General features: G+C 70.8%; 195 protein-coding genes, 1 tRNA gene, 7 pseudogenes and 2 riboswitches (1 of these 205 cut by a window edge). Of the genes and pseudogenes, 105 read left to right on the top strand and 98 right to left on the bottom strand.

Annotated features, from left to right (window positions below; all coding sequences use genetic code 11):
* Nucleotides 1-848: the 5' portion of a methyltransferase domain-containing protein gene (locus tag QQM39_RS16710; RefSeq protein ID WP_301997615.1), read on the bottom strand. The gene continues 322 nt to the left of window position 1, outside the view; only the first 848 of its 1170 coding nucleotides appear in the window; it begins with the start codon at nt 846-848; the stop codon falls past the left edge of the window.
* 90 nt (nt 849-938) lie between these two features.
* Between QQM39_RS16710 and QQM39_RS16705 the strand changes: the two genes are divergently transcribed.
* From QQM39_RS16705 to groL, 4 genes are all read left to right on the top strand, one after another.
* The gene (locus QQM39_RS16705; protein WP_301997614.1) at nt 939-1961 is read left to right on the top strand and encodes a polysaccharide deacetylase family protein; all 1023 of its coding nucleotides are present in this window, start codon (nt 939-941) and stop codon (nt 1959-1961) included.
* Between the two features lie 86 nt (nt 1962-2047).
* Nucleotides 2048-2881 carry a polysaccharide deacetylase family protein gene (locus tag QQM39_RS16700; RefSeq protein WP_302003610.1) on the top strand — a complete coding sequence of 278 codons (834 nt, stop codon included), beginning with the start codon at nt 2048-2050 and terminating at the stop codon, nt 2879-2881.
* A gap of 355 nt (nt 2882-3236) precedes the next feature.
* Nucleotides 3237-3545 carry a co-chaperone GroES gene (groES, locus tag QQM39_RS16695; RefSeq protein WP_003998759.1) on the top strand — a complete coding sequence of 103 codons (309 nt, stop codon included), beginning with the start codon at nt 3237-3239 and terminating at the stop codon, nt 3543-3545.
* Nucleotides 3546-3694: 149 nt separating this feature from the next.
* The gene (gene groL / locus QQM39_RS16690; RefSeq protein ID WP_301997613.1) at nt 3695-5320 is read left to right on the top strand and encodes a chaperonin GroEL; all 1626 of its coding nucleotides are present in this window, start codon (nt 3695-3697) and stop codon (nt 5318-5320) included.
* Nucleotides 5321-5384: 64 nt separating this feature from the next.
* Here the strand turns inward: groL and QQM39_RS16685 are convergent, their stop codons facing one another.
* From QQM39_RS16685 to QQM39_RS16670, 4 genes are all read right to left on the bottom strand, one after another.
* Nucleotides 5385-6077, bottom strand: a complete 693-nt coding sequence (locus QQM39_RS16685) for an ester cyclase (RefSeq protein WP_301997611.1) — start codon at nt 6075-6077, stop codon at nt 5385-5387.
* A 470-nt stretch (nt 6078-6547) separates the two neighbouring features.
* Nucleotides 6548-7321, bottom strand: coding sequence for an SDR family oxidoreductase (locus QQM39_RS16680; protein ID WP_301997609.1), 774 nt, complete (start codon nt 7319-7321; stop codon nt 6548-6550).
* 44 nt (nt 7322-7365) lie between these two features.
* A complete protein-coding gene (locus QQM39_RS16675) occupies nt 7366-8898 on the bottom strand; it encodes a multicopper oxidase family protein (protein WP_301997608.1) in 1533 nt (510 codons plus the stop codon).
* 171 nt (nt 8899-9069) lie between these two features.
* Nucleotides 9070-9738 carry an MOSC domain-containing protein gene (locus tag QQM39_RS16670; RefSeq protein WP_301997606.1) on the bottom strand — a complete coding sequence of 223 codons (669 nt, stop codon included), beginning with the start codon at nt 9736-9738 and terminating at the stop codon, nt 9070-9072.
* A gap of 80 nt (nt 9739-9818) precedes the next feature.
* Here QQM39_RS16670 and QQM39_RS16665 point away from each other — a divergent pair, with 80 nt between their 5' ends.
* The gene (locus tag QQM39_RS16665) at nt 9819-10730 is read left to right on the top strand and encodes a LysR family transcriptional regulator (protein WP_301997605.1); all 912 of its coding nucleotides are present in this window, start codon (nt 9819-9821) and stop codon (nt 10728-10730) included.
* A 38-nt stretch (nt 10731-10768) separates the two neighbouring features.
* Here QQM39_RS16665 and QQM39_RS16660 read toward each other — a convergent pair whose 3' ends face one another.
* Both QQM39_RS16660 and QQM39_RS16655 read right to left on the bottom strand, forming a co-directional pair.
* Complete coding sequence (locus QQM39_RS16660; protein WP_301997603.1) at nt 10769-11602, bottom strand: alpha/beta fold hydrolase; 834 nt, start codon at nt 11600-11602, stop codon at nt 10769-10771.
* 534 nt (nt 11603-12136) lie between these two features.
* Nucleotides 12137-13822 (bottom strand): carboxylesterase/lipase family protein, encoded by a 1686-nt coding sequence (locus QQM39_RS16655; protein ID WP_301997601.1) that lies wholly within the window; start codon nt 13820-13822, stop codon nt 12137-12139.
* Between the two features lie 110 nt (nt 13823-13932).
* On the opposite strand from QQM39_RS16655, the gene QQM39_RS16650 reads away from it, so the two are divergent.
* The gene (locus tag QQM39_RS16650) at nt 13933-14493 is read left to right on the top strand and encodes a PadR family transcriptional regulator (RefSeq protein ID WP_301997599.1); all 561 of its coding nucleotides are present in this window, start codon (nt 13933-13935) and stop codon (nt 14491-14493) included.
* Between the two features lie 251 nt (nt 14494-14744).
* The gene (locus QQM39_RS16645; RefSeq protein WP_301997597.1) at nt 14745-15014 is read left to right on the top strand and encodes a hypothetical protein; all 270 of its coding nucleotides are present in this window, start codon (nt 14745-14747) and stop codon (nt 15012-15014) included.
* A gap of 166 nt (nt 15015-15180) precedes the next feature.
* On the opposite strand, the gene QQM39_RS16640 is transcribed toward QQM39_RS16645, so the two are convergent.
* From QQM39_RS16640 to QQM39_RS16625, 4 genes are all read right to left on the bottom strand, one after another.
* Complete coding sequence (locus QQM39_RS16640; protein WP_301997595.1) at nt 15181-15330, bottom strand: hypothetical protein; 150 nt, start codon at nt 15328-15330, stop codon at nt 15181-15183.
* A complete protein-coding gene (locus QQM39_RS16635) occupies nt 15327-15530 on the bottom strand; it encodes a recombinase (protein WP_301997594.1) in 204 nt (67 codons plus the stop codon). Before QQM39_RS16635 ends, QQM39_RS16640 begins: the two co-directional genes overlap by 4 nt.
* On the bottom strand, nt 15527-16024 hold the full coding sequence (locus tag QQM39_RS46200; RefSeq protein WP_367668924.1) for a hypothetical protein: 498 nt from the start codon (nt 16022-16024) through the stop codon (nt 15527-15529). The genes QQM39_RS16635 and QQM39_RS46200 overlap by 4 nt, the downstream gene beginning before the upstream one ends.
* A 244-nt stretch (nt 16025-16268) precedes the next feature.
* Nucleotides 16269-16598: a WhiB family transcriptional regulator gene (locus tag QQM39_RS16625; RefSeq protein WP_128433186.1), complete on the bottom strand. Its 330-nt coding sequence runs from the start codon at nt 16596-16598 to the stop codon at nt 16269-16271.
* A 381-nt stretch (nt 16599-16979) separates the two neighbouring features.
* On the opposite strand from QQM39_RS16625, the gene QQM39_RS16620 reads away from it, so the two are divergent.
* From QQM39_RS16620 to QQM39_RS16605, 4 genes are all read left to right on the top strand, one after another.
* Nucleotides 16980-17591, top strand: a complete 612-nt coding sequence (locus tag QQM39_RS16620) for a response regulator transcription factor (RefSeq protein WP_003948568.1) — start codon at nt 16980-16982, stop codon at nt 17589-17591.
* A gap of 295 nt (nt 17592-17886) precedes the next feature.
* On the top strand, nt 17887-18474 hold the full coding sequence (locus tag QQM39_RS16615) for a sigma-70 family RNA polymerase sigma factor (protein ID WP_301997592.1): 588 nt from the start codon (nt 17887-17889) through the stop codon (nt 18472-18474).
* 153 nt (nt 18475-18627) lie between these two features.
* Nucleotides 18628-20130: an IMP dehydrogenase gene (guaB, locus tag QQM39_RS16610; protein ID WP_301997590.1), complete on the top strand. Its 1503-nt coding sequence runs from the start codon at nt 18628-18630 to the stop codon at nt 20128-20130.
* A gap of 137 nt (nt 20131-20267) precedes the next feature.
* Nucleotides 20268-21392 carry a GuaB3 family IMP dehydrogenase-related protein gene (locus tag QQM39_RS16605; RefSeq protein WP_301997589.1) on the top strand — a complete coding sequence of 375 codons (1125 nt, stop codon included), beginning with the start codon at nt 20268-20270 and terminating at the stop codon, nt 21390-21392.
* Between the two features lie 78 nt (nt 21393-21470).
* Here the strand turns inward: QQM39_RS16605 and QQM39_RS16600 are convergent, their stop codons facing one another.
* A complete protein-coding gene (locus QQM39_RS16600; RefSeq protein ID WP_301997587.1) occupies nt 21471-21980 on the bottom strand; it encodes a hypothetical protein in 510 nt (169 codons plus the stop codon).
* Nucleotides 21981-22150: 170 nt separating this feature from the next.
* Entirely contained in the window at nt 22151-23359 is a 1209-nt protein-coding gene (locus tag QQM39_RS16595) for a nucleotide sugar dehydrogenase (protein WP_301997585.1), read from the bottom strand.
* A gap of 262 nt (nt 23360-23621) precedes the next feature.
* On the opposite strand from QQM39_RS16595, the gene QQM39_RS16590 reads away from it, so the two are divergent.
* Nucleotides 23622-25328 (top strand): glycerol-3-phosphate dehydrogenase/oxidase, encoded by a 1707-nt coding sequence (locus tag QQM39_RS16590; RefSeq protein ID WP_301997584.1) that lies wholly within the window; start codon nt 23622-23624, stop codon nt 25326-25328.
* Between the two features lie 62 nt (nt 25329-25390).
* On the opposite strand, the gene QQM39_RS16585 is transcribed toward QQM39_RS16590, so the two are convergent.
* Nucleotides 25391-26458 carry a serine hydrolase gene (locus QQM39_RS16585; protein WP_302003609.1) on the bottom strand — a complete coding sequence of 356 codons (1068 nt, stop codon included), beginning with the start codon at nt 26456-26458 and terminating at the stop codon, nt 25391-25393.
* 209 nt (nt 26459-26667) lie between these two features.
* Between QQM39_RS16585 and QQM39_RS16580 the strand changes: the two genes are divergently transcribed.
* From QQM39_RS16580 to QQM39_RS16545, 8 genes are all read left to right on the top strand, one after another.
* Nucleotides 26668-28887: a serine/threonine-protein kinase gene (locus tag QQM39_RS16580; RefSeq protein ID WP_301997583.1), complete on the top strand. Its 2220-nt coding sequence runs from the start codon at nt 26668-26670 to the stop codon at nt 28885-28887.
* A gap of 185 nt (nt 28888-29072) precedes the next feature.
* Nucleotides 29073-31832 carry a protein kinase gene (locus QQM39_RS16575; RefSeq protein WP_301997581.1) on the top strand — a complete coding sequence of 920 codons (2760 nt, stop codon included), beginning with the start codon at nt 29073-29075 and terminating at the stop codon, nt 31830-31832.
* Nucleotides 31833-32025: 193 nt separating this feature from the next.
* Nucleotides 32026-33813, top strand: a complete 1788-nt coding sequence (locus QQM39_RS16570; RefSeq protein WP_301997580.1) for a serine/threonine-protein kinase — start codon at nt 32026-32028, stop codon at nt 33811-33813.
* 94 nt (nt 33814-33907) lie between these two features.
* A complete protein-coding gene (locus QQM39_RS16565; RefSeq protein WP_301997579.1) occupies nt 33908-35101 on the top strand; it encodes a serine/threonine-protein kinase in 1194 nt (397 codons plus the stop codon).
* 92 nt (nt 35102-35193) lie between these two features.
* Nucleotides 35194-36909, top strand: a complete 1716-nt coding sequence (locus QQM39_RS16560) for a serine/threonine-protein kinase (RefSeq protein ID WP_301997578.1) — start codon at nt 35194-35196, stop codon at nt 36907-36909.
* A gap of 38 nt (nt 36910-36947) precedes the next feature.
* On the top strand, nt 36948-38711 hold the full coding sequence (locus QQM39_RS16555) for a serine/threonine-protein kinase (RefSeq protein ID WP_301997577.1): 1764 nt from the start codon (nt 36948-36950) through the stop codon (nt 38709-38711).
* Nucleotides 38712-38842: 131 nt separating this feature from the next.
* Nucleotides 38843-40456: a succinic semialdehyde dehydrogenase gene (locus QQM39_RS16550; RefSeq protein ID WP_301997576.1), complete on the top strand. Its 1614-nt coding sequence runs from the start codon at nt 38843-38845 to the stop codon at nt 40454-40456.
* A 29-nt stretch (nt 40457-40485) separates the two neighbouring features.
* Nucleotides 40486-42291: a GMC oxidoreductase gene (locus QQM39_RS16545; protein WP_301997575.1), complete on the top strand. Its 1806-nt coding sequence runs from the start codon at nt 40486-40488 to the stop codon at nt 42289-42291.
* Between the two features lie 88 nt (nt 42292-42379).
* Here the strand turns inward: QQM39_RS16545 and QQM39_RS16540 are convergent, their stop codons facing one another.
* Nucleotides 42380-43414 (bottom strand): LPXTG cell wall anchor domain-containing protein, encoded by a 1035-nt coding sequence (locus QQM39_RS16540; RefSeq protein WP_301997573.1) that lies wholly within the window; start codon nt 43412-43414, stop codon nt 42380-42382.
* Between the two features lie 245 nt (nt 43415-43659).
* Between QQM39_RS16540 and QQM39_RS16535 the strand changes: the two genes are divergently transcribed.
* Complete coding sequence (locus tag QQM39_RS16535; protein WP_301997571.1) at nt 43660-44907, top strand: hypothetical protein; 1248 nt, start codon at nt 43660-43662, stop codon at nt 44905-44907.
* Between the two features lie 462 nt (nt 44908-45369).
* Here QQM39_RS16535 and QQM39_RS16530 read toward each other — a convergent pair whose 3' ends face one another.
* Nucleotides 45370-45690, bottom strand: coding sequence for a chorismate mutase (locus tag QQM39_RS16530; protein ID WP_301997570.1), 321 nt, complete (start codon nt 45688-45690; stop codon nt 45370-45372).
* A gap of 322 nt (nt 45691-46012) precedes the next feature.
* Between QQM39_RS16530 and guaA the strand changes: the two genes are divergently transcribed.
* A complete protein-coding gene (guaA, locus tag QQM39_RS16525) occupies nt 46013-47590 on the top strand; it encodes a glutamine-hydrolyzing GMP synthase (RefSeq protein WP_301997569.1) in 1578 nt (525 codons plus the stop codon).
* A gap of 40 nt (nt 47591-47630) precedes the next feature.
* Here guaA and QQM39_RS16520 read toward each other — a convergent pair whose 3' ends face one another.
* Complete coding sequence (locus QQM39_RS16520) at nt 47631-48104, bottom strand: pyridoxamine 5'-phosphate oxidase family protein (protein WP_301997567.1); 474 nt, start codon at nt 48102-48104, stop codon at nt 47631-47633.
* Nucleotides 48105-48279: 175 nt separating this feature from the next.
* Between QQM39_RS16520 and QQM39_RS16515 the strand changes: the two genes are divergently transcribed.
* Nucleotides 48280-49086: a class II aldolase/adducin family protein gene (locus QQM39_RS16515; RefSeq protein WP_301997565.1), complete on the top strand. Its 807-nt coding sequence runs from the start codon at nt 48280-48282 to the stop codon at nt 49084-49086.
* A gap of 63 nt (nt 49087-49149) precedes the next feature.
* Nucleotides 49150-49554: a hypothetical protein gene (locus QQM39_RS16510; protein WP_301997563.1), complete on the top strand. Its 405-nt coding sequence runs from the start codon at nt 49150-49152 to the stop codon at nt 49552-49554.
* A 170-nt stretch (nt 49555-49724) separates the two neighbouring features.
* Here QQM39_RS16510 and QQM39_RS16505 read toward each other — a convergent pair whose 3' ends face one another.
* Entirely contained in the window at nt 49725-50609 is an 885-nt protein-coding gene (locus QQM39_RS16505; RefSeq protein WP_301997562.1) for a DUF4429 domain-containing protein, read from the bottom strand.
* A gap of 263 nt (nt 50610-50872) precedes the next feature.
* Between QQM39_RS16505 and QQM39_RS16500 the strand changes: the two genes are divergently transcribed.
* Nucleotides 50873-52153 carry a hypothetical protein gene (locus QQM39_RS16500; RefSeq protein WP_301997560.1) on the top strand — a complete coding sequence of 427 codons (1281 nt, stop codon included), beginning with the start codon at nt 50873-50875 and terminating at the stop codon, nt 52151-52153.
* Nucleotides 52154-52205: 52 nt separating this feature from the next.
* Here QQM39_RS16500 and QQM39_RS16495 read toward each other — a convergent pair whose 3' ends face one another.
* Nucleotides 52206-53408 (bottom strand): IS110 family transposase, encoded by a 1203-nt coding sequence (locus QQM39_RS16495; protein ID WP_302003481.1) that lies wholly within the window; start codon nt 53406-53408, stop codon nt 52206-52208.
* A gap of 685 nt (nt 53409-54093) precedes the next feature.
* On the opposite strand from QQM39_RS16495, the gene QQM39_RS16490 reads away from it, so the two are divergent.
* Nucleotides 54094-54621, top strand: a complete 528-nt coding sequence (locus tag QQM39_RS16490; protein ID WP_301997559.1) for a DoxX family membrane protein — start codon at nt 54094-54096, stop codon at nt 54619-54621.
* A 22-nt stretch (nt 54622-54643) separates the two neighbouring features.
* Here QQM39_RS16490 and QQM39_RS16485 read toward each other — a convergent pair whose 3' ends face one another.
* Together QQM39_RS16485 and QQM39_RS16480 are read right to left on the bottom strand one after the other, a co-directional pair.
* Nucleotides 54644-54895 carry a hypothetical protein gene (locus tag QQM39_RS16485; protein WP_301997557.1) on the bottom strand — a complete coding sequence of 84 codons (252 nt, stop codon included), beginning with the start codon at nt 54893-54895 and terminating at the stop codon, nt 54644-54646.
* On the bottom strand, nt 54882-56315 hold the full coding sequence (locus QQM39_RS16480) for a PspC domain-containing protein (RefSeq protein ID WP_301997555.1): 1434 nt from the start codon (nt 56313-56315) through the stop codon (nt 54882-54884). The genes QQM39_RS16485 and QQM39_RS16480 overlap by 14 nt, the downstream gene beginning before the upstream one ends.
* A gap of 143 nt (nt 56316-56458) precedes the next feature.
* On the opposite strand from QQM39_RS16480, the gene QQM39_RS16475 reads away from it, so the two are divergent.
* Nucleotides 56459-57784: an ATP-binding protein gene (locus QQM39_RS16475; protein ID WP_301997553.1), complete on the top strand. Its 1326-nt coding sequence runs from the start codon at nt 56459-56461 to the stop codon at nt 57782-57784.
* Nucleotides 57781-58500 carry a response regulator transcription factor gene (locus QQM39_RS16470; protein WP_093905187.1) on the top strand — a complete coding sequence of 240 codons (720 nt, stop codon included), beginning with the start codon at nt 57781-57783 and terminating at the stop codon, nt 58498-58500. The genes QQM39_RS16475 and QQM39_RS16470 overlap by 4 nt, the downstream gene beginning before the upstream one ends.
* A 40-nt stretch (nt 58501-58540) precedes the next feature.
* On the opposite strand, the gene QQM39_RS16465 is transcribed toward QQM39_RS16470, so the two are convergent.
* Complete coding sequence (locus tag QQM39_RS16465; protein WP_301997550.1) at nt 58541-59611, bottom strand: C40 family peptidase; 1071 nt, start codon at nt 59609-59611, stop codon at nt 58541-58543.
* 521 nt (nt 59612-60132) lie between these two features.
* On the opposite strand from QQM39_RS16465, the gene QQM39_RS16460 reads away from it, so the two are divergent.
* Nucleotides 60133-60486 (top strand): hypothetical protein, encoded by a 354-nt coding sequence (locus QQM39_RS16460; protein ID WP_301997548.1) that lies wholly within the window; start codon nt 60133-60135, stop codon nt 60484-60486.
* 534 nt (nt 60487-61020) lie between these two features.
* Here QQM39_RS16460 and QQM39_RS16455 read toward each other — a convergent pair.
* Nucleotides 61021-62187, bottom strand: coding sequence for a C40 family peptidase (locus tag QQM39_RS16455; RefSeq protein ID WP_301997547.1), 1167 nt, complete (start codon nt 62185-62187; stop codon nt 61021-61023).
* 8 nt (nt 62188-62195) lie between these two features.
* Nucleotides 62196-62363, bottom strand: a riboswitch (cyclic di-AMP (ydaO/yuaA leader).
* Nucleotides 62364-62760: 397 nt separating this feature from the next.
* Between QQM39_RS16455 and pcrA the strand changes: the two genes are divergently transcribed.
* Nucleotides 62761-65247: a DNA helicase PcrA gene (pcrA, locus tag QQM39_RS16450; protein ID WP_301997545.1), complete on the top strand. Its 2487-nt coding sequence runs from the start codon at nt 62761-62763 to the stop codon at nt 65245-65247.
* A 69-nt stretch (nt 65248-65316) separates the two neighbouring features.
* Here pcrA and QQM39_RS16445 read toward each other — a convergent pair whose 3' ends face one another.
* Nucleotides 65317-66837: a M23 family metallopeptidase gene (locus QQM39_RS16445; RefSeq protein ID WP_301997543.1), complete on the bottom strand. Its 1521-nt coding sequence runs from the start codon at nt 66835-66837 to the stop codon at nt 65317-65319.
* Nucleotides 66838-67145: 308 nt separating this feature from the next.
* Nucleotides 67146-68005, bottom strand: a pseudogene (locus QQM39_RS16440) (esterase/lipase family protein).
* A gap of 647 nt (nt 68006-68652) precedes the next feature.
* Between QQM39_RS16440 and QQM39_RS16435 the strand changes: the two are divergent.
* The gene (locus QQM39_RS16435; RefSeq protein WP_301997542.1) at nt 68653-69075 is read left to right on the top strand and encodes a cobalamin B12-binding domain-containing protein; all 423 of its coding nucleotides are present in this window, start codon (nt 68653-68655) and stop codon (nt 69073-69075) included.
* An 89-nt stretch (nt 69076-69164) separates the two neighbouring features.
* Here QQM39_RS16435 and QQM39_RS16430 read toward each other — a convergent pair whose 3' ends face one another.
* A complete protein-coding gene (locus QQM39_RS16430) occupies nt 69165-70826 on the bottom strand; it encodes a DUF5691 domain-containing protein (protein WP_301997540.1) in 1662 nt (553 codons plus the stop codon).
* 168 nt (nt 70827-70994) lie between these two features.
* Complete coding sequence (locus QQM39_RS16425) at nt 70995-72350, bottom strand: SWIM zinc finger family protein (protein WP_301997539.1); 1356 nt, start codon at nt 72348-72350, stop codon at nt 70995-70997.
* A 166-nt stretch (nt 72351-72516) separates the two neighbouring features.
* Between QQM39_RS16425 and QQM39_RS16420 the strand changes: the two genes are divergently transcribed.
* The 7 genes from QQM39_RS16420 (at nt 72517) to sucD (ending at nt 84607) form a co-directional block, all read left to right on the top strand.
* Nucleotides 72517-73647: an AAA family ATPase gene (locus QQM39_RS16420; protein ID WP_301997537.1), complete on the top strand. Its 1131-nt coding sequence runs from the start codon at nt 72517-72519 to the stop codon at nt 73645-73647.
* Between the two features lie 552 nt (nt 73648-74199).
* Nucleotides 74200-76677: a DUF5682 family protein gene (locus tag QQM39_RS16415; RefSeq protein WP_302003608.1), complete on the top strand. Its 2478-nt coding sequence runs from the start codon at nt 74200-74202 to the stop codon at nt 76675-76677.
* Nucleotides 76678-76834: 157 nt separating this feature from the next.
* Complete coding sequence (locus QQM39_RS16410; protein WP_301997536.1) at nt 76835-77998, top strand: VWA domain-containing protein; 1164 nt, start codon at nt 76835-76837, stop codon at nt 77996-77998.
* Between the two features lie 716 nt (nt 77999-78714).
* A complete protein-coding gene (locus QQM39_RS16405; RefSeq protein WP_301997535.1) occupies nt 78715-79395 on the top strand; it encodes a hypothetical protein in 681 nt (226 codons plus the stop codon).
* Nucleotides 79396-79672: 277 nt separating this feature from the next.
* Complete coding sequence (locus QQM39_RS16400; protein WP_301997533.1) at nt 79673-81865, top strand: hypothetical protein; 2193 nt, start codon at nt 79673-79675, stop codon at nt 81863-81865.
* Nucleotides 81866-82513: 648 nt separating this feature from the next.
* Complete coding sequence (sucC, locus tag QQM39_RS16395) at nt 82514-83695, top strand: ADP-forming succinate--CoA ligase subunit beta (RefSeq protein WP_301997531.1); 1182 nt, start codon at nt 82514-82516, stop codon at nt 83693-83695.
* 27 nt (nt 83696-83722) lie between these two features.
* Complete coding sequence (gene sucD, locus QQM39_RS16390) at nt 83723-84607, top strand: succinate--CoA ligase subunit alpha (RefSeq protein WP_301997529.1); 885 nt, start codon at nt 83723-83725, stop codon at nt 84605-84607.
* Nucleotides 84608-84936: 329 nt separating this feature from the next.
* On the opposite strand, the gene QQM39_RS16385 is transcribed toward sucD, so the two are convergent.
* On the bottom strand, nt 84937-85998 hold the full coding sequence (locus QQM39_RS16385; RefSeq protein WP_301997528.1) for a helix-turn-helix domain-containing protein: 1062 nt from the start codon (nt 85996-85998) through the stop codon (nt 84937-84939).
* A 96-nt stretch (nt 85999-86094) separates the two neighbouring features.
* Here QQM39_RS16385 and QQM39_RS16380 point away from each other — a divergent pair, with 96 nt between their 5' ends.
* Nucleotides 86095-87984, top strand: coding sequence for a DUF6350 family protein (locus QQM39_RS16380; protein ID WP_301997526.1), 1890 nt, complete (start codon nt 86095-86097; stop codon nt 87982-87984).
* A gap of 34 nt (nt 87985-88018) precedes the next feature.
* Here the strand turns inward: QQM39_RS16380 and QQM39_RS16375 are convergent, their stop codons facing one another.
* Nucleotides 88019-88801, bottom strand: coding sequence for a hypothetical protein (locus QQM39_RS16375; protein WP_301997524.1), 783 nt, complete (start codon nt 88799-88801; stop codon nt 88019-88021).
* A gap of 306 nt (nt 88802-89107) precedes the next feature.
* Here QQM39_RS16375 and purN point away from each other — a divergent pair, with 306 nt between their 5' ends.
* Together purN and purH are read left to right on the top strand one after the other, a co-directional pair.
* Nucleotides 89108-89746: a phosphoribosylglycinamide formyltransferase gene (gene purN, locus QQM39_RS16370; RefSeq protein ID WP_301997523.1), complete on the top strand. Its 639-nt coding sequence runs from the start codon at nt 89108-89110 to the stop codon at nt 89744-89746.
* A complete protein-coding gene (purH, locus tag QQM39_RS16365) occupies nt 89743-91311 on the top strand; it encodes a bifunctional phosphoribosylaminoimidazolecarboxamide formyltransferase/IMP cyclohydrolase (protein ID WP_301997521.1) in 1569 nt (522 codons plus the stop codon). Before purN ends, purH begins: the two co-directional genes overlap by 4 nt.
* A gap of 87 nt (nt 91312-91398) precedes the next feature.
* Here the strand turns inward: purH and QQM39_RS16360 are convergent, their stop codons facing one another.
* The 4 genes from QQM39_RS16360 to QQM39_RS16345 form a co-directional block, all read right to left on the bottom strand.
* Nucleotides 91399-93195 (bottom strand): serine/threonine-protein kinase, encoded by a 1797-nt coding sequence (locus QQM39_RS16360; protein ID WP_301997519.1) that lies wholly within the window; start codon nt 93193-93195, stop codon nt 91399-91401.
* A gap of 339 nt (nt 93196-93534) precedes the next feature.
* Nucleotides 93535-94089, bottom strand: coding sequence for a peptidoglycan-binding protein (locus tag QQM39_RS16355; protein ID WP_301997517.1), 555 nt, complete (start codon nt 94087-94089; stop codon nt 93535-93537).
* Entirely contained in the window at nt 94086-94568 is a 483-nt protein-coding gene (locus QQM39_RS16350) for an ATP-binding protein (RefSeq protein ID WP_301997515.1), read from the bottom strand. The genes QQM39_RS16355 and QQM39_RS16350 overlap by 4 nt, the downstream gene beginning before the upstream one ends.
* Nucleotides 94565-94771, bottom strand: coding sequence for a hypothetical protein (locus tag QQM39_RS16345; protein WP_301997514.1), 207 nt, complete (start codon nt 94769-94771; stop codon nt 94565-94567). Before QQM39_RS16345 ends, QQM39_RS16350 begins: the two co-directional genes overlap by 4 nt.
* A 116-nt stretch (nt 94772-94887) precedes the next feature.
* Between QQM39_RS16345 and QQM39_RS16340 the strand changes: the two genes are divergently transcribed.
* Both QQM39_RS16340 and QQM39_RS16335 read left to right on the top strand, forming a co-directional pair.
* Nucleotides 94888-95742: a helix-turn-helix transcriptional regulator gene (locus tag QQM39_RS16340; RefSeq protein ID WP_301997512.1), complete on the top strand. Its 855-nt coding sequence runs from the start codon at nt 94888-94890 to the stop codon at nt 95740-95742.
* Nucleotides 95720-95950 (top strand): DUF397 domain-containing protein, encoded by a 231-nt coding sequence (locus tag QQM39_RS16335; protein ID WP_301997510.1) that lies wholly within the window; start codon nt 95720-95722, stop codon nt 95948-95950. The genes QQM39_RS16340 and QQM39_RS16335 overlap by 23 nt, the downstream gene beginning before the upstream one ends.
* On the opposite strand, the gene QQM39_RS16330 is transcribed toward QQM39_RS16335, so the two are convergent.
* The 9 genes from QQM39_RS16330 to QQM39_RS16290 form a co-directional block, all read right to left on the bottom strand.
* Nucleotides 95937-96485, bottom strand: a complete 549-nt coding sequence (locus QQM39_RS16330) for a peptidoglycan-binding domain-containing protein (RefSeq protein ID WP_301997508.1) — start codon at nt 96483-96485, stop codon at nt 95937-95939. The genes QQM39_RS16335 and QQM39_RS16330 overlap by 14 nt on opposite strands.
* Nucleotides 96486-96509: 24 nt before the next feature.
* On the bottom strand, nt 96510-96929 hold the full coding sequence (locus QQM39_RS16325) for a hypothetical protein (RefSeq protein WP_301997507.1): 420 nt from the start codon (nt 96927-96929) through the stop codon (nt 96510-96512).
* Between the two features lie 189 nt (nt 96930-97118).
* Nucleotides 97119-97745, bottom strand: a complete 627-nt coding sequence (locus QQM39_RS16320) for a M23 family metallopeptidase (RefSeq protein WP_301997505.1) — start codon at nt 97743-97745, stop codon at nt 97119-97121.
* A gap of 77 nt (nt 97746-97822) precedes the next feature.
* The gene (locus QQM39_RS16315; RefSeq protein ID WP_301997503.1) at nt 97823-99253 is read right to left on the bottom strand and encodes a protein kinase; all 1431 of its coding nucleotides are present in this window, start codon (nt 99251-99253) and stop codon (nt 97823-97825) included.
* Nucleotides 99250-100029, bottom strand: coding sequence for an FHA domain-containing protein (locus tag QQM39_RS16310; protein WP_301997502.1), 780 nt, complete (start codon nt 100027-100029; stop codon nt 99250-99252). Before QQM39_RS16310 ends, QQM39_RS16315 begins: the two co-directional genes overlap by 4 nt.
* A 201-nt stretch (nt 100030-100230) precedes the next feature.
* Complete coding sequence (locus QQM39_RS16305) at nt 100231-100644, bottom strand: hypothetical protein (protein WP_301997500.1); 414 nt, start codon at nt 100642-100644, stop codon at nt 100231-100233.
* Nucleotides 100645-100736: 92 nt separating this feature from the next.
* Nucleotides 100737-102311, bottom strand: coding sequence for a protein kinase (locus QQM39_RS16300; protein WP_301997498.1), 1575 nt, complete (start codon nt 102309-102311; stop codon nt 100737-100739).
* Nucleotides 102308-103084 carry an FHA domain-containing protein gene (locus tag QQM39_RS16295; RefSeq protein ID WP_301997497.1) on the bottom strand — a complete coding sequence of 259 codons (777 nt, stop codon included), beginning with the start codon at nt 103082-103084 and terminating at the stop codon, nt 102308-102310. Before QQM39_RS16295 ends, QQM39_RS16300 begins: the two co-directional genes overlap by 4 nt.
* A 155-nt stretch (nt 103085-103239) precedes the next feature.
* On the bottom strand, nt 103240-103866 hold the full coding sequence (locus QQM39_RS16290) for an RDD family protein (RefSeq protein ID WP_301997495.1): 627 nt from the start codon (nt 103864-103866) through the stop codon (nt 103240-103242).
* 277 nt (nt 103867-104143) lie between these two features.
* Here QQM39_RS16290 and QQM39_RS16285 point away from each other — a divergent pair, with 277 nt between their 5' ends.
* From QQM39_RS16285 to QQM39_RS16265, 5 genes are all read left to right on the top strand, one after another.
* Entirely contained in the window at nt 104144-105001 is an 858-nt protein-coding gene (locus QQM39_RS16285; RefSeq protein ID WP_301997493.1) for a bifunctional methylenetetrahydrofolate dehydrogenase/methenyltetrahydrofolate cyclohydrolase, read from the top strand.
* Nucleotides 104988-105467 carry a DUF3017 domain-containing protein gene (locus QQM39_RS16280; protein WP_301997491.1) on the top strand — a complete coding sequence of 160 codons (480 nt, stop codon included), beginning with the start codon at nt 104988-104990 and terminating at the stop codon, nt 105465-105467. Before QQM39_RS16285 ends, QQM39_RS16280 begins: the two co-directional genes overlap by 14 nt.
* A gap of 215 nt (nt 105468-105682) precedes the next feature.
* Nucleotides 105683-106171: a helix-turn-helix transcriptional regulator gene (locus QQM39_RS16275; RefSeq protein ID WP_301997489.1), complete on the top strand. Its 489-nt coding sequence runs from the start codon at nt 105683-105685 to the stop codon at nt 106169-106171.
* A 390-nt stretch (nt 106172-106561) separates the two neighbouring features.
* Nucleotides 106562-107794 (top strand): XRE family transcriptional regulator, encoded by a 1233-nt coding sequence (locus QQM39_RS16270; protein WP_301997487.1) that lies wholly within the window; start codon nt 106562-106564, stop codon nt 107792-107794.
* A gap of 501 nt (nt 107795-108295) precedes the next feature.
* On the top strand, nt 108296-109285 hold the full coding sequence (locus tag QQM39_RS16265) for a malate dehydrogenase (protein WP_301997485.1): 990 nt from the start codon (nt 108296-108298) through the stop codon (nt 109283-109285).
* Between the two features lie 94 nt (nt 109286-109379).
* Here the strand turns inward: QQM39_RS16265 and QQM39_RS16260 are convergent, their stop codons facing one another.
* The 5 genes from QQM39_RS16260 to QQM39_RS16240 all read right to left on the bottom strand — a co-directional run bounded on the left by QQM39_RS16260 (nt 109380) and on the right by QQM39_RS16240 (nt 117254).
* Entirely contained in the window at nt 109380-112775 is a 3396-nt protein-coding gene (locus tag QQM39_RS16260; RefSeq protein WP_301997484.1) for an SAV_2336 N-terminal domain-related protein, read from the bottom strand.
* Nucleotides 112772-113722: a MoxR family ATPase gene (locus QQM39_RS16255; RefSeq protein WP_301997483.1), complete on the bottom strand. Its 951-nt coding sequence runs from the start codon at nt 113720-113722 to the stop codon at nt 112772-112774. The genes QQM39_RS16260 and QQM39_RS16255 overlap by 4 nt, the downstream gene beginning before the upstream one ends.
* Complete coding sequence (locus QQM39_RS16250) at nt 113719-115881, bottom strand: trypsin-like peptidase domain-containing protein (RefSeq protein WP_301997482.1); 2163 nt, start codon at nt 115879-115881, stop codon at nt 113719-113721. The genes QQM39_RS16255 and QQM39_RS16250 overlap by 4 nt, the downstream gene beginning before the upstream one ends.
* A 2-nt stretch (nt 115882-115883) precedes the next feature.
* Nucleotides 115884-116249 carry a CU044_2847 family protein gene (locus QQM39_RS16245; protein WP_301997480.1) on the bottom strand — a complete coding sequence of 122 codons (366 nt, stop codon included), beginning with the start codon at nt 116247-116249 and terminating at the stop codon, nt 115884-115886.
* Nucleotides 116250-116342: 93 nt separating this feature from the next.
* A complete protein-coding gene (locus QQM39_RS16240) occupies nt 116343-117254 on the bottom strand; it encodes a bifunctional helix-turn-helix transcriptional regulator/GNAT family N-acetyltransferase (protein ID WP_301997479.1) in 912 nt (303 codons plus the stop codon).
* Between the two features lie 279 nt (nt 117255-117533).
* Here QQM39_RS16240 and QQM39_RS16235 point away from each other — a divergent pair, with 279 nt between their 5' ends.
* The 5 genes from QQM39_RS16235 (at nt 117534) to QQM39_RS16215 (ending at nt 124718) form a co-directional block, all read left to right on the top strand.
* A complete protein-coding gene (locus QQM39_RS16235) occupies nt 117534-119060 on the top strand; it encodes an aldehyde dehydrogenase family protein (RefSeq protein ID WP_301997476.1) in 1527 nt (508 codons plus the stop codon).
* 79 nt (nt 119061-119139) lie between these two features.
* A complete protein-coding gene (locus QQM39_RS16230; RefSeq protein WP_301997475.1) occupies nt 119140-120669 on the top strand; it encodes a GMC family oxidoreductase in 1530 nt (509 codons plus the stop codon).
* The gene (locus QQM39_RS16225) at nt 120669-121781 is read left to right on the top strand and encodes a glycine betaine/L-proline ABC transporter ATP-binding protein (protein ID WP_301997473.1); all 1113 of its coding nucleotides are present in this window, start codon (nt 120669-120671) and stop codon (nt 121779-121781) included. The genes QQM39_RS16230 and QQM39_RS16225 overlap by 1 nt, the downstream gene beginning before the upstream one ends.
* Nucleotides 121781-123730, top strand: a complete 1950-nt coding sequence (locus tag QQM39_RS16220; RefSeq protein ID WP_301997471.1) for a proline/glycine betaine ABC transporter permease — start codon at nt 121781-121783, stop codon at nt 123728-123730. Before QQM39_RS16225 ends, QQM39_RS16220 begins: the two co-directional genes overlap by 1 nt.
* A 22-nt stretch (nt 123731-123752) precedes the next feature.
* On the top strand, nt 123753-124718 hold the full coding sequence (locus QQM39_RS16215; protein WP_302003607.1) for an ABC transporter substrate-binding protein: 966 nt from the start codon (nt 123753-123755) through the stop codon (nt 124716-124718).
* Between the two features lie 3 nt (nt 124719-124721).
* On the opposite strand, the gene QQM39_RS16210 is transcribed toward QQM39_RS16215, so the two are convergent.
* The 3 genes from QQM39_RS16210 to QQM39_RS16200 are packed head-to-tail and all read right to left on the bottom strand — an operon-like array spanning nt 124722 to nt 126393.
* On the bottom strand, nt 124722-125444 hold the full coding sequence (locus QQM39_RS16210; protein WP_302003606.1) for an isocitrate lyase/phosphoenolpyruvate mutase family protein: 723 nt from the start codon (nt 125442-125444) through the stop codon (nt 124722-124724).
* Between the two features lie 8 nt (nt 125445-125452).
* Nucleotides 125453-125899 (bottom strand): carboxymuconolactone decarboxylase family protein, encoded by a 447-nt coding sequence (locus tag QQM39_RS16205; protein WP_301997469.1) that lies wholly within the window; start codon nt 125897-125899, stop codon nt 125453-125455.
* Nucleotides 125896-126393 carry a carboxymuconolactone decarboxylase family protein gene (locus QQM39_RS16200; RefSeq protein ID WP_301997468.1) on the bottom strand — a complete coding sequence of 166 codons (498 nt, stop codon included), beginning with the start codon at nt 126391-126393 and terminating at the stop codon, nt 125896-125898. Before QQM39_RS16200 ends, QQM39_RS16205 begins: the two co-directional genes overlap by 4 nt.
* 47 nt (nt 126394-126440) lie before the next feature.
* Here QQM39_RS16200 and QQM39_RS16195 point away from each other — a divergent pair, with 47 nt between their 5' ends.
* Nucleotides 126441-127886 (top strand): PLP-dependent aminotransferase family protein, encoded by a 1446-nt coding sequence (locus QQM39_RS16195; protein ID WP_301997467.1) that lies wholly within the window; start codon nt 126441-126443, stop codon nt 127884-127886.
* A gap of 61 nt (nt 127887-127947) precedes the next feature.
* Nucleotides 127948-128415, top strand: a complete 468-nt coding sequence (locus QQM39_RS16190) for a carboxymuconolactone decarboxylase family protein (RefSeq protein WP_301997466.1) — start codon at nt 127948-127950, stop codon at nt 128413-128415.
* 109 nt (nt 128416-128524) lie between these two features.
* Here the strand turns inward: QQM39_RS16190 and QQM39_RS16185 are convergent, their stop codons facing one another.
* Genes QQM39_RS16185 through QQM39_RS16160 form a run of 6 tightly spaced genes read right to left on the bottom strand, consistent with a single transcriptional unit; the run spans nt 128525 to nt 136589 of the window.
* On the bottom strand, nt 128525-129319 hold the full coding sequence (locus QQM39_RS16185; RefSeq protein WP_301997465.1) for an aminotransferase class IV: 795 nt from the start codon (nt 129317-129319) through the stop codon (nt 128525-128527).
* A gap of 13 nt (nt 129320-129332) precedes the next feature.
* Nucleotides 129333-130511: an FAD-dependent monooxygenase gene (locus tag QQM39_RS16180; RefSeq protein WP_301997464.1), complete on the bottom strand. Its 1179-nt coding sequence runs from the start codon at nt 130509-130511 to the stop codon at nt 129333-129335.
* Nucleotides 130508-132097, bottom strand: a complete 1590-nt coding sequence (locus QQM39_RS16175; RefSeq protein WP_301997463.1) for a class I adenylate-forming enzyme family protein — start codon at nt 132095-132097, stop codon at nt 130508-130510. Before QQM39_RS16175 ends, QQM39_RS16180 begins: the two co-directional genes overlap by 4 nt.
* Before the next feature lie 32 nt (nt 132098-132129).
* Entirely contained in the window at nt 132130-133686 is a 1557-nt protein-coding gene (locus tag QQM39_RS16170; RefSeq protein WP_301997461.1) for a benzoate-CoA ligase family protein, read from the bottom strand.
* On the bottom strand, nt 133683-135980 hold the full coding sequence (gene pabB, locus QQM39_RS16165) for an aminodeoxychorismate synthase component I (RefSeq protein WP_301997459.1): 2298 nt from the start codon (nt 135978-135980) through the stop codon (nt 133683-133685). Before pabB ends, QQM39_RS16170 begins: the two co-directional genes overlap by 4 nt.
* 30 nt (nt 135981-136010) lie before the next feature.
* Entirely contained in the window at nt 136011-136589 is a 579-nt protein-coding gene (locus QQM39_RS16160) for an antibiotic biosynthesis monooxygenase (RefSeq protein ID WP_301997457.1), read from the bottom strand.
* Between the two features lie 375 nt (nt 136590-136964).
* On the opposite strand from QQM39_RS16160, the gene QQM39_RS16155 reads away from it, so the two are divergent.
* The 3 genes from QQM39_RS16155 (at nt 136965) to QQM39_RS16145 (ending at nt 139540) form a co-directional block, all read left to right on the top strand.
* The gene (locus QQM39_RS16155; RefSeq protein WP_301997455.1) at nt 136965-137318 is read left to right on the top strand and encodes a hypothetical protein; all 354 of its coding nucleotides are present in this window, start codon (nt 136965-136967) and stop codon (nt 137316-137318) included.
* 15 nt (nt 137319-137333) lie between these two features.
* A complete protein-coding gene (locus tag QQM39_RS16150; RefSeq protein ID WP_301997453.1) occupies nt 137334-138518 on the top strand; it encodes a glutathionylspermidine synthase family protein in 1185 nt (394 codons plus the stop codon).
* Between the two features lie 149 nt (nt 138519-138667).
* Nucleotides 138668-139540, top strand: coding sequence for an alpha/beta fold hydrolase (locus QQM39_RS16145; protein ID WP_301997451.1), 873 nt, complete (start codon nt 138668-138670; stop codon nt 139538-139540).
* A gap of 25 nt (nt 139541-139565) precedes the next feature.
* Here QQM39_RS16145 and rocD read toward each other — a convergent pair whose 3' ends face one another.
* Complete coding sequence (gene rocD / locus QQM39_RS16140) at nt 139566-140780, bottom strand: ornithine--oxo-acid transaminase (RefSeq protein WP_301997449.1); 1215 nt, start codon at nt 140778-140780, stop codon at nt 139566-139568.
* A 162-nt stretch (nt 140781-140942) separates the two neighbouring features.
* Nucleotides 140943-141044: riboswitch (ZMP/ZTP riboswitch) on the top strand.
* 31 nt (nt 141045-141075) lie between these two features.
* Here rocD and QQM39_RS16135 point away from each other — a divergent pair.
* The gene (locus QQM39_RS16135) at nt 141076-142524 is read left to right on the top strand and encodes a glycine hydroxymethyltransferase (RefSeq protein ID WP_301997447.1); all 1449 of its coding nucleotides are present in this window, start codon (nt 141076-141078) and stop codon (nt 142522-142524) included.
* A gap of 96 nt (nt 142525-142620) precedes the next feature.
* Here QQM39_RS16135 and QQM39_RS16130 read toward each other — a convergent pair.
* Nucleotides 142621-142713 (bottom strand): annotated as a pseudogene (locus tag QQM39_RS16130) (siderophore-interacting protein); the annotation flags it as partial.
* Between the two features lie 93 nt (nt 142714-142806).
* Here QQM39_RS16130 and trpS point away from each other — a divergent pair.
* Nucleotides 142807-143820, top strand: coding sequence for a tryptophan--tRNA ligase (gene trpS / locus QQM39_RS16125; protein WP_301997446.1), 1014 nt, complete (start codon nt 142807-142809; stop codon nt 143818-143820).
* 125 nt (nt 143821-143945) lie between these two features.
* Entirely contained in the window at nt 143946-144518 is a 573-nt protein-coding gene (locus tag QQM39_RS16120; RefSeq protein WP_301997445.1) for a 2'-5' RNA ligase family protein, read from the top strand.
* Between the two features lie 40 nt (nt 144519-144558).
* Here the strand turns inward: QQM39_RS16120 and QQM39_RS16115 are convergent, their stop codons facing one another.
* Both QQM39_RS16115 and QQM39_RS16110 read right to left on the bottom strand, forming a co-directional pair.
* Complete coding sequence (locus QQM39_RS16115; protein WP_301997444.1) at nt 144559-145314, bottom strand: decaprenylphospho-beta-D-erythro-pentofuranosid-2-ulose 2-reductase; 756 nt, start codon at nt 145312-145314, stop codon at nt 144559-144561.
* A 59-nt stretch (nt 145315-145373) separates the two neighbouring features.
* Complete coding sequence (locus tag QQM39_RS16110) at nt 145374-146729, bottom strand: FAD-binding protein (RefSeq protein ID WP_301997442.1); 1356 nt, start codon at nt 146727-146729, stop codon at nt 145374-145376.
* Nucleotides 146730-146970: 241 nt separating this feature from the next.
* Between QQM39_RS16110 and QQM39_RS16105 the strand changes: the two genes are divergently transcribed.
* From QQM39_RS16105 to QQM39_RS16090, 4 genes are read left to right on the top strand one after another with little or no spacing between them, the layout of a single operon-like run.
* Nucleotides 146971-147474, top strand: a complete 504-nt coding sequence (locus tag QQM39_RS16105) for a phosphatase PAP2 family protein (protein WP_302003605.1) — start codon at nt 146971-146973, stop codon at nt 147472-147474.
* Nucleotides 147467-148459 carry a decaprenyl-phosphate phosphoribosyltransferase gene (locus QQM39_RS16100; RefSeq protein WP_301997441.1) on the top strand — a complete coding sequence of 331 codons (993 nt, stop codon included), beginning with the start codon at nt 147467-147469 and terminating at the stop codon, nt 148457-148459. The genes QQM39_RS16105 and QQM39_RS16100 overlap by 8 nt, the downstream gene beginning before the upstream one ends.
* Nucleotides 148453-148893 (top strand): GtrA family protein, encoded by a 441-nt coding sequence (locus QQM39_RS16095; RefSeq protein WP_301997440.1) that lies wholly within the window; start codon nt 148453-148455, stop codon nt 148891-148893. The genes QQM39_RS16100 and QQM39_RS16095 overlap by 7 nt, the downstream gene beginning before the upstream one ends.
* The gene (locus QQM39_RS16090) at nt 148881-150002 is read left to right on the top strand and encodes a YihY/virulence factor BrkB family protein (protein ID WP_301997439.1); all 1122 of its coding nucleotides are present in this window, start codon (nt 148881-148883) and stop codon (nt 150000-150002) included. The genes QQM39_RS16095 and QQM39_RS16090 overlap by 13 nt, the downstream gene beginning before the upstream one ends.
* Here QQM39_RS16090 and QQM39_RS16085 read toward each other — a convergent pair.
* Entirely contained in the window at nt 149950-151236 is a 1287-nt protein-coding gene (locus QQM39_RS16085; RefSeq protein ID WP_302003604.1) for a D-alanyl-D-alanine carboxypeptidase family protein, read from the bottom strand. The genes QQM39_RS16090 and QQM39_RS16085 overlap by 53 nt on opposite strands.
* Nucleotides 151237-151535: 299 nt before the next feature.
* Here QQM39_RS16085 and QQM39_RS16075 point away from each other — a divergent pair, with 299 nt between their 5' ends.
* On the top strand, nt 151536-153287 hold the full coding sequence (locus QQM39_RS16075; RefSeq protein WP_301997437.1) for a recombinase family protein: 1752 nt from the start codon (nt 151536-151538) through the stop codon (nt 153285-153287).
* Nucleotides 153288-153381: 94 nt separating this feature from the next.
* Here QQM39_RS16075 and QQM39_RS16070 read toward each other — a convergent pair whose 3' ends face one another.
* From QQM39_RS16070 to QQM39_RS16060, 3 genes are read right to left on the bottom strand one after another with little or no spacing between them, the layout of a single operon-like run.
* Complete coding sequence (locus QQM39_RS16070) at nt 153382-153573, bottom strand: DUF397 domain-containing protein (RefSeq protein WP_301997435.1); 192 nt, start codon at nt 153571-153573, stop codon at nt 153382-153384.
* A 47-nt stretch (nt 153574-153620) separates the two neighbouring features.
* Nucleotides 153621-153809 carry a DUF397 domain-containing protein gene (locus tag QQM39_RS16065; protein ID WP_367668923.1) on the bottom strand — a complete coding sequence of 63 codons (189 nt, stop codon included), beginning with the start codon at nt 153807-153809 and terminating at the stop codon, nt 153621-153623.
* Complete coding sequence (locus QQM39_RS16060; RefSeq protein ID WP_301997433.1) at nt 153806-154639, bottom strand: helix-turn-helix transcriptional regulator; 834 nt, start codon at nt 154637-154639, stop codon at nt 153806-153808. The genes QQM39_RS16065 and QQM39_RS16060 overlap by 4 nt, the downstream gene beginning before the upstream one ends.
* Before the next feature lie 704 nt (nt 154640-155343).
* On the opposite strand from QQM39_RS16060, the gene QQM39_RS16055 reads away from it, so the two are divergent.
* Complete coding sequence (locus tag QQM39_RS16055; RefSeq protein WP_301997432.1) at nt 155344-155670, top strand: hypothetical protein; 327 nt, start codon at nt 155344-155346, stop codon at nt 155668-155670.
* Between the two features lie 310 nt (nt 155671-155980).
* Nucleotides 155981-156763, top strand: a complete 783-nt coding sequence (locus QQM39_RS16050; protein ID WP_301996730.1) for an IS5 family transposase — start codon at nt 155981-155983, stop codon at nt 156761-156763.
* Here the strand turns inward: QQM39_RS16050 and QQM39_RS16045 are convergent.
* Nucleotides 156729-157223 (bottom strand): hypothetical protein, encoded by a 495-nt coding sequence (locus tag QQM39_RS16045; protein ID WP_301996731.1) that lies wholly within the window; start codon nt 157221-157223, stop codon nt 156729-156731. The genes QQM39_RS16050 and QQM39_RS16045 overlap by 35 nt on opposite strands.
* Before the next feature lie 741 nt (nt 157224-157964).
* Here QQM39_RS16045 and QQM39_RS16040 point away from each other — a divergent pair.
* Nucleotides 157965-158083 (top strand) — tRNA-OTHER (locus QQM39_RS16040).
* A 496-nt stretch (nt 158084-158579) separates the two neighbouring features.
* On the opposite strand, the gene QQM39_RS16035 is transcribed toward QQM39_RS16040, so the two are convergent.
* On the bottom strand, nt 158580-159383 hold the full coding sequence (locus QQM39_RS16035; RefSeq protein WP_301997429.1) for a GntR family transcriptional regulator: 804 nt from the start codon (nt 159381-159383) through the stop codon (nt 158580-158582).
* 164 nt (nt 159384-159547) lie between these two features.
* Here QQM39_RS16035 and QQM39_RS16030 point away from each other — a divergent pair, with 164 nt between their 5' ends.
* On the top strand, nt 159548-161254 hold the full coding sequence (locus tag QQM39_RS16030; RefSeq protein WP_367669694.1) for a replication initiator: 1707 nt from the start codon (nt 159548-159550) through the stop codon (nt 161252-161254).
* Nucleotides 161152-161934: a hypothetical protein gene (locus QQM39_RS46195; protein ID WP_367669693.1), complete on the top strand. Its 783-nt coding sequence runs from the start codon at nt 161152-161154 to the stop codon at nt 161932-161934. The genes QQM39_RS16030 and QQM39_RS46195 overlap by 103 nt, the downstream gene beginning before the upstream one ends.
* Here the strand turns inward: QQM39_RS46195 and QQM39_RS16025 are convergent.
* Nucleotides 161826-162068 (bottom strand): SCO4848 family membrane protein, encoded by a 243-nt coding sequence (locus QQM39_RS16025; protein WP_301997425.1) that lies wholly within the window; start codon nt 162066-162068, stop codon nt 161826-161828. The two genes, QQM39_RS46195 and QQM39_RS16025, sit on opposite strands and share 109 nt — an antisense overlap.
* A gap of 67 nt (nt 162069-162135) precedes the next feature.
* Here QQM39_RS16025 and QQM39_RS16020 point away from each other — a divergent pair, with 67 nt between their 5' ends.
* The 3 genes and pseudogenes from QQM39_RS16020 to QQM39_RS16010 all read left to right on the top strand — a co-directional run.
* Nucleotides 162136-162339: an SCO4848 family membrane protein gene (locus QQM39_RS16020; protein ID WP_301997423.1), complete on the top strand. Its 204-nt coding sequence runs from the start codon at nt 162136-162138 to the stop codon at nt 162337-162339.
* A gap of 57 nt (nt 162340-162396) precedes the next feature.
* On the top strand, nt 162397-163851 hold the full coding sequence (locus QQM39_RS16015) for a metallophosphoesterase (RefSeq protein ID WP_301997421.1): 1455 nt from the start codon (nt 162397-162399) through the stop codon (nt 163849-163851).
* A 214-nt stretch (nt 163852-164065) separates the two neighbouring features.
* Nucleotides 164066-164479, top strand: a pseudogene (locus tag QQM39_RS16010) (ABC transporter substrate-binding protein); the annotation flags it as partial.
* Here the strand turns inward: QQM39_RS16010 and QQM39_RS16005 are convergent.
* A pseudogene (locus QQM39_RS16005) lies at nt 164453-164836 on the bottom strand (response regulator transcription factor); the annotation flags it as partial. The pseudogenes QQM39_RS16010 and QQM39_RS16005 overlap by 27 nt on opposite strands.
* 164 nt (nt 164837-165000) lie before the next feature.
* Here QQM39_RS16005 and QQM39_RS16000 point away from each other — a divergent pair.
* Entirely contained in the window at nt 165001-167427 is a 2427-nt protein-coding gene (locus tag QQM39_RS16000; protein ID WP_302003602.1) for an MMPL family transporter, read from the top strand.
* Between the two features lie 18 nt (nt 167428-167445).
* On the opposite strand, the gene QQM39_RS15995 is transcribed toward QQM39_RS16000, so the two are convergent.
* The 12 genes from QQM39_RS15995 to QQM39_RS15940 form a co-directional block, all read right to left on the bottom strand.
* Nucleotides 167446-168201, bottom strand: a complete 756-nt coding sequence (locus QQM39_RS15995) for a TetR/AcrR family transcriptional regulator (RefSeq protein ID WP_301997419.1) — start codon at nt 168199-168201, stop codon at nt 167446-167448.
* 46 nt (nt 168202-168247) lie between these two features.
* Nucleotides 168248-169273, bottom strand: coding sequence for a serine protease (locus tag QQM39_RS15990; RefSeq protein ID WP_301997417.1), 1026 nt, complete (start codon nt 169271-169273; stop codon nt 168248-168250).
* Between the two features lie 203 nt (nt 169274-169476).
* Nucleotides 169477-170010, bottom strand: coding sequence for a thiol-disulfide oxidoreductase DCC family protein (locus tag QQM39_RS15985; RefSeq protein WP_302003601.1), 534 nt, complete (start codon nt 170008-170010; stop codon nt 169477-169479).
* Between the two features lie 5 nt (nt 170011-170015).
* Complete coding sequence (locus QQM39_RS15980) at nt 170016-170423, bottom strand: hypothetical protein (RefSeq protein ID WP_301997416.1); 408 nt, start codon at nt 170421-170423, stop codon at nt 170016-170018.
* Nucleotides 170424-170562: 139 nt separating this feature from the next.
* Nucleotides 170563-170973, bottom strand: a complete 411-nt coding sequence (locus QQM39_RS15975; protein WP_301997414.1) for a VOC family protein — start codon at nt 170971-170973, stop codon at nt 170563-170565.
* An 81-nt stretch (nt 170974-171054) separates the two neighbouring features.
* Nucleotides 171055-171831 carry a hypothetical protein gene (locus QQM39_RS15970; protein ID WP_301997412.1) on the bottom strand — a complete coding sequence of 259 codons (777 nt, stop codon included), beginning with the start codon at nt 171829-171831 and terminating at the stop codon, nt 171055-171057.
* A gap of 93 nt (nt 171832-171924) precedes the next feature.
* A complete protein-coding gene (locus QQM39_RS15965) occupies nt 171925-172539 on the bottom strand; it encodes a Uma2 family endonuclease (protein ID WP_301997410.1) in 615 nt (204 codons plus the stop codon).
* A 167-nt stretch (nt 172540-172706) separates the two neighbouring features.
* Nucleotides 172707-173468 carry a succinate dehydrogenase iron-sulfur subunit gene (locus QQM39_RS15960; RefSeq protein ID WP_301997409.1) on the bottom strand — a complete coding sequence of 254 codons (762 nt, stop codon included), beginning with the start codon at nt 173466-173468 and terminating at the stop codon, nt 172707-172709.
* Nucleotides 173468-175222 carry a succinate dehydrogenase flavoprotein subunit gene (gene sdhA / locus QQM39_RS15955; protein WP_301997407.1) on the bottom strand — a complete coding sequence of 585 codons (1755 nt, stop codon included), beginning with the start codon at nt 175220-175222 and terminating at the stop codon, nt 173468-173470. The genes QQM39_RS15960 and sdhA overlap by 1 nt, the downstream gene beginning before the upstream one ends.
* 24 nt (nt 175223-175246) lie before the next feature.
* On the bottom strand, nt 175247-175741 hold the full coding sequence (locus QQM39_RS15950) for a succinate dehydrogenase hydrophobic membrane anchor subunit (RefSeq protein ID WP_301997406.1): 495 nt from the start codon (nt 175739-175741) through the stop codon (nt 175247-175249).
* Between the two features lie 9 nt (nt 175742-175750).
* Entirely contained in the window at nt 175751-176131 is a 381-nt protein-coding gene (gene sdhC, locus QQM39_RS15945) for a succinate dehydrogenase, cytochrome b556 subunit (RefSeq protein ID WP_301997404.1), read from the bottom strand.
* 157 nt (nt 176132-176288) lie between these two features.
* Nucleotides 176289-176894: a 2-oxo-4-hydroxy-4-carboxy-5-ureidoimidazoline decarboxylase gene (locus QQM39_RS15940; protein ID WP_301997403.1), complete on the bottom strand. Its 606-nt coding sequence runs from the start codon at nt 176892-176894 to the stop codon at nt 176289-176291.
* Between the two features lie 215 nt (nt 176895-177109).
* Here QQM39_RS15940 and QQM39_RS15935 point away from each other — a divergent pair, with 215 nt between their 5' ends.
* The 3 genes from QQM39_RS15935 to QQM39_RS15925 all read left to right on the top strand — a co-directional run bounded on the left by QQM39_RS15935 (nt 177110) and on the right by QQM39_RS15925 (nt 180050).
* Nucleotides 177110-178723: a glycoside hydrolase family 20 protein gene (locus QQM39_RS15935; RefSeq protein WP_302003600.1), complete on the top strand. Its 1614-nt coding sequence runs from the start codon at nt 177110-177112 to the stop codon at nt 178721-178723.
* A 94-nt stretch (nt 178724-178817) separates the two neighbouring features.
* Nucleotides 178818-179321: a hypothetical protein gene (locus QQM39_RS15930; protein ID WP_301997402.1), complete on the top strand. Its 504-nt coding sequence runs from the start codon at nt 178818-178820 to the stop codon at nt 179319-179321.
* A gap of 117 nt (nt 179322-179438) precedes the next feature.
* Nucleotides 179439-180050 carry a hypothetical protein gene (locus QQM39_RS15925; RefSeq protein WP_301997400.1) on the top strand — a complete coding sequence of 204 codons (612 nt, stop codon included), beginning with the start codon at nt 179439-179441 and terminating at the stop codon, nt 180048-180050.
* On the opposite strand, the gene QQM39_RS15920 is transcribed toward QQM39_RS15925, so the two are convergent.
* Nucleotides 179993-180328: a hypothetical protein gene (locus QQM39_RS15920; RefSeq protein WP_301997399.1), complete on the bottom strand. Its 336-nt coding sequence runs from the start codon at nt 180326-180328 to the stop codon at nt 179993-179995. The genes QQM39_RS15925 and QQM39_RS15920 overlap by 58 nt on opposite strands.
* Nucleotides 180329-180623: 295 nt before the next feature.
* Between QQM39_RS15920 and QQM39_RS15915 the strand changes: the two genes are divergently transcribed.
* Nucleotides 180624-181019, top strand: coding sequence for a hypothetical protein (locus tag QQM39_RS15915; RefSeq protein ID WP_301997397.1), 396 nt, complete (start codon nt 180624-180626; stop codon nt 181017-181019).
* 91 nt (nt 181020-181110) lie between these two features.
* Here QQM39_RS15915 and QQM39_RS15910 read toward each other — a convergent pair whose 3' ends face one another.
* Together QQM39_RS15910 and QQM39_RS15905 are read right to left on the bottom strand one after the other, a co-directional pair.
* Nucleotides 181111-183753 carry an FG-GAP-like repeat-containing protein gene (locus QQM39_RS15910; RefSeq protein WP_301997395.1) on the bottom strand — a complete coding sequence of 881 codons (2643 nt, stop codon included), beginning with the start codon at nt 183751-183753 and terminating at the stop codon, nt 181111-181113.
* A 234-nt stretch (nt 183754-183987) separates the two neighbouring features.
* Nucleotides 183988-184875 carry a septum formation family protein gene (locus tag QQM39_RS15905; RefSeq protein WP_301997393.1) on the bottom strand — a complete coding sequence of 296 codons (888 nt, stop codon included), beginning with the start codon at nt 184873-184875 and terminating at the stop codon, nt 183988-183990.
* Between the two features lie 264 nt (nt 184876-185139).
* Here QQM39_RS15905 and QQM39_RS15900 point away from each other — a divergent pair, with 264 nt between their 5' ends.
* Complete coding sequence (locus QQM39_RS15900) at nt 185140-185757, top strand: RNA polymerase sigma factor (protein WP_301997391.1); 618 nt, start codon at nt 185140-185142, stop codon at nt 185755-185757.
* 288 nt (nt 185758-186045) lie between these two features.
* Nucleotides 186046-186870, top strand: a complete 825-nt coding sequence (locus tag QQM39_RS15895; RefSeq protein ID WP_301997389.1) for a hypothetical protein — start codon at nt 186046-186048, stop codon at nt 186868-186870.
* Nucleotides 186871-186883: 13 nt separating this feature from the next.
* On the opposite strand, the gene QQM39_RS15890 is transcribed toward QQM39_RS15895, so the two are convergent.
* A complete protein-coding gene (locus QQM39_RS15890) occupies nt 186884-187033 on the bottom strand; it encodes a hypothetical protein (protein WP_301997387.1) in 150 nt (49 codons plus the stop codon).
* 496 nt (nt 187034-187529) lie between these two features.
* Between QQM39_RS15890 and QQM39_RS46190 the strand changes: the two are divergent.
* From QQM39_RS46190 to QQM39_RS15880, 3 genes and pseudogenes are all read left to right on the top strand, one after another.
* Nucleotides 187530-187772 (top strand): annotated as a pseudogene (locus QQM39_RS46190) (LysR substrate-binding domain-containing protein); the annotation flags it as partial.
* A gap of 529 nt (nt 187773-188301) precedes the next feature.
* Nucleotides 188302-188964 carry an RNA polymerase sigma factor gene (locus QQM39_RS15885; protein WP_301997385.1) on the top strand — a complete coding sequence of 221 codons (663 nt, stop codon included), beginning with the start codon at nt 188302-188304 and terminating at the stop codon, nt 188962-188964.
* The gene (locus tag QQM39_RS15880) at nt 188964-189989 is read left to right on the top strand and encodes a hypothetical protein (protein WP_301997384.1); all 1026 of its coding nucleotides are present in this window, start codon (nt 188964-188966) and stop codon (nt 189987-189989) included. Before QQM39_RS15885 ends, QQM39_RS15880 begins: the two co-directional genes overlap by 1 nt.
* A 226-nt stretch (nt 189990-190215) precedes the next feature.
* Here the strand turns inward: QQM39_RS15880 and QQM39_RS15875 are convergent, their stop codons facing one another.
* On the bottom strand, nt 190216-191055 hold the full coding sequence (locus tag QQM39_RS15875) for a L,D-transpeptidase family protein (protein WP_301997383.1): 840 nt from the start codon (nt 191053-191055) through the stop codon (nt 190216-190218).
* Nucleotides 191056-191296: 241 nt separating this feature from the next.
* On the opposite strand from QQM39_RS15875, the gene QQM39_RS15870 reads away from it, so the two are divergent.
* Nucleotides 191297-192877 carry a methylmalonyl-CoA mutase gene (locus QQM39_RS15870; RefSeq protein ID WP_302003599.1) on the top strand — a complete coding sequence of 527 codons (1581 nt, stop codon included), beginning with the start codon at nt 191297-191299 and terminating at the stop codon, nt 192875-192877.
* A 99-nt stretch (nt 192878-192976) separates the two neighbouring features.
* The gene (locus QQM39_RS15865; protein WP_367669692.1) at nt 192977-193549 is read left to right on the top strand and encodes a Uma2 family endonuclease; all 573 of its coding nucleotides are present in this window, start codon (nt 192977-192979) and stop codon (nt 193547-193549) included.
* Here QQM39_RS15865 and QQM39_RS15860 read toward each other — a convergent pair.
* Nucleotides 193546-194954, bottom strand: a pseudogene (locus QQM39_RS15860) (FAD-dependent oxidoreductase). The gene QQM39_RS15865 and the pseudogene QQM39_RS15860 overlap by 4 nt on opposite strands.
* A 73-nt stretch (nt 194955-195027) precedes the next feature.
* Here QQM39_RS15860 and QQM39_RS15855 point away from each other — a divergent pair.
* Nucleotides 195028-195678 (top strand): TetR/AcrR family transcriptional regulator C-terminal domain-containing protein, encoded by a 651-nt coding sequence (locus QQM39_RS15855; protein WP_301997381.1) that lies wholly within the window; start codon nt 195028-195030, stop codon nt 195676-195678.
* 4 nt (nt 195679-195682) lie between these two features.
* Here the strand turns inward: QQM39_RS15855 and QQM39_RS15850 are convergent, their stop codons facing one another.
* Nucleotides 195683-196102 (bottom strand): hypothetical protein, encoded by a 420-nt coding sequence (locus QQM39_RS15850; RefSeq protein ID WP_301997379.1) that lies wholly within the window; start codon nt 196100-196102, stop codon nt 195683-195685.
* 285 nt (nt 196103-196387) lie between these two features.
* Between QQM39_RS15850 and QQM39_RS15845 the strand changes: the two genes are divergently transcribed.
* Both QQM39_RS15845 and QQM39_RS15840 read left to right on the top strand, forming a co-directional pair.
* Nucleotides 196388-197371, top strand: a complete 984-nt coding sequence (locus tag QQM39_RS15845) for a glycosyltransferase family 2 protein (RefSeq protein ID WP_301997377.1) — start codon at nt 196388-196390, stop codon at nt 197369-197371.
* A complete protein-coding gene (locus tag QQM39_RS15840; RefSeq protein ID WP_301997375.1) occupies nt 197368-198711 on the top strand; it encodes an alpha-2,8-polysialyltransferase family protein in 1344 nt (447 codons plus the stop codon). Before QQM39_RS15845 ends, QQM39_RS15840 begins: the two co-directional genes overlap by 4 nt.
* Nucleotides 198712-198778: 67 nt before the next feature.
* On the opposite strand, the gene QQM39_RS15835 is transcribed toward QQM39_RS15840, so the two are convergent.
* The 3 genes from QQM39_RS15835 to QQM39_RS15825 form a co-directional block, all read right to left on the bottom strand.
* On the bottom strand, nt 198779-199909 hold the full coding sequence (locus QQM39_RS15835; RefSeq protein WP_301997373.1) for an acyltransferase: 1131 nt from the start codon (nt 199907-199909) through the stop codon (nt 198779-198781).
* 129 nt (nt 199910-200038) lie between these two features.
* Nucleotides 200039-201403 carry a polysialyltransferase family glycosyltransferase gene (locus QQM39_RS15830; RefSeq protein WP_301997371.1) on the bottom strand — a complete coding sequence of 455 codons (1365 nt, stop codon included), beginning with the start codon at nt 201401-201403 and terminating at the stop codon, nt 200039-200041.
* Entirely contained in the window at nt 201403-202383 is a 981-nt protein-coding gene (locus tag QQM39_RS15825) for a glycosyltransferase family 2 protein (RefSeq protein ID WP_301997369.1), read from the bottom strand. Before QQM39_RS15825 ends, QQM39_RS15830 begins: the two co-directional genes overlap by 1 nt.
* A gap of 198 nt (nt 202384-202581) precedes the next feature.
* Here QQM39_RS15825 and QQM39_RS15820 point away from each other — a divergent pair, with 198 nt between their 5' ends.
* From QQM39_RS15820 to QQM39_RS15800, 5 genes are all read left to right on the top strand, one after another.
* Nucleotides 202582-203895 carry a DUF6716 putative glycosyltransferase gene (locus QQM39_RS15820; protein ID WP_301997367.1) on the top strand — a complete coding sequence of 438 codons (1314 nt, stop codon included), beginning with the start codon at nt 202582-202584 and terminating at the stop codon, nt 203893-203895.
* A 32-nt stretch (nt 203896-203927) separates the two neighbouring features.
* Nucleotides 203928-205229: an N-acylneuraminate cytidylyltransferase gene (locus QQM39_RS15815; protein ID WP_301997365.1), complete on the top strand. Its 1302-nt coding sequence runs from the start codon at nt 203928-203930 to the stop codon at nt 205227-205229.
* Nucleotides 205230-205243: 14 nt separating this feature from the next.
* Complete coding sequence (locus QQM39_RS15810) at nt 205244-206182, top strand: N-acetylneuraminate synthase family protein (RefSeq protein ID WP_301997363.1); 939 nt, start codon at nt 205244-205246, stop codon at nt 206180-206182.
* 163 nt (nt 206183-206345) lie between these two features.
* A complete protein-coding gene (locus QQM39_RS15805) occupies nt 206346-207416 on the top strand; it encodes a hypothetical protein (RefSeq protein WP_302003598.1) in 1071 nt (356 codons plus the stop codon).
* An 86-nt stretch (nt 207417-207502) separates the two neighbouring features.
* Complete coding sequence (locus QQM39_RS15800) at nt 207503-209203, top strand: LuxR C-terminal-related transcriptional regulator (protein WP_301997362.1); 1701 nt, start codon at nt 207503-207505, stop codon at nt 209201-209203.
* A gap of 22 nt (nt 209204-209225) precedes the next feature.
* On the opposite strand, the gene QQM39_RS15795 is transcribed toward QQM39_RS15800, so the two are convergent.
* The 3 genes and pseudogenes from QQM39_RS15795 to QQM39_RS15785 all read right to left on the bottom strand — a co-directional run bounded on the left by QQM39_RS15795 (nt 209226) and on the right by QQM39_RS15785 (nt 211727).
* Nucleotides 209226-210125, bottom strand: coding sequence for a DMT family transporter (locus QQM39_RS15795; RefSeq protein ID WP_301997361.1), 900 nt, complete (start codon nt 210123-210125; stop codon nt 209226-209228).
* Entirely contained in the window at nt 210122-210889 is a 768-nt protein-coding gene (locus QQM39_RS15790; protein WP_301997359.1) for a methyltransferase domain-containing protein, read from the bottom strand. The genes QQM39_RS15795 and QQM39_RS15790 overlap by 4 nt, the downstream gene beginning before the upstream one ends.
* Before the next feature lie 212 nt (nt 210890-211101).
* Nucleotides 211102-211727: pseudogene (locus QQM39_RS15785) on the bottom strand (methyltransferase domain-containing protein).
* A gap of 296 nt (nt 211728-212023) precedes the next feature.
* Between QQM39_RS15785 and QQM39_RS15780 the strand changes: the two are divergent.
* The 8 genes from QQM39_RS15780 to QQM39_RS15745 all read left to right on the top strand — a co-directional run bounded on the left by QQM39_RS15780 (nt 212024) and on the right by QQM39_RS15745 (nt 222212).
* The gene (locus QQM39_RS15780) at nt 212024-213247 is read left to right on the top strand and encodes a M20 family metallopeptidase (RefSeq protein WP_301997357.1); all 1224 of its coding nucleotides are present in this window, start codon (nt 212024-212026) and stop codon (nt 213245-213247) included.
* Nucleotides 213248-213648: 401 nt separating this feature from the next.
* Nucleotides 213649-214704, top strand: a complete 1056-nt coding sequence (locus QQM39_RS15775) for a BMP family protein (protein ID WP_301997355.1) — start codon at nt 213649-213651, stop codon at nt 214702-214704.
* Nucleotides 214705-215156: 452 nt separating this feature from the next.
* On the top strand, nt 215157-216206 hold the full coding sequence (locus QQM39_RS15770) for a BMP family protein (RefSeq protein ID WP_301997353.1): 1050 nt from the start codon (nt 215157-215159) through the stop codon (nt 216204-216206).
* A 224-nt stretch (nt 216207-216430) separates the two neighbouring features.
* A complete protein-coding gene (locus QQM39_RS15765; RefSeq protein ID WP_301997351.1) occupies nt 216431-218026 on the top strand; it encodes an ABC transporter ATP-binding protein in 1596 nt (531 codons plus the stop codon).
* Nucleotides 218026-219150: an ABC transporter permease gene (locus QQM39_RS15760; protein WP_301997349.1), complete on the top strand. Its 1125-nt coding sequence runs from the start codon at nt 218026-218028 to the stop codon at nt 219148-219150. Before QQM39_RS15765 ends, QQM39_RS15760 begins: the two co-directional genes overlap by 1 nt.
* Complete coding sequence (locus QQM39_RS15755) at nt 219147-220424, top strand: ABC transporter permease (RefSeq protein WP_301997347.1); 1278 nt, start codon at nt 219147-219149, stop codon at nt 220422-220424. The genes QQM39_RS15760 and QQM39_RS15755 overlap by 4 nt, the downstream gene beginning before the upstream one ends.
* Complete coding sequence (locus tag QQM39_RS15750) at nt 220421-220828, top strand: cytidine deaminase (RefSeq protein ID WP_301997346.1); 408 nt, start codon at nt 220421-220423, stop codon at nt 220826-220828. The genes QQM39_RS15755 and QQM39_RS15750 overlap by 4 nt, the downstream gene beginning before the upstream one ends.
* Before the next feature lie 106 nt (nt 220829-220934).
* Nucleotides 220935-222212, top strand: a complete 1278-nt coding sequence (locus QQM39_RS15745) for a thymidine phosphorylase (protein WP_302003597.1) — start codon at nt 220935-220937, stop codon at nt 222210-222212.
* A gap of 156 nt (nt 222213-222368) precedes the next feature.
* Here QQM39_RS15745 and QQM39_RS15740 read toward each other — a convergent pair whose 3' ends face one another.
* Nucleotides 222369-223289, bottom strand: a complete 921-nt coding sequence (locus tag QQM39_RS15740; RefSeq protein WP_301997344.1) for an AEC family transporter — start codon at nt 223287-223289, stop codon at nt 222369-222371.
* 171 nt (nt 223290-223460) lie between these two features.
* On the opposite strand from QQM39_RS15740, the gene QQM39_RS15735 reads away from it, so the two are divergent.
* The gene (locus QQM39_RS15735; protein WP_301997342.1) at nt 223461-223847 is read left to right on the top strand and encodes an STAS domain-containing protein; all 387 of its coding nucleotides are present in this window, start codon (nt 223461-223463) and stop codon (nt 223845-223847) included.
* Here the strand turns inward: QQM39_RS15735 and QQM39_RS15730 are convergent.
* The 3 genes from QQM39_RS15730 to QQM39_RS15720 all read right to left on the bottom strand — a co-directional run bounded on the left by QQM39_RS15730 (nt 223731) and on the right by QQM39_RS15720 (nt 227386).
* Nucleotides 223731-224750, bottom strand: a complete 1020-nt coding sequence (locus QQM39_RS15730; RefSeq protein WP_301997340.1) for a sigma-70 family RNA polymerase sigma factor — start codon at nt 224748-224750, stop codon at nt 223731-223733. The genes QQM39_RS15735 and QQM39_RS15730 overlap by 117 nt on opposite strands.
* 122 nt (nt 224751-224872) lie before the next feature.
* The gene (gene dnaN / locus QQM39_RS15725) at nt 224873-226012 is read right to left on the bottom strand and encodes a DNA polymerase III subunit beta (protein WP_301997338.1); all 1140 of its coding nucleotides are present in this window, start codon (nt 226010-226012) and stop codon (nt 224873-224875) included.
* 99 nt (nt 226013-226111) lie between these two features.
* Entirely contained in the window at nt 226112-227386 is a 1275-nt protein-coding gene (locus QQM39_RS15720; RefSeq protein ID WP_301997336.1) for an MFS transporter, read from the bottom strand.
* A gap of 63 nt (nt 227387-227449) precedes the next feature.
* Between QQM39_RS15720 and QQM39_RS15715 the strand changes: the two genes are divergently transcribed.
* A complete protein-coding gene (locus tag QQM39_RS15715; RefSeq protein ID WP_301997334.1) occupies nt 227450-228403 on the top strand; it encodes a LysR family transcriptional regulator in 954 nt (317 codons plus the stop codon).
* A gap of 96 nt (nt 228404-228499) precedes the next feature.
* Here QQM39_RS15715 and QQM39_RS15710 read toward each other — a convergent pair whose 3' ends face one another.
* Nucleotides 228500-229261 carry an alpha/beta fold hydrolase gene (locus QQM39_RS15710; RefSeq protein ID WP_301997332.1) on the bottom strand — a complete coding sequence of 254 codons (762 nt, stop codon included), beginning with the start codon at nt 229259-229261 and terminating at the stop codon, nt 228500-228502.
* A 134-nt stretch (nt 229262-229395) separates the two neighbouring features.
* On the opposite strand from QQM39_RS15710, the gene QQM39_RS15705 reads away from it, so the two are divergent.
* On the top strand, nt 229396-230559 hold the full coding sequence (locus QQM39_RS15705; protein WP_301997330.1) for an adenosine deaminase: 1164 nt from the start codon (nt 229396-229398) through the stop codon (nt 230557-230559).
* Nucleotides 230560-230686 lie beyond the last annotated feature (127 nt).

Raw genomic sequence — 230686 nt, 5'->3', positions numbered from 1 at the left:
GCCCGGATGACGGCACCGTCGGGCTCGTACAAGTACCGCCCGACGGTCCGGACCTCGGGGTCGGGCAGCCCCCGGGAGAGCAGCGAACGCGGCCCCGGCAGCAGGGTGGCCCGGATCGCCCCGGGCTCCGTCCCGAACCACAGCACCGCTTCCTTCACATCCCCGCCGTCCGAGATCCACTCCGCCTCGGCCTCGCCCGGAACGGCCTCGTGCGGAATGCCGGGCGCGATCTTCAGGGCGGCGTGGGGGGCCTGGCCGGCGGCCTCGACGGCCCATGACAGCGGGGGCGAGTACGCCTCGGGGTCGAAGATCCTGCCGCGACCGCCCCGGCGGCCGGGGTCGACGAACACGGCGTCGTAGCCGGCCGTGTCCACCTCGGTGACGTCGGCCTCCCGCACCTCGATGAGGTCGGCGAGGCCGAGACCCTCCGCGTTGGCCCGCGCCGCCGCCACCGTCACCGGATCCCGGTCCACCGCCAGCACCCGGATCCCGGCCCGCGCCAACGCGATCGCGTCGCCCCCGATCCCGCAGCACAGGTCGGCGACCGACCCCACCCCCAGTTCCCTCATCCGCCCGGCCCGATACGTGGCGACACTCGCCCGCGTCGACTGCTCGACGCCGTTCGGGGTGAAGAACATCCGCCCCGCGTCCACCGCCCCGAACTTCGCCACCGCCCGCTGCCGCAGCCGTGCCTGCCCGAGCGCCGCCGACACCAGCTCGGCGGGGTGCTCGCGGCGCAGCCGGGTGGCGACGGCGAGTTCGTCGGCGGGGTCGGTGTCGCGTACGGCGTCGAGGAGGGCGCTGCCCTCGGGGGTGAGGAGGCGGGAGAAGGAGGCGAGGTCGTTCACCGGGTCATTGTCGGCCAGTCGGTGGATGGTCCGCCTCCGGCGGCGGTGTCGGCCGATCTTCGGGGCGGGTGCCTGCGAGGATCCGGCTCCATGCGAGTAGTACGACAAAATGACAAAAGTCGCCGCAATGGGGTAGCCGCGGGGTGTCGTCATGGGACGGCGGGGCGTGCGCGGATCCGCGGCGGAATCGCCGCACTCACCGTCGCCGCCATCGCCTCGGGGTGTGCACAGGGCGGGGGTGGCGGACAGGGCGGCGGAGGCGGAGGCGGACATGAGGCCGTACGCCCCACACCGAGCCGGCAGCCCCTCAAGGCGCCGCCCCCGGTGGAAACCCCGGACCCGAACGCCGAAGCCCCCCGGACCAAGAAGTTCCACTCCGCCCAGGCCGCCCACGCCGCCCGGGTCGCCGCCGCGAGGCGCTGGCGCCTGGCGCGAGTGCCGCTCACGCCCCCGCCGCCACCCACCAAAAAGCCGGAGATCACCACCCGCGACGGCTTCGAGGTCGACGGCCACGAGGAACTCGGCCTCCCGCCGGTCTTCACGACCGTCCCCACCAAGCAGCGGGTCGTCTTCCTCACCATCGACGACGGCGCCGAGAAGGACCCGGCGTTCCTGCGGATGATGAGCGAGCTGCAGGTGCCGTACACCGCTTTCCTCAGCGACTACCTGATCAAGGAGGACTACGGCTACTTCAAACGGATGCAGCACGGCGGCGTGGTCCTGAACAACCACACCCTCCACCACCCCTACCTCCCGGCCCTCTCCTACTACCGCCAAAGGCATGAGATCTGCGGCATGCAGGAGGTGATCGAGAAGCGCTACGGCAAGCGCCCGCTGCTCTTCCGCCCGCCCTTCGGCAACTACAACAGGAACACCCTGCGCGCCGCGAAGTCCTGCGGCATCGAGTACGTCCCCCTGTGGAACGAGGAGGTCTTCGTCGACCACTGGGACTACCGCGAGTGGGACCGGAAGATCCGCCCGGGTGACATCGTCCTCAGCCACTTCCGGGGCAGGGACGACTGGAAGGGCACAATGCCCGACATGATCCGCCGATTCCTGAACAAAGTGACGGCCGAGGGGTACGCGGTGGCCCGGCTGGAGGACTACCTGTGAGGCGGGCGCCGGCATCGGTGCCGGCGCCCGAGCCGGGGGCTCTCACGCCCGTACGCGCCCTCACGGTCGTACGCGTTCCGGCGGCGCTGCGTGCGCTGGCAGCCGTCGCCCTGACAGCCGCCGTGCTCACCGGTTGCGCCCGGCCGGCCGGGTCGGTCGAGCCCGGCGGGCGCCCGGGAGAGAGGGCGGCACAAGAGGCGCGTTCGGCGAAGGGCCCGACGACCACAGCCCAGCCGTACCGCCGATGGGGCCTCACCGCCCCGCTGCCCGCACCCCCGTCCCCACCCGCCCGGCGTCATTGGTTGCCCGGGGGTGATCGGCCGTCCGCGGGCGGTCTGCTGCCCGTCGTGGACCGCATCCGCACCCGCGACCAAGTCGTGTTCCTCACCTACGACGACGGCGCCGAGAAGGACCCCCGCTTCGTCGACATGGTCCGCGAGCTACGGCTGCCCGTCAGCATGTTCCTCACGGACAGCGTGGTCGGCCCGGGCTACGGCCACTTCGCGCGCCTGCGCTCGGTGGGCGCGTCGATACAGAACCACACCCTCGACCACGCCGCCCTGCGCGGCCTGCCGTACGCCGGCCAGCGCGCCGAGATCTGCGGCCAGCAGAACAAACTCCGCGCCCGCTTCGGCATCCGGCCCCAGCTCTTCCGACCGCCCTACGGCACGTACGACACCACCACGCTCCGCGCGGCAGCCGACTGCGGCGTGCGGGCGGTGGTGCTGTGGCGGGCGGCGATGGAGGGCGACGGCGAGCTGACGTACGCGGAGGGCCCGGCCCGGCTGCGCCCCGGCGACATCGTCTCCGTCCCTTCGGGCGAACCGACCGGCCTGAGCCTGAGGGAGCGGACGACGAGGCTGCTGCGGGAGATCCAGGGACAGGGACTGACGGTGGGCCGGCTGGAGGACTACGTCTGACGGTGGGCCGTTCGGAGGATTACGTCCGACAGGACTTCTCGACGCCGGCCCGCATCATTCAGCCCGTCCGGCGTTCGAGGACGAGGCCCGTTCAGGGCCGAAGGGGGGGCTGGGGGCGGCAGCCCCAAGGGGCGGCCACGCAACGCCGGTCACCCGAAACCCGGCTCAGCCAGCGCAGCGAATTAGCAGTCCGCTTGACCGAGTGCTAATCACGGTCATAGTCTCGGCTCTGGCACTCCCCACTGGAGAGTGCCAACTACGCGACGGGCAGGTCCGGCACCCGCGACGACGGATCCACCTGGTCGCCACCTCAGACAGTTAACCCCGTGAGATCTCCGAAGGGGGAGGTCGGATCGTGACGACCACCAGCTCCAAGGTTGCCATCAAGCCGCTCGAGGACCGCATCGTGGTCCAGCCGCTCGACGCCGAGCAGACCACCGCCTCTGGCCTGGTCATCCCGGACACCGCCAAGGAGAAGCCCCAGGAGGGCGTCGTCCTGGCCGTGGGCCCGGGCCGCTTCGAGAACGGCGAGCGTCTGCCGCTCGACGTCAAGACCGGCGACATCGTGCTGTACAGCAAGTACGGCGGCACCGAGGTGAAGTACAACGGCGAGGAGTACCTCGTCCTCTCGGCTCGCGACGTGCTCGCGATCATCGAGAAGTAGGGGGGTCTGGGGGTTACCCCCCAGATAACCCGTCACCTCAAGCACTTTTGCTTGTGAGCTGCGCCCCGGGCCCCCGCGACCTTATGAAGCCGGGCGTCAGGGGCGCAGTTCGTTTCACCCACGTTTTCCGAGAGGGCTGAACCGCTCCCATGGCGAAGATCCTGAAGTTCGACGAGGACGCCCGTCGCGCCCTCGAGCGCGGCGTCAACAAGCTGGCCGACACGGTCAAGGTGACGATCGGCCCCAAGGGCCGCAACGTCGTCATCGACAAGAAGTTCGGCGCGCCCACCATCACCAACGACGGCGTCACCATCGCCCGCGAGGTCGAGGTCGAGGACCCCTACGAGAACCTCGGCGCCCAGCTGGTGAAGGAGGTGGCGACCAAGACCAACGACATCGCGGGTGACGGTACGACCACCGCCACCGTGCTCGCCCAGGCGCTGGTGCGCGAGGGCCTGAAGAACGTCGCCGCCGGTGCCTCCCCGGCCGCCCTGAAGAAGGGCATCGACGCGGCCGTCGCCGCGGTCTCCGAGGAGCTCCTCGCGACCGCCCGCCCGATCGACGAGAAGTCCGACATCGCCGCCGTCGCCGGTCTGTCCGCCCAGGACACGCAGGTCGGCGAGCTCATCGCCGAGGCGATGGACAAGGTCGGCAAGGACGGTGTCATCACCGTCGAGGAGTCCAACACCTTCGGTCTGGAGCTGGACTTCACCGAGGGCATGGCCTTCGACAAGGGCTACCTGTCGCCGTACTTCGTGACGGACCAGGAGCGCATGGAGGCCGTCCTGGAGGACCCGTACATCCTCATCAACCAGGGCAAGATCTCCTCCATCGCGGACCTGCTGCCGCTGCTGGAGAAGGTCATCCAGGCGGGTGCCTCCAAGCCGCTGCTGATCATCGCCGAGGACGTCGAGGGCGAGGCCCTGTCGACCCTGGTCGTCAACAAGATCCGCGGCACCTTCAACGCGGTCGCCGTCAAGGCCCCGGGCTTCGGTGACCGCCGCAAGGCGATGCTGCAGGACATGGCGGTCCTCACCGGCGCCACGGTCATCTCCGAGGAGGTCGGCCTCAAGCTCGACCAGGTCGGCCTGGAGGTGCTGGGCTCCGCCCGCCGCGTCACGGTCACCAAGGACGACACGACCCTCGTCGACGGCGCCGGCAACTCCGAGGACGTCCAGGGCCGCGTCGCCCAGATCAAGGCCGAGATCGAGAACACCGACTCCGACTGGGACCGCGAGAAGCTCCAGGAGCGCCTCGCGAAGCTGGCCGGCGGCGTGTGCGTGATCAAGGTCGGCGCCGCCACCGAGGTGGAGCTGAAGGAGAAGAAGCACCGTCTGGAGGACGCCATCTCCGCGACCCGCGCCGCGGTCGAGGAGGGCATCGTCTCCGGTGGTGGCTCCGCGCTCGTCCACGCCGCGAAGGTCCTCGAGGGCGGCCTCGGCAAGACCGGCGACGAGGCCACGGGTGTCGCCGTCGTCCGCCGCGCGGTCGTCGAGCCGCTGCGCTGGATCGCCGAGAACGCCGGCCTGGAGGGCTACGTCATCACCTCCAAGGTCGCCGAGCTCGACAAGGGCCAGGGCTTCAACGCCGCCACCGGCGAGTACGGCGACCTGGTCAAGGCCGGCGTCATCGACCCGGTCAAGGTCACCCGCTCCGCCCTGGAGAACGCCGCCTCCATCGCCTCCCTCCTCCTCACGACCGAGACCCTGGTCGTCGAGAAGAAGGAAGAGGAGGAGCCGGCCGCCGCTGGTCACGGCCACGGCCACGCCCACTGAGGCACGCACCGCCTGAAGAAGCCCCCCGCTGCTGTGCAGCGGGGGGCTTCTCCCTTCGCGGGCGTCACTGACCGAGTACCCCCAACTGCTCCAGCAGTCCCGCCCGGTCGTAGAGCCAGTGGCCCTCGCAGATCTTGCCGTCCCGGAACCGCTGCCAGGTCATGCCCTGCATGCTCACGTCCTGTCCGGTCGCCGGAATCCCCAGGAACTCGCCCTTGTGCCGCGCGGTCCAGGTCCACCGCGTGCACACCTGGTCGCCCTGGGCCAGCTGATCGTCGATCCGGAACGTGAAGTCGAAGGCGGCACGCCACCCCGCGTACTGCTCGCGGATTCCCTCGACCCCCTGCAAGGGCTGCGGATACGACGGATCGTGATCCACGTAGTCGTCCGTGAGGTGCTCGCCGATCCGCTGCGGCTCCATCCTGCCCATGGCCTTGAAGAAGGCCTGCGCGGCCAGGACGTTCAGCTGCTCGTCCCGCACGACATCGAGATCGGTGAACGTCGGCGTCTCGTCACAGAGCGCGACCATCTCCTGGAAGATCCGATCGGTCTCCGGAAGATTGGAGTTCCGCATCGCCTCCTCGTACGAGGCGAACTCCACGATCTCGATGAAGTGTGACGCGTCCGACCGGTCCTTCCCGATGATGTCGTGCGTCGCCGTCCGCTTCCCCTTGGTCTGCTCGACCCACCTGTCCATCAGCCGGTTCATCTCGTCGAAGCGGCTGGTCCTGCAGTCGATGAGCTGTACGAAGGTCATGACGTCATCGCCTCCCGGCCCCCCTGGGCGCGACCGAACAGCACCATTCTCCCCGCCGGAGGGGCACTGTGCCTCTCGGCTCGGCATCACGACGCGATGCGCCCGTTCGGCGGGAGGCAGCGGCCGGCGACCGCGGGCGGGACATGGAGGCGCGCCCTGTCGGAACTGGTCGCCAAAGACACCGAGTTGAGCGAACCGGCGGCCCATCCGGCAGGAAATACGGCCCTCGACGCCGCGTGCCGTCGGCCACGTCGAGGGACGCGGCCGGCCGGCCTGCGTTCCAGCCCCGCGCCTCCGCCGTGCCCTGGAGTCCGTGGAGTCCGTGGAGCCGACTCGCGGCCGGACCCTCCTGTCGCGGGCCGCGCGGCGCACGAGCCTCCCACCGGTCCCGCCCGCCCTGGTCCGCGTCGAGCCCCGCACCATCCCGCTGGTCGTCGACTTCCCGCACCGCCCGGCGGACGGTCCCGCGCCTACTGCGGCCCGTACTTCCGCCCCGTCTTCGAACTGATCCCCCCGAGCAACCCCCGAGGCACCAGCTTCGTCGCGCCCATCAGCACCTTGTAGCGAGGATCCGGAATGGACAGGGACTTCCCCCGCGCCAGATCCTCCAGCGCCGCGGCCGCCACCTTGTCCGCGTCCAGCCACATCCACCCCGGAATGTTGTCCGTCCCCATCCCCGCCCGCTGATGGAACTCCGTCCGCACGAACCCCGGGCACAGCGCCATCAGCCGCACCCCGCTCCCGGCCAAGTCCCGCGCCGCCCCCTGCGTGAACTGCACGACCCACGCCTTGGACGCGCCGTACGTCCCGCGCGGTACGAAGGCCGCGACCGACGCGACGTTGACGACACCCCCGCGCCCCCGCTCCCGCATCGCCGCCGATGCCGCCGAGGTCAGCCGCAGCACCGCCTCGCAGTGCACCTTGAGCATCATCAGCTCGTCGGCCATGGAGACATCGAGATAGCGGCCCTTGTGGCCGAAGCCGGCGTTGTTGATCAGCAGGTCGACGGGGTTCCTGCGGTCGCCGAGGCGGGCGGCGACGGCCTCGATGCCGGTGTCCTGCGCCAGGTCGGCCGTCAGCACCTCCGCCTCGATGCCGTGCCGGTCGTGCAGCTCCGTCGCCTGCTCCCGCAGCCGTTTGGTGTCCCGGGCCACCAGGACGAGGTCATGCCCGTCGGCCGCCAGGCGCCGCGCGAACGCGGCGCCGATGCCCGCGGTCGATCCCGTAATCAATGCCGTTGTCATGGAGCAAGATTAGTGACCTGGACTGCGCGCTTCCGCTCCCTTGCTCAGCCATGCTGGTGCCCCGAGTGACCGACTGACCCGCGTCCCCCCGACGGCGCTCCCACCCGCTGCCCCTCCTCCACCACCACGAACTGGCCCATCATCCCCTCGTCCTCGTGATACAGCAGATGGCAGTGGTACATGTACGGCGTGTCCGGATCCGCCGGCCCGGTGAAGCGCAGCGCCAGCTTCATGGTCGTCCCGTTGGGCAGGAACACCGTGTCCTTCGGCCCGCGCAGCGCCGGGGGCGGTGCCTCGCCGTTCACCTCCAGCACCCGGAACTGGACGTCGTGCACATGGAAGTTGTGCGGCATGCCGTTGCCGTTGCGGACCGTCCACACCTCCGTCGTCCCGCGCGTGACCGTCTCGTCGACGCGGCTCATGTCCATCGACCGCCCGTTGATACCGGACCGCTTCAGGTCGAAGTGCCTGCCCCGGACCGCATCCGTGCCGTCGGGTGTCTCCGACTCGCCCAGCGCGGCGGGCATCTCGGGCGAGGGCCGCAGCTCTCGGGCCGCCCGCAGCTCCAGGACATCGAAGGAGTCGTCGCCCCCGCCGAACCTTCGCTGCCAGCTGTCCCCGTAGTTGTCCTGCGCAAAACTGCGCAGCATCACGTGCTCGCCCGCCCGCATCCGTACGACGATCTCGGCTCGCTCGCCCGGCGACAGCTGCACACGGTCCAGGGACACGGGCCGCTCCAGCAGACCTCCGTCCGTCGCTATCAGCGAGAAGGCGCGGCCGTCCGGGAACCCGAAGGCGTACGTGCGTGCCGTCGAGGCGTTGAGCAGCCGCAGCCGTATGAGCTCGTCGCCGACCTCCCGGTAGGGACGCAGCGTGCCGTTGACCATCGTCCGGTCGCCGAGGAAGCCGACGTTCTGCATGATCCCGCGGTCGCCGTCGAGCTTCGCGCCGTCGAAGCGCACGTCCTGCACGATGACGGGCAGGTCGTCGACGCCGTACCGCTTCGGCAGGGCGAGCTTCGTGGACCGCTCGTCGTCGAGGATGAACATGCCGGCCAGGCCCTTCCGCACATGCCGTTCGGTCGCGCCGTGCGGGTGCGGGTGGTACCAGAGCGTCGCGGCGGGCTGGTCCACGGTCCAGTGGGGAGTCCATGTGCCGCCGGCGGCGATCATCTGGTGCGGGCCGCCGTCCATCCGCGCGGGCAGGTGCATGCCGTGCCAGTGCACGCCGGACGCCTCGTCGAGCCCGTTCGTTATGCGTACGCGGACCTTCTCACCGCGGGCCGCGCGGAGCGTCGGGCCGAGGTAGGAGCCGTTGAAGCCCCAGGTCGGGGTCTTCAGGCCGGCCTCGAACTCCGTTTCGCCCGCGCGCATGTGCAGGTCGAAGACGCGGGTGCCGTCCTTGTCGACGGACGACTCGGCCAGGGGCGGTATCGCCAGCGCGTTGTCGAACGACGCCTTGCCGACCGTGCTCACGTCGGCGCCGGTCCACAGCCAGGCGAACAGGCCGCCGACCGCCGTCACGAGGACCGTGACGACGGAGCCGAGAACGAGGAGGACGCGCTTGAAGCGAGACATGCTTCGAGCGTCCTCGACCGCCGCCCGCCGAACATCCGGGTCGTCCCCCGGACCACCCCGAGTCAACCCCCGTCGCTCGTACGGGGTTTCCCCCTAGGAGCCGTGCCGCGCCTGGGCGATCGCCGGGCGAGCGCGGGGCGACCGCCGCCTCAGCTGTCGGTCGACGGCCCGTCAGACCCCGTACTTCGCCACGTACTTCCGCGCCGCCTCCAACGACTCCGGATGCAGCGCCTCACCCGCGGCCAGCAGCCGCGGCAGCAGCTTCCGCTCCGTCGTGACCGCCCGGAACTGCAGCGCCACCGTCACGTCGTGATCCGGACGGTGGATGATCTCCATCGCATCACCTGACCGGATCTCGCCCGGCTCGATCACCCGCAGATAGGCGCCCGGCGCACCCTTCGCCGTGAACCGCTTCACCCACTGCTTCTCACCCAGATGGTTCTGGAAGGTGGCGCAGGGAATCCGGCCGCACGTGACCTCCAGCACCACCTCGGACCCGATCCGCCAGCGCTCGCCGATCAGCGCGCCGGACACGTCCAGGCCGGAGGTCGTGAGGTTCTCGCCGAACCCGCCGTTCGTCAGCGACCGCCCCAGCTCGCGCTCCCAGTCGTCGAGATCCTCGCGCGCCACCGCGTACACGGCCTGGTCGTTGCCGCCGTGGTGCTCCTTCTTGCACACCGCGTCGCCGGCCAGCCCGCTCCCCCCGATGCCCTTGGGCCCGGGCGCCGCCACCCGTACCGGCCCCGTCACCGGCTGCTTGTCGATGCCGGTCACGCCTTCGGGGTTATCCGTGTACGGCACGGCCTTCGAACGGCCCAGGTTCACAGACAGAAGCTTCATGGCGGCACGGTAGGTCACGCCAAGCCAAAGCGTCCACGCATTATTCGGCGCCATGCCCAAGGCTCGCTTATGCTCGACGGGTGATCGAGGCTCGTCATCTCCGTGTGCTGCGCGCCGTCGCCGCCACCGGTTCCTTCTCCGCGGCGGGGCGCGAACTGGGCTGCACCCAGCCCGCCGTCAGCCAGCAGATGAAGGCCCTGGAGGCGTCCGTCGGCACACCCCTGCTGATCCGCAGCGGGCGCGAGATGCGGCTGACCCAGGCCGGTGAGGCGCTGGTGCGGCACGCCGCCGGGATCCTGGCGGGACTCACCGCCGCCGAGGAGGAGGTCGCCGCCATCGCCGGGTTGCGGGCCGGGCGCGTTCGCCTCGTCTCCTTCCCCAGCGGGAGCTCCACCCTCGTCCCCACCGCCCTCGCCGCCCTGCGCGCCGCACACCCCGGCACCCGCGTCTCGCTGGAGGAGGCCGAGCCGCCGCAGTCCGTCGAGATGCTGCGCGAGGGCGACTGCGACGTGGCCCTCGCCTTCCGGTACGAGGGTGCCGCGGGCGCCCCGGAAGGGGAGTGGGACGACCTGGTCGTGCGCCCGCTGCTGACGGACCGTCTCGTCGCGCTCGTACCCGAACGGCACCGGCTCGCGCGCACCGCGTCCTCGGGGTCCGTCGCCATCGGGGAGCTCGCGGCCGAGCCGTGGATCGCCGGATGCCCGCGCTGTCGGGGGCAGTTGGTCGAGGTGTGCGAGAGCGCGGGCTTCACGCCCCGTATCGACTTCGCCACCGACGACTACCCGGCGGTCGTCGGCCTCGTGGGCGCCGGCCTCGGCGTGGCCGTCCTGCCCCAGCTCGCCGTCGAGTCCGTACGGCCGCGAGGCGCGCGCATGGTGGCGCTGGAGCCGGCGGTGCGGCGGGAGATCGTCGCGCTCACCCTGCCCGACCTCGCGCAGGTGCCGGCGGTGGCGGCGACGCTCGAACAGCTGACGCGGGCCGCTGCCCGCTAGCGCTGCGACCGGGAAGGTTCACCGGGCTGCGTCGGGCGTCAGCGCGGTTGTGGGAGAAAGGCCATGAGAGCCGCTGTGAGTTCGGCAGGTGCGTCTTCTTGGACGAGGTGGCCCGCACCGGCGATCGGCTCAAGTCGCGCGCCTGGGATCCGGGCGGCGAGCTCCCGTCCTTTCGCCACGGGTATCCAGGTGTCGTCCTGGCCCCAGCACACCAGCGTCGGGCAGTCGATCTCGCCGTACCGGTCCTGCACTTCGTCGGTGTACAGCTGATCGGCCTGGGCGATCTGTCGGTAGAAGGCCTCTTGGCCGAGGTCGTCGAGCCAGGGCTGGATGAGCCGGTCGAGGACGGCAGGGTGCAGGCCAGGGCTGCTGGCCGAGCTCACGTACTCGCGCACCAGAGCGTGGTGCAGTGCGGGCGGCAGTTGTTCGAAGACTTTGGAGTGCTCGCCGACGAGCCGGAAGAACGGCGAACCCCACGGGGCCAGCGCGACCGGGTCGACCATCGCGAGCGCGCGGTAGCGAGCTCCATGCAGCAGACGCGCCCGCAAGGAAACGGCACCGCCGCAGTCGTGGGCCACCACCAACGGTTCGTCGAGGCCCCAGTGAGCCAGGAGCTCGGTGAAGACCTTGCCCTGAGCGGCGCGGGAGACGTCCTGGCCGGCGAACTTCTCCGATGCCCCATAACCGGGCATGTCCCACACGAAGACCTGGTAGCGGCGAGCGAGTGCGCGGGCGACAGCGCGCCAGACATACGAGGAGAAGGGGGTGCCGTGAAGGAGCACGACCGGATCCCGGTCGGGGCTTCCGAGGCTGCCCCAGCGGACGTCGCCTGACGTGCTGCGGAATGTCTCGGCCAGTTGCCATTCGCTCACGGGTGCTGTTCCTCTCGGTTGTGCGGGCAGGGACCGCCTCCCGCCCATCCAGGGTCCAGGCAACGCCGGTCTCGTCGAAACCGGTGGATCACCGACCCGGACCGTTTCCAGCAGTCGGTGCTTATCTGCACTTCACCCAGACGAGGCATGTGGGCCTGTGTGAAGGCCGGGGCTGAGCGAAAGGAAGGTGCGCCTTGGCAAGGCGGTGTCGGCAGGATGCCTGGCGTGACTGAGCTGCCGAGCGATGCCGTCCCGCCCCGTCCTGTCCTCGTGCCTTCGGTGTGAAGGGCATCCCGGTGAGCCTGTTAAGGCTCTTTGAAACGGCCACCCCATGCTCGCCCTCCCCACTTTGGTTGCGGGCTCACCAGGGCGGGTTGGCCAGCCAGATTTGGGAGCGTCGCGGACTGTCAGGGGTGGTCGTGGGCCATCGCGCGGCGACGCTCGACGAGCGCCCTTGACGGGCTGTAGTGCTCCCGCACCCTTGGGGGTGTTCCACGAGTGGCCTTTGGGTGCGGCGATGAAGCCCTGTGAAGATCACTTCCTGTGGGGGGAGTTCCCCGCGAGTGGGCGCGGGGAACTAGATGGGGGGTCAGGGGTGGCGGCGGCGTCCCACAGGTCGCATTTGTGTGCGGCCTGGGTATCCGACGTTACGGCATTGCCGCTCTGTGAGGCGGTCCGCAGCTGAAGCACTTCGCCAGGCGTCGAGGTCTGGTCCGGCATGGCGGGCTGGCCGGGGGCGCTCGGGGCCGAGCCGTGGATGAAGGAGCCCCAGTAGCGGGTCATCTGGTCGGCCAGGGTGCGCTGTTCGGCGTTGAGAGAGGCACTGATGCCGTATGGCTTGAACAGGTAGTTCAGTTCGGCCGCGTGCGTCGCGCCGAAGTCGAAGTCGGCGTTTTGCGGCAGGGAGGCGAACAGCGGGGAGGTGCGGTCGGCGAACTCGTACGCGTAGACCTGTCCGCGGTTGGCCAGGCGCGCGCTGGTGCGCAGTGCGGGGCAGGCGAAGAGCTGGTCGCCGAAGGCCGCGGCGTAGGCGTAGCCGGGGCGCGGGTAGGCGCTGAGCGGGTAGCGCGCCAGGGCCTTGGCGCCGGTGGTGTCGCCGAAGGCGGAGGTCAGAGCCTTGGGGTAGGCGTCGGCGGTCAGGGGGTTGCCCCAGCGGTCGAAGCTGTCGTAGGAGAAGACCAGGCCCTCGTCGCTGTTGGCGCCGTTGAGGACGGGGACGTGGGAGGCCCGGCCGGAGGCGAAGGCTTGCGCGGGCTGGAGGGGCAGCGCACGGCCGCCGACGGTGTAGTTCCAGGTCTCGAGGAATGTGCCGTTCTGTGCGTCGAGGATCGCCTTGGCCGGCTTGGCCCGCAGGCAATCGGTCACGGTCGCCGGGTCGGTGCAGCCGAGCTTCTTGGCGAAGGTGAGTCCGTTGGCGACGGCCTTCTCGCGGGGGATGCCCGCGCAGTCGAAGTAGGCACCGCTCTGGATGATGGCCGCGCGGTACAGGCCCCGGCTGGCCGGGGAGGCGAGCTGGGCGCAGACCGCGCTGCCGCCGGCCGACTCGCCGGCCAGGGTGACCTGCCGTGGGTCACCGCCGAAGGCTGCGATGTTCGACTGGACCCAGCGCAGCGCCTGCTGCTGGTCGAGCAGCGCGAAGTTGCCGGTGGTTCCGGGCAGGGTCAGGAAGCCGAGGGCGCCGAGCCGGTAGTTGACGGTGACCACGGCAGAGTTCGTTCGGCGGGCGAAGGTGTCGGGGACGATGTCGCGGGCGTCTCCGCCGATGTTGGCGCCGCCGTGGATCCAGACGAGAACAGGCAGCCGGGACGAGCGGGCGGCCGTGGGCGGCGTGTACACGTTCACGTCGAGGCAGTCCTCGGTGGTGTGCTCCGTCGCATAGCCGGGCGCCCAGTAGGTGTTCTGCGCGCAGTAGTCGCCGTACTGGGTGGCATCCCGGACACCGCGCCAGTTCGCCGGGCGACGGGGGGCTTGCCAGCGCAGGTCGCCGGTGGGCTCCGCGGCATAGGGGATGCCGAGGAACTGCCGCCCCCCGGCGGTGCTCTCCCCGCGGACCAGGCCCTGGTCGGTGCGGACGAGGAGGGAGCGTTCAAAACCGGCCGCTGATCCGGCCCCGGCGGGCGTGCTCGCCAGAGCGGGGGCGCAGGTGAGCGCCAGGGCGGTGGCGGTGAGCGTGATCAGGCTCCGGCGCAGTCGGCGCCAGGGTCTCAAGGTCAGGGGCATAGGGTCTCCCGGTGCATGGGTGGCCCGGCGGGGACGGCTCGGGCATCGTGAGAGTAGGGGCAAAGTGGCATAGGTGACTAGTGCCATAGGTAAAAGGGGTGTAACGGCGAATGAAGCTGGAACACGTGCTGCTGGGAATGGTGGCCATGCGTCCCTGCACGGGTTACGACCTGAAGCGCTGGCTGGACAGCGAGATGGGCCGGATGCTCCGCATCCGTACGCAGCAGAGCCAGGTGTACCGGACGCTGAACCGCATGTGCGCCGACGGCTGGGTCCGCTACGACGTGCAGCGCAATGAAGGTCGGCCGGATGCCAAGGTGTACTTCGCCACCGAGGCCGGCGAGCGCGAACTGCGCGAGCGCCTGGCCGTTCCGTATGCGCCGTCACCCGATTTCGGCGACCCGGAGTTCTTGGTCCGCTATACCTTCGTGATCTTCCTCGACCGCGACGAACAGGTCCGCCTCGTGCAGACCGAACTCGACGCACGCCTTGCCCAGCTGGACAGGTTCCGGGCCCGGGAAGTCCGCGATGAGCCCTGGCTGCCCGGCGTCGACCAGCCCCGCATGGCTCAGATCCTGGATCATGTCCACGGCTACAAGGACCTCGCTCTGGACACGCACGTGCGCTGGCTCAAACAGACGCTGGCCGAGCTCACCGAGGAAACGCAGTGACCTCGACCGCCCGCCGGACCGGGACCCCCGGGGGAAACCTGGGTCGCAACGTCGGACCGTCATCACCAGCGCGCTGCCTCTTGGGTGCCGGGCGGACCCGCCTCGGCATCAGCCACGTCGCGCGGGTGGGGACCAAGTGCAGGTCTGGGGAGAGAGCCGAGCACGGGCGGGGAGTCTCCACTGCTTTCCGTGCTGCCCTGCGACACCTGCCCCGGCCCGACTTCCTTGATCGGCATGCCCATCCCTGGGCTGTGGCTGACCGGGTCGCGTGGGGCGAGCAGGGCATCGACGTGATCGAGGACCGCACCGCGCCGTATTCGACTCTGCTGGAGCTGAGGCGCCCCGTTGAGCACGAGGCAGCTCAGCTCATTCACGGCGACCTCACCGGCAATGTGCTTTTCGCCGCGGACGACGAGCCAGCCGTGATCGACTTTTCGCCGTACTGGCGGCCTCCGGTGTTCGCCGAGGCCATCGTCGTCGCCGATGGCCTGCTGTGGTTCGACCTTCCGGCCGCCTGCTGACGGGTGTTCGCGATCATCCCGACTGGCAGCAGATGGTGATTCGTGCGTTGATCTTCAGGCTCGTCACGCATAGCGAGAGCGCGGGACCGTCGGGACGGGCTCAGCCCGGTGAGCCGGAGCGGTATGTGAGGGCCACCGACGTTGTGGTGGAGAAGTTGGCGATGCTTCAGAGGCAGTCCTCTCTGGTGGTTTCCAGCTGAACGAGCAGTTCGACGGCGGGGCGTCTGACTTGCCGTTGTGTTTTCTGGCGCTTGGCGCGGAGGGAGGTGAGTGTGAGGTCGATGCCTTCGACCACGACGAGTCCCAGTGTGGTCATTGGGCTCCTGCGGTTCGTGGGGTGGGGATGCCGAGGTCGACGGTGGGGCGTTGGGCGCGGTGGTGGGTGTCGTCGCGCTTGGCGCGGAGGAGCTGGAGAGTGAGGTCGAGCCCTTCGATCTCACCGGCCCAGCCTTCGGCTACTGCGCGGGCTCGGCGGGTGATGAGGTCGGCTTCGAGGTCGTCTAACCGGCTGATCATCTTCGGGCTGACCTGGAGCATGGGGCACCGGATGCAGGCGTGTTCATGCTGGCAGGGGGTGCCGTAGGGGCGCCCGCATGCGCCGAGTTCGACCTTGCGCTGTCGAAGTGCTCTTCGAACTCCTCCCACTCGTCGCTGGTGACGTCGCGGAGCTGGCGGCGTTCGTTGAGATGGGCGAGGTAATGGCGGATGACGTCTTCGTCGAACACCGGAGCATCGGCCCGGTGCCGGTGCCGGTGCCGGTGCGGGTGGACGGCCGAGCGCAGCCAACCCGTCAGCACCGCGACCTCCGACTCCGTCGCCCGCTCCCACCCGGTGCCCAGCAACCACAGCAGGCGGAACCACCGCAGCATCCCGTAGCCGTAGCTGCGGCAGGTCAGCGGGCTGGAATCCCCAAGCGCCAGGTCCCGCAGAAACGCGGTGACCGGCTCGACCTCGGCCCCCGTCGCATCGAGCATCGCGTACGGCGGATGTGCCCGGTTCGCCTCCACCACTCGTCCAAGGCGAGGGATGGCCCCGCGGCCCTCCATCAACTCATCGCGTACATCCGTCACTTGCTTCTTGATCGCGGCCTGTTACGCCGTGACCAACGAGGCGAGGATGGTGCAGTTAACAGAGCATCCCCGTCCAGCCAGCCGCCAACCGGGCAAACCTGTGCGGTCACCGCACCAGCGAAGGCGGCGGCGCAGCCAAAAACACGGGCACGCGCGCGCGTGCCCGTATTGGAGAAACGTTCCTTCAGTTGTGCGGGCCAGCCTCTCCGCTGGTCGTCGAAGCCGAGACCAGCCGGTTGCGCGCCCGTCCCATGAGCTCCTCACGCTCGTCCTCGGTCAAGCCGCCCCACACGCCGTACGGCTCCCGTACGGCCAGCGCGTGCGCCGCGCACTGCGCGCGCACCGGGCACCTCATGCAGACCTCCTTGGCCGAGTTCTCACGAGCGCTCCGGGCCGCACCGCGCTCACCCTCCGGATGAAAGAAGAGCGAGCTGTCCACCCCGCGACAGGCAGCCAGCAGCTGCCAGTCCCACAGGTCCGCGTTCGGTCCGGGAAGGCGGGAGAAATCTGCCATTGCGTGACCCCTTGTAGCCGTTCTGGGCGGATACGGTGTCCACGACCGTACATCTACGATCTAAGGAGATGAAAATATGACTCATTGCGAATCTAGCCTCAGACGCCAATAAATGGGAAGAAAAAGGGCTGAATGGGGCATGGGTTGTGATGAAACGTTGAGGGTCCGTCGTGCATGCCTGCCCCGTGTCCACCCCCTCACGTAGAGTGCCGAAGACGGCACATGGCCCCGTAACTCTTTCGAGTGACCGTCGTTGAGAGGGCGGAGGCGGTTGAAGGAACAAGCGCTCGGGCAGGCGTCCGAGACGGTCGACCGCACAGGTGACGATTTCGTACCAGCCTGGAGGCTCAAGGTGACGTGCATCAGCTGCGGAGGGCGGCCATGACATCCGTCCTCGTCTGCGACGACTCCCCGCTTGCCCGAGAGGCGCTTCGCCGTGCGGTCGCGACCGTGCCCGGCGTCGAGCGCGTAACGACGGCGGCCAACGGCGAGGAAGTCCTCCGCCGCTGGGGCGCCGACCGCTCGGACCTGATTCTGATGGACGTACGCATGCCCGGCCTGGGCGGCGTCGAGACCGTGCGGCGGCTGCTGTCCGCCGACCCAGGTGCGCGCATCATCATGCTCACCGTCGCCGAGGACCTGGACGGCGTGGCCCTCGCGGTCGCCGCCGGTGCCCGCGGCTATCTGCACAAGGACGCCTCGCGCGCGGAGTTGCGCGCCACGGTGACGCAGGCGCTGGCCGACCCGACCTGGCGTCTCGCCCCCCGGCGGCTGCGCTCCGCCGAGATGGGCGCCGCGCCGACGCTCACGGCGCGTGAAATCCAGGTGCTCGAGGGTATGAGCCATGGTCGTTCCAATGCGGAGATCGGTCGGGAGCTGTTCCTGTCCGAGGACACCGTGAAGACGCATGCGCGGCGGCTGTTCAAGAAGCTCGGTGCTTCGGACCGGGCCCACGCGGTGGCGCTCGGGTTCCGATGGGGCCTGGTTCGCTAAGAGCTCGGTCGTACGGGCTGTCGTTCTGGTGCGGGCCGTTCGTGGCTGGTCGCGCAGTTCCCCGCGCCCCTTTCGGGGCGCGGTTGCGAGGCCGGCCAAGAGGTCCTGTGGGTGCCCGCTGCTCGTTTCGGCGCGGATGCCGCATCCTTGAGATGTGGAGTCTCTCGGGGACGAGTCGGTCGAGCGGAAGGGGAGGGCGCAGGGGATGAGTGCCGGCGCACCTGCTCATAACGCTTCAGTGCACAACATCGGGCGTGATGCCGCGGACCGTACGGCCGCAAGGCACCATGGACCGATGCGCGACGACGAGGCGGCTTGTGCCCAAGGGGCGATCGGTGCACTCGTCCACCGCGCCGTGGACGGGGACGAGCAGGCCACACACGATCTGCTCGCGCATGTCCACCCCTTGGCCCTGCGCTACTGCCGCACCAGGCTGTCCCGCCTTCCGGGCGACGCCCGCCACTTCGTCGAAGACCTCGCCCAGGAGGTCTGCGTCGCGGTCCTCCTCGCGCTGCCGCGCTACAGGGACACCGGCCGCCCCTTCGAGGCGTTCGTCTTCGCCATCGCCGCGCACAAGGTGGCGGACCTGCAGCGGGCGGCGATGCGCCACCCCGGCTCGACGGCCGTGCCGTCCGACGAGATGCCGGAACGCCCGGACGACTCCCTCGGCCCGGAGGAGCGGGCGCTGCTGAGCAGCGACGCCGAGTGGGCCAAGAAGCTGCTGGCCAACCTGCCCGAGAACCAGCGGGAGCTGTTGCTGCTGAGGATCGCGGTGGGGTTGACCGCGGAAGAGACGGGCCAGATGTTGGGAATGTCACCCGGCGCAGTGCGGGTGGCCCAGCACAGGGCGCTGAGCAGGTTGCGGGCGCTGGCCGAGCAGTAGTGCTCCCTTGAGCGCGCCCCAAATGAACAGGCTTCTCTCCGGTTCCGTACGAACATACGAAGCCCGGAGCCACCCAGAACCGTGGAATGAGTCAGCCATGCTTCCCGTTAGCATGGACATCCGCACCGATCAAGGCCATTTGGGGAAGGTGTCATGACTGCCAACGTCGACGGAGTGCCCGAGAAATTCGCGACACTCGGGCTGACCTACGACGACGTGCTGCTGCTGCCGGGCGCATCCGAGGTGCTCCCCAACGCGGTCGACACCTCGTCCCGCATCTCCCGCAATGTCCAGGTGAACATCCCGCTGCTCTCGGCGGCCATGGACAAGGTGACCGAGTCCCGCATGGCCATCGCGATGGCCCGGCTGGGCGGCGTCGGTGTGCTGCACCGCAACCTCTCCGTCGAGGACCAGGTCAACCAGGTCGACCTGGTGAAGCGGTCCGAGTCCGGCATGGTCACCGACCCGATCACGGTGCACCCGGAGGCGACCCTCGCCGAGGCCGACGCCCTGTGTGCCAAGTTCCGCATCAGCGGCGTCCCGGTCACCGACCCGGCCGGCAAGCTGCTCGGCATCGTCACCAACCGCGACATGGCCTTCGAGACGGACCGCAGCCGTCAGGTGCGCGAGGTCATGACGCCGATGCCGCTGGTCACCGGCCAGGTCGGCATCTCCGGCAGCGAGGCGATGGAGCTGCTGCGCCGCCACAAGATCGAGAAGCTTCCCCTGGTCGACGAGGCGGGTGCCCTCAAGGGCCTGATCACGGTCAAGGACTTCGTCAAGGCGGAGAAGTACCCCAACGCCGCCAAGGACTCCGAGGGCCGTCTCCTCGTCGGTGCCGCCGTCGGCGCCAGCCCCGAGGCCCTGGAGCGCGCCCAGGCGCTCGCCGAGGCCGGCGTGGACTTCCTGGTCGTCGACACCTCGCACGGCCACAACAGCAACGCCCTCAGCTGGATGTCGAAGATCAAGTCTAGCGTGGGCGTCGACGTGATCGGCGGCAACGTCGCCACCCGTGACGGCGCCCAGGCCCTGATCGACGCCGGTGTCGACGGCATCAAGGTCGGTGTCGGACCGGGCTCCATCTGCACCACCCGCGTGGTCGCCGGCATCGGCGTCCCGCAGGTCACCGCCATCTACGAGGCCTCCCTGGCCGCGCGCCCCGCGGGTATCCCGCTGATCGGCGACGGCGGCCTGCAGTACTCCGGCGACATCGGCAAGGCGCTCGCCGCCGGCGCCGACACCGTGATGCTGGGCTCGCTGCTCGCGGGCTGTGAGGAGTCCCCGGGCGAACTGCTGTTCATCAACGGCAAGCAGTTCAAGTCGTACCGCGGCATGGGCTCGCTGGGCGCCATGCAGTCCCGCGGCCAGGGCCGGTCGTACTCGAAGGACCGCTACTTCCAGGGCGAGGTCGCCTCCGACGACAAGCTCGTGCCCGAGGGCATCGAGGGCCAGGTGCCCTACCGCGGCCCGCTGGCCAACGTGCTGCACCAGCTCGTCGGCGGTCTGCGCCAGACCATGGGCTACGTGGGCGCGGCGACCATCGGCGAGATGGAGACCAAGGGCCGCTTCGTGCGGATCACCTCCGCCGGTCTCAAGGAGAGCCACCCGCACGACATCCAGATGACGGTCGAGGCGCCGAACTACAGCCGTAAGTGACGGCCACGCGCGCGTGAGGCATATCGAGGGCGGGCCCGGAGCTTCCGGGGCCGCCCTCGCCGTACCGCCGGGCGGCGCTGTCGTACCCGTCGGCGATACTGGAAGACGCTGAAACGCATCAGGGAAAGGCCACAGACGTGACTGAGATCGAGATCGGGCGCGGCAAGCGCGGCCGCAGGGCGTACGCCTTCGACGACATCGCCGTCGTCCCCAGCCGCCGTACGCGAGACCCGAAGGAGGTCTCGATCGCCTGGCAGATCGACGCCTACCGCTTCGAGCTGCCCTTCCTGGCCGCCCCCATGGACTCGGTCGTCTCCCCGGCCACCGCGATCCGCATCGGCGAGCTCGGCGGCCTCGGCGTGCTGAACCTCGAGGGTCTGTGGACGCGGTACGAGGACCCGCAGCCGCTGCTCGACGAGATCGCCGGGCTGCCCACGGAGGCCGCCACGCGCCGCCTCCAGGAGATCTACGCCGCCCCCATCAAGGAGGAGCTGATCGGGCAGCGCATCAAGGAGGTGCGCGACTCGGGCGTGGTCACCGCCGCCGCGCTCTCCCCGCAGCGCACGGCCCAGTTCTCCAAGGCGGTCGTCGACGCGGGCGTGGACATCTTCGTCATCCGCGGTACGACGGTCTCGGCGGAGCACGTCTCCGGTGCGCACGAGCCGCTGAACCTGAAGCAGTTCATCTACGAGCTCGACGTCCCGGTGATCGTCGGCGGCTGCGCCACCTACACCGCGGCCCTGCACCTGATGCGCACCGGCGCGGCGGGCGTCCTGGTCGGCTTCGGCGGCGGCGCCGCGCACACCACGCGCAATGTGCTCGGCATCCGCGTCCCGATGGCGACGGCGGTCGCGGACGTGGCGGCGGCTCGCCGTGACTACATGGACGAGTCCGGCGGCCGGTATGTGCACGTGATCGCGGACGGCGGTGTCGGCTGGTCCGGCGACCTGCCCAAGGCGATCGCCTGTGGTGCCGACGCGGTCATGATGGGCTCCCCGCTCGCGCGCGCGACCGACGCGCCGGGCAAGGGCCACCACTGGGGCATGGAGGCCGTCAACGAGGAGCTGCCGCGCGGCAAGAAGGTCGACCTCGGCACGGTCGGCACCATCGAGGAGGTACTGACGGGCCCGTCCCACACTCCGGACGGCTCGATGAACTTCTTCGGCGCCCTGCGCCGCGCCATGGCCACGACCGGTTACAGCGAGCTCAAGGAGTTCCAGCGCGTCGAGGTGACGGTGGCGGACTCGCAGCACCAGCGCTGACGCCGCGCCCGGCTCGAACGGAAGGGGCCCGGACCACCGAGAGGTGTTCCGGGCCCCTACGCGTGCGTGCGGGGCGGCTCAGGCCGCGGCCTTCTTCGCGCCGGAGAACGCGGCGAACGCGCCGATGCCGAGGAAGACGAAGCTCATCGCGTCCGCCTCCTCGCTCCAGACCTCGGTCACCACGTCCAAGTGGTCGGTGAGGACCGTGGTCACGGAGACGCCGAGCTCCTCGGCGCCGATCGCCGCGATGCCGATCAGCTGGCCGAGGTAGACGGCGCCCAGGGAGAGGATCGCGCTCACCACGGGCAGCGCCGGGTTGGCGCCGCCGACCTTGCCGGCGGCGAAGCCGATGACGAAGCCGACACCGACGGCGGCGTAGCCGATCTCGTACTCGGTGGCGCCGACGATGCCGCCGTAGATGCCGGCGGTGACCAGGGCCGCGACGACGGCGGCGACGATGCCGAGGGCGATGTTGTTGCGCGCGGGTGCGGGTGCGGGTGCGGGTGCGGGCGGCGCCGGGGGCACGGCGTCCGACTTCTGGGCGAACGGGTTGCCGTCGGTGGGCTGTGGCGGCACTGACTGGGTCATGACAGGAATCCCCCCACGGGACTGTGGTCCCCCCACGGGACCTTGAATGAGCGATGAGCGGTGTGACTGCGCACGACTGTGCGACGAGACGCCGAAGAGTAACAGGCTGCCTGCCCCGGTTCGCCAGTGTTTTCGGGGGAGGGAGGGGAGGGAATCGGTGGTCGCCGTCGTCAGAGCCGGTGTGCCGCCCCCATCGGCGTCGCCCCCCGAGTGTCCAGCAAAAGCTGGGCTTTCACCGACAGGCCCTGGAGGTCGTAGGTGCGGTGCTGCTGGAGCAGGATCGTCAGGTCGGCGTCGGCGGCGGCATCGTAGAGGGAGTCCGCGCGCGGGACCGGGCGGTCCAGGATGCTCCAGGACGCGATGTGCGGGTCGTGGTAGCTCACGGAGGCGCCCAGCTCCATCAGGCGGATCGCGACCTCCTGGGCGGGCGTGGACTGCTGGTCGGCGAGGTCGGGCTTGTAGGTGACGCCGAGGAGGAGGATGCGGGCGCCGCGCGCGGACTTGCCGTGCTCGTTGAGGAGGGTGGCGGAGCGCTGGACGACGTACCGGGGCATCTGGCTGTTGACCTGCTGGGCCAGTTCGACCATCCGTAGGGTGCGGCCCGCGGGGGCGGTCAGCTCCTGCGGGACGGCGTGTCCGCCGACGCCGGGGCCGGGGCGGAAGGCCTGGAAGCCGAACGGCTTGGTCTCCGCGCAGCGGATGACGTCCCACAGATCGACGCCCAAGTCATGGCAGAGGACGGCCATTTCGTTGACGAGGGCGATGTTGACGTGCCGGAAGTTGGTCTCCAGCACCTGCACGGTCTCCGCCTCGCGCGGTCCACGCGCGCGTACCACCTTGTCGGTGAGCCGGCCGTAGAAGGCCGCGGCCGACTCGGTGCAGGCGGGGGTGAGGCCGCCGATCACCTTGGGGGTGTTGGCGGGCGTGAAGTCGCGGTTGCCGGGATCGACGCGGGTGGGGGAGTAGGCCAGGTGGAAGTCGCGGCCGGCGCGCAGCCCCGAGCCCTCTTCGAGGAGGGGGCGCAGGATGTTCTCGGTGGTGCCCGGGGGCACGGGCGACTCCAGGATGACGGTGCTGTGCGGGCGCAGTCGTGCGGCCAGGGTGCGGGCGGCCGCCTCCACCTGGCTCAGGTCGAGCGAGCCGTCCGCGCCGCGCGGCGTCGGCGCGCAGATGACGGCGGTGCGCACGCGGCCGAGCTCGGCGGGGCTGGTGGCGTGCTGAAATCCCCCCGCTAGCATCCGGCGCAGCTCGGCGGGGCTGAGGGAGCCGGCCTCGGGCCCGGTCCGGTAACCGAGCGTGCGGATGCCGGCGGCGACGGCGGCCTGGGCCAGGGGCAGGCCGTACAAGCCGAGTCCGATGACGGCGAGATCTGCGGGCATGGCGTGGGCCGTCCTTCCCAATAACCGAAGCGGGGCGGGTGCGCAAGCCCTGTGGACAGGACGAGGGAGCGCAATGTCAGACTAGGAGTAAATATGACCGATTTGCGGGATTGGATGTTGGCGTTTCCGTGAGTGTTGTCCACAGGCTGGGGGCGAGTGGTGGCTGAAGTCGGGCAACCCGGTCAGAATTTGGGCATGGGGGGTACGAGGCGGGCTTCGCCCGACGGGTGCGGCCTACGCGACCGATGAGCGGGAGGCAGCGGTGAGGACAGCGACACTGGGGCCGGCGGAGCGCGCCGAGTCACTGGCATCCATGGCCGAGCGCGAGCTGGACCTACTGGTCGTGGGCGGTGGCGTCGTGGGCGCGGGCACCGCCCTGGACGCGGCCACTCGCGGACTGTCCACCGGCCTGGTCGAGGCACGTGACTGGGCGTCGGGCACATCGAGCAGGTCCAGCAAACTGATCCACGGCGGCCTGCGCTATCTGGAGATGCTCGACTTCGTGCTCGTACGGGAGGCCTTGAAGGAGCGCGGCCTGCTGCTGGAGCGGCTCGCCCCGCATCTGGTGAAGCCGGTGCCGTTCCTGTACCCCTTGCAGCACAAGGGCTGGGAGCGCCTTTACGCCGGTTCGGGCGTCGCGCTCTACGACGCCATGTCGATGGCCCGCGGCCACGGACGGGGCCTGCCCATGCACCGCCACCTGAGCCGCCGTCACGCCCTGCGCGTCGCTCCCGCCCTGAAGAAGGACGCACTGGTCGGGGCGCTGCAGTACTACGACGCCCAGATGGACGACGCCCGCTATGTGGCCACCCTCGTGCGCACGGCGGCGGCCTACGGCGCGCAAGTCGCCAACCGCGCGCGCGTGACCGGGTTTCTGCGTGAGGGCGAACGCGTCGTCGGGGCCCGGGTGCGGGACGTCGAGGCGGGCGGGGAGTACGAGATCCGCGCCAAGCAGATCGTCAACGCGACCGGGGTGTGGACCGACGACACCCAGTCGATGGTGGGGGAGCGCGGGCAGTTCCACGTACGCGCCTCCAAGGGCATCCACCTGGTCGTACCCAAGGACCGCATCCACTCCACGACGGGGCTGATCCTGCGCACCGAGAAGTCCGTGCTGTTCGTGATCCCCTGGGGCCGGCACTGGATCGTCGGCACGACCGACACCGACTGGGACCTGGACAAGGCCCACCCGGCCGCGTCCAGCGCGGACATCGACTACCTGCTGGAACACGTGAACTCGGTGCTCGCGGTGCCGCTGACACGGGACGACGTGGAGGGCGTGTACGCGGGACTGCGGCCCCTGCTCGCGGGTGAGTCGGACGCCACCAGCAAGCTGTCGCGCGAGCACACCGTGGCGCACCCCGTGCCCGGGCTCGTCGTCGTGGCCGGCGGCAAGTACACGACGTACCGGGTGATGGCGAAGGACGCGGTGGACGCCGCCGTGCACGGTCTCGACATGCGGGTCGCCGAGTGCGTGACGGAGGACATTCCGCTGCTGGGAGCCGAGGGTTACCGGGCGTTGTGGAACGCGCGGGCGCGGATCGCCGCGCGGACAGGACTTCATGTGGTGCGGGTGGAGCACCTGTTGAACCGGTTCGGTTCGCTGGCGGAGGAGGTGCTCGAACTCATCGCCGCCGATCCCACGCTGGGCGAGCCCCTGCAGTCCGCCGACGACTATCTGCGCGCCGAGATCGTCTACGCCGCCTCGCACGAGGGGGCGCGGCATCTGGACGACGTGCTGACGCGGCGGACACGCATCTCGATCGAGACGTTCGACCGCGGGACGCGGTGCGCGCGCGAGGCCGCCGAGCTGATGGCGCCGGTGCTGGGCTGGGACGAGGACCACATCGAGCGCGAGATCGAGCACTACCGGAAGCGGGTGGAGGCCGAGCGGGAGTCGCAGAGGCAGCCGGACGATCTGACGGCGGACGCGGCGCGGTTGGGGGCGCCGGACATCGTGCCGTTGTAGTGCACCGCTTATCACTCGAACGGGTGGCTGAAGCTGGGATCTCTGCTCGAACCCCGGCCGTTCTACAAGGTGCGAGGGCAGAACTCGGCGGCGAGCAGCCGGGGTTCGAGACCGGGATCTGCGATCGCCGTCGTGTTCACCCGGACTGTGAGGACACGACGACCGCCGACGGTGGCCGCGGAGCGCACGTAGCTGCCGGAGATGCGCCCGTTGTGCCCCCATACGACGGTGCCGCACGGCAGTTTCATGGGAAAGAGCCCCATGCCGTACGAGCCATGCGCGGCACGGGTGTCGAGCATCTCGCGCAGCCAGTGCGGGGGCAGCAGCCGGCCGCCGAGCAGTGCGGCGTAGAAGCGATCGAGATCGGCGAGTGTCGTCACCAGCTCGCCCGCGGCGCCGGCCACCCGCGGGTCGAGTTCGGTGACGTCGGTCCCGTCGGCGGCGTAGGCACGGCCGTGCGGCCAGGGAAGAGAGGTGCGGGATCCAGGAAAGGAGGTGCCGGTCAGCCCCAGCGGAGCGATGATGCGGCGCTCGGCCTCGGCGGCGTAGGAGCGGCCGGTGACCTGCTTGATGACCAGGCCGAGCAGGACGTAGTTGGTGTTCGAGTAGGAGAAGCTGCCTCGATCGGCAGGGGGGTGGGTGAGTGCGATGCGTACGGCCTGAAGCGGCGTGACGGGGACGGTGCCCCCGGTCTCGGCGGTGAAGTCGTGCAGACCGCTGGTGTGGGTCAGCAGGGAACGAAGGGTCAGCGCGCGCCCGTCGTTGCCCGACCCGCGTACCAGGCCGGGCAGATGCTGCTCCACCGTGTCGGCGAGGGACAGCCGTCGTTCGGCGGCCAGCTGAAGGACGACCGTCGCGAGGAAGGACTTTGTGACGCTGCCGGCCCGGAAGTGGTCGGTGGGGGCGATGCCCTGGCCGGTCTGGGCGTAGCGGGTGCCGGCCTCCTCGCGGGCCAGCAGGGCCGCGGCGGGGGCCTTGCCCTTGGTGACGAGCAGCGGAAGGAGAGCGCCCGTCGCCCACACCGGGGGCGCCGAGGAGGCGATGGGGGCCAGACCGAGGAGCGCCACGGACACCAGCCCGAGGAGGGACAGGGACACAGGAATGCCCAGTAGCGTCCGAAACGGCGGCATCGTCGGTCGCGCCATGCGGGTTCCTTTCCTTGGCGCGGCTCATCATGCCGGGCGGCGGAACGTTCGATTCAGCTGGGCTCGGGTGCATCGTGGCCGAGAGGTTCGGGCCCTGCGACGGCGTGGTGGTGCGACGGGCACCCTGGGCGTTGGGCACTTGTCGGGTGAGAGACAATGGAGCCTCTGTCAGGGCGGGTTGTATGAGGGGACGCATGTCGGAGGCGGAGCGGGCGGGGACATCTCGTCAGGACACTCGTCAGGACAACCGCGAGCGTCTCCTGGCGGGGCGGTACCGGCTGGGCGATGTGCTCGGCCGCGGCGGTATGGGCACGGTGTGGCGTGCCGAGGACGAGACCCTGGGGCGGACGGTCGCCGTCAAGGAGTTGCGGTTCCCGTCGAACATCGACGAGGAGGAGAAGCGGCGGCTGATCACGCGCACGTTGCGTGAGGCCAAGGCGATCGCGCGGATCCGCAACAACAGCGCGGTGACGGTGTTCGACGTGGTCGAAGAGGACGACCGGCCGTGGATCGTGATGGAGCTCGTCGAGGGCAAGTCGCTCGCCGAGGTCATCCGCGAGGACGGCCTGCTCGAGCCGAAGCGTGCGGCCGAGGTCGGCCTGGCGATCCTCGACGTGCTGCGGTCCGCGCACCGCGAGGGCATCCTGCACCGCGATGTGAAGCCGTCGAACGTCCTGCTCGAGTCCGACAGCGACCGGGTCGTGCTCACCGACTTCGGTATCGCCCAGGTCGAGGGCGACCCGTCCATCACCTCAACCGGCATGCTCGTCGGCGCGCCCTCCTACATCTCCCCGGAACGGGCCCGCGGCCACAAGCCGGGCCCGGCGGCCGACCTGTGGTCGCTGGGCGGACTGTTGTACGCGTCGGTCGAGGGCGTGCCGCCGTACGACAAGGGCTCCGCGATCGCCACTCTCACGGCGGTGATGACCGAGCCGTTGGAGGAGCCGAAGAACGCGGGACCGCTGAAGGACGTCATCTACGGCCTGCTCACCAAGGACCCCGCCAAGCGGCTCGACGACGCCGGTGCGCGGGCGATGCTCAACGCCGTCATTCACGCGCCCGAGCCCAAGGACGAGCCGGAGCCGGCGCTGGACGCGACGCGGGTCGTGCCGTTGCCGCCGCAGCCGGATGCGCCTGCGGACAAGGGCCGTTCGGGCGCGGGGTCCGGGTCCGGGTCTGGTTCCGGTGCTGGTTCCGGGTCCGGGGGCAAGCGGGCCGAGGAGGCCGGGGAGCGGTTGCGCGGGGCGCTGCGTTCCGTGCGGAAGGCCGCGGTGAGTGCTGGGGCGGCAGGGGCGGCGGCCGCGGCTCGTACCAAGTCCGGGAGCGAGACGGCTGCCTCGGGGTCCGGCGGTGGAGCGGCCGGCGGTTCGTCCACGGGAGTGGGCGGGGCCGGGGCGTCGGCGACGGCGCCTGCGACGGCGGGGGATTCGGGCCGGACTTCCGGTGCCAAGGATGGAGTGGGTGCCGGTTCCGTTGCCGGGGCCGGCAGCAGCGCCGGGGCCGGTGCCGGGGTCGGTGGCAAGGTCGGTTCCGGTGCCGGAGAGCGGGATGCTCGGGCGGCGAACGGGCAGAGTGGCGCCCGGAGTTCGGGGTGGCCCGTGGTGCCGCCGCCGGATCTGCCGCCGCGGCCCGTGCCGCGGGCGCCGCTGACCGATGTGGTGCCGAAGCGGACGCTGGTGATCATCGCGGTGGTCGTGGTGCTGGCCGTGATCGGAGTGGTGCTGGCCTTCGTGCTCGACGGGGACGGCGACGGGTCGAAGGCGTCCGCGAGTGGTGGCAAGCCCAAGGCTTCGGCCAGCGCGGGCGCGAGTGCCGACACCAAGGAGGACGAGAACGGCGGCGCTCACACGGACGGTGAGGCGACCGCGTCCGCGGATACCGGTGCGGGGTCGGGATCCGGCAAGGAGACCGGGAGCACGCCGAGTGCCGGGGTGAGCGCGACCGGCGGGAGCGGTGCCGAGGCGGGATCCGGGAGCGACAGCGGGGCCGCGTCGACGCACAACGGGAGCCAGGGGTACTCGATCGGGCTGCCCAAGGGGTGGAAGTTCCAGTCAACGGGGTCGGCGGGGGACCGGTTCACCGGGCCCGACGGGCAGAAGCTGCTCGTCGCCTGGACGTCCTCACCGAAGGGTGACCCGGTGACGGACTGGAAGAACCAGGAGCAGTACATGACGCGCTCCCAGTACAAGAGGATCCGGATAGAGGCGGTGGACTACCGCAGCTGGAAGACGGCCGACTGGGAGTTCACCTATACCGAGGGCGGTACCAAGTACCGGACGATCGACCGTGGGTTCGTTGTGAACGACGATCTCGGATATGCGCTGATGTACACGGGGAAAGCCAGCAATTGGGGCAGCGAGCTGCGCAAGGACACATGGCGGACGTTGACGGACACGTTCAAGCCGAAGTCGTGAAGTGAACGGCTCTTGGTTCGGGGCCGCGACGGACAGGGTCCAACGGTGAGATACGGCAACCCCTCTTTGCGGGTTGCCTACGGCACGTATCGTGAATGCCTGCGGACCGTACGCATCCAGTCGCGCGTCCGGAACGGGACGCAACGCGAGCGGAATTGACCAGCAGGGCGGCCGGGGGAGGCAACGTGGACGACTACGCGGGTCGGGTACTCGCCGACCGCTACCGCCTGCCGCTGCCGCCCTCCGACGAGTACGAACTCACCGAGTCCCGGGCCTTCGACACCTACAGCGGGCAGGAAGTCCTCGTCCGGCAGGTGCCGTTGCCGGAGGTCGTCGAGGCGGAGGTGCTCGACGCGGAGGGACTGCCCGACGGGTTCACCGCCCGGGACGCGCGGGAGTGGGGGACGGGGCGACGGCCCTCGGCGCGGTCGAGTACGCGTCGGCCCAGTGATCCCGCCGTACGGAGGGCGGTCGAGGCGGCGCAGGCCGCGGCGCGGATCCCCGACCATCCGCGGCTGGACCAGGTCTTCGACGTGTTCGCCGAGGGCGGTTCGCTGTGGATAGTGAGTGAGTTCGTGGCCGCGCGTCCGCTGGCCGCGTTGCTCGCCGAGCAGCCTCTGACACCGTATCGGGCGGCCGAGGTCGCCTCCGACGTCCTCATGGCATTGCGGGTGCTGCACGCGCATGGCTGGGTCCACCGGAACATCACCGCCCGTACGGTGCTCGTCTGCGACGACGGACGGGTGATGCTGACGGGGCTCGCCGTCGGCGCCGCGGAGGAGGCGCTGTGCGGGTATGACCCAGTGCCGGTCGAGGACGGTGACGGGGGCGGCGGGGTCGCGACGTTCGGTGGCGGGCCGAGTCCCGGTGGCGGACAGGCCTCGGGTGGCGGCTTCGGTGGCGCGGGTGGTGTCGGGCCGCCCCGTCAGCCCGCGGGGGCGACCGGGGTCGACGGGTCCGGCGTCGGTGGTACGGATCCCGAGGCCGCTCGGCGTGCCGCCATCGAAGCGCGTGCGGCCGGGGGCCTGCCGGTGCCCGGGGCCGACGCCGGGCACGGGGCAGGGCACTCGACGGCGCCGAGCGGTGCCGTGGAGACCGGCGGTGACGTCAGGGCCGCGCGGGCCGGGGCGATCGCCGCGTATCGGGCGGGTGCCCGTGCCGCGGCCCGGGTGCAGGAGGGCCAGCAGAACGGACGCGTCGCGTTGCCCGGCGCCCGCTCGGCGCCCGAAGGCGACCCCGCGTCCCGGACGAACGGCGCGACGCAGCAGCCGTACCCCTCCGGCAACGGCATCACCATGCCCTCGGGCCAGATCGCCGACCCGTACGGCGCGCAGGCCACACCCTGGCACGGCGCCACGCCGCGCATCGGGGTCGGCGGCGCACCGACGGAAGAAGGCCCCGAGCGCACGGCACTGCCTCCGGCGGGCCAGGGCGACCGGCCCGGCCCCGGCCTCGGCGCACCTCCTGACACGGGCGTGCCCGCTCCCGGCGCCGACGGTTTCCTCCCCACCCAGGGCCTGCCCACCCAGGGCATCCCCACCCAAGGCCTCCCCACCCAGGGCCACCCCGCGCCCGGCACCACCTCCACCACAGGCACCCCTGCCCCACCCCCGGCCGTCTCCGCCCCCGCCCGCTGGAACGACCTCGTAGCAGACGCCCCCGGCCACCGGGGCCCCACCCGAGGCCCCACCAGCGCGCTCGCCGCGGAGCGAGCCCGGCAGGCGCGGATGGCCGTGGTCGGGCCCGTGACCGAGCGGTGGGCGCCGGAGCAGGCCGGGCCCGTGCACGAGAACTGGCAGCTCGCCGCGCCGATCGGGCCCGCGACCGATCTGTGGGCGCTGGGGGCGCTGCTCTTCCGGGCCGTGCAGGGGCATGCGCCGTATCCGGAGGAGTCGACGGCCGATCTGGTGCAGTTGGTGTGCGCCGAGCCGCCCGCCTACGCCGAGGAGTGCGGGCCGCTCAGGCCGGTCGTGGAGTCGCTGCTGCGTCAGGACCCCACCGAGCGCCTGGACTTCGAGGAGCTGCGGGGCTGGCTGCGCTCGCTGGTGCGGTCCGCTCCCGAGCCGGAGGCCGGCGCGCATGTCGTCGCCGCTCCGCCGGCCGACTCGAACCGGCTGCCGATCGTACGGCGCCGGGGCGAGCTGGTGCGCCGGCGGCGGGCCGGGCTGCCCGCGCATCACGGGCGGCACAAGCGGGCCAAGCAGGAGAGCGCTTCGCCACGCAGGCTGGGGCGTACGTTGCTGTTGCTCGTCCTGCTCGGTATGGCCGCGGCGATCGCGTACGCCGTGATGTTCATGCCGAAGGCCGACAGCGGCAACGGCGGTACCGCGGACGCCGATCGCACCGGAGCCGCCGGGGCCACTCAGGCGGCGCCCGAACAGTCCGCAGAGGCGAGCAGTGAGCCGAGGCCCGACCAGACCACCCCGGGGTCCGGCAACAGCCCCTCGAAGTCGGCTGGTTCCGACGAGACGCCGACCACTGGCCCCGAGGTCCCCGACGGTTTCACCCTGCGCGAGGACGCGGCCGGCTTCCAGATCGCGGTGGCCAACGGATGGAACCGCACCCCGGAGAACGGGCGCGGGCAGATCGTGTACTCGCACGGCGACTTCGACCTCATCGTCGTACCCGGCCGGGACACCGCGGACGAGTACGGCAGCGATCCGATGGTCTACCAGCGGGAGCACGAGCGTGAGTTGCAGCCGTACCGGGACTCCAGCTGGGCCTCGTCCGGCGGGCTGAAGACCATCCGGGTCGGCGAGCGGACCATGGCCGAGGGGCAGTTCACCTGGACCGACGACCAGGGGCGCGAGCTGTTCGTGCGGAACGTCGCGATCCTGATCGGCGGGCGGTACCACGTGGTGCAGGTGCGCGGGCCGGACGCCGAGCGGGACGAGGTGACGCGGCTGTTCGAGCAGGCGTCGGCGACGTACCAGGTCACCGGCTGAACCAGGTCACCGGCTGAACCGGGTCACCAGGTGAACCCGCCTGTCGACCCTGCGTGATGCGTGATGGTTGAGTCCCGCTCCCGAAAGCGACAACCATCACAGTGCGGTCTCCTTGGCACCCCCGCGGTTCCCGTCCCCTCCGCCGGTCCCTAATCTGACCCTGTCAAGAGCATTGCGGGGCAACGTGAATCAGATGCAGGGCCAGCTCGTTTCGGGGCGCTACCGGCTCGCCGACGCGATCGGCAGCGGCGGTATGGGCCGTGTCTGGCGTGCGCATGACGAGGTGCTGCACCGGGCCGTCGCGATCAAGGAGCTGACCGCAGCGCTCTACGTCTCCGAGAGCGACCTGGAGCGGCTGCTCGTGCGCACGCGCGCCGAGGCACGGGCCGCCGCGCGCATCAACCACTCCGCCGTCGTCACCGTGCACGATGTCCTGGAGCACGACGGCCGGCCGTGGATCGTGATGGAGCTGGTCGAGGGGTACTCGCTGGCCGACGCGGTCAAGGAGAGCGGACGCGTCGAGCCGACCGAGGCCGCCCGTATCGGCCTGTGGGTGCTGCGGGCGTTGCGCGCCGCGCACACCGCCGGAGTCCTGCACCGCGACGTCAAGCCCGGCAACGTCCTGATCTCCGAGGACGACGGCCGCGTCCTGCTGACCGACTTCGGCATCGCCCAGATCGAGGGCGACACCACCATCACCCGCACCGGAGAGGTCGTCGGCTCGGTCGACTACCTCGCCCCCGAGCGCATCCGCGGCCACGACCCGGGCGCCTCCTCCGACTTGTGGGCGCTCGGCGCGACGCTGTACACGGCGGTGGAGGGGCGTTCGCCGTTCCGCCGCACCTCGCCGCTGAGCACCATGCAGGCGGTCGTCGACGAGGAGCCCGCCGAGCCGCAGCACGCCGGCCCGCTCGGGCCCGTGATCACCGCCCTGCTGCGCAAGGATCCGGCCACCCGGCCCGACGCGGCCGAGGCCGAGCAGATGCTGGCCGAGGCGGCGGAGGGGCGGCGGCCGAGCACGGCGCAGGCGTACGTGCCGACGCAGCACACCCGGTACGAGCCGGAGGCACGCGCGGGGGGCGCGCACAGCGGGACGGCGGCGGGCGCCGGGGCAGCTGCGGGCACCGGGGCGGAGGCGGCGACCGGTACGCCGTATCCCCCGATGAACGGCCGGACGCCGACGGGTACGCCGTATCCGCCGATGAACGGCCGGACCCCGACCGGCACGCCATACCCCCCGATGACCGGCCAGACGACGGGCGGCACGCCGTACGACATCTCGGGCACCGGAGCCGTGCCCGCCGGGCCGCCCCGGCTGCGCCGTCGGCTGCGCACGCTCGCCCTCCTTGTCGCGTTCGCCGCGATCGTCGGCGGGGGCACCGCGGTGGTGCTGCGGCAATGGTGGCCGCAGAGCGTTGACGGCACGTCCGCCTCGACCTCGACTTCGACTTCGACCTCGCCGAGCGCCTCGGCGACCGAGGACCAGGGCCCGGAGGGCGGTGTGCCCGCATCGTGGGAGCAGGTCGACGACCCCCTCGGGTTCAGCCTGTACCTGCCCAAGGGCTGGAAGCGGGAGGAGGTCGGCAAGGAGGTCGACGGCCTCCAGCAGGTCGACTACACGCCCGACGGCGGCGAGCACTTCGTCCGTATCGCCGTCGACACCTCGCCGGACTTCGCGAATGCCTACGACCACCAGCGCGACCTGGAGGAGCAGGTGGGGCGGCGGCTGGTCGCGTACGAGACGGTGTCCCTGAAGAAGAACCTCTACCGTGACCGCGAGGGCTCCCTGTGGGAGTACACGTGGACCGCGCGGGCCGAGGACACGGCCTTCCCCGGGCCGCGCCGCGCCATCGACCAGGCGTACATCGACCGGGACGGCACGGAGTACGCGATCTACATGTCCTCGCCGCAGACGGACTGGGCGGCCACACGCACCCAGTTCACCGCGGTGCTGAAGGGCTGGCGGCCGGGCGGCTCCTGAGGCTCTTTGCCGCGTTGCGGAGGCTTTGCGGCTTTGCATAGTTGGCCGATCGGCGCCCCGGAGTCGATCCGTCCGGTGCGGCATGATGGGGCGCATGGGGACCGAGAGCGCCAACTTCCGTGTGATCGCGGGGCGTTACCGCATCGACGCGAAGCTCGGTCGCGGCGGCATGGGCGTCGTATGGCGGGCGACCGACCAACTCCTCGGACGGCAGGTGGCCGTCAAGGAGCTCCCCCTCGACGAGACGCTCTCCGCGGCCGAGGTCAGGCGGCAGCGCGAGCGCACGCTGCGCGAGGCCCAGGCGGTGGCGCAGTTGAGCCACCCGAACGTCATCGTCGTCTACGACATCCTGAAGGACGACGAACGCCCGTACATCGTCATGGAGTTGATCGACGGCGACTCCCTCGCCGACCGTATCGCGGCGCACGGGCCCGTCGACGCGTACGAGGCCGCCCGGATCGGCGTCGACCTGCTGAGCGCGCTGCGCACGGCGCACGCGGCCGGGGTTCTGCACCGCGACATCACGCCGGCCAACGTGCTCATCGAGAACGGCACCGACCGCGTCGTCCTCACCGACTTCGGCATCGCCCAGGTGGCGGGCACGTCCACGCTCACCGAGTCCGGGTCCTTCGTCGGCTCGCCGGAGTACACCGCGCCCGAGCGAATGTCCGGGGCCAGGACCGGTCCCGCCGCCGACCTGTGGTCGGTGGGTGCGCTGCTGTGCGCGGCCCTGAGCGGCGAATCACCGTTCCGGCGCGACTCGTTGAGCGGCATCGTGCTCGCCGTGGTGTCCGACGAGATACGTCCGCCCGCGCAGGCGGGGCCGATCCTGCCCGTCGTCCAGGGGCTGCTGGAGCGGGATCCGGGGCTGCGGCTGGACGCGGCGGGGGCGGAGCGGATGCTGCGGGAGTTTCTGGAGACGGGGCTCGCGCCTGTGCCGAAACGGTTCGGCAGTGCGGAGCGCCGGTACTCCCCGCGCAGTGTGCTGGCCGCCGCGATGCTGGTCGCCGCGATGGCGGTGGCGGGGGTGTCGGCGGCGGCGCTGCTGGCGAACGGGGGCGGGGACGGGGGTGTCGTGCCGAGCAGTTCGGCGCCCGACGCCTCGGTGACGCCGTCCAGTGCGGCAGGTTCGTCCAGTGGAACCAGTCTGACTCCCTCGCGCAGTGCGTCTGCCTCGCGCAGTGCGTCTGCCTCACCGAGTACGTCTCCCGCACCGAGTACGTCTCCCGCGCCGAGTACGTCTCCCTCACCGAGCACCCCGACTCCTTCACCCACCAACCCCGAATAAAGGGGAGATAAGTGGCGACCTGAGTCACGGCTCTGTGACCGGAAAGCATTCCCGCTGGATGCCGAAGCGCTTGCCGCGATATTGATGGAGCCATGAGCAGCAACGGGGGAGTCCCTTACCGGTCCGACGAGCCGACGAGTTTCGAACTGCAACCACCGCAGACGAACCCGCCCCCGCCCGTGCCGCACCCGGACAATCCATACGCGGCACCCACTCGGGCCGTATCGCAGCCGGGCGCTCCCGAACCGCAGCCCGCGGCTCCTGTACAGCCCGCCCCCGCCCCCGCCCAGCCCGCTCAGCCCACCACCCCGGACCCCGGCACCGGCAGGCTGATCGCGGGCCGATACCGGCTGCTCGCCAAGCTCGGGCACGGCGGTATGGGCACGGTCTGGCGGGCCAAGGACGAGACGGTGGACCGCGAGGTCGCCGTGAAGGAGCCCCGCGCACCGGATCATCTTCCCGAGCGCGAACGTACGAACGTCTTCGAGCGGATGCGCCGCGAGGCACGCGCCGCGGCCCGGCTCGATCATCCGGCGGTCGTGAACGTGCACGATGTCGCCGTCGTGGACGGCCGGCCCTGGATCGTGATGGAGTTGGTGCAGGGCCGTTCGCTGGGCGCCGCGTTGCAGGAGGGCACGCTCGGGGCCCGGGATACGGCGAGAATCGGCCTCGAAGTGCTCGGCGCGCTGGAGGCCGCGCACGCGGCGGGCATACTGCACCGCGACGTCAAGCCGGACAACGTCCTCCTCGGCCGCCATGACCGCGTCGTCCTCACCGACTTCGGCATCGCCCAGATCGAGGGCGAGACCAATCTGACCGACACCGGGGGCTTCGTCGGCTCGCCCGAGTACATCGCCCCGGAGCGGGTGCTGGGCCAGCGGCCGGGCCCGGCGAGCGACCTGTGGTCCCTGGGTGTCGTCCTGTACGCGGCGTCGGAGGGCGTCTCGCCGTTCCGCCGCAGCAACACCCCGGCCACCCTCCAATCGGTCCTCAATGCCACGCCCGCGCCGCCCGCTTCGGCCCAGGGCCCACTCGCCGAGGCCATCAACGGCCTGCTCCAGAAGGACCCGGCGCGCCGCCCGAACGCCGCGCAGACGCGGGCGCTGCTGGAACAGGTGGCCAACCCGCCGGCACCGGTCGCCGCCACGCAGGTCGTGCGGATCCCCGGGGACGTCAACGGCGTCAAGGGCGGCGTCCGGCTGGGGCGCAAGGCGCTGCTCGGGCTCGGCGCGGCCGTCGTCGCGGCCGCGGTGGCGGCGTATCTGGTGATCGCCGACCCGTTCGCGGGGCCGTTGCCGGACCACTGGAAGATCCGCGAGGAGACAGCACTCGCCGCCTCGCTGGCGGTGCCCGAAGGCTACAAGCGGGGCGTGCCCGAGGACACGGACGACGGCCACTGGGTGACGTACACCGACGAGAGCGGTGCGATCTGGATCGGCCTGAGGCTCGACAAGAAGGCCGAGGACGCCAACAACTCCATCGCCGGGTCCGCGGCCGCCGAGATGTACGAGGACGACGGCGACTACAAGGAGAACGGCGCCTACGAGGCGAGCATGCCGGCGAATCCGAGGACGGACCCCAAGCAGACCACGTACCAGGGCCACAAGTCCGCCGAGAACACGATCGTCTACACCACCACCGACACCCAGAACCCGCGCCCGCGCGAGATGCGGATCTTCTACTACAAGACCTCGGCCGGGGACATGTACAAGCTCACCGTCAGCTACCCCGGCAAGGGCGACTTCACGGACCGTGGACGCGAGGTGGCGCGGACGGCGATCGCGAACCTGGACGTCGACAAGCTCTGAACTGGCCAACGGCCTGCCCCGCAAGGTAGGCATGGAACATGACCAACGACGGGGGCGGCACCGGCCACAAAAAGCGTGTGATCGGCGGGCGTTACCGGCTGGTCGAGCGCATCGGCTCCGGCGGGATGGGCACCGTCTGGCGGGCGCTCGACGAACTGGTGGAGCGGGAAGTCGCCGTCAAGCAGCCGAGGTTGCCCGGCGACCCCGAGGACGCGGCCCATCAGCGCGCCGCCCACCGGCTCTACCGTGAGGCCCGCGCCGCCGCACGCGTCGACCACCCGGCCGCCGTCGCCATCCACGACGTCGTCGTCGAGGACGGACTGCCCTGGATCGTCATGGAGTTGATCCGCGGCGAGTCCCTGCACGAGGCCCTCCAGCGCGGCCCGGTCGAGGCGGCCGAGGCCGCCCGTATCGGCGTCGCCGTACTCGGCGCCCTGCGCGCCGCGCACGCCGTCGGCATCGTCCACCGGGACGTCAAGCCCGCCAACGTCCTGCTCGGCCCGCATCGCCGCGTCGTCCTCACCGACTTCGGCATCGCCCACATCCAGGGCGAGGAATCCCTCACCGTCAGCGGTGAGTTCATCGGGTCCCTGGAGTTCATCGCCCCCGAGCGGATGTCCGGCCGCGGCGCCGGCCCCGCCTCCGACCTGTGGTCGCTGGGCGTGCTCCTGTACGCCGCCGTGGAGGGCCGGTCGCCGTTTCGCCGTACGGCACCGGAGTCCACGCTCGCCGCGATCCTCGCCGTCGATCCGCCCGAGCCGAAGCAGGCGGGGCCGCTGGGGCCGCTGATCGTAGGGCTGCTGGCGAAGGATCCCGAGGTGCGGCCCGGGGCGGAGGAGACCGGGGCGGTGCTGGAGGCGGTGGCGGAGGGGTGGCCGGTGCCGGATCCCTCCGGGGGCTCGGCAGCGGTGGGGTCACAGGATGCCTCGGGGCTGCGGGAGTTCGCGGAGGATTCGGGGACGGTACGGCTGGGAGGCGCGGCGGGCTCCGAGCCGGCGGGTGAGCCGGAGCCCGAGCCGGCGGCCAAGGCGACGCCGGAGCCGATAGCCGAGCCGACTTCCGGGCCGGCGTCCGAATCGCCTTCCGAGCCGACTTCCGGGTCGGCGTCCGAATCGCCTTCCGAGCCGACTTCCGGGTCGACATCCGACCCCACGTCCCCGATCCCGAACGGCAAGGGCCGCTTCCTCCTCCGCCCGATTCCCGTCGCGGCACTGGGTGTCCTCCTCGTCGGCGGCACCTGGTTCGCCACGTCCTCCTTCCTCGTCGACAAGGGCGACGACCTCAAGGAGATGAACCCCGTCTACACCTCGGCTCCCCTGGCCCCGAGCACCACCACCCCCAGCCCCACCGCCGACACCTGGACCGCGCACCGGGAGAAGGACATGGACGCCGTCCTCTCTCTCCCCGCCGAGTACAAGGAGGCCGCGCGGGAGGGCAGCGCCACCGACCAGCCCCGGCTCGTCGTCTACGACGTCGGGCTCGTCCAGGTCCGCCTCACCCAGTGGGACAAGGCGCCCCGACCGTTGCTGGACCAGGCGCAGTACGCGCACGACACCTGGGACAGCTACAACCACGACGCGAGCACCCAGTCCACGCGCACCACCTTCAAGGGTTACGACGCCGTCCTCTCCGACACCACCTACGACATGGAGGAGTCGCCGAGCCGCGTGATGCAGCTGTTCGTGGTCACCGGTGACGACCGCATGTACGAGTTGCGCGTCGACATGCCCAAGGGCACGCCCACCGAGAAGAAGGGCACCGCGGTCTTCAAGGGCGCCCGTGACCGACTCGAGATCGAGTGACTCGGCACTGACTCCGCAACGCCCTGATCGGCGCGTTTGTTGCCAGTGGACACTGGCGTCGTGTGAGCACTCGGTGAATCCGCGTTACCGACGGGTACACAAAGCCTCCGCTCCGGCATACCCTGCGGCTCATGACGGACGCGCAGGCCCCGGCCAAGACCGGCACCAACCCCCTCGCCCCCGCCCCGGAGGGCGCCCGCACCGCCGCCGACGTGGTCACCCCCGAGTTGGTCGCCCAGCTCACCAAGGGCGTGGCCGGTTCCGGTCGTACCGCCAACCACACGCCCTTCACCGGCGAGAAGCTGGCCGACCTGCCCGAATCCACGCCCGAGGACGTGCGGAAGGCCTTCGAGGCGGCCCGCGCGGCCCAGGCCGTCTGGGCGCAGGTCCCCGTACGGCAGCGTGCCGCCGTCCTGCTCCGCTTCCACGACCTGATGCTCGAACGCCAGGCCGAGGTCCTCGACCTCATCCAGCTGGAGACCGGCAAGGCCCGGCTGCACGCCCACGAGGAGGTGCAGGCCGTAGCCGTCGCGGCCCGCCATTACGGCCGTAAGGCACCGGCCTACCTCAAGCCGAAGCGGCACGCGGGCGCCATGCCCACGCTCACCCGCGTCACCGAACTGCGCCACCCGCGCGGTGTCGTCGGCCAGATCGCCCCCTGGAACTACCCCCTGGAGCTGTCCGTCGGCGACGCGCTCCCGGCGTTCGTCGCGGGCAACGCGGTCGTCATGAAGCCGGACACCGAGACCTGCCTCACCGCCCTGTGGGCCCGTGACCTGCTCATAGAGGCCGGTCTGCCCGCCGATGTCTTCCAGGTCGTCCTCGGCGAGGGCCCGGTCGTCGGCCCCGAGGTCGTCAAGCACGCCGACTACGTCTCCTTCACCGGCTCCACCCGCACCGGCCGCCAGGTCGCCCAGGGCGCCGCCGCCCGCCTGGTCGGCGTCTCCCTCGAACTCGGCGGCAAGAACGCCATGCTGGTCCTGGAGGACGCCGACGTGGAGAAGGCCGCCGCGGGCGCCGTCCGCGCCTGCTTCTCCTCCGCCGGCCAGCTGTGCATCTCCATCGAGCGGCTGTACGTCCACGAGTCCATCGCCGACACCTTCGTCGAGCGCTTCGCCGCTCGCACCAAGGCGATGCGGCTGGGCAAGTCCCTCGCCTACGGCGCCGACATGGGCTCCCTGGTCGGCGAACGCCAGCTGGAGACGGTCACCCGGCACGTCGAGGAGGCGGTCGCGAAGGGCGCGAAGCTCGTCGCCGGCGGCACCGCCCGCCCCGACATCGGCCCGTACTTCTTCGAGCCGACCATCCTCGACGGCGTCGAGCCGGAGATGACCGTCTGCACCGAGGAGACCTTCGGCCCGGTCGTCTCCATCTACCGCTTCAAGACCGAGGACGAGGCGATCGAGCACGCCAACTCCACGCCGTACGGCCTCAACTCCTCCGTCTGGACGAAGGACGGCAGCCGCGGCCGCGCGGTCGCCGCCCGCCTGCGCACCGGCACGGTCAACGTCAACGAGGGCTACGCCCCGGCCTACGGCAGCGTCCAGTCGCCCATGGGCGGCATGAAGGACTCCGGCCTCGGCCGCCGCCACGGCTCCGAGGGCATCCTCAAGTACACGGAGGCCCAGACGGTCGCCCAGCAGCGGCTGCTGCCGATGGCGCCCTCGCTGGGGATGGACGACGAGAAGTACGCACAGTTCATGAGCAGGAGCCTGCGGCTGATGAAGGCGTTCCGCTTCCGCTAGACAGCACCCGTTCTCAACGAGGAGAGCACGTGTCACAGGAGAAGTCTGTCCAGACCCGGGACGAGGACGGGTACGACTACGACGTCATCGTCGTCGGATCGGGGTTCGGCGGCTCCGTCACCGCGCTCCGCCTGACCGAGAAGGGCTACCGCGTCGGCGTCCTGGAAGCCGGCCGCCGCTGGACCCGCGAGAGCCTCCCCAAGAACTCCTGGGACCTGAAGGACTACCTCTGGGCCCCCAAGCTCGGCATGTACGGCATCCAGCGCATCCACCTGCTGGGCAACGTCATGGTGCTGGCGGGAGCGGGCGTCGGCGGCGGCTCCCTCAACTACGCCAACACCCTCTATGTACCGCCGAAGGCCTTCTTCGACGACCCCCAGTGGCGTGACATCACCGACTGGCAGGAGGAGCTGAAGCCGTACTACGACCAGGCGCAGCGCATGCTCGGCGTACGGCTCAACCCGACGATGACCCCCTCCGACGTCCATCTGAAGGCGGCGGCCGAGCGGATGGGCGTCGGCGACACCTTCCACATGGCGCCGGTCGGCGTTTTCTTCGGGGACGGCAAGGACGCCGAGGGGGCGGCACGGGCCAAGCCGGGCCAGGAGGTCTCCGACCCGTACTTCGGCGGGGCGGGCCCGGCGCGCAAGGCGTGCACGGAGTGCGGCGAGTGCATGACCGGCTGCCGCCACGGCGCGAAGAACACACTGAACGAGAACTACCTCTACCTGGCCGAGAAGGCGGGCGCGGTCGTCCACCCCCTGACGACGGTCGTCTCCGTCACGGACGACTCGCAGGGCGGTTACGCGGTGGCGACCCTGCCGACCGACCGCGGGAAGAAGGGCGAGGGCAGGCTGTTCAAGGCCCGCCGGGTGGTGCTGGCGGCCGGGACATACGGCACCCAGACCCTCCTGCACCGCATGAAGGCGGGCGGCCAACTGCCGTACCTCTCGCCCAAGCTCGGGGAGCTGACCCGCACCAACTCGGAGGCCCTCGTCGGCGCGCAGACCGACAACCGGCGCTATCGCAAGGTGACGGGCGAGCCGAGGGTCGACTTCACCCGCGGAGTCGCCATCACGTCGTCCATCCACCCGGACGAGAGCACCCACATCGAGCCGGTCCGCTACGGCAAGGGCTCCAACTCGATGGGCGGGCTGTCGATCCTGCAGGTGCCGTACGCGGAGGGCTCGTCGCGTGTCGCCGCCTGGGTCCGCAACGCGGCCCGGCACCCGCTCCTGGTCCTGCGCTCCCTCTCCAACCGCCGCTGGTCGGAGCGGACCATCATCGGCCTGGTGATGCAGTCGCTGGACAACTCGCTGACGACGTACCTGAAGCCGGACGGTGTGGGCAAGGGCCTGCTGACCGCCCGCCAGGGCCATGGCTCGCCCAACCCCAAGCAGATCAGGGCGGCTTCGGAGGCCGCGTCGGCGATCGCGGCCGACATCAACGGCTTCGCCGGCTCCAACGTCGGCGAGCTGATGGGCACCCCCCTCACCGCCCACTTCCTCGGCGGCTGCCCGATCGGCGACTCACCCGAGACCGGCGTGATCGACCCGTACCACCGCCTGTACGGCCACTCCGGCATCTCGGTCGTCGACGGAGCGGCGGTCTCGGCCAACCTGGGCGTGAACCCCTCCCTGACGATCACCGCGCAGGCCGAGCGGGCGATGTCGTACTGGCCGAACAAGGGCGAGGCCGACCCGCGCCCGGCACAGGGGGCGGCGTACGAACGCCTGAAGCCGGTCGAGCCGCAGTCACCGGCGGTCCCGGCGGAGGCCTTCGGGGCGTTGCGGTTGCCGTTCCTGGGGATGCCGGCGGTGCCGCCGAAGAAGTAGCCGGCAGCGGCAGACGGAAACAGCGAAGGACCTGCACCCCCCTCCGAGCGCAGGTCCTTCGCTGTCTTGCGTGGAGCTGTGGTGAGACTTACGCCTCGGCACCGCTCCGACGACGCTTCATCGCGAACATGACGCCGGCACCGGCGACAATGGCGACGCCACCGATGGTGGCGATGACCGGCATGTTGGAGCTGGAGCCGGTCTCGGCGAGCGCGCCGTCGACGTCGACGTCGCTGACCTCGGAGATCGGGGCCTGGCCACCCGTCTGCGGCTTGGCGTCGCCCGGGTTACCCGGGTCGGAGCCCGCGGCGAGGATGTCGAAGAAGTAGATCCAGCCGTTCGGGTCGTCGGCGATCCAGCAGCCGTCGGCGTCCGAGTACTGCGCGAAGCCGCCGGTGATGCCGATGGAGTCCGGCACCTTGCCGCTGACGCTCAGCCGCAGCTTGAACGAGGTCGACTGGCCGGCGTCGAGCGCGAACGCGGTGAAGGTCGCGCCCTCACCGGCGGCGTCCGCGAGCGTCTGCCAGCTGCCGGTCTCCTTGTTGAAGACCTGGACCTTGATCTGGCCGGAGTAGTCCACCTCGTCCCAGCCGAGTGCCGCGACGCCGATCAGCGGCTTGATGTTCTTGATGTCCTGGTCCCCGGAGTTGGAGACGTTGAACGAGAAGTTGGTCCAGCCGCTGCCGGCGACGATCGTCTCGGGCAGGCCCGACAGACCGCTGTGCAGTTCCTCGCTGAGGCCGATCGACTCGTCGTCGGCGTCCTCGCAGTAGTCGACCTCCTCCGGGGCGCTCTCGCTGGCGCTCGGCGACGGGGAGGCGGAGGTGGAGGCGGTGGGCTCTTCGGTGGGCGTCGGCTCTTCGGTGGCCGGCGCGGTCTCGTCCTCGGTGGGCGTCGGCTCCTCGGTGGTCGGGGTGACCTCGTCCTCGGTGGGCGCCGGCTCCTCGGTGGTCGGCGTGACCTCGTCCTCGGTGGGCGTCGGCTCCTCGGGAGCCGACGTGGCCTCCGACGCCGTCGGCGCCGGGGTCTCGTCCGTGGCGAACGCGGCCGGCGCGGACAGCAGAGCTATCGGCGCGATGACAGCCGTCGTGGCCGCGGCGGCCAGGGCACGGCGAAGCTTCATGAAGACCTCGAAAGTCCGGAGTGCTGCGACTCGCAACACGCGTATGGCAGGGAGGCCTCCGCGTGTGGGGCGCGGGTGTGGCCCTTGATACGCAGGGTTTGATCGGCGACAGCTGTGAATGGTTGTGCTCTCACTAACAGGTTTCTTATGTGGTCTGCGTCACATGTGGACAAGCTCCGCTCGGCGGCCCGGAGCTGACGTACGCTCAGCCGGCCAACAGCCCCTGAGAGGAAGCGCATACCGCCGTGACCGACAAGCCGTCCGAAGGGCCCAGACCGGAATCCGCGTCCGACCGTGACTCCGGTGGCTCCTCGCCCCTGCCCCGGGGCTCGTCCATACCGGACGAGGCATGGGAGAAGTTCGTCCAGGACGCCGAGCGCGATCCCGCCGCCGCCCCGAAGGAGCCGTCCGCCCGGGCGCGGATGGTGGCCGAACGGCTGCGCGCGCTGGACGAGGCGGAGGCCCGGCAGTCGCGCGCCGGACGCCGCTGGGGAAGGAAGAAGGCGCCCGCCGAGCCCTGGCAGCCCGAAGGATGGCGTACGGGGCCGGCCTGGCAGGAGAGGAACGGCCGGGGCTCACGTGGGCGGAAGGTCTGGAGCGCCCTCGGCGTGCTGCTCGCCGTCGCGGTGGCCCTGATCGCCCTCAAGCCCTCCGCCGCGCTGTCCTGGCTGCCCGGCGGTTCGCAGGACGCGGCGCCCGCTTCGGCGTCGCCGCTGGCCCCGGAGACGAGCCGGCCGAGCGGCGCGCCCGGCGACGCTGCCGGTCTGCCGACGCGGAAGCGGCCCTTCACCGGCTCCCCGGCCGAACGCTGGGCCGCGGGCGCGGACGCCATCGAGGTGCCGAAGGCGTCGAAGGCCGTCGGCGGAGTCTCCGCCGCGCGGATCGCGACGGCGCTGGGGCTGACCAAGGACTTCCTGGTCGCCTCGAACCTCGACCGCGATGTGCTGTACGGCGCCGAACCGAAGAAGGCACTGGCGCTCGTCGACCCGCTGCAGCAGGACTACCTGTCCGACCTGCGGTCCGCCCTGCGCCACCCCACGGTGAAGAACGACCCCACATGGACCTTCACCCGCTTCGACCCCGACAAGGTCGAACTCGTGGGCACCGAGGTCAGGGTCCGCGGCCGTATGACCGTCGAACCCGGGGACGTGGCCGGCCAGGCACGGATCCGGGCCGACTACACCTTCGTCTACCCGCTGGCCAGGGCCGGTGGTGGAAACGAGGTCACCCGTACGATCGTCCGCCGGGTCGTCCAGGTGGACGTCTCGGATCCCGCCAGATTCCAGGGGACCGAGGGGCACATCTGGGTGTACGACCTCGACGGCGAGATCTCCAACGACAACTGCCGGGACGGTGACGGTCTCATCCAGCCGCTGTTCCAGGCCGATCTGTACGCCAGTCCCGGGCCCTCCGGCGAGGTGGTCGACCCGTACGACCGCAGCAGGGAGCTGGACCGGGCCGAGGACGAGTGCGGCACCGTCTCGCGCACGTGAGACATGAGAAGGGCCCCGCAGGGCGGAGCCGCGGGGCCCTTCTTTCGTCAGCACCGACGTCAGGGCAGCGTCGGTGCTTGGGGAGCGGCGCCGGGGGGTGCGCCGCTGGTCCTGTGGTCCGGGTCTACGACGGGACTCGGAGCTTTCTCGAATCGTGCTGGATGGGTGCGGGCACCGCAACCGCTCGACCCGGCCTTGTACTCCGTTCCGGCACTTCCGCCGGTCGGCCCCGGGCGTCCCCGGAGCCGACCGTTCTCTTGGGTGACCGGGCTGCTGTCCCCTGCCGTCCGGTCACTTACCTGGAGCGAGGTCCCACGGCGCACGGCACGATCCGTACGCCTCATCACTCCAGCGAGCCACGCGTGGTTCTTTCGGGCCCGCCCCTGGCTGGCACGGACACCGGTACCAACGAAGGCATCCGGGAGGCGTCACGGGCCGTACGGGTGAGAGGGGGGCCCGAACTCAGATGCGACCGCGGCACAGTTCGAGGAGCGTCATGGCGAGCGCCGTACCCGGCTTGCCCAGCGCCTCGCTGTAGTGGTTGAGGACCTCCATCTCGCGGGAGAGGTTCACCCGCCGACCGCCGGAGGTGATCCGCGCCTCCTGGATGACGGCCGAGACGGCCATCCGTTCCTGGATCAGGCCGATGATCCGGTCGTCGAGCGCGTCGATGCGTTCACGGGCGCCGGTGATCACGCCGGCGGCCTCGGCGGTGTGCGCGCCGCCCGCAGCGTCAGCTGCTGAGGTCTGGGTCTGTGCGGGGGTGGTGGAGGTGGTGGTCATCTCGGAGGCTCCTCGCTGGATGGGCGGGGCCGCCCCGGAGCGACAGGACCCGGAAACGCCAGGCGCCCCGGACCTTGTCGGCCCGGGGCGCCTGGGAAGTCGCTTGTCAGTTGCTCAAGCAGCACGACCATGGCAGCCGGTGGGCCGGTTGCCATAGGTAAAGAGGTAGGCCGGGTGCGTGAGCATGGGGTCAGTATGCCCTGCCTCCCGGAGGCGTCCAAGGCGGTTCGCATCCTGAGACGGCCTTCGGCCCAGGGGGGCTCCCGCCGAGCCCGGTAGACTCGGCCTCACACACACCTCGCTCACCGCCGGAAGGCAACCCGTGTCATCAGCGAACCCCGCAGCCGCCCCCGACACCGTTCTGGTCGTCGACTTCGGTGCGCAGTACGCCCAGCTCATCGCCCGTCGCGTCCGCGAGGCCCGGGTCTACAGCGAGATCGTGCCGAGCACCATGCCGGTCGCCGAGATGCTCGCCAAGAGCCCGGCGGCGATCATCCTCTCCGGCGGCCCCTCGTCCGTGTACGAGGAGGGCGCCCCCCGTATCGACCGCGCGCTCTTCGAGGCCGGCGTCCCCGTCTTCGGCATGTGCTACGGCTTCCAGCTCATGGCGCAGAGCCTGGGCGGGACGGTCGACAACACCGGCGCCCGCGAGTACGGCCGTACGGATCTCCACGTGTCGAAGTCGTCCTCCACCCTCTTCGAGGGCACCCCGGCCGAGCAGCACGTGTGGATGTCGCACGGCGACGCCTGCTCCGCCGCCCCCGAGGGCTTCTCCGTGACGGCCTCCACGGATGTCGTCCCGGTCGCCGCCTTCGAGAACGACGAGGCGAAGCTGTACGGCGTCCAGTACCACCCCGAGGTCATGCACTCCACGCACGGCCAGCAGGTGCTGGAGCACTTCCTGTACCGGGGCGCGGGCCTGACCCCGAACTGGACCACCGGCAACGTCATCGAGGAGCAGGTCGCGGCCATCCGCGAGCAGGTCGGCGACAAGCGCGCCATCTGCGGTCTGTCCGGCGGCGTGGACTCCGCCGTGGCCGCCGCCCTGGTCCAGAAGGCCATCGGCTCCCAGCTGACCTGCGTGTACGTCGACCACGGACTGATGCGCAAGGGCGAGACCGAGCAGGTCGAGAAGGACTTCGTGGCCGCGACCGGCGTACAGCTGAAGGTCGTGGACGCGGAGGAGCGGTTCCTGACCGCTTTGAAGGGTGTCTCGGACCCCGAGGAGAAGCGGAAGATCATCGGCCGGGAGTTCATCCGGGTCTTCGAGCAGGCGCAGGCCGAGATCATCGCGGACGAGGGTCCGGCGGTGGAGTTCCTCGTCCAGGGCACGCTGTACCCGGACGTGGTCGAGTCCGGCGGCGGCACCGGCACGGCCAACATCAAGTCGCACCACAACGTCGGCGGCCTGCCGGAAGACCTCGAATTCAAGCTGATCGAGCCGCTGCGCAAGCTGTTCAAGGACGAGGTCCGCATGGTCGGCCAGGAGCTCGGCCTGCCGGACGAGATCGTCCAGCGCCAGCCGTTCCCGGGCCCGGGCCTCGGCATCCGCATCGTCGGTGAGGTGACGAAGGAGCGTCTCGACCTCCTCCGCGAGGCCGACGCCATCGCCCGCGAGGAGCTCACGGCGGCCGGCCTCGACCGGGACATCTGGCAGTGCCCGGTGGTCCTGCTCGCGGACGTGCGCAGCGTGGGTGTGCAGGGTGACGGGCGGACGTACGGCCACCCGATCGTGCTGCGGCCCGTCTCGTCCGAGGACGCGATGACCGCCGACTGGTCGCGACTGCCGTACGAGGTCCTGGCGCGGATCTCGACCCGGATCACCAACGAGGTGCGGGACGTCAACCGTGTCGTCCTCGACGTGACGTCGAAGCCGCCGGGGACGATCGAGTGGGAGTAGGCCCCACGGGCCAGGGCCCTACAGGCGAGTGGGGCGGGCCCTAGGTGCGCTTGATCGTGCGCAGGGGCTCGCCGGGCTGCCAGATCTGGACGACCAGGTACTTGTCGTCCTCGACATAGGTCCGCACGACCTGCGTCAGCTCGGTACGGAAGAGGTGGAACGGCTCCGGCGGTTCCACCTCTTCGCCGTATGCGGCCTTCACCTCCGGGTCCTCGACCTCGATCGCCCGCCCGGCGATCCGTACGTCGCCGCCGCCCATGGACTGCCCCTCCCCGGGGTTCGCCTGGAGCGCGAAGCGCGGATCGCGGCGCAGGTCGAGGGCCTTGAGGGAGTTCGGCATCATGCCGAGCCACAGCTCGCCGTCGAGGAAGCGGACCTCCAGGCCGGTGGTGCGGGGGGAGCCGTCCTTGCGGAGGGTGGCGAGGACGTGGTGGGTGAAGGCGCAGAAGCGCTCCTCGGCGGTGCGGGCGAGCTCCGGTTCCGCCGCGGTGAAGGTTGCCCAGTTCGCTGTCATACGGCGAGTGTGGCGCCGATATCCGACATCTGCTGTCCGGTTTCCGCGGCCCCGGGGGCGTGAGGAGGCCGTGACGAGGGCGTGACGAGGGCCGCATCTTTACAGAACATCTCTGTTCTCCTGCGCTGACCGACGGTAACTTCCGCCCCGTAAGCAACCCAGTGCTGGAGGACACATGCACGGGACGCCCCTCGGGCCGATTCCGCCCTCGCCGCTGCCCACCGACCAGTTGCGGTTCGCGATGCCGCCGATGCACGAGTCGGTCGAGGACGAGCGTCGGCACCGCAAGGAACGGCTCGCGGGCGCGCTGCGGATCTTCGGGCGGCTCGGGTTCGAGGACGGGGTCTCGGGCCACATCACCGCGCGCGATCCCGAGTTCAGCGACTGCTTCTGGGTCAACCCGTTCGGGATGCCGTTCAAGCACGTCACCGTCAGCGACCTGGTGCTCGCCAACTCCGAGGGACAGGTGATCGAGGGCCGCTACCACGTCAACCAGGCGGCCTTCACCGTGCACTCCCAGGTCCACGCCGCCCGCCCGGACGTCGTCGCCGTCACCCACTGCCACTCGGTGCACGGGCGGGCGCTCGCGGCGCTCGGGGAACTGCTGGACCCGATCACCCAGGAGAGCTGCGCCTTCTACGAGGACCACGCGCTCTACGACGCCTACTCGGGGGTCGCCGTCGACGCCCTGGAGGGCCGACGGATCGCGGCCGCGCTCGGCTCACACAAGGCGCTCGTCCTGCGCAACCACGGCTTGCTGACCGTCGGCGACTCGGTCGACGCGGCGGCCTGGTGGTTCCTGTCGATGGAGCGGTCCTGCCAGGTGCAGCTCACCGCCAAGGCCGCGGGGCGCCCGGTACTCATCGAGCATCGGCAGGCGGTGGCCACGCGGGAGCAGTTGGGCGGGGATCTGGTGGCGTGGATCAACTACCAGCCGCTCTGGCAGGAGGTCAGCCGCAGCGAGCCGGATCTGCTGAGCTAGCCGTCGAGTTTTCGCCTTTCACCGGTGCGGCGAAGGGTCGATCATCGCTGCATGGGGCGGCGGATGGGTCTGGATGAGGAGTTTCGGTCGGAGGCGGGAGCGGCCTTCTCCTTCCTGACGGAGGAGGGGGGTTTCTCGGGGCCGGAGCAGACCGAGAACGGGGTGCTCTTCCGCCGTGCCGACCTGCGGATCGAGGTCTGGCTTCTCGGCGGGCGGGAACCGACGGTCACGACTCTGCTGGTTTCGGTCGGGCCCGACGGCAAGCGGCAGGGCAGCGCGTGGCTGGAAGACGTATACGTCGCCGCCGGGTACGGCCCGCCCCAAGACGTCCCCGGCAATGCCCCGAATCGCCGAAGCGCGCTCAAGCGCGTTCAGCAGCACTCGGCTGCGCTGCGGCGGGTCCTGCCGCGGCTGCTCACGTCCGAGGCCGCGCGGGAGTTCCTGGAGGCCCACGGGAAGCAGGACTAGGGCCTGTTGCGAAAGTGGCGTCGTCGCCCGTAGGGCGGCCGCGCGGCGTCGGTGCGTGCTCTCGGCGTGCCGCCCGGAAGCCCTCGTACTGGGCGTACTCGGGCTTTCGGGCGGTGCGGCGAGAGTGCGTGCCGGACGCCGCGCGGCAGGAGCCACTTTCGCAACGGGCCCTAGAAGTCTCGCATGATGACCGCCTTCGTCATCGCGAACTCCTCGTCCGTGAGGACCCCGTCCCGGTGGAGTTCGCCCAGTTCCCGCAGGCGGCGCAGAAGTATGTCGTGGTGGTCGGCCGGGGGCGGGACGGACGCCGCCGGGTGGGGGCGGTCCGCGGAGTCGACGCCGGTGCGGGTGGACGGGTGCGGCAGGCGGGCGGTGACCGCGGTGGCGATCAGGGCCGTGAGCAGGTCGCGGCGGGTGCTGCCCCACAGGTCCAGGGCGTACGGGTCCTTCTCGGGCGGGAGTTTGGAGAACACCGTCTCGCGGGTCACGAAGCGCAGGAAGCCGTCCTCGTAGCCGGAGTTGGGCAGCCACTCGACCTGGACGAGGTCGCCGACGTCGATGATGCGCGGGCCGGTGGCCCGTTTGACCCGGTCGGAGGTGTCGGACCAGTCGATGCGCACCTGGGTGCCGTCGAAGGAGACCGTGCCGTCGGAGGAGCGGACGGAGACGGGTACGGGCGGGCCGGGGAGGAGGTAAGTCCTGGTCGGTTCCTTGGGGATCTGGTCCAGGAGTAGTGCGTGCCGGATCTCCTCAGCGACGTACTCGGCGACCCCGGCGCGGTCGACTTCCACCGTCAGCCGGTACGGATCCGCCGGGTCCGGGAGCCGGCCGCCGGTCGCCTGGAGCAGCGGGTCGGCGCCCTCACGCAGCCGCATGCGCAGCCGTCCGCGTTTGCGTTCGGGCTCGAAGACGATGCTCGCGACGGCTTCGAGGGGTACGGCGATCTCCCCGTACGTCTGCCGGAACAGCGGTACGGAGCGGTGGAGTCCCGGCGTGATCCGGACCGTTGTGCCGTCGAAGGCCCAGGTCCCGTCGCGCTGGATGATCTCGGCCATAAGGGAATTCTCGCAGTCGGGTCAACACGATGGCGCTCTCATCACCCGCGCCGACCGGGCCTGCGGGAGGGGAGCGGGGGCTGTGCGGCACAATTCGCTGTCGTCGTACGGGAGTTGTCGGTGGTGCGCGCGGTGGCCGCAATCTGTGATGGCCGGTATGTGAGATCCGGCTGCCGGTCGGGGGGCCGTGAGGCTATAAGGCCATGTGGTCATCTGGTTGCTGGAGCACCAGGTCGTGAGGGTATGGAAGGCGGGCATCGGGCGTGGCGGTGCAGGAGGCTGGGCAGGGCGGCGCGGCTGCGGGCGCGCATGGGGGCGGCTGCACCTGTGGGGGCTGTCCGCACGGGGCGCGTGCGGGGCATCGGCGGGCCGTCGCCGAATTCCTGCGGAAACGGGACGAGTTCGCGGCCGGGCAGGGGCTGCCGGCCGCGGTGGCCCACTCGGCCTCGGCCTCCCGGCAGTGGGTTTCCGAGGAACTGACGCAGTCGGCGGAACAGGTCGCCGAACGAGGGCGGGCCGAGGGCCAGGCGTGGCTGGCGCGACTGTGGTGGCGTACGGCGTCGGCGGTCTGGGTTCTGGTCGTCGTACTGCTGCTGGTGCAGGCGTTCACGGCGATCGGGGCGGGGTGGACTTCGGCGCGCACCGCCGGGTTGCTGGCGGCGCTCGTGACGGCCGGAGCGCTGACCGCGGCGTCCTGGTTCCACCGGGCGCGGGGCGGGGCGCTGGCGCCGGTCATCGGTGAGGACAACCGGCTGTCCACGTCGCGTGCGGTGGCCGGGGCGTGGGTGCTGTTCGTGGTTTACGCCGTGCTGGTGCTCGTGGGGAGGCTGGCAGGGGCCTCCGGGCACGAGGAGCGCGATGCGCTGATCGCCGGTCTCGAGCTCGGGCGGGGTGCCGGTGTGGTGACCGTGCTGGCGGTGGTGTGCGCGATCGCTGTGCTGGTGCGGCGGGTGGTCGGAGTGCGGGTGCTAGGGCAGCGGTTGCAGAAGGTGCGGGCGGATCGGCCTCGGGCGGCGGATCTGCTGACGGATGATGCGGGGCGGGGGACGTTCGCGGACATCCAGTACGTCGTGATCGGCGGGGTTGCGTTGCTGTTCGCGGCGGTGCGGTTGGGGCGGCGGCCGGATCAGTTGCCCGATCTGCCGTGGGGGCTGGCTGTGGTGGTGCTGATCTCGGCGGCGACGTATCTGGCCGGGAAGTATGCGGAGGGCGGTCGGCCGGTGATCCTCTCTGTGGTGCGGGCGCGGGAGGCGGGTGACTTGGACGCGCCGATCCGTACCGGGGACGACATCGAGATCCGAGGGGCCGGGTTCGTGCCGCCCGGGGCGCAGGGGGCCGACCGGTTGTCGCGGATGGTGGTGCGGATCGGGGCGGTGCATGTCCATGTGCCGTTGGTGCCGGTGAGCGGGGGGTTCAGCAATCCGACGGATGCGGTGCTGAGGGTGCCTGTGCCGGCGGATGTGGAGCCGGGGCGGGTGGAGGTGCAGGTGGTTACTGCGGCGGGGGTGGAGACGAATCGGTATGGGATTGATGTGACTGACTGAGGGCCCGGTGCCTCCGGCGGTGGGGCCGGGGGGGGTGCCCCTATGGGTTTCGTCAAGCTGATGGGGCGGGTTGGGGGTCGTAGAAGGTGCCGTCGCGGAGCATCGCGAAGAGCACGTCGGCTCGTCGTCTCGCGAGGCAGAGGAGGGCTTGGGTGTGGTGTTTTCCCTGGCTGATCTTCTTGTCGTAGTAGGTCCGGGAGGCCGGGTCGGCCAGAGCCGCGAACGCGGACAGGAAGAAGGCCCGTTTGAGCTGCTTGTTTCCGCGGCGGGATGGTTGTTCGCCGCGGATCGAGGAGCCAGAACTGCGGGTTGTGGGGGCGAGGCCGGCGTAGGCGGCGAGGTGGGCGGCGGTCGGGAACGAACGGCCGTCGCCGACGTCGATGAGGATGCGGGCTCCGGTCCTGACGCCGATCCCCGGCATGGACGTCAGGACCTTGGAAAGAGGGTGGTTCTCCAGCAGTTCCTCGATCCGGGTGGCCAAGAGTTTCCGCTGGTCAAGCACCGCTCGGAGCGAGTTGGCGAGGCTGGGGACGATCAGAGCGGCCGCGTCGGTGCCCGGGACGACGACGGTCTGTTCGTCCAGTGCGGTGAAGATGTCCTCGACGAGCCGCTCGGCCATCCGCGGTGCCTTCGGGCGTATCAACGCAATGAGCCGTCGGCGTCCGGCTTTGCGGATCTGGGCCGGGGAGCCGAACTGGTCGAGGAGCTTGAGCACGGCCGGGTGTTGGACGCGTGGGCCCAGGATCCGTTCCAGCGACGGGTGGATCTGGGTGAGCAGGCCCCGCAGGCGGTTGCTGATGCGGGTTGCTTCGCCGGCCAGGTCGTCGTCGAAGCCGACGATCATCTCCAGCTCGGCGATGGTCTCGTCCTCGAGGTCGACCGAGCGGAGCGTGTGAGGCATGACGCGGGCCGCGTCTGCGATGACGAACGCGTCGCGGGCATCTGTCTTGGCCTCGCCGGGATAGAGGTCGGCGATCCGCCGCATCGTCAGGCCGGGCAGATAGGCGACCGGGCAGCCCATGTCCCGGGCCACCGCCAGCGGCAGAGCCCCGATCGAGGCCGGCTGGTCGACCACCACGAGCACGGTCCCGTGCTTGGCCTGCAGTTTGCCGAACACTTCGCGGAGCTTCGGCTCGCTGTTGGGCAGCCGCTTGTCGAAGGCCTTCTTCCCGGCCGGGGTGACGGCGGTGGCGTGGTGTTCGCCCTTGCCGACGTCCAGGCCGAGGAAAGCGCCGATGTCACTGACGTCGATCACGTGCGTCCTTCGGTCGTCCTCGCCCGGCCGTCCCACGGCACCGATCGCCACATCCACATTACGAAGAGCCTCCCGACCTGCGAAGAAGCCGGTGGTCATGCCCCTAATCAGCGGTCTGTCGATGCCTCCGGAGCCGGTGACACCACCCCCCAAGACATGCGATCGACAGGGGGAGAAAGTCATGCCAACTCCGAAGGCCGGGCGCCCCATTGCGGGGCTACCAAAAAGGTAATGGGGGGCCTGCGGGTGCCTCCGGCGGTTGAGCCGGGATGCCTGCGGCGGCCCGTGCTGTCCGGTGGGGGTGCGCGTGGCGCCTGCGGGTGCGTTGTGGGTCGGGGCCGTGCCGGGGGGTGTCCGTCCTCGGTCCGGTGGTGGGCGTTGGGCGAGAGGTGCCGTTTCTTGACACCGGACTCTGCGGGCGGACACCCCCCGGCACGTCCCCTTGCCGCCGTGGGCGGCTGCGGGTCCGTGCGTGCGGACGCCCCAGTCTCGGGCAGTCGTGCCGCTGGGGCGGCACGGGTGCGGCTGGTTCCTCCTTTCCCGGAACGGATATGAGGCCGAAACACAACCTCGGACGGGCCAAGTCAGAAAAAGGCGGCGGGGACAGGATTGAGCGGGGGCGTCGTTGCGTACGTATCGTCTTTTGAGGGGTCAGGGCACGGCGGGCGAGAGGCGGCTATGGGCGATGACTCACCGTATGCACACGGACACGCACACCCCTTACCTCGACGGCGGCCGGAGCTGGCGGGATGCCGCCGGCCGGTACGCGCTACTGCCGCTCCGCGTCTTTCTCGGCGTCACCTTCATCTACGCCGGCCTGGACAAACTCACCGACAGCGCCTTCATGAAGGACGCCGGCTCGGGCTCGGTCGGCGACATGATGCGGGCCGTTCGTGATTCCTCGGCCATTCCGGCCATGGTCGACATGGCCCTGGAGAACCCTGTCGCCTTTGGCTATGCCATCGCGATCGGTGAGGTGGCCGTCGGTATCGGCACGCTGGTCGGGCTGCTCGCCCGCGCGGCGGCGCTCGGCGGTGCGCTCATCTCGCTGAGTCTGTGGTTGACGGTGAGCTGGGCCTCCGATCCGTACTACTACGGCAATGACCTGGCCTATTTGATGGCGTGGTTGCCGCTCCTGCTCGCGGGTGCCCCCATGTTTTCGCTGGACGCCGCACTTCGCGCGCGGCGGCGGCGGGTGGGGGGTTACCGGTAGCCCTCGTCGGCGGGGCTGTCGGTCAGTGGTGTGGGTCCGGTTGGGGCTCCGGGGGTGTCGGGTGGGGACTGTGGGGTGGGCGGTGGCGTCTGCGTATCGCCCGTGTCAGGACCGCTACCGCGCCTGCCAGGCACAGGCCGCCCACGACCAGCGGGATCACCACGAACCACGGCGTCTCCCAGGCGTCGCCCGCGTCACCGGCGTAGATGACGCCCGCGAGGGTCAGGAAGGTGCCGGCTACCAGCCGGCCGGGCTGGAACTCATGACGTAGCACGGCTCACCTCCGCCTGTCCCGCGCCGATGCTGAGCTCGAGGTCCAGCGTGCCCGCATCCTTGGTGCCCGTGGCCGGTGTCAGGGTCAGCTCCTTGTGCTTGCCCGGTGCCACGTCCACGTCCTGCTCGTCGTCGCCCGGCAGTTGGATGTCTCCCACCCCCACGTCGATGCTCACCTCCACGGTCACGTCCTTGGGGACGATCACTTTCAGTCGGCCCACGCCCACGTCTGCCCTCGTCGTCACCGTCTGGTCCTCGGTGAGCTCCAACCGGGACAGGTCCAGGGTGCCGACGCCGGTGCCGAGGTCGTACTGCGGTTGTACGTCCGCGACGGCCGCCGGTCGCCAGTTCCGCTCGATCCAGTGCGTGCTGATGTCCTTGGGCAGCGCGGCCGAGGCGGCCAGGAGGCCTGCTGTGATCATCGCCAGGAATATGGAGCCTGCCCCTGTCCGGCCCAGGAACGCGCTGACCGCTATGCCCAGGCCGAGGACGAGCAGCGCGCAGGACAGGCCGGTCTGCAGACTGGTGCCGAGCGCGTGGTCCTCCCACGTCGCGCTGGTGCCGAGGGCGCCCGCGAGCAGGGCCAGCAGGAACACCCAGCCGCCGATCCAACGGGGGCCGCGCGGCTTCGGCTGGTGGGGGCGCCGGGCGCGTATGTCCTGGCGGCTGCTCCAGGTGGTGCCGAGGCTGATGTTGACGGCCGCCGCGATGTCGCGGTCGCGGGAGTCGCGAGGGCCCCAGAGATAGCCCGTGCCGCCGTCGTGCGTGCCGTCCTTGACGATGGGGTCGCGCCACCAGGAGGGGTAGGCGGCGGGGACCGGTGGAGCCTGGGCCTCGGGTGGGGCGTCGGCGACGGCCTGGGCGGCGAGCGGGTCGGGGTCGGGAGTGGCGCGGTGCCGCGACCAGTAGCCGGCGCCCGCCACGAGGAGGGAGAGGACGACGGCGAAGGCCAGCACACCGCCGTTCCTCAGCAGTGTCAGGAACACGCCGCAGCCGACCAGCGCGAACAGCACGGCCGTCAGCGCCTGGCCGTCGACCCGGCCGGTCAGCAGCTTGCGGACCTCGTTCTCGTCCTCGTCGTCGTACGGGACGAAGAGCCAGGCGAACCCGTAGAAGATGAGGCCGATGCCGCCGGTCGCGGAGAGCACGGCGAGGGTGATTCGGAAGATCACCGGGTCCATGTCGCACTGCCGGCCGAGCCCCGCGCAGACGCCGGCCAGCATCTTGTACCGCCGGTCGCGCCGGAACTTGCGCGGCGGGTCGAGTGCACCCGCTTCGGCGGGCGCTCCTGCTTCCGTGCCCGCGTGCGCGCGCGGTTCCTCACCCACGGCGCTCGCGGGTGCCGGGCCGGACGGGGTGCCTGCGGTGGGCACGGCGTCCGGCTCGGGCACGGAGTCCGCGGCGGGCTGGTGATCTGTCATGTGTCCATGGTGACGGGCGGGTCGGCGTGGCGGGAGTCGGAATGACCCTGGTCGGACCCTGATATCGGTCCCTGAGGGGGGTCTGGGGAAGCGTTCGAGGTGGAGGGGTTCGAAGATCAGGGGAGTCTCGGGGGTCGACCCTGATGCCCTGCTGCTCCGGCCGTGTGAACATCGATGGCATGCCGGAAGCCGCAGCAGCGCCACTCGTCGAACCGCGGCCGCCGCGCAAGCTCTACCGCAGCAGCGACGGACGCTGGCTCGGGGGCGTGGCGCGGGGGCTCGCCGGACATCTCGGCCTGCCCGTCATCTGGGTGCGACTCGTCTTCGTCGGCCTGTTCATGGCGGACGGCCTCGGCGCGCTGCTGTATGCCGCGTTCTGGTTCTTCGTGCCGCTCGGCGTCGGCGGTGTCGACGCGCAGCGGCCCTCCCCCTTCGCCACCGAGACCGCGGCCGACGGCCGCCGCAGACTCGTCGCCCGCAAGCCGGACAAGGGGCAGATCGTCGCGCTGCTCCTCATGGTCGTGGTGGCGATGGTCTTCGTCGGCAGCGTGGACCTGGGCAGCGGAGCCAAGGCCTACCTCCTGCCCGCCGTGCTGGTCGGCGCGGGCGTCGCCCTGGTCTGGCGCCAGGCGGACAACGCCCGCCGGGCCCGCTGGATGGAGGTTGGTCGGCATCGGCGCACCCTGACGCTGCTGCGCGCCGCGGGCGGCGTCGTCCTGGTCACGGCCGGCGTCTCCGGAATCTTCGTCCTGCAGGGCTCCGCCGACCACCTCGGCTCCGTCCTGCAGGCGGCCCTGGCGGTCCTCGTCGGTATAACGCTCCTCGCGGGCCCGTACCTGGTCCGGATGACCCAGGACCTCTCCGAGGAACGCCTGATGCGCATCCGCGCCCAGGAGCGCGCCGAGGTCGCCGCGCACGTCCACGACTCGGTGCTGCACACCCTGACCCTGATCCAGCGCAACGCGGAGAACGCGAACGAGGTCCGCCGCCTCGCCCGCGCCCAGGAGCGCGACCTGCGCACCTGGCTCTACAAACCCGAGGGCACCGGCAAGGACGAGGCCGACGAACCCACCCACCTCGCCGACGCGGTCCGGCGCAACGCCGCGGAGGTGGAGGACAAACACGGCGTCCCCATAGAGGTCGTGGTCGTCGGCGACTGCCCGCTCGACGAGAAAATCGGCGCACAGATGCAGGCCGCGCGCGAGGCGATGGTGAACGCCGCGAAGTACGGTGGCGAGGGCGGCGCCGTGCAGGTCTACGCCGAAGTGGAGGGGAAGACCGTCTTCGTGTCCGTCCGGGACCGCGGTCCGGGCTTCGACCTCGACTCGATACCCGCCGATCGCATGGGCGTCAGAGAATCGATCATCGGCCGCATGGAGCGCAACGGCGGCACGGCCCGGCTGAGGGCGGTGCCCGGCGGCGGTACAGAGGTCGAGCTGGAGATGGAGAGGGCGGAGAAGACGTCATGAGCGACCCGACCGAGGCGAACGAGCCTGTGGAGTCGACCGGCGGGAGCGCGGGCGAGCGGCACGTGCGCGTGGTCCTCGTCGACGACCACCGCATGTTCCGCACGGGAGTCCAGGCCGAGATCGGCCGCACCGAGCAGACCGGCGTCGAGGTCGTCGGCGAGGCCGCGGACGTCGACCAGGCGGTCACGGTCATCACCGCGACCCGGCCCGAGGTCGTCCTCCTCGACGTACACCTTCCGGGTGGCGGCGGGGTCGAAGTCCTGCGTCGCTGCGCCCCGTTGATGGCGGACGCCGAGCAGCCCGTCCGCTTCCTCGCGCTGTCCGTCTCGGACGCGGCGGAGGATGTGATCGGGGTGATCCGGGGCGGTGCGCGCGGATACGTCACGAAGACGATCACCGGCACGGATCTGGTCGACTCCATCTTCCGGGTCCAGGAGGGCGACGCGGTCTTCTCGCCGCGTCTTGCCGGGTTCGTGCTGGACGCCTTTGCCTCCACCGACGCCCCGCCCGTCGACGAGGACCTCGACCGCCTGACCCAGCGCGAGCGGGAGGTGCTGCGGCTGATTGCGCGGGGGTACGCGTACAAGGAGATCGCCAAGCAGCTCTTCATCTCCGTCAAGACGGTCGAGTCCCATGTCTCGGCGGTGCTGAGGAAGCTCCAGTTGTCGAATCGGCATGAGCTGACGCGGTGGGCGACGGCACGGCGCCTGGTGTGATCCCGGGCCCGGGCAGCGCTCCCGGCCCCGGCTCGCTCGCTCACACCACCCGCGTGGCGCCCGCGAACGGCATCTCGTCGAGCGGGGCCACCCGGACCGGTGCGGACGGGTTCGGGGCGTGGATCATCTGGCCGTTGCCGATGTAGAGACCCACGTGGCTGATGCCGGAGTAGAAGAACACCAGGTCACCCGGGAGCAGTTCGGCGCGGGAGACACGGCGGCCGGCGTCGATCTGGGCGTAGGTCGTGCGGGGCAGGGAGATGCCGGCCGAGCGGTACGCGGCCTGGGTGAGGCCGGAGCAGTCGAAGGCGTCCGGGCCGGTCGCGCCCCAGACGTAGGGGCTGCCGATCTTGGTGTGAGCGTAGGAAACCGCGGCGGCGGCACGGGAGTTGGGGGCCTGCGCCGTGACGGAGCCGGGGGCCGTCAGGGCGTCGCGGGTGCCCGTCGAGGAGCGTGCGGCGCGGGCTGCGTCGGCTGCGCTCGCCCCGAGCCGGGCCCGCTCCTCGGCGGTCAGTCGGGCGAGCAGGCTTCGGGCCGCGTCCAGCTTGCCGGTGATCGTGTTCTTGTGGCGTCGCAGTTCGGCCTGGCGGGACTTCAGCGAGGCCAGTTCGACACGTGCGGCTCCGCGCAGCTGCTCGATCTCGCGGAGTTGCTCGCGGACGCTCGCGACGGACGCCGCCTGACGGTTGCCGGCGCGTTCCGCGAACTCCGCTCCGTCGAGGTACCGGTCGGGGTTGGCGGAGAGCGCGAGCCGGAGGGACGGGTCGAGGCCGCCGTCGCGGTACTGCGCAGCCGCCATCGAACCCAGCGCCTCCCGCGCCGAGTTGAGCTTCTCCGTCTTGCGCGCGGCCTCGTCCTGCAGTGTCCTGATGCGCCGTTCGGCCGTGTCCGCCTTCTCCTTCGCGCCGTTGTACTTCTCGGTGGCGACCTCCGCCTCCTGGTACAGCTTGTCCACCTTCGCCTTGACCTGCTCCGGTGTCAGCTGCGGCTCGGCGTGTCCGGTCCCGTCGAACCCCGTCGCCGTCGCCGCGCCCGCCAGGGCGATCGTCCATGCCGTGCGGGCCGTGTTGCCGCCGGCCGAGCGCTGACGGGGCTTGCGGTGCGCTGCCACGTGGACTGCACGTCCTTTCGTACGACCGCCTACGACCGCCTCGTCCCTTACGGGCGCCTGGGGGAGCGGCCGTAGGACGCCGGGGGTGCCGGGGGGCTGGTTACGCGTCCGGCGGCTGCCCACACAGGGGGAGCGGGCCGCCGCCGGACTTCCTCGGCGGTGGTGTCCGACTGCCGCCCCTGGCCCGGGCGGCGGTGGGGAGCCGGTCACCTGGTGGAGGACGCTAAACCTCACTGTGTCGGGTCGGTAACGCGTTGTACGGAAGTGCCGGGAGCGGACCGCGGGATGACCGTAAGTGAGCGTGATCCTGGGGTGGGGTCGTCGTGTTCACGCAGTGTGCTGACCGATGTGGCGGTTTCCGGGGTTGTGGGGGTGGCGGGGTGCTATGGCGCATATATGCAAGATCGGTAGGCGGGGTGGGGCGGGGTGGGGCGTGGGTGGGGGTGAGGGCTGGGGTGAGTGGAGTGCGTTGAGTGGGGCGGTGTCGGGTGGCTGTCCGGCGCTCATTAGGCTCCGGCTCCATGGACGTACTCATCCATCTCTTCGTCGGCCTGCACATCATCGGTATCGCCGCGCTGCTCGGTGGTTTCTTCACCCAGATGAAGGCGATGGGCCAGGGCACCGCCCGGTTCGTCCCCGCGATGCTGCACGGCGCGCTGACCATGCTGGTTACCGGGGTGATCCTCGTTGGTCTCAATCAGGCGGACGACCAGTCCGTCAACAACATCAAGATCGGCGTGAAGCTGGCGCTGCTGATCGTGATCCTCGGACTCGTCTATGTGAAGCGGGACGACGAGACGGTGGACAAGAGTCTGTTCGGGGTGGTGGGGCTGCTGACCACGGCGAACGTCTTCATCGCTGTGTTGTGGACGTGATGTCGGACTCGTGGGTCGTTCGGGGGCGTGTCCGGTGGTGGTGACGGAGAGTGTTGCCGCGGCGGTCATTCCCATCGGGAACGCGGTTGCCCGGCGGCGTACGTCGTAGCGCGGCCGGGGCCATGCGATCTCGGCGATGAGCAGCACGGCGTACCAGGCCAGGGTGAGGGTGATCCGGGACAGGGTTTCCTGGCCCGTCTGGTGCAGGGTCACCGACAGGGTGCCGGTTGCCATGCCGGCGGCGTCGGCTGTGGGGCTGCCTCCGGCGGTTGGGCGGGGGTGCCTGCGGCGGCCTGTTGCTGTCGGGTGGGGGTGCGGGTAGCGCCCAACGGTGGGTTGTGGGTCGGGGCCGTGCCGGGGGGTGTCCGTCCTCGGTCGGGCGGTGGGCGTTGGGCTAGAGGTGCTGTGTCTTGACGCCCGACTCTGCGGGCGGACACCCCCCGGCACGTCCCCTTCCCGCCGTACGCGGGTGCGGCGCCGCGGGGGTACTCCCACGCGCGCGTGTCGGAAGCTCCGCCACGCGCGCGTGCGGCGTCAGGCCGGGCGGACCACGCTGTGGATCGACGACTCCCCGTCGTAGTAGACCGACTCCTCGCGGACGTAGGCGCCGGGCTTCGGGGCGTGGATCATCATGCCGTTGCCGATGTAGATGCCCACGTGGGTGACGTCGTCGTAGAAGAAGATCAGGTCGCCGGGCTGGGCGTTGGAGAGGGAGACCGTGGTGCCGGCGTTGACCTGGTCGTAGGTGACGCGGGGGATGTCCACGCCGGCGGCCTTCCAGGCGGCCTGGGTGAGGCCGGAGCAGTCGTAGGAGTCGGGGCCGGTCGCGCCCCAGACGTACGGCTTGCCTATCTGGGAGCGGGCGAAGGCGAGGGCCTTCTCGGCCTTGGTGGCGTACGAGGAGTCCGTCGCGGATGAGTCCGAGGTGCTCGAGTCGGACGGCTGCTCGGTGCTCTCCTGCTGCTGGGCGGCCTCCTGGCGTTGGCGCTCCGCCTCTGCCTGCTGCCGGGCCAGCTCTGCGGCCTTACGTGCGGCTTCCTCCTGCTTGCGCTTCTCGATCGCGGCCAGGCGCGCCTTTTCCTCCGCCGTCAGCTTCGAGAGGAGTTCGCGTGCGTCAGCGAGCTTCCTTTGGACGGTGGTCTTGGCGGTCTGCAGGTCGTTCTGCGACTCGGTGAGCGTCTCGAGGCTCTGGGTGGCCTCCTGGCGCTTCTTCATCGTCGCGGACTGCTGCGTGAAGTAGTCGTCGACCGCTCCCTTCTGACGGCCGGTCATACGGTCCATCAGCTGGGTCTGGTCGAAGTAGTCCTGCGGGGTGTCCGCGAGGAGGAAGGTCGCCGTGTCGGGGGCGGTGGCGCCGGTGCGGTACTGGGCGGCGGCGTTGCGACCGAGTTCCTCGCGCGCGTCGTTGAGCTTCTGGGTGCGCTGGGCGACGTCGTCGAGGAGGGTGTCGACGCGCTTGCGCTGCTTCGCGGTCTTCTCCTTGGCCGCGTTGTACTTCTCGGTGGCCGACTCCGCCTGGCGGTAGAGGTCGTCGACCTTCTTCTCGACCTCTTCGAGGCTCGGCTTGTCGTCCGCCGAGGGGCTCGCGTTGGCCGTCTGGGACAGCAGGGCCACGGAGGTGAGGGCCGCCGTGGCGAGGGCGGGGGTCCGTATGCCTGCTACGCGCGTACCCGCGGGACGCGACTTGCGGTGCGACGCCAAGGGAGGCGACTCCTTCCGTACTCCGCCTACCGAGTTAGCTGTCGGGTTCGGGCGGGTGGTCCGGAAGGGTTGCCCTACGGCCTCTCCCTGGGCGGGATCGGGCCGATTCACCCCAAGTTCGGTGGGTCCCCGGCTCCGGCAGCGCGGCGGCGTACCGGACTCGGCGGAGGCCGTGCGGCCCGGCGACGTTCGCCGGTGGGGGTCGTACGGCCTGTCCGGCACGGTAGCCAACTCGTGTGGCCCCTGTGAAGGTTGATGTTCGATATGCCCGATACATTTTCGTGACCTTGGGTCAGGGCGTTGCGGACTGTGGCGGGTGGGGGTGGGTTTGGGGTTGTTTGCGATTCTTTGGGTTGGGTGTGGACTTTGGGTGATGTTGAGCTTTGCTGGTGTCGGGATCCGCGGCGGGTGGGGTGCGGGTTTTCGGTTGATTGCGGACCGTGACGGGATGGGTGGACAGGGTGAGGAGGCGCGGGGGGGCGGGTGGATCTGGAAGATCATCTGGGTTTGAAACAGGCGATGTTCTCGGGGTGGCCGCGGGCTGTCAGTGGGGCGCCCTAGACTCGGAGAGCGATGAGCAGCCTCTTTGACGACAGCTTCCTGGCAGACCTCCAGGCCCCACGCGGCCACGAGGAAGAACTCCCGCCGCCGCCCGAGGACGATCACACTCCGGAGCCGGTTCCGGACGATCTGTTCGGCGGGAAGTTCGACGTGCCTCCGGACCGGGACGCCTACTACCGCGACGGCGCCCCGCGCCCTGCCATCGACGCGGCCGCGCTGCTGGAGGGGCTGAACGAGAACCAGCGTGCGGCCGTCGTCCACTCCGGCGGCCCGCTGCTCATCGTGGCCGGCGCCGGGTCCGGCAAGACGCGGGTGCTCACCCACCGCATCGCCCACCTGCTCGCCGAGCGGAACGTGCACCCGGGGCAGATCCTCGCGATCACCTTCACCAACAAGGCCGCGGGCGAGATGAAGGAGCGCGTCGAGCAGCTCGTCGGCCCGCGTGCGAACGCGATGTGGGTGATGACCTTCCACAGTGCGTGCGTGCGCATCCTGCGCAGGGAGAGCAAGAAGCTCGGGTTCACGTCTTCTTTCTCGATCTACGACGCCGCCGACAGCAAGCGGCTCATGGCGCTCGTCTGCCGGGACCTGGATCTTGACCCGAAGAGGTTTCCGCCCAAGTCCTTCAGCGCCAAGATCAGCAATCTGAAGAACGAGCTGATCGACGAGGAGGACTTCGCCGCTCAGGCGACGGACGGCTTCGAGAAGACCCTCGCCCAGGCCTACGCCATGTACCAGTCGCGGTTGCGGGAGGCCAACGCCCTCGACTTCGACGACCTGATCATGACGACGGTCAACCTGCTGCGCGCCTTCCCGGACGTCGCCGAGCACTACCGCCGTCGCTTCCGCCATGTGCTGGTGGACGAGTACCAGGACACCAACCACGCGCAGTACGCCCTTGTGCGCGAGCTCGTCGGGACCAGCGAGCACCCGGTCGACGTACCGCCCAGCGAGGACGACATCCCGCCCGCCGAGCTGTGTGTGGTGGGTGACGCCGACCAGTCGATCTACGCCTTCCGCGGCGCGACCATCCGCAACATCCTCCAGTTCGAGGAGGACTACCCGGACGCGACGACCATCCTGCTGGAGCAGAACTACCGTTCCACGCAGACGATCCTGACCGCCGCCAACGCGGTCATCGAGCGCAACGAGTCGCGCCGTCCCAAGAACCTGTGGACCAACGCGGGCGCGGGCGCGCGCATCACCGGCTATGTCGCCGACACCGAGCACGACGAGGCACAGTTCGTCGCCGAGGAGATAGACCGACTGACCGATGCGAGGGACGCGAAGGCCGGCGATGTCGCCGTCTTCTACCGTACGAACGCCCAGTCCCGTGTCTTCGAAGAGGTCTTCATCCGCGTCGGCCTGCCGTACAAGGTCGTCGGCGGGGTCCGCTTCTACGAGCGCAAGGAGGTCCGGGACGTCCTGGCCTACCTGCGGGTGCTGGCCAATCCCGAGGACTCCGTGCCGCTGCGGCGGATTCTGAACGTGCCCAAGCGGGGCATCGGTGACCGTGCCGAGGCCATGATCGACGCCCTTTCGCAGAGGGAGAAGATCAGCTTTCCGCAGGCGCTGCGGCGCGTGGACGAGGCGTACGGCATGGCCGCGCGGTCGACCAACGCCGTCAAGCGGTTCAACACGCTGATGGAGGAGCTCCGTACGATCGTCGAGTCCGGCGCGGGACCGGCGACCATCCTGGAGGCGGTGCTCGAACGCACCGGCTACCTCGCCGAGTTGCAGGCTTCCACCGACCCGCAGGACGAGACCCGGATCGAGAACCTCCAGGAACTTGCCGCTGTGGCGCTGGAGTTCGAGCAGGAGTCGGAGGAAGGGGAGGCGTCCGGTGGGCTCGCCGCCTTCCTGGAGCGGGTTGCCCTGGTCGCCGACTCCGACCAGATTCCCGATGAGGACGAGGACGGCTCCGGCGTCATCACCCTGATGACCCTGCACACCGCCAAGGGCCTGGAGTTCCCGGTCGTCTTCCTCACCGGCATGGAGGACGGCGTCTTCCCGCACATGCGTGCCCTAGGCCAGACCAAGGAGCTGGAGGAGGAACGGCGGCTCGCCTACGTGGGCATCACGCGCGCGCGTGAACGGCTTTATCTGACCAGGTCGTCGATGCGGAGCGCGTGGGGGCAGCCGTCGTACAACCCGCCGTCCCGCTTCCTGGAGGAGATCCCGGCGCAGCACGTGGACTGGAAGCGCACGGGCGCGTCCGCGCCGGTTTCCTCCGGCCCGGCGTCCGGTGTGGCTGCCTCGCTGTCCTCGTCCCGTTCGCGCTCCGCGGCCTCGGGCGCGTCCGGTTTCGCCACGCGCCGTACCTCGGAGAAGCCGGTCGCCCAGCTGGCGGTCGGGGACCGGGTCACGCACGACCAGTTCGGGCTCGGCACCGTGATGGCGGTCAAGGGCACGGGTGGGAACGCCGAGGCGACGATCGACTTCGGGGACACCAAGCCGAAGCGGTTGCTGTTGCGGTACGCGCCGGTGGAGAAGCTCTAGCAGTGACAAGTGTGCGCCCCCGCTGCAGAGCGGGGGCGCACAACGAAGACGTCGAAGTCGTCGGGCCGCTTACGACGGGTCGAGTCCGTGGCTGCGCAGCCAGGGAAGCGGGTCTATGGCCGAGCTGCCACCCGGCCGTACCTCGAAGTGCAGGTGCGGGCCGGTCGAGTTGCCGGAGTTGCCGGAGTACGCGATCGGGTCGCCGGCCTTCACCGTCGTACCGGAGGCGACACGGTAGCTGGAGAGGTGGCAGTACCACGTCTCCGTGCCGTCTTTCGCGGTCACGATCATCATGTTGCCGTAGGCGCTGTTCCACTGCGTCCGGACAGTGCCGTCGGTCGCGGACATCACCGTCGTGCCGTACGAGACGGGGAAGTCGATGCCGGTGTGCACGGACATCCAGTTGATGCCGGCCTGGCCGTAGTAGGCGCTGAGGCCGTGCTGCGCCACCGGAAGGGCGAACTTGGGGCGCAGCCGCTCCTTGCGGGCCGCCTCCTCCGCCGCCTTCTTCTTCTCGGCCGCCTGCTGCGCCTTCAGGTCGATGCGCTCCTGCGTACGGCTGGCCCGGTCGGCGAAGTCGTCGGCGCCGGCGGAGAGGTTCTCGAGCTGGGTGTCCAACTTGTTGTTCGCGGTGGACGGCTTCACGGCCTGGCCGTCCGACGCCGTCGTCGCCGTGTCCTTGTCGTCGGTCGTCAGGGTGCCGACGGAGGCGGCGGCGATCCCCGCGACGCCCATCACACACGCCGAGGGCACGGCGACCGTCAGCAGAGCGGAGCGCTTGGGGGGTGTACGGCGGCGGGAGCGGGAGCCGCTGCGGGAGGCGGCGCGTGGGGAGGGGGCCGGAGTGGACTCCTCCTGGCCGTCGAGGAGCGGGGCCGCGGCGGGGAGATCGCCGGTGGCGCTCAACTCGGCGTCGTGCTGGGCGGGGTCGTCGTACGCGGCGGGGTCGTCGTACGCGGCGGGGTCGTCGTACGTCGTGGGGGCGGCGTGGTCGATCTGCTCGAAGTGCGCGGTCGCCTGTTGATCGAAGGATTCTGCTGACTGCTCGTACTCGTCGGCTGCCTGCGCGGTGGTGCCGGTGCCGCCGTCGGAGTTCCACTGCGTGGCGTCGTACGCCCCGGTGTCGAAGGCCTGCGTGCCCCATTCCCACTGCTGGGTCTGGTCGGCCGGGGCGCCGGACTGGTCGGGCTGGAGCCAACTGCTCGCGTCCCAGTGACCGGATGTGTCGTGGCCGGTGGCCTGCTGCGGGACGAAGGCGAGCCGCTCGTGTTCGGCCGTCCACGCCGTGGCGTCGTACGTGCCGGTGTCGTAGGCGGCGTGGTGCTGGGTCGCGTAGGCGTCGTAGTTCACGGTCTGGTGGTTGCCCGTGGACCACTGTGTGGTGTCGTACGCGCCCGTGTTCTCGCCGGGAAGGCTGCCGAACAGGGGGTCCGCGTCGAAGGTCGGGGCGGCGTGGGCGTGGCCGGCGGCGCTGAATTGAGTGGCGTCGTAGGCGCCGTAGCTGGTGGAGTCACCGTAGTGGGCTTCCTGGGCGCCGTACGACGCGTAGTGCGCCGAGGCGGCATCGGAAGCCGTAGCCGGGGAGGTCATGGTCCCCGACGGGTGACGATCGTTCACCAACTTCTCTCTCGCCTCGACAACAGGGGCTGCCAGAGCAGTGCGGCGACTGTACCCGGCGGTACGCGGGCACGACAATCTTCGGCAGGTTTCGCGCCTGAAGGAAACGGGCATTCGGCCGTGTTTTGGCGGACTGTGGGCGCGAGTTGGCCTTGTGTTCGAAGATTGTTCGATGTCGGTGTGCTGTTCTGAGTCTGTGAGCCGAGTGTGAGTCGGGTGTTGAGGGCTGCTGTCGAGGTCGGCGCGGGAGCTGTGTCGTGGGAGCTGTTGAGGGGTGGCGGTCACGCCACTGTCAGGCCGTCGGCCTGTGCCGCGGTTTCCGCTCCTGTCCGTGCGGTGTCGAGGGCCTGCCGTATCCCGGTCGCCACGGCGGGGTGCACGGGCAGGGCGAGGTGGCCGATGCCGGTCACGCGGACGTTCTGCGCCATCAGGTCCGGGTGGTCGATGCAGGCAGTCTCCAGCGGGTCCATCAGATGGTCGAGATCGCTCCAGAAGCTCACGAAGTGGGTACGGCAGCCGGGCGCGGGCCTGGCCAGTTCCTCGAGGACCGGTGAGCCGGGGCGCATCTGACGCACGATGGGATGCGCGTTCGCCAGGGGGGCGACGCGGGTGCCGGAGTGCGGCGTGCCGAGCGTGACGAGCGTGCGGACCCTGAGGTCGCCGCCGAGACACTGCACGTAGTAACGCGCTATCAGCCCGCCGAGGCTGTGCCCGACGATGTCGACCTGCCTGCTGCCGGTGCGCTCGCAGATCCCCTCTATATGCCGGCCGAGCAGTTCGGCGGCGATGCGGATGTCGCAGGTCGGGGGGAGTAGTTGAGCGACTCGACCTGGTGCCTGCCGTGCTGGGCGAGGCTGCGGCGCAGCAGGACGAAGACCGAGCGGTTGTCTATGAAGCCGTGCAGCAGGACGACGGGGGGTTTGGTCTCCGTCGGCAGCTGGGCGGTGTCCTGTGGGGGGAGTGCGGGGGTGGTCCGGCGCTCCTGGGTGATGCCGGAGGGGTACAGGAGCAGGTGTCCGGCGAGGATCGCGATCTCCAGTGCGGTCGCCTTCAGCAGGGTCAGGGAGAGGCCGGCGAGTCTGCTCGGGAGCAGGCGCTGACAGAGCGGTAGAAAGGGGAGTGCTGCCCCGGTGACCTTCATGGCCGACCTCCTTGCGGCACGCAGGAGGACGGTTTCGGCCCCCGTGTGCCCTCGTGGGAAGTCGCGGCGGAGGTGGCCGGCGGGGCATGAGGAGAGCGCGGGGGGTGAGCGAGGCGCGTGGCGTGAGCCAGTCCTGTCGGCCAGGGTGCGCCGAAGACCTGGCGGGGCTCCCTGCCGGTGTGACGACGAGGTCCCCCGCTGTCGTGCCTTGCCTGCCCTGCGTGCCCTTCGTGCGACCGTCGATGCGCCGCGCCGCCACGGCGCGCGGTCTGCGGCGCGGTGGTGCGGCGACCTCGTTGCGGCTCCCGTTGCGCGTGGTTCCGCTGCGACGCGGGTACCGCAAGCTGCTGCGGCCCGTGTGCCGCAGAGATGTGGAACGGTGCGCGGCGAACGTGTCCCACCGTGTGATTTCCCCCTCGGTCTGCACCGCGAAACTGCCGGTTGCGGGATGCTGGAGATAACGTTCGTTCACTTCTTCGGGCAGCGTGGCCCGGGGCGTCCGTACCGTGGTGGCGCGTCCGATGCGGTGAGCAGCGGAAAAGTGCCATACGCGCACCATGTATGGGATGTGCCGCCTGTGCGGCATAACTCATAGATGAGCGGTACTTGTCGGTACGGATGGATGTAGTCGCTTCATGGAGGCAGTGATGGGTGTGGCAGCCGGTCCGATCCGCGTGGTGGTGGCCAAGCCGGGACTCGACGGCCACGATCGGGGGGCCAAGGTCATCGCGCGGGCACTGCGCGACGCCGGTATGGAGGTCATCTACACCGGCCTTCACCAGACTCCCGAGCAGATCGTCGACACCGCGATCCAGGAGGACGCCGACGCGATCGGCCTGTCCATCCTCTCCGGTGCCCACAACACCCTCTTCGCCGCCGTGATCGAACTCCTCAAGGAGCGCGACGCGGAGGACATTCTGGTCTTCGGCGGCGGGATCATCCCCGAGGCGGACATCGCCCCGCTGAAGGAGAAGGGCGTCGCGGAGATCTTCACGCCCGGGGCCACGACGCAGTCGATCGTGGACTGGGTGCGGGCGAACGTACGTCAGCCGGCTGCCTCCGGCGGTTGAGCCGACTTCCGCTGCGGGCAGGTGGGGGTGACTGTCCCTGAGGGCCGCTGCCCCCGGACCCCCGCTTCGGCCCTGAACCGGCCTCGTCCTCAAGCGCCGGACGGGCCGAGTGGTTCCAGCTCCTCGATCATGGCCGCCCGCAGCCGCAACGTCGTGGCCAGCCGCTGAAACGCCTCCGCCCAGTACCCCCCGGCCCCCGGTGACGCGTCCTCCGACTCGTCCGGCACCGCCTGCAGACCGTCGAGGCGGCTTGCCTCGGCCGGATCGAGGCAGCGCTCGGCCAGGCCCATCACACCACTGAAACTCCATGGATAACTCCCCGCGTCCCGCGCGATGTTGAGCGCGTCGACCACCGCCCGCCCGAGCGGCGCGGCCCACGGCACCGCACACACCCCGAGCAGCTGAAACGCCTCGGACAGGCCGTGCGTCGCGATGAACCCGGCGACCCACTCGGCACGCTCGGCGGAGCCCAGCGTGCCGAGGAGCTTCGCCCGCTCCGCCAAGGACACCGCTCCCGGTCCGCCCGCTTCGGGAGCCGAGGGCGACCCGAGCAGCGCCCTCGCCCACTCGCCGTCCCGCTGCCGTACCGCCGCCCGGCACCACGCGGCGTGCAGCTCGCCCTGCCAGTCGTCCGTCACCGGCAGCGCCACGATCTCCTGGGGCGTACGCCCCCCGAGCCGCCCCGGCCACGTGCTGAGCGGTGCTGCCTCCACCAACTGGCCGAACCACCAGGACCGTTCACCCCGTCCGGACGGAGCCTTGGCCACGACTCCGTCGCGCTCCATGCCCGCGTCGCACTCGTGCGGCGCCTCGACACTGATCGCCGGCGTCTGTCCCGTGTGGTCCACCGCCACGCACGCCCCGGCGCGCACCGCCATCCGCGCGGCGAGCGCCGAACCCGGCAGTGCCGAGAGCAACTCGGCTGCCGTCGCCCGGACATTGCGGCTCCGGTCGGTCAGCGCCTGCTCCAGGAACGGCTCGTCCTGCGGGCCCAGCCCGGTCCGCAGCGAGTCGAGGAACATCAGCCGGTCCTCGGCCCGCTCCGTGGCCCACGTCGCGGTCAGCAGCTCGCGGGCGGCGGCGGGCTCACGGGCGCGTATCGCGGAGAGAAGGGAGACCCGCTCGGCGAACAACCCCTCCTGCCAAAGCTGTTGGATCCTGGCCGAGTCCTCGAGGTGCGGCAGTGCCGCGCCCCGGCCGGGTGCCGCACGCAGGGCGAACCGCCAGTCCGGGTTCAGCCGGGCCAGCCACACCGCCCGCGGGCCCGCGAACGTCAGCGCCGCCGGCCGTAGATCCGTACGCCCCCGCGCCGCGTCCAGCAGCGCGGGCAGCGACTGAGGGGGCGGAGCGAAACCGCGGTCGTTCGCCGTCGCGAGCCACTGAGGCAGCAGCTCCATGAGGTCCGGTGCCGTGCCTCTGCGGCCGCCGCCCGCCACGCCGGGGCGGTCGGCCAGCAGCATCGCCAGCCTGCGGGCCGCCGCCGGGGGCAGCTCCGGCCGCGGGTCCTCGGGGGCCGGCTGCGGACGCTGCGCCGCTCGCGCCGGCCGCAGTCCCGCCCGCCGCCGTACGGTCTCCACGGCCGCCGCGTCCAGCAGCGCCGCCGGCGCCTCCCGGCCCGGCGCGCAGCCCGGGGGTGTACGCCGATCCGTGCCGAGCAGCGCCGCGGTGACGAGTTCCTCCCAGGCGCCGGGCGGGGGTGAGTCCACGGTTCCCGGTGCGGGCGAATCCAAGGGGACGGAGGGGCTGTTCATGCGGTTCCTTCCTGTCTTCCTGGGTGGTGGGTGCTGGCTGCCATGGAGGGGGCGGGGTTTACGCGCGACGGGGGCCGGCCTGACGGGTGGGACGTACGGCGGGGGCGGCGGGGGCCGGGTCGGCGGGCTTCGCTCGGTTCGTCTCACGGTCTGCGCGAGACGCGCCGCTCAGCACAGTCGCACCGCCTCTCCCGCCCCCTCCGGCCAGGCCGTCAACGGGGTGAAGCCACGGTGGCCGCACTCGCCGAACACCTTGACCGGCGCGCCGCCCGACAGCGCGACCAGGCGCCACAGGCCGGGGCGGGCGCGGGCGGCAGGAGTGAGCGGCAGCGCCGTGTCCGCGTCGGCATCCGCCAGCTGCCACGAGCCGTCGTCCGGGGTCGGTATGACCCGGTCCAGGGTCACCGGGACGGAGTCCAGCCACGGGTCGTCGCGGAGCGCCTCGCCGTAACGGGCGGTCGCCTCGGTCGTCGTCACACCCGGCGGCCGTATCGCCGTCGGAGCGGGCGGTGCGAACTGCTCGCCCAGAGCCGCCCGCAGCTGCCCGGCGCCCGGGTACGCGGCCACCTCCGCCTCCAGGGCCAGCCCCACCGGCAGCGCCAGCTCCGGGGCACGGCCGGCGGCGCCGTAGGAGAGGAGCAGTGCGGTGCGGTGCGAGTCGGCGCCGTACAGCCATATCCGACGCGTCGTCAGTTTGGTGTCCGACGTGTCGTACTGGGCGAGGACCAGCCAGCGGTCCCGCACCGGCGGGCTGTCCGCCGAGGCGGGCAGGCCGATGCGGGAGCGGACCGTGGCCGCCAGGCCGTCGGGCAGCCGCTCGCGGCCGAGCCAGCCTTGGTCGAGGAGGTGCAGAAGGGCGCACTCCTCCAGCAGGCGTACCGGCCAGCCCGGACCGGACGCGGGGATCGCCCCCAGGTCCCGCACCCGCGCGGCCAGTCCGGGGGCCTGGGCGTCGACCATGCGGGCCGCCGTCTCCTCCCACGGGCCGTACCCCGCCTGTTCCGCGCCGGCCAGGCCGCCGCGCAGCAGGTCCGCCAGGCGCTGCTCCAGCTCTGTCGCGCCCGCGGTGACCCGCATGGCCCGGCGCTCCGCCCTGCGCCGTGCTGCCTCCGGATCACCGGACCCGGAGGCGGAACCGGACGCGCCCGCTGTCTGCTTCTCTTCGGTGCGCTGCCTTCTCCCCTTTATCCACTGCTCCGCCCAGTCCGGCGGCTGCCCCGGCGACACCGCCCCTTCCCCGCCCGCCCAGAGGAGCAGCAGCCCGAGCGCGTGCTTGCACGGGAACTTCCGGCTCGGGCAACTGCACTTGTACGCGGGCCCGGATGCGTCCGCGATGTCGATGACTGTCTGATACGGCTTGCTGCCACTGCCCTTGCACAGCCCCCACACCGTCCCCTCGTCGGAACTCCCCGCCTCGGACCACGGCCCCGCCGCGCCGAGTTTGCTTCCCGCTTTGCGTGACGCGGTGTCAGGCGCCAGTGCCAGCACCTGGTCCGCGGTCCAGCGCACCCCCTGCTGAGTCATGCCATCGAAGGTAGATCCCACCACTGACAATCGGCCGGGGCCGAGATCCCGGGAACGGGCTTGCGAGCGCGTTTGCGCAGGTCGGAACGCATTGTCAGTGGCGTGGTGCAACGTGGATGCCAGATCCGAAACGGCTGAACCGGCCGAGCTGGAGGGGGACTTTGCCATGCCTGTGTCCGTAGAACCGACATCCGTCGCAGCAGGGGAGACGGAACCGGCCGAGGCGTTGCGGCCGCACGCCGAGGACGCCTTCGCCCATGAACTCGCCGCGCTGGCCGCGCAGGACGACCGTCCGCGCCCGGCCCGCTGGAAGCTGTCGCCGTGGGCGGTGGCCACGTATCTGCTCGGCGGCACGCTGCCGGACGGCACGGTGATCACACCGAAGTACGTGGGCCCGCGCCGCCTGGTCGAGGTCGCCGTCACGACGCTCGCCACGGACCGCGCCCTGCTCCTGCTCGGCGTGCCCGGCACCGCCAAGACCTGGGTCTCCGAGCACTTGGCCGCGGCGGTCAGCGGCGACTCGACGTTGCTGGTGCAGGGCACGGCGGGCACGCCGGAGGAGGCGATCCGGTACGGCTGGAACTACGCGCAGCTGCTCGCGCACGGGCCGAGCCGTGACGCCCTCGTGCCCAGCCCCGTCATGCGGGCCATGGCGGAGGGCATGACCGCGCGGGTCGAGGAGCTGACCCGTATTCCTGCCGACGTGCAGGACACGCTGATCACGATCCTGTCGGAGAAGACGCTGCCGATACCGGAGCTGGGGCAGGAGGTGCAGGCGGTCCGCGGCTTCAACCTCATCGCCACGGCCAACGACCGCGACCGTGGCGTCAACGACCTCTCCAGTGCCCTGCGCCGCCGCTTCAACACGGTTGTGCTGCCGCTGCCGGAGAGCGTCGAGGCCGAAGTGGACATCGTCTCCCGCCGAGTCGACCAGATCGGCCGCTCCCTGGACCTGCCGGCCCCGCCCGACGGTATCGACGAGATCCGCCGCGTCGTAACGGTCTTCCGCGAGCTGCGGGACGGGGTGACGACCGACGGCCGCACGAAGCTGAAGTCGCCGAGCGGCACGCTGTCGACGGCCGAGGCGATCTCCGTCGTCACCAACGGCCTCGCGCTGGCCGCCCACTTCGGCGACGGCGTCCTGCGATCCGGCGACGTGGCCGCGGGCATCCTCGGCGCCGTCGTCCGCGATCCGGCGGCCGACCGGACCATCTGGCAGGAGTACCTGGAGGCGGTCGTGCGTGAGCGGGACGGCTGGACGGACTTCTACCGGGCGTGCCGGGAGGTGAGCGCGTGAACGACGACCTTGGGTGGGGGCGGCCTGGTGGCGGATCGAAGGAGGGCGGGCGAAGGCGGGTGGGTCGGCGCGGGCGGATCGGGGGTGGGGGTTCGGTGGTGACGGGGGCGGTGGGGGGAGGGGGATCCGTGACTGGGGGGCCGGTGGGGCCGGTGGGGCCGGTGAGGTTGGTGTGGTGAGGCTGGGTGGACGAGCCAGGTGAGCGGACTGTGAGTGGCGTGGCCGGTGGTCCGGCTGGGGCGACTCGGGGCACGTGGTGCGTGGCGCGGTCGGGGTGGTGGCCGAGAGGCTCACGTGGCGTTCGTCGGCGGTGAGTTGGTGTGCGGCGGTGTGGTGATGGCGGTCCTGTGACCGTGCGGCACTGCGAGGTCGGGAGGGCGTCCGGTGGGGACATGTGGTGGCAGCGGAGGCGAGGGGGACGGTGTGACGGGCGTTGACCAGGTGGGGAGTGGGGGCGTGGAGGCGAGCGTCCACGGGGCGGGCGGCGGGCCGGCGGCGTGTTCGGACACCTCGGCTGCACCCGCTCCGGTATCGAAGCCGCCGGCATGGCCGTTGCTGCTCGGCGTGCGGCACCACGGGCCGGGCTCGGCGCGGGCCGTGCGGGCGGCGCTGGACGCGGCCCGGCCGCGGGTCCTGCTGATCGAGGGGCCGCCGGAGGCAGACGCCCTGATCCCGCTCGCCGCCGAGGAGGACATGCGACCGCCCGTCGCGCTCCTCGCTCACGCCGTGGACGAGCCCGGCCGCTCGGCCTTCTGGCCGCTGGCCGAGTTCTCCCCGGAGTGGGTCGCGATCCGCTGGGCCGTGGAGCACCAGGTCCCGGCCCGCTTCATCGACCTGCCGGCCACGCACACGCTGGCGTGGGGCAGGCAGGACGAGGCCGCGTTCGATGCGGGGGGTGGCGAGGGGCGGGACGCGGAGCCGGGCGCCGACGCCCGGCCGGGGGCCGAGGGGGGCGCCCAGCCGGGAGCCGAGGGCGGCGGCCAGGAGGGCGGGGTGGCTGATACCGGTGGCGACCCTCGTGCCGATGTCCGGGTCGATCCCCTCGCCGTGCTCGCCGATGTCGCCGGCTACGACGATCCCGAGCGGTGGTGGGAGGACGCCGTCGAGCACCGGGGAGCGGGGTACGGGGACGCGTTCGCGCCGTTTCTCGGGCTCGAAGAGGCCATGGGGGCGTTGCGGGAGGCGTACGGCAGCGGAGGGCATGACCGGGATCTCGTGCGGGAGGCGTATATGCGGCTCCAAGCGCGCGCTGCTCAGCGGGAGTTCGGGGACGAGGTGGCCGTGGTGTGCGGGGCGTGGCACGTGCCCGCGCTGCGGCGGAAGAGCACCGTGGCCGCGGACAAGGCGCTGCTGAAGGGGTTGCCCAAGGTCAAGGCGGACATGACGTGGGTGCCGTGGACGTACCGCCGGTTGGCTCGGGTCAGTGGGTACGGGGCAGGGATCGACTCGCCCGGATGGTACGGGCATCTCTTCGGCGCGCCGGACCGGCCGGTCGAGCGGTGGATGACCAAGGTGGCCGGGCTGCTGCGGGACGAGGACCGGATGGTGTCCTCGGCGCACGTCATCGAGGCGGTGCGGCTGGCGGAGACGCTCGCGGTGATGCGCGGGCGGCCGTTGCCGGGGCTGAGCGAGACGACCGACGCGGTGCGGGCGGTGATGTGCGAGGGCTCGGACGTGCCTTTGGCGCTGGTGCACGACCGGCTCGTCGTGGGGGACGTGCTGGGGGAGGTGCCTCGGTCGGCGCCGGCGGTGCCGTTGCAGCGGGACCTCGACCGGATCCAGCGTCGCCTGCGGCTCAAACCGGAGGCGCTGGAACGGGAGTTGGAGCTCGACCTGCGCAAGGAGAACGACGCCGAGCGCAGCAGGCTCTTGCACCGGCTACGGCTGCTCGGCGTGGCGTGGGGAGAGCCGGTCGCGTCGCGGGGCAGCACGGGGACGTTCCGGGAGACGTGGCGGCTGCGGTGGGAGCCCGAGCTGTCCGTGCGGGTCGCGGAGGCCGGGGTGTGGGGGACCACCGTGTTCGCCGCGGCGACCGCCAAGGTGGAGGCGGACGCCGTCGCCGCGCAGAGCCTGGCCGACGTCACCGCCCTCGCCGAGCGCTGCCTGCTGGCCGAACTGCCGGACGCGCTGCCCGCGGTGATGCGGATCCTCGCGGACCGGGCCGCCCTCGACGCGGACGTCGGCCATCTCGCCCAGGCCCTGCCCGCACTGGTTCGATCCCTGCGGTACGGCGATGTGCGCGGCACGGACACCGGAGCGCTCACGGAGGTCGCCGCGGGGCTCGCCGAGCGCGTCTTCGTCGGTCTGCCCCCGGCCTGCGCCGCCCTGGACGCGGACGCGGCCGAGGAGATGCGGCGCCATGTGGACGCCGTGCACGGGGCGGTGGGGTTGCTGGGTGACGCGGTGGCTTCCGGGGAGGTCGCAAGGGGCGGGGCCGCAGGAAACGGCGACCTGCGCAAGCGGTGGCACAGGGTGCTTCGGGTGCTGTCCGTGCGGGACACCGTGCCCGGTGTCGTCCGGGGTCGTGCCGTACGACTGCTGCTGGACGACGGGGAGTTGGCGCAGGACGAGGCGGCGCGGCTGATGGGGCTCGCGTTGTCGCCGGGGACGCCGCCGGGGGACGCGGCCGCGTGGATCGAGGGGTTCGTCGGTGGCGGTTCCGGTGGCGGGATGCTGCTCGTCCATGACGAGCGGCTGCTCGGGTTGGTCGATGCGTGGCTGACGGGAGTGCCGACGGAGGCGTTCACGGATGTGCTGCCGCTGCTGAGGCGCACGTTCTCGGCGTATGAGCCGGGAGTACGGCGGACCTTGGGCGAGCTGGTTCGGCGCGGGCCGGGGCAGCGGGGGAGTACGGGGGCCGGTGGCTCCGGCATACCCGGCTTCGCCGCCGAGCTCGACCTGGAGCGGGCGGATGCCGTGGTGCCGGTGGTGCGGTTGCTGCTGGGGCTGGACCGGGTGGAGGAGGACGTCGAGAACGACCGTGGTGAGAACGACCTTGGCAAGAACGACCTTGTGGGGGCAACGGGATGACGACTGACTGTGTGACGGAGCCGAGGGAGCGGGGCGGAGCGGTGGGGGCCGGCAGGCCGGCGCACTCATGTCCGGTACAAGGCGGGCCGCCGACGACGACGGCGCCGGTGATTCCGGTGATTCCGTTGTGGGAGCGGCCTCGCATCGGAGCGTGCCGATGACGAGCGAGGCGATGGATCCGACCCGGGAGCGGCTGCGGCGGTGGCGGATGGTGCTGGGCGGGGACGACGCCGACGGCACCGGGTGCGCGCTCTCCGGGCGGGACGCCGCGATGGACGGGGCGCTGTCCGCCCTGTACGGCAAGGGGGACAAGGCGCAGTCGGGGAGAGACCGTTCGGCGGGGCTCGGGGCGTCGGCGCCGTCCGTGGCGCGATGGCTCGGGGACATCCGGACGTACTTCCCGTCGTCCGTCGTCCAGGTCATGCAGCGGGACGCCATCGACCGTCTCGGGCTGAACACCCTGCTGCTGGAGCCGGAGATGCTGGAGGCGGTGGAGGCGGACGTGCATCTCGTCGGCACGCTGCTGTCGCTCAACAAGGCGATGCCGGAGACCACGAAGGAGACGGCAAGGGCCGTCGTGCGCAAGGTCGTCCAGGACCTGGAGAAGCGGCTCGCCACCCGCACCCGGGCCACGCTCACCGGTGCCCTCGACCGCAGCGCCCGTATCAGTCGGCCACGTCACCACGACATCGACTGGAACCGGACGATCGCGGCCAACCTCAAGCACTACCTGCCGGAGTACCGGACGGTCGTACCGGAGCGGCTCATCGGGTACGGGCGGGCGTCGCAGTCAGTGAAGAAGGAGGTCGTCCTCTGCATCGACCAGTCGGGGTCGATGGCGGCGTCCGTCGTGTACGCGTCGGTCTTCGGGGCCGTGCTGGCCTCCATGCGGTCCATCAGCACGCGGCTCGTCGTCTTCGACACATCCGTCGTCGACCTCACCGACCAGCTCGACGACCCGGTCGACGTCCTCTTCGGCACCCAGCTCGGCGGCGGCACGGACATCAACCGGGCGCTCGCGTACTGCCAGTCGCAGATCACCCGGCCCGCGGAGACGGTGGTCGTGCTGATCAGCGACCTGTACGAGGGAGGTATACGGAACGAGATGCTCAAGCGGGTCGCCGCGATGAAGGCGTCGGGGGTGCAGTTCGTGGCGCTGCTGGCGCTGTCGGACGAGGGAGCGCCCGCCTACGACCGGGAGCACGCTGCCGCGCTCGCGGCGCTGGGCGCACCGGCCTTCGCCTGTACGCCCGACCTGTTCCCGGACGTGATGGCGGCGGCCATCGAGAAGCGGCCGATTCCAGTGCCGGACACGGTGTGAGGAGGCGGTCTCAGGCGGCGGTGTGAGGGGGCGGTGTGAGGCGGCAATGGCGCGGAACGGCTGGTGATTTGTCGACCTGGTGACGTCCGACTTGGGCCAGCAAAAGGGACATGAGGCGTATCGGGAACGGGGGGCTTGCGTAACCTCGGGAGGGCCGTGCGAGTATCGGACACCTGTTCAGCGGTGCGCCGCGCTCCGCTCGTCCGTACCGCGTCGCATCGACTCGCCGCTCATCACGCGTACTTCGCTGCACTCCACGCGTACTTCGTTCCGTCGCACGGGAGGACCGTCGCCCCTTGACCTGGCCAGCCGCTTCGCCGGGTGCCGCTCTGCGCGTCGTGCGCAGGGCGGCCGGGCGGCGTGCGCTGCAGGCGGTGCTGTTGGTGGGCGGTCTGTTCGCGCTCGGGTTCCTGTGCGGAGAGCGGGCGTATGCGGCTGACGGGGTGTCGGTGAGCACTGGGTCCGTCTCATCCGCGTCACCTGCGTCGTCCGCGTCACCTGCGTCGTCCGGGTCGCCAACCTCGTCTGCGTCGTCAACCTCGTCCGCATCCTCCGCCGATCTCCGGTCGGCGACGGAGAGCGCGGTCGAGGGGCTCGTGGCCGTACCGGCTGAGCCCGGCGTTCGAGATGAGCCGACCGCTCCGGCCAAGCCGACAGCTCCCCGGCGCCCGGCGCCTCAGGTCCAGGCACCCCTGGGCCGGCCGGCCGGAGACGCCGTGCGGACAGTGACCGAAAGCCTGACCGAGGGGCGGGCCGGCGTGCAGGCGAAGGTGCCGCCGCTGGCGTCGTTGCCCGCGTTGCCCACCCTGCCCGTCCTGCCGACCGCGCCCGAGTCGCCCGCGTGGCCGAGCACGCCAGGGCTGGAATTCCCCGGCCTGCCAGAGCTTCCCGGCACGGAACTTCCCGGCACCGACCTCCCCGGCACCAACCTCCCCGGCACCGACCTCCCCGGCACCGACCTTCCCGCTCTGCCCGCGGCGCCCGGACAGACGTTGCCCGTGCCCGTCACCGGGACTCCGCAGCCGGGGCCCCCGGCGCCCGCGTCGGGTGCAGGGCGTGACGGCGAGGGGCGGCGTACCGGCAAGGAAGCGGCGAGCGTTGTCTTCGGCCCTCGGTTCGTTGCCGAGGTCACCGCGTCCCACACCCCGGTCGCCGACGGCGCGCACCGTGGCGCGACCGCCGGCTACGCCCCCGTCCGACCGGCGCCGATCGATCACCCGAGCGGTGTGCTGGGCAACCGTTCGGCGGGCGACAGCGGTACGTCGCGGCACGGTGACGCGCACGCCGTCTCGCTGAACCAGCGGGCTCCGCTGCGGCTGGTGCCCGGCGCCGCCGCCCGCGTCGACGCGGACGAGACCCAGGACAGGCACCGGGACATCCCGGTTTCCCCCGCATAGGCCAGTAGGCCGGCCCTCCCCGCCGTAGACCTGCCGCGCGGGGGCGGAAACAGGTCTGCCCACCCGTCCGGACACCCCCCCCAGCTCTCGGATGTCCCCCGACATCCCCCGGACGCAAGCCGCTGGCGCCGTACCCGGTCCCGCTGGTCCCCGACTTCCCGGACCGCGACCGCAACCGGCGCCGCAATGTCCCCAACCGTCCGAAGCCCCGGAGCTGTTCGCAACTCCGTTCCTCCGGGACCTTCGGAACCCCAAGATCTAGGGATCCGACGCACGCATGAACAAGAACATCCGCCGTTCGATCGTCATAGCCGCCGGTGTCACCGGCGCCTGGGCGCTCGGTTCGGCCGCCGCCAGCGCGGACGATCTGCCCGCCTCCGCCCTCTCCGTACCGGACACCACCACCGACGCGACCGCCGCGGCCGACAGCGCCGACGACCCCGGCCTGCTCGGTGCCGTCACCGGCACCGTCAACGGCGTCGTCTCCGACGTGACCGACACCGTCTCCGGCGTCACCGACGGCGCCACCAGCACGGTCACCGACACGGTCACCGGCACGGTCGACGACACCGCCGGTACGGCCCAGACGGCGCCCGCGAGCGCCGCCGAGCAGGCCCGCCGTTACGTCGACGCCAAGGTCGCCGTCCCGTCCGCAACCCAGGCCACCAAGGCCGCCAACGCCAACAAGGCAAAGGGCGCCGCCCAGGTCATCCAGGGTGCCAAGGCCGCCCGCGCGGACAAGGCGGCCGCGCACGCCGAGGCCCATGTCTCCGCGGGCGCCGCCGATGCCGTCACCGACCTCCGGAACGCCCCCCAGGACGCCGCGGACGCCCCGGACGTCCCCAGCACCATCGACTACCTCTTCGGCCCCCTCGCCGCCTTCGCCCCCGAGTTGGAGAAGGCGCTCGCCGCAGCCCAGACGAAGCTGCAGGGCACGCAGGCGGCGGCCCGTTCGCAGGCGCAGGGCGTCGAGGGCGTCGTACGGACGAAGACGCAGTACGCCGTCGCGGGCGCGGGCCGCACCGTGGCGGGTGTGCAGGGCGCCGGACAGGGTGCCGTCGCCTACGCCGACAGCAGGACCGCGGGCGCGGCAACGGCCGCCCAGTCCACCGCCACCGGCAGGGCCACCGCCGTCAAGACGGCCGCCGAGGCCTCCGTCTCCGCCGTCCCCAGCCATGTCACCGGCACGGTCGGCGGCGTGGAGCAGCGGGTCGTCGGCACGGTCAGTACTGTCCGCGGCACGGTCAGCACCGTCCCCGGCACGGTCTCCCCGGTCGTAGAGCAGACCGCCGACGCGGCCGTCCCGCCGATCGCCGCCGAGGCCGTCAACGGTGTGCTCCCGGTCGCCGGGCAGGCCGTCGAGGGCGTCGTCCCGGCCGCCCGGCACGCCGTCGCCGGTGTCACCCCCACCGCCACCCACGCCGTGGCCGGGGTGACCCCGGTCGCCGGGAACGCGGTGGCCGGCGTCCAGCCGGTGGCCGCCGCCGCGGTGGCCGGGGTGACCCCGGTCGTCGGCCAGGCGGTGGATGGCGTCGTGCCGGTCGCCCAGGGTGCCGTGGCCGGGGTCGCCCGGACCGCCGGGCACACGGTCGACGCCGCGACGGCGCTGGCGTACGGCGTCGTCGCCGACGTACAGCCCGTGGCCGGCCAGGCCGTCGCCGGCGTCCAGCCGGTCGCCGCCGGTGCGGTCCAGGGGGTTCAGCCGGTCGCCGGTGGGATCGTCCAGGGCGTGCAGCCGGTGGCCCACGGCGCGGTGGGCGACGTCCAGCACCTCGCGTACGGCACCGTCGCCGACGTCCAGCCCATCGCCTACGGCACCGTCGCCGACGTGCAGCCGGTCGTGCGGGGCGTCACCGCGGACGTGCCCCCGTACGCCACCGGCCTGGCCGGCCAGGTCACCGCCGACGGCACCGGTGCCGTCCTGCCGCCGGTCGCCGGCACCGCCGTGCACGGTGTCGCGCCGGTCGCCGAGCAGGCCGTCCGGGACGCGGGCGCGCTCGCGTACGGCGTGACCGGCGACGTCCGGCCCTTCGCGGGCGGTGTCGTCGGCGAGGTCGACCCCTTCGCGCACGGCGTGGCCGGGCAGGCCGTGCCCTTCGCCGAGGGCGTCACCGAGCACGTGCAGCCGTTCGCGTACGGCGTCACCGGTGCCGTCCAGCCCGTCGTCGACACGGTCATGGACACCGTCCAGCCGGTCGTGCACGGCGTCGGTGGCAGCGCCACGACGTTCGCGTACGGCGTGGCGGGCGACGTGCAGCCCTTCGCGGGCGGTGTCGTCGGCGAGGTCGACCCCTTCGCCCACGGTGTCGCCGGCCAGGTCGCGCCCTTCGCCGGGGACCTGACGGGAACGGTCCAGTACTCGGCGGACCCGCTGGCCGGCAACGCCGTCACCGGCGCGCGGGGCGTCGGCCAGTCGATCACCCCGGGTTACGCGCAGGACCTCCACCACGGCGGCGCGTCCGGCATCTGACCGCACACCCCTGCACCACCCCGCACCACCCAGCAACACCTCGCACCACCCAGCAACACCTCGCACCACCCAGCAACACCTCGCACCACCGCCGCCACGGCGAGCGCGACCACCGCGGTCTCACGCACCGCATGCGACGCGGCCCGCGCTCCCGAGGCGACCGACCGACTCCACGGGGCGGACGGACCCGGACGGCCGAACACCGTCGGCCGATCCGACCGGAACCCTGCGGAAGGGCCGCGTGCTCCCCATTGGGGTGGGGGGCACGCGGCCCAGAGCCCACAGGGGCGGCCCATTCATGCCCCTTTGGGCTGTTCAAGGGGCCTCACCGGGCCAACCCCAGCCCGGTGAGGTCCTTCCCTTGTCACGACCGGTGCGCTACCGGCGCACTACCGGAACCTCACACTCGGCACCCTGTGTCAGAGATCTTTGCTGATCGCGGCATCATGTGACAGGTATCACCGCTCAGGTGTGACCCTCGATTTAGGGGCCTCCTGCAACCAGCGATAACCTGCGAGACGGACATGCCGCGCGCTCGGACACCGTGTGCGCCTCCCTTGTGACAGACAGCGGTCGGACGTCACGTTGCCCTCGCGGCACGCCCACGCAGACAACGAACCGCGAGATCACTGATAGGGACGGAAGCGCGTGGACCTGTTCGAGTACCAGGCGAGGGACCTCTTCGCCAAGCACGATGTACCGGTGCTGGCCGGTGAAGTCATCGACACGCCTGAGGCGGCCCGCGCAGCCACTGAGCGCCTCGGTGGCAAGTCCGTCGTCAAGGCACAGGTGAAGGTCGGCGGCCGTGGCAAGGCCGGTGGCGTCAAGCTCGCCGCGAACGCGGACGAGGCCGTCGCCCGCGCGACGGACATCCTCGGCATGGACATCAAGGGCCACACGGTCCACAAGGTGATGATCGCCGAGACGGCCCCGGAGATCCTGGAGGAGTACTACGTCTCCTTCCTCCTCGACCGTGCCAACCGCACCTTCCTCTCCATCGCCTCCGTCGAGGGCGGCATGGAGATCGAGGAGGTGGCGGCCACCCGTCCGGAGGCCGTCGCCAAGATCGCGATCGACGCCATCGACGGCGTGGACGAGGCCAAGGCCCGCGAGATCGTCGAGGCCGCCAAGTTCCCGGCCGAGGTCGCGGACAAGGTCGCCAACGTCCTGATCAAGCTGTGGGACACCTTCATCAAGTCGGACGCCCTCCTCGTCGAGGTCAACCCGCTCGCGAAGGTCGCCTCCGGTGACGTCATCGCCCTCGACGGCAAGGTGTCGCTCGACGAGAACGCCGAGTTCCGCCACCCCGAGTACGAGGAGCTCCACGACAAGGACGCGGCCAACCCGCTCGAGGCCGCGGCCAAGGCGAAGGGCCTCAACTACGTCAAGCTCGAGGGCGAGGTCGGCATCATCGGCAACGGCGCCGGCCTGGTCATGTCGACCCTGGACGTCGTCGCGTACGCCGGTGAGAAGCACGGCAACGTCAAGCCGGCCAACTTCCTGGACATCGGCGGTGGCGCCTCCGCCCAGGTCATGGCCAACGGTCTGGAGATCATCCTCGGCGACCCGGACGTCAAGTCCGTCTTCGTCAACGTCTTCGGTGGCATCACCGCCTGTGACGAGGTCGCCAACGGCATCGTCCAGGCACTGAAGCTCCTCGAGGACCGCGGCGAGAACGTCAGCAAGCCCCTCGTCGTCCGTCTCGACGGCAACAACGCCGAGCTCGGTCGGCAGATCCTCACCGACGCCAACCACCCGCTGGTCCAGCGCGTCGACACCATGGACGGCGCGGCCGACAAGGCCGCCGAGCTGGCCCACGCCGCCAAGTAAGCACTCAGGACGAGGACACAACACACCATGGCTATCTGGCTCAACAAGGACAGCAAGGTCATCGTCCAGGGCATGACCGGCTCCACCGGCATGAAGCACACGAAGCTCATGCTCGGTGACGGCACCGAGGTCGTGGGCGGCGTGAACCCGCGCAAGGCGGGCACCTCCGTGGACTTCGACGGCACCGACGTACCGGTCTTCGGCACCGTCAAGGAGGCCATCGAGAAGACCGGCGCCAACGTCTCCGTCATCTTCGTGCCGGAGAAGTTCACCAAGGACGCGGTCGTCGAGGCCATCGACGCCGAGATCCCGCTGGCCGTCGTGATCACCGAGGGCATCGCCGTGCACGACACGGCCGCCTTCTGGGCGTACGCCGGCAAGAAGGGCAACAAGACCCGCATCATCGGCCCGAACTGCCCCGGCATCATCACGCCGGGTCAGTCGAACGTCGGCATCATCCCGGGCGACATCACCAAGCCGGGCCGTATCGGCCTGGTGTCGAAGTCCGGCACGCTGACGTACCAGATGATGTACGAGCTGCGTGACATCGGCTTCTCGACCGCCGTCGGCATCGGTGGCGACCCGATCATCGGCACCACGCACATCGACGCGCTCGCCGCGTTCGAGGCCGACCCCGACACCGACCTGATCGTCATGATCGGCGAGATCGGTGGCGACGCCGAGGAGCGGGCCGCGGACTTCATCGCGAAGAACGTGACCAAGCCGGTCGTCGGCTACGTCGCGGGCTTCACCGCGCCCGAGGGCAAGACCATGGGCCACGCGGGTGCCATCGTCTCCGGTTCGTCGGGCACGGCCCAGGCGAAGAAGGAGGCGCTGGAGGCTGCGGGCGTCAAGGTCGGCAAGACGCCGACCGAGACGGCGAAGCTTGCTCGCGAGATCCTGGGTGGCTGAGCGTAGTTACGGCAGCTAGCTGAACGTTGGTGGGCCCGTTCCCTGCGTGGGGGCGGGCCCGCTGGCGTTGCCGCTCGCCCGCGCTGGCGGCGTGCCGCCTGCGCCCACCCGTGCCGCCCCAGCGGAACGACTGCCCGCAGGCTGCGTAAGCCGCTGCGAGCGAGGCCCGCGGTTGCGCGGGTGGGCGTCGCCTCGGTCGGCACAACCGCCCGCAGGCTACGCGGGCGGTGACTGCAGCTGACCCAGGGGCGCGGGGAACTGCGCGACCAGCCACGACGGGCCCGCAGTCGGGGGACGGCCGTAGCCGCGATGGCGAGTTGCCGCATCGCTCACCCCGTTTGCGGCGCCAGCCGTTCCGGCCCGTTCTGCGCCTCCGACCGCAGCTTCGCCCTCAGCTTCAGCTCTTTCTCCGACAACGGCCCCGGCGCCACCCTCGGCGGCACCCCGAGCACCGTCTGCCCCGGCGGCACAGGCGGCTCGTAGCGGGTCGGAGCCGTCCGCAGCGTCAGCGCCGTCGTGCCGATGAGGGCCACGGTGAACGCGATCGCCGCCCGCGTCCAGAAGCGGGCCCGGCGTTCGCTGCCCTCGCGGACCGTCACCGGCTTGGCCGCGCGCAGGCGCTCCGCGGAGGCCAGTTCGGCCAGGCGCCGGTTGAGTTCGACGGGGTCGGACAGGCCCGGCAGGCGGGCGGCGACCGCGGCGCGGGCGTGGAGCAGGCGGTTCGCGGTCGCCGGGGTGCTCGCCTCCGTCTCCGCCGCCGTTTCGGGCAGGTCGAGGCCCACACCGTCGTAGAGGAGAAGCGTGCGGCGCTGGGGCGCCGGGAGTTCGAGGAGCACGTCCAGCAGGGCACGGTCGGACGCGTCCGGCGGCGGGGGTTCGGGGTGCCGGTAGCGGGGGCGGAACCGGTGCCAGGGGGAGAGGGCGCAGTCGTACGCCGTCGCCCGCACCCAGCCCGCCGGGTCCCGGTCGCGGGCCACCTCCGGCCAGCGCTGCCAGGCGAGTTGGAAGGCCCGCTCGACCGATTCGCGGGCGAGTTCGCGGCGCCCGGTGAGCAGGTACGTCTGCCGTACGAGGGCGGGGGCGCAGAAGGCGTAGAGCGCGTCGAAGGCCTGGGCGGGGGTCAGGGGACACTCCGTCACCTCGGGTGCGGCCGGGGGCTCCTGATCCCACGTCTCCTGAGCCTCCGTCTTCTCCGTGAGGGAACCGAGCAGTTCCGCGTACGCCTCCCTCCTCCCGCCCCGCGGCGTCCTGCGGCCGATCTCCCACGCGCGTACCGTCTCGCGGCTGACGCCCACCCGTGCCGCGACCTGATCCTGCGTCAATGAACTGGCCTCGCGCAGGCGTCGGCGTTCCTCGGGCGGGGGGAGCGGGAATGCGGGGCTCTGCGTCACAGCACGCCCTTTCGTGGGAAAAGTTAGATAAACACATATTGGGCGACACATCGGAGCTTCGCCTGTTACGACGGAAAAGCGCGTGTCGTTGGGAGCATGGCGGGCGTGATTGACATGACCGCTCGCAGAACGCCCCCGTCACCCCCGTCGTCCCTGCTCACGCGGCTGCGCGGCCGAACGCCCGGGCTGGGCGCCAGCCTTGTGTCCGGCGCGGTGGCGGCGGGGCTGGGGCTGGGTGTGTTCGCCGTACTGGTGATGGTGCTCTGGGTCAGTTCGCCGTATCCGGACAGCGGGCCGGGGGGCGCGCTGCGGATCGCCGCCGTGCTGTGGCTGCTGGCGCACGGCGCCGAACTGGTCCGCACCGACACTCTCTCCGGCGTCCCCGCGCCCGTGGGGGTCACGCCGTTGCTGCTGTTCGTGCTGCCGGTGCTGCTGGTGCACCGGGCGGCGCGGGACACGGCGGCGGACGGGGGCGAGGGGGTGCCGCTGGTGGCGGGGCGCACCGCGTGGGCGGGTGTCGTGCTCGGGTACCTCGGGATCGGGGCGGCGGCCGCGGTGTACGCGGCCGGGGGTGAGTTGCGGCCGGCGTGGTGGTGGACCGGGCTGTGGGTGCCGGCGGTCGTGATGGGGGCGGCGGGGGCGGGGGTGTGGACGGCGTGCGGGCGACCGCCCGAGGTGGTGGAGCGGGTGCTGGCCGGGTTGCCGAGATGGGTACGGCGGCTGGTGCCCGGGGTGCGGGCCCGCGCCCGTTTCGGTGCGGCGGCGCGCGCGGCCACGGCCGGCGCGGCGGCCCTCGTCGGGGGCGGGGCCCTGCTGGTGGGCGGGTCGCTGGTGTGGCACGGCGGGGCGACGCAGGCGTCCTTCCTGCAGCTGACGGAGGGGTGGTCGGGGCGGTTCGCGGTACTGCTGCTGTGCCTGGCGCTCGTGCCGAACGCGGCGGTGTGGGCGGCGGCGTACGCGCTGGGACCGGGCTTCGTGCTCGGGGCGGGGCATGTGGTGGCGCCGGCGTCCTCGGCCCCCACGCCCTTGCTGCCGCCGCTTCCGTTGCTGGAGGCGGTGCCGGACGCGGGGGGTGCGGGGCCGGTGCAGTGGGGGATCGGGGCGTTGCCTGTGGTGGCGGGGGTGGTGGTCGGGTGGTTTGTGGCGGGGGCGGCGGTGCGGGGTGGGGGCGTTGGATCCGCAGGGGCTGGGACGCAGGGCGGGCGGGCCGCCGAGGGGGCCCGGACCCAGGGTGGGCGGGCATCCGCCACGGCCCCGTCTCGGGTCGGGCAAGTGGCTGCCGAGGTCTGGTCGGGTGGGCGGACTGCCGCGGTCGCGGTGCTGGCTGCCGTGCTCTGCGCGGTGGTGGTCGCCGTGCTGGCCGGTCAGTCGGGTGGGCCGCTGGGGGTCGGGATGCTCGCGGACTTCGGGCCGGTGTGGTGGCAGGTGGGGGCGGCGACGTTGGCGTGGATCACGGTGGTGGCGGTTCCCGTGGCGGTGCTCGCCCGGGCGTGGCGGTGCCGGGCCGGGGCGGGGCGCCGGGCGGAGCGGCTGAGCGAGACGCAGGGGGCGCGGATCGGCAAGCCGCGGGTGGAGGAGTCGGGGGAGCGTGGCTCGCAGGACAGCGGCTCGGGGAAGGGCGACGGGGCGCCGACGGACTCGAAGGCGGACTCGAAGGCGGGCGCGAAGACTGGCTCGCAGGCGGGCGCGAAGGCGGACTCGAAGACCCGGCACAAGGCTTACGGCCAGGACGCCCCGCTCACGGCACCGGCACCGGACCAGCCCGTTCCGCATCAGGGCAAGGACCACGACGCCCGGTCCGCGAAGTACGACGAGGACGCCCCGTACGAGGGTTCCGACCAGGAGATCCCGCACGTGGAGTACGACCACGACACGACCTTCGAGCCGTACGACTACCCGCCCGCCGAGCCGTCCCCGGAGCCGCCGGCGAAGCAGTCGCCGGAACAGTCACCGGAGGCATCGCATCCACCGGAGCCCGCCCCCTGAGCGCACTCCGGAGCCGGACCCGAACCCAAACCCCTCAGTCCGTCGTCCCCAGAACTCCCCGCAGCTCCTTCGGCAGAAGCTCATTGCACGCCTGCTTCGCCTCGTTCGTCAGCGCGTCATTGGTGCAGGTGTAGTAGTCGCTGTAGACCACCTGCGCCGTGAACCCGGCGGCGACCACCGCGATGGCGAGGGACGCCGTGACCAGGCCGCTCACCGCCGCCGTCGTCTGGGGGCGGCCGCCCGGCCGGGGGGCCGGGGTGTCGGGGTCGGGGGTGCGGGGCTTGGTGCGGAGGCTGGTGATGCCCCAGTAGAGGGCCAGCGCGCCGAGCAGCAGGGCGACGTACGGCCAGCTGAAGAGGGCGAAGAAGAAGGCCCACATACCGGAGAGCAGGGCGAAGCGAGCGCGGCGCTGGGCGGGGTCGGTGGGGTCCCAGCGCATGCCCGAGCCCGGGCCGCCGTTTCCGGGGCCCTCGGGGCCGCCGCGGGGACGCTCTCCGAAGCCGTCGGGGGAGCGGCCCGGCTGGCGGTCGCTCCACTGGCTGCCCCACGGCGAGTGCCCGCCGCCTTCGCCCGACCCCCGCGCACCGTCCTCGTCCGAAGGGCGCCGCGGCTGCCACGGGCGGTCCGGCGTGCCCTCCGGCGGCGGGGCGAAGGGGTTGTCGTCCTGGGCGCCAGTGCCCTGTTCATCGCCGGACTTCTTGCCCGAGGGCGCGTCGGGAGGCGAGGCGGGCCGCTCTCGCAGCAGGACGGCGCCACGCTTCCCTCCCTGCGCGGACTGCGGAGGGAGGGTGAGGAGTCGCAGGCTGCGGTCCGACATCAAGTGAGCGTCTTCCCCTTGGTGAACAACTGATCTTGGCAAACGACTGATCTTGGTGAACGACTGATCCGACATGAGCTGTCACTTCGTGAACGCACCGCACCACCACCGCGTTCCCGGGCCAGCTCCCCCAGACGCTACCTTCCGGCCACGCCCCCGTCCCGTGGGGGCTGTCCGTAGTGCCGGTATCGTTGCTGACGGTCGGCCGCTTCGTAGACTTCCCCGTATCCCGGGGCGCGATGCATTCGTACGAATATACAAAGCACCGGCCGCATGAAGAACGCACCCCCGAGAAAGGGCCCCACCGTGGCCGCCAAGCCCGTGGCCGAGCGTGCCAAGCGCCTCGTCGTGCTGGTCTCCGGATCCGGCACCAATCTGCAGGCGCTCCTCGACGAGATCGCCGCCGTCGGTCCCGAGGCGTACGGCGCCCAGATCGTGGCCGTCGGTGCCGACCGCGAGAACATCGAGGGGCTCGCGCGGGCCGAGCGCGCCGGGCTGCCGACCTTCGTGCGGAAGGTCAAGGACTACGGCAGCCGGGAGGAGTGGGACGCGGCGCTCGCCGAGGCCGTCGCCTCCTACGAGCCCGACCTCGTCGTCTCCGCCGGGTTCATGAAGATCGTGGGCAAGGAGTTCCTCGCGCGCTTCGGCGGGCGGTTCGTGAACACCCACCCGGCCCTTCTGCCCAGTTTTCCCGGCGCCCACGGCGTCCGCGACGCCCTCGCGTACGGCGCCAGGGTCACCGGCTGCACCGTCCACTTCGTCGACGACGGCGTCGACACCGGGCCGATCATCGCGCAGGGCGTGGTGGAGGTCCGGGACGAGGACGACGAGAGCGCTCTGCACGAGCGCATCAAGGAAGTCGAGCGAAGGCTGCTCGTCGAGGTCGTGGGGCGGCTCGCCCGCAACGGCTATCGCATTGAGGGACGAAAGGTAGTTATCCAGTGACCGCCACCGCCGAGAGCAACAAGCGGCCCCTTCGCCGGGCGCTCGTCAGCGTCTATGACAAGACCGGGCTGGAAGACCTCGCGCGCGGGCTGCACGAGGCCGGTGTCGAGCTCGTCTCCACCGGTTCCACGGCCGCGAAGATCGCCGCGGCGGGCGTCCCCGTCACCAAGGTCGAGGAGCTCACCGGCTTCCCCGAGTGCCTGGACGGCCGCGTCAAGACGCTGCACCCGCGCGTGCACGCGGGCATCCTCGCCGACCTGCGCCTGGAGGACCACCGGCGGCAGCTGGCCGAGCTGGGTGTCGAGCCGTTCGACCTCGTCGTCGTCAACCTCTACCCGTTCCGCGAGACCGTCGCGTCCGGGGCCTCTCCCGACGAGTGCGTGGAGCAGATCGACATCGGCGGTCCGTCGATGGTGCGCGCCGCCGCCAAGAACCACCCGTCCGTGGCGGTCGTCACCAGCCCGGCGCGGTACGCCGACGTCCTGGCGGCGGTCCGCGACGGCGGCTTCGACCTCCCCACCCGCAAGCGGCTCGCCGCGGAGGCCTTCCGGCACACGGCCGAGTACGACATCGCGGTCTCCTCCTGGTTCGCCTCCGCCTATGCCCCGGCCGACGACTCCCCGTTCCCGAGCTTCCTCGCCACCAGCCTGGAGCGCGCCCACACCCTGCGCTACGGCGAGAACCCGCACCAGCCCGCCGCCCTCTACACCGCGGGCACCGGCGGCCTCGCGCAGGCCGAGCAGCTGCACGGCAAGGAGATGTCCTTCAACAACTACACGGACACGGACGCCGCCCGCCGTGCCGCGTACGACCACGACGAGCCGGCCGTCGCGATCATCAAGCACGCCAACCCGTGCGGCATCGCGATCGGCGCGGACGTCGCCGAGGCGCACCGCAGGGCGCACGCCTGCGACCCGCTGTCGGCGTTCGGCGGCGTGATCGCGGTCAACCGTCCGGTGTCCAAGGAGATGGCCGAGCAGGTCGCGGAGATCTTCACCGAGGTCATCGTCGCGCCGGACTACGAGGAGGGGGCCGTGGAGGCCCTCGCCAAGAAGAAGAACATCCGCGTGCTGCGCGCCCCCGGTCGCCCCGAGTACCCCGTCGAGGTCAAGCCCATCGACGGCGGCGCCCTCCTCCAGGTCACCGACCGCCTCCAGGCCGACGGCGACGACCCGGCCAACTGGACCCTCGCGACGGGCGAGGGGCTCAGCGCCGAGGAACTCTCGGAACTCGCCTTCGCCTGGAAGGCCTGCCGGGCCGTCAAGTCCAACGCCATCCTGCTCGCCAAGGACGGCGCGTCGGTGGGCGTCGGCATGGGGCAGGTCAACCGGGTCGACTCCGCGAAGCTGGCCGTCGAGCGGGCCGGCGCCGAGCGCGCGCAGGGTTCGTACGCCGCCTCCGACGCCTTCTTCCCCTTCCCCGACGGTCTGGAGATCCTGACCGAGGCCGGGGTCAAGGCCGTTGTCCAGCCGGGCGGTTCGGTCCGCGACGAGCTGGTGGTCGAGGCCGCGAAGAAGGCGGGCGTGACGATGTACTTCACGGGGACGCGGCACTTCTTCCACTGAGCCGCACGGATTCGACTGAGCCGCACAGGTTCGACTGAGCCGCACAAGTCGCAGGGCCCGCCGTTCACCTCGACGGCGGGCCCTGCGTCATGTGGAACTCCGCAGGGCCGCCCAGGTGTTGGGCCCCACCTGGCCGTCCACCTCAAGTCCCTTGGCGCTCTGGAACTGCTTGACCGCGGACTCGGTGTCCCTGCCGAACTCGCCGTCCACGCCCGCGCTGCCGACGTTGTAGCCGCGCTTGCTGAGCATGCACTGCACCTGGACGACGCGTTGGCCCTTGTCGCCGTAGTCGGTGAGCTTGGTGCCGGAGTAGTACGTGCACTGGGAGTTCCAGGGCGGAGTGGCGGGTGTGGTGGCGGTCTCGGTGGGGGTGGCGGTCGGGGCGGTGCCGCCACCGCTGCCGCCGCTGTCGTCGCCGTCCGATGTGGGGGAGGCTTCGGCGGCGGGAGTGGACTGCGTCGCGCCTGCGCCGCCTTCGGGCGCGTTCGGGCTCTGCGACGTCCCGGCCTGCGCCTGGCTGGTCTGCTTCCCCTTCCCCTTTCCCTTCCCCTCCTCCTTCTCTTTCTCCTTGTCGCCGGAGGGAGAGGCGGAGGAACTGGGCAGGCGCGAGGTCCCCGTGTCGTCGGGGGCGGTGCTGCCGGCTGCCGTCGGTGCGGCGGAGGCCGTTTCGTCGAGGGACGGGCGGGTGAGGAAGAAGGCGCTCGCGGCGACGGCGCACACGGCGAGGCCCGCGGCGACGGCGAGGTACGCCTTCCGCTTCCTCCGGCCGCCGCCGTCCTCGGGGTGTGTGGCCGGCATGGTGGCGGCGTGCGGCTCGGGCGGCGTGGGCGGCCCGAAGGTGGGGCCGTGGGCCGGGAACGCCGCGTGGTCCGGCGCGCGCAAGTGGACGGTCTCCTGGACGGCGAGGCGTTCCAGCGCGTCGCAGGCCTGCCCTCGGGCGATCAGCCGGGCGCTCAGCGGCTCGTGCCAGACGGCGGCGCGGCCGTGACCGGCGGCCGTGGCGGCCTCGGTGAGTTGCCGTGGGGTGGGGCGCCCGGAGGGGTCCTTGGCGAGGCAGGCGGACAGCAGGCCGGCCAACGCGGCGTCCACGGCGCCGAGTTCGGCCATGATCTCCTGCTTGGGCTCCTCGAAGGCCACCCGGTGCATCACGTCGACGCCGGTGCCGTCCCCGAACGGGGCGTGCCCGGTGGTGGCGTAGATGAGGCTCCCCGCGAGCGAGAAGACGTCGGAGGCGGTGTCGCACCGCCCCTCGCGCAGATACTCGGGCGACATGAAGGCGGGCGTGCCGACCCTGCTGCCGGTCGAGGTGATCGCGCTGCTGTCGGCGGCCTGCGCGATGCCGAAGTCGATGACGTGCGCGCCCTGCGGGGACAGGATCACGTTGGACGGCTTGAGATCCCGGTGTACGACATCGGCGGCGGCCATCGCCGACAGGGCCTGCCCGAGGTCAGCCACCAGCCGCCACACGCCGGCCGGCGCCAGCGTGCCGCAGTCGCGCACGGCGTCGGCGAGGTTGAGGCCGGGCACGTACTGCGTGGCCATCCACAGCAGCGTGTCGTCGAACCCGGTGCCGAGCAGCTGCGGCGCACGCGGGGTGTGCACGCGGGCGTGCAGGGAGGCCTCCCGCTCGAAGCGCCGCCGGAACCTCGGGTCTTCGGCGTACTCCGGGCGGATCACCTTGACGGCGGCGAGACCGGGGGAGTTGTCGGCGGGGCGGGCGAGGTAGACGCGGCCCATGCCGCCGGTGCCGAGGAGGCCGAGGGGAGCGTAGGGGCCGATGCGGCCGGGGTCGGTCCGCTGCAGCGGTGTCGCGCCCGCCTGCTTCAGGGCGGCGTCACCGGACGCCGGGGTGTGGGACGGCATGGACTGCCGCTGGTCTGTCATCGGTCCCCCGAGTGCTGTTCTGCCTGCCTCCCCAACGTGCGCTTGTGTCACGCCAGTTGAAGGGAGGCTATCGCGTGGGGGCGGGGTAGTCGGCCTCAGGGAGCCCCGTGGCTCCGGAATGCGCCGGGAGCGAGCCGGTCCCTGCCGGGACGGCCGCGGTGAGCGGGGGAAACGTGACGCTCACCGCGGCCGCGTGCGCGGAAGTGGGGGACGGCACCTCGAACTTCTCAGGGTCCCCAGGGTCTCAGTGGTGTCGCCGACTGCACGACATCGAAGGGCTACGCGTCCAGCAGGTGACCGCTATCGTTCCGCGCCCTCCGATGTCCTTGCGGGCAGGTGTCAGGCGCAGGACCGGTAGTCGTACCCCGCGGCCCGGAGCTTGTTGCTCTCGTAGAAGCTCCACTTGCCGGTCTGGCCCCGGTAGACGGGGAAGCTGTGCTTGCTGCCCTTGTACGTCAGGATGTACACCCGGTTGGAGTCGTAGTTCACATACCGGGAGTTCGTCAGCTTGGAGCCGGCCTTCGTGAAGGTCTTCTTGCCCACGATGCCGTCGGCGGTCAGACCCCAGCGGGACTGGAGCTTCTTGGTGGTGTACTTGGTGTTCGAGCCGAAGACGCCGTCGACGTCCGCGTCGTCGTACGTGGAGCCGTCCGACTCGGTGGCGCCTTCCGCCCACAGGATCTTCTGCCACAGGCAGCTCACGTTGGACTTGGTGTGCGAGGCGGTCGAGACGGTGCCCTCGTCGTTCCAGTCGTCGTAGGTGTAGCCGGAACCGCTGACGTATCCGTTGGAGGCGGCGGCCGAGGCCGGTGCGGCGCCGAAGGCCAGGGTGCCCGCCACGGTGGCACCGATGGCGGCAACGGTCAGACGGGCTCGGGTGTTACGGAAGTTCATGGTGTTCCTTCCCCGTTGGTTGTCGTGAAGAGGTCGCTCCGGGCGACGCAGATGTCACTGTGCGGCCGACGGGGCGCGCGTGGTACCTCCAACGTTTCAGGGTCGGCCGCCGCGCCGCCCACTTCGCACCACACGGTCTTGCCTCGCGGATGCCGGTCCACGCCCCAGCGCCGGGCGACCGCGGTGATCAGCAGCAGGCCCCGCCCCATCTCCTCGCCCGCGTCAGGCCGACGCGCGATGAGCCAGGTATGTGCGTCGGGGTCGGTGACCTCCACCCGTGCACAGCCGTCGTGACCGTGGGTCAGACGGAGTGTCACCGGCGTGCCCTCGCCGACATGGGTGATTACGTTCGTCAGCAACTCGCTTACGCAGAGCTGGATTTCGGGGCAAGGGCGGTTGAGATGCTCGCGTACGGCACGGCGGGCCTCGGGGACGGCTTTGGGGAGCGCGAGCAGTTCGAGGACGAGCGGTCGGGTCACCGCTCGGCCGCCTTGCGCAGGGCGGAGATCAGGGCGCGGGCGGTGGTCTGGTTGCAGTTGCCGAGTGCGATGAGAGGCCGCGTGGGGAGGGTGCCCGCGAAGGTCGGCAGGTCGATGCCGAGGGAGGGGAGGGTGATGCCGTTCGCCTCCAGGGCGGTGCGGAGGTCTTCGACGCAGGCGTCGGTTTCGTGGTGGGGGTTCATGGGGGTACGCCTCCGTGTGCGTTCTGTGCTGGATTGCTCACAGAGTGGCGTCAAGGTGCGTACCGTAAAAGGGGTTTGGGGTTCGCACGGCAGCTTGGGAAACGGTGGTGGTGGGTGTGCCCGCGAAGAAGGACCCTGACGCGTCGATGAATGTCCCGTGCTTCTACGGCGCTGAGTTGCGCTATAGGCGGGAGCAAGCGGGGCTGACGCTGGAGCAGTTGGCGGACGGGAGTTTTCGCGGGATCCCGTTCCTCAGCCAGATCGAGCGCGGGGAACGGGGGATGCCGATGGATCTGGCCCGGCATGTGGACGAGCGGCTGGGCACGGACGGGTTTTTCCAGCGGCGCTGCGAAGACGTCGCCAAGGCGCGGCGGGCGGGGCATCCGCTGTACTACGCGGATGTGCCGGACCTGGAGAAGCACGCGGAGACGTTGGAGGAATGGGCGCCCAACGTCATCCCAGGCCTCCTGCAGACCGAGCCGTACATGCGGGTTCTCATGCGGCACGGGGAGTCGTCGCCGTCCCGAGAGCTGATCGAGCAGCGTGTCCGCGCGCGGCTGAAGCGTGCGGAACTGTGGGATCGTGAGCAGCGGCCTGCGTACTGGGGGATCCTTCGCGAGTCAGTCATTCGGACCCCGCTTATGCCGCCGGGGCAGATGGCCGAGCAGCTGGAGCACATCGTGAACGTGATCCGGGCCACGGAGAGTGTTTTGCAGATCGTCCCGCAAACGACCGCCGCGCACCCCCTCATGTACGGCATGGCCAAGATCATGACCTTCCCTGACGCGCCGCCGCTGGTGTGGACGGAAAGCAACTTCGATGGCCAGATTGCCGACTTTCCGGCCCTCGTGAAGGAGTACCGCAGGTCGTACGATCTCCTCAGGGCCGTCGCACTCCCTCCCGCGGCGTCCCTTGCCTTGATCGAAGAAGCAGCGAGGAACTACAGAGATGAAGCGCAGCAAGGGGATTGACCTGAGCTCCGTCGCCTGGCGCAAGAGCAGCTACAGCAATGGTCAAGGCGCCGACTGCCTCGAAGTAGCCGACAACCTCCCCGGCATCACCCCCGTCCGCGACTCCAAGAACCCCAACGGCCCCGCCCTCGTGTTCCCCGCCCACGCCTGGGGCGCATTCGTCGGGACACTCAAGGACGGGGCCGCTCTGGACGTCAGCGACAGCTGAGGGACCTGTACGCGGCGCTCCTCCAGGCGCCGTCGGCGTAGAAGCCGTACCGGCCCTTGTCGTTGCGCTTCACGGTGAACTCGTGTGAGCCGCCCTGGTACTTGAGCGTAAGCTCCCTACCGCTGGCGGTGCTGCCGGAGACGTACTTCAGCCTGCCGGGTTTGCCGGCGGTGTTGAACGTCCGCGGGTCGGCCTTGCCGGTCGTGTTGATGTTCCAGCGGGACTGGAGCTTCTTGGTGGCGACGCGTGTCTCCGCCGAGAAGTTGCCGCTGATCTTCGACTCCTTCAGCAGGCCCTCGGCCCACAGGATCTTCTGCCACAGACAGGCGGCGTTGGACGGCGAATAGGCGCTGGTGGACACTGTGCCCTCGTCCCCCCAGTCGTTGTTGAAACTGCCGCCGCCGCTGACGTAACCGTCGGAGACGGCCGCCGATGCCGGAGAGGCGCCCAGGGCCAGCGTGGCGCCGACAGCCGCGCTCATGACGGCGGCGGTCAGGGCCGAGGCCAGGCGGGGCCGGTGCGTATGGATGGTCATGTGGTTCCTTCCCCCGTCGGACGCTCAGGCCTTCCGCATCCAGACTTCGTAGCCGGTGGCCGTCCAGTTGGTGCTGTCACCGGGCGCCTTGGAGAAGTAGTCCTTGTCGCCCTGGGGGCAGGCCTTGGGCGAGTAGTCGGTGTCGGACTTTCCGCCGCTGCCGTACCAGTTGATGACGACCTGGGCGCAGTCCCCGTCGTCGTCAAGGTCCTTGACCCAGCCTGAGGCGGACGTGCTGGTGATGGTCCCCGCCGACTGGCCCCAGGTCGTGGACTTGCTCCACGTGCCCTGGGCGGTGAAGTCGCCGCTGGCGGCCACACGGACCCAGCCCTCACCCGGAGCCGCCTGAGGCGCCGAAGGGGCGGCGAGGGCGGGTGCGGCCGAGCCGGCGAGGAGAAGCGCCGAGGTGATGGCTCCCAGGGCGGTCTTGCGTATCGAGGTCATGCGGTTCACTCCTTGGCTCCGATTCCGTCTTCCGTCGTGCTTGCCTCCTGACTGTGACGGCAACGGGATACGGCCGGAACCTCAAAGGTTTCAGGGTGCCAAATCCCGGGTCACTGACCAGGCACTTTCCATGCCGGGAGTGGCCCGGATCTGCCAATACCTTGGCGGTGAAGCGGGGGGCCTGGGGCGCTAGCAGTTCTTGCTGACGACGTCCTTCCACGTCTGGCCCGTACCCGTGTACTTCGTGCCGTTGAAGTGCACGGGCTCGCGGTCGGCCTCCGTGGGGATGCCGGTGAGCTTGTAGCGCTGCTCGTAGTGCAGGTGCGCCCAGTTGCCGCTGTTGCTGCCGGTCGCGCCGATGCTGCCGATCCTGGTCTTCGCGGTGACCACGTCGCCCACCTGGACGTACGTGTCGTGCTTCTCCTTGAGGTGGTAGTACGCCGTGTACCAGCCGGCGCCGTGGTTGATGACGATGACGTTGCCGGCGCCCCGGTCCCAGAAGGTGCGGGCCACCGTGCCCAGGTAGCCGGGGTACACCGCCTTGCCCGACGACCCCGTGTTGTCCTTCACCACGATGTCCACCGCAGGGCTGTGGCCGCTGTCGTAGGTGTCGATCCGCCAGTGCGTGTCGCAGGCGAACGGCATCTGGAACCTGGGCTTGGTCACGTCCGCGATCGCGTCGGTCACCTGGTCCGTGTCGGGAGCCGCCGTGGCCGTGGCCGTGGCGGTGAGCTGGAAGCCGAGTGAGAGCGCGAGGGCGCCGGCCGCGAGGGCCACGGGCGTCTTGCGGTGTCGGTTCAGGGCGGTTGTCTTCATGTGTGTCTCCCCGTTCTCGTTCTTCTTGGTTGTCGTTCTTCGTGGTTGTAGGGCGGACCGGCACGACGACCGTCGGTTCAGCAGGAGCGAACCCATTCATGAGAGCGGATCACCAGGCCGCCGGGGTCAGGGAAGTTGACCTTCTGGAGCTCCTGGATGCAGCCGAACGGCTCTTTCCACTTGGCCTTGCGGAAGAGCTTGACGTCGTGGTGCGGATCCCCGACGTAGCCGTTGTTGAAGGCCGATCTCGGTCGGGTGGTCTTCGCCCAGTCGCAGGTGATGACGCCGCCGATCCAGTCGTGGTCGCGCTCGTACCAGGCGCACATCTCGCCCTGTCCGTCCGGCTTCGTGAAGAAGCAGACGTCTCCCTGGTCGCAGCGGGCGTACCCCTGGGGCGCGGGCTCGCGCAGGGCGAGCAGCCCGGCGGTGGCCAGCGACACCGCCGCGATCGCCGCGAGCGAGATGAGGACGGCCGGATGCGGGCCGCGCCGCGGCTTCAGCCGGGGCAGCCGCGGGGAGCGTGCCGCCCCGGCCGCGGCCTCGACCCGGCGCAGCAGGGCCTGCGCGGTGTGCGGGGCCCGGTCGGCGTGGGTGGGGGCGAGGCAGTCGGTGACGATCTGCCGCCACACGTCCGGGAGTTCGGGCGAGAGGCGGAGCTCGTCGCGGCCCTTGGCGTAGCGCTGGACCGCTTCCCGGCGGGCCGTCGGGTTCGTTCCGGGGAACGGCAGGCTGCCGGTCAGCACCAGGTGGGCGATGATGCCGAAGGCCCAGATGTCGGCGGTGGGACGGGTCTGGTGGCCACGTTCGCCGACCTCGGCCCACAGCAGTTCGGGCGGGGTGTAGTCGGAGGTCGTGAACGCGGGGGAGTAGGCGTGGGTGCCGTCCAGTTCGGCGGCCATGTTGAAGTCGGCGAGGCGTGCCGAACCGTCCGCCATCAGCAGCACGTTGGCGGGCTTGAGGTCGCCGTGCACCCAGCCCGCGTGGTGGAGGTGGGCCACTCCCTCGCAGATCTGGGCGACCAGGGAGGGTCCGCCCGGGACGGCGACGGCATGGCCGGCGGGCGCGCCCCTGCGGCCCCGCAGCCGCGCCGACAACTGGTCGAGCAGCTGGTCGAGGGAGCCCTCGGCGCGTTCCAGTACGAGGACCGTGGCGCCGTCGAGGCCGGGGCGGGCCGGGTCGTCCACGGTCAGGGCCTCGTACATCCGGATCAGGCGCGGACGCTGCAATCGGCGCAGCAACTCGGTCTCCCGCTCGGCGAGTTCCCGCAAGTGGTGCAGTTGGCGTGGCGTTTGGGTGCCTGTGGGCAGGAACTTCAGCGCGACCTCGGTCGGCAGGCCCTCGGCGGGCTCGGCGGGCTCGGCGGGCTCGGCGGGCTCGGCGGGCTCGGCGCGCCGGGCGGCGTACACACTGCCGAAGCCCCCGGACGCGATGGGCTCGCGCACCTCCCAGGCGCCGACGCGGTAACCCCGCGGGACGTCCACGGCGTGGGCCGACGAGTCGGCGCTCATCGGACGACGCTCCTGTTCCCGTGAAGCAGGATCAGGTCGTCCTCGCGTACGAGGTCGAAGCGCAGGGCCAGGGAGACCAGGCGCTCCTTCTTGCCGTTGAGGCGGGGGCCGCCGCCCGGCGTGGAGTCCGGAGCCGGTTTGAGGCGCAGTTTGACGGCCAGGTAGTCGATGTTCCACGCCACCGACGCGCGGGAGACCGACGGCCACAGTGGGCGCAGCCGCTCGACCAGTTCCTCGGCGGTGGGCAGCGGGGCGTGCGGCTCGCCGCGCAGGCGCCCGGCGCACAGGGCGACCAGGACCTGGAAGTACCGCTTGCCGCGGTCGAGCGGGAAGGCGCATGTCGTGGGCGCCCCGTCCCGCGGGCCGGGGCGGTCCAGGAAGTCGTGGCGCGGGGCCCAGACGTCGAAGCTCAGCAGGTCGCTCCCGGCGGGCAGGACCACGCGGGCGAACTCGAAGGGCACCGGGGCGTCGAGCCGGCCGGGCGCGACCTTGATGTGCTCACCCGCGCCCTCCGGGTTCTCGACCACGTACGTCTGCGCGCTGCTCAGGTTGCTGAGCCGCCAGTAGGCGCCCGCGGCGGTGATCTCTCCGGCCGTACGGGAGACGCCCTCGTGCGCGATGGTCAGGTGCGGGCTGTGCGGGCTGTGCGGGCTGTGCGGGCTGTGCGGGCTGTGCGATGGTGCCACGCGGCCGAACGGCAAGGCGTCGCCCGGCTCCAGGCGAAGGTGGTCGTCCGGGCACGCGCTGTGCATGGGCACGACGATGATGCTGTGCATGACTGTTTCCTCCCCCGACAGAAACTGGGGTCAGGGTAGGAAGGGAAAGCGCGGGCATCCCAAGGGCATGCAAAAAACGGCGTGTCGTGTACAAAATGTGCGAGGTCATGCGATAAAGGCGAACGGCCTCCGGCCCTCCCCCGAGGGAGCCGGAGGCCGCGGATCGGGCGGTCGGCAGGTCAGCAGAAGCAGGTCAGCGGGTCAGCAGACCGGCAGGCCCGGCACCGGCTCGTAGTTGTTGCCGCCCGAGACCTTGGTCGCCGGGAACCAGCCCCAGGCCTTGTGCTCGCTGCCGGTGTCGCCCTGGGTGTAGAGCCACCAGTCGTTACGGGCGTTGCCGACGGGCGGGTTCGGGAAGCTCGGGTCCTTCGTCTGGCAGACGAACCAGTTGTCGCCCGCGTACAGGTAGCCGATCTTGTTGCGGTACCAGATGATGTCGCCGCCCTGGTAGTTGTGGCAGTAGCGGGCCGTGTAGGTGCGCCCGTCGGGGTCGGTCTTCGTGCCGGCGTTCCCCCAGCAGCCGTTCGGTGCCGCGGACGCGCCCGTCGGTGTCAGGGCGACGGCGCCGGTGGCCAGTACGGCCGCCGCGCCCAGCGAGGCGAGCATGCGCTTCATGGTCGGTGTCCTTCCGGTGTTGCCACCCCCGTTGGTGGACACGACCACCGTGCCGCCGGCCGCCCGTGAGCGGTACCTGAGAACTCTCAGGGTCACCTCTTGCCGGGCGGCGTGTACTCCTTGAGGTAGTGGGCGACGCGGGTGGCGTAGTCGCGGTACTGCGGGGGAACACCGCCCGCGTTGTTCACGACCTTGGTCGAGGTCCGGTACGCGGCGGCCAGCAGCACCTGGCGGTCGCCGGACAAGCCGGTCTGGTTCAGGCGCGGTTCCATGAAGCAGAGGTAGCGGCCGACGGCCGGGATGGACTCGGCGGGGGAGAGGGGAGGCTTGGGGGTCTCCTTCGCGGGGACGCCGTCGTCGCGGATCCACCAGCGCAGCAGGCTCGGCGTCCAGCGCGCGATGCCGTACTCGCCCTCCTTGCCCACGGACGGGTCGGAGAGGTCCGGGTCGAAGTTGCTCTCCGCCTTCAGCAGGGCGGCGATCAGCGCGGGGGTGACCTCCGGCTGGACGCAGTCGTGGGCGGCGTCGACGATGAGGCGGCGGTAGGCCACCGGGACACCTTTGTCCGTACGGAGTTCGGAGGCGCCGTAGGTGGCGGCCGTGACCTTCGTGGTCTCGCCGCCCGACGCGCCGGCCCTCTCGGTCCCGGCGCCGGCCCAGGTGCTGATGCCGTAGCCGAGGGCGGACACCGCCACCACGCCGGTCGCGGCGGCCAGCATCGTCGTACGGCGCGAGCGGCGGCGGGGGAGCAGGACCCGCGGCAGGCGCGGTGAACGGCCGGTGCCCGCCGCGGCCTCCACCCGCCGCAGCAGGTCCTGGGTGCCGACGCGGTCGGCGTGCGTACGGGTCAGGCAGTCCCGCACGATCTCCCGCCAGGAGTCCGGGAGTTCGGGCGACAGGCGTAGCTCGTCGGTGCCGCGGGCGTAGGCGGCGGCCGCGTCACGGCGGGTCGTGGGAGTGGCGCCGGGGAGCGGGAAGGAGCCGGTGAGGACCAGATGGGCCAGGACGCCGAACGCCCAGACGTCGGCCGACGGTCGGATACGGCGGCCGCGCTCGCCGATCTCCGACCAGAGGAGTTCCGGCGGCGTGTAGTCGGGGGTCGAGAAGGCGGGTGTGTACGCGTGCGTGCCCTCCAGCTCCGCCGCCATGTTGAAGTCGGCGAGCCGGGCAGAACCGTCCTTCATCAGCAGCACATTGGCCGGTTTGAGGTCCCCGTGCACCCATCCGGCGTGGTGCAGCTGCGCCAGTCCCGCGCAGATCTGCGCGAGCAGCGCCGGTCCGGCCGCCGGCCTCGGCGTGTGCGCCAGCAACGCCGACAGCGACCCTTCCGCCTTCTCCAGTACGAGGACCGTGGCGCCGTCGAGGGCCGGGTGGTCCGCGTCGTCGACGACGAGGGTCTCGTACATCCGGATCAGCCGCGGCTGCTTCAGCCTGCGGTGCAACTCGACCTCGCGGTCGATGAGTTCGCGCAGGTGGGTGAGTTGGCGCGGGGTTCCGGTGCCAGTGGGCAGGAACTTCAGGGCCACCTCGGCCGGCCGGTCCGGGCCGGCTCCGACGCGCCTGCCCGCGTACACGCTCCCGAACGCCCCCGTGGCGATCGGCTCCCGCACCTCCCACCCGCCCACCCGGTACCCCTTCGGCACCGGCACGGCGTACGGCTCGGTCACCGGCCCGTCCGGCCGGGTGCCGGGGCCGTCGAGGACACGGGCTCTCGCAGCACGATCAGGTCGTCCTCCCGGACGAGATCGAAGCGCAGCGCCAGCGACACCAGGGACTCCTTCTTGCCGTTGAGGCGCGGGCCGGTGTCCGCCGTCTCCGGGCCGGGCTTGAGCCGCAGCTTCACGGCGAGGTAGTCGATGTTCCATTGAACCGACGTACGGGACGCCGCAGGCCAGTGGGGGCGCAGCCGGTCCACGACCTGGTCGACCGTGGGCGGCGGGGCGTGCGGTTCGCCGCGCAGCCGGGGTTCGCACAGGGCGGCCAGGACCGCGAAGTACCGCTTGGTGCGGTCGACCGAGAAGGCCGGGGCGGTCGTCGCGCCGTCCAGGCCGCCGTCGCAGCTGAGGTAGTCGTGGCGCGGCGCCCACACCTCGACCGCCAGCAGATCGCCGGCCGCCGGCAGCACAATCCGCGAGAACTCGAAGGGCACCGGCGCGTCAAGGCGCCCCGGCCCGACCTTGATGTGCTCGCCCGCGCCCTCCGGGTTCTCCACGACGTACGTCTGTTCCCGGCTGAGGTTGCTCAGTATCCAGAAGGCGCCCTGCGCGGTGATCTCACCGGCTCTGCGGGAGACCCCGTCGTGCGCGATGGTGAGGTCGTTGTCGGAAGCGGAACGCCCGAAGCTGAGCCGCTCGCCGGGAGCCAGCCGGAGCTGGGCGGCCCGGGTGCGGTCGGTCTCGTCCTCCGTGGTCGGCGGAGGTACCACGATGATGCTGTACAAGGTGCGTCTCCCCGTGCCTGACGGCTACCCACGTCAGAGTAGGGCGACGCAGCGGGGCCGTGTCCCCCTCATACGGGTGAGACACGGCCCTCGGCTGTGATTGGCGAGAAGACGTCGCTCGCCGTCTCGTGTTCAGACGGTCAGGCGTCCACAGCTCACTGGTTGCGGATCACGATGGACCCGCACACCTTGTCGGCGAACGTCTGCCGCTTGGCGTCCCACGCCGGCCACAGCCAGCCGAGGTAGCACGCGATGCTGTCCAGGAAGTGGGCGAGCCGGCGCACGAACGCCATGCCGACGCCCAGGGGCTGGCCGGTCTCCTCCTTCACCAGGCGGATGCCGAGCGCCTTCTTGCCGAGGGTCTGGCCGTTCTTGCCCTCGAGGATCAGCTGCCAGATCGCGATGCCGATCATGATGACGTAGCCGACGCCCATCACGGCGGCGTTCCTGTTGGCCCCACCGATGCCGATGATGATGTAGGGCGGCGCGAACACGAGCATGTCGACCAGGGTGCCGAGGAAGCGCTGGCCCCAGTTCGCGTACGACGGCGGCATGCCGTAGCCCGGCTGCTGCGGGTAGCCGTAGCCCGGAGCCTGCGGGTAACCCGGCGCCTGCGGGTAGCCGGGCTGCTGCTGCGGGTAGCCGTAAGCCTGCTGCGGCGGGACTCCCTGCGGGGCCTGCGGGTAGCCGTAGCCGGGCTGGGCCGGGGGCTGCTGGGGCGGGTAGCCCGGCTGCTGACCCTGCGGGGCCCCGTACGGGTTGTTCGGGTCGCCGAAGCTCATGGCGGTGTTTCCTCCGTTGTCGCGTTAGTGCGGGGACGACGCGCGGCATGGTTCGGAGGAAAGTTCAACGTGGATGCGGTCCGTCCCCCCGGCACTGCCCGCGGCACTGCGCCGTTCATCGTTCTTTAGGGCTGGCTTATTTGTCCAGCGGCATTCGCTATGTGTTGTGCAAGTGCAACATCACTGATCATGAGCCGACGCGCGGCGGCGGGTGCTCCGGTGGCCCAGTGGCACCCGGATTGGAACCCCGAGGGCGTCATCCGCGAGGATGGGACCCATGACCGCCCAGATTCTCGATGGCAAGGCCACCGCAGCCGCGATCAAGTCCGATCTGACCGCCCGCGTGGCGGCGCTGAAGGAGAAGGGCGTCACGCCCGGCCTCGGCACGATCCTGGTCGGGGACGACCCCGGCAGCCAGAAGTACGTCGCCGGCAAGCACCGCGACTGCGCCCAGGTGGGCATCGCCTCCATCCAGCGCGAGTTGCCCGCCACGGCGACGCAGGAGGAGATCGAGGCGGTGGTGCGGGAGCTGAACGAGGACCCCGCCTGCACGGGTTACATCGTCCAGCTGCCCCTCCCCAAGGGCATCGACGAGAACCGCATCCTCGAACTGATGGACCCGGCCAAGGACGCCGACGGCCTGCACCCGATGAACCTCGGCCGCCTGGTGCTCAACGAGCCCGCCCCGCTGCCGTGCACCCCCAACGGCGTCCTCACCCTGCTCCGCCAGTACGGCGTCGAGATCAAGGGCGCCGAGGTCGTGGTCGTCGGCCGCGGTGTGACCATCGGCCGGCCGATGCCGCTGCTGCTGACCCGGCGCAGCGAGAACGCGACCGTGACCCAGTGCCACACCGGCACACGGGACCTGGCCGCGCACCTGCGCCGCGCGGACATCATCGTCGCGGCCGCGGGCTCCGCCCACCTGATCCGCCCCGAGGACGTGAAGCCGGGCGCCGCCGTCCTCGACGTCGGTGTCTCCCGCAACGCCGAGGGCAAGATCGTGGGCGACGTCCACCCCGGCGTCGCCGAGGTGGCCGGCTGGATCTCCCCGAACCCCGGCGGCGTGGGCCCGATGACCCGGGCGCAGCTGCTGGTCAACGTGGTCGAGGCGGCGGAGCGCAGTGTCGTCGGCTGAGGGCGGCACCGACAAGGCGGAGGAGATCGAGGTCCGGGACCCGGTGAGCGCGCCGGACGCCGACGGTGTGCCCCGGCGGACCACCCGACGCTTCCCGCTGTTCACCAGGGACACGGCACGCCCCGAGGGCGGCGGCCGCGCCGCGGCCGGTGACGCCCCGGCGCCCGCCCGGCAGTGGCCGGTCCTCCTGGTCATCGGCCTGGTCGGGGTGGGCCTGCTGATCACCGCGCTGGACGTGTTCCGGGCGGGCACGCTGGTGATCGGCGGTGCTCTGCTGACCGGCGCGGTGCTGCGCTGGCTCCTGCCGAGCGTCGGCATGCTCGCCGTGCGCTCGCGCTTCACGGACATAGTGACGTACGGCGTGCTGGGCCTCGTGATCGTGCTGCTGGCGTTGATGGCGCAGCCGAAGCCGAAGCTGGTGATCCCGTTTCTGGAGGACATTCTGCACTTCACGGTCAGCAGCTGACCTGGTGTTTGCGTCGGCGGCCCGTCCTCTCCCCCCGAGGAAGGACGGACCGCCGTCTGTGTCAACCCTCGGGCACGGTGAAGGGGCTGTTCAACGCCTGTCACTGTGCGGTGGCACGGAGGTGACCGTTCCGCTACGTCGGTCCGCCGGGTCCGCCGGGAACCGATGAGCCGTCCCGAGTCGTCACCTGATCGGGTCTGGTTCGGAGGTGAGCGATGGGTGCCTGGCAGCCGCTGCCCGACGATCTGCCGCCGGAGGTGCGGCACTTCGTGGAGCAGTTGCGGCAGCTCAAGGACCGCACGGGCCTGAGCCTGGTGTCGCTGGGCGCGCGCACCGCGTACAGCAAGTCCTCCTGGCAGCGTTACCTCAACGCCACCCAGCCCCCGCCCCGGCAGGCGGTCGTCGCCCTGTGCCGGGTGGCAGGGGTCGGCAAGGAGGAGGCGGAGCGCTTCGGGGTGCGGTGGGAGCTGGCGGTGCAGGTGTGGCCGCGGGCTGTGGCGGTGCCGGTGAAGCCGGGGCAGGAGGAGCCGGGGCAGGAGGAGCACGGGGAACACGAGGCGTACGAGGACGATCCCACCCTTCCGTGGTGGGACGCGCCGCCGAAGGAGCCGGAGGGCCCGTCCCGTCGGTTGCTGGTTGTGGCCGTCGTACTCGTCGTGGTGCTGGTGCTGACGGCGGTGATCGGGGCGCTTGCGCTGGGTTGAGTTCGATGGGACTGCGGGTGCCGGACTTGTCTGAATGCGGCACATGTGGCGTAGGTGGTTATTTATGTGCGTTCTGTGTGTCGATGTGTTGACAAGTTCGCGCATTTGCAACGAAGCCGTTCAACTATCGGGCTAGCGTGGTCGATTGGGACGGCCCGGGACGTCCTGAGTTGTCTGCAAGGGCTTACTGCCAGGGTTGTGTGCGCTGGAGTCGGGAGCCGGTGGAACACTGGACGCGGTCCCCATGCTCCCGTGCGCCCCCACCCCGGGAACTGAGATCCTTGTTCGGCGCATCCGTGTGGGTAGCCAGAACGGGTACTCGGCAGAGGGCACCACGCGCGGGGGAAACGCGAGAAACACCAGCACCAACCGGGGGAAGAGGGGGAAGCAATGCCTCGTTGGAGGGCCTTGCCGGATGAACTCGATCCGCAGGTCAGGGAGTTCGCGAGCCAGCTGCGCAGGCTCGTGGACCGCAGTGGTCTGAGCATCGCGGCGCTGGCCGACCGCACGGGATACAGCAAGACGTCCTGGGAGCGGTATCTGAACGGGCGACTGCTCGCGCCCAAGGGCGCGATCGTGGCGCTCGCCGAGGTCACGGGCACCAATCCCGTTCACCTGACAACGATGTGGGAGCTCGCCGAACGGGCGTGGAGCCGTTCGGAGATGCGCCACGACATGACCATGGAGGCGATCCGGATCTCCCAGGCGCGCGCCGCGCTGAGCGAGTTCGGGGCGCCGCCGGCGAACGCCAAGGGGAGTGCGAAGGCGGCCAAGACCGCCCGCAAGAGCGGGAGCGCGACGGCGACGCCCGGGGTGGCGGGACCGGCGGGCGTGGCACCGACCGTGCCGCCCACGGTGCCGGCCCAGCCCACGGCGCCGGAGGTGCGGGACTCGGCCGTGCGGGACTCCGCGGTGCGGGACGCGGCGGAACGGGGCTCCAGTGGGGCCGACGTCCGCGACGGCGCCTCCTCCGGGGGCAACTCCTGGGGCATGGCCGGGTATCGAGGTCCGGCGCCGACGGGTGGCCGTACGGCGGGGGCGGCGGCGCCGGCTTCGGCGGGGACGCCGAGTCCGTACGGCGAGCCTCCGCAGCGGCCTCGGCCGGGAGGTGGATCCGCCGGCGGCGGTGGCGGCAAGCGGCGGCTGACGATGTTCCTCGCGGGGGTCGTCGGTGTGCTGGTGGTGATCGCGGCGGTGTTCTACCTCACCGACCCCGGCAGCGGGAACAAGAACGAGGGCGCGGCCAAGTCGCCCTCGCCGTCCGCGACGACCGACCCCGATCTGCCGGCCGGGGTGAAGTGCAGCGGCGACTCCTGCACCGGCAAGGACGCGGAGAGCATGGGCTGCAGCGGCGACCTGGTGACGACCGCCAAGACGGCGACCGTCGGCACGGCCGTGGTCGAGGTCCGCTACAGCGAGACCTGCGGCGCGGCGTGGGGGCGTATCACGCAGGCCGCGCAGGGGGACGAGGTGGCGGTGACGGTCGGCAAGACGAAGCAGACCGGATCGATCACCCTCGCCGGGGACACGATCGCGTACACGCCGATGGTGGCCGTGAAGGACGCGGGCGAGGCAACGGCCTGCGTGACGCTGGCCGCTGGGCAGGAGGGGTGCACGCAGTAGCGGGGGCGCGGGTGACGTCCGGGGTCTTCGCCCCCGCCGCCCCTACCCGTCCCATCCCTGGGGGCTGCCGCCCCCAGACCCCGCTTCGGCCCTGAACGGGCCTCGTCCTCAAACGCCGGACGGGCTGAGTAAGTCAGCCCCTCCGGCGTTTGAGGAGCGGGGGCGAGAAAAAGAATTCGGTGGGGCAGGAATGGCCGTCGGCAAAGTGGGCACGCGCACCGTACCCCCACGGGAGTCCGGCAATCGGTACCCCCACCCGGCGGCCGCCCAGGTTCCACCTCTCCCGGAGCGGGCGGCCGCCCCCTTTTGCCGTAACGGACCGCCCCTTTGCCGCAGTCATGGTCATTCTGTGGGGCGGGCCACACGGACCCGGCCGTGCGAGATCCCGGATGCGCGATAGCCTGACGGGTGGATCTCTTGACGCCAAGAGATCGATCATCTCTACGTCCCGCACCCCGGGGCAGGGATGCCCTCACCGCCAGCTGTCATACGGAGAACGCCATGACCCGCACTCCCGTGAACGTCACCGTCACCGGCGCGGCCGGCCAGATCGGTTACGCCCTGCTCTTCCGCATCGCCTCCGGCCAGCTGCTCGGCGCGGACGTGCCGGTCAAGCTGCGCCTCCTGGAGATCACGCCCGCGCTCAAGGCCGCCGAGGGCACCGCCATGGAGCTCGACGACTGCGCGTTCCCGCTGCTGCAGGGCATCGACATCTCGGACGACCCGAACGTCGCCTTCGACGGCGCCAACGTCGCGCTGCTCGTCGGCGCCCGCCCCCGTACCAAGGGCATGGAGCGCGGTGACCTCCTGGAGGCCAACGGCGGCATCTTCAAGCCGCAGGGCCAGGCCATCAACGCCCACGCCGCGGACGACATCAAGGTCCTGGTCGTCGGCAACCCGGCCAACACCAACGCGCTCATCGCGCAGGCCGCCGCACCCGACGTACCGGCCGAGCGGTTCACCGCGATGACCCGCCTCGACCACAACCGCGCGCTGACCCAGCTCGCGAAGAAGACCGGCTCGACGGTCTCCGACATCAAGCGTCTGACCATCTGGGGCAACCACTCGGCCACCCAGTACCCGGACATCTTCCACGCCACCATCGCCGGCAAGAACGCCGCCGAGGTCGTCAACGACGAGAAGTGGCTCGCCGAGGACTTCATCCCGACCGTCGCCAAGCGCGGTGCGGCGATCATCGAGGCCCGTGGCGCCTCTTCGGCCGCCTCCGCCGCCAACGCCGCCATCGACCACGTCCACACGTGGGTCAACGGCACGGCCGACGGCGACTGGGTCTCCATGGGTATTCCGTCCGACGGTTCCTACGGCGTTCCCGAGGGGCTCATCTCCTCCTTCCCCGTCACCACCAAGGACGGCAAGTACGAGATCGTCCAGGGCCTGGAGATCAACGAGTTCTCCCGCACCCGTATCGACGCCTCCGTCCAGGAGCTGACCGAGGAGCGCGAGGCGGTCCGCTCCCTCGGCCTGATCTGAGCCGACCCGCACCTGTGATCCCCGGGCCGCGCGGCAGCGGCCCGGGGATCGGTGCGTTCACCCGCACCCGCAGCCACCCGCCCAGCCGCTCTGCTCAGCCCGCCACGACCAGTGCCGCCAGGTCCAGAAAGGCGTTCAGCGCCGGTGCCCGCAACTGGTCCAACTGCCGGAAGCCCGGAGACCACAGCGACCGGTCGTAAGGCACGGCGACCACCTGGTCGGCACCGATGTCGAAACGGGCGGGAAGGTCGTCCGGCACGGCACGGCCCGTACGTTGCTCGACCTCGGTCACCACGACGATCGCCTGGTCCGCCAACCGCCGGTGCCCGTCGACGCGCAGCCGGTCGAGCACCCGCCACGCGGCGTCGAGGTACCAGCCCGAGTTGCCGCAGCACAGGATCAGCCGGTCGGTCAGATCGAGGACGGTGTCGGCCGACCGGTCCAGGCGCTGCGGGGCCCAGTCGGTGAGGACGAAGGAGTAGTAGGGCGCGGTCCTCGCCAGAACGTGCGGATAGGCCTGGGCGTGTATGAGGTTCGGGGGGACGTGGCCCCCCGGGTGCGCGGCGACTTCCAGCCCCGACGGCAGGCGGGTGGTGCGGGCGCGGACCTCCTGGTACGTCGGATCGGCCGGCAGGTCGGCCAGGTCGCGCACGGTGGCCGGGTTCCGGTCGGTGAGGAAGGCGTCGAGTGCGCCCTCGTCGTCCGCTCCGTCGAGGGCCAGGACAGGCTCGCTCCGGACGGCGGCGAGGAGCGAGCCCAGCACCATCGTCGTGGTGGCCCGCCCGCTGTAGACCCGGCCGCCGTGGTGGTAGGCGCCGATCAGGGTGATGCGCCGGGCGTGGCGCAGCGGTGTCCGCAGCCGTTCCAGCCGGGCCTGCCGTTCGCGGCGGGCGGCGCCGAAGCGGGGCGGGCGCAGGGGGAGGGGGCGGGGGTCCGAGGGCACGGCGGCGGCCGGTGGCAGGTCGAGCGGCACGCGCGACGACGGCCGGGTGCGGGCCTGGGGCTGGGCCGGGGGCGTCGGAGTGCCGGTGCGTTCGGCGCGGGACTGGGCGATGTACTTCGCCAGGACGTCCGCGACCTCGCCCGCCGTGGGGCGCTCGGCCGGATCGGGGCCCAGGCAGCGCAGCACGATCTGCCGCAGCCGCGCCCAGGTGTCGCCCTGCCACAGGTGCATGCCCTCGGGATGGCCGGGGACCCGCCAGTGCAGTTCCCGGCCCGCCTTGCTGCTGACCAGCTGCAGCAGGTCGCCCAGCGCGCGGACATTGTCCTCGGGGGTCGGCGCCGGGCCCATACCGGCGTACTGGCCGTCCAGGGCGCAGTCGGACAGGTCGGCGAGGACCACCGAGCGCCGCAGCACGAAGATGTTCTCGGCACTGAGGTCCGCGGGCACGATCCCGTGGAGATGGCACAGGGCCAGGGCGCTCGCCAGATGCCAGCCGACGAGCAGCCCGGTGAGCTTGTCGAAGGGGGCGCCACCCGTCGCGTGGGCCTGGTTGAAGAGCTCCGCCAGCCGGGGCGGGGCGGCGGGTGCGGGGCCGTCCTCGATCGGCGCCGATGCCACCCAGAGGGGCGGACGCCCGAGTCCGGTGCCGAGCAGGGCGGGCGCGTACTGTCCGCCCAGCCGGCGCAACGCCTCCGCCTCCACCGCGATCAACTCGGCACCGTCGGCGGAGACATCGGAGCGTGGGGTCCGCACCATGGCTCTGGTGCGGTCGACCTCGTCGACGCCGTCGTACTCCACCACCCACCGCAGACGCCGTCGGCCGCGCAGCCGGTAGGGGCCCAGCTGCCGCGGGTCGTCGTCCGTCAGGCGCCCCCAGCCGTCACCCGACGTGGCGCCCTGTTCGCGCAGGCCCCGCTCCAGCCCGTGCACCCCGGAGCCGAACGAGACCCCGAACCGTGCCAGCAGCTTCCGCTCCACGCTCGTGAACGGCCGCTGCGAGCCGGGGAGCCGGGCGGAGCCGTCCGGGTGGGCGAGCCAGGCCGGGAAGTCGGGGGAGTTGCCCGCGAGTTGTTCGAGACGGAGCCCGATCGTGCGGCTGGTCCTGAGGAGTTCGGACTGCGGGACGGCGTCCAGGAGCACCGACCTCGACGTGTCGGAGAAGTCGAACACCTGGTGCTTGGCGGGCAGCGGCCCCGGCACGGGCGCGGGATGCGGCCGCATGAGCCCGCCGAGGAAGACCTCCGCGAGATGCGAGGTCCGCGCCTGCCACGGAACCGCCGTCTGGACGAGCCGCATCACCGGCACCGTGAGCGGTGACACGGCCGCCAGGTGCGCCGCGAGCCGGTACGCCTCCGGGGTGGCCGCGTCCCGGAAGTGCTGGGCGCCGCCCGGGCCCCGGGGCGCGGGGGCCGGGCCGGACGGGCGCGGCCGGGTCAGCAGCGGCAGCTGTACCGTGGCGCCCGGCGAGGCGAGCAGGTGGGCCCAGTTCCGCAGGGCGGCGGCCGTCGGCTCCAGGACCGGCACCGGCACACCGTCGAAGGCGGCCAGGCCGGGCGGCAGTACCGGGTCGGTGATTTCCCAGGAGGTGTTGGCGCCGCCGATCCGCCGAGTGGTGGCCTGCCAGCGTTCCGCGTGGATGCCGGAGCCTTCCCACAGGTCGGGCGGCAGGGTGTGCAGCAGGGCGGTGGGGCCGCGGGAGGCCCAGGTGGACAGCAGGCCGTGCAGGGCACCACTGCGCCAGGCGGCGCCCATGCCGTCGCTGACGACGAGGACCAGGGTGCGGCCCGAGGGGTCGCCGACCGTGCTCAGCGGTACGGGCGGGCTGTCGGGCCGGAACGGGCGGGTGTGCAGACGGGGTTCGTCGGCGCCGCGGGTGTCGAGGCCGAGGACGCGGGTGGTGGCGAAGGCGCCCAGGCGTTCGAGCAGGGTGCGCAGTTCGGCGGCGAGGCGGTGCCACAGCAGCATCGACAGGCCGTCGTCGACGAGCAGGACCAGATGGAGCCAGCGCTCCTGCACGGGCCGCTGCACCACGTCGGGCAGCCGGGTCTCGGCGAGTTCGGCGGCGGTGCGCTCCTCGTCGATCTCCAGGCGGTGCGGGCTGGCCAGGCGGCGGCGCAACGGCCGTAGTGCGCGGCCCAGTTCGAGCTCGCCCGCGAGGGCCTTGTCCTCGGGGACCCGGACGGGCAGCGCCTTGTCCGGCTCGGGGCCCTGGCGCAGCCGTATCTCGGGAACCGGCGCGGCTTCGGGCTCCTGCCGGGCGTCCGAGTACAGCGGGTGCGCGGTCAGGTCGGGCAGGTCCGGGTCGTCGGGCCGGGGTGCCTTCGCGGGGTGCTCCGGGCCGGCCTCGTCCGGCTCGGTCGCGGCCGGCTCCGCGGGCGGCGCCGGTGCCGTGCGCGTGAGGCGCGCGAGGGGCGCCTCCGGTCCGCCGGGCATCCGCCGGGCCAGCCACAGCACGTCGAGCACCTGATCGGCGTCCAGCTCGTGCCCGGAAGCCGTCAGCACCCGTAACAGCTCGCCGAGCCGCCCGCCCCCGCCGGCCTCGGTCACAGCGCCCCGGTGAGCTGGTGCAGTACGGCGTCCAGCAGCTCTTCCGCGTTGAGGTTCACCCCGCCGTTGCGCAGGAACACGGCGTTGAGCAGCTGGTCCGTGGCCAGTTCGCCGGGGGCGCGGCGACGCAGGAACGTCTCGATCAGGTCGTCCGCGTCGCGCAGGGCCTCCTCGCCCAGGTGTGCGGTGACGATGGCACGCAGCCGGGCCTCGTCCGGTATGGGCAGGGCGAGGCGGACGCAGCGGCGCAGGAAGGCGGGCGGGAACTCGCGCTCGCCGTTGCTGGTGATGACGACGACCGGGAACTCGGCGCACTGGACCCGCCCCTGATGCACCGTCACCGTGCCGCGATGGTCGGCGGTCTGCACCTCCACGTCCGCCATGTCCTCGGGGAGCCGGGTCAGTTCCGGGATGTCGAAGTAGCCCTCCTCGAAAACGGTGAGCAGGTCGTTGGGCAGGTCGACGTCGCCCTTGTCCATCTCGTCGATGAGCAGCGCACGCGGCGTCGGCTGCGGCACCAGGGCCGTGCCCAGCGGGCCGAGCCGGATGAACGTCCCGATCGACGGCTCGCGTTCGCCCCGGTCGCGGCTGAGGGTCGTCTCGCGCAGCCGGCCGATCGCGTCGTACTGGTACAGCGCCTCCCGTACGGTCGACCGGCTGTTGATGGACCAGCGCAGCAGCTCGCCCAGCCGCAGTTCGTGCGCGACGGCCCGGGCGAGCGACGACTTGCCGGTGCCGGCCGGACCGGTGACCAGCAGCGGGCGGCGCAGATGCAGGGCGGCGTTGACGACGTCGGCATGCTCCGGCTGGATCAGATAGGGCAGTTCGGGGCGGACGGACGGCGTCGGGCTGAAACGGCGCCATGGCGGGGCCGGGGGCAGCGTCACATGGCGCGGGAGACCGTCGCCGCGGAAGAGGCGCCAGTCGGCCTCGGAAGGGGACGTCATGCGCTCTCCTGTGGCTCGGTCAGGTGCAGTCGGGGCACCGTGCGGTCGGCGTCCGCCCAGGCGAGGACCGGGCGGCCGGGGAACTCGGGGGCGCGGGTGCCCCGGGCGTTGGCCCGGTAGACCCGCACCCCGTCGGGCAGTTCACGGGTGGCGAGCTCCGCCATGTGCTTGGCGGCGTGCGAGGGCGTGTCCCGGCCGCGGTCCCACACCACCACCGGTATGCCCACGGCGAGGCAGATCTGAACGATCCGGTCGCGCGGGCCCGCCGGCACGTCGACGGAGACCCGGACCGTGTCGAGCCGGCCCATCAGTTCGTAGTACACCTGGTGCGGGTCCTGGCCCGGATCCGACACGACCAGCGTCTGACCGGAGTCGAGCTGTCTCCACCGCTCCCGCCAGTCGGGAAGGAAACGCTCGTGCCGGCGCAGGAGTTCCGGACAGTGCACGACCAGCGGGAACTCCGCGCCCAGCATGCCCGGGATGATCTCGCCGGGTGCCTGGGCCGCCCATTCGTCGACCGGCAGGTTCAGGTTGTCGCTGTCCACGAGCACCTCCACCAGGGGCCGCCCGCCGTCCGCGGCCGCGGGCGTGAGGGACTCCAGGACGCGCAGCAGTTCGCGCGCCGCCTCGGACGCGGAGTACGCGGCGGAGCTGTCGGCCGACACCTGCCGGGGCCCGGAGCCCTCGTCGCACCAGATGCGCAGCCGGTGCCGGCCCCGGGCGGCCTGGGTCACCTGGACCAGGACCCGCACCCGCCCGGTCCTCGCGCGCACCATGCGGGCCCAGTCCTCGGCGTCCGAACGCCGCTCCCGCAGCGCCGCGGCGGGGATGCCGAGCCGCACCGCCACGCTGTCCGACCACAGCCGCAGCACCCCCTTCTGCGGTGCCGGGCACAGCACGGCGACGTACTCGACGACCCGCAGCAGCGCCGGCACTCGGGGCCCGCCGCCGTCGGAGTGGCCGTCGCCCGCCAGCCTCTCCAGGCTGAGCAGCTGGGCGTCCGGCGTGTCCCCGTCGGACCGGACGTCGACCCGCTTCGCGGCCTCGCGCACCACCTCGGGGAGCCGCCCGAGCACCGGCCGGTCCACCTTGCGCAAGAGCTGGTGCAGTTGCTGGTGTTCGCGCGGCGAGAGCAGCAGCGCGGACTCGAAGAACTGCCCCGCGGCCAGGACCCGGTCGGCCGCCGCGGGATTCGTGGGCCGCAGGATCTGGGTGAGTGCCGCCACCGCCCGCGGATGGCTGACCAGGAAGCCCGCGAACTCCTCCACCGACGGCGGGGCCACGGCGCTGCCCGGCTCGCGGCCGCACTCGACCGCCAGCTTGCGGGCGGTGTCGCCGAAGGAGTACGACGACGTCGGCAGGGCGTACCGGATCGTCTCCACGAGTTTGACGAACGGGGGATCGCCGGGGTCGTAGGACTGCCCCGCGTCGGCGTCCTCGTCGTCCAGTGCCACCCCCGCGTTCCGCAGCTCGGCCTCGACCCGCTGCCAGGGGATGCCCCAGCTGCGCCGGATCATGTCCTGCGGGCTGGGCGGGACATCGCACGCCGGCATGAAGTGCGCCACGACGAGCCCCACGACGGTCTCGTCGTCCACGCACCACAGCGGGCCGCCGCTGTAGCCGTGGCCGACCGCCATGCCCGTGCTCTTGCCGTCGAGATAGCCGATCCCGTCGTCGAGGGCGGCGACCTTCAGATCGGCGAACGTCGCGTTGTGCCCGCTGCCGTGCCAGGCGCGCACCCGCTGGCCGGGCACCATGTCCATGCGACGGTCGGGCGCGGGCACTCCGCGTGGCGGAGCGTCGATCCGCAGGACCGCGAGATCGCCGAGCCACTCCAGGTCGCCGTCCCCCACGGCCTGCCCGGCGCGGGTGCGCGGGGGGATCCAGTGCGCCACCCTCGCGGGGTACCGCTCGGTCTTCCGCGCCCCCTTCACTTCGACGTTCATTTCGACGAACAGTTCCTCCAGGCCGGGCGGCCGGGGGTCGAACTGCGCTCTGCCCAGGGCGTCGTTGACGACATGCGCGCAGGTCAGCACCGTGTCGGCGCCGAGCACGACCGCCGCGCCCGCCGTCTTGCCGTCGGCTGTCCGGCGCACGGACACGGCACTCGGCCGCCACTTCTCGCCGGGTGCCGCACTGATCTCCTTGAACCACCCCACGGTTACTCCGGACCGGCCGCCGGCTTCCAACTGGCGGTGACGGTGAGGTGCGCCTGCCCGTTGCCGCCGACGATCCCGAGCTTGAGGTCCTGCCCGACCTGCACACCGAAGGTCACACTGAGCTCGCTGGGCGGCTCCGGTACGTCCTTCACGGCGTCGTGCACCTCTTGCAGAAGGGGCCCGAGTGGCTTCAGAGCGCCGCGCAGGGCACCGGTCGCGAAGTTGGCGACGGCTCGGCCGCCGGTGGCGACGGGGACGGCTCTGCCCATGCCTTCGGGGAGGTCGTCGTCGCCCCGCGCGGGTGCGGGGGCGAGCAGGAACCTCACGGGCGTACCGTCGTCGAACTCTGATTCCGAGATGGTGGACACGACAATATTGTGGCTCAAGTCGCCTGATCGGACACTGAGTTCACCACTCCTGATCGCCTCGCAGGGGGGCGGGGGCGGACCGGCCGAGTGCGGTCAGGCGCTCGGCGACAGCCGCTTCTCGAACCAGTGGCTGGCGTAGACGTTGTCGTCGTAGGCCGGGATGTCCGTGTATCCGCACGCCCGGTACATCGCCTGCGCCTCGGTGAGCGCGGCATGCGTGTCGAGGCGTACGACGGTCAAGTGCCGGGCGGCGGCCTCCTGTTCGAGGGATTCCAGGAGTCGGCGGGCGAGGCCGAGGCGGCGGGCGCCGGGGTGCACCCAGAGGTGGCGGATCTCGCCGACGCCGGGCTCCAGGCGGCGTAGTGCCCCGCAGCCCACGGGGCGGCCCTCCTCGTAGGCCACGAAGAACGCGCCGGCGTCGCCGGACACCTCCTGCGGCCGGACGAGGGAGTCCTTGTCGAACCCTTCGGGGAACCGCTCGTCGATGTCGTCGGCGTAGGTGTCCAGGCAGGCCCGGGCGTCCGGTGCGGCGCCGTCGACGAGGTCGACGGTGATGCCGGCGAGGCGCAGCAGGCGCTGTGCGGTGGCCATCGCCTCGGTCAGTTCGGCGCGTTGCGGTGCGCTGAGGCCTTCGAGGAGCCCGGCGGCAGCCGCGTACGCGCGCCGGTTCTGCTCCTTCACCTCCACCCGTCCGGCCGGGGTCAGCTCGATCATCCGCAGCCGGTTGTCCTGGGGGTGCGCACTCAGCCGGACCATGCCCTGCGACTCCAGTGCCTTGGCCATCCGGCTCAGGTACCCGGCGTCCAGGCCGAGCCGGCTCCTGAGCTCACGCAGGGAAGCGCCGGCCCGGGACTCGGAGATCTCGAACAGCAGCCGGGCCTCGCCGAGCGGGCGGTCCTGGCCGAGGTAGTGGTCGTCCAGGACGCCGATGCGGCGCGTGAAGTAGCGGTTGAAGCGGCGCAGGGCGGTCACATCCTGCGACGGGACCGGCTCCGTGTCGCTCACTGGATTCCTCACTGGCTCCACACTTCCTGGCTCCACACTTCTTTGACTTTAGTCAAAGGTCGCGTCGGGTGCCATGCCTTCGGCCGCTTCCATGAGGCGCCGGCCGAGTGCGCGGGCCGCCCCTTTCATTCCCGTTTGCCCGCATGTTCAGTGACACAGCACACTTTCGGCCGCCGATCGCGCATGTAATCCGAACGCCAGGGCAGGCGCTGACGGTCCTCGTGAGTGACACCTGTGTGACTCAGGGGCATCGAACAGGAACGGAAGGCAACCCCGATCATGACCGGACAGCAGGCACGACAGGCGCGACAGACGATTCACGCGGGCGGCGAGTGGCGTGAAGCCGTCACCGGCGCGACGCGCGAGATCCTCGACCCCGCGGACGCCCTGCCCTTCGCCGTGGTCGCGGAGGGTGACGAGAAGGACACCGACCTGGCCGTGGCGGCCGCCCACCGTGCCTTCGACGGCGGCCAGGGGGAGTGGCCCCGCACTCCCGTCGCCGAGCGTGCCGCCCTGCTGCGCCGCGTCGCCGACCTGCTGGTGCGCGACCGCGAGGGGCTCGGCCTGCTGGAGAGCCGCGACGCCGGGAAGACCCTCGAAGAGGGCCGCGTCGACATCGACTGCGTCGCCGACGCCTTCCGCTACTTCGCCGACCTCGTCGCCGCCGAGGCCCCGGGCCGGGTCGTCGACGCGGGCTCGCCCGACATCCACAGCGTCGTCGTCCATGAGCCGGTCGGCGTGTGCGCGCTGATCACGCCCTGGAACTACCCCCTGCTCCAGGCCAGTTGGAAGATCGCGCCCGCTCTCGCGGCCGGCAACACCTTCGTCGTCAAGCCGAGCGAGATCACGCCGCTGACGACGATCGCGCTGATCGAGCTGCTCGTCGAGGCGGGCCTGCCGACCGGTGTCGCCAACATCGTCACCGGGCCCGGCCACTCCGTCGGCGCCCGGCTCGCCGAGCACCCCGACGTCGACCTCGTCTCCTTCACCGGCGGCCTGATCAGCGGCACCAAGGTGGCCCAGGCCGCCGCGCCCACCGTCAAGAAGGTCGCCCTCGAACTCGGCGGCAAGAACCCCAACGTCGTCTTCGCCGACGCCTGCGCCACCGACGAGGCCTTCGACACCGCCGTCGACCAGGCCCTCAACGCCGCCTTCATCCACAGCGGCCAGGTCTGCTCGGCGGGCGGCCGCCTCATCATCGAGGACTCCGTCCGGGACCGCTTCGTCGCCGAACTCGCCCGCCGGGCAGGCAAGATCCGCCTCGGCCGCGGCACCGCCGACGGAGTCGAGTGCGGACCGCTCGTCTCCGAGCAGCAGCGCGCGAAGGTCGAGGCGTACGTCGACTCGGCGCTCAAGGAGGGCGCGGTGCTGCGTTCCGGCGGCAAGCGCCCCGAGCCGTCGCCCGAGCGGCCGGAGAACGGCTACTTCTACGAGCCGACCGTCCTCGACCACTGCCACCGCGAGATGCGCGTCGTACGCGAGGAGGTCTTCGGCCCGGTCCTCACCGTCGAGACCTTCCGCACCGAGGACGAGGCGATCGCCCTCGCCAACGACACCGAGTACGGCCTCGCGGGCGCCGTCTGGACCGCCGACGCGGGGCGCGCCCGCCGGGTCGCGGGCCGGCTGCGGCACGGCACCGTCTGGATCAACGACTTCCACCCCTACCTCCCCCAGGCGGAGTGGGGCGGCTTCGGCAAGAGCGGGGTGGGCCGCGAGCTCGGCCCCGCCGGACTCGCCGAGTACCGCGAGAGCAAGCACGTGTACCAGAACCTCGCGCCGAAGCCGGTGCGGTGGTTCGCGGGCTGACCCTTCCGGTCCCCCGGCCCCGTAAGACCCGGTCCCCCTGACCCCGCAAGACTTCGCAAGTCCCTGGAGCTACCCCCACATGTCCCAGAACACCCCTGTCTACGACTACGTCGTGATCGGCGGCGGTACGGCCGGATCGGTCATCGCCTCCCGCCTCACCGAGAACCCCGACGTCACCGTCGCCGTCATCGAGGGCGGCCCCAGTGACGTCGGCCGCGACGACGTCCTCACCCTGCGCCGCTGGATGGGCCTGCTCGGCGGCGAGCTGGACTACGACTACCCGACCACCGAGCAGCCCCGCGGCAACTCGCACATCCGGCACAGCCGCGCCCGCGTGCTCGGCGGCTGCTCCTCGCACAACACGCTCATCGCCTTCAAGCCGCTGCCGTCCGACTGGGACGAGTGGGAGGCGGCCGGCGCCAAGGGCTGGGGCGCGGTGCCGATGGAGGCGTACTTCGCCCGGCTGAAGAACAACATCGTCCCGGTCGACGAGCAGGACCGGAACGCCATCGCCCGCGACTTCGTCGACGCGGCGCAGGGCGCGCTCGACGTCCCGCGCGTCGAGGGCTTCAACAAGCAGCCCTTCACCGAGGGCGTCGGCTTCTTCGACCTCGCCTACCACCCCGAGAACAACAAGCGCTCCTCGGCGTCGGTGGCGTATCTGCACCCGGTGATGGACGAGCGGGAGAACCTCACCATCCTGCTGGAGACCTGGGCGTACAAGCTGGAGCTGGACGGCACCCGCGCCGAGGGCGTGCACGTGCGCACCAAGGACGGCGAGGAACTCCTCATCCGCGCCCGGCGCGAGGTCGTCCTGTGCGCGGGCGCCGTCGACACGCCCCGCCTGCTGCTGCACTCCGGCATCGGTCCCAAGGAGGACCTCACCGAGCTGGGCATACCCGTGGTCCACGACCTGCCGGGCGTCGGCGAGAACCTGCTCGACCACCCCGAGTCGGTGATCGTCTGGGAGACCCACGGCCCGATCCCCGAGAACTCCGCGATGGACTCGGATGCCGGGCTGTTCGTGCGGCGCGACCCCGAACACCAGGGCCCCGACCTGATGTTCCACTTCTACCAGATCCCGTTCACGGACAACCCGGAGCGACTGGGCTACGAGCGGCCGGAGTTCGGGGTGTCCATGACCCCCAACATCCCCAAGCCGAAGAGCCGCGGCCGGCTGTACCTGACCAGCGCCGACCCGTCCGTGAAGCCCGCGCTCGACTTCCGCTACTTCACCGACGAGGACGACTACGACGGCCGCACCCTCGTCGACGGCATCCGCATCGCCCGCGAGGTCGCCGCGACCGAACCGCTGGCGAGCTGGCTCAAGCGCGAGGTGTGCCCCGGCCCGGACGTCACGGGCGACGAGGAGCTGAGCGAGTACGCCCGCAAGGTCGCGCACACCGTGTACCACCCGGCGGGCACCTGCCGTATGGGCGCCGCCGATGACGAACTGGCCGTAGTGGACCCGCAGTTGAGGATCCGGGGCCTGGACGGTATCCGGATCGCCGACGCGTCGGTCTTCCCGACGATGACCGCCGTGAACCCGATGATCGGGGTGCTCATGGTCGGGGAGAAGGCCGTCGAACTGCTTGGAGGTGAGGCGTGATGAGTACTGCCCCTGGTAACCCGGGTACCCCTGTTTTCTCTGTCGAAGGTCTCTGGAAGGTCTTCGGTCCGAAGGCGGACCGTGTCCCCGCCGACCCGGAGCTGGCCACGCTCGCGCCGGCCGAGTTGCGCACCCGCACCGGCTGCACGGCGGCGGTCCGGGACGTCTCCTTCGACGTCCGCAAGGGCGAGGTCTTCGTCGTCATGGGACTGTCCGGCTCCGGCAAGTCCACGCTGGTGCGCTGTCTGACCCGGCTGATCGAGCCGACGGCGGGCACCATCGCCATCGACGGCGAGGACGTCCGCGCCATGGACAAGACCCGCCTGCGCGAACTGCGCCGGCACCGCGCCGCGATGGTCTTCCAGCACTTCGGCCTGCTGCCGCACCGCACGGTCCTGGACAACGTGGCCTACGGCCTGGAGATCCAGGGCATCGGCAAGGCGGAGCGCCGCGAGCGGGCCGCCGAGGTGGTGGCCAAGGTCGGCCTGGAGGGCATGGAGCACCGCAGGCCGGGCCAGTTGTCCGGCGGCCAGCGCCAGCGCGTGGGCCTCGCCCGGGCCCTGGCCGTGGACCCCGAGGTCCTGCTCTTCGACGAGCCGTTCAGCGCGCTCGACCCGCTGATCCGGCGGGACATGCAGGAGGAGGTCGTCCGCCTGCACCGTGAGGAGGGCCGCACGATGGTCTTCATCACCCATGACCTGAGCGAGGCGCTCAAGCTGGGCGACCGCATCGCCCTGATGCGCGACGGCGCCGTGGTCCAGCTGGGCACCCCGGAGGAGATCGTGGGCTCGCCGGCCGACGACTACGTCCGTGAGTTCGTCCGGGACGTCCCGCGCGAGCAGGTCATGACCGTGCGTACGGCCATGCGGGCCGCGTCGGCGGACGAGGCGGGCAGCGGCCCGGCTCTGGCGCCGGACGCGACGGTGTCGGAGGCGATCGAGGCCGTGGCGCGTACCGGTGCCCCGGCCCGGGTCATGGACGGGGCACGTTGTCTGGGGGTGGTCGACCACGAACGTCTTCTCGGCGTCGTGGCGGGCACGGAGCAGCGTCCCCTGGCGGGGACGGGGCACAGTGCCGTAGCGGGGGCAGGGAAGAGCAAGGAGGTGGCGTGATGGCCACCGTCACCACTGTCGCCCCTCGCGTCGCCGTGCCGGGCGTCCTCAAACACCCTGTCCTGCGCAAGCTCCTGCTGCTCGCCCTCGCCGCCGCGATCCTCGTGCCGCTGGCCAACGCCCGCTGGGCGAGCGGCAGCTGGCCCGCCGCGCTGACCGTCGACTTCACCGAGCCGCTCACCAAGGCCAGCGTCTGGATCATCGACAACCGGGACAGCCACCCGCTGTTCCTCTACTTCTTCGGGCACATCAGCAACGCGGTCGTGATCGCCGTACGCGCCGTGTACCTGGTGCTGCTCGCGGCCGGCTGGGCCGGTGTCACCGCCGCCGCGTCCCTCATCGCCTGGCGCGTCGCGGGCTGGAGGCTGGCCGCCGGCACCGGGATCGCGTTCCTGGCCTGCGGGTTCCTCGGCATGTGGATCCCGACCATGCAAACCCTCGCGCTCATGGTCGTGGCGGTCCTCGCCTCGGTCGCCGTGGGCGCGCTGCTCGGACTCGCCGCCGGCCTGTCCGACCGCATGGACCGGATCCTGCGCCCCGTCCTGGACACCATGCAGGTGCTCCCGGCGTACGCCTACCTGCTCCCCGTCGTCCTGGTCTTCGGCATGGGCGTCCCCGCGGCCGTCCTGGCCACCGTCGTCTACGCCGCCCCGCCGATGGCCCGCCTCACCGCCCTCGGCCTGCGCGGCGCCGACAAGGAGGTGCTGGAGGCGGTCGAGTCGCTCGGCACCACCGCGCGGCAGCGCCTGCTGACCGCACGCATCCCGCTGGCCCGCAAGGAACTCCTCCTGGGCCTCAACCAGACGATCATGATGGCGCTGTCCATGGCGGTCATCGCCTCGGTCATCGGCGCGGGCGGCCTCGGTGACCGCGTCTACCAGGCGCTGGGGTCCGTGGACGTCGGCGCGGCGCTCGCGGCCGGCATTCCGATCGTGCTGCTCGCCGTCGTACTGGACCGGGTGACCGGCGCGGCCGGGGCGGCGCTCGGTGACGAGCCGCAGCCGAACGGCCGGGCGCGCTGGCTGTACGCCCTCGTCGCCGCCGTGGCCGTAGCGGTGGCCGGACGTCTCGTCGGCCGCCTCGACTGGCCCGAGTCCTGGGCCCTGAACATCGCCGAGCCGGTCAACCGCGCCGTCGACTGGATGACCGACCACCTCTACTCCGGCGTCCCCGTCATCGGCGGCACCGCCGACTGGGCGGCCCACTTCACCACGTGGGTCCTCGACCCCGTACGCGACACCCTGCAGTGGCTGCCCTGGTGGTCGGTCCTGCTGATCGTCGCCGCCCTCGCCTGGCTGATCGGCACCTGGCGCACCGCGCTGACCGCCGTGCTCGCCATGGCCGCGATCGGCGTGCTGGGGGTGTGGACGCCGTCGCTCGACACCCTCTCCCAGGTGCTGGCGGCCGTCGCCGTCACCCTGGTCCTGGGCTTCGCGACCGGCATCGCGGCGGCCCGCAGCGGCCGCGTCGAGCGGATGCTCCGGCCCGTCCTGGACGTCTTCCAGACGATGCCGCAGTTCGTGTACCTGATCCCGGTCGTGGCGCTGTTCGGCGTCGGCCGTGCCCCGGCCGTCGCGGCAGCGGTGGTCTACGCCCTGCCCGCCGTCGTCCGCATCACCACCCAGGGCCTGCGCCAGGTCGACCCGGCCGCCCTGGAGTCGGCCCGCTCGCTCGGCGCGACGCCCGCCCAGCAGCTACGGCAGGTCCAACTCCCGCTCGCCCGCCCGGCGTTGCTGCTCGCCGTCAACCAGGGCGTGGTCCTGGTCCTCGCCGTCGTCATCATCGGCGGCCTGGTCGGCGGTGGCGCGCTCGGCTACGAGGTCGTCGCCGGCCTCGCACAGGGCGACCTCGCGACCGGTCTGGTGGCCGGCGCGGCGATCGTCTGCCTGGGCCTGATGCTGGACCGGGTGACCCAGCCGACCGAGCGCCGCGCGAAGAAGGGAGCGTGACATGCGACTTCGTACCCGACGTATGCGTATCCGACGTATGCGTACGACTGCCGTAGTGGCCGGCGTGTCCTCGCTGGCCCTGCTGACCGGCTGCGGCGCCGCCGACATGACCAAGCAGGCCTCGCCCTTCGCCAACGCGCAGGGCGCCAAGACCGTGACCCTGTCCGTCCAGTCCTGGGTCGGCGCACAGGCCAACGTGGCCGTCGCCCAGTACCTGCTGGAACACGAGCTCGGCTACCGCGTCGACACCGTCCAGATCGACGAGGTGCCCGCCTGGGACGCGCTCAGCCAGGGCCGCGTCGACGCGCTCCTGGAGGACTGGGGCCACCCCGAGGAGGAGCAGCGGTACGTCAAGGACAAGAAGACGATCGTGCCCGGCGGCGACCTCGGGGTCACCGGGCACATCGGCTGGTACGTCCCGACGTACTTCGCCAAGCAGCACCCGGACGTCACCGACTGGAAGAACCTCAACAAGTACGCCGACCGGATGCGCACCGCGGAGAGCGGCGGCAAGGGCCAGCTGATGGACGGCTCGCCCTCCTACGTCACCAACGACAAGGCGCTGGTCGACAACCTGGACCTGAACTACCAGGTGGTGTTCGCCGGTTCCGAGGCCGCGCAGATCACGCAGATCCAACAGTTCGCCAAGGCGAAGAAGCCCTTCCTGACGTACTGGTACTCCCCGCAGTGGCTGTTCAAGAAGGTCCCGATGACCGAGGTGAGGCTGCCGGCGTACAAGGAGGGCTGCGACGCCGACCCGAAGAAGGTCGCCTGCGCCTATCCGCACACCCCGCTGCAGAAGTACCTCAACGCGGACTTCGCCAAGACCGGCGGCGAGGCGGCGGCCCTGCTGAGGAAGTTCAAGTGGACGACCGAGGACCAGAACGAGGTCTCCCTGATGATCGCCGAGCAGAAGCTGTCGCCTGAGGAGGCGGCGAAGAAGTGGGTGGACAGCCACGAGTCCACGTGGAAGGCGTGGCTGTCCTGACGCTCACTTCGTGAGACCGGCCGCGATCTCGCGCAGCGCCTCGGCGGCCCTGCGCTGGAGTCCCGGCCCGAACGTGATCCGGGTGGCCCCGAGTTCACCGAGTTCGGTGGGGGAGGGGCCGTCCCCGGTCACGGTGCCGTGCACATTGACCGGCCCCTGGATCCCCGACCGCAGCAGTGGCAGTACGTCGACGGGGGCGCCGATCGGATACACGCAGTCGGCGCCCGCGGCGACGTACAACGCGGCCCGCCGGATGGTCTGTTCGGGGTCGGTGACACCGCAGTCGAACGTGTCGATACGGGCGTTGATGAACAGCTGGTCGGCCGCGGCGGAGCGCACCTCGGCGAGCCAGTCGGCGTGCTTGCGCGGGTCCTTGAGGGTTCCGTGTGCGGAGTCCTCCAGGTTGCAGCCCACGGCGCCGGTCTCCAGCAGCCGCTCCACGAGTTCCTTGGGCGCGAGCCCGTACCCGCCCTCGATGTCCGCCGACACCGGCACGTCCACCGACCGTACGATCCGCGCGACGGCGGCGAACATCTCGTCGGCCGGGGTCTGCCCGTCCTCGTACCCGAGGGAGGCGGCGACCCCGGCACTGGGCGTGGCCAGCGCCGGGAACCCGGCGTCGGCGAAGGCGCGGGCGCTCGCGGCGTCCCACGGGCCGGGCAGGACCAGCGGGTCGCCCGGGGAGCGGCGGCGGTGCAGTGCGCGGAAGGCGTCGACCTTGGACACGGTCTTGGTCACGGTGTGTATCCCCCTGGTGGAATCCGGCGGCTGACCATCACACGGTTCCAGTTGTTGATGGCGACGATCAGCCCGATGAGGTGGGCCAGTTCGGCGTCGTCGAAGTGCTCGGCGGCCCTGTCGTACACCTCGTCGGGCACGAAGCCGTCGGTCAGGACGGTCACCGCCTCCGTCAGCGCGAGCGCGGCCCGCTCCCGCTCGTCGAAGACGTCCTCGGCCTCCTCCCAGGCGGCCGGCAGATCGAGCTGCTGCTCGCTCACCCCGTGCTCGCGTGCGATGCCGAGGTGCATGTCCAGGCAGAAGGCGCAGTGGTTGAGCTGCGAGGCCCGGATCATGACGAGTTCGGCGAGCGCGGGGTCGCGGAGGCCCTTCTTCGCGGCGGCGCTGAGCGCGGACATGGCCTGGCCGACGGCCTGGTCGAGGAGCGTGGTCCGGACCGTCACGCGTGCTGTCCCGGCCGGTAGTGCCCCGGCACCCGACGGCAGGTCACCCCGAACCGGTTCCAGGCGTTGATCACCGTGATCGCGGCGATCAGCTGGGCCAGTTCGGCCTCCTCGAAGTGCTTGGCGGCCCTGTCGTACACCTCGTCGGGCACGAAGCCGTCCGTCAGGACGGTCACCGCCTCCGTCAGTTCCAGCGCCGCGAGCTCCTGCTCCGTGTAGAAGTGCTCGGATTCCTCCCACGCGCTGAGCTGGACGATCCGCTCGACGCTCTCCCCGGCGGCGAGCGCGTCCTTGCTGTGCATGTCGAGGCAGAGCGCGCAGTGGTTGATCTGCGAGGCGCGGATCTTCACCAGCTCCAGCAGCTTCGGCTCGACGCCCTTCCGGGCCGCCGCGTCCAGCCGGACCATGGCCTTGAAGACGTCCGGGGCGAGCGTGGCCCAGTCCAGGCGCTGGGTGTGTTCGGGGGCGTACTGGACGGTCTCGTCAGTGGTCATGCTACCGACACTATGAACGATGCAGCCCACGGGTATGGTCCATTTCCATGGCGAAACCATGGGCCACTTTGGGCGTCGACCTGCATCTGGAGCCGACCGGTCCGGGTCTGCGCCGGGGTCTGACCGACGCCCTGCGCGATGCGGTCCGCACCGGCCGCCTCGACGCCGGCACCCGGCTGCCCTCCTCCCGCTCCCTCGCCGCCGACCTGGGCATCGCCCGCAACACGGTCGCCGACGCCTACGCCGACCTCGTCGCCGAGGGCTGGCTCACCGCACGGCAGGGTTCGGGGACCCGGGTCGCCGAGCGGAGGGTCGTCCCGCCGGCCGGCACGGTTCGCCGGCCCCGCCGGCGCGGCCGACCGCAGTACGACCTGCGCCCCGGCTTCCCCGACCTCGCCTCCTTCCCGCGCACGGAGTGGCTCCGGGCAGCCCGCCGCGCCCTGGCCGCCGCCCCGTACGACGCCCTCGGCTACGGTGACCCGCGAGGCCGCCCGGAACTGCGCACCGCCCTCGCCGGCTACCTCTCCCGGGTACGGGGCGTACGCGCCGACCCGGAACGGATCGTGGTGTGCGGCGGGATCTCGCACGGCCTGAGGATCCTCGGCGCGGTGCTGCGGGCGCGGGGCGTAGAGGCGGTGGCGGTCGAGTCGTACGGCCTGAAGGCGCACTGGAACATCCTGCACGGGACGGGCCTGCACACGACCACGCTGCCGTTCGACGAACTCGGCACGGATCCGGGGGCGTCGGACGACGGGCGGGGTGAAGCGCCCCGAAGGGGCGCGGGGCCGAATCCATCAGCGGCTCTCCCCGCGGAGCGAGCCGTGCTGCTCACCCCCGCGCACCAGTTCCCCATGGGCGTCCCCCTGCACCGCGACCGCCGGGCGGCCGTCGTGGACTGGGCACGCCGCACCGGCGGCCTGGTCCTGGAGGACGACTACGACGGCGAGTTCCGCTACGACCGCCAGCCCGTCGGCGCCCTCCAGGGACTGGACCCCGACCGGGTCGTCTACCTCGGCACCGCCAGCAAGTCCCTCGCCCCCGGCCTGCGCCTGGCCTGGATGGTGCTGCCGCCCACACTGGTGGAGGAGACCGCGGCGGCGAAGGGCGGCATCGACACCTGCGGGGCGCTGGACCAGCTGATCCTGGCGGAGTTCCTCGCGTCCGGCGCCTACGACCGCCATGTACGCGCCGCCCGGCTGCGCTACCGGCGCCGTCGCGACGCCCTGGTCGCGGCCCTCGCCGAGCGCGCTCCGGAGGTCCGTGCCACCGGTATCGCGGCCGGACTGCACGCCGTACTCCAACTCCCGCCCGGCAGCGAGCAGTCGGTGGTCCAGGCGGCCCACTGGCAGGGCCTGGCGCTCGACGGCCTCACCCGCTATCGCCGCCCCGACGCCGTCGCCGAGCCGATGGACGCCCTGGTGGTCGGCTACGGGACACCGCCGGACCACGCGTGGTCGGGAGCGCTGGACGCGCTGTGCGCGGCACTTCCCTGAATGCCGGACCGAATGCAGCGAATTCGGCACGGGAATCCAGTTCCGTGGATAGAGTCGGCCCATGAGTGAAAGCGACTCCATATCCCGCGTGGCCCTCAAGAAAAACACCCCGGACGTGTCCGCGGCAATGGGCTCCCTGCATGTCGCCGCCGTTTCCGCGGCACAGGACGCAAAGGTCGAGCCCCAGATTCTGGAACTGATCCGGATCCGCGCCTCCCAGATCAACGGCTGCGCGTTCTGTCTCGACATGCACACCAAGGACGCCCGCGCGGCGGGCGAGACCGAACAGCGCGTCTACGCCCTGAACGCCTGGCGGGAGACCCCCTTCTTCACCGAACGCGAGCGTGCCGCACTGGCGTTGACCGAGGCGGTGACGCTGGTGACCGACGGCCACGTCCCGGACGAGGTCTACGCCGAGGCCGCCGCGGTCTTCGACGAGGCTCAGATCGCGGCGCTGATCTGGGCGGCCACCGTCATCAACGCGTACAACCGGATCGCGATCGCGACACGGATGGTGCCGGGCGCCTAATCAGCCGGCACCGAGGAATTAGCCGGGTAAAGGCAGCGGTAGCACCGCTGGTCCACTTGAGAAATGCGGACCGGCGGTACTGTGTTGCTCTCCTGCTGTTCCGTTGAATTCATTCCGCCGGCAGCGGCTCCATGATGTCGTCGAGCCATTTCCGCCAGTCCGGTGCGCGCACTGCTGTTCCCGCACGCATCGGCAGTCCCGTCCAGGCCGTCACGGGCCGAATTCCGTGCAGGGCGTTGACGAGCCAGACCTCCCGGCCCTCCAGTTCCGGCACGGTCCGCTCACGAGAGGCGACGGCGATCCCCAGCCGCCGGGCGCGCTCCCGGATGAGACCGACGGTCACTCCGGGCAGCACCGGCAGCCCGGGCGGGGGCAGGCACAGGGTGTCGTCCTCCCACCACAGGACACTGGCCGTGGCCGACTCCAGCGCCACCCCGGAGGGCGCGACCAGCACCGCCTCCTCCGCGCCCTCGCCGAACGCCCGCCGGCGGACCCCGGCCAGCTTCTCCAGGTCCGGTCCCTTCCGGCGCGGGACGGCACGCGGGTCGGGCTGCCCCGTCGCCCAGACCCGCACCTCGGCCGCGAGCGGCGGAGCGTGCCGCAGCAGCAGCCGCAACTCCAGGGAACCGGCGGCGAGTTCCACGCGGGGGAACCACTCACCCGTGCGCGGCAGCGCGGCGGCCACGTCCCGCCAGAACTCCACGAGCCGGCGCTGCGGCGGCCCGCCGCACTCCCCGCAGGCCCGTACGAACCGCTCCCGGTGCCGGTCGAAGCCGCGCACCCGGCCGTCGCGCACCAGCCAGGAGTCCGCGACGAGCAACGGCCCGCCGGCCTCCGCGCCGGTGGTCAGGCCACGGCCGGACGACCACGCCAACACCTCTTCCGCACCCGCCGGTCGTGTCACCAACAGCTCCTCCTCAGTACTTGCGGCCCGCGAGGGCGGGCGCTCCGTGCCGGGGTCCGTACGGCGCGTGCTCCAGCCACGACCCGCACCACGGCAGCACGGGCGCCAGGGCCGCGGCCGCCCGCTGTCCGACCCGGACGACCCGGCGCCGCGGCCGCAGGTGTTCGAGCGCCGCCCCGGCGGCGGCGCTGTTGAACAGGGCCGCCGTGCGCCGCACTTCGGCGAACTCTCCGACCGCCTCCGCCGTCCCCGCGGCGATCGCCTCCGCCGCAGCCGCCGCATCCGCGATACCGCTGTTCATGCCGCGCGCCCCGAACGGCGGGAACAGATGCGCCGCCTCACCGACCAGCAGCACACGGCCGTGCGGATCGGTGAACGACGCCGCGACCTTGCGCAGGAAACGGTACGTCGACACCCACAGGATCCGCTCGGCGTACCCGTCGCCCACGACCGCGGGCAGCCAGCGCCGTACGGTCTCCTCGGTCCCGTACGCCTCCTCCCGGTCGTCGTCCCGGCACTGCAGGTCGACCTGGAAGCCCCCGGTGAACGGCACCCGCATCACGCTGCGCCCACCGACCCCGGGGTGCTCGTAGTGGAAGACCCGCTCCAGCGGCAGCTCGGCGCCCGGGATGTCGGCCACGTCGACGACGATGTGGAAACCCTCACCGCGACCGCCCTCGAGCGGGATGCCCAGTTCTCGCCGGACCGTGGAACGGGCGCCGTCGGCGGCGATCGCGTACGCGCCGGTCCACACCCGGCCGTCCTCACCCGTCAGCCGGACCCCGGCCCCGGTGCTGCGCACGGCCGCGACACGGGCGTTCCAGACGAACTCCACCCCGGCCCGCTCGCAGGCCGCGCGCAGGAAGCGCTCGGTGTCCACCTGGCGCAGGCTGGTGAAGGGCGGCCTGCCGGACGGCGGCGGGAAGGTCCGGGAGTACACCTCGCGGCCCCGGTAGAGAGTGCGTCTGGTGTGCCAGGTGCGGCCGTACGACGTGATCTCCTCGGCCAGCCCCGGCCGCATCCCGTCGAGCAGGGCGAGGGTCTCCCGATGCACGAACAGTGCGCGGCTGCCGGGCCGTTCGCGGTCCTTCGGGTCCGCTTCCAGCAGGACGACGGGCAGGCCGTGCGCGCGCAGTCCGAGCGCCGCCGACAGGCCCACGGGGCCGGCGCCGACGACGAGGACCGGGGTCACGCGGGGGCGCCTTCGGGCTCGGTCTCGGCCAGCATGCGGGTGATCTCCACCCGCTTCACCTTCCACGTGGCCGTCATGGGCAGGTCCGCGAACCGCCACTGCCGTGGCTCGGCCATCGCGGGCAGGTCGGCGGTGGCCTCCCGCCAGCGCTCCGGGTCCAGTGGCTGCTCGCCCCGGACACACACCACCGGCACCGGCTCGCGGTCCGCGCCGGGCACGATGACGACCTCGCGCAGTTCCTCCAGGCGGGACATCAGCATGTCCTCGACCTCCAGATTGCTGTGCACCGAGTCGATCCGGTCGATCTCCCGGTCGATCAGGTACAGGGCGCCCAGGCGGCTCTGGTAGCCCATGTCGCCCATCTCCCACCAGCCGTCGGTGAGCTGGCGGTCGTAGCGGTCCCGCATGCCGAGATAGGTGAGGATGCGGCCCCGGGTGCGGGCCTCGATCCGGCCCGGCGTGCCGGGCGCCACGCGCCTGCCGTCGGGGCCGGTGACGCGGACGCGGGTGAAGCCGGGGATGCCGATCCCGACCCGCCGGCCGTCCGCGCGGGCGGCACTGCGCCGCGTGAACCACTGGAACGCCACGGGGCCCGTCTCGCTCTGCCCGTACAACTGGATCAGCCACGGAGTACGGCGCCGCGACGCGTCCAGCAGCCGCCGTACGGTGCGCGGATGGATCGCGTCGAATGTGGAGCCGTACGACCGGACCCGGGACAGGGGCGCGCCGGGTGCGTCGGCCAACTCCTCCCACAGGACGAACGTGTTGGGGTGGGTCTCGACGATGCCGGGACGATGGCGGACCAGCAGCGGGGCCACCGCGGCCGGTTCCGGGTCGGTGATCAGCACGAGCGGGCTGCCGAAGTGCAGCAGGACGCCGAGCAGGTGGTAGAAGCGCGAGTGCACGAAGGACATGTGCAGCGCCGCGGTCTCCCCGCGGGTGGGCCGGCCCATCGCCTTCTGCGGTACGAGGCGGTTCCACATGGTGTTGGCGCAATGCACGGCGAGCTTGGGGACGCCGGTGGTGCCCGAGCTGTGGGTGATCAGGGACGGCTCGCGGGGGTGCAGCCGTACGGGCGCGGCGGGCTCGGCGCCGGCGTACTTCTCCAAGGGCTCGGCTCCGGGCGCGTCGTCCACGCCGTCCACGCAGAGCGTCCGCCGGACGAGCCCGGACACCCCGGCGTCCTTCAACGGGCCGTCCAGCTTGGCTCTGTCGGTGATCAGCCAGGGCCGCCGGAGCCGGCCGAGGAGCTGCGCGACCACCGGACCGGCCAGGGCGGGCGACAACAGCACGGGGACGGCGCCGACACGGGAGACGGCACAGGTCAGCAGGACGATGTCGACGTTGTCCGTCTTGTGGACGGCCACCTGCTCCGAGGGCCGTACCCCGGCCTCCCAGAGGCGGCCGGCCAGCTCCTCGACGACATCGGCCAGTACCGGATAGCTGAGGTCGACCCCGAGGTCGGGGCGGATGTCCAGGGGCCGGTCCAGGGTGACGCGGACGGCTCCGTGCCGGTCGGCCGCCCGCCGGAACACCGGTCCCAGATAGAAGCCGCGGTCGGCGAGCAGGGGGTGCTGCTGTGGCATGGGGCGTTCCTTTCCGTGCCTTTCCATGGGGTTCACCAGGCGCCCTGGCGGACCAGGTGGCGGCGGAGCTTTCCGGTTGCGGTGTGGGGCAGGGAAGCCACGAAGCTGGCGCTTCGGGGGACCTTGAAGGCCGCGAGCCGCTCATGCGCCAGGCCGAGGAGTTCGTCCTCCAGCCCGGCCCGCACCGGCGGTACGGGCACGACGAAGGCGCGCAGCCGGCTCACCCCGCGCGCGTCGGTGAGGGCGGCGACCGCGACTTCCTTCACCGCCGGATGCCGCCGCAGCACGGCCTCCACCTCCAGCGGGGAGACGGTGATGCCGCCGACCATCTCCATGTCGTCGGCGCGGCCCAGGTGCCGGTAGGTGCCGTCCGGTTCGCGGCGCGCCCGGTCGCGGGTGGCCAGCCAGCCGCCCACCAGGGTGCGGGCCGTCTCCTCGGGACGGTTCAGATAGCCGGGCGTCACCGTCGGCCCGCGCACCCACATCTCGCCCTCCGTGCCGTCCGGCACCGGGTGCCCGTCACGGTCACGCAGCTCCACCTCGAAGCCGGGGACGGGACGGCCGACCGTGCCCGGGTGGTTGTGCTGGAAGCTGTTGGCGCAGAAGGCGTGACCGGCCTCGGTGGAGCCGATCTGCTCCAGCACCGGCGCGCCGAGCAGCTCGGTGACCTGCCGCGCCAGCCCCTCCGGCATGCCCTCCCCGGCGGTCACCGCGGCCCGCACCGAGGCGAAGCAGGCCTCGTGCCCGCTGCCCCGGTCGGCCACCAGGGCGGCGTACGCCGACGGCACGGAGTACAGCACGGTCACCCGGTACCGGGCGACGAGCTCGTCGACGGCGGCTGGGGTCGGACGCCGGCCCACCAGCACGGCGGACGAACCGGAGAACAGCGGGAAGACGAAGGCGTTGCCGAAGCCGTAGGCGAAGTACAGCTTCGACACCGACAGGGTCACGTCGTCCTGGGTGATCCGCAGCACGCGCCGGCCGATGAGGTCGTGGTACGTCTTCGGGTCGCCGTGGCGGTGCACGACGCCCTTGGGGCGGCCCGTGGTGCCGGAGGTGTACTGGACGTACAGGGGGGTGTGCGCGTGGACCGGTCGGGCGGCGGCGGGCTCGGCGGCGGGGATGAGTGCCATGAGCTGGTCGGCGCCGAGGCGGGCCAGGCCACCGAACCGGTCCCCGTCCCCGTCCCGGTCCTCCGGTCCCGGTCCCGTCACGCACAGCACCGCCCCGGTGTCCTCGGCCATGAACGCGTGGTCGGCGGCGGGGAGTTCCGGGTTGACCAGCACGGCGACGGCACCGAGGCGGGCGGTGGCGAGGAACGCCGTCACCCAGGCGACGGAGTCGGGCAGCGCGAGCAGCACCCGGTCGCCGGGGCGTACGCCGTGGCCGGCGAGCACGGTCGCCGCGCGGGCCGCGAGGTCGTGCACCTCGCCATGGGTCCAGGTCCGGTGGCCCTGGTGGAGGGCGGCCCGGTCGGTCCACCCGCGCCGCTCGGCGAGCGCGGCGAGATGGGCGGCGAGATTCCCGGGGGCGCGGGCTTCGGCCGGGGGCAGGGGGGACTGCGGGGTCGTGGACTGTGAGGTCGTCATCGGGCGGGCTCCTCGGCGGAGGGCCGCTGCGGACGCGTGCCCACCGGGAGCGCGGTGGCCGTCCGCACCGCGGCTCGCTCCCGCTGTTCCCGTATCCGGTCAGCGGTGTACTGGTGCAGGGCCCGCATCGGGGCCGCCGTCTTCAGCAGCATCTCGTCGTACTCGGCAACCGGATCGGAGTCGAGGACGATGGCGCCGCCCGCGCCCAACTGCATCAGACCGTCGGCGAGCACGGCCGTACGGATGACGATGCTGAGGTCAGCGCCGCCGCTGCAGCCCAGGTAGCCGAGGGCGCCGGAGTACACGCCGCGGGCCTCGGTCTCCAGGGAGTCGATGATCTCCATGGTGCGCAGCTTCGGCGCGCCGGTCATCGAACCGCCGGGGAAGCAGGCGCGGACGCAGTCCACCACGTCCGTGCCGGTGCGCAGCCGGCCCTCGACGGTGGAGACGAGCTGGTGCACGGTGGCGTACGTCTCCGTGGCCATGAGCCGGGACACGCGCACCGTCCCGGTCCGGCACACCCGGCCCAGGTCGTTGCGGAGCAGGTCGACGATCATCAGGTTCTCGGCACGCGTCTTGGCGTCCGCCGCCAGCGCGTCCCTGAGCCGGGCGTCCTCCTCCGGCCCGGAGCCGCGGGGCGCGGTGCCCTTGATGGGCCGGGCCTCGGCGACACCGTCCCGGCCGACCCGCAGGAAACGCTCGGGGGAGGAGCCGGCCACGTCGAGGTCCCCGAACCTCAGGAACGCCGCGTACGGCGCCGGGTTGACGCGGCGCAGCGTCCGGTAGAAGTCATAGGCGTCGGGCGGGGCGGGTAACCGGGCGGCGTTGGTCAGACAGATCTCGTAACTGGTGCCCGCCCGCAGCTCCCGTCGGCAGGCGTCGATGTCCGCGAGATACGTCGCCCGGTCGCGCACCAGCCACGGCTCGGCGGCGCCGGGATCGGCCTCGCCCGGCACGGGCAGGGATGGCTGCCCCGAGGCCACGCAGGTGAGCTGCGCCAACGCGCTCTCCAGCCAGTCGGCGGCCTCCCGGGCGGCCTGCGGGGTGTCCTCCGCCAGGCAGACGGCGTAGGTGAAGCCCGCCTCGTGGTCCACCGCGATCAGCCGGTCGGCGAACAGCCAGCAGGAGTCCGGGATTTCGGACCGGTGACGGTTCGGCGAGCCGCAGTCGGCCTTCATCTCGTAGCCGAAGTAGCCGACATAGCCGCCGGTGAAGTCGAAGGGCAGCCCGGTGGCGTCGACATGGCGGTTCGTCAGCTGACGCTTGAGATAGTCGAAGACGCTCGCCCTGACCTTGCGCGGGGGCCGCCCCGCCCGCTCGATCTCGCATCGGCCGCTGTCCACGTCGTAGCGCACGAACTCGGCGAGCGGGCCGCTGTCGTCACCGAAGAACGAGAAGCGGGACCGGCCCTCCTCGACCAGCGAACTGTCCAGCCAGAACGCGCGCGGAGAGCCGGCGTACATCCGCGTGAAGGCGGCCTCCGTGTCGACCGCGGTGGTGATGCGGCGGGTGTGCAGACGGTAGGCGGGACGGCCGGGGCGGCGGGGGCGGGGGATGGTCACGGTGGCCGGGGCGGCCTTGGCGGAGGGGGCGGCCGTGTCGGCCGGGGTGTCGGCCCGGCGGGGGGCGCCGGCGTGGGGTGCGGTGGCTGCGGGGCGGGGGACGGCCACGTCCGGTGCGGGGATCGCGGTGTTCTTCGTACGGAGCTTGCGGGCCCGCTCGGCCGTGAGGTTGCGGAAGTTCACCAGCATGCGGTGGCCGTAGTCGGTGAGGACGGACTCCGGGTGGAACTGCACCCCCCACAGGGGCCGGCTGCGGTGCCGCAGCCCCATCAGGACGCCGTCCTCGGCCCAGGCGGTGGCCTCCAGGTTCTCGGGCAGCGGCTCGCGCACGGCCAGCGAGTGATATCGGACCGCGGTGAAGTTCTGCGGCAGCCCCTGGAACAGGTCCCGTTCGTCATGCCGGATCACGGAGAGATGCCCGTGCCGGGGCTCCGGGGCGGGCACCACGTGGCCCCCCTCCCCGAGAGCGATGCCCTGGTGGCCCAGACAGACGCCGAGCACGGGAACCGGGGACGCGGCGAGCACCCTGGCGCTGATGCCGAAGTCCCGCACCGCACCCGGATGTCCGGGGCCCGGTGACACCATCACGTTGTCGAACGCGCCAAGATCCGGGACCTCGTCCGCGGGGGCGTCGTTGAGGACCACCACCGGCTCCTCGCCATTGACCTCGGCGATCAGCTGGAACAGGTTGTACGTGTAAGAGTCGTAATTGTCGATGAGCAGGGTTTTCACCCACCCACCCCCCTCTGATGGTTCTCGGGCCTATGCGGTCCGCCGTTTGTGCCGACCGCGCAGCGCCTGGAGCGGTGGATACAGCCATTTACGGAAGAAGCGCTGAAGACGCGGCATCAGAATCCAGGTGACAAGTGCCGTCACGCACAGACACAAGAGCAGCGTCCGGACAAGCGCATTGAGGCCGCCGAGATACGGCAGTACGATCAGATTGAACAGGAGTACGGGCGGGAAAACCGCGCTCATATTCACGAACCACAACTTCCATTTCGACGGCGGCGCCGGCGGTGCGGGCGTCAGGGTCTGGGCATCGAACCACGCCTTGGAGCCCGGTACCCTCCTGCGCCCCGCCTCCCGGCCGAGCGGCTCCCCCCGGGCGTCCCACTGCGCCCGTGCGCTCGAGTTCTCCCAGGCCAGGGCCGCGCCCTCGCTGGCGAAGCGATAAACCACATGCCACTCCGCCTCCTTGTCGACGAGTACGCCACCCCCCAGGAACCCCGACTGCTGTGCGCTCGCGCCCAGCAGGGCCCACCCCCAGGAGTGGAACTCGGCCTCACGGCCCGGCACCACGTGATAGGCCACGGTGACGGTGACGGGATTACTGGTCATCGCCCTGGAATACGGAGAACGCGTGGCGGGCGTTCAAAGATTCAACGAAGATTTTCCCGCTGTCCGGAACGTAGTTCTTCGGGTGTTTTCGGCGGCCGTGCGAGGTTCCGGAAATTAATTGCCGGACGGCCGGAAAATGTGCGCGATCGATATTTGGCGCGCATCGGCGGTATTCGGCCCGCCCCCCGTCCGGGAGCGAGGGCCGTTCCGGCCGAAGCGGGGACGGGCAGGATCGCCGCACCGGCGCACAGAACACCCCGAACTACCCAAAGCGACAGTGGGGAAGCGGGAGAAGGGCGGCCCTCCGGCAGCCGCACTCTCACCGATCTCTAAGCTGTCCGCCGGACGACAACCGGTTCGACGGGGGAGACACGCATGGCGGAAACGCGACGCAGGCTGCGCTCGAGCACGGTCGTGCTCGGCGGCATGGGAGTCGTAGCGGCGGCCCTGACCTCCTGCGGCTCGGAACCCGACCGCCGCTGCGTCGACCGCGACAGCTACACCTACGAGGGCTACAAGATCATCGCGGACAAGAACTGCACGTTCGGTACCAGTTCGAGCTCGTCGTACGCCAGGAGCGGCAAGAAGAAGACCACCGGCTCCGACGCCGCCTGGTACTACGACGCCGACACCGACGACGGCCGCGCCGACTTCGGCACCTTCAGCCGCAGCGAGGCCGTCGACCGCGGCGGCTTCGGCTGCTCGGGCTCGGGCAGCAGCGGCGGCTGAGTAGGAGCCGTACAGATGGAGCGCCGCACGATCGAGCCCCGCCCCGGCTGGCAGCAGACCGTCGAGGAACAGGGGCTCATCTACCCCCTCACCCGCTACCCCGACAACTCCTTGCGCCCGTACTGGGACGAGAGCGCCCACTACGTCTTCTCCCTGGAGGAGGTCGAGGCGCTGGAGGAGGTCGTCGAGGAACTCCACCGCATGTGCCTGACGGCGGCCGAACACATCGTCGCCGCCCGCCGCTTCGCCGACCTCGGCATCACCGACCCACGCGTCGCGGACGCCGTCGCCGAGGCCTGGCGCCGGCGCGCCGAACTCCCCTCCGTCTACGGCCGCTTCGACCTCCACTACGACGGCACCGGCCCGGCGAAACTCCTGGAGTACAACGCCGACACCCCCACCTCGCTGGTCGAGGCCGCCTCGCCCCAGTGGTTCTGGATGGAGGAGCGCTTCCCCGGCGCCGACCAGTGGAACTCCCTCCACGAACGCCTCGTCGCCGCCTGGAAGAAGCAGTCCGCCCTGCTCCCGCCCGGCAGTCCCCTCTACTTCGCCTACTCCTCGGCCGACGAACTCGGCGAGGACATGATGACGGTCGCCTATCTGAAGGAGACAGCGGAACAGGCGGGCCTGGACACCAGCTGGATCTCCATGGAGGAGATCGGCTGGGACCGTCTCTCCGGCCGCTTCGTCGACAACCAACTCCGCTTCATCCGCAGCTGCTTCAAGCTCTACCCCTGGGAGTGGCTCACCACCGACCGCTTCGCCGACCACGTCCTCGACACCCTCGACAACGGCGGCGGCACCGGTACGACGCTGTGGATCGAGCCCGCCTGGAAGATGCTCCTCAGCAACAAGGCCCTCCTCGCCGTCCTCTGGGAGCTCTACCCGGACCACCCGAACCTCCTCCCCGCCCACCTCGACGGACCGAGGGAGCTGGCGGGCACGACGGGTTACGTCGCCAAGCCCCTGCTGGGCCGGGAGGGCGCGGGCGTGACGATCCACGAACCCGGCACCGAGGCCGTCGTCCGTGACGAGCCCTGCTGCTACCAGCAGCTGGCCCCGCTCCCCGCCTTCGACGGCAACCACGTCGTCCTCGGCGCCTGGGTCGTCGAGGGCGAGTCGGCCGGCCTCGGCATCCGTGAGTCGTCCGGCCTGATCACCGACGAGTACGCCCGCTTCCTGCCGCACGTGATCCTGTAACGCCCGTACGTCGAAAACTGCGTGGCGCATGCAGCATCGATGCAATACGATACGTCTCGTCTCTCACCGTCTCCCTTCTCCTCTCCTCTCCTCTCCTCTCCTCGCATCGACGGAAGCCCGGCACCCAATCGCAGACCAGAGGGAGCCCCATGGAACACTCCATCAACGCGGCACCCGGCATCCGCCTCTGGGCGGAAGACCACGGCGCCCCCGACGCGCCCCCGCTCCTCCTGATCATGGGCGCGCAGGCCTCCGGCCTCGGCTGGCCGGACGAACTGGTCGGCCTCCTCGCCGCCCAGCACCGCGTGATCCGCTACGACCACCGCGACACCGGCCGCTCCACCTGGGCCTACGACGACCGGCCCTACCCCCTCACCACCCTCGCCGACGACGCCCTCGCGGTCCTGGACGGCCTCGGCGTCGCACGTGCCCATGTCGTCGGCATGTCGCTGGGCGGCATGCTCACGCAGCTCCTGATCGCCGACCACCCGGACCGCCTGCTGAGCGCGACCCTGATCGGCACGGGCGCCCTCAGCGACACCCCGTACCGCCACCCGGACGGCACCCGCACCCCGGCGGAGGAACTCCCCGGCGTGGACCCCCGCATCATGGAACTGTGGTCCCAGCCGTGGACCGACGAGGGCCGGGAGGCGGAACTGGACCGACGGGTCGCCCACTGGCGGCTCCTGTCCGGCGGCCGAATCCCCTTCGACGCCGACTACTTCCGCACCCTCGACCACAAGGTCATCGCCCACACCGGCCATCACCGGCCCGGCGACGCCCATGGCCGCGCCGACTACTCGGGCATGCTCCGTACCGAACAACTCGCCCGGACCACGGTCCCCACCCTCGTCGTCTCAGCCCCCGCCGAACCGGTCTTCCCCCTCCCGCACGCCCACCACCTCGCCCAGACGATCCACGGCGCCCACGTCGTCGAGATCCCCGGCATGGGCCACGCACTCCCGCCCGAGACCCACAAGCCCCTCGCCACCGCGATCCTCGACCACACCGCACACCGCTGAAGCCGGGCGGCGGACGACGGCCGACTCACACCCCCAGCACTCCCCGCAACTGGGCGAGCCCCCAGTCCAGATCCTCCTTCCCGATCACCAGGGGCGGCGCGATACGGACCGTCGCCCCCTGGGTGTCCTTCACCAGCACACCCCGGTCCATCAGCTTCTCCGCCACCTCCCGCCCGGTCCCGAACGCCCGGGCGATGTCGACCCCCGCCCACAGCCCGCGCCCCCGCACCGCCGTCACCCGCCCCGTCCCGGCCAACAGCCCCAGCTCCCGGTGCAGATGCGCGCCGAGCTCCGCCGACCGCTCCTGGAACTCGCCCGTCCGCAGCATCGCGATCACCTCCAGCGCCACCGCGCACGCCAGCGGATTCCCGCCGAACGTCGACCCGTGCTCCCCGGGCCGGAACACCCCGAGCACCTCGGCCGACGACACCACCGCCGACACCGGCACGACCCCGCCCCCGAGCGCCTTGCCGAGCACATACACATCCGGCACCACCCCCTCGTGCTCGCACGCGAACGTACGACCCGTGCGCCCCAGCCCCGACTGGATCTCGTCCGCCACGAACAGCACGTTCCGCTCCCGCGTCAGCTCCCGCACCGCCGGCAGATAACCGGCCGGCGGCACGAGCACCCCCGCCTCGCCCTGGATCGGCTCCAGCAGCACGGCCACCGTGTTCTCCGTCATCGCCTCCCGCATCGCCGTCAGATCCCCGTACGGCACGATCTCGAAGCCCGGCGTGTACGGCCCGAAGTCCGCCCGCGCCTCCGGGTCGGTGGAGAAGCTGATGATCGTCGTCGTACGCCCGTGGAAGTTGTTCCCGGCGACCACGATCTTCGCCATCTCCGCCGGCACACCCTTGACCCGGTAACCCCACTTCCGGGCGGTCTTCACGGCTGTCTCCACCGCCTCCGACCCCGTGTTCATCGGCAGCACCATCTCCATCCCGCACAGCTCGGCCAGCTGCTCGCAGAACGCCGCGAACCGGTCGTGATGAAACGCCCGCGACGTCAGCGTCACCCGCTCCAGCTGCGCCTTCGCCGCGTCCAGGATCCGCCGGTTGCCGTGCCCGAAGTTGAGCGCCGAATACCCGGCCAGCAGATCCAGATACCGCCGCCCCTCCACATCCGTCATCCACGCCCCGTCCGCCGTCGCCACCACGACCGGCAACGGGTGGTAGTTGTGGGCGCTGTGCGCGTCGACCGCGGCGATCAGGGATTCGGTGGTGCTCGACGTGCTCACTGGGCTCTCCGTTTCCGCCACCACGAGGGCTCGTGTCCCGGCCGGCACGAGGCTCGCGGCCACTGTCCATTTCCGGCCTTACGAGTGCTTTGCGGCCCCTTCCTATCGTTGCTCGGATGGCGGACGCGGGACCATGCCCCGTCGGCGCGCCCGGTAGGCTGATCGACGGGCCGTGACTGGCGCGCTGGGATGGGACCGACCATCGGGGAGCGGCCCACTGGACCCTTCGTCCAGCACCGAGTGCCGTGCGCCTGGGCCGTACCGTGAACGCTGCACACGACGTCCGGAGGTCCCCATGCCAGCCGAGCCCCTCTCCACCGAGTCCACCGCCTTCCGCGCCGCCCTCGACGTGATCCGCGCCGTCGAGCCGCGGGTGGCCGACGCCATCGGCCAGGAGGTCGCCGACCAGCGCGAGATGCTCAAACTGATCGCCTCCGAGAACTACGCCTCCCCGGCCACCCTCCTGGCGATGGGCAACTGGTTCAGCGACAAGTACGCCGAGGGCACCGTCGGCCGCCGCTTCTACGCCGGCTGCCGCAACGTCGACACCGTCGAGTCCCTCGCCGCCGAACACGCCCGCGAGCTCTTCGGCGCCCGCCACGCCTACGTCCAGCCCCACTCCGGCATCGACGCCAACCTCGTCGCCTTCTGGGCCGTCCTCGCCGCCCGCGTCGAGGCCCCCGCCCTGGAGAAGGCCGGCGTCCGCCAGGTCAACGACCTCTCCGAGGCCGACTGGGCCGAGCTCCGCCAGGCCTTCGGCAACCAGCGCATGCTCGGCATGTCCCTGGACGCCGGCGGCCACCTCACCCACGGCTTCCGCCCGAACATCTCCGGCAAGATGTTCGACCAGCGCTCCTACGGCACCGACCCCGCCACGGGCCTGATCGACTACGAGGCGCTGCGCGTGTCGGCCCGCGAGTTCAAGCCGCTGATCATCGTCGCCGGCTACTCCGCCTACCCCCGCCTCGTGAACTTCCGGATCATGCGCGAGATCGCCGACGAGGTCGGCGCCACGCTCATGGTCGACATGGCCCACTTCGCCGGCCTGGTGGCGGGCAAGGTGCTGACCGGCGACTTCGACCCGGTCCCGCACGCCCAGATCGTCACCACCACCACCCACAAGTCGCTGCGCGGCCCGCGCGGCGGCATGGTCCTGTGCGACGACTCCCTCAAGGACCAGGTCGACCGCGGCTGCCCGATGGTCCTCGGCGGCCCGCTCCCGCACGTCATGGCCGCCAAGGCCGTCGCCCTCGCCGAGGCCCGCCAGGAGTCCTTCCGCGACTACGCCCAGCGCATCGTCGACAACTCCCGGGCGCTGGCCGATGGCCTGATGCGCCGGGGCGCGACCCTCGTGACCGGCGGTACGGACAACCACCTGAACCTGATCGACGTCGCCTCCTCCTACGGCCTCACCGGCCGCCAGGCCGAGGCCGCGCTCCTCGACTCCGGCATCGTCACCAACCGCAACGCCATCCCGGCCGACCCCAACGGGGCCTGGTACACCTCCGGCATCCGCATCGGCACCCCCGCCCTGACCACCCGCGGCCTGGGCACCGCCGAGATGGACGAGGTCGCCGCCCTCATCGACCGCGTCCTCACCACCACCGAGCCCGGTACGACCAAGTCGGGCGCCCCGTCCAAGGCCGCTCACGTCCTGGACCCGAAGATCGCGGACGAGATCTCCCACCGCGCCACCGACCTCGTGGCCGGCTTCCCGCTGTACCCGGAGATCGACCTCGGCTGACGGCCGCACGACGCGCCGAGGGCCTCACCGGTCCAGGTCGATCGACTCCTGTCGTGGCTTCTCCCGCGGCGGTCCGGCTCCCGGCCGGGCCGCCGCGCGGCGGGCTGCCGTGCGCACTGTGTTCCTCGTCTCATCGGCGACGATCGCCGGCAGCCATGGCTTGAACGCCGCGCCGTCCTTGAACCGGCCGGCGTGCGTTCGGACCGGATCGGTTCCCACCTGTGTCACATCTGTTTCCGAGCGGTTCCGGATCGGTCCCCGACACCTGAGAGAATGGTGAGCATGGCCTCTGATCGACCCCGCGTGCTCTCCGGAATCCAGCCCACCGCAGGCTCGTTCCACCTCGGCAACTACCTCGGCGCCGTCCGCCAGTGGGTGGCGCTGCAGGAGACCCACGACGCGTTCTACATGGTCGTCGACCTGCACGCGATCACGGTCCCGCAGGACCCGAAGGAACTGCGCGCCAACACCCGCCTGGCCGCCGCACAGCTCCTCGCGGCCGGACTCGACCCCGAGCGCTGCACGCTCTTCGTCCAGAGCCACGTCCCCGAGCACGCCCAGCTCGCCTGGGTCATGAACTGCTTCACCGGCTTCGGCGAGGCCTCCCGCATGACCCAGTTCAAGGACAAGTCCGCCAAGCAGGGCGCCGAGCGGGCCTCCGTCGGCCTGTTCACGTACCCGATCCTGCAGGTCGCGGACATCCTGCTGTACCAGGCCAACGAGGTCCCGGTCGGCGAGGACCAGCGCCAGCACATCGAGCTCACGCGCGACCTCGCCGAGCGCTTCAACGGCCGCTTCGGCCCGACCTTCACCGTCCCGAAGCCGTACATCCTCAAGGAGACGGCGAAGATCTACGACCTTCAGGACCCGTCGATCAAGATGAGCAAGTCGGCGTCGACGCCGAAGGGCCTCATCAACCTCCTCGACGAGCCCAGGACCACCGCCAAGAAGGTCAAGAGCGCGGTCACCGACACCGAGACCGTCATCCGCTACGACGTCGGGAACAAGCCGGGCGTCAGCAACCTGCTCACCATCTACTCGACCCTCACGGGGACGGGAATCGCGGAACTGGAGCAGAAGTACGACGGCAAGGGCTACGGTGCGCTCAAGACGGACCTCGCCGAGGTCATGGTCGAGTTCGTGACGCCCTTCCGGGAGCGCACCCAGCAGTATCTGGACGATCCGGAGACGCTGGACTCGATCCTGGCCAAGGGCGCGGAGAAGGCGCGCGCCGTCGCCGCGGAGACGCTCTCCCAGGCGTACGACAGGGTGGGTTTCCTGCCCGCGAAGCACTGAGCCCGTACAGCGCTGCATATCACTACGGTTGCGCCTGCCCGCAGCACGGCCGTAGCCGTACAGTCGATAGCCGAGTGGCTGCCACGGCGGCCACTCACGCTCACCAACAGACGACAGGAGACGACGTGGGGACCGTAACGATCGGCGTGTCGATCGCGGTCCCGGAGCCTCACGGCAGCCTGCTCCAGGAGCGGCGCGCGGGCTTCGGCGACGCCGCTGCTCACGGCATCCCCACGCACGTCACGCTGCTGCCGCCGACAGAGGTCGACGCCTCGCTGCTGCCCGCGATCGAGGCCCATCTCGAGGAGGTCGCGGCCGCCGGCCGTGCCTTCCCGATGCGGCTGTCCGGCACCGGCACCTTCCGGCCCCTCTCGCCGGTCGTCTTCGTCCAGGTCGTCGAGGGCGCCGAGGCCTGCACCTGGCTGCAGAAGCAGGTCCGCGACGCCTCCGGGCCCGTGGCGCGCGAACTGCAGTTCCCGTACCACCCGCACGTCACGGTCGCGCACGGAATCGACGACGAGTCGATGGACCGCGCCTTCGAGGAACTGGCCGACTACCGGGCCGAGTGGCCCTGCACCGGATTCGCCCTCTACGAACAGGGCGCCGACGGCGTGTGGCGCAAGCTGAGGGACTTCACCTTCGGGGGCACGGTGGTGCCGCCGCAGGCGGGGCATGTGGAGCGCGAGACGCTCCGCTAGGAGTGCCGGGCCCCTGAGGGGCGCTTACAGCGCCCCTGCGCTAGACCGGCAACCTTCGGAACAGCGCCCGCGGCGCGTGCCGCAGTGCCGACATCACCACCCTGAGCGCGCCCGGGACCCACACCGTCTCCGAGCGTCGGCGCAGGCCCAGTTCGATGGCCGTGGCTACCGCTTCCGGGGTGGTCGCGAGGGGGGCTTCGTCCAGGCCTGCGGTCATTTTCGAGCGTACGAACCCGGGGCGTACGACCATGACGTGTACGCCGGTGCCGTGCAGTGCGTCGCCCAGGCCCTGGGTGAAGGCGTCGAGGCCGGCCTTGCTGGAGCCGTAGATGAAGTTGGCGCGGCGGGCCCGTTCACCGGCGACGGAGGAGAGGACGACGAGCGAGCCGTGGCCCTGGGACTGGAGGGCGCCGGCGCTGACCAGGCTCGCCGACACGGCGCCCGTGTAGTTGGTCTGGGCCACGCGTACCGCGTTCAGCGGCTCACGCTCGTCGCGCGCCTGGTCGCCGAGGACTCCGAAGGCGAGGAGCACCATGTCGACGTCGCCCTCCGCGAACACCTTGCCGAGCACCGCCTCGTGGGACTCGGGGTCCAGCGCGTCGAAGGCCACGGTGTGCACGTCGGCCCCCAGGGCGCGCAGATCGGCCGCGGACTGCTCCAGGGCGGGCGACGGGCGGCCCGCCAGCCAGACCGTGCGGGTGCGGCGCGCGATCAGGCGGCGTGCGGTGGCCAGCGCGATCTTGGACGTACCGCCGAGGACGAGCAGGGACTGGGGGATGCCGAAGGCGTCCTTCACTACAGCTCCTAGAGAGATCTGAGAGTCCGAGAGATCCGGTGTGGGGTTCTGGTCGGGTTCTAAAGGCCGAGGCGGCGGGCCAGGTCCGAGACGAACACCCCGCGCGGGTCGAGCTCCGCGCGCAGCGCGCGGAAGTCGTCCAGGCGGGGGTACATCGCGGCGAGCAGTTCGGGCCGCAGCCGGGAGTCCTTGGCGAGGTAGACGCGCCCGCCCGCCGCGGCCACCTCCTCGTCCAACTCGTCGAGGAGGACGGCGAGGCCGGGCAGGCCGGCCGGGATGTCCAGGGCCAGCGTCCAGCCGGGGACGGGGAAGGAGAGCCAGCCGGGGTCGGCGTCCCCGAAGCGCTTGAGGACGGCCAGGAAGGACGGGCAGCGGTGCTCGGAGATGCGCCGCACGATCCGGCGCAGGGTGTCCTCCTGGCCGTTCCCGACGGCGAACTGGTACTGCACGAAGCCGCCCCGGCCGTAGATCCGGTTCCAGTGGGGGACGCCGTCCAGGGGGTGGAAGAAGGCGGAGAGCTTCTGCAGTTCGCCGGTACGCGCGCGTGGAGCCCTGCGGTACCAGAGCTCGTTGAACCAGCCGACCGTACGGCGGCTCAGCAGTCCCTCCGGAACGAAGGCGGGCGCGGCGGGCAGGCGGGAGGGGCGGAAGGCGAGCGGCTCTCTACGCGCGCGCGTGCCTTCGCGCAGTGCCTCCAGGGGCGCGTGGTCGCCGCGCGTGAGCACCGCGCGGCCCGTCGCCGCGCCGCGCGCCAGCAGGTCGATCCACGCGACCGAGTAGCGGTAATGGTCGTCGGTGGCGACCAGGCGGGCCATCAGGTCGTCGAGGTCCCGCGCGCGCTCCGTGTCGACCGACATCAACGAGGTCTGCACCGGCTGGAGTTGGACCGTCGCGGTCAGGATCACGCCCGTCAGGCCCATGCCGCCGGTGGTGGCGTCGAACAGCGGCGTGCCGCGGCGGACGGTGTGGATCTCGCCGTCGGCGGTGAGGAGTTCCAAGGACAGGACGTGGCGGGAGAAGGAGCCCGAGACGTGGTGGTTCTTGCCGTGGATGTCGGCGCCGATCGCGCCGCCGACCGTCACATAGCGGGTGCCCGGCGTCACCGGCACGAACCAGCCGAGCGGCAGCAGCACCTCCATCAGCCGGTGCAGGGAGACCCCCGCGTCGCACAGCACGGTGCCGCCGTCGGCGTCGATCGCGTGGACGCGGTCCAGACCCGTCATGTCGAGCACCGTGCCCCCGGCGTTCTGCGCCGCGTCCCCGTACGCCCGCCCCAGGCCCCTCGGGATGCCCCCGCGGGCCCCACAGCCCCGAACGGCCGCCGCGGCCTCCTCGTACGTCCGTGGGCGGATCAGACGGGCGGTGGTGGGGGCGGTGCGGCCCCATCCCGTGACGGAGACGGTGTCGGCAGGCATGTCGGCGACCGTAGCGCCCCTATATGGGCGAGTAGTTCTGAAACATTCCTCTCCTCCCCGAAATGGGTGATTAATGGGATGTCGCCCAATATGTTCGTAGTTCTGACGATGTGGACGTGAACAGTGAGTCCACATGGACCGCCTCGACGACGACATGGACCACCGAAGCCTCGGTGGCACGGACCGACGAAGCCCGCGGGGCACGGAGCGCCGAAGCCTGCGGGGCACGGAGCGCCGAAGCCTGCGGGGCACGGAGCGCCGGATCCTTTCGGCGTTCCACGCCCGCGGCCGCGACCCACGCGTCGCCTCCGCCGCGCGCGCCCTGTCCTGGGCCGGCGAGCACGGCGCGCTGTGGCTGGCGGCGGGCCTCGCGGGGGCCGCCGTGGACGGAGGGCGACGCGGCGCCTGGTTGCGCGGCACGGCGCTCACCGCGGGTGCGCACCTCGTCAGCATGGGGGTGAAAAGGGTGGTGCGCCGCCCGCGTCCGGCGCATGTCACGCCCCTCGTGCGCACCGCCGGCCGGCACTCCTTCCCCAGCTCCCACGCGACCTCCGCCGCGGCCGCCGCCGTCGCCTACGGCACGCTCGGCGCGTACGTGATCCCGCCGCTCGCCGCCGCGATGTGCGTGTCACGCCTGGTCGTCGGCGTGCACTACCCCTCGGACGTGGCGGCGGGCGCGGCCCTGGGGGCGCTCACGGCGTGCGTCGGGGCGGGCTGGATGAGGAAGGGGAGCGCCCATGACTGAGGCAGCGCCCCTCACGAGTGCCGCGAGCGACCGGGAAGCGCTGCTCCACGAGCAGCGCACGCCCCCGCGACCATCCGCACCACCACCCCGCAAAGGCGGCCTCCGCGCGCTCCCCAAAGGCCTCCTCAGGACCGCGCGCCCCAAGCAGTGGGTCAAGAACATCCTGGTCATCGCGGCTCCGGCCGCCGCCGGCGAGCTCTTCTCGGCCGGCGCCCTGACCCAACTCGCGCTCGTCTTCGCCCTCTTCACCGCCTGCGCCTCCGCCGTCTACCTGGTCAACGACGCCCGCGACGCCGAAGCGGACCGCGCGCACCCCACCAAACGCCACCGCCCGGTCGCCGCGGGACAGGTCCCCGTGCCCGTCGCGTACGCCGTGGGAGGCGCCCTCGCCGTCCTCGCGCCGGCCACCGCGGCCTGGCTGACCTCGCCCGCCGTCGCCGCCCTGCTCACCGCGTACCTCGGCATGCAACTGGCGTACTGCGTCAGCCTCAAGCACGTCCTGGTCGTCGACCTCGTCGTCGTCACGACCGGGTTCCTGATGCGGGCGGTGGTCGGCGGGCTCGCGCTCGGCATCCCGCTGTCGCGCTGGTTCCTCATCACGACCGGGTTCGGGGCGCTGTTCATGGTGTCGGCCAAGCGCTACTCCGAAGCCGTGCAGATGGCCGGGAAAGCGGGCGCCACGCGCGCGTTGCTCACCGAGTACACCACCGGCTATCTGCGCTTCGTGTGGCAGTTGGCGGCCGGAGTCGCCGTCCTCGGCTACTGCCTGTGGGCCCTGGAGGAAGGCGGCGTCCCGCACACCAGCGTGCTGCCCTGGCGCCAGCTGTCCATGGTCGCCTTCATCCTCGCGATCCTGCGCTACGCCGTCTTCGCCGATCGCGGCACGGCGGGCGAACCCGAGGACGTCGTCCTGCACGACCGCGCGCTCGCCGTCATCGGCCTGGCGTGGCTGGCGATGTACGGGCTGGCGGTGGCCAATTGGTAGGTACGCGTGCGTGGGGCGGCCGACGCGAACTCCTCGGCTTCGCCGCCGTCGGCCTCCTCGCCTACGCCGTCGACCTCGCCCTCTTCACCTGCCTGCGCGGCCCCGCCGCCCTGGACCCCCTCACCGCCAAAGCCCTCTCCTTCGTCGCCGGCTGCACGGTCGCCTACGCCGGGAACGCGCTCGGCACCTACCGCCACACCCACCCGAGGGGCCTGCGGCCCTACGCCGTCTTCTTCGCGGTGAACATCGCCGGAGCGCTCGTACAGCTCCTCTGTCTCGCTGTCAGCCACTACGGCCTCGGCCTCACCTCGCAGCGCGCGGACACCGTCTCCGGGGCAGGAATCGGGATGGTCCTGGCTACAGTCCTGCGGTTCTGGGGCACTCGGACATTGGTCTTCCGTGCGGAGGGCAGAGTCGGGTCATGGACTGGCTGAAGAAACTCCCCGGCGTCGGGCCGATGGTGGCCCGGCTCATGACCACGCACGCGTGGCGGTCGTACGAGCGCATGGACCGGGTGAAGTGGACACGGCTGGCCGCCGCGATGACGTTCACCAGTTTCGTCGCGCTGTTTCCGTTGCTCACCGTGGCCGCCGCCATCGCCGCCGCGACGCTCAGCAGGAAGCAGCAGGACCAGCTGGAAGACAAGATCACCGACCAGGTCCCCGGCATCTCCGACCAGCTCGACATCGACGGCCTGGTCCAGAACGCCGGCACCGTCGGCCTCATCGCCGGCGCCGTCCTGCTGTTCACCGGCATCGGCTGGGTCGGCTCCATGCGCGAGTGTCTGCGCGCGGTGTGGGAGGTGCCCGAGGACGAGGGGAACCCCGTCCTGCGCAAGGCCAAGGACGCGGGCGTCCTGGTCGGCTTCGGGGGCGCCGTACTGGTGACGCTCGCGGCCTCCGCCGTCGCCTCCGCCATGGTCGGCTGGATCACCCGGCAGCTCGGCATCGACGAGGGCGGCTGGGGCGGGGTCCTGCTGCAGATCGCCGCGTTCCTTGTCGCCGTACTCGCCAACTTCCTGCTCCTGCTGTACGTCCTGACCCTGCTGCCCGGCGTCGAACCGCCACGCCGCCGGCTGATGGTGGCCGCGCTGATCGGCGCGGTCGGGTTCGAACTGCTGAAGTTGCTGCTGAGCGGCTATATGCAGGGCGTGGCCACGAAGAGCATGTACGGCGCGTTCGGCGTGCCGGTCGCCCTGCTGCTGTGGATCAACTTCACCGCGAAGCTGGTGGTGTTCTGCGCCGCCTGGACGGCGACGCAGGGCAAGGAGGTCGAACTCGCCGACGGGGCCGAAGACTCGGGCTCCTCCGAAGACTCGGGCGAGTCCGCAGGGTCGGGCCGGTCAGCGGAGTCGGGCGAGTCTTCGGAGCCGGGGCCAGGAGAGTCCGACGACGCGGGCGAGGCCGAGAAGCCCGGGCGCCCCGAGCGGCCCGGGGACCCCGAGCGGCCCGGGGACCCCGAGCGGCCCGGGGACCCCGAGAACCCCGGAGTCAGGGGCGGCTCCGGCGGCGCACCAGGTCGGGCAGCGGCCACCGGCGGTTGATCAGGAACGCGCCCGCCGCGAGCAGCACCAGCACCCCGCCGGTGATCCCGAGCGCGACGCCGATGCCCGTCGAGCCGCCCGCGGCCGAGGCACCCACCGCGGGCTTCGCGGACTTCTCGGCGCTCCCGGCGCCACCGGCCTCCCCGGAGTCGTTCGCACCGGGCTGCGCGCCGGCCTGCGTCGCGCTCTTCGGCGGCACCAGCTCACCCACCGGCTGCACCTCGCCGGCCGCCTGGAAGCCCCAGTCGAAGAGCTTCGCGGTCTCCTTGTAGACCTCGTTGTGCTCGCTCTTCTCGGGGTTCATGACCGTGACGAGCAGCACCTTGCCGTTCCGCTCGGCCACGCCGGTGAAGGTGGCGCCGGCGTTGGTGGTGTTGCCGTTCTTGACGCCGGCGATGCCCTGGTAGACGGAGATGTCGGAGTCGCCGCTCAGCAGCCGGTTGGTGTTCTGGATCTCGAAGGACTTCCGGACGGACTTGCCCTTCTTGTTCTTCTTCGTCTCGCCCGGGAACTTCGCGGTGACGGTCGAGCAGTACTCGCGGAAGTCCTTCTTCTGCAGCCCGGAACGGGCGATCAGGGTGAGGTCGTACGCCGACGAGACCTGGCGCGGAGCGTCGTAGCCGTCGGGCGACACCGCGTACGTGTCGAGGGCCTGAAGCTCCTCGGCGTGCTCGTTCATCTCCTTGACGGTGTGGTCGATCCCGCCGTTCATCTTCGACAGGACGTGCACGGCGTCGTTGCCGGAGCGCAGGAACACGCCGAGCCACAGGTCGTGGACGGAGTACGTCTCGCCTTCCTTTATCCCGACCATGCTGGACCCGGACCCGATGTCCGCCAGGTCGGACGGGACGACCTTGTGTTCCATGGTCTTCGGGAACTTCGGCAGCACCGTGTCGGCGAACAGCATCTTCATGGTGCTCGCGGGCGGCAGCCGCCAGTGCGCGTTGTGCGCCGCGAGCACATCACCGGACTCGGCGTCGGCGACGACCCAGGAACGGGCGGTCAGATCCTTGGGCAGCACGGGGACGCCGCTCGCCAGATTCACCTGGGTACCGGGCTGTCCCAGCCGCTCGCCGCCCACGGTCGACATGTTCGCCGGGGGAGTGGCCGACGGGCTCGTACTCGGTGACGGCTTGGGAGCCGCGTAGGAGGCGGGCGCGGTCAGCGCGAGGGACGACAGGACGGCGGAAGTGACCAGCAGGGAGCGCCTGACGGTCTTCTTGGGTGCGGGCACGACCGAGAACGTACATGCCGTTGCCATGGAAGTCCCGCTTCTTCCCCCACCCCGCTCGAGGGACCGGGCACCCGACGGCGATACTGAACTCATGCTGTGCTCATCCGGGGGACAACCCCGGACCCCGGCCGTCTGCGGGTGCCCGGCGCTGTGATGAAAGGTCTGTTCTAGTGAAACTCAGCCGCCCCGTCTCCTGGTTCCTGCTCGCCTTCGGGGTGTGGAGCTGGGTCATCTGGGTCACCTTCCATGCGAAACTAACGATTAGGAGTTGATCACTACAAAACAGCAGGTGAGGCACCATGGCAGGCATCGCCACGCTCCCCGGCAGCGAACACTTGGACACCGTGCGCGTCGCTGTGTACGCACGACAGTCCAAGGCGCGGCCCGACTCGTCGGAAGCCTCTCCGGAGGCGCAGGTATCTGCTGGTGAGTCGCTGTCCGACAGTCGAGGTTGGCGAGTGGTGCACAGGTTCAAAGACGTTGGACGGTCCGGTTGGGATCCAAAGGCCGTGCGTCCCGGCTTCGAAGAGCTCATGAAAGCCGTCCGTGCCGGTGAGGTTGACGTGGTGGTCGTCAATGAGCTGTCGCGTCTGACGCGCAAGGGCGCGCACGATGCCCTGGAGATCGACAAAGAGTTCAAGAAGTACGGCGTGCGGTTCGTATCCGTGCTTGAGCCCTTTCTGGACACGTCCAACCCGATCGGCGTCGCTATCTTCGCCTTGATTGCCGCTCTCGCCAAGCAGGACAGCGATATCAAGGCGGAGCGTCTGCGAGGTGCGAAGGAAGAGATCAAGGCTGTCGGTGGTCGTCATTCCAGCTCCGCCCCGTACGGAATGCGGGCTGTCCGTGAGCGAATTGGAAATCTCGTTGTGTCGGTGCTTGAGCCGGACGAGGACAACCCGGATCACGTTGCGACCGTAGAGCGCATGATTGAGATGAGCTGGGAAGGGATTTCGGACAACAAGATTGCAACCACGCTTGAGGGGGAGGAGGTTCCCGCCCCCGGAACTGCGGAACGCCGCGCCACTGAGAAGCGTCTCGCATCCATCAAGAAGCGTCGCGTATCCGGTGAGCAAAGCCCGATTCAGTGGCGTGCTCAGACAGTTCGATGGATTCTCAACCATCCGGCCATCGGAGGATTCGCCAGCGAGCGAGTCAAGCGAGGGAAGGCGTACGTCAACGTCATCGCGCGCGATGAGGCCGGCTCGCCGCTGACGCCTCATAGGGGCGTCACTGATGGGGCCAAGTGGCTTGAGTTGCAGGAGCGTCGGAACAAGCGCAACAAGACGAACAGGCAGCCGGGTGGATCCGCTGAGGCTCGTCTCCTGAGCGGGTGGCGCTTCATGCGTTGCGATATCTGTGCTGGCTCCATGGGGCAGACCAAGAACAACGGCGGGCAGGACTACTACAGTTGTGCCAATCCCAAGGGGCATGGAGGGCTTACCGTCAAGCGTGACTACGCCGACGATTACGTCGCTCGGCGAGTGTGGGCGCGACTTGTGAACGCCGACATGAACAACGAGGAAGACCGGGAATGGGTGGCCGCCGCCGCTCTCCGGTTCGCGCAGCAGACCGACTCGGCAGGTGTAGAAGAGGAACGGCGTGAGACTGCCGCTCACCTTGAGCACGTAAAGCAGTCCATCACAGAGCTTCAGGCGGATCGTAAGGCGGGGTTGTACCGGGGCCGTGATGAGCTGGCCACCTGGCGCGCAACCATGCAGCAGTACCGGGCGTACGAGGATCAATGCGTTGCGCGTCTCGCGGAGTTGGATGAGAAGACTGCCAGCGCGGTTCATATTCCGGCTGAGTGGTTCACGCCGGGGGAAGACCCGTTGGGGCCGGAATCGCCGTGGGCATTGTGGGATGTGTATGAGCGACGCGCTTTCCTTGAGTTGTTCCTCACCGGCGTATCAGTTGGTCCGGGGCGAGACCCGGAAACCCGGAAGTACATCGCGATCGAGGATCGCGTGATGCTGGACTGGCGGCCACTTCCGGGCAACCAGGACGGCGAGGAGGAGGAAGAGCAGGAGGAACCAATCCTGACGCTCTAGCGGTCATGCGGCCCCGTCCGGCTGCGGCTGCAAGCGGAAGCCCCCTTGCCCCGACCTGAACGGGGGCAAGGGGGCTTCGCTGCGCCTTGCGGATCTACTTCACGGAGTTGATGAACGAAGCCCAAGCCGAGCGGCTGACGACCAGGGCCGCGCCTTCCTTGTTCTTCGAGTCCCGGACAGGCACGGCCGACAGCCCGTCAACGACCTCGACGCAGGTGTTTCCGCCGTTGTCGCTGTAGGTGCTCTTGCGCCATGCCGCCTCGGGCAGGCTGTTTGCGCGGATCACGTTGTTCCCTTCGGACGTCGGGGACTGGGGAATCGCGCTGTGCTGACTCAGAGGGAGCGGATGAACGAAGCCCAGGCCGAGCGGCTGACGGCCAGGGCGGCGCCCTTCTTGTTCTTCGAGTCTCGGACGGGTACGACCGGCAGTCCGTCAACGACCTCGACGCAGGCTCCGCCGTTGTCGGAGCTGTAGGTGCTCTTGCGCCATGCCGCCTCGGGCAGGCTGTTTGCGCGGATCACGTTGTTTCCTTCATGACGTCGGCGATCAGGTCGATTGACGCTCGCACGGACAGGGCGTCGCTCATGAGCAGATCATAGGCTCGTTCCGCCGCTTTGAAATCTGCCGGATCGGCCAAGAGCTGCCCCCGGGGGAAGCCGTCAACGTGGACGACGGGCAGGGTCGGAGCGCCCTTGATGCCTTCCTCGAAGGTGAGTGTGTGGAAGGCACCGGCCGCAGCTGCGCGGGCGCCAGTGCCGAATGGCACGACCTGGATCACGATCGACGGTCGTTCTGACAGATTCAGCAGGTGCTGTAGCTGCTCCCGCATCACCCTGTCGCCGCCTACCGTTCGTCGCAACACGGCTTCGTCCATGAGCGCCCACAGTTCCGGAGGGTTGCCCCGTTCGAGGATGGCCTGTCGCTCCATACGCGCGTCAAGCAAGGTGTCGATGTCATTGGTTCGGCCGACAGCCAGGGTCGCCCTGGCGTAGCCCCTGGTCTGTAGCAGTCCGGGGACAACTGTCGGCTCAAGAGTACGGATGACGGCTGCCTGTTTCTCCAGTTCGACGAACGGCCGGAACCAGCTCGGATACGCGTAGAGGATGACGAGCGGCCACAGCCGACTCAAGTGGTCGTCAGCGTCAAGGAATTCATCGGCGTACTTGGCGAAGTCCTTCGACGGCACCCGGACCGCGTTCTCGATCTTGTTGACCAGGGTTCTCGTGCAGTGGGTGGCCTTGGCCAACGCGTCCTGAGACGCACCCTTCTTGCCTCGTAGCCGCTGCACTTCGGACCCGAAGAAGGCCAGCATTGAGTCCTTTTCCTTCAGGTCCTGTTCCTCGACCGTCATCCCCAACCCTCCGTGTGACAGGTCGCGTTGTCACGGTGACCAGCGCATCTGTCACCGCGAAACCTCTGTTGATCGTAGCGCCGCAAGGGTCACGCTGAACCCGCTTGGTAGTTATGGCACTACGGAGAGGAGCGGTCGTGTCCGAGCAGGGGATGGCTTCGCCCCGGGCTGACGAGGTGGCGGAGCGGGATGCACTGAGGATCGAGTTTTGGCGGGGTGTTCCGGGGTGGGTGCCTCGTACTGGTTACGCGGAGCCGACATCCAGGGTGCTGCGTGATGTTGAGATCGGGCTGAGGGGATTGCTGTGAGTGCGGGGGTGGGTACCGATGCGGGGCAGGTCGAGTACTCGACGTACGCGCCCAAGGGTGAGAAGTGCCGCAGGTGTCACAAGCCGTTTGGGAGTCTTGAGCGTGTGTGGCGTGTGAAGCCGTTCGGTGTGGCTACCGGCCGCCCGTACGTGCACCCTGGGTGTCTGACTGAGGCCAAACCATGACGCCTTCGGGAAGGCGCCTCGGCGCCCGATCGGGTGCCCTTTCCGGCCCCGGCCCGGTCAAGGGCTCGGAGCGGCCCGCGGACGGTGGCTGGTGGGCGGCATTCGGCGGCACCCGCAACCCTGCGTCGGGTGTGATCGCGTTCCGGCGCGGTGCGCTCCCTTCGTGCCGCGTCCCCGGGTGCGGACACTGCGACAAGAGAAGGTGTGCGCGGTGACGTGTGGCGTGTGGTTGGACGTGCCTGAGGAAATGCGGGCGGCGGCGTTGGACGTCGTGGGCGGGTTGTGGGACGAGGCGCCGTTGCCGGTCTCCGTGACCTGCGAACTCGACAAGCACGACCACGGTGAACACGCCGCGCGTTTGCGGAACTTGTTCGAGGGGGCCGTGTGGGTCATGTGGGCGGGCGATGACATCACGGTACGGCCCCTCGCCTACTGCGAGTCGTTCCGTCCGTCGAAGGGCGGCATTTCCTTGTCCGAGGCGCTGTGTTGGCTGCCTGATGCGCATCGGGGTGGTCACACCTGGGAGCGGTGCGCGTGACCTCGATGAAGACTGCGGCGCGGACTTCCGCCGGCCTTAGAAGCTGTTGCTCTATCGATCTTGGTGAGCGTGAGTTCGAGGTCGTCGACTCGGTCGGGTGATCTTCTGGCTGGCTGAGCATGAAAGCGGGGCCTCCCGCACAGCTCGTGGGTGTCGAATCCAACCGAGCAGCAGGAGGCCCCTGGTGCTGCAGTCTTCCGTGCCGGCGTCGTTGTCGTCCAACCCGGCTTCCCTGACGTGTGATTGCCTCGCTCACCGGTTCGGGAACGCCAGTGATCAGCCGTACAGGCGGCCGAGATATCCGTCCGACATGAGCGACGCGGAGTGGGCGGTCGTGCGCGACGCGATGCCGGTCCCCGGCTGGTTGGAGGGCCGCGGCGGGCAACCGGAGGGCTACTGCCACCGGCAGATGGTCGACGCGGTGCGCTACCTGGTCGCGGGCGGCATCACCTGGCGGGCGATGCCCGCGGACTTCCCCGCGTGGGACCGCGTCTACGCCTTCTTCCGGCGCTGGCGGGACAAGGGCCTGGCCGCCGAGTTCCACGACCGGCTGCGCGACCGGGTACGCGAGGCTGCGGGCCAGGATCCGGAACCGACGGCGGGCGTCATCGACGCGCAGTCGGTGAGAGGAGCCGCATCGGTGCCGGCCGCGACCAGGGGCTTCGACGGCGGAAAGAAGGTCAACGGCCGCAAGCGGCACATCGTGGTGGACACCCTCGGGCTGTTGCTGGTCGTGATGGTGACCGCGGCTTCGGTCACCGACCGGGACGCGGGGCAGACGCTGCTGGCCAGGCTGCGCGATCGGCACTGGCGCGTCACGCGGGTGTGGGCCGACGGCGGCTATACCGGGCGCCTGGTCGACTTCGTCGGTGGTGTCCTGCGCATCGCGCTGACGGTGGTCAAACGCAGCGACGACACCAGCGGCTTCACCGTGTTGCCGAAGAGGTGGCTGGTGGAGCGCACGTTCGCCTGGCTGATGCACTCACGCCGTCTGGCCCGCGACTACGAGACGCGCACCGACACCTCGGAGGCGGTGATCCGGTGGTCGATGAGCATGGTCATGAGCCGTCGGCTCGTCCGACGGGCACGCTGAACAGCCCCGGCCGTTCCTCTGCCAGCCAGCCCCGCGCGGCCAGTCGCTTCGCCTTCGACCGCACCCCTTCCACCTTCGCCGGGACCGGCTCCAGCCCGACTGCCGCCGCGAGTTGCCGACAGTCCATCGCCTTTTCGCACGACGCACTCCCACCGGCCAGGACGTCCATGATCTGCTGATAGTCCGGCGCCAGAACCGTCGGGCCAAGCCCTGCCTGCCAGTGCGGCACCACCGAACCGGGCACCGCCGCCGTGACCTTCACCGGCCGCCCGCCGGCCATCACGACTGGCGGTACCTCCTCGCCTCCGCGGGGCTCCGCCAGAACCTCGCCCACCGTCTCACGGGCGATCACGAACCGCTCCCACACGGCCTCCGCCTCCCGCAGCTCGGTCTGAAGGGCCTCCACTCGCTGCCGAGCAGCGCGTTCGCGCTCCTCCAGCAACCCCATTACCGACGGCATCCCGGCACCTCCACCGAAGAGACGACACGACACCTCGTCCCTGCCGCCGAAACACCACCCCTATGCCTGACCAGCGGAAACGCACCCGTCACTCTCGGAAAGACAACAGCTTCTTACTGGATGGACCCGACAACCGATGCTGACTGACCTGACGACACCTGGTCCCGGACCCGTGGACCCCGAACCCTGCGTCATGTGTGCACGGCTGCGTGACGTGCTCGGAGCGGCCGTGCTCCTGGGCGACCCGCAGGCGGCGGGCAACCTCGTGCGCGCCACATACACGCACATGAGATACGGCCACCCGAACGACCAGCGGACGCAACGCGCTGTCCCCGTGCAGACCTCACCAGAGGTGGTCCAGCGATGACCAGGTGGCCTCCGCAACTCGACTACCGCGCGACAGGCGCCCATCGGCGGTTACGAACCTGGCGCTTCAGTGCCGACGGCCCCTTCTGGGGCGGGGTGCTGCTGCTGGTGATCTGGGGATCCGTAGTCACCGTCATCGTGTCAGCACTCGTGAGTGGAGCCAGTTCCCCGTAAGCCCCTGCTCTGGCCGGATGATCCCCCTCCCCCTGATCTCCGGCCAGGGCGGGTTCCACTTCCTCTGTCGGTGGTCTGGGTGGGCGATCCTCACCCGGGCCTCTCGTTGACCGATGGAGGGCCCGTGCGCCACAGCCGAATCGCGAATTCCAACGGCCGCGTCGGCTGACATCCGGTCCGACCCCGGACACGGGCACCCATCCCCTTGTAGCTCAGTCAGGAAGAGCCTCCTCGCTCCTGGGCGGCTTAACGTCGCTGGGGCGCGCGATCCATAGCCGTAGCGCCCGGGAGAGACCCCGGTTCGAGTCCGGGCAAGGGGACTGTCATGCGTACCCTTCGACGAGGGAAAGCTGCTGGCCACGTGCGTGGTGACCTCACGCGCGCACGGACATGGGCCACGACGAAACCCGCATTCGCGCGTGAGGTTGCCACGCCTGGGCGGGGTCCAGGGGCGCGCTGTAGCGTCCCTGGTACCACCGGCCTGAACCGGGTTCGTCGCGGTGCTGTATGCCATCGTGAGCGGCGCTGGCATCCCTCGTGAACCAACGTGTGAGCGAGCAGAGTTGGCGCCCGTGCCGGGTGGAGTGCGGGCCTCGCTGGTCGTGCGGCTCGCCTCCCCGGTGACCTGACAGGGCAGACGGTAGAGCCTCCGGCGACGATTCGGCGGATGGCTTGTCTGCTTGGTCGGGTGCGGGCTGGTGGTGTCGGGCGGCTGGCCGTCCGGACGGGACCGGCCGAAGGCCGCATGCCCGGCCGAGGCGGCCCAAGGCCGCCCGGCGCGCGCGGAGCGCGCGCCCTAGATCAAGTAAAGCGAAGTTACTCCGATTCGGATCGGCGTCGGGTGGGGCGCCTGGCGGCTGGCTTCGACGGCGTCATGGGATAGGTGAGCTGGCACGTGGCGGCGGGGGCCTTCAGCTCCTCGCACAGCAGCGGGCGCTCCTGGTCGGCGTCGGCGGTCACGCGGTAGGTGATCAGCAGGGGGCTGGCGTCGCTGAGCCCGAGTGCTGCCCGCTCGTCCGGGTAGGGGGTGCGGGCGGTGACGTGCTCGGTGAACGCAAGGCTGAGTCCGGCGTCGGCAAGCTGCTGGTACAGGTCGCTGACTTCGGCGTCGGGCTGCTCGGCGAGGCTCGGCGCGTCGGCTGCCGTGGCAAGCGGGATCAGGACGCGGTGGGCCATGCGGGCGCCGGTTGCCGGGTTGTGGATCATGCGGTCCACGCTGATGGCGTCCTGGTCCTGCTGGTCCAAGAGCAGTGCCGGGGGTCCGTCGAGTGTGGTCCTGCTGACGGCGGGCGCCTCCGCCTCGATCGCCTCCGGCAGGCTCCAACTCCCCTTCACCGTACGGTGGATGGAGCGGTCTACGCAGGTGGCGGGAAGGACTCCGCCAGAAGCAAGGACGATGCTGCCCTTGCCCTGCCGGGACTCGACCAGTCCCATGCGGCGCAGCTCGGCGACGGCGGAGCGTGCGGTGTGCTTTCCCACGCCGTACATCTCCACCATCTGCGCCTCTGACGGCAGCAACTCACCCGTCTGGTAGCGGCCTCGCCGGATGTCGTCGGCGATGCGCTGGGCCAGCTGCATGTACATGGCCGGTGCGCGTTCGATGTGCTCTCGGGCTGCCATGGCTCGTGCCCTTCTGCGGTGGCGTGGGTGCGCCGCGTTGCCTGTCAGTGGCCGGTGGGTAGGCGGGTGGCCACTCATGAGGATAAGTGGTTGCACCTCTGGTGCACCTACCATTGCCACTCATCCGGATAAGTGGTTGACCTGAATCTAGTGGTTGGGTGACGATGATCGTCCAACTCATCCGGATGAGTGGCTTGGTTGGTTGGGCTGTGACAGCTGTGCCCATCGCTCGTGGAAGGAGGCCGCTTGTGTATCCGCTGTCGACTGAGGCGCGGCGTTCAGTCCTGGATGAGGCTGAGCGGCTGCGGCTTCTCTCTCCTACCGAGCGTGACCTCCTCCGGCTCGTCCACGAACCGGGGTTCTCACGCTGGCTGGAGCAGATCAAGTCCATTGGCGGCTGCGCCCACCCGATCTATCTCGCCGGGCGCACCACGACCCATGACGCGGTGACAGGCGAGGTGCTGCGGCACTACGACACGGCCGATGAACCAGGCGGCCGGATGCCGGTGCGCTGCCGCAACCGCCGTGAGACACGCTGCGAACCGTGCTCCTACCTGCACGCGGGCGACACGTTCCACCTGGTCCGCTCCGGCCTGTCGGGCGGCAAGGGCGTGGCGCATGGCGTCCGGCGTCATCCCCGGCTCTTCGTCACGCTCACCGCCCCCTCGTTCGGCGCGGTGCACCGTGCGAGCGGTCCTGACGGAGCCTTCTGCCGCCCTCGACGGGATCGCGGAGTCTGTGAGCACGGGCGGTCCCTCGGCTGCGGCCACAAGCACACGGATACCGAATCCGTGGTGGGTCAGGCGCTGTGCCGGGACTGCTACGACTACGCCGGACACGTCTTGTGGCACGCTTCCGTCGGCTCACTGTGGAACCGTTATTGCCACATGCTCAGGCGCCATCTGGCGACCGCCGCAGGAATCACCCAAACCCGCCTGGGCGAACACCTGAAAGTCTCCTTCGCGAAGGTCGCCGAATACCAAAAGCGCGGTGCCGTCCACTTCCACGTGGTCATCCGGCTCGACGGTCCGGACGGGCCTTCCTCGCCCCCGCCGCTGTGGGCCACGACCGAACTCCTTGAGGGCGCCGTGCGGTCGGCAGCTGACCAAGTAGAGGTGCGCACACCGTATTCCCCGGCAACCGGTGAACGGGTCATCAAGTGGGGAAAACGGCTCGACGTACACCCGATCCGTAGCGACGCATTTACCGAATCCTCGACTGTCACTGACAATGCCGTTGCGGCCTACGTCGCCAAATACGTATCCAAAAGCGTCGGCGACGCGGGCGGCATCGACTACCGCATACAAGACTTCAACAGCATCCGCCTAGCCCCGGTAAATACCCACCTGCGCGCTCTCATGGCTGCCTGTTGGCGCCTGGGCGGCCTTCCGGGGCTGGAGGAAATGAGGCTCCGAGCCTGGGCTCACACGCTCGGATACCGGGGCCACGTCCTCACCAAATCCCGCCAGTACTCCACCACATACGGAGCACTCCGCACCGTGCGAGCGGACTACCAGGGCAGCGGCCTCCTCGCCCTGGAGGACAGAGACGCGGTTACCGATTCCGCATGGCGCTATGTCGGCTCCGGGCACTCACCGGCCGAAGCGGACTTCGCAGTCGGAATAGCCGAAGACCTAGCCGAAACTGCGCGATATCAGAAGAGACATGATCGCCGAGGGGTGGAAATATGCCTCTTAGGGAAAGTGTGGGGTGGTTCCATGCCGGTCGTTTTCGGGGTCAGCGTCCTGAAGGTCTCAGGCGTTGGAGAATTACGAGCGCGCATCTCGGTGTCATTGAGCGACTCAAGGGTGTATTTGGTGGGGAAGTCGAAGAGAGCAAGGATGCGGATTCGTATCCCATGGAGCTGCTGACGGTCGCCGAGCGTATCGAAATAATTGTTGAGGATGTGGAGTCGCTCAACACGGAAATGCTGATGTGGGGTCGCTCTGGCGTGCTGCATCATTGTGATGGTGCACGCTTTCTGTCGCCGCACGATAAGGTGGGGGATCCTTGTGGATGTCCTGCGTCCCTGGGCGAGCGAAGGAGTCATGCAAATGCGGGAACCGGTCCGCAACCGAGTACGGAAATACGTTTTCGCGTCGCGCAACTTCCCGACTTGGGCGAGTTCGGCTTTCGGTCGAGTTCCTGGGAATTCATGGAGTCCGCCGATGCGATCAGGGCCGGTATTTCCGTGAGGAATACGGAAACTCTCTGTGAACTCTCACTGGAGCCTGTTGAGTTCAAGATGCGCAGTGGCCAGGTCGTCGCGGGCGTTGCGCCTTCCATCAGAGCGGTGGCCGCTGATGCGGTCAATGCCGCTGAGTGTCGCCCCTCCTCGACGCCGGTGGCACGAGCCAGGTGGCACGAACGTACCCGCCGACTTCGATCACATCGGTATCCAGCCCCGTCCGGGATCCATCCGGGCGGGGCTCGCTCGTGCACCTACTTGTCAGAGCGGCGGGACGCTCGAACGCCCCGGAAGCCAATGACGCCGATGGCGGTGCCCAGAAGGAAGGACACGACGGCCAGGGTGAGGTGCACCCACAGGTAAGCCGTAGGCTCGCCATCGTCAAAGGCAAGTCCGCTGGCATCCTTGAACAGGTTGTTGACGAAAGTTGCCCAGATCACCCACGACCAGACGCCGAACGCTGCGAGGAACCAGGAGACGGGGCGGGTGAGCTTCATGGATCGTCCTTCGGGCGGGGAGGTTCGTGCCCTGCAAGTATGTGACCCGTGCCCGCTCGGCCGTTGGGTGGGGGTTGTACTGGGTTCTTGCTTATGGATCACTTTCGTCAAAAACCTGATCAAGGACAGCAGCGGGCTCGCGTTCGACGACGGTCACCCGACGGCGTACTTCTGGGTGCACCTGCTGCTCGCCGTCGTCTCCTTCGTATTGGGGACGGTCATCGGGGTCATCGGGTTGCGCTCGGTGCGCGCACTGCGCCGGACGTCATAGGAACTCGTCCGGAGCCCCGGGCGTTCACTCAGCACGCAAAGGAAAGGGAACGTCGGCGTGGTCGTCGTCTTCGCGCTTGTCGCACTGCTCGTGTTGTCCGCCCTGGTGGCGGGCAACTGGCTGGTGTGGCGCCGCCTGTTCCGCGACACGACCCGCGGCCCCGGGTTCGTGCGCCGAGCGGGCGTGGTGGTGATCGCCGGCGGCTGGGCGCTGACGGTCGGTGCCCTCGTCGCCGAGCGCGCGGGCGCCCCCTTCCGGCTCCAGCAGATCCTGGCCTGGCCGGGCTTCATGTGGCTGGCCCTGTCGATATACCTGCTGCTGGGTGTGGTGGCGGGTGAATTCGTACGACCGCTGCTGCGGCGGTGGGTCGAACGGCGGGCGCGCGGGAAGGAAGCGGCAGAGGAGCAGCCGGTGCTCGTGCCGGCGGGAGCGACCGCGGTCACGGCGCTCGCCACGGCACCCGCCGCGACGCCTGCCACCAAGTCGGCCGGGACCCAGACCCTCACGCCCGCGTCCGCCCCCGCGGATACGACCGGCCCGGCTGCGACGCGCGCGACCGACCTGGACTCGGCGCCCACGACCGCCACGACCTCTGCGCTCACAACCGACCCGCCCCCGCCGTCCGCGAGCGACGCGACCCCGCCCTCCGCCCCGGAGTCCACGGACCCCGCCCGCCCCCTGGCCGCCCCCACCCGCCGCCTCTTCGTCTCCCGAGTCGTCGCCGGTGCCGCGGCCGCGGCCGCCGTGGGAACCGTCGGCTACGGCACCTACGGCGTGCTGAGCGGCCCGAAGGTGAAGCGGGTCACCGTCCCGCTGGCCAAGCTCCCACGCGCGGCGCACGGTTACCGGATCGCGGTGGTCAGCGACATCCACCTGGGCCCGGTCCTGGGCCGGGGTTTCGCCCAGAAGGTCGTCGACACCATCAACGGCACCCAGCCCGACCTCATCGCGGTGGTCGGCGACCTGGTGGACGGCAGCGTGAAGGACCTCGGTCCGGCGGCTGCCCCGCTCGCCCAACTCCGGGCGAGACATGGCGCGTTCTTCGTCACCGGCAACCACGAGTACTTCTCGGGCGCCGAGCAGTGGGTGGACGAGGTGCGCCGCCTGGGCCTGCGCCCGCTGGAGAACGCGCGCACCGAGCTGCCCCACTTCGACCTGGCCGGCGTCAACGACGTCGCGGGCGAGAGCGAGGGCCAGGGCCCTGACTTCGCCAAGGCCCTCGGCGACCGGGACAGGGCACGCGCGTGCGTGCTCCTCGCCCATCAGCCGGTCCAGATCCACGACGCCGTCGACCACGGCGTCGACCTCCAGCTCTCCGGCCACACCCACGGCGGCCAGATGTGGCCCGGCAACCTCATCGCGGGCCTGGCCAACCCCACCCTGGCCGGCCTGGAGCGCTACGGCGACACCCAGCTGTACGTCAGCCGGGGCGCGGGCGCCTGGGGTCCGCCGACGCGCGTGGGTGCCCCGTCGGACATCACGGTGATCGAGCTGGCGTCCCGTCAGGCCTGACGAGGCGCGGACTCATGGCCACCCCGCCAACTCCCTCTGTGGACAGCCTGTGAAACCTGCCGGAAACGCCCGTAGGTAAGTTCTTTCCCATGTCGTCAGAATCCTCTTCCCCCTGATGAAAAACGTGTGATTAGGTGTGCGCGCCGCTTGGGGGAGTGGCGCAAATTCACTGCTCACGTGGGGGCCCTCAGAGGGCCGGGGAGAGGGCACACCCATGCGTTCGGTCCGCATGCGGATTCTCGCGACGCTGCTCGTGCTGGCGGCCGTGGGGATAGGCGGCTGGCAGCTGTTGCCGTCGCAGCAGGACGAGGACAGGACCATCACGGTCGGTACGACGGACGCCGTCACCTCGCTCGATCCGGCCGGCGCCTATGACGCCGGCTCCTGGGCGCTGTTCAACAACGTCTTCCAGTCACTGCTGACCTTCGAGCCGGGCGGCGTCACACCCGTGCCGGACGCGGCGCAGAGCTGCGCCTTCGGCGGCGGCGACCTGAAGACCTACCGCTGCGAGCTGCGCGAGGGCCTCGCCTTCCCGAGCGGGCGCGCCATGACCGCCGAGGACGTCAAGTACTCCTTCGACCGCGTCAAGCGGATCAAGTCGGACGTCGGCCGGCCGGGTGCGGCGCAGTACCGCCGTGATCCTCGCGACCACCTCGTCGATGTTGAACGGCTTGGTGATGTAGTCGTCGCCGAAGCCGAGGGCGCCGACGATCTCGGCGGGCGCGTCGCGCGCGGTGAGGAAGACGAGCGCCAAGTCCGGTCGTCGTTCACGCAGTTCACGCCCCAGCGCCCGGCCGTCCCCGTCCGGCAGCATGACGTCGAGCAGCGCCACGTCGGGCCGGGTGCGCTCGGCGAGGGTGAGCGCCTCGCGGACCGTGCCCGCGACCATGACCTCGAACCGGTGGTAGCGCAGGGCGATGGCGAGGACGTCGGCGATGCTCTCCTCGTCCTCCACGACCAGCACGGTGCCTGAACCCGTCGTCATGCCCCCAGTATCGGCGGGCCCACTGACAGTCGGGCGGGTTCGCCCTTTGGAGTTCCTTGAGAGTCATGGCCGTCGCCTGCCACGCGCGCGCGGCGCCGCCAATCCTGTTGCCCAGGACCTGGGGGACCGACCGAACCGAATAAGGAGCGTTGAGCGTGGCTGCATTGGCACGGTGGTGCTATCGGCACCGGCTGGTGGTCCTGTTGCTGTGGTTGGGGGCGCTGTTCGGCCTGGGCGCGGCGAGTTCGGCCGCGGGCACGAACTACGCGAACGTCTTCTCCCTCCCGGACACGGACTCCGCGACCGCGTACGACCTGATGGAGAAGGCATTCCCGGAGCGCGCGGGCGACACCGACACGGTGGTGTGGAAGGTGGACGACGGTTCCGTACGGGACGAGTCCGTACGGTCCCGGATCGAGCCCGCGCTGCAGGAGATCGGGCGCGTGCAGGGCGTCGGTGAGGTCACCGACCCGTACGCGGAGCAGGGAGCCGCGCAGATCAGCCGGGACGGGCGGATCGGGTACGCCCAGATCACCTTCACCGAGCAGGCGAACGCCGTCCCCAAGGAGTTGATCGAGGACGTCGTCGACACGGCGCGGGCCGCCGAACGCGACGGGCTCCAGGTCGAGCTGGGCGGCCAGGCGATCGCCCGCACCCAGGAGCCGCCGCAGGGCACGGCGGAGGCGGTCGGCATCCTCGCGGCGGCGGTCGTGCTGTTCCTGGCCTTCGGCTCGCTCTTCGCGATGCTGCTGCCGATCGTCGTGGCGATCGCGGGCGTCGGCACCGGCATGATCGCGACGATGCTGATGAGCCATGTCGCGGACGTGCCCGAAGTGGCCCCGCTGCTGGGCTCGTTGATCGGCCTCGGCGTCGGCATCGACTACGCCCTGTTCATCGTCACCCGGCACCGGCGCGGCATCCTGCGCGGGATGAAGCCGGAGGAGGCGGCCGTGACCGCCCTCAACACCTCGGGCCGCGCGGTGCTGTTCGCGGGCGGCACGGTGTGCATCGCGCTCGCCGGCATGCTGGTGATGAACATGCGGTTCCTGGACGGCGTGGTCATCGCCACCTCGCTCACCGTCGTCCTGAGCGTGCTGGCCGCGATCACCCTGCTGCCCGCCCTCCTCGGCCTGCTCGGCGTGCGGGTGCTCAGCCGCCGGCAGCGGCGTCGGCTCGCGGCGGCGGGACCGGAGCCGGCGGAGGCGAGCGGACTGGCGGCGCGCTGGTCGTCGTACGTCCAAAGGCGCCCGCGCCCGGTCGCCGCGATGGCCCTCGTTGTCATGGCGGTCCTCGCGATCCCCGTCCTGTCGATCCGCCTCGGCGCCACCGACCAGGGCAACCACCAGGAGTCGACCACCACCCGGCAGGCCTACGACCTGCTCGCCGAGGGCTTCGGGCCCGGCGTCAACGGCCCGCTCCAGGTGGTGGTCGACGGCGACGCACCGGAAAGCCTGGTCAACGCGATCCGCTCGACCGAGGGCGTCGCCCAGGTGGCCGCCGTCCCGCCCGCGAACGGCGTCACGGTGATCCAGGTGGTCCCGACCACATCACCCCAGTCCGAGCAGACCGACCAGCTGATCGACCGGCTGCGCGACGACGTGATCCCGCGGTCCGGCGCCGAGGCCCATGTCGGCGGCGTGACGGCGGTCTTCAAGGACTTCGCGTCGGTGACCGGCGATCGCCTGCCGTACTTCGTCGCGACGATCATCGCGCTGGGCTTCCTGCTCCTGCTGGTGGCCTTCCGCTCGCTGGTGGTGCCGCTGACGGCCGCCCTGATGAACCTCATCGCGGCCGCCGCCTCCTTCGGCGTCCTGGTGGCGATCTTCCAGTGGGGCTGGGGCACAGAGCTCATCGGAGTCGGCAAGGAAGGACCGATCACGTCCTTCCTGCCGGTGATCATGCTGTCCCTGCTCTTCGGCCTCTCCATGGACTACCAGGTGTTCCTGGTGAGCCGGATGCACGAGGAGTGGGTGCACACCAAGGACAACGCGCGCGCGGTCCGCGTCGGCCTCGCGGAGACCAGCCGGGTCATCAACTCCGCCGCCCTGATCATGATCTGTGTGTTCAGCGCGTTCGTGCTGAGCGGCGACATGGAGGGCGCGATGGCGGGCATCGGCCTCGCGGCCGCCGTCGCCCTGGACGCGTTCATCCTGCGTACGGCGCTGGTGCCGGCCGCGATGCACATGCTCGGCAAGGCGAACTGGTGGCTGCCGGACTGGCTGGAGAAGCGGCTGCCGCATCTGGCGGTCGAGCCGAAGGAGGAGGCGCCGGTGGCCGAGGAGGAGCCGCTCGCGGCGGGCCGTGCCTCGGTCGTCCACGGTTTCATCCGCACCGCCGACGGTGGGCCGGTCGAGGGCGCGGCGGTGACGCTGCTGACGAAGGGCGGGCGTCAGCTGGACCGGGTGACGTCCCTGGCCGACGGCTCGTACATCGTCTCGGTGCCCGCGCCGGGGACGTACCTGCTGGCGACGACAGCTGCTTCGTACGGCTCCCGGGCGGGGCAGGTGGTCGTGGCGGACGGGCCGCTGGTGTACGACGTCGAGCTGGCGGAGGGCGAGCCGGCCGAGGGTGAGGTCGACGCCGTCAACTGACCGCCACTGAACGAGGTTTCAGGGGCGCTCGTCCTCGGCGGGCGCCCCCTTCGCGTCCTTCGCCGGATCCGGCACCGCGTTCGTCATCCCCGGCAGGAAGTCCGTGAACAGGTCGTGCACCTCGCGCACCAACGGCCGCAGCACCCGGAACCGCGCCAGCGAGACGCCCCGCGCGGTCAGCCGGGCGCTTCGTGCGGCGAGCCGGTAGCTGTTCCGGCGCCCCTCGGTCCGGTCGTAGACCCAGTACAGGACGAGCCCCATCTGGCCGAGCCACATCATCTCGGGCAGCACGTCCCGGAGCTCCTCGGGCACCTTGGTCTTCGTCGCGCCCGCCAGCACCTGGCGATGGATGCCGATGGCCTCCACGCGCGCGTGCTCCGACTCGGCGGAGAAGGGGCTGAGCGGGCTGGCGGGATCGGCGGCGTTCTTGAAGAACTGCACCGCGAACTCGTGGTACGGCGTGGCGATGTCCAGCCACGCCCGCAGGACGCCGGCGAGCCGCGCCTCCAGGTCGGTCTCCCGGGCCAGGACCTCCCGGATCGCCACCTTGTGCTCGGTGGCGATCCGGTCGTAGAAGCCCTGGATCAGGTGTTCCTTGCCCTCGAAGTAGTAGTACGCGTTGCCGACGGAGACCCCGGCCTCCTGGGCGATCGCCCGCATCGTCGTCTTGTCGTAGCCGCGCTCCTGGAACAGCCGCATGGCGGTCTCCAGGATCAGCGCACGGGTCTGCTCGGACTTGCTGGGCGCGTCGCCCTGTTCAGGGCTGTCGTTCATCGAGGGCACGGAACGAGAGCCTAACCAGTGGTGTTTCGGTCGGCGGTCAGGAGGTCTGTGCGGTCTGGTAGAGGTTCTGGGCGTCGGTGCCGAAGTACGGGCCGTACATCCGGTTCGGCAGGAAGTTGTACTTGAAGCTGTTCACCGAGGACAGCAGGCCGGTGCCCGTGGACTCGTTGAACTGCGTGAACCAGGGGCCGCCGCTGGAGCCGCCGGTCATGTTGCAGTTCATGCCGTGGTCGTCGGAGAGCAGGAAGTCCCGGTTGGTGGTACCGCTGCAGTAGATGAACTTCTCGCCGTCGTACGGAGCGGCGGCCGGGAAGCCGAAGGAGTACATGCGCAGGTTGTAGCCGGTGTTGAAGGCCAGCCCCTGCCCGCCGACGACGTCCGTGAGCAGCTTGCCGTCCAGCGGGGCGACGACGGCGGCGCCGACGTCGTAGTTGATGTCCTCGCTCGCCGTCCACTGCGGTGTGGACAGGGTCTTGGACGCGGTCCAGCGGCCGTAGGGGGCCTGTCCGTCGTGGTAGCCGGGCACGAAGACCCAGTTGGTGTGCCAGGCGCCCTCCAGCTTCACGCAGTGGCCCGCGGTGATCACGGTGCTCTTGTTGGCGCTGGTGACGGCGTTGCCGGAACAGGACGCCGTACGCCCCTGATAGCTGAAGAACACCCGTCCCGCCGTGGAGACGACCGCACCGCCGCCGCTCCACTGGCCGCCGGTGTTCGGGAAGGCCAGCAGGCCGATGTCGGATACGGCCTTGCCGACCGCCGCGACCGGGCCGCTGGGCGCGACGGTGGTCGCCGCACCCTTGAGGGGCACCGAGCCGCCGTCGAGGTTGCCGTCGACGGAGACCAGGTCGAGCGGGGTCGCCTCGCGCATCCGTTCCGACGTCCAGAAGTCACGGGCCTGCTGCTGCGCGCCGGCCGAGACCGTGGTGACCGCGGTCGGGGTGTCGGGCCTCGGCGCGGCGCTCGCGGGGGTGGCCAGGGCGCCGGCGGTGAGCAGCGCGGTGACGCCGACCAGGGCGCCGAGGAGGGGACGGGGTATGCGGGTGACGCCGGGTATGCCTCTCACGCGTACTCCTTCTGCGATGGGGGGACCGGGCGACCGGGTGGGCCGTCCGGCTGACAGACAGTCGATGCGAGTGCGGAGTGGAGAACCGGGAGGCAGCGTGCCAACCAGAGCGCCGTTTTGGAAGGGCGCATGCCAAAACGGAGTCGGAAACCGGGTCATTCAGGGTGAGTTGGACCCCCTGGCGGGGTCCCTGGGCCCCGGCCTCATCCCGCGGCGCAGGTGCCGCCGTCGCAGCCCGGCGGGGTGTACGTCCAGCCCTGATGCGGGTCGTACGACCACCCGTCCGCGTGCCGATAGACCCGCCCGTCCCCTCGCGCTCCGTCCTGCTGCGCCCCGCGCCACTTGGCGGCGGCGAGTACGGCCCCCTTGGCGAAGCGTGCCCCCGACGGGGTGCTGAGGCGATGCGCGAGCGGGCGGTGCTCCCGCAGGGCCCACAGGGTGACGATCCAGGCGGCGGTGCCCCGGTAGACCTGCCCGGCGTCACCGACGACGGTGATCTCTTCGAGGGTGGCGCCGTGGTCGAGGCCGGGGTAGCGCCGCCGTGCCTCGTCCGACCCGGCCGGCACCAGCTCCAGCGGCACCAACTGCGGCTGCCGTACGAGCCAGTCGCGCAGGAACGCGCACAGGGAGCACCGCGCGTCGTAGAGGGCGGTCAGTCGGCGGACCGGGGCGGCGGGCCCGGGGCGCGAGGCGCGGGGCCCGCCGACCGCGACGGCGTCGTCCGTCACGCCGGCCATGTCGTTCACGCCCCGGCCGACGGAGCGACCCAGTCCTGCGGCGTGACGGGCGGCATCTGCTCCCGCTCCATCACCCCGCGCCGCCGGATCTTGTTGAGCACGTAGACGTTGCCCAGGTGCATGACGCCGAGCACCAGCAGCACCACCCCGAGCTTGGTCGACAGGGCCTCGAAGATGCCGCGGGTGTCGAGGACGGTTCCGTCGTCGCTCAGGTACAGCGCGACGAAGCCGAGGTTGACGAGGTAGAAGCCGACCACCAGCAGGTGGTTCACGGCGTCGGCGAGCTTCTCGTTCCCGCGCAGTACGTCGGCGAGGAAGATCCGTCCGTTGCGGCTGAGAGTGCGGGCCACCCAGACGGTCAGCGCGATGCTGACGACCAGGTAGATGACGTAGGCGATGACCGTGCGGTCCATTGCCTCCCCCTTCTGAACACGTTCAAAATGCTGACGAGGAAGACTCTAGACCCGTCTTTGAACATGTTCAACTCAGTGGAGTGAGGCCTCCGTCACGCCGCCGTTGGGCCCGCATCACGCCTGCGCCAAGCCTGTTTTTTCATGGCCTGCGCCCGAGCTCCGGCCGCTTGGAGTAGTCCGTGAACCCGATGACGTTCCCCCAGGGGTCGGCCATCTCGACGGTCCAGCCGGTGGCCACCGAGGACGGCTCGTCGAGCGGCGCGATGCCCGCGCCGGTCAACGCCCGCGCCGCCGCCCGCGCGTCCGGCACCTCCAGCCACACGCGCGGGGAGGGCCACGGCGGCGTCCGATGCCTCAACTCCTCCTCCTGCCGCAGCAGGATGCCCGGCATCTCGCCCCCGACCTTCAGCAGCGCGATCCCGGCCTCGTCGAGCCGGAACCCGACCGCGAACCCGGCCCGCTCGTAGAACCGGACGGCCTCGCCGAGGTCGCCGACCGGCAGCAGCACGTTGTCGAACCCGAGCAGTTCGTACGACTCGTCATCTGACATGCCGTCAGAATAAGGGGATGATGGGCCGGAGCCCGTGATTGTCACCTCGGGCCGGGTCTGACAGTCGGCCCGGCGCCCGCCTCAGCAGCCGGCCACCCTGCGCGTGCTCACCGCGATGTCGTCCATCCGGACGTCGTACGACGACGGCGTCGGATCGGCCTGGTAGAGCTGCCAGCCCAGCTTCAGCTTGTCGAAGGTGGGGAAGGTGAAGGGATCCGAAGTGCCGCCGTGGTGGGCCGTGGAGACCGTCAGGTCGGGCTGCTCGATGCCGTCGAAGTAGACGGTGACGCGGTTGTCCGTCGCGTCCAGGTGGAACTCGACGCACTGCCACTTGCCGGCTGTCGCAGGTGCCGATGTCTTCCACGACGTCCAGTCGCCCGTGGGGCCCAGATCGGAGCCGACGCCCCAGAAGTTGCCGTGGTCGGTGGGGGCGTACTGGCCGCCCAGGGGCCGGACCAGGGTGGGGGAGTCCGAACCGGACGCCTCGGCGATGGTCCAGTGGGCCCAGTCGGGGGCGGTGGGGAAGACGTCGACGCGCAGGCGCAGGCGGGCCCAGTAGCTGTTGCCGGGGGCGGTCAGGCCGGGGAAGACGAGGAAGGCGCGGCCGTTGCCCTCGGTGCGGAGGCGGAGTTCACGGCCGGGGCGGCCGGTGGTGCTGGGGGCGACGGTCAGGGTGCCGTTGGACGTGTCGGCGGTCCAGTCGCGTCCCTCGGAGACGGGGCCGAGGGGGAGACGGTCGAAGGTCTCCCGGGCCGGCGTTCCGTGGGAGGTGGGGGCTGCGGAGGCAGTGGGGGATGTCGAGAGCAGTACGGCCGCTGCGGCCGAGAATGCGGCTGCGGCTTTCCTCAGGAGTGCCATGGGGGCAGTGTGCAACTGGAGTCACACAAGCAACAGACGCCGCGGGGGAGTTGGCTGGGGGAGGTGCGTTGCGTGTCCTGATCCCTTGACCTCTCAACTACTTTTCGGCTGGCCTGCTTTCAGGATCTCCGCCACGTCCAGGGTGACCTTGGCGCCGATCGAGTCTGGAAGCGTGACCACTTCGCCGGGAGCGTGAGGACGGTGGTTGGCGTAGTCGTCCCTGTCCGGGTCGGTGAGGACGTGGAGACGCTGGTGCTTGCGGTCGACGATCACGTACACGGGGACTTCGGCCCTGGCGTAGGCGGCGACCTTGGTCTTGAGGTCGTCCTTCCAGTTCCCGGAGGTGACCTCCAGGACGAGGCGGAAGCAGACCGGGTCGTACGCGTTGTTCTCGACGAGGTGGTCATCGATATCGGCATCCACCACCACGAGGTCGGGGATGGCGTAGTCCTCGTCGCCGGTCGGCAGCCAGAGCCCGACGTTCTGGAGGACCTCGGTTTCGCCGCCGTGCAGGCCGGCTGCGATGAACGGGATCATGAGGCTGGTCAGGGCGCGGGCGTGGGGGGCATCCGGTGATGGGGTCACGAGGAGGTGGCCTCCGATGATCTCGACGCGGTAGCCCGGATGGCGCTCCATGATCTCGTCGGCGATGGCCGTCAGAGAGAACGGCTCGTCGTCGAAGGGCTGCTCGACGGGTGCAGCGGACATCGCGTGCCTCCTAGGGGCTGGTGTCGAGAGCATCATCGTAGGCCGGCACCACCCGCACGTCTTTTACGATCACGTTCACTCGAACGTGTTTCCGCACGCCAGAGGGCCCCGCTCCCACCGGAAACGGGGCCCTCACAGCCGTACGGAAAGCCGTACCGAAAACGACCTCAGAACCGGCGCGTGATCAGTGCCTTCTTGACTTCCGCGATCGCCTTCGTGACCTCGATACCGCGCGGGCAGGCGTCCGTGCAGTTGAAGGTCGTGCGGCAGCGCCAGACGCCGTCCTTGTCGTTCAGGATCTCCAGGCGCTGCTCGCCTGCCTCGTCGCGCGAGTCGAAGATGAAGCGGTGCGCGTTGACGATGGCGGCCGGGCCGAAGTACTGGCCGTCGTTCCAGAAGACCGGGCACGAGGACGTGCAGGCGGCGCAGAGGATGCACTTCGTCGTGTCGTCGAAGCGCTCGCGGTCCTCGGCCGTCTGCAGGCGCTCACGCGTGGGCTCGTTCGTGTCCTTCGTGATGAGGAAGGGCATGACGTCCCGGTACGCCTGGAAGAACGGCTCCATGTCGACCACGAGGTCCTTCAGGACCGTCAGGCCCTTGATGGGCTCGACCGTGATCGGCTTCTCGGGGTTGATGTCCTTGATGAGGGTCTTGCAGGCAAGACGGTTCCTGCCGTTGATCCTCATCGCGTCCGAGCCGCAGATGCCGTGGGCGCAGGAGCGGCGGAAGGTCAGCGTGCCGTCGACGTCCCACTTGATCTTGTGCAGACCGTCGAGGACGCGCTCCTTCGGGTCGATCTCCAGCTCGAAGTCTTCCCAGGTCGCCTCGGCCGAGACCTCCGGGTTGAAGCGGCGCACCCGGAAGGTGACCGTGATGTAGGGGGACGCGGCGGACTCTGCCTCCACCTTGTCCATAACGGGGGTAGCCATCAGTACTTACGCTCCATCGGCTGGTAGCGGGTCTGGACGACCGGCTTGTAGTCGAGACGGATGGACTCGGCGCCGTCGTCGCCCACCTCGCGGTACGCCATGGTGTGACGCATGAAGTTGACGTCGTCGCGGTTCGGGTAGTCCTCGCGGTAGTGACCGCCGCGGGACTCCTTGCGGGCCAGCGCCGACACCGCCATGACCTCGGCCAGGTCGAGCAGGTTGCCCAGCTCGATGGCCTCCAGCAGGTCGGTGTTGAACCGCTTGCCCTTGTCCTGGATCGAGACGTTCCGGTAGCGCTCGCGCAGCTCCGCGATCTTCTCGACCGCCGTCTTGATCGTCTGCTCCGTGCGGAACACCATGACGTTGGCGTCCATGGTCTCCTGCAGCTCCTTGCGGAGCGTCGCCACCCGCTCGGTGCCGGTGGAGCTGCGCAGCCGCTCCACCTGCTCGACCACGAGCTCCGCCGGGTTCTCGGGCAGCTCGACGAAGTCCGCCTTCTGGCTGTACTCCGCCGCCGCGATGCCGGCCCGCTTGCCGAACACGTTGATGTCCAGGAGCGAGTTCGTGCCCAGGCGGTTGGCGCCGTGCACGGACACGCAGGCGACCTCGCCGGCCGCGTACAGGCCCGGGACGACCGTGGTGTTGTCCGCCAGGACCTCACCCTCGACGTTCGTCGGGATGCCGCCCATCGCGTAGTGCGCGGTGGGCTGGATCGGGATCGGGTCCGTGTACGGCTCGATACCGAGGTACGTCCGCGCGAACTCCGTGATGTCGGGCAGCTTGGCGTCCAGCTGCTCCGGCGGGAGGTGCGTGAGGTCCAGGAAGACGTGGTCGCCCTCGGGGCCACAGCCGCGGCCTTCGCGGATCTCCGTGTAGATGGAGCGGGAGACGACGTCACGGGACGCGAGGTCCTTCATGACCGGCGCGTACTTCTCCATGAAGCGCTCGCCGTCCTTGTTGCGGAGGATGCCGCCCTCACCGCGGGCGCCCTCCGTCAGCAGGATGCCCATGCGCCAGATGCCGGTCGGGTGGAACTGGAAGAACTCCATGTCCTCCAGCGGCAGCCCGCGACGGTAGACCGCGGCCTGGCCGTCACCGGTCAGCGTGTGCGCGTTCGACGTCACCTTGAAGAACTTGCCGCAGCCGCCGGACGCGTAGATCACGGCCTTCGCCTGGAAGACGTGGATCTCGCCGGTCGCCAGCTCGTACGCCACGACACCGGCCGACTTCTTGACGCCGTCGACCTCGGTGATCAGCTGGTCCAGGACGTAGAACTCGTTGAAGAACTCCACGCCCTCCTTGACGCAGTTCTGGTACAGCGTCTGGAGGATCATGTGGCCGGTGCGGTCCGCGGCGTAGCAGGACCGGCGGACCGGCGCCTCGCCGTGGTTACGGCTGTGACCGCCGAAGCGGCGCTGGTCGATGGTGCCGTTCGGGGTGCGGTTGAACGGCAGGCCCATCTTCTCCAGGTCGAGGACCGAGTCGATGGCCTCCTTCGCCAGGATCTCGGCGGCGTCCTGGTCGACCAGGTAGTCACCGCCCTTGACCGTGTCGAAGGTGTGCCACTCCCAGTTGTCCTCCTCCACGTTGGCCAGCGCGGCGGCCATACCGCCCTGCGCGGCGCCCGTGTGGGAGCGGGTGGGGTAGAGCTTGGTCAGCACGGCGGTGCGGCTGCGCTTCGTCGACTCGATGGCGGCGCGCATGCCCGCGCCGCCGGCGCCGACGATGACGGTGTCGTACTTGTGGATCTTCATGAGTGGATTACCTCAGCCCCGTGCCTAGCGGATGTTCGGGTCGAAGGTGAAGATCACCAGCGTGCCCAGCAGGATGGTGAACACCGTGGCGGTGTAGAGCAGGCCCTTGAGCCACAGGCGGGTGTTCGCGCGCTCCGCGTAGTCGTTGATGACCGTGCGCAGGCCGTTGGCGCCGTGCAGCATCGCGAGCCAGAGCATCAACAGGTCCCAGACCTGCCAGAAGGGGCTTGCCCAGCGGCCCGCCACGAAGGCGAAACCGATCTTCGATACGCCGCCGTCCAGCACGAGCTGGATCAGCAGGTGGCCGATGACCAGGACCACCAGCACGATGCCGGACAGGCGCATGAACAGCCAGGCGGCCATCTCGAAGTTGCCCCGCGTGGACTTCGGGGTCTTCTTGGTGCGCTTGCGCGGGGCCTCGATGAGGGGGGCCGGGTTGTCGACGTTGTAGAGGGACTCGCCCTCGACGGGGCCGACCCCGGTCGCGGTCTTCTCAGTGGTGACTGTGTTGTCAGACATGCTTACGCGTCAGCTCCCGAAGAGTTCACGAGCGGCGTGGCCGAGGACGGGGTAGATCGCCCCGACCATCAGCACGACCCAGAGGCCGACGACGGACCAGAGCATCTGCTTCTGGTAGCGCGGGCCCTTCGACCAGAAGTCGACGGCGATGACGCGCAGGCCGTTGAGCGCGTGGAAGAGGATGGCGGCGACGAGGCCGTACTCCAGCAGCGCGACGATTGGCGTCTTGTACGTGGCTACGACCTTGTCGTAGTCCTCGGGCGACACTCGGACGAGTGCGGTGTCCAGCACGTGAACGAACAGGAAGAAGAAAATGAGGACGCCGGTGACTCGGTGAGCCACCCAGGACCACATTCCTTCCCGGCCGCGGTACAGCGTTCCAGCCGGCACGGAAGTTCCTCCGGGAGCGGGGATTGGGGCCGCGCCGGCTTGTGCTGTCGGTCGGGCCCGGCCGGGTACGGTCCACCGGCCCTCAGCATCGTATCCACGGTTGCCTGCGGCGCTTACTGGGGGCCTGGGTATGTGATCAAACTGGCACGCGGATGGGTTATTGGCGGCTAATTGGGCGGTGTGTGTGGTTATTTGCCGAGTGCGGCGCCGTTGGGGCTGGTCGCGCGGTTCCCCGCGCCCCTAGGGAGTCGACCAACCGTGCTCTTGCAAGGCGCCGGAGTTCCTCTGCCGCAAGGACCCGCTCTTCTTCCGGATCGTTTGTCAATCGTGATCGGATGCCTGCGAGGACGTGGTCCAGGGCCTCGTTCGGTGCCAGGCCGTCCAGGCAGATGACGAACGCGTGGCCGAACCTCGCCTCGTATGCGGCATTCGCGGCACTCATGGCTGTATACGCCGCCCCGTACGCCCCTTCCGGCAGTACAGGCAACGTTTCTCCTGCCAGTGCCTCCGCCAGATCCCCCGGAGCCAGGTCGTACGCCGCCTCGTCCGAAGCCGCCAACAAGGAGTCGACGTCGGGGTACGGGCGGTGGTCGGCGATGCGGGCGGCCCAGCGGGGGCTGTGGAGGCAGGTCAGGAGGGTGCGCAGGAGGCCGTCGGCGGGGGCAGAGTTGAAGGACTCCAGCGCGGTGGGGGACGGTGGAGTGCGGGTCTGCTCGGGCAGCGACGGTATGGCGACTGGGCCAGGAAGGTGTGTGGGCGTCACGTGGGTTTCGGCAGGGGATTCTGGGGCAGGAGTGGCGCCACGCTACAGAGTGTGGACGTGTGGTGTCCGACGAATGCCCGAATTTCAGCCGAACGGGAGAGTTTTGGAACGTGTGGTGGACGCCTCCGGTTGATCACAGGGCCTAGGTTGGCGCCGTGAGCCAGCACAAGCACAGGCGCCGGGCACCGGCGAAGAGGACCCTGAAGCAGACGTGGGTGCTGATCGTCGCGGTGGTCGTGGTGACGGTCGCGGCCGGGGTGAGCCTCGGGCTCCTGGCCACCGGCGACGACGGAGGGCCGGCCGGGTCGCAGCAGGGGCGGTCGGCCGCAGGCACGTCCGAGGCCGCTTCGCCCTCCGCGCCGAGGAAGAGGACGAGCCCGACTCCGACGCCCACCCGGTCGTACCCGCTCTCGAAGGCACCCCGCACCATCCCGGCCGTGACCTCCCACACCGCCGCCCGCGGGCCGGGCTGGCGTCCGGCGCGCGGGGAGCGTGTCGTCGTGAGCGACGCGGAGCTCGCCGACGAGGGGCGGCTCGTCGCCGGTGAGCTGGGGCTGACGTACGCCGGTGAGAAGGAGGACGTGCGGGCCGGGGATCTGCGGCTGGCCCTGAACGACGACGAAGGCGCGGACCCGGAGTCGTACACCATGACCGTGCGCGGTGGGCGGGTGACCATCAGCGGGCCGGGGGAGGCGGGGGTCTTCTACGGGACCCGGACGCTCAAGCAGGAGGTCCATGGTGGGGGTACAGCGCCGGAGGGCGTCGTACGGGACGAGCCCGCCAAGCCGGTGCGCGGGTTCATGCTCGACATCGCGCGCAAGCACTTCACCGCGGACTGGATCGAGGACCGGGTGCGGGAGCTGGGGGACCTGAAGTTCAACCAGCTGGGGCTGCACTTCTCCGACGACCAGGGGTTTCGGATCGAGTCCGATTCGCATCCCGAGGTCGTGTCGCGGCAGCATCTGACCAAGGCGCAGGTCAGGAAGATCGTCGACCTGGCGGCCAGTCGGCACATCACCGTCGTGCCCGAGATCGACTCGCCCGGGCATCTGGGGGCGGTCATCGCCGCGCATCCGGAGCTGCAGCTGCGGAACGTGTCGGGCATCGCCACGCGCGGGGCGATCGACATCTCCAACCCCGACTCCGCGGCGATCGTCGACGACCTGCTCAACGAGTACGTCGATCTCTTTCCCGGCGGTCAGTGGCATCTCGGCGGGGACGAGTACCAGGCGCTGACCGTGTCCAACCCCGAGGTGACCTACCCGCAGCTCGCCGCCGCCGCGCGGGAGGCCTACGGCTCCGGCGGCACCGTCGCCGACCTGACCACCGGCTGGCTCAACGACCGCGCCGACACGGTTCGCGCCCACGACCGGACTCCCCGCGCCTGGAACGACGGGTTCTTCCGGAACACGTCCGTCCAGCCGGACAAGGAGATCCAGGTGGCGTACTGGACCGGCAAGGAGATCGGTGCGCGGCTGCCCGTGGAGTATCTGAAGGCCGGGCGCGAGCTGATCAACTACAACGACGAGTTCCTGTACTACGTGCTCGGGCAGCCGCAGACCTTCGTCTATCCCACGGGCGAGCGAATCTACGAGCAGTGGACGCCGCGGGTGGTGCGGGGGACGGCGGCCGTGCCGGCCGGCTACGACGACCAGATCCTGGGCGGGTCCTTCGCGGTGTGGTGCGATCTGTCGAACGCGCAGACTCAGGCGCAGGTCGCGGCCGGGATCCGGATGCCGCTGCGGGCGACGGCGCAGAAGCTGTGGGACGCGGGCCGGCCGGAACTGTCCTGGGCGCAGTTCAGGGCGCTCGCCGACCGGCTGAGCTGAGCTGAGCTGTGGATTTGGTCCATACGGCTGCGAACCCCCGTACGACTGTGGTGTATTCGGCCCGAGCCGAACCGAGCAGCCAGGGGGAACCGGGATGGGCTACTGGGGGTACTTCGTCGTCGGCCGCGGGGAGCGGCCGCTGGCGGAGCTGGACGCGCCGGCCGGCGCCGAGGGCATGACCCTGCGCGAGCAGGCGCCGGGCGGGTGGCAGGTGTGGGAGTACCCGAGCGGGGACGGGGAGGTCGGGAACATGAACGCCCTGGCCCGCGAGACCGGGGCGCCCGCGCTCTTCGGGTACGTCATGGACAGTGACTGCGTGGTCGTGGAGGCGGCGGCTCCGGAGAGCGGGGCGTGGACGACCTGTCTGGGGCGGGCCGCCATGGCCGGGTATCTCGGCGCCGGGGACGAGGGGCTCACGGTCGAGGACTACTTCCTCGAACCCGCTGACGCCGCCGACCGGGCCGTCGCCTGGGCCGCCGAGGCCGGGCACGAGGTGAACGCCGAGTCGCTGATCGACGTACTCACCGCTGAAGCGGACCCTTTGGCCGAAAACCTCTTCTTCCGACTGCTCGACCGGCTCGGCGTCGTGCCCCAGTGACACTCACGGGCCGTTGCACGCAGTAAGGGGAAGTGCGGGCTCCGTTAGGGAAGGAGCCTTCCAGGGGCCTGTGCGGGGACCCCGACCCTCATGACTGACCCGCTTAGGGAGGCGTGGATGAGCCTGGTGGAACTGATCGCTCAGGCCGACGAACGCGGACTGGCCGCCAGCGGGTTGGCTTGTTTGGATCGGTGTGTGCCCCTGCTGGGCGGTGACGACGAGGTGCTGCGGCCGCTGTGGGCGAACCTCGCGAACGGCGGGGACCCTGCGGCGTGGGGAGAACTGCTGGACCAGGTGCGCGCCAAGCTGGGCGTCGCGGAGGTCGTGGACGACGAGGACGTAGAGGACGAGGCCGCGCTGCTCGCCCGGCGGATGCTGGCCGCCGCCCCGGCCGTACGGTCCGCCCCCGAGGCGCGGATATGGGCCGACGCCTGCTCGGTCGCCTCGCTGCAGATCCACCGGCTGCTCGACCCCGCGGCGGACGACGCGTCCTCGGCCGCTGCCGTGCCTCAGGCTCTCCACTCCGTTCGCGCGGGCGGGGCTCCCGTCGAGGGCCGGGCGCAGGGCATGTCGCCGCTCGTCGCCGCCGAACTGCGCTGCCAGGTGGGCGTCCTGGAGCTCCTTGCCCAGCACGGTGCGGGCGGGCTGCGCCGGGCGCTGGAGGTGTCGACTCAGGGGCGGCGCGTACTGCGGGCGGTCGTGTCGCGGCGGGCCCGGGGGAGGGGCTGACCTCCTCGGGCGGCCGTCAGCTCATCAGCCACTTCACCACCGCGTCGCCGTAGTCGGCCGTCCGCGCGTAGAAGTCCGGTCAGGTCGCGGTGGGTCGCCGCGAAGAGGCCGCGCACTTCGGGTTCCGCGTCCGGCGCGCCGTACGGCCGCAGCAGCCGCATGCGCGCGTGCCGCCACAGGTCGTCGAAGTCGGCCGTCCTGAGGTACTCGGCGACGCCGGTCACCTGGGACGCGGTGAGCAGCAGGAAGGGGGGCAGCGGGGAGTCGGTGTGGAACACCGGCGGCCGCCGAGCACCACATGGGTGCGGGGGCCTTCCGGTGCGTGGTTCGGGGGGATACTGCAGTAGAGGAGCTCGACCTCGCCGTACTGCTTGTCGAGCACCTCCTCGCGATGCCGGCCGATCCGGTCCCGCACGGGGGCGGCGAAGCGTCACTCTCGCGTCAACCGCGTAAACCTGGTTCCTGAGGGAGTCCTGTGCCCGTGCTGGGGTGGAGGTGCGGTGGTCCTGCACCGGTCCCGGGCAGCCCTCGGATCCGGGTGACGAAACACTGTTCGGGCACGCTCTCAAGAATGTGACGACTCAGCAGGAAACCAGGCCCCCAGCCGCGACGAAGCCCGTGCGGTGGGCGGCGGACGCGGTGGCGACGATGCGCGAGGGGGCGCGGCTGCGGCTCGACTACTCGGCGCAGAGCCTGTGGCGGGTCGACCGGATGATCGAGGGGCTGCGACGTGAACGGACGCCGTATGCCGCGGTGGAGAACGCGCTGCGCGGTCTCGGCGCGTACGCCGGTGAGGTGATCGCCCGTCAGACCGGCGCCGAGTGGTGGACGTCGGGCGGCGACTTCTGGATCCGCACGCCGGACGGACGGCTGTGGGACCCGATCGACGAGGCGCGGCGGTGTTTCGCGGGCGACGGGTCGCTGCGGTTGCTGTGCCGGGACGCGACGCGCGGGGAGTCGCGGCCGTAACCCTGTGACATGACCCGGCCGGGACCCCGTGAATGGGCGGGGTCCCGGCCGGGTCAGGTGGTCCTCGGCGGCTTACGAGGCTCTCGACGGGTTACGGCGTCAGCGTCTGGCCCAGGTGGGCGTCCGTCGGGGTGCCCAGGGTGGTCTTGCTGTAGATGACCGCCTGGGAGTAGCCGAGGCCCGTGCTGTTGCTCGGGAGGTGCAGCACGATGCCGTCCGTGCCGTCCTCGCCCTCCGCGCCGAACGTCAGGTCCGCGCGGCCGTAGCCCGACAGGTCCGTCAGCGACACCGACGAGCCGAACAGGTCGCCGGTCTCCGCCGTGCCGGGGACGCCGGACGTGTCCTGGGAGATCGCGACCGAGCCCGTGCCGGTCAGGCCGGAGGCCGTGCCCTTGACCAGGATGGCGTCGCCCGCGTTGGACTGGTTGACGCCGCTGCGGGGGAAGTCCTCGCCGGGGGCGCCGGCGAGGGCGTCCGCGTAACCGTCGGCGTTGTAGTCGCCGACCGAGACCGAGGCGCCGAAGTTGTCGCCGGACTCGTTGCCGCCGGGGACGTTCGTCGTGTCCTGGTGGATCGTCGTCATGCCGGTGGTGGTGAAGCCGGTGGACGTGCCGGGGACCATGGTGATCTGGCCGCCGGACTTGCCGCCCGACTCGGACGCCACCGGCTGGCCGATGACGATGTCGTCGTAGCCGTTGCCGTTGACGTCGCCCGCGGCGATGGAGCGGCCGCCCTTGACGGAGATCACACCGACCTTGGTGAGGCCGGTCGCCGAGCCCGCGAAGCGGACCACGCGGCCGATGCCGCCGGTGTCGCGGTAGTTGAGGGCGACGTCCGCGTAGCCGTCCCGGTTGAAGTCGCCGGTCGCGGCGTCCAGGTAGGCGACCGAACCGGTGGCGGTGGTGAGCGTGCCGGTCTTGGTGGCGCCGCCGGTGTGCCGGGCGTTCCAGTTGCCGCCCTTGCCGGTGCCGGCCGCGAACACGTCCGCCTTGCCGTCGCCGTTGAAGTCGCCGACGGCGACCGTGGAGCCGAGCTTCGCGCCGGCGGCTGTCACGCTGCCCGAAGTGGTGTACGTGAAGCCGGAGTTGAGGCCCGGGCCGTACAGCACCGTGACCGAGCCGCGGTCGGCGTGGCCGCTGGTGTCGTCCTCGCCGGGCGCGCCGATCGCGAGGTCGGCGTAGCCGTCGCCGTTGACGTCGCCCCAGGCGGTGGCGGCGCCGAAGTTGTCGCCGGACTCGTGGGAGCCGGGGACGCCGGTGCTGTTCTGGGTGATCGTCCGCTTCGAGGCGGTGACCGGGCCGTCGACGCCGCCCGGGACGACGGTGAGGGTGCCGCCGTTGCTCAGCGCGCGGGGCGTGCCGGTGACCAGGTCGGTGATGCCGTCACGGTTGAAGTCCGAGGTCGCCAGGGCGTGCGAGATGCCCGGGGTCTTGGCGACCTGGGCGATCCGGCTGAGCTTGGGGTAGAGGTTGGCGCCGGGGCAGGCCGTGGCGTTGGTGTCGCGGTGGCCGAAGACCCGCGGCAGGGTGATCGACTGTCCCATCGGGACCTTGTTGCCGTCGACGCCCTGTTCCGCGCCCGAGGTGAGGGTCACCTTGCCGGTCGGGTCGATGCCGTACATCCCGAACTTCCAGGCCACGATCCGGGAGATCGCGTCCATCGCGGCGCGACTCGGCTTGGCCGTCTCGAAGTTGCCTATGTACGAGATGCCGACCGTGTTGGTGTTGAAGCCGACGTCGTGCGCGCCCCGCACCGGCAGCTCCATGCCACCGCTGCGGCCCTCGAAGATCTGACCGCACTTGTCGACGACGAAGTTGTAGCCGATGTCGAAGTAGCCGCGGGCGAAGTGCGCCTGCTGGATGGAGCGCATCCGGGCCCGGGACTCGCCGCAGGACAGGGTGTTGTCGCTGTCCTCGCCGGTGTGGTGGATGACGGCGGCCTTGATCTCGGTGCCGTACTCCGGCGTGCCGTCGTAGTCCGTCGACGCGCCCCACTCGGCCTGCGCGATGATCGGCGGCTTGACGACCGTCGAAGGCCGCGGGGCGGGGACCGTGGAGGTCGGGGTGGGGGAGGCGGTCGGGGACGCGGACCCGGTGGGCGTCCCGGTGACCGTCGGGGAGTCCGTGGGCGTGGGGGCGTTCGTGGGGTCCGGGGTGCCGGTGGGCGTGGCCGAGTCGGTCGGCGTGACCGTTTCGGCGGGGGTGGCCGGGTCCGTCGGGGTCTCGGCCGCCGGCGCCGTGGTCTCCTCCGCCGCGAAGGCGGCCGGCTGCAACGCGCCCTTCGGATCCGTGCCGGGGTCGATCAGCTTGACGTCCATGCCGCTCGGCTGGCCGCTCGCCTCGGTGCCGTCCGCGTTCACGAGGCGCACCTCGATGCCGTCGGAGTCACCGGTCCACACCGACTCCGTACCGCCGCGAAGGGCGGCCCGATCGCCCTCGGCGCCGTCCGCCTGGCTCGGTTCGAGCGTGACCTTCTGCCAGCCCGACCACTTGCCGCTCTCCAGGTCCCGGGTGCGCACCTCGGGCGTGCCCTTGGCCTTCGCATCGGGGTCGTTCCAGGTCAGCACGACCGCGCTGAAGCGGTCGGTGCCCTGCTTGGCCAGGCCCCGGCGGCCCGAGCCGCGGTCCTTGAGCTTGAGTGTGTGGATCGACGGCTCGCGGCTGTCCCGCTGGGCGTCGGCCGGCGCGGACGGATCCGCCATCGCGTACGTCACGACGCCGGCACCGCTCAGCACGACGGCTCCCACCGTCAGCCACGCACGTCTCTTCAGACTGAGCGGTTTGTACGCATGGGTCCTGCGAGGACTCAACTGTCCCACCCCTAGGAAATGGTCACGGTCGCATCACCTGTCACACAGGTGGCAACTACAAACAGCGCACACACGATTCGAACTGTCACTCACTGACACGTCTGAACGAGGCAGCGGGGCCGGGTCCTCGCGGACGCGGCCCCGTAGGCCCGACGGGCGTCAGGCCGCCCAGACCTCGGCCTCGTCGGCCGGGACGGTGGTGGCCAGGCCCAGCTCCTTACGGGCGGCGACCGTCTTGTTCGGGTCGATACCGGTGAAGGCCGGGTCGTAGGCGATGTAGAACGCGTCGGCGTCAGCGGCGTTCGCGGCCGCCTTCCAGTGCCCGGCCGTCTTCGTCAGCTGCGCGCGCAGCTTGCCGACCTCCGTGCCCTCGATGCCCTTCAGGCCCTCGAGGTGTGCGTCGAGGGCGGCCGCGACGGCCTTGGCCTGCGCCTTGTAGGCGGCCAGGTCCTCCTCGACGTCCTTCTCGGACTGGTTGGCCCACAGGGCGTCGTAGACGGCGTTCGAACCCTTCAGATACGCGCTTTGCCCGGACTTGTAGGACTTCGCGTCGGCGTCCAACGAGCCGGTGAACTTGCCCGATTCCTTGGTGTAGCTGCAGCTCACGGCGCGGTCACCCGTCGCCCAGCTCTCCTTGGTCGGGGTGTAGTAGAAGAGGACGACCCCCTTGGGGAGCGCCCAGGTGTCCGGGGCGAACTTCCCCGCCTCGACCGGGCACCGCTTGTCGGCGGTGGCCGAGACCGCGTCGTCGCCGGGGTACGAGGAGCCTTCGTCGATCTTGAAATCGCCGACGGCCTGACCCGTGTGCGCCTCGGTGCAAGGCACGATCTCGACGAGGATCTCCGTGCCCTCGCCCTTGGTGTTGGGGTTGTAGCAGTCCCCGGTCTCCAGCGAGAACACCGACCGCTGGCGGGCCACCTTCTTAGCGCCGTCCTTGGCGCTGTCGACGGCGTCCGACACGTCCGAACACCCCGCCGCGCCGATCGCGAGCAGGGCGACGGCGGCAGCTATGCCGCGAAGGGGGCGGTGGGGCTTAAGGATCGACATGGCGTGTACATCCTCTTATGTGATCTTTATGAGGGGCGCGCGCATCGTATGCCATTTCTGTGGCACGGCTGTGCGAAGGCCGTTGCCTCCCTCATGGGGTCTCTGACTCCCGATGGGCCGCGAGGGTTGTATCCCGGGCCGCGCCGGACGCGCCCTGTGACACTTCTGTGAGGCGGGGCGCTGATCACCGTGGAGGGACGTGGGCAAGGTGGCCGTACCGCGAGGTGCGGATTCGCCGCGAACCGGTACGGACGAGGACAGTTCTTGCGCCAGGGAGGGGAACCCCGCCGCGTGCACGCGTACGACGGGGAGTTGGGCGCGGCCGTCGCGCGGGCTCAGGAGGGTGACGAGGCCGCGTTCGCGGTCGCGTACCGGCTGGTGCAGCCAGGACTGCTCGGGTACCTGCGTGGGCTGGTCGGGGACGACGCCGAGGACGTGGCGTCCGACGCCTGGCTGGAGATCGCCCGGGATCTCGGGCGGTTCAAGGGTGACGGGGCCGGGTTCCGGGGCTGGAGCGTGACCATCGCCCGGCACCGGGCGCTGGACCATCTGCGCCGGCTGAAGGTACGGCCCCGGTCGTCGGCGCTGGAACAGGACGTACTGGAGTTGCCCGGTACGCACAGCACCTATGACCAGGCGCTGGAGTCGATCTCCACGGAGCGCGCCCTGGAGCTGGTCCGCGGACTGCCGCGGGACCAGGCCGAGGCCGTGCTGCTGCGGGTGGTCGTCGGCCTCGACGCCCCCGCCGCGGCCCGCGTCCTCGGCAAGCGCCCGGGCGCGGTCCGCACGGCCGCGTACCGAGGGCTGAAGCGCCTGGCCAAGCAGCTGGGCGTCGAAGGTGTGACGGATGACGGCCCCCGGACGCTGGGGGAATCGAGATGAACGGTGCGCGTGACGGCGGCGGCCAAGGCGGAACATGGGCGCCTCGATGAGGCGAAGCGGTGTGGGCGGTGAGTCGTACGGGGCGTGGGAGACGTACAGGCTCTACGAGCTCGTGAGTCACAGCTGTCACAGGTGCTGCGTAGATCGTGTACGTCATGTGCGTCACGTACGTCATGTGCGTCACGCGGGCCGCATACGGATCAGGTCGGACAGGAACAGGACATGGACATGGGTGAACGGCAGAGCGGCGGTGGGTACACCGGCCGTCGGCGTGCGCACCCTGAGGGCATGGCTTCCGGGCCTGCGTCCGGTCACGTGCCCGGTCACGCGTCCGGCCCGACCGTGATGCTCGACGACGCCGCGTTGGAGGCGCTGCTCTCCGCCGCCGTGCTGCGCGGGCACCGCGTGGACGACGAGGGCGAGCAGCGGGCCGTGGCCGCGTTCCGCGCGGCCCGGGAGGCGGGGGCCCACCGGACGGCGCGCACCCGGCGCCGGGACGACTGGCGGCCCCGTGAGCAACGGCGCTTCGCGCGCTCGGTGAAGACCACGCTCTCCCTGTTCGTCGCGAGCCTCGCGCTGGGCGGCGTGGCGTTCGCCGCGATCGGTACGTCCGGTTCCTCGGACGCCCCCGCGGAAGACAAGGGCGGGCCCACCCCGTCGAACAGCGCTCCCGGTCTGCCGGCCGCCGAGCCGTCCTCCGCCGCGCCGGGCGCCGCCTCCGCGAAGCCCGGCCATCCGGCCACCGCCCAGGACACCGAGGCCAAGTGCCGCGCCTACGCGCAGGTCGAGGAGCACGGCAAGGCCCTGGACTCGACGGCCTGGCAGCGGCTCGTCACGGCAGCGGGCGGCGAGGACCAGGTGGCCGCGTACTGCGCCGAGCAACTGGCGGCGGCGAAGAGCGAGCCGACCAAGAAGGCCGACGGCGCCGGTGCGGGGGCCACCGGCAACGGTCAGGTCCCGAGTGACCCGAGTGACCAGGCCCCGAGCGACAAGAACACGTCCGGGAAGGGCGCCGGGAAGGCTGAGAACGGCGAGAACAACGAAGGCGCCGAGAACGCCGAGAACGCCGAGAACGCCGAGAACGCCGAGAACGCCGGGAAGCGAGCAGGCTGAGAAGGTCGCTTGATCAGGTGTCGCCGCGTGTCTGGAACGCGGCGATTCGTTCCCGCATCGCCACGGGGTTGGCGTACATCGGCCAGTGCCCGCTGTGCGGGACGCGGGACCTCCGCCACCTCGACGCCGTCGGGTCGACCATCGACTCGAAGATCCCTCGCACCGCGCCGGGGGCGCACCTTGTGGCGCAGGCTCGCTGCGTACAGGGCCCTGGACGGCTCCGCCGACCGGTGCGCCTGCTCGACGAAGCCGTCGAAGAAGTGCTCGTCGTCGCCCGGGGGTGCATGACGACTGCCGGCTCAGGAAGCAGTCCTCCGTGGCGAGGTTGCCCTCGATGCCCGACTGCCGCAGCACTGCCTGGGCGGTGTTCACCAGGAACGGGATCGAGATCTTCGTCAGGTCCGCGCAGACCGTCTCCCCGCAGCCCGGGGCGTCGTAGGCGAGGAACGGGCGCCCGGCGAAGGCGGGTTGGTGCAGGAAGTCGGTGTAGTCCTCCTTCGTGGAGCCGAAGCCGTGGAGGAAGACGCCAGGGGCAAGCTCACCGGCCCGCCGGACGGCGGCGACCTGTAGGGCCACGCCGTCGACGCGCAGGCTCAGCCGTTCGTCCGTGAACTCGCTCCCGAAGGGCACGGCTTTCTCCTTCACACCGCTTCCGCCGGACCCGTCCCCGCGTCGAACTTCAGATCATGGAGGGGGACACGGGAGCGGGGCAGGAGGCCGTCGTCCGGCGCGAGATCGACATCGCCGTCATCCGGCCGAGCGCACCGGTGCGCGGCCTGCGCATGCGGCCCTGGCGCCACGACCATTTCGTGAGCGCACTGCCCAGCGGCATCCCCTGGCCGAGGACACCGACTTGCCCGTCGATCTGTCCCGCTTCGCCGACGAGCCCTGGGTCTGGCTGAACCGCGACGCCTCCCCCGACGCCCGTCACCTCGCCAACTCGACCCTGACGCAACTGTCCATGCTGGCCTGCGGCCTCGGCGCCACCCCCGTACCCAACGCGACCGCCTCGCGCACGTTCCGGCACCCCGTCGCCTACCGGGCCCGCACCGATTTGTGCGCATCGCGTCCGGAGAGACTTCGCCGCAACAGCCTGGTGGACGTGCGGGCAGGCGACGCCGACCTGGGGCTTGATCCGTCCGAACCAGAGACGTCGCGGAGACGGCCGGGGCCGCCACCCCCCACAGGAGAGGCCCCGGCCGTCGCGCGGCACGGGCCGCGCGGCGGCCCGTACTCTCTACAGCGCCATGACTGCGTTTTGTGTCACACCCCGGCGGGGACATCGCGGTGTCCTGGGTAGTTGCATGTTGTACGGACATGGACGAGCGGCTCTTTCAGGCCGTAACGTGCCTTTCGCGCCGGACGCGGAGGGTGTATGACCACCGCAACGACCTGCGGTCTTGAAACCGCAACCATCAATTGAGGTACCTAGTGCTGGGGGACGACGCGGAGCTGACGGCCGCGGTGCTTGCGGCACAGGACGGGAACGAGACCGCGTTCCGGACTGTGTACCGCTCCGTGCACCCGCGGCTGCTCGGGTACGTACGGACGCTGGTCGGCGACCCCGACGCCGAGGACGTCGCGTCGGAGGCGTGGCTGCAGATAGCGCGTGACCTGGAGCGGTTCAGCGGGGACGCGGACCGCTTCCGCGGCTGGGCCGCCCGAATAGCCCGCAACCGCGCCCTGGACCACATACGCATGCGCGGCCGCCGCCCCGCGATCGGCGGCGACGAGACGGAGCTGACCGGGAAGGCCGCCGAGTCCGACACCGCGGGCGAGGCCATCGAGGCCCTGGCCACCGACGGCACCCTCTCCCTCATCGCGCGCCTGCCGCAGGACCAGGCGGAGGCCGTCGTCCTGCGCGTGGTCGTGGGGCTCGACGCCAAGACGGCCGCGGAGACGCTCGGCAAGCGTCCGGGCGCCGTACGGACCGCCGCGCACCGGGGTCTGAAGCGGCTCGCCGAGCTGCTCGGCGACGATCCGGAATCGGCCGGGGTGCTCGACGCCCTGCCTCACCAGCGAGGAACCCGCGACCGTGCGGTGACGTCTGCGAGTGTGACGCATATGCGTTCGCGGACGCAGAAGGATGTGTGATGGCCGACGAGCAGTACAGGTGGCTGGACCGCGAAACGGCGGAACGTTTGCTGCGCGGAGAGTCCCTCGAAGCTGTCGACGCCGCCAACCGTGACCAGGCCGAACGGCTCGCCAAGACGCTTGAGTCCCTGACCGCCGAACCCCCGCTGAGCAGCGCGGAACTCCCCGGAGAGGCCGCCGCGTTGGCGGCGTTCCGCGCGGCGCGCGCCGACCGGGCCGACGCTCCCGGGACCACCGGCCACAGCTCCGGTTCGCACGCCTCCGACGGTTCCGACGCGGGCCTCGTCCGCATCGGCACCCCCGCCCGTGCCGCCCGTCGCCCGCGCTGGGCTCGTCCCGCACGGCTCGGCCTCGCCGCCGCGCTGGCCGTCGGCATGGTCGGCGGGGTCGCCGTCGCGGCCGGAACCGGAGTCCTGCCCACGCCGTTCGACCGCGACGAGCCGGGCCGCCCGGCCGCCTCGGTCTCGCCGTCGCTGCCGGAGCGCACGCTCGTCTCGCCCTCGCCGGAGAACGGCGCTCAGGGCGAGCCCACGCCCGACGGCGGCTCGAAGGGCTCCACCGGCTCCGGGAACACCCAGGACACGGCACCCGGCAGCCCGGCCCCGGGCCGCGAAACCGCCGCCCCGGACCGCGACGAACACTCCGACGGCTGGTGGCGCAAGGTCACCTCCTCCTGCCGCGACCTGCGCGACGGCAAGCAGTTGTCCGTCGACCGTCGCCGCGCCCTGGAGAGCGCGGCCGGTGGTTCCGTCACCGTGCGGAAGTACTGCCAGAGCGTCCTGACCGGCGTCGGCGAGAGCACCGGGTCGCCGCGGGACGAGGGCAAGGGCGACGTCGGCCAGGAAGAGAACGCGGACAAAGGCAAAGACAAAGACACGGACAAGGGCGACGACGACCGCCGAGACCAGGACCAGGACCAGGACCAGGACCAGGACCGGGATCGGGATCGGGATCGGGATCGGGACAAGGGCAGAAGCGCTGACGCGGACCCCGCGGTCGGCGTGCCCACGTCGGAGTCGTCGTAGTCACTCCTGACACAAGCCGCTGACCTGCGGTTTTGTGATTCGCGGAAAATTCTTCGCGCCGAGGGTGACACTTTCGGCCGCCGTGGCGCTGAAATGAGTGAGCCGACTGGTCATCGGCCCTCGCACAGAGCCGGGGTTCCCCCCGTACCTGCGGCTCGTGCATCGGCGCGGGCGGGACACGTTCCCCCGGTCCCGCCCGCGCCCCACTTCATCCGCGTCCCGCGCCTCACCAGTGGACGACGACCTTGTCGCCGGTCCTCACCTGGTCGAACATCTCCGAGATCGCCCGCTCGTCCCGTACGTTGACGCAGCCGTGCGAGGCGCCGGAGTAACCCGTGGCCGCGAAGTCGGACGAGTAGTGCACCGCCTGGCCGCCGCTGAAGAACATCGCGTACGGCATCGGCGAGTCATAGAGCGTCGACACATGATGCCGGGACTTCCAGTAGACGTTGAACACACCTTCCCGCGTCGGTGTGTACTGCGACCCGAACCGCACCGGCACCGTCAGCACCGTCCGACCGTCGATCATCCAGCGCAGCGTCCGGCTCGACTTGCTGATGCACAGCACCCGGCCCGTCATGCACCGCGCGTCCGGCGCGTCGGCGGGCTGCCCGCCCATCAGGTACAGGTCCCACTTGCCGGGCTCGCGCGTCATCTTCAGCAGCCGTTGCCAGGTGACCTCGTCGGTCTTCCCCGTCTTCGGCAGCCCCCGCTTGCCCTGGAAGCCCCTGACCGCCTGCTCGGTCAGATCGTCGTAGGTCCCGGTCGGCCCGTCGAAGAGCCAGGCGATCTGCCGCAGCCGGGCCTGGAGCTCGCGTACGTCACGGCCCTCGTCGCCCCGCGACCACAGCACGGCGGGCGCCGGCGGCGTGGGCTCGGCGCTCGGCTTGTCGTCGGGCGGGGCGGACTTCGGGGACGGCGTGCCGCTCGGGAGCTCGATGCGCACCGGCGTGCGGTGCTTCTCGCCGGAGGCCTGCACGGTGCACCCGCACAGCACCGTGAGCACGGCACCCGAGGCGACCACGGCCGTCGACGCCCGCCTGCCCTTGCCGCGGAGGCTCCCCATGCCCCTGACGCGTATCCACCCCATGCCTCTGGTACGCATCCCGACCCCCGTCGTCTCATCGCGGCCGGACCCGGCCGCCCCGATGTCCTCACCAGACGTTCCCCAGAGATGTCTCCCCGCGCGTGACCCGTTGCGAACCAGGGAGCATGGTGGGAGACAAGGCGGACGCCCGCCGCTACAGTCCGTGGCGAGGCCGCCCGTACCGGCGGGTAACAAGCAGCACGACGCGGAGGCACACACCATGGCGCGTGAGTCGGAGTCCGGACTGCCCATCGAGCCGGTCTACGGGCCGGACGCGCTGAACGACTGGGACCCGGCGGAGAAGCTGGGCGAGCCCGGCGAGTACCCCTTCACGCGCGGCGTGTATCCGTCGATGTACACGGGCCGCCCGTGGACGATGCGCCAGTACGCGGGTTTCGGTACGGCGACGGAGTCCAACGCCCGCTACCGCGACCTGATCGCCCACGGCACGATGGGCCTCTCCGTCGCCTTCGACCTGCCCACCCAGATGGGCCACGACTCCGACGCCCCGATCGCGCACGGTGAGGTCGGCAAGGTGGGCGTCGCCATCGACTCGATCGACGACATGCGGGTGCTGTTCGGCGGGATCCCGCTGGACCAGGTGTCGACGTCGATGACGATCAACGCGCCGGCCGCGCTGCTGCTGCTCCTGTACCAACTGGTGGCGGAGGAGCAGGGGGTCCCGGCCGACCGGCTCACCGGCACGATCCAGAACGACGTGCTGAAGGAGTACATCGCGCGCGGGACGTACATCTTCCCGCCGAAGCCCTCCCTGCGTCTGATCGCGGACATCTTCAAGTACTGCAAGGCCGAGATCCCGAAGTGGAACACGATCTCGATCTCCGGCTACCACATGGCGGAGGCGGGCGCGTCGCCCGCGCAGGAGATCGCGTTCACGCTGGCGGACGGCATCGAGTACGTCCGCACGGCGGTGGCGGCGGGCATGGACGTCGACGACTTCGCGCCCCGCCTCTCCTTCTTCTTCGTGGCCCGTACGACGATCCTGGAGGAGGTCGCCAAGTTCCGTGCCGCGCGCAGGATCTGGGCCCGCGTGATGCGGGAGGAGTTCGGAGCGAAGAACCCGAAGTCGCTGATGCTGCGCTTCCACACGCAGACCGCCGGCGTGCAGCTGACGGCCCAGCAGCCGGAGGTGAACCTGGTCCGGGTCGCGGTGCAGGGCCTCGCGGCGGTGCTGGGAGGCACGCAGTCCCTGCACACGAACTCCTTCGACGAGGCGATCGCGCTGCCGACGGACAAGAGCGCGCGGCTGGCGTTGCGTACGCAGCAGGTGCTGGCGTACGAGACGGACGTGACGGCGACGGTCGACCCCTTCGCGGGCTCGTACGTCATCGAGAAGATGACCGACGACGTGGAGGCGGCGGCGGTCGAGCTGATGCAGCGGGTCGAGGACCTCGGCGGCGCGGTGGCGGCCATCGAGCACGGCTTCCAGAAGAACGAGATCGAGCGCAGCGCGTACCGGATCGCCCAGGAGACGGACTCGGGCGAGCGGGTGGTCGTCGGCGTCAACCGCTTCCAGCTGGACGAGGAGGAGCCGTACGAGCCGCTGCGCGTCGACCCCGCCATCGAGGCCCAGCAGGCCGAGCGGCTCGCGAAGCTGCGGGCGGAGCGGGACCAGGGGGCGGTGGACTCGGCCCTCGATGCCCTGCGGAAGGCGGCGGAGGGGGAGGACAACGTGCTGTACCCGATGAAGGAGGCGCTGCGGGCTCGGGCGACTGTGGGGGAGGTATGCAACGCGCTGCGGGGGGTTTGGGGGATTTACGTGCCGACGGATGCGTTCTGAGCTGGGCGGTTCCCTCGAATGAGTGATCGGGGGCGGAATTCGCCCGCCCCCGGTTAATCTCGTGGAGGGTGTTCCCGAAAGGAGGGTGCCGTGGCTGTGATGCTGCACGAGTCGTCGCTTTCTGATGCTGCCGACCGGCTCTGGGAGGAGCTGCCCGGGCACCGGGTGGAGATCCTCAACGGGAGCATTGTCGTGACACCGCCGCCGGATGGGCCGCACCAAGAGACGTGTTTCGAGGTCGGCTACGAGTTCAGGCAGGCCGGAGCCCGGGAGGCTGGGCTCCGGGCCATTCCCGGGATCGGACTCTGGCTGCCGACCGGACCGGATGACTACGCGGTGCCGGACGTGTCCGTCGTCGACGCCGATTTCCGGGACGCGCTCGTCGAGAAGAACTGCTACGCGCCGCACGTCTTCCGTCTGGTGTTGGAGGTGACCTCGACCAACTGGTCCAACGACACGGCCATCAAGGTCGGGATCTATGCCAGGGCCGGCATCCCCGTCTATATCGTGGCCGACCGCACGCACGACGAGGTCCTCCTCTACACGGACCCGGCCGACGGTAAGTACCCCGACCCTCAGCGCTTCAAGCGAGGGCAGGCCGTCCCCGTCCCCGAATCCGTCGGCGTCACCCTCGACCTCTCCGTCGACACCCTCCTCGACGGCGACGACTAGCGCAGGCCGAAGCGAGCCAGGTAGTCCACGACCCCGGCTGCCTGGTTTCCGGCCCACCCCACGTAACCGTCCGGTCGTACGAGAAACACCCCGCTGCCGTACGACTCCTGCGCGTCCCCTCGAACCACCCGCACCGCCCCCGCCACCTCCGGCACCTCCACCCCCACCGCGACCAACGTCCAGTGCGGCCCCCGAAACGCATCAAACAGCCGCACGCCACCCAGCACCCCATCCGGCGCCCGATCCCCGCCCCGCACCGCCCCCGGCGCCCCCCCCGCGTCTCCTCCGTCAGGCTCGACTCCCGGTACTCCAGCCCCAGTTGACGCGTAGCCTCCCCGCGCCGCACCTCCCCGCGATGCACGCTCGTCGACAACCCCAGCATGTCCGCCGCGATGGCCCGCCGTTCCTCCTCGTACGTGTCCAACAGCCCGGCGCCCGCCCCGTCCCGCAGCACCGCCCCCAGCTTCCACCCCAGGTTGTACGCGTCCTGCACGCTGGTGTTGAGCCCCTGCCCGCCCGCCGGTGAGTGGACGTGCGCGGCGTCCCCCGCCAGGAAGACCCGCCCGTCCCGGAACCGGTCCGCCAGCGCCGTCCGTGGCCGGAAGTCCGACGCCCAGCGCACCTCGGTCACGTCCTCGGGGGCGAGGTGGGACCGGGCGGCGACGATCTTGCGGATGCCGTCGAGGGAGAGGTCCACCGAGGCGCCCTCGGGGAACTGGGCGACGACCTGGAAGTCCTCCGTGCCGGCCAGCGGGCACACGGCGAGGAAGCCGCCCGCATCGTCGGCGGGCGGGAAGATGTGCCAGTTGTTCCGGTCCAGTCCCGCGATCCTGACGTCCGCCACCAGCATCGGGCTCGGGTCGACCGTCTCCCCGGTCATGCCGATGCCCACAGCCCGCCGTACGGCCGAACGGCCACCGTCCGCGGCGACGACGTACCGCGCACGGACGCTCTCGCCCCCCGAGAAGTGCGCGGTCACGCCCTCCGCGTCCTGCGTCACCCCGACGACCTCCCGGCCGAAGGCGACCTTCCCGCCCAGCTCCTCCAGCCGGCCGAACAGGATCTGCCGCGTCCGCCACTGCGGCACCATCCACGGCTCGGCGTACGGGGAGTCCTCCGTCACCTCCGCCGGGTCGAACATCCGGTGCTCGCCGACCCGCTCCCCGTCCTGCCAGATCATCCCCACCGGATAGCTGCCGCCCGCCGCGCGGATCGCGTCGAGCACGCCCAGGTCGTCGAAGACCTCCATCGTGCGCGGCTGGATCCCCTTGCCGCGCGAGCCGGGGAACAGCCGCTCGTCCCGCTCCACGACCAGCGCGTCCACCCCGCGCCGGGCGAGGTCGATGCCGAGGGTGAGGCCGGTCGGCCCCGCGCCCACGATCAGTACATCGGTCCGTACAGTCATGATCGACTCTCCTTAACGCTGTTAAGTTCAGCGGAGCGCGAGGGTGGCCTTAACGTCGTTAAGCTGTCAAAGCGTGAACACCGAACGCCGAGCGCCCCTCGACCGCACACGCGTCGCGGACACCGCCCTCAAGCTCCTGAACGAGGTCGGTCTGGACGGCCTGACCCTGCGTGCCATCGCCAAGGAGCTGGACGTCAAGGCGCCGGCCCTGTACTGGCACTTCAAGGACAAACAGGCGCTGCTCGACGAGATGGCGACCGAGATGTACCGGCGGATGGTCGCCGGGACGCCCCTCGACCCCGCCGACACCTGGCAGGAACGGCTGCTCAAGTCCAACCGCGGACTGCGCACGGCGCTGCTCGGCTACCGCGACGGCGCGAAGGTCTTCAGCGGCTCACGCTTCACCGGCATCGAGCACGCCGAACAGATGGAGGACAACCTGCGCCTGTTCACGGCCGCCGGTTTCACCCTCGCCCAGGCGGTCCGCGCGACCTCGGCGACGTACTTCTACACCCTCGGTTTCGTCACGGAGGAGCAGGGCGTCGAGCCGCTGCCCGGCGAGCGCCGCGAGGGCTACGACATTGAGCAACGCGCCCGCCTGATGGCCGACTTCCCCTTGTCGGCTCAGGCGGGCGCGGAGATCTTCGCTGACTACGAACGGCACTTCGAGGAAGGGCTGGCCCTGGTGATCGCCGGGATCGAGGCGCGGTACCGGGCCGGGTAGGCGATCAGTAGTTCTCGACGTAGGTGTTGATGCAGTCCTTCCAGGTGCCGTCGGGCAGCAGCTTGCACACGGTGAACTTCACCTGCTCGCCGTATGCCGGACGGGGGCTGTTGTCGGCGAGGCCGTTGTAGTTGGTCGAACCGCAGCCCCGGACGCTCACCAGTCCGCTGGTCGTCCACGAGCTGTTCCGCCACACGTAGGCGGCGGCGATGATGCCGTTGTCCCCGTCGCAGAAGGCGTCGTACACCTCGATCGCGCCCGAGCCGCCGCCGTGGAAGTAGCCGCTGCCGAGGTAGGTGCCCGAGGAGCCCCAGACCTGGACGGTGGTCGTCACCGCCGAGGCGGAACCGGCCGCCGCCACCGTGAGTCCCGTCGCGGCGGCTGCGCAGGCGGCCAGTCTGCCCATTCTGTTGCGGATACGCATTCCCTTACTCCTTCGCAGAGTTGGTCGAACACAAATCCCTCGAACTGGCGCACTCGCGCCGGTTCGGGCCACACCTCATCAGCGGAGGATGGACACGCGCGGGTGATCGTGTAGCGGAATGATGGATGCCGTACGAAGCCGGGCGCGGCGCCGCCGTGCGCGCGGGTCCGCGGCATGGTGATGTCATGCCGAGTTCACTTGGAGGTCGGCGAGGTGTCGCGTTCAGGCAGCCCGTCGGTTCCTAGGATCACGGAGATTTCCCGCTGAGAATCCAGGTGTGCACACGTGGCCAACCAAACCACCCTGTCCGTGATCGTCCCGTGCTACAACATCGAGTCGTACGTACCCGAGACCGTGACCAGCCTGGTCAACAACGAACGGGACGACTTCGAGTTCATCTTCGTCGAGGACCGGTCCACCAAGGACAAGACGTACGAAGCGCTGCTGACGCTGACGAAGAGACTCAAGAACAGTCGGGTGATACGGCACGAGCAGAACGGCGGACTGGCCACCGCGCGCAACACCGGAATCGACGCCTCGGAGGGCCGCTACCTCACCTTCCTCGACGGCGACGACTGGCTGGCGCCCGGCTATCTCGCGGATCTCGTCGACGCCGTCGAGCGGTTCGACGTCGACTTCGTACGGACCGACCACGTGCAGGTCACCGGCATCGAGCGGACCGTCCACCGGGCGCCCGAGGGACGGCGGCACACCCCGCTGGACCCGCGCACCTCGATCCTCCCCGTCGACGACACCACCATGGTCGACTACCCGTACGCGTGGGCCGGCGTCTACCACCGCCGCCTCCTGGACCGCGGCATGCTGCGCTTCCACGACGGGCTGAAGACCGCCGAGGACCGCCCCTGGATCTGGGACCTGCACCGCAGGGCCGACTCCTACGCCGTCGCCAGCCTGCGCGGCGTCTTCTACCGCCGGGGCGTGGCCAGCTCGCTGACCCAGATCGGCGATGTGCGCCAGCTGGACTTCTTCCGCTCCTTCGACCTCGTCCTCGCCGAGCTCGCCGAGGACCCCGAGGTGGGCAGGCTGCGCAAGAAGGCGCTGCGCAACTACTGCGTCGTCATCGCCCACCAGCTGCTCAGCCGGGGCCGGTTCGAGCGCAGCATCGCGGCCAGGCTGAAGCAGATGGCGGCCGAGGCGCTGGGCAGGATGTCGGAGGAGGAGTTGGAAGAGGCCCTCATCGGGATGGGCGAGGAACGCGTGTACATGCTGCGCCGGATACGGGGTGGCATGAAGGGAGTGGCGGCATGATCCAGATCTTCTTCTCGGCCACGCAGTACGCGGCCGCGACCGTCACCGCCGCCATCCGGGCCGGCCAGTTCGGCCCGCGCGAGGGCGTCCGCCGCATCCTCGTCGTGAGCAACACGGCCGCCATCCCCGAGGTCGGCACCCCGCTGGACAAGATGGCCGGCTTCGAGAAGCTGCGCCCCGAGTTCGACGAGGTGCGCTCCTGGAACGAGTTCATCTCCCCGCACCACCCGGCCGGCTGGTCCCCGCGCGGCCAGGACACCCTGCTGTGGGAGAAGGCCGTACGCCTCGCCTGGAACCTCGGCGACGAGCCCGTCGAGATCGCCTGCGAGTCCATCCAGGCCAACCCCTCGCGCGCGGTCGCGGACATCTTCGCCGACAGCCCGATCCATGTGTACGCGGACGGCCTGATGAGCTACGGCCCCACCCGCAACCGCATCCCGCACGGCATGAGCAGCCGGATCGCCCGCGTCCTCCACCTGGACCTGGTGCCGGGCCTGCGACCCATGCTCCTCGCCGAGTACGGCGTCGAGCCGGAGGCCGTCCCCAACGAGGCGATCGTCGACGTCCTCGCCCAGATCGGCGAGTCCGGCGCCGGCATCCTCGCCGAGCGCCTCCCGGCCGACAACCCGCCCACCGCCGTCCTCCTCGGCCAGTACCTCTCGGCCATCGACCTGATCACCCAGGACGAGGAGGAGCGGCTGCACATCCGCATGCTGCGCGCCGCCGCCCGGGCCGGCCACCAGGACGTGCTGTTCAAGCCGCACCCGAGCGCGCCCGCCGTCTTCAACGAGTCCCTGGAGGCGGTCGCCGACGAACTCGGCGTCCGTCTCACGGTGCTGAACGAGCCCGTCCTCGCCGAGACCGTCTTCGCCTTCCTGAAGCCGAAGCTGGTCATCGGCTGCTTCTCGACCGCGCTGATGACGGCCGCCGCCTTCTACGGCATCCCGGTCGCCCGCGTCGGTACGGACCTGCTCCTCGAACGCATCACGCCGTACGAGAACAGCAACCGCATCCCGCTGACCATCATCGACGCGGCCCTGCCCGACGCGGAGCACGCCGAGCTCGGCTCGCAGCTCGAACTCGCCGGGATGGCCGAGGAGTTGGCCCCGCTGGTGCGTAGCGTCGGCTACTGCATGCAGTCCCGCAAGCACCACGGCTCGCGCGACGAGGTGGCCGCCTGGCTCACCGCCAACCTGAACCGGTACCAGCACTACTTCAAGCGCCGCCGCCTCACCAGCCTGCGCCTCCCCGGCGGCAGCCCGGTCCGCGCGGAGGCGCTGCGCAGGCATCCGGCGGTGCGCAAGGCCGTGCGGCAGCTGCGGTCGACGGCGCGGAAGTAACGCGCGGTCACGGAACAGCAGTTGGGGCGCCCCGAGCCACGGGGGCGCCCCAACTGTCTTTCCGGCTTCAGAACCGTACGGCCGGCAGCCCCCGCTTCAGCTTCGGCCCGAACGGCTTCTCCACGAACCGGTGCATCAGCCAGGCCAGCCCCAGCAGGCTCAGCACGGACAGGGCCAGCGTCGCGTAGGAGCCCAGCCCGAGGCCCCGGTGCAGGACCCGGATGAAGAACCAGCCCAGGTGCTCGTGGATCAGGTAGAAGGGGTACGTCAGTGCCCCCGCCACCGTCAGCCAGCGCCAGTTGGCCCAGCTCGTCCAGCCCAGCGCCACCACCGCGACGGCGGCGAAGGCGCAGAAGACGATGGCCTGGATGACGTACGGACTGCGGTGGAAGTCGCCCTGGGCGCCGGGGTGCCACAGCGCCATGACCGAGTAGCGCTGGCCCAGCAGGAAGGACATGCCGACGATCCCCCACAGCAGCAGGTCGCTGCCGAAGCGGTGGATCAGGTACAGCGCGAGGCCGCCGATGAAGAACGGGGCGTGGTCGCGCATCACCAGCTCGTCGGTCAGCGGGTTGTCGGCGACCCGGGCGAACGCACTGGCCAGTGTCCACAGGATGCAGAAGGTGACCACCCGCTTGTAGGTGACGCCCTTCCAGATCACGAACAGCGCGAAGAGCACGTAGAACTTGAGCTCCACCCACAGCGTCCAGCACACGCCCAGGACCCGCGGCACGCCCAGCGGCTGCTGCATCATCGTGAGGTTGACCAGGAACTCGTCCGGCCGGACGGGATGGACGACGACCGGCAGCAGGACCGCGGCGCCGGTGACCATGACGATGGCCACCCAGTACGCCGGGTAGAGGCGGGAGATCCGGGAGCGGAAGAAGTCGCCGAGGCTGCGGCCCCAGCTGCTCATGCAGATCACGAAGCCACTGATGACGAAGAAGAACTGGACGCCCAGGCTGCCGTAGGTGGACAGCTGCGACAGTGTCGGGAACATGGTCCCGGGGGACTGGTGCCAGGAGGTGGCCACCTCGCCGTTCTTGCCGGTGAAGTGGTACATGCACACCATCAGCGCGGCCATGAGCCGCAGCCCGTCCAGGGCGCGCAGCCGGCTCGCCGCCCGGGGCCGGACGGGCGGCCGGTCGGACAGGGGCAGCCGTATGTGCGGTGCCGTGGCCTGGTCAGCCGCGCTCATCCTGGGGCCCTTCTCGTGGGAGTCGTGGGACAACCGAACCTACGTACCTCCGACGGGTGAAAGGTGAGTGACGGCTGACGCTCAGGGAGCGCAAAGGTGTCACATGGATGAACGACCACCCCTTCTCGGCTACTTTCGGCCGGCCACCTGCTTCAGCGCCCGCGCCCGGCGCGCCAGCCGGCGTACGGTCGCGTTGCGCGGGATGAAGGAGAGCTGGGCCGGTACGGCGCCCGGCAGGGCCAGCGAGGTCAGGCGCTTGCGCTTGAAGTAGCGCCAGGTGTGCGGGTTGAGGTGCCGGGAGAGGTAGGCCTCGGCATCGCCGCGCAGCCCCGGGTAGATCTTCGGCTGCATGGCGAACCCGACCGCCTTGAGCAGCGCGGCCAGTTCGTCCACCCGCTCGCGCGGGGGCATCGCCCAGCCGCTGACCGCGGAGGCGTCCGCGATGTCGGGCAGCAGGGCGTCGACGATGGTCAGCGGCACGCGGTTGCTGTTCTGGTAGGGCGCGAGCCGGGCCAGCAAGCTGTCGGTGCCGACCCGCGCGACCGGGACGCCGTACAGGCCGGCGGCCGTGAGCAGCGCGGTCGAGAAGCAGCCGACGACCAGTGCGGGCCGCAGCCGCTGGAAGGCCACCTCGGCGAGCACGGGCCGGTCCAGGAAGGTGAGCTGGGCGCCCAGCTTCGTCGCCTCGTCCGCCAGGAGCCTCGACCAGTGGGCCGGCGCGACGGGGTGCGGCTTGAACACGAGCTCGCGGTGGCCCAGTTCGACGGCGCCGCGCACCATCTGGAGGTGCAGGTCCGCCTCCTCGGCGTCGGTGAGGATGCCGAGTGCGGAGAGGTACTGGCCGAGCAGCAGCGCCGGGCGCTCGCCCGCGGAGGAGGGGCGGTCGGTCAGGTCGCCCTGACCCTCGGCGAGTTCGCCGATCACCTTCGAGAACGCCTCGGACGGCACCAGTTCGGACGGCACACCGAACTCGGTGAGCAGCAGCGGGGTGAGGCCCGGGACGAGATCGAGGTGCAGCAGGCGGCCGATACGGGTGCCGACCAGCGGGTCGATCTTGTCGCGTGTGGGCCCGTAGCCGGTGAGGCCGCCGGCGTAGACGTCGACGGGAGCGCCGGTGAACAGCTGGCACAGCGCGAGGGCCGGATTGGTCTGCACGGACTCGACGGCCAGCTGGACGTCGTCGTCACCGAGGCCCCACAGCAGCCGTACGTACCGCTCCCACATGGGGATGTCGTCGGCGCGCGGCGACCAGCCGCTCGGATGGAACGGGGAGATGGTCTCGTTCCAGGACCGGACCTCGTCGAAGCGCTCACTGATCGGGGTGAAGCCCGGCATGGTGTCGACGGACGGGGTGATCTCGGGGTTGGTCGCGTTGTTGGTGACCAGCAGCAGTCGCCGGTCGGCCGGTTCGAAGAGCCCGGCGTCCAGGGCGGCGGCGAGGGTCGCGGCGCCGTACAGCGTCGAGGCGCAGAAGATCTGGGTGGTGCGAGGCATCAGGCGGCCACCGTCCGGGTGCCCATCGACCGGCGGCGCACCCGCCGCAGTCGGGAGGCTCGCTGCGCGTCCATCGAGTCCATTACCTCCGCGAGCACGTCCTGCGGCATTCTTTTCAGGGCGGCGGCGCTCATCGAGCGCAGTTTTCGAGCCACGGCGGGTTCGAACCTCTCGATGTGGCCGAGATGATGCGCCATGATGGCGCAATAAGTGCGCACGGCTTTCGGGAGCAGCTTATCGGCCTCGGGGTCGGCCGCCGTTTCCTCGATTACCTGGTCGAACGCACGAATGAAATCCAACTGTCGGACGTCGCCGATCTGGGTGAGTGAGGACGCCACTCCGCGCCGGTAGTAGACGCCCAGCAGCCCCACCGCGGCGAACGACTTCGCCTCCCGGTGCAGTTTCCAGATCCACGGCCGGTCCTCGGCGGTGCGCAGCCCGTGGGTGAAGTGCAGCACCCCGCGGTCGACGAGGCGGCGGTGGTAGACGCCCGCCCACGCGTACGCGTAGTCCACGGACGTCGACCGGTCGGCGGGCAGGATCGCCTCCCGCGGGTTCATCACCGTCCACCGCCGGCCGTGCGGCACCCGGTGGATGCTGCGCGCCCGCCCCGTGCACTGCACATGATCGGTGCGTACGAAGTCGCAGCCCAACTCCTCGATGGCGGCGAGGAGTTGCGGGAAATAGCCGGGCGCCAGCCAGTCGTCGCCGTCCAGGAACGTCAGGTACTCGCCGCGCGCCCTGTCGATGCCCGTGTTCCGCGCGGTGGCCAGCCCTCCGTTCCGCTCGTGTCTGACGACCACCGCGCCCGGCAGCTCACGCTCCGCGCGCGCGAGCAGGTCCGGTGTCCCGTCGGTCGAGCAGTCGTCGACGAGGATGAACTCGAAGTCCTCGCGTGTGTTCGCACGCAGGCTCTTCAAGGTGTCTGGCGCGTATTGCTGCACGTTGTAGAACGGCACGATGACGGAGAGCTTGACCACGCGAAGGACGTTAGGCGGCGGCCCGGCACCCGTCTTTACCCAGAGCTTGATGTCAGGTGAACGACGCGTGGCGATGCCGTGAACCAGGCTTTTTTTCAACGACTTCGGGCCCCGATTCGCCGTTCGTCGATGTGCTGTTAACCGTTTGTTGCATTCGGGTTGGGCAGAACCTCTCCATCGCTTCCTAGCGTCTTCGACGTGCCAGTAAGTGCGACGAAGACCCGGCGAGTTGCCGTACTCGCGGATTCCGATACCCGGTGGAAATGGGGTGCGCTCACCGCGAACCGCATCGCCCCGGAGAATTCGGACATCCGTCTGGACGGATATCTCCTGCGCGGCCGCGCCACCCCGACCCCCCGCCAGCTCCAGGAGGTCGGCGTCCATGCCGACTCCCTGCGTGAGGTGACCGCCGTCGAGTTCCTGCGCACCATGGCGCAGGAGTCGTACGACGTCCTGGTCCTCTCCCTCGTCGGCGGGGGCGTCCAGGCCATGCTGCACGGCCTGAAGCGGGTCTGGGAGGGGCAGTCGGAGCGGCCCGTCGTCGTCACCGGCTATGTCGGCGTCGTCTACGAGAAGCTCGCCGACGGCCTGCTGCTGCGGCACGGCGCGGACCTCGTCCTCGCCAACTCCCGGCAGGACGCCGAGCGTTTCCGCGCGGTGTACGACGGGGTCGGCGCCGACTCCTCGGCGGTGACCGAGGTGGCGCTGCCGTTCCTCGGCGGGGAGCCCTACACCGGCGAGCACGACCCCTATACGGTCGTCTTCGCCGCCCAGCCCTCGGTGCCGGACAACCGCAGGGACCGTACGTACCTGCTGAACCGCCTGATCCAGCACGCCCGCAAGCACCCCGAGCGCGAGGTGCTGCTGAAGCTGCGCTCCAAGCCGGGCGAACACACCACACACATCGAGGAGCTGCCGTACCAGAAGCTGGTGCAGCGGCTCGAACCGCCGGCCAACTTCCGTCTGGTGTACGGAAACATGGGCGAGGTCCTCGACCGCACCGACCTGCTGGTCACGATCAGCTCCACGGCGGCGCTGGAGTCGCTGCACCGCCGTATCCCCACCGTCGTCCTCACCGACCTCGGTGTGCGCGAGACGCTCGGCAACCACCACTTCGTGGGCTCCGGCTGCCTCGCCTCCTGGGACCAGCTGGACGACGGACACCGCCCGGCGCCCGACGAGGAGTGGGTGTCCCGGCAGGGCGTCTGCGCCGACGGCTCGTACGCCACCGCCTTCGACGCGGCCCGCGAGCGCATCGCCAAGCTGCTCGACCGGCCGGGCGGACTGCCCGCCCTCACGCCGTACTACACGCCGGCCACCGCCCCCGGCTATCTGCCCGGCATCCTCGCCCGCCACCACCTCGGCCCCGACGGCAGCCCGCTGCCCGGCGCCCCCGCCCACGACAAGGAGCCCGGCCCGGTCCGCCAGATAGTGCGCCGGGCGGCGCGCGGCGCCTACCGGCACGGCGTGCAGCGCGTGGCACCGGCCATCCGGCGGATGGGCGAGCTGTGAGCCGCCAGACCCCACGTCAAGGAGCAGAACCCATGTCCAAGTCGGAAGCAGGGCAAGGCACTTCGGTGCCGCGCGTGCTCGCCGTGATCCCCGCGCGCGGCGGCTCCAAGGGCGTGCCCGCCAAGAACCTGATGCCCGTCGGCGGCGTACCGCTGGTGGCCCGCGCGGTGCGCGAGTGCCGGGCTTCGAGACTCGTCACGGACGTCGTCGTCTCCACCGACGACCAGGGCATCGCGGCCGCCGCCCGCCAGGCCGGCGCCGAGGTCGTGCTGCGCCCCGCCGCCATCGCCGGTGACACCGCCACCTCCGAGGCGGCCGTGCTGCACGCCATGGACGCGCACGAGGCGCTGCACGGCTGGCCGGTGGACGTGGTCCTGCTCGTGCAGTGCACCAGCCCCTTCATCGTCCGCGAGGACATCGACGGCGTGGTCAAGGCGATCGTCGCCAACGGCGCCGACACCTCCCTGACCGTCGCCCCCTTCCACGGCTTCGTGTGGCGCCACGGCGACGACGAGCCGGCCGCGCTGCGCGCCGAGCGCGAGGCCGTCGAGGGCGGCACCGACACCGTCGCCACCCGCACCACCACCTCCGGCGGCGGCTACGGCGTCAACCACGACAAGTCCTTCCGCCCGCGCCGCCAGGACCGCCCCCAGGACTTCCTGGAGACCGGCGCCGCCTACGCGATGGACGCGCGCGGCTTCCGCGAGCACAGGCACCGCTTCTTCGGCCGCACCGAGCTCGTGCGCACCGACCCCGCCCGGGTCCTGGAGATCGACGATCCCCACGACCTGGCCCGCGCCCGCGCGCTGGCCCCGCTGTTCGACGCGGACCGGCCCGGCGCCCTCCCGACCGCCGACGAGATCGACGCGGTCGTACTGGACTTCGACGGCACCCAGACCGACGACCGGGTGCTGATCGATGCCGATGGAAAGGAGTTCGTCTCCGTGCACCGCGGAGACGGCCTCGGCATCGCCGCCCTGCGCAAGAGCGGGCTGAAGATGCTGATCCTGTCCACGGAGCAGAACCCGGTCGTCGCCGCCCGCGCACGGAAGCTGCAGATTCCCGTGCTGCACGGCATCGACCGCAAGGACCTCGCACTCAAGCAGTGGTGCGAGGAGCAGGGCATCGCGCCTGAGCGCGTGCTCTACGTCGGCAACGACGTCAACGACCTCCCGTGCTTCGCCCTCGTGGGCTGGCCCGTGGCGGTCGGCAGCGCCCACGACGTCGTGCGCGGCGCCGCACGCGCGGTCACCACCACCCCCGGTGGCGACGGCGCGATCCGAGAGATCGCCAGCTGGATCCTCGGCCCCTCTCTCGACTCCCTCACCAAGTAAGGACATCTTCTGCCATGAGCACCAACTCCCGTCTGCGCTCGTTCGGTTCGCGTGAGGTCGGCCCGGGCAAGCCCGTCTACATCTGCGGCGAGATCGGCATCAACCACAACGGTGAGCTGGAGAACGCCTTCAAGCTCATCGACGTGGCCGCCGAGGCCGGCTGTGACGCCGTGAAGTTCCAGAAGCGCACCCCGGAGATCTGCACCCCGCGCGACCAGTGGGACATCGAGCGCGACACCCCCTGGGGCCGGATGACCTACATCGACTACCGCCACCGTGTGGAGTTCGGCGAGGACGAGTACCGCCAGATCGACGAGTACTGCAAGAGCAAGAACATCGACTGGTTCGCCTCCCCGTGGGACACCGAGGCCGTCGCCTTCCTGGAGAAGTTCGACGTCCCCGCCCACAAGGTCGCCTCCGCCTCCCTGACCGACGACGAGCTGCTGCGCGCCCTGCGCGCCACCAACCGCGCGGTCATCCTCTCCACCGGTATGTCGACGCCGAAGCAGATCCGCCACGCGGTCGAGGTCCTCGGCTCGGACAACATCCTGATGTGCCACGCCACTTCGACGTACCCCGCGAAGGCCGAGGAGCTCAACCTCCGCGCGATCAACACCCTGGAGAAGGAGTTCCCGAACGTCCCGATCGGCTACTCCGGCCACGAGACGGGCCTGCAGACCACGCTGGCCGCGGTCGCCCTCGGCGCCGTCTTCGTCGAGCGCCACATCACCCTGGACCGCGCGATGTGGGGTTCGGACCAGGCCGCTTCCGTCGAGCCGCAGGGCCTGACGCGCCTCGTCCGCGACATCCGCACCATCGAGGCCTCCCTCGGTGACGGCGTCAAGAAGGTCTACGACTCCGAGCTCGGCCCGATGAAGAAGCTGCGCCGCGTCGCCGGTGTGGTCGCCGAGGCGGAGATCGCCGCCGCCGCGGGCGAGCCGGTCCAGGTCTGAGCCCGAAGGCACCGAGTCCGAGTGCGCCGACCCCGAGTGCCCCGAGAGGGAGCGCTCGGGCTCGGCGCCCTTCGGGCTCGTGGCAGCACTGGCCGGAACACGAGCTGAATACGAGCGCCGCATGAGCGCCTTACGACGGGACGGTCGTACGTCGATGAGATCGATGAGCCCCCGCGCCGGGAACACCGGCCCTCACACTCTCGCCTTCGTCGAGAGCCCGGTACAGCTCCTGAACGTGCTGGAGTGGGCGCACGCCCGACGGCACGACGCCCTAGGGGGACTCACCCTCGTCGTCCTGTCCCCGATCGACCCCATGACCCGCGGCCAGCTGCGCCGGATGGCCGAGCTGGCGCGGGAGGACGGGCACGAGGTCCGCTGGGAGGAGGCGCGGGGCGGGCCGGCGGCCCCGTTCCAGACGATCGGGGGCTTGGCCGGCCTGCTCCGCCGGGCCGAGCGTGTGGTGTTGGGGGACCCCTTCTCCCGGTACGTCCAGCTGCTGCTGACGATCACCAAGGCGCGCGACCTGGTCGTCGTCGACGACGGCACGGCGACCATGGAGTTCGTCGCCCAACTCGCCCGTGGCGAGCGCCTGGTGCGCTGGCACCGCAAGGGCGGCCGACCCGGTCCCCGCGACCTGGTCTTCGCGCCGGTGTCGTCGGCGGCTCGGAAGCGGCTGACGCCGAGTGAGCGCCGGAGAGTCGAGATCTTCTCGTCGATGCCGATGGAGAAGACCCCGGACGGCGTGACGGTCACCGCCAACACCTTCGCCTGGACCCGCGACCGCTTCGGCCCGCCCCGCATCACCAAGGGCGCCGACATGGTGGGCACCTCGCTGGTGGAGACCGGCGTGGTGGACGGCGACCGCTACCTGGAGGCCGTCAGCTCCCTCGCCAAGGCCCACGGGGCCACCCGCTACTTCGCCCATCGGAGGGAGAGCGCGGAGAAGCTGCATCGGCTGGCGGTGGAGACGGGGCTGGAGGTCGTACGGCCGGACCTCCCGCTGGAGCTGATCGCGCGGCGCGGGCCGATCGGCCGCACGATCCTGAGCTTCCCGTCGACCGTCGTACATACGTTGCCGCTGGCGCTGACCGGTACGGAGGTCCGGGTCGCGGTGTGCGACATCGACCCCGCGTGGCTGACGGAGAACGCCTCGCCGCGGGCGCAGGGGTTCCTGTCGGGGGTCACGGGGACCGCGCGGGACGTGCATCGGCTGTCGGCGGTGAGCGCGGTCTGAACCGGCCGGCGGGCGCTGTGCCCGGCCCGGCGGCAACCGCTTGTTAACCTCTGACCTGCAAGGCTGGCTGAGGTGAGAGGCGGGTCGTGGCGGCTGCCGGGCATGACGACGCTGCGTCGAGCAGGGCCGAGACGCTCCGTCGACAGGCCGAGCGGGCCTTCCGCTCCGGCCGGGCCGACGAGGCCCACCGGATCGCCGTCCGGGCACTGACCGAGGCCGGGCGGACGACGGACTCCCGCGCCCTGCTCCTGGAACACCTCGGCCGCTATCTCGACGCGGGCAGCACCAGCTGGGAGCACGACTACTTCGAGCAGTCCCTCGCCGAGCTGGATCCGAACGCGCTGCCGCACGAGCGGATCCGGGTGCTCTGCTCCTCCGGCCTCGCCGGGCTGCGACGCGGCCGCACCGACGACGGAGTACGGCTGCTCCACGAGGCCGCGGAGCTGGCCCGCGAGGCCGACGACGCCGAGTTGGAGACCGTCGTCTGCACGGTCGTGGCCGAGGCCGCCCTCACCCTGGGCACGCTCGACGAGTCCCTCCACCGCACCCGGCGGGCCCGGCGCCTGGGTATCGAGTCCCGGCAGCACCACCTGGTCGTGCGTTCCTACTTCAACGAGGCCCGCGCCACCTACCTGCGCACCGGGAACGTCGCCGACGCCGCCCGCATCCGCGGCGCCGGCCTGGCCTACGCCGCCGAACACGGCGAACTGGCCACCGAGGAGGGCAACACACTGCGCCTGGCTTTGATCGAGGACCTGATCGAGGCCGGCCGCTGGCCCGAGGCCGACGACCTGCTGAACGACCCGGCACCGCACGAGCGGCACGGTTCGCTCAACGAGGTCGAGGAGGCGCTGGTCCGGGCCTGGCTGCAGAGCTGGCGCAGCCGGGAACCGGACCCGGCACCGTCGCTGGTCCGGCTCGTGGCGACCAGCAGCCCGCTGCACGAGGCGTACTTCCTCAGCCTGGCGCTCGCCGCGGCGGCCCGGCTCGGCGACCACGCGGCCGTCGAGGAGCTGACCGGCCGTGCGCTCCTCCTGGCCGACGGGCACCTCGCACCGCCCAGCAGCGGCCTGTACGTCATCGACGCGCTCGCCTCCGCGATCCACGCCCAGACGGCCGGCCCCCGGCCGCCCATGCTGCACCCCGACACCGCGCCCGACCGGCTGCTCGAAGCCCTGGAGAGCGTCTACGCCCGGGTACGCCACCATGTGGCCGCGCCCTACGAACTGACGGACGGGGTGGTGGCCGTGGCGCGTGCGGAAGCGGCACACGCCGGGGCTCGCGAGCAGGTCGAGGCGGAGCACTGGGACACCGCCATCTGGATCTTCCGGCGCACCCATGCCAGGGCCCGCCTGGTCCACGCCCTGCTGGGACGGGTGGCCGCGTACGAACGGGGTGACGACCGCGCGGCCGCGCTGCTCGACGAGGCGGAGCGGATCGCCGTGTCCATGGGCGCGGAGCCGTACGTCGAACGGATCGCCCGGCTGCGGGAGCCCCGTCGCCCGGACCGCCCCTCGGACCGCGCGCCGGTCGCGCGCCGGCCGCCCCCGGCATCGTCGGCATCGCCGGCCGACCTGACACCACGCCAGCGCCAGGTGATCGCCCGCCTCGCCGAGGGCCGCACGGACCGGGAGATCGCCGAGGAACTGCGCCTGAGCGTCCGCACGGTCAACGCGCACGTCGCCCAGCTCCTGACCCGACTGGGCCTGCGCAACCGTGCGGAGGCCGCGGGGTGGTACTACCGCTCCGAGAACGGACGCGGCGAGGAGCACGGCGCGTCGGGCTGACCCACGGTCGGCCCGCTCGCCGTCACCCCGCCCCGTGCGGCGTGCCGCTCCTCGTACCGCTGCGGCAGGCCGCCGTGCCCGCCACGCAGACCAGCACCACACCGGCCAACTGGCCCGCGTCCGGGGTCTGGGCGAGGACGAGGAAACCGATGCCTGTCGCGACCGCCGGTTCCAGGCTCATCAGCGTGCCGACCGCCGCCGCCGTCAGACGGCGCAGCGCGAACAGTTCCAGCATGTGCGGGGCGATCGGCAGCAGCACCGCGGCCAGCGCCGAAACGGCCAGTACCCGCGGACTCCACCAGTCCGCCTTGGCCCCGCCGCCCGCCACCACTCCGAGGCACAGGGCCGCCACGGCCGTGGACAGCGCGATGCCCTGCAGGCCGGGCAGCCGGTCGCCCACCCGCTGGGTCAGCACGATGTAGCCGCCCAGCCCCGCCGCGGCACCCAGCGCGTACCCGATCCCGAGCAGGTCCGCGGACGCCTCCCAGGGCCGGGTGAGCAGCAGCACCCCGGCCAGCGCCAGCAGCGGCCACACCAGGTCGGCACGGCGCCGCGACCCCGCGACGGCGACCAGCAGCGGCCCGGTGAACTCCACCGCGCTGACCGTGCCCAGCGGCAGCCGGTCGATCGCCTGGAAGGAGCACAGAGTCATCACCGCGCTCGCGCAACCGAGCGCCGCCGCCGCGCCCAGACCGCTGCGGGGCAGACGACGGATCCGCGGCCGGGTCCACACGAGCAGCAGTACCGCCGCGCAGCTCAGCCGCAGCCAGGCCGTCCCGGCCGGCGACACCCGGTCGAAGAGGGGCACGGCGAGCGAGGCGCCGGTCTGCACGCTGACCATGGCGCAGACAGTGGCGGCCATTGCGGGTGCGGCGGTGCGGACGGGCGAGGCGGCGGGCGCGGTGGGCGCGGCGGAGGTCATGCCGGGACGGACGCGTACGCGGCGGTCGCCCGGACGAGGAACGCGGTCTCCGCGTAGAAGAACTCCCCGTCCCGCGCGGCCCGTTCCACCGACGCCGTCCACTCGTCGATCTCGGCGACCGACAGCGGCCCCGTCCCGTTGACCGCGCGTTCCCGCAGCGCCGCGGCGATCTGCTCCACCCGGTGCCGGGCGAACCCGGTCAGCTCCGTGCCCACGGTGACGTGCGTGTCGACCTGTTCCACGCACAGCAGGCTCTTGCGCACCAGGGCGGCGGCCTTGCGCCCCATCCAGGCGTCGCTGAACTCCATCCACTCCTCGGGGAACTCGGCCCACCCGTGGCACACGGCACGCGTCAGCTCCGGGTCGCCCGCGCGGATCACCAGGGCGTCGTAGTCGGTGTGCGAGATCACCGCCGTACCGCCCGGCCGCAGCAGCCGGGCCGCCTCGTCGATCAGCGCCGCCGGGTCGCGCAGGAACTCCAGGACGTCGTGGCAGACGACCGCGTCCATGCTGCCGGCGGGGTACCGGGTCGGCTTGTTGAGGTCGTGCACCTCGACCTCGGCGTCCCCGCCCAGCAGCGTCCGCGCGGCTGCCACCGCCTCCGGATCGACGTCGCACCCGTGCAGTAAGGCCCCCGGCGCCCGCTCCGCCACGGCCTGAAGCGTCCCGCCGGTACCGCACCCAAGGTCCAGCACCCGCTGTCCGTCGACCACGTCCAGGCTCGTGGCCAGCGCACGGTGTATCGAGTGACCAGGCATGGGCATACGAAGTTCCTCCACAACTCGGCATGAGCAGCACCGGGTTCGTTTCTACGGGTGCTGGGGGAGGAGCGCTTCGGTAGTTCTACCTAGGTGTGATCACTTGGCCGAAAACTCGCGCGGCAACGGCCCACCGCTGAACGGTGGTTGCCGCATGCCCGAAACCGAGCCCCAGCCCGAGTCCTGGGGGTACGTCTGGTGCGAGTCGGCGACGTAGGTCACCTCGGTTTGCGGGCCATGACGAACGCGCGTGGACGCTTCTCGTCGCCTTCCGGTTCGCGCAGGACGCGGGCCCGGAGCTGGAGGTCCGCCTCGGCCAGGTGGGCGGCGACCGTGTCCGGGGTGCGCCAGTAGTAGTGGAGCGAGATGTCGTGGCCGAAGCGTTCCGCGAGGTGAAGGTACTCCTCGTCGTCGGGCCGGCCGGAGGACTGGCCGGACTGGAACGCGAGGAGTACGTGGCCGCCGGGGACCAGGACGCGGTGGAACTCGGCGAAGGTGGCGGTGAGGTGCTCGGTCGGGACGTGGATGATCGAGTACAGCGCGACGATCCCGCCCAGCGTCCCGTCCGGCAGGTCCAGCGACGTCATCGAGCCCACGTGGAACCGGAGCCCGGGATACGCACGGCGGGCCAGGGCCGCCATCCGGGGCGAGAGGTCGACGCCGAAGACCGGTAGCCCGAGGGTGTGCAGGTGGGCGGTGACGGAGCCGGGGCCGCTGCCGAGGTCGGCGACCGGGGCCGGGGCGTGCTCGCGGGCCGGCTCGGCGAAGGCGGTGACCAGGGAGCGGTCCAGGGGGTGCTGTCGGCCGGCCAGTCGGAGAAGCGGTCCGCGTAGTCGGGGGCCATGGCGTCGTACGAGGCTCTGGTGGCCTGGAGGAAGTCGGCGCTCACGGGGCGCACCCTAGTGCGGCGGGCGCACGGGTGTCCGGAGGTTCACCGGGAGTGTGCGATCCCGACAGGTGAACACAACCGACGGTTCTGTTCGCAGCGTGGTATGCGTAGAGAAAAGAGTTACCTACCCATCTCCACTCACACCCATGCGTCGAGCGGCCGGATTTTCTCCCTCCAACGGGTTGAACTTTTGTTGATCGAGGGCGAGTTGGCCACCCGGGCGTCCTACCCTTTAGAGGGTGAACCAACTGATGTCCCCAGAGTCCGAGGTCGATCACACCGGGGAAGCCGCCCTTCTCGGCACCCTGCCGGAGGCGCTCCGTGCGGAACTCGTCGAGTTCCGACGCGACTTGCACATGCACCCGGAGCTCGGCAACCAGGAGTTCCGTACGACCGCCGCGATCAAGGCCCGCCTGGAGAAGGCCGGCCTCCAGCCCCGCGTGCTCGCCATCGGAACCGGGCTCATCTGTGACATCGGGGAGTGGGACGGCGAGCAGCCCATGCTCGCCCTGCGCGCCGACATCGACGGCCTGCCCATCCCGGACACGAAGAGTGAGTGCCCGTACCGCTCGACCGTCCCCGACCGGGCGCACGCCTGCGGCCACGACGTCCACACGGCCGTGGTGCTCGGCGCGGGGCTGGTGCTGGCCGAGCTGCACAAGCGCGGGCGGCTGCCCCGTCCCGTCCGGCTGCTCTTCCAGCCCGCTGAGGAGGTGCTCCCCGGAGGCGCCGCCGACGTCATCGAGTGCGGGGTGCTCGAAGGGGTGGGCCGGATCCTCGCCGTGCACTGCGACCCCAAGGTGGACGCCGGGAAGATCGGTCTGCGGCAGGGGGCCATCACGTCCGCCTGCGACCGGCTCGAAATCGCCCTCGACGGCCCCGGCGGGCACACCGCTCGCCCCCACCTGACGACCGACCTGGTCACCGCCGCCGCCCGGGTCGTCACCGACGTGCCCGCGCTGGTCGCCCGGCGCACCGACGCCCGCAGCGGCCTCGCCGTGACCTGGGGCCGCGTCGAGTCCGGCCACGCCCCCAACGTCATCCCGCAGCACGCCGAGCTCTCCGGGACCGTACGCTGCCTGGACCTCGACACCTGGCGGCAGGCTCCGGACCTCGTCGTCGCCGCCATCGACGAGATCGCCAACCTCCACCGCGCCAAGTCGGAGATCAACTACGTCCGAGGCGTCCCGCCCGTCGTCAACGACCCGGCCGCCACCGAGCTGCTGCGCGCCGCCATGACCGCCCGGCTCGGCGCCGACTCCGTCGAGGGCACCGAGCAGAGCCTCGGCGGCGAGGACTTCTCCTGGTACCTGGAGCACGTTCCCGGCGCCATGGCCCGCCTGGGCGTCCGCACGCCGGGTGACCGGATCGGCCGTGACCTGCACCAGGGCGACTTCGACGTCGACGAGTCGGCCATCACGGTGGGCGTGGAACTCTTCACGGCGGCGGCGCTGCTCGACGCCGCCGCGGCTTAGCCGGAGCGTGCTCGCCGTAGGGGTGCGGTCGTGCGGCGGCTGCGGGCTCGTTGTGGCTGGTCGCGCCCGCGCGGCGGAGCCGCATGTCGAACACAGCCCCGCGCCCCTGACCCCCTCGCTCCGCTTGCAGTCGGCGCGTAGTCGAGGGAGTCTGGCCCCATGGTCGGCGGTCCTGTGCGCCATCACGCTGAAGGTATCTCTCATGCGCGGAGCGTGCGGTGCGGAAAAGGGGGTAATCGCCCCGCGCGTGCCTTTCGATCCGGTGGTTCACAAGGACGTAACCGGCCATCGGCACGAATGGATAACGGCAAGACGAAACCCCGTTCCCAGGAGTGTCTACGCGCGTTAATGTGCGCCGAACTCAGCACCCACTGCGGGGCTTGGAGAATGGGGACTTCACGATGCGTCGGACATCCAAACTGACCCGTGTCGCGGTGGGGGTCGCGTCGATCGCGCTCGCCGCCACGGCGTGCGGTGGTACCAGCAGCGACAACGGCAGCGGCAGTGACAGCACTGGCGACGCCAAGGGTCTCGCCATCGCGTACGACATCGGCGGCAAGGGCGACCAGTCCTTCAACGACGCCGCGTACGCCGGTCTGCAGAAGGCCCAGAAGGAGTTCGGTTACCAGACCGACGACGTCGAGCCCACCGAGGGCGAGACGGACGCCGACAAGGAGCAGCGGCTGTCCTCGCTGGCCAGGCAGGGCTACAACCCGGTGATCGGCGTCGGCTTCGCCTACGGCCCCGCGATGGAGGCCGTGGCCAAGAAGTACCCGAAGACCACCTTCGGCATCGTCGACTCCGTGGTCGAGGGCAACAACGTCGCCTCCCTCGTCTTCGCCGAGGAGCAGGCCTCGTACCTGGCCGGCGTCGCGGCGGCCAAGGCCACCAAGAGCAACACGGTTGGCTTCGTGGGCGGTGTGGACATCCCGCTGATCCACAAGTTCGAGGCCGGTTACAAGCAGGGTGTCCAGGACACCAGCGGCGGCAAGGTCAAGGTCGTCTCGCAGTACCTGACCCAGACCGCCGAGGAGGGTGGCTTCTCCAGTCCCGACAAGGGCAAGGCCGCCGCCGAGGGCCAGATCGAGAAGAAGGCCGACGTCGTCTACCAGGCGGCCGGTCTGTCCGGTCAGGGCGTCATCGAGGCCGCCGCGAAGGCCAAGGTCTGGGCGATCGGCGTCGACTCCGACCAGTACAAGCAGGCGGCTCTGGCCAACTACAAGAACTACATCCTGACCTCCGCCCTCAAGGACGTCGGCGGCGCGGTCTACGCGCTGGCCAAGTCCGTCCAGGACGACAAGCCGCTGACCGGCACTCAGACCTTCGACCTGAAGGTCAACGGCGTCGGCCTGTCCGAGTCCAACCCGGAGTTCGCGAAGATCGCCGGCCTCTCCGACGCCGTGGCGAAGGCCAAGGAAGGCATCATCGACGGCTCCATCAAGGTCAAGACCGAGTAATACGGCGGTAGTCACCGACGTACACCGGTGAAGCGGGCGGGCATCCCAGGGTGCCCGCCCGCTTCGTTGTTCCCGGACCGCCGCGTCACCCACCGCCACCCTCCGTTTGCTGTCGGCAAGGCCTTGGTCAAGGTCTGACGTGGTGTTGGCCACGGGCGCATAACAAGGTGGACAGAAGGGGTTTTCAGGGGAGTCTACGCGCGTTAATCTGCGGCGAAAGCCAGCGCCGTAGCTGTGAAGCTGTCCCGAGCTGTACCGTCCGGCGCTGGGCGAACCCGGAGAAGTGCAGGCACGCCCCCACGCCGCCCGGCACGCACTCTCGCCGCACCGGCCAAAGGCCCTAGTAGCTCCGCTACGAGGACCTTCGTCCGGCACGCCGAGAGCACGCACCGAACGACGCGGGAACGCACCCGCACTTCTCCGGCCCCGCCAGTACGACAGGAGCTCTACACATGCGCCGGATTACCCGGATCACGGTCGCAGGCGCAGCGACCGCCTCTCTGGCCCTCGCGCTCTCCGCCTGCGGCGGCACCTCGACCTCGGCCTCGTCGTCGGAGTCGAAGGGCGACAAGGGCCTCGCCATCGCGTACGACGTCGGCGGCAAGGGCGACCAGTCCTTCAACGACGCCGCGTACGCGGGCCTGGAGCAGGCGAAGAAGGAGTTCCAGTACGACACCGCCGACCTCGAGCCCACCGAGGGCGAGACGGACGCCGACAAGGAGCAGCGACTGGTGTCGCTGGCCAAGCAGGGCTACAACCCGGTGATCGGCGTCGGCTACGCGTACGCCACCGCCGTGAAGGCCGCCGCGGAGCGGTTCCCCGACACCACCTTCGGCATCGTCGACGACTCCACGGTCGAGGCGAAGAACGTGGCCGACCTGGTCTTCTCCGAGGAGGAGGCCTCGTACCTGGCCGGTGTCGCCGCCGCCAAGAGCACCAAGACGAACACGGTCGGCTTCGTGGGCGGCGTGGACATCCCGCTCATCCACAAGTTCCAGGCCGGCTTCGAGCAGGGCGTCAAGGACACCGACCCCAAGGTCAAGGTCCTCTCCCAGTACCTCACGCAGACCGCGGAGGAGGGTGGCTTCTCCAGCCCCGACAAGGGCAAGTCGGCCGCCGAGGGCCAGATCGAGAAGAAGGCCGACGTCGTCTACGCGGCCGCCGGTCTGTCCGGCCAGGGTGTCATCGAGGCCGCCGCCGCCAACAAGGTGTGGGCGATCGGCGTCGACTCCGACCAGTACAAGCAGGAAGCCCTTGCCAAGTACAAGGACTCCATCCTGACCTCGGCGATGAAGGACGTCGCCAAGGCGGTCTACACCCTGGCGAAGTCGGTCGAGGACGGTAAGCCCGAGACCGGTATCGTTCGTGGCGATCTGAAGACCGGCCAGGTGAGCCTGTCGAACTCCAACCCGAAGTTCGCGGACGACACCGAGGTCCAGGAAGCCATCAAGACGGCCAAGGAGAAGATCGTCAAGGGCGAGATCAAGGTCAAGACGAGCTGACTTACAGCAACACCCTGAGCAGCGGTAACCCCGGGGTTACGTCCGCTCAACGGGGTACGGGGAGGCTCTCCCTTGGGGGGCCTTCCCCGTACCCCGTTGTCGCGGTGCGTCGGCCCCCTTTCAGGCCATAGGGGCGCTACGCGCGTAGACGACCCCCGTCCCCAGGAGAGTGCGCCATCAACGCGTCCAGCAGCCCTCCGGCCGGCGCGGCGGTCAACGGTCAGGTGACCGCCGTCGAACTCGCCGGGATCACTAAGCGTTTCCCGGGCGTCGTGGCCAACCACGACATCCACCTCACCGTCCGCAAGGGCACCGTCCACGCCCTCGTCGGCGAGAACGGCGCCGGCAAGTCGACGCTGATGAAGATCCTCTACGGCATGCAGAAGCCGGACGAGGGCACCATCGCGGTCAACGGCGAGCAGGTCACCTTCTCCTCGCCGGCCGACGCCATCGTCCGCGGCATCGGCATGGTGCACCAGCACTTCATGCTCGCCGACAACCTCACCGTCCTCGAGAACGTCGTGCTGGGCAGCGAGAAGCTGTACGGCATCGGCGCCAAGGCCCGCCGGAAGATCAAGGAGCTCTCCGAGCGCTACGGCCTCGGCGTGGAGCCCGACCGGCTGGTCGAGGAGCTCGGCGTCGCCGCCCGCCAGCGCGTGGAGATCCTCAAGGTCCTCTTCCGCGGCGCCACCACGCTGATCCTCGACGAGCCGACGGCCGTCCTGGTGCCGCAGGAGGTCGACGCGCTCTTCGACAACCTGCGCGAGCTGAAGGCCGAGGGCCTGTCGGTCATCTTCATCTCCCACAAGCTGGGCGAGGTGCTGTCCGTCGCGGACGAGATCACCGTCATCCGCCGCGGTACGACGGTCGGTACGGCCGTCCCCTCCGAGACCACCCCGCGCCAGCTCGCCGAGATGATGGTGGGCAGCGAGCTGCCGACGCCCGAGACCGCGGAGTCGACGGTCACCGACCGCCCCGTCATCACGGTGGACAAGCTGCGCCTGGAGACGGCCGGCGGCAAGGCCCTGCTGGACGACATCACCTTCACCATCCACGCGGGCGAGGTCCTGGGCATCGCCGGCGTCGAGGGCAACGGCCAGACCGAGCTGGTCGACGCGCTGATCGGCCTCAGGCACGCCGACTCCGGCACGATCAAGCTGATCGACGAGGAGATCACCGGCTGGGCCACCCGCAAGCGTCGCGAGCAGGGCATCGGCTACATCCCCGAGGACCGCCACCGCCACGGCCTGCTCCTGGAGGCCCCCCTCTGGGAGAACCGCATCCTCGGCCACGTCACCGAGAAGCCCAACGCCAAGGGCGTATGGCTGGACCCGAAGGCCGCGCAGGCGGACACCCGCCGCATCGTCGAGGCGTACGACGTGCGCACCCCCGGCATCGACGTCACCGCCGCCTCCCTGTCCGGCGGCAACCAGCAGAAGCTGATCGTCGGCCGCGAGATGAGCCACAAGCCGCGCTTCCTGATCGCCGCGCACCCGACCCGTGGTGTGGACGTCGGCGCGCAGGCCGCCATCTGGGACCACATCCGCGAGGCCCGCCGCGAGGGCCTGGCCGTACTGCTGATCTCCGCCGACCTGGACGAGCTGATCGGCCTGTCCGACACCCTCCGCGTGATCTACAACGGCAAGCTGGTCGCCGACGCCGACCCGGCCACCATCACGCCGGAGGAGCTGGGCTCGGCCATGACCGGTGCCGCCACCGGCCACCTGGAACACGAAGAGACCCCCGAGACCCCGGCAGACACCCCCGAGACTCCCGACCTTCGCAAGTCTCCCGAGTCTGGTGAAGACGAGGCCCGCTGATGAAGAAGTTCGACAAGGAGCGCGTGCTCCTCGCGGTGGCCGGACCGGTCATCGCGCTCGCCGTGGCCTTCGTGCTCAGCGCGATCGTGCTGGTCGCCTCCGGCAAGAGCCCGGTCGAGCCGTACACCCTGATGTTCGAGCAGGCCTCGTTCTCCGACATCCAGGTCCTGATCATCAACCAGGCGTCGATGTACTACATCGCGGCCCTCGCGGTCGCCATCGGCTTCCGGATGAACCTGTTCAACATCGGCGTCGACGGCCAGTACCAGCTCGCCGCCATGATGGCCGCCATCGTCGGCGCCCACGCGAACCTGCCGGCGGCGCTCCAGATCCCGCTGCTGCTCCTCACCGCGGTCTGCACCGGTGCCTTCTGGTCCGGCATCGCCGGTGTCCTCAAGGTGACCCGCGGCGTCAGCGAGGTCGTCGCGACGATCATGCTGAACGCGATCGCCACGTCGGTCATCGCCTACCTGTGGCTGCCGAACGTCTTCGGCGTCAAGGTCGGCAACAACAACACCACCGGCGAGATGCACGAGTCCGGCTGGGTCCCCGGCATCGACATGGGTGACGCCGGCGAGATCTACGGCCTGGTCTTCCTCGCCGTCCTGCTCGGCGTCGGCTACTGGGTCGTCCTCAACCGCACCCGCTTCGGCTTCGACCTGCGCGCTTCCGGCGCCTCGGAGACGGCCGCCGCGGCCAGCGGTGTCGACCCCAAGCGCATGGTGCTCACCGCCATGCTGATCTCCGGCGGCATCGCGGGCCTCGCCGGCCTGCCGATCCTGCTCGGCGACACCCACACCTACAGCCTGAACTTCCCCACCGGCATCGGCTTCCTCGGCATCGGCATCGCCCTGCTCGGCCGCAACAGCCCCGTCGGCATCGCGTTCGCCGCCCTGCTGTGGGCCTGGCTCGACAAGGCATCGCCCGAGCTGGACTTCCACGACTACGACAAGGAGATCGCGGTCATCATGCAGGGCCTGATCGTGCTCTCGGTCGTCGTCTCCTACGAGGCCGTACGCGAGTGGGGCCTGCGCCGCCAGCAGCGCCGGGTCGGCGCGGAGCTGGCCGCCGGCAACGTCCTCGGCGCCGACAACAACACCACGAAGGAGGTGGCAGGCCGATGACCACCCCGCAGACTTCAGCGGTCGATGTCAACCAGCCCACGCTGCAGCCCGCGGCTCCGACGGGCCGCCGCCTGTCGTGGCCCGTCCTGCTGCTGGTCATCGCCGGAGCGCTGGCGCTGACCTCGATCGTCCGCATCATCACCGGCGCCGACGGCATCACCAACGTCAGCCAGATGTCCACCGCCCTCCAGCTCGCCGTGCCGATCGGCCTCGCCGGTCTCGGCGGTCTGTGGGCCGAGCGGGCGGGAGTCGTCAACATCGGCCTCGAGGGCATGATGATCCTCGGCACCTGGTTCGGCGCCTGGGCCGGCTTCCAGTGGGGCCCGTGGACCGGTGTCCTGGTCGGCATCATCGGCGGCTGCCTGGGCGGCCTGCTGCACGCCCTCGTCACCGTCACCTTCAACGTCAACCACATCGTCTCCGGTGTGGCCATCAACATCCTCGCCTTGGGCGCCACCCGCTACCTCGCGCCCCTCGCCTTCGAGGGCCACCAGGGCGGCTCCGCCAAGCAGTCCCCGGCGGTCGAATCCCTCGGCAACTTCACGGTGCCGGGGCTGTCCGACGCGCTGCGCGACCTCAACAACCAGGGCTGGTTCTTCATCTCGGACGTCGCCGGTCTGCTCGGCGGCCTGGTCACCAACGTCTCCTGGCTGACCCTGATCGCCGTGGCCCTGATCCCCGCCACCTGGTGGATCCTGTGGCGCACCTCCTTCGGCCTGCGCCTGCGCTCCTGCGGCGAGAACCCGGTCGCGGCCGAATCCCTCGGCGTGAACGTCTACAAGTACAAGTACATCGCCGTGATCATCTCCGGCGGCCTGGCCGGCCTCGGCGGCGTCTTCCTGTCCATCGTGGCCAACCCCTTCTACCTGGAGGGCCAGGTCAGCGGCCGCGGCTTCATCGGCCTCGCCGCGATGATCTTCGGCAACTGGATGCCGGGCGGCCTCGCCATCGGCGCCGGCCTGTTCGGCTACACCGACAGCCTCAACCTGCGCGGCGGTGCCGAGAACGTCCACGCCCTGCTGCTGCTCGGCGCGCTCCTGCTGATCATCGGCGCCATCTGGCTCGTGATCTCCAAGAGGTACGTCCAGGCCGCGATCACCGCGGTCATCGGCGCCCTGGTGTTCGCCTGGTACGCGGGCACCGACGAGGTCCCGAACCAGGTCGTCTCCGCCACGCCGTACGTCATCACGCTCGTCGTCCTCGTGCTGTCCGCGCAGCGCCTGCGCATGCCGAGGGCGAACGGCCTGCCGTACCGGAAGGGCCAGGGCAAGTGACCTCGGCCGCCTCCCACGACGTCGACTGGGACAAGCTGCGCGCGGCGGCCCGGGACGCCATGTCCCGCGCGTACGCCCCGTACTCCGGCTACCCGGTCGGCGTCGCGGCCCTGGTCGACGACGGCCGTACGGTCACCGGCTGCAACGTCGAGAACGCGTCGTACGGCCTCGGCCTGTGCGCCGAGTGCGGACTGGTCTCGGAGCTGCAGAACACGGGGGGCGGCCGGCTGACGCACTTCACCTGCGTCGACGGCAAGGGCGACCCCCTCGTCCCGTGCGGCCGCTGCCGACAGCTGCTGTACGAGTTCGGCGGCCCGGACCTGCTGCTGGAGACCCCGGCGGGGATCCTGCCGCTGTCGGAGATGCTGCCCCAGGCCTTCGGGCCGGGCCACCTCAGCAAGTAACTCCCGTGCGGCCCCTCTGAGTTGCCCAGGCGACGGTCGCCCGGGCGACCGGCTCAGAGGGGCCGTACGACTTCTGGAATCCTCGGAAGGAAGCCAAGCCATGGCCATGGACGCCATCTCCGTCATCCGCACCAAGCGGGACCGCGGCGAGCTCAGCGACGAGCAGATCGACTGGGTCATCGACGCGTACACCCGCGGGGAGGTCGCCGACGAGCAGATGTCCGCGCTCGCCATGGCGATCCTGCTCAACGGCATGAACCGCCGGGAGATCGCCCGCTGGACCGCCGCGATGATCGCCTCCGGCGAGCGCATGGACTTCTCGTCCCTGTCCCGCCCGACGGCCGACAAGCACTCCACGGGTGGCGTCGGCGACAAGATCACCCTCCCGCTGGCCCCCCTGGTCGCGGCCTGCGGTGCCGCCGTCCCCCAGCTCTCGGGCCGGGGCCTCGGCCACACGGGCGGCACGCTGGACAAGCTGGAGTCGATCCCCGGTTGGCGGGCCCTGCTCTCCAACGAGGAGATGCTGCACGTCCTGGACACCACGGGCGCGGTGATCTGCGCGGCGGGCGACGGCCTGGCCCCCGCGGACAAGAAGCTGTACGCACTCCGCGATGTGACGGGCACGGTCGAGGCCATCCCCCTGATCGCTTCCTCGATCATGTCGAAGAAGATCGCGGAGGGCACGGGCTCGCTGGTCCTGGACGTGAAGGTCGGCACGGGCGCCTTCATGAAGACCGTCGAGGACGCGCGCGAGCTGGCCTCGACGATGGTGGGCCTGGGCACGGACCACGGCGTGAAGACGGTGGCCCTGCTGACGGACATGTCGACGCCGCTGGGTCTGACGGCGGGCAACGCCCTGGAGGTCCGCGAGTCGGTCGAGGTCCTCGCGGGCGGCGGTCCCTCCGACGTGGTCGAGCTGACGATCGCCCTGGCCCGCGAAATGCTGGAAGCGGCGGGTGTCCGTGACGCCGACCCGGCGAAGGCCCTGGCCGACGGCTCGGCGATGGACGTCTGGCGCCGCATGATCGCGGCCCAGGGCGGCGACCCGGACGCGGAACTCCCGGTGGCCCGTGAGCAGCACGTGATCAAGGCCCCCTCCTCCGGTGTCCTGACCCGCCTCGACGCCTACGACATCGGCGTCGCCGCCTGGCGCCTGGGCGCCGGGCGCGCCCGCAAGGAGGACCCGGTGCAGGCCGGCGCGGGCATCGAGATGCACGCCAAGCCGGGCGACACGGTGACCGAGGGCCAGCCCCTGCTCACCCTGCACACGGACACGCCGGAGCGCTTTGAGTACGCGCTCCAGTCGGTGGAGGGTTCGTACGACATCGCGGCGGCGGGCACGGACTTCACGGCGTCGCCCGTCGTGCTGGAACGTATCGCCTGACCAGGCGGTTTCCCTTTCGGGCGAACGGGATCGGTGGACCGGCGCCGGTCCCGTTCGGCATGCTGGGATCGGTGACGTACCGATCCCGATCGCCCTGACGGTCCTGGACCTCTCCGGCGAGGGCGAGAAGGGAACTTCCCGGTCGGCTGACGCCCCTCATCCCAACAACGCCGCCACCGCCACCAACACCGGCACCGACAACACCGTCGACAGCAGAATCGAGTCCCGCGCCAACCGCTCACCCACCCCATAACTCGACGCATACGTGAACAGGGTCTGCGCGGCAGGCAGCGCCGACGTCACCACCACGTCCAGCAGCGGAGCGCCCCGCAGGCCGAACACCCCCGCAGCCAGCGCCCATGCCGCCGCCGGCTGGCCCACCGACTTCAGGGCGACCGACAGCAGCACCGGATGGCGGTCCGGCCCCCGGCCGGGCATCGTGCTGCCGCACAGGGAGATGCCGAAGGCCAGCAGGACGGCCGGGACCGACATGCCGCCGATCAGGGTCAGCGGGTCCAGGACGGGCGCCGGGACCTTCCACCCCGCCGCCGAGACCGCCACCCCCGCCAGCGAGCCGACCGCGATCGGGTTGCGCAACGGCGTCAGCAGCCGCCGCCACAGCGGCCCCTTCTCGCCCTCGCCGGAGAGGTCCAGGACCGTCAGGGCTATCGGGGTGACCCCGACGAGCTGGAACAGCAGCACCGGTGCCACCAGCGAGGCGTCGCCCAGGACGTACACCGCGATCGGGATGCCGAGGTTGCCGGAGTTGACGTAGCTGGAACACAGCGCGCCGATCGTCGTACGGCCGACGCCCCAGCGCCGTACGGCACCCACCGCGACGAAGACTCCGGCCGCCGCTGCCGTGCTCAGCGCGGTGACGAGGAGGCGGCTGGAGAAGATCACCGAGAGGTCGGTCTGCGCGAGCGTGGTGAAGAGCAGGGCGGGGGAGGCCACATGGAAGGCCAGCTTGGTGAGGACCTCCCGGCCATGGTCGCCGAGGTAACCGCGCCGGCCGATCGCATAGCCCACCCCGATGACGACCGCGATCACCGCGAACCCGGTCAACACCCCCTGCACGGAACCTCCCTGGCGGGACGGAAACCGCAGGGTATTCGAGGATGCGCTGATGGGTGTGGCATACAGCCAACCCTCCGGGGAAGGAGGGGAGCAGGTCAACGTGATCTCGGTCGGCGGACACCTCGCGCACGTGCGGTGAGCAGCGGGAATCGGCGACCGGCGCATGGCCCGATGAGTTCCGCCCGCCCGCCCGGTCTACCGCTCGTGGACGCCATGACACCCGCTGTACTCGTGCTGGTCGGCCCCGTCACCCGGGGCGAGGTGGCAGGGCTGTGCGACGACGTGCGGGCGCTGCTGGAGGCCTCGGAGGCAGGGGTCGTGGTGTGTGACGTCGGAGGGCTCGGACCGCCGGGACTCGGCGCCGTCGACCTGCTGGCGCGGCTGCAGCTGGCCGCCCGGCGGGCCGGGGGCCGGATACGGCTGCGCGACCCGGACCCGGCCCTACACGCCCTCCTCGACCTGGTCGGCCTGCGCTTCGAGATGGAGGGGGAGCCCGAACAGCGGGAACCAGCGCTTGGTGTCGAGGAAGCAGTGGAATCCGGTGATCCGGCCGTCTGATATCTCCAGCACCTGCACAGCCCACGGGGTGAAGCCGCCCGCCTCCGGGTCCGGCTTGTACTGGGCGAAGCCCGGCAGCCCGTTGACCTGGACCGGGACCAGATGCGAGCCCGCGCAGGGGGCGCCGAGCGTCGTCATGAAGCCGGTGATGTCCTTGACGCCGGTCAGCCACAGGTCGAACGGCGGCATCGTCATGATGGCGTCCTCGTGCAGCAGGGCCGTCAGCGCCGTCATGTCATAGCCCTCGAAGGCCGCGACATACCGCTCCAGGAGCTTTTGCTGCTCGTCGTCCAGCGGGTCGGAGGCGGCGGCGTCGCTGCCCGGTTGCTGTTGCTCGGCGAGTGTCGCGCGGGCCCGCTGCAGGGCGCTGTTGACCGACGCGACCGTCGTGCCGAGCAACTCGGCGACCTCGCTCGCCTTCCAGGCCAGCACCTCGCGCAGGATCAGCACCGCCCGCTGCTTGGGCGGCAGCTGCTGCAGTGCGGCCATGAAGGCGAGCCGCACCGACTCCTTGGCGACGGCCGCCTCCGCCGGGTCGTCGGTGGTGGGCAGCACCCGGCTGTCCGGCATCGGCTCCAGCCAGGTGTTGTCCGGGCGGGGCGAGAGCGCCGCCTGGGCCAGCGGAGTCGACTCCGTCAGGTCCATCGGCCGAGCCCGCTTGTTGCCGGCGGTCAGCATGTCCAGGCACACGTTCGTCGCGATGCGGTACAGCCACGACCGGAGGCTGGAGCGCCCCTCGAACTTCTCGTAGCTCCGCCAGGCGCGGACCATCGTGTCCTGCACCGCGTCCTCGGCCTCGAAGGACGAGCCGAGCATGCGGTAGCAGTACCCGGTCAGTTCGACGCGGTGTTTCTCCAGCCTGACGTCGAGGTCCGTTGTCGTCGTCGCCGTACTGTCGCTCATCGTCCACCCACCCCTGTGGCCCTGTCCCGTCGAACGCCTCGTCGCGCCCAACACTTCGGAAGCTACAGCAGGCCACTGACAATGGCCCCCGGAGCGCACAAACGCCCAGGTCGGGACAGGTGTCAGACCAGTTGCTTCACGGACATGAGCAGATGCTGGTGACTCGCGTCCGCCGCACCTCCACCCGAGACGGCGCCGAGCAGCGCCCGCTGCCCCGTCCCCAGCAGCTCCATCCGCAGCCGCGGTGCCTCGAAGGAGTTCAGCGCGTCCAGCAGATACGCCGGATTGAAGGCCACGGTGACCTCCTGCGCGCCGCTCAGCACCGCCGGCAACCGCTGCGTCGCCACGTCGTCCCCGAACCCCGCCCGCAGCAGCACGGACCCGTCGCCGGAGAAGTCCATCCGCACGGGACTGCTCGCCTCGGCCACCACGGCGACCCGCCGCACCGCCTCCGTCAGCGCCCCGCACTCCACCTCCGCGACCGCCGCCCCCGCCATGTCGAACAGCGACCCGTACTTCGGCAGCCGCCCGTCCAGCAGCCGTACGACGGCCCGCATACCCCCGCCCTCGAACCCGGCCAGCCCTCCACCTGCCGCGCGATCCAGCCCGACCCGCACGTCTCCGCACCGCGCCAGCGACCGCGCGGCATCGAGCAGCCGCCGCGCGGGGACCAGGGCGTCCACCGCACCGTCGGAGGCCCTCGCGTCGCCCTCCGGCTTCCACCCCACCCGCCGTACGGCGTACCGATACCGGTCCGACGCCGACAGCGTCATCGAGTCGCCGTCCAGGCGCAGCTGTACGCCGGTCAGCACCGGCAGCGTCTCGTCCCGGCCGGCCGCCACGGCCACCTGGCCGACGGCCGTCGCGAACGCGGCGGCGTCCACACTGCCGTACACGGACGGCTGGGACGGCAGGGCCGGGTACTCCTCGCGCGGCAGCGTCGACATCCCGAACTCGGTGCCGCCCGCCTCCACCGTGAACCGCGTCCCCTCCAAGGCGCAGCTCACCGGCCCGTCCGGCAGCACCCGGCAGATGTCCAGCAGCCGTCGCCCGGGTACGAGCACCTCTCCGGCCGACGCCGTCTCCGCGTCCACCCCGATGCGCGCCGCGGCCTCGAAGTCGAAGCCGGAGACGTTGAGCCGTCCCGCGCCGGCCGCCAGCAGCAGGCCGCCCAGCACCGGCACCGGGGTGCGCGAGGGCAGCGCTCGCGCCGCCCACCCCACGGCCTCGGCGAAGGCGGTCCGCTCGATTCGGAACTGCATCAGAAATCCCCCTGGTCGGCCCGGTCTTCAGTGATCGCGGAGACTATCCGCGGCCACTGACAACCGGCCCCGACTAGGGGGATCGGACGTACGAGAGGGTCAGGCCGCCGTCGCCGGCCGCTGTCGCTGCAGCCGCGCCGCCCGGGTCCCGAAGACCGTGATCGTCACGACGCCGAGCACCGCCAGCAGGCCGACCCCGACCGTCCCGGCCCAGCCGCCCGCGTGGAAGGCGATCGCGCCCACCGTGCTGCCCGCGCTGGAGCCGATGTAGTACGCGGACTGGTACAGCGCGGAAGCCTGCGCGCGGCCGTGGGTCGCCGTCTTGCTCACCGCCGAGGACGCCACCGCGTGCCCCGCGAAGAAGCCGCCCGTGATCAGGACCAGGCCCAGCAGGACCAAGGGAAGGGAGCTCGCGAGGGACACCAGCAGACCGGTCGCCGTCGTCGCGCCCGCCGCGTACAGGGCGCCTCGGCGGCCCAGGCGGCCCACCAGCCGGCCCGCCGTCGACGCCGACACCGTGCCGACCAGGTAGACCAGGAAGATCGAGCCGATGATGCCCTGGGGGAGGCCGAACGGCGCCTCCGTCAGGCGGTAGCCGATGACCGTGTACACGCCGCCGAAGATCGTCATGAACAGGGCGCCGATCGCGTACAGGCGGCACAGCAGCGGGTCGGCGAGGTGGGCGCGGACCGTGCGGGCCAGGACACGCGGACGCAGCGAGCCCGGCTTGAAGTGGCGCGGTGCCGGGAGCAGCAGCCGGAAGGCCACCGCGCACGCGACCGCGATCACGCCGATCACACCGATCGCGACCCGCCAGCCCCACTCCTGAGCGACCCAGCCGGTGATCACCCGGCCGCTCATGCCGCCGACGCTGTTGCCCGCGACGAACAGCCCGATCGCCGTGACCAGCGCCTTCGGCCGGACCTCCTCGGCCAGATAAGCCGTGGCCGACGCCGGCAGACCCGCCAGCGCCGCGCCCTGGACCGCCCGCAGCACGACCAGGGCGGTCAGGTTCGGCGCGAAGGGGACCAGCAGCCCGACCGTCACCGCGACCGCCAGCGACGCCGTCATGACCGTACGGCGTCCGAACCGCTCCGACAGCGCGCTCATCGGCAGTACGAACAGGGCCAGACCGCCCGTCGCCGCCGCCACCGTCCAGCTCGCCTCGCTCGCCGCCACTCCGAAGTCGCCCGAGATCAGCGGCAGCAGGGCCTGCGTGGAGTAGAGAAGCGCGAAGGTCGCGACACCGGCGAGGAAGAGGGCGAAGCTCATCCGGCGGTAGCCGGGGCCGCCCGGGGCCATACGGGAGTCGACGACAGGGACAGCGGGTGCGGCGCCCACGATGGTGGACGCCCCGGTACTGGCGGGAGACATGCTTCGAAGCTACGTACGATGCCGCTGATCCGTCCAATGCATGGATTGGCCATAATCGTTCCCATGGAGCATCAACAGAGGTCACGGGCTCGTCTGTCACCATCCAGTGACACAGAAGACATGGTGATGTTGCTGGCCCCCCGCCTCGCGTACTTCGCCGGCGTCGCCCGCACCGAGCACGTCACCCGGGCCGCGCAGGAGATGCAGGTCCCGCAGTCCACGCTCTCGCGAGCCATGGTCCGCCTCGAACAGGACCTGGGCGTCGACCTCTTCGCCCGCCGCGGCCGTACGGTCTCCCTGACCCCTGCCGGCCGCACCTTCCTCGCCTCCGTCGAACGCGCCCTCGCCGAGATCGAGCGCGCCGCCGACGAGGTCCGCGCCGACGCCGACCCGGCCACCGGCAAGGTCGCCTTCGGCTTCCTGCACACCATGGGCGCCGAAACGGTCCCGGGCCTCCTGCAGGCCTTCCGCGCCGACCACCCCCGGGTCCGCTTCAGCCTGGTCCAGAACTACGGAGAGGCGATGATCGAGCGTCTGCGGTCCGGTGAGCTCGACCTGTGCCTGACATCCCCGGTGCCGGACGCCCCCGACCTGGTGGCCCGCCGCCTGGACGAACAGAAACTCCGCCTGGTCGTCCCGGCCGACCACCGTCTGGCCTCACGCAAACGCATCCGCCTGGCCGAGGCGGCCGACGAGACCTTCGTGACCCTGGAGCCCGGCTACGGCATGCGCCGCATCACCGACGACCTGTGCCAGGAGGCGGGCTTCAAGCCGCGTATCGCCTTCGAGGGCGAGGAGGCGGAGACGTTGCGGGGGCTGGTGGCGGCGGGGCTGGGAGTCGCCCTGCTGCCTCCGCCGGCGGTGCCTCGCCCAGGAGTGGCGGAACTGACGGTGACGGCCCCGCGCGCGGCCCGCGAAATCGGCGTGGCATGGCTGGCGAACCGGCCCGACACACCCCCGGTGGCCGCCTTCAAGAAGTTCTTGCTCTCAAGGAGGGGAAGTCTGTTGCCAACCTGAGGGGCGCGGGGCTGTGCCGATATGCGGCTCCGCCGCGTGGGCGCGAGCAACCACGAATCACCCGCACCCGCCGACGAATCAACCACCCGAACGGCGCTATCGCCGCAACGACTTACCGAACCCCGCGGCCAACGGCATCCGCAACCCCAAGGGCGGCGGAGCCGCGAGCGCGTCGGCGACCGGCCGGGAGAACGCCCTCCCGAACAGGGCCCCCATGACGAAGTCCTCGGCCAACGCGAGGACTTCATCCCGATGCTGGTGCAACCCATGCCGATCGGAGTGCACTTCGAACCGGCACACATCCCGGTTCGCCTTCTTCGCCCGCACCGCCAACCGAAAGGACAGCTCGGGGTCGGAGACCTCGTCGTTCGTGCCGTGCACGATCAGCACCCGCCGCCCGCCGAGCTGCTTCACCGGTTCGGGCGAGGCCGCCAGGTCCTCCTCCGGCAGCCAAGGAGCGATGGCCAGCACGGAGTTGACGGCCTCATGGCCACCCGCGTGCAGGGCCGCCCGCCCGCCCATGTCGATCCCGGCGAGGCACACGGGGACGTCGCCATAGCGCCGTACGACCTCGTCCGCGGCCCATGACGCGTCGCTCGCGAGGTTCGCGGCACTGCCGTTCCAGCCGCGGAAGCGGTAGTGGACGACATGTGTCGCCAGCCCCTCCCCGCGTCCCGCCCGCATCAGGCGGCGCCCCAGCGTCCGCACGTACGAGGTCGCCAACAACGTGGCCGGCTTGCGCTGTGATACCTCGTCACCGCCGGGAAGCAGGAGGACCACGCCACTCACCGCTGTCGGCTCCGGCCCGATCGCTCTGCCCAGCCGGGCCCTGCGAACCGGCGTCGCTTGGTGTGCCATGACAGAACAGTGTCAGAAGCGCGGGTGTACGCCACCCTGCCGTGGGGTCACCGTTACGTATCGACGGATTCGTACACCGAGGGAAACGGCCCGATGAACCCGCCGTCTACGCGCGTAGGCGTTACAGTGCGAAAATGACGAGCGAGACTGCCCCGAAGGCGACCATTCCGAGCTCGGACCAGATCCGCCGGGCGCCGAAGGTTCTGCTGCACGACCACCTCGACGGCGGGCTGCGCCCCGGCACCGTCGTCGAGCTCGCCCGCGCGACGGGCTACACCCAGCTCCCCGAGACCGACCCCGCCAAGCTCGGCCTGTGGTTCCGCGAGGCGGCCGACTCCGGCTCCCTGGAGCGGTACCTGGAGACCTTCTCCCACACCGTCGGCGTGATGCAGACCCGCGACGCCCTCGTCCGGGTCGCGCGCGAGTGCGCCGAGGACCTCGCCGAGGACGGAGTCGTCTACGCCGAGGTGCGGTACGCGCCCGAACAGCACCTCGAAGGCGGGCTCACCCTCGAAGAGGTCGTCGAGGCCGTCAACGAGGGCTTCCGGGAGGGCGAGCGGATCGCGCGGGAGAACGGCCACCGCATCCGCGTGGGCGCCCTGCTCACCGCCATGCGACACGCCGCCCGCGCCCTGGAGATCGCCGAACTCGCCAACCGCTACCGCGACCTGGGCGTCGTCGGCTTCGACATCGCGGGCGCCGAGGCCGGCCATCCGCCCACCCGGCATCTCGACGCCTTCGAGTACCTCAAGCGCGAGAACAACCACTTCACCATCCACGCGGGCGAGGCCTTCGGTCTGCCGTCCATCTGGCAGGCCCTGCAGTGGTGCGGCGCCGACCGGCTCGGGCACGGGGTGCGCATCATCGACGACATCCAGGTGCACGCCGACGGCTCGGTGAAGCTAGGCCGGCTCGCCTCGTACGTACGGGACAAGCGCATCCCGCTGGAGCTGTGCCCCAGCTCCAACCTCCAGACGGGCGCCGCCGACTCCTACGCCGCCCACCCCATCGGGCTGCTGCGCCGACTGCACTTCCGGGCCACCGTGAACACCGACAACCGCCTCATGTCCCACACAACCATGAGCCGAGAATTCGAGCATCTTGTCGAGGCGTTCGGTTACACGCTCGATGACATGCAGTGGTTCTCCGTCAATGCGATGAAATCATCGTTCATTCCTTTCGATGAACGGCTCGCGATGATCAATGACGTGATCAAGCCCGGATATGCCGAACTGAAGTCCGAGTGGCTTTTCCGACAGGCGACCTCTACCAGCGACTCTGCCGCTGGGGAGGGGTGACCGGAGGCTCTGCGCCCACGGGGAATGCAGGCACTATTCACAATCCGTCCTCATTTCGATGTTTGCGGCGGTGTGCCGGGCGTGTTTACGGTCGAGAACCGCTCACAACCCCGTAACGAATTTCGAG

It is taken from the genome of Streptomyces sp. DT2A-34 (genome assembly GCF_030499515.1).
Classification (GTDB): Bacteria; Actinomycetota; Actinomycetes; order Streptomycetales; family Streptomycetaceae; genus Streptomyces.
This window is presented reverse-complemented; position numbering and strand designations above follow the sequence as displayed.

Bases quoted from the DNA above. Each gene is read 5' to 3' on its own strand.
- QQM39_RS16430 (WP_301997540.1), bottom strand. From the start codon at position 70,826: ATGAACAGCCCCTCCGTCCCCTTGGATTCGCCCGCACCGGGAACCGTG.
- QQM39_RS16285 (WP_301997493.1), top strand. From the start codon at position 104,144: ATGACCGCCCAGATTCTCGATGGCAAGGCCACCGCAGCCGCGATCAAG.
- QQM39_RS16410 (WP_301997536.1), top strand. From the start codon at position 76,835: ATGACGAGCGAGGCGATGGATCCGACCCGGGAGCGGCTGCGGCGGTGG.
- QQM39_RS16445 (WP_301997543.1), bottom strand. From the start codon at position 66,837: ATGACCTCCCCGGCTACGGCTTCCGATGCCGCCTCGGCGCACTACGCG.
- QQM39_RS16550 (WP_301997576.1), top strand. From the start codon at position 38,843: ATGACGGACGCGCAGGCCCCGGCCAAGACCGGCACCAACCCCCTCGCC.
- QQM39_RS15810 (WP_301997363.1), top strand. From the start codon at position 205,244: ATGAGCACCAACTCCCGTCTGCGCTCGTTCGGTTCGCGTGAGGTCGGC.
- QQM39_RS15830 (WP_301997371.1), bottom strand. From the start codon at position 201,403: ATGCCTCGCACCACCCAGATCTTCTGCGCCTCGACGCTGTACGGCGCC.
- QQM39_RS16580 (WP_301997583.1), top strand. From the start codon at position 26,668: ATGTCGGAGGCGGAGCGGGCGGGGACATCTCGTCAGGACACTCGTCAG.
- QQM39_RS15770 (WP_301997353.1), top strand. From the start codon at position 215,157: ATGCGCCGGATTACCCGGATCACGGTCGCAGGCGCAGCGACCGCCTCT.
- QQM39_RS15930 (WP_301997402.1), top strand. From the start codon at position 178,818: ATGGGCTACTGGGGGTACTTCGTCGTCGGCCGCGGGGAGCGGCCGCTG.
- QQM39_RS15745 (WP_302003597.1), top strand. From the start codon at position 220,935: ATGGACGCCATCTCCGTCATCCGCACCAAGCGGGACCGCGGCGAGCTC.
- QQM39_RS16100 (WP_301997441.1), top strand. From the start codon at position 147,467: ATGACTGAGGCAGCGCCCCTCACGAGTGCCGCGAGCGACCGGGAAGCG.
- QQM39_RS16075 (WP_301997437.1), top strand. From the start codon at position 151,536: ATGGCAGGCATCGCCACGCTCCCCGGCAGCGAACACTTGGACACCGTG.
- QQM39_RS15795 (WP_301997361.1), bottom strand. From the start codon at position 210,125: ATGACCTCCGCCGCGCCCACCGCGCCCGCCGCCTCGCCCGTCCGCACC.
- QQM39_RS16400 (WP_301997533.1), top strand. From the start codon at position 79,673: ATGAACAAGAACATCCGCCGTTCGATCGTCATAGCCGCCGGTGTCACC.
- QQM39_RS16360 (WP_301997519.1), bottom strand. From the start codon at position 93,195: ATGACAGACCAGCGGCAGTCCATGCCGTCCCACACCCCGGCGTCCGGT.
- QQM39_RS16145 (WP_301997451.1), top strand. From the start codon at position 138,668: ATGGAACACTCCATCAACGCGGCACCCGGCATCCGCCTCTGGGCGGAA.
- QQM39_RS16270 (WP_301997487.1), top strand. From the start codon at position 106,562: ATGCCTCGTTGGAGGGCCTTGCCGGATGAACTCGATCCGCAGGTCAGG.
- QQM39_RS16110 (WP_301997442.1), bottom strand. From the start codon at position 146,729: ATGCCTGCCGACACCGTCTCCGTCACGGGATGGGGCCGCACCGCCCCC.
- QQM39_RS16155 (WP_301997455.1), top strand. From the start codon at position 136,965: ATGGCGGAAACGCGACGCAGGCTGCGCTCGAGCACGGTCGTGCTCGGC.
- QQM39_RS16615 (WP_301997592.1), top strand. From the start codon at position 17,887: ATGCGCGACGACGAGGCGGCTTGTGCCCAAGGGGCGATCGGTGCACTC.
- QQM39_RS16175 (WP_301997463.1), bottom strand. From the start codon at position 132,097: ATGCCACAGCAGCACCCCCTGCTCGCCGACCGCGGCTTCTATCTGGGA.
- sucD (WP_301997529.1), top strand. From the start codon at position 83,723: ATGGCTATCTGGCTCAACAAGGACAGCAAGGTCATCGTCCAGGGCATG.
- QQM39_RS16680 (WP_301997609.1), bottom strand. From the start codon at position 7,321: ATGACAACGGCATTGATTACGGGATCGACCGCGGGCATCGGCGCCGCG.
- QQM39_RS15850 (WP_301997379.1), bottom strand. From the start codon at position 196,102: ATGCGTATCCGCAACAGAATGGGCAGACTGGCCGCCTGCGCAGCCGCC.
- QQM39_RS16635 (WP_301997594.1), bottom strand. From the start codon at position 15,530: ATGATCAGCCGGTTAGACGACCTCGAAGCCGACCTCATCACCCGCCGA.
- trpS (WP_301997446.1), top strand. From the start codon at position 142,807: ATGGCCTCTGATCGACCCCGCGTGCTCTCCGGAATCCAGCCCACCGCA.
- QQM39_RS16565 (WP_301997579.1), top strand. From the start codon at position 33,908: ATGGGGACCGAGAGCGCCAACTTCCGTGTGATCGCGGGGCGTTACCGC.
- QQM39_RS16030 (WP_367669694.1), top strand. From the start codon at position 159,548: ATGATCGTCCAACTCATCCGGATGAGTGGCTTGGTTGGTTGGGCTGTG.
- QQM39_RS16170 (WP_301997461.1), bottom strand. From the start codon at position 133,686: ATGACGACCTCACAGTCCACGACCCCGCAGTCCCCCCTGCCCCCGGCC.
- QQM39_RS16355 (WP_301997517.1), bottom strand. From the start codon at position 94,089: ATGAACTTCCGTAACACCCGAGCCCGTCTGACCGTTGCCGCCATCGGT.
- QQM39_RS16530 (WP_301997570.1), bottom strand. From the start codon at position 45,690: ATGACCACCACCTCCACCACCCCCGCACAGACCCAGACCTCAGCAGCT.
- QQM39_RS16025 (WP_301997425.1), bottom strand. From the start codon at position 162,068: ATGAAGCTCACCCGCCCCGTCTCCTGGTTCCTCGCAGCGTTCGGCGTC.
- QQM39_RS16670 (WP_301997606.1), bottom strand. From the start codon at position 9,738: ATGAAGCTTCTGTCTGTGAACCTGGGCCGTTCGAAGGCCGTGCCGTAC.
- QQM39_RS15710 (WP_301997332.1), bottom strand. From the start codon at position 229,261: ATGGCACACCAAGCGACGCCGGTTCGCAGGGCCCGGCTGGGCAGAGCG.
- QQM39_RS16225 (WP_301997473.1), top strand. From the start codon at position 120,669: ATGAGTACTGCCCCTGGTAACCCGGGTACCCCTGTTTTCTCTGTCGAA.
- QQM39_RS16640 (WP_301997595.1), bottom strand. From the start codon at position 15,330: ATGACCACACTGGGACTCGTCGTGGTCGAAGGCATCGACCTCACACTC.
- QQM39_RS15840 (WP_301997375.1), top strand. From the start codon at position 197,368: ATGATCCAGATCTTCTTCTCGGCCACGCAGTACGCGGCCGCGACCGTC.
- QQM39_RS15790 (WP_301997359.1), bottom strand. From the start codon at position 210,889: ATGCCCATGCCTGGTCACTCGATACACCGTGCGCTGGCCACGAGCCTG.
- QQM39_RS16335 (WP_301997510.1), top strand. From the start codon at position 95,720: ATGAAGCGCAGCAAGGGGATTGACCTGAGCTCCGTCGCCTGGCGCAAG.
- QQM39_RS16685 (WP_301997611.1), bottom strand. From the start codon at position 6,077: ATGACCTTCGTACAGCTCATCGACTGCAGGACCAGCCGCTTCGACGAG.
- QQM39_RS16480 (WP_301997555.1), bottom strand. From the start codon at position 56,315: ATGACAGATCACCAGCCCGCCGCGGACTCCGTGCCCGAGCCGGACGCC.
- QQM39_RS16310 (WP_301997502.1), bottom strand. From the start codon at position 100,029: ATGCACAGCATCATCGTCGTGCCCATGCACAGCGCGTGCCCGGACGAC.
- QQM39_RS15715 (WP_301997334.1), top strand. From the start codon at position 227,450: ATGGAGCATCAACAGAGGTCACGGGCTCGTCTGTCACCATCCAGTGAC.
- QQM39_RS16420 (WP_301997537.1), top strand. From the start codon at position 72,517: ATGCCTGTGTCCGTAGAACCGACATCCGTCGCAGCAGGGGAGACGGAA.
- QQM39_RS16035 (WP_301997429.1), bottom strand. From the start codon at position 159,383: ATGGCAGCCCGAGAGCACATCGAACGCGCACCGGCCATGTACATGCAG.
- QQM39_RS16555 (WP_301997577.1), top strand. From the start codon at position 36,948: ATGACCAACGACGGGGGCGGCACCGGCCACAAAAAGCGTGTGATCGGC.
- QQM39_RS15960 (WP_301997409.1), bottom strand. From the start codon at position 173,468: ATGGCTACCCCCGTTATGGACAAGGTGGAGGCAGAGTCCGCCGCGTCC.
- QQM39_RS15730 (WP_301997340.1), bottom strand. From the start codon at position 224,750: ATGAGCGACAGTACGGCGACGACGACAACGGACCTCGACGTCAGGCTG.
- QQM39_RS15980 (WP_301997416.1), bottom strand. From the start codon at position 170,423: ATGGACCGCACGGTCATCGCCTACGTCATCTACCTGGTCGTCAGCATC.
- QQM39_RS15995 (WP_301997419.1), bottom strand. From the start codon at position 168,201: ATGAACGACAGCCCTGAACAGGGCGACGCGCCCAGCAAGTCCGAGCAG.
- QQM39_RS16425 (WP_301997539.1), bottom strand. From the start codon at position 72,350: ATGACTCAGCAGGGGGTGCGCTGGACCGCGGACCAGGTGCTGGCACTG.
- pcrA (WP_301997545.1), top strand. From the start codon at position 62,761: ATGAGCAGCCTCTTTGACGACAGCTTCCTGGCAGACCTCCAGGCCCCA.
- QQM39_RS16050 (WP_301996730.1), top strand. From the start codon at position 155,981: ATGAGCGACGCGGAGTGGGCGGTCGTGCGCGACGCGATGCCGGTCCCC.
- QQM39_RS16090 (WP_301997439.1), top strand. From the start codon at position 148,881: ATGGACTGGCTGAAGAAACTCCCCGGCGTCGGGCCGATGGTGGCCCGG.
- QQM39_RS16330 (WP_301997508.1), bottom strand. From the start codon at position 96,485: ATGACCATCCATACGCACCGGCCCCGCCTGGCCTCGGCCCTGACCGCC.
- QQM39_RS15905 (WP_301997393.1), bottom strand. From the start codon at position 184,875: ATGTCGATCCTTAAGCCCCACCGCCCCCTTCGCGGCATAGCTGCCGCC.
- QQM39_RS16585 (WP_302003609.1), bottom strand. From the start codon at position 26,458: ATGCCGCCGTTTCGGACGCTACTGGGCATTCCTGTGTCCCTGTCCCTC.
- guaB (WP_301997590.1), top strand. From the start codon at position 18,628: ATGACTGCCAACGTCGACGGAGTGCCCGAGAAATTCGCGACACTCGGG.
- QQM39_RS15875 (WP_301997383.1), bottom strand. From the start codon at position 191,055: ATGGGGAGCCTCCGCGGCAAGGGCAGGCGGGCGTCGACGGCCGTGGTC.
- QQM39_RS16235 (WP_301997476.1), top strand. From the start codon at position 117,534: ATGACCGGACAGCAGGCACGACAGGCGCGACAGACGATTCACGCGGGC.
- QQM39_RS16560 (WP_301997578.1), top strand. From the start codon at position 35,194: ATGAGCAGCAACGGGGGAGTCCCTTACCGGTCCGACGAGCCGACGAGT.
- QQM39_RS15775 (WP_301997355.1), top strand. From the start codon at position 213,649: ATGCGTCGGACATCCAAACTGACCCGTGTCGCGGTGGGGGTCGCGTCG.
- QQM39_RS15950 (WP_301997406.1), bottom strand. From the start codon at position 175,741: ATGTCTGACAACACAGTCACCACTGAGAAGACCGCGACCGGGGTCGGC.
- QQM39_RS16475 (WP_301997553.1), top strand. From the start codon at position 56,459: ATGCCCTGCTGCTCCGGCCGTGTGAACATCGATGGCATGCCGGAAGCC.
- QQM39_RS15835 (WP_301997373.1), bottom strand. From the start codon at position 199,909: ATGAGCGCGGCTGACCAGGCCACGGCACCGCACATACGGCTGCCCCTG.
- QQM39_RS16190 (WP_301997466.1), top strand. From the start codon at position 127,948: ATGAGTGAAAGCGACTCCATATCCCGCGTGGCCCTCAAGAAAAACACC.
- QQM39_RS15720 (WP_301997336.1), bottom strand. From the start codon at position 227,386: ATGTCTCCCGCCAGTACCGGGGCGTCCACCATCGTGGGCGCCGCACCC.
- QQM39_RS16515 (WP_301997565.1), top strand. From the start codon at position 48,280: ATGCACGGGACGCCCCTCGGGCCGATTCCGCCCTCGCCGCTGCCCACC.
- QQM39_RS16675 (WP_301997608.1), bottom strand. From the start codon at position 8,898: ATGTCTCGCTTCAAGCGCGTCCTCCTCGTTCTCGGCTCCGTCGTCACG.
- QQM39_RS16650 (WP_301997599.1), top strand. From the start codon at position 13,933: ATGAAGCTGGAACACGTGCTGCTGGGAATGGTGGCCATGCGTCCCTGC.
- QQM39_RS16200 (WP_301997468.1), bottom strand. From the start codon at position 126,393: ATGACCACTGACGAGACCGTCCAGTACGCCCCCGAACACACCCAGCGC.
- QQM39_RS15705 (WP_301997330.1), top strand. From the start codon at position 229,396: ATGACGAGCGAGACTGCCCCGAAGGCGACCATTCCGAGCTCGGACCAG.
- QQM39_RS16045 (WP_301996731.1), bottom strand. From the start codon at position 157,223: ATGCCGTCGGTAATGGGGTTGCTGGAGGAGCGCGAACGCGCTGCTCGG.
- QQM39_RS15870 (WP_302003599.1), top strand. From the start codon at position 191,297: ATGGCGCGTGAGTCGGAGTCCGGACTGCCCATCGAGCCGGTCTACGGG.
- QQM39_RS16275 (WP_301997489.1), top strand. From the start codon at position 105,683: ATGGGTGCCTGGCAGCCGCTGCCCGACGATCTGCCGCCGGAGGTGCGG.
- QQM39_RS15965 (WP_301997410.1), bottom strand. From the start codon at position 172,539: ATGTCCGCTGCACCCGTCGAGCAGCCCTTCGACGACGAGCCGTTCTCT.
- QQM39_RS16325 (WP_301997507.1), bottom strand. From the start codon at position 96,929: ATGACCTCGATACGCAAGACCGCCCTGGGAGCCATCACCTCGGCGCTT.
- QQM39_RS16160 (WP_301997457.1), bottom strand. From the start codon at position 136,589: ATGACCAGTAATCCCGTCACCGTCACCGTGGCCTATCACGTGGTGCCG.
- QQM39_RS15880 (WP_301997384.1), top strand. From the start codon at position 188,964: ATGGCCGACGAGCAGTACAGGTGGCTGGACCGCGAAACGGCGGAACGT.
- QQM39_RS16570 (WP_301997580.1), top strand. From the start codon at position 32,026: ATGCAGGGCCAGCTCGTTTCGGGGCGCTACCGGCTCGCCGACGCGATC.
- QQM39_RS16520 (WP_301997567.1), bottom strand. From the start codon at position 48,104: ATGACAGCGAACTGGGCAACCTTCACCGCGGCGGAACCGGAGCTCGCC.
- QQM39_RS15925 (WP_301997400.1), top strand. From the start codon at position 179,439: ATGAGCCTGGTGGAACTGATCGCTCAGGCCGACGAACGCGGACTGGCC.
- QQM39_RS16655 (WP_301997601.1), bottom strand. From the start codon at position 13,822: ATGCCCCTGACCTTGAGACCCTGGCGCCGACTGCGCCGGAGCCTGATC.
- QQM39_RS16380 (WP_301997526.1), top strand. From the start codon at position 86,095: ATGGCGGGCGTGATTGACATGACCGCTCGCAGAACGCCCCCGTCACCC.
- QQM39_RS16255 (WP_301997483.1), bottom strand. From the start codon at position 113,722: ATGACGTCCCCTTCCGAGGCCGACTGGCGCCTCTTCCGCGGCGACGGT.
- QQM39_RS16490 (WP_301997559.1), top strand. From the start codon at position 54,094: ATGACTCACCGTATGCACACGGACACGCACACCCCTTACCTCGACGGC.
- QQM39_RS16215 (WP_302003607.1), top strand. From the start codon at position 123,753: ATGCGTATCCGACGTATGCGTACGACTGCCGTAGTGGCCGGCGTGTCC.
- QQM39_RS15755 (WP_301997347.1), top strand. From the start codon at position 219,147: ATGACCACCCCGCAGACTTCAGCGGTCGATGTCAACCAGCCCACGCTG.
- QQM39_RS16540 (WP_301997573.1), bottom strand. From the start codon at position 43,414: ATGAAGCTTCGCCGTGCCCTGGCCGCCGCGGCCACGACGGCTGTCATC.
- QQM39_RS15735 (WP_301997342.1), top strand. From the start codon at position 223,461: ATGAGTTCCGCCCGCCCGCCCGGTCTACCGCTCGTGGACGCCATGACA.
- QQM39_RS16230 (WP_301997475.1), top strand. From the start codon at position 119,140: ATGTCCCAGAACACCCCTGTCTACGACTACGTCGTGATCGGCGGCGGT.
- QQM39_RS15815 (WP_301997365.1), top strand. From the start codon at position 203,928: ATGTCCAAGTCGGAAGCAGGGCAAGGCACTTCGGTGCCGCGCGTGCTC.
- QQM39_RS15895 (WP_301997389.1), top strand. From the start codon at position 186,046: ATGGCTTCCGGGCCTGCGTCCGGTCACGTGCCCGGTCACGCGTCCGGC.
- QQM39_RS16470 (WP_093905187.1), top strand. From the start codon at position 57,781: ATGAGCGACCCGACCGAGGCGAACGAGCCTGTGGAGTCGACCGGCGGG.
- QQM39_RS16220 (WP_301997471.1), top strand. From the start codon at position 121,781: ATGGCCACCGTCACCACTGTCGCCCCTCGCGTCGCCGTGCCGGGCGTC.
- QQM39_RS16600 (WP_301997587.1), bottom strand. From the start codon at position 21,980: ATGACCCAGTCAGTGCCGCCACAGCCCACCGACGGCAACCCGTTCGCC.
- QQM39_RS16195 (WP_301997467.1), top strand. From the start codon at position 126,441: ATGGCGAAACCATGGGCCACTTTGGGCGTCGACCTGCATCTGGAGCCG.
- QQM39_RS16135 (WP_301997447.1), top strand. From the start codon at position 141,076: ATGCCAGCCGAGCCCCTCTCCACCGAGTCCACCGCCTTCCGCGCCGCC.
- QQM39_RS15760 (WP_301997349.1), top strand. From the start codon at position 218,026: ATGAAGAAGTTCGACAAGGAGCGCGTGCTCCTCGCGGTGGCCGGACCG.
- QQM39_RS15985 (WP_302003601.1), bottom strand. From the start codon at position 170,010: ATGGCCGGCGTGACGGACGACGCCGTCGCGGTCGGCGGGCCCCGCGCC.
- QQM39_RS16290 (WP_301997495.1), bottom strand. From the start codon at position 103,866: ATGAGCTTCGGCGACCCGAACAACCCGTACGGGGCCCCGCAGGGTCAG.
- QQM39_RS16345 (WP_301997514.1), bottom strand. From the start codon at position 94,771: ATGAACCCCCACCACGAAACCGACGCCTGCGTCGAAGACCTCCGCACC.
- dnaN (WP_301997338.1), bottom strand. From the start codon at position 226,012: ATGCAGTTCCGAATCGAGCGGACCGCCTTCGCCGAGGCCGTGGGGTGG.
- QQM39_RS16510 (WP_301997563.1), top strand. From the start codon at position 49,150: ATGGGTCTGGATGAGGAGTTTCGGTCGGAGGCGGGAGCGGCCTTCTCC.
- groL (WP_301997613.1), top strand. From the start codon at position 3,695: ATGGCGAAGATCCTGAAGTTCGACGAGGACGCCCGTCGCGCCCTCGAG.
- QQM39_RS15780 (WP_301997357.1), top strand. From the start codon at position 212,024: ATGTCCCCAGAGTCCGAGGTCGATCACACCGGGGAAGCCGCCCTTCTC.
- QQM39_RS16460 (WP_301997548.1), top strand. From the start codon at position 60,133: ATGGACGTACTCATCCATCTCTTCGTCGGCCTGCACATCATCGGTATC.
- QQM39_RS15970 (WP_301997412.1), bottom strand. From the start codon at position 171,831: ATGGCACTCCTGAGGAAAGCCGCAGCCGCATTCTCGGCCGCAGCGGCC.
- QQM39_RS16505 (WP_301997562.1), bottom strand. From the start codon at position 50,609: ATGGCCGAGATCATCCAGCGCGACGGGACCTGGGCCTTCGACGGCACA.
- QQM39_RS16435 (WP_301997542.1), top strand. From the start codon at position 68,653: ATGGGTGTGGCAGCCGGTCCGATCCGCGTGGTGGTGGCCAAGCCGGGA.
- QQM39_RS15975 (WP_301997414.1), bottom strand. From the start codon at position 170,973: ATGTCAGATGACGAGTCGTACGAACTGCTCGGGTTCGACAACGTGCTG.
- QQM39_RS16265 (WP_301997485.1), top strand. From the start codon at position 108,296: ATGACCCGCACTCCCGTGAACGTCACCGTCACCGGCGCGGCCGGCCAG.
- QQM39_RS15865 (WP_367669692.1), top strand. From the start codon at position 192,977: ATGCTGCACGAGTCGTCGCTTTCTGATGCTGCCGACCGGCTCTGGGAG.
- QQM39_RS15805 (WP_302003598.1), top strand. From the start codon at position 206,346: ATGAGCCCCCGCGCCGGGAACACCGGCCCTCACACTCTCGCCTTCGTC.
- QQM39_RS16375 (WP_301997524.1), bottom strand. From the start codon at position 88,801: ATGTCGGACCGCAGCCTGCGACTCCTCACCCTCCCTCCGCAGTCCGCG.
- sdhA (WP_301997407.1), bottom strand. From the start codon at position 175,222: ATGAAGATCCACAAGTACGACACCGTCATCGTCGGCGCCGGCGGCGCG.
- QQM39_RS16620 (WP_003948568.1), top strand. From the start codon at position 16,980: ATGACATCCGTCCTCGTCTGCGACGACTCCCCGCTTGCCCGAGAGGCG.
- QQM39_RS16625 (WP_128433186.1), bottom strand. From the start codon at position 16,598: ATGGCAGATTTCTCCCGCCTTCCCGGACCGAACGCGGACCTGTGGGAC.
- QQM39_RS16315 (WP_301997503.1), bottom strand. From the start codon at position 99,253: ATGAGCGCCGACTCGTCGGCCCACGCCGTGGACGTCCCGCGGGGTTAC.
- QQM39_RS16305 (WP_301997500.1), bottom strand. From the start codon at position 100,644: ATGAAGCGCATGCTCGCCTCGCTGGGCGCGGCGGCCGTACTGGCCACC.
- QQM39_RS16595 (WP_301997585.1), bottom strand. From the start codon at position 23,359: ATGCCCGCAGATCTCGCCGTCATCGGACTCGGCTTGTACGGCCTGCCC.
- QQM39_RS16060 (WP_301997433.1), bottom strand. From the start codon at position 154,639: ATGACGGTCGAGGAACAGGACCTGAAGGAAAAGGACTCAATGCTGGCC.
- QQM39_RS16150 (WP_301997453.1), top strand. From the start codon at position 137,334: ATGGAGCGCCGCACGATCGAGCCCCGCCCCGGCTGGCAGCAGACCGTC.
- QQM39_RS16705 (WP_301997614.1), top strand. From the start codon at position 939: ATGCGAGTAGTACGACAAAATGACAAAAGTCGCCGCAATGGGGTAGCC.
- QQM39_RS16320 (WP_301997505.1), bottom strand. From the start codon at position 97,745: ATGAAGACAACCGCCCTGAACCGACACCGCAAGACGCCCGTGGCCCTC.